Origin of the sequence: Streptomyces sp. SCSIO 75703 (genome assembly GCF_036607905.1) — a bacterium.
Lineage (GTDB): Bacteria > Actinomycetota > Actinomycetes > Streptomycetales > Streptomycetaceae > Streptomyces.
The window spans coordinates 2,581,486-2,811,077 of the sequence record NZ_CP144555.1 but is presented as its reverse complement, the minus strand read 5'-3'; the positions used below and the strand labels follow the sequence as shown (position 1 = coordinate 2,811,077).

Genomic DNA, 229,592 nt, shown 5'->3' with positions numbered 1-229,592 from the left:
GCCGTCCCGACGGCTCGTACATCCGCTTCGACGAGAACGCCGCCGTCATCCTCAAGAACGACGGCGACCCTCGTGGCACCCGTATCTTCGGCCCGGTCGGCCGTGAGCTGCGCGAGAAGAAGTTCATGAAGATCATCTCCCTCGCGCCGGAGGTGCTGTGAGCATGAAGATCAAGAAGGGCGACCTGGTCCAGGTCATCACCGGCAAGGACAAGGGCAAGCAGGGCAAGGTCATTGCCGCTTACCCGCGCGACGAGCGCGTCCTGGTCGAGGGTGTCAACCGGGTCAAGAAGCACACGAAGGCCGGTCCGACCGCTCGCGGTTCGCAGGCCGGCGGCATCGTGACCACCGAGGCCCCGATCCACGTCTCCAACGTCCAGCTGGTCGTGGAGAAGGACGGCGCCAAGGTCGTCACGCGCGTCGGTTACCGCTTCGACGACGAGGGCAACAAGATCCGCGTTGCCAAGCGGACGGGTGAGGACATCTGATGGCTACCACCACCACTCCGCGTCTCAAGACGAAGTACCGCGAGGAGATCGCGGGCAAGCTGCGTGAGGAGTTCTCCTACGAGAACGTCATGCAGGTTCCCGGCCTCGTGAAGATCGTGGTCAACATGGGTGTGGGCGACGCCGCCCGCGACTCCAAGCTGATCGAGGGCGCCATCCGCGACCTCACCACGATCACCGGTCAGAAGCCGGCCGTCACCAAGGCCCGGCGTTCCATCGCGCAGTTCAAGCTGCGCGAGGGCCAGCCGATCGGTGCCCACGTCACGCTCCGTGGCGACCGCATGTGGGAGTTCCTGGACCGCACCCTGTCGCTCGCGCTGCCGCGCATCCGCGACTTCCGCGGCCTGTCCCCCAAGCAGTTCGACGGCCGTGGCAACTACACCTTCGGTCTCACGGAGCAGGTCATGTTCCACGAGATCGACCAGGACAAGATCGACCGCGTCCGGGGTATGGACATCACCGTGGTGACCACGGCGACCAACGACGAAGAGGGCCGTGCCCTTCTGCGTCACCTCGGCTTCCCGTTCAAGGAGGCGTGAGCGAGATGGCGAAGAAGGCTCTCATCGCGAAGGCTGCTCGCAAGCCCAAGTTCGGAGTGCGCGGCTACACCCGCTGCCAGCGCTGTGGTCGTCCGCACTCCGTGTACCGCAAGTTCGGCCTGTGCCGCGTGTGCCTTCGTGAGATGGCTCACCGTGGCGAGCTGCCGGGCGTGACCAAGAGCTCCTGGTAATCCGGTAATTCCGGGTTATTCAGGCTCTCGGTAAGCATCTGGGTCGGCAGGGGCCCGCCTCCGCATGCCTTAGGCTTGTGGGGTTGGGCGTCTGCCGCCCGTACGACTTACTACGCCGTAGGTCCACCGCGCCGCACCCGTCCCGTCTCGGATCGGGGAGAGGGATGGCGCACCAGGAAACCCCGGCGAGAGAGGCCGAAGGCCAATTCATGACCATGACTGATCCGATCGCAGACATGCTGACGCGTCTGCGGAACGCGAACTCGGCGTACCACGACTCCGTGACGATGCCGGCGTCCAAGATCAAGTCTCACATCGCGGAGATCCTCCAGCAGGAGGGCTTCATCACGGGCTGGAAGGTCGAGGACGCCGAGGTCGGCAAGAACCTCGTCCTGGACCTCAAGTTCGGCCCGAACCGCGAGCGCTCCATCGCGGGCATCAAGCGGATCTCCAAGCCCGGTCTCCGGGTTTACGCGAAGTCCACCAACCTGCCCAAGGTGCTGGGCGGCCTCGGCGTGGCGATCATCTCCACGTCGCACGGGCTCCTCACCGACAAGCAGGCCGGCAAGAAGGGCGTGGGTGGGGAAGTCCTCGCCTACGTCTGGTAACGGAAGGGAACGGAGGAAACAGCTATGTCGCGCATCGGCAAGCTCCCCATCGCGGTTCCCGCCGGCGTGGACGTCACCATCGACGGCCGGACGGTCTCGGTCAAGGGCCCCAAGGGCTCGCTGACCCACACCGTCGTGGCGCCGATCGACATCGCCAAGGGCGAGGACGGCGTGCTCAACGTCATCCGCCCCAACGACGAGCGTCAGAGCAAGGCCCTTCACGGCCTGTCCCGCACGCTGGTGGCGAACATGATCACCGGCGTGACCCAGGGTTACGTGAAGAAGCTCGAGATCAGCGGTGTCGGTTACCGCGTGCTCGCCAAGGGTTCGAACCTGGAGTTCTCCCTCGGCTACAGCCACCCGATCCTGGTCGAGGCCCCCGAGGGCATCACCTTCAAGGTCGAGTCGGCCACCCGTTTCTCGGTCGAGGGCATCGACAAGCAGAAGGTCGGCGAGGTCGCGGCCAACATCCGCAAGCTCCGCAAGCCCGACCCGTACAAGGCCAAGGGCGTCAAGTACGAGGGCGAAGTCATCCGCCGCAAGGTCGGAAAGGCGGGTAAGTAAGCCATGGCATACGGGCAGAAGATCCTCAAGGGCGACGCCTACAAGCGCGCCGCGATCAAGCGCCGTCACATCCGGATCCGCAAGAAGGTCGCGGGTACGGCGGAGCGCCCCCGTCTCGTCGTGACCCGCTCCAACCGCCACATCGTGGCGCAGGTGATCGACGACCTCAAGGGCCACACCGTGGCGTCGGCGTCCACCCTGGACACCTCGATCCGCGGCGGCGAGGGCGACAAGTCCTCGCAGGCCAAGCAGGTCGGGGCCCTGGTGGCCGAGCGTGCCAAGGCCGCCGGTGTCGAGGCCGTCGTGTTCGACCGAGGTGGCAACCAGTACGCCGGGCGCATCGCCGCCCTGGCGGACGCCGCCCGCGAAGCCGGTTTGAAGTTCTGACCGGTTCCGTAGCTAGCGGAAACAGAGAGAGGTAATTCCAATGGCTGGACCCCAGCGCCGCGGCAGCGGTGCCGGTGGCGGCGAGCGGCGGGACCGGAAGGGCCGTGACGGCGGCGCAGCTGCCGCCGAGAAGACCGCTTACGTTGAGCGCGTCGTCGCGATCAACCGCGTCGCCAAGGTTGTGAAGGGTGGTCGTCGCTTCAGCTTCACCGCGCTGGTCGTGGTGGGCGACGGTGACGGCACCGTCGGTGTCGGATACGGCAAGGCCAAGGAGGTGCCGGCCGCCATCGCCAAGGGCGTTGAGGAGGCCAAGAAGCACTTCTTCAAGGTCCCCCGCATCCAGGGCACCATCCCGCACCCCATCCAGGGTGAGAAGGCCGCCGGCGTCGTGCTGCTCAAGCCCGCGTCGCCCGGTACCGGTGTGATCGCCGGTGGCCCGGTGCGTGCCGTGCTGGAGTGCGCCGGTATCCACGACGTGCTGTCGAAGTCGCTCGGCTCCGACAACCAGATCAACATCGTGCACGCGACCGTGGAGGCCCTCAAGGGCCTGCAGCGTCCCGAGGAGATCGCGGCCCGCCGCGGTCTGCCGCTCGAGGACGTCGCTCCCGCGGCCCTCCTGCGGGCACGTGCCGGGGCGGGTGCGTAATCATGGCACAGCTCAAGATTACGCAGGTCAAGTCCTACATCGGCAGCAAGCAGAACCACCGTGACACCCTGCGCTCCCTTGGTCTCAAGGGGATCAACACGCAGGTCGTCAAGGAGGACCGTCCCGAGTTCCGCGGCATGGTGCACACCGTCCGCCACCTCGTGACGGTCGAGGAGGTCGACTGATCATGGCGGAGCAGAACCCGCTCAAGATCCACAACCTCCGTCCCGCCCCGGGCGCCAAGACCGCCAAGACCCGCGTCGGTCGTGGTGAGGCGTCGAAGGGTAAGACGGCCGGTCGTGGTACCAAGGGCACCAAGGCTCGTTACCAGGTTCCGGAGCGCTTCGAGGGTGGGCAGATGCCCCTCCACATGCGCCTCCCGAAGCTGAAGGGCTTCAAGAACCCGTTCAAGACCGAGTACCAGGTCGTGAACCTGGACCGGCTGGCCGCGCTCTACCCCGACGGTGGCGAAGTCACCGTCGAGGGTCTCGTGGCCAAGGGTGCGGTGCGCAAGAACAGCCTCGTCAAGGTCCTCGGCCAGGGCGAGATCTCCGTGGCGCTCCAGGTGACGGTCGACTCCGTCTCCGGTCCCGCCAAGGAGAAGATCACCGCCGCCGGCGGCACCGTCACCGAGCTCGTCTGAACCCAGGCGCCTCGATGACGTGAGCCATCCCGACCGGGGATACCCCACAAAAGGGGTATCCCCGGTTGGTCGTTCCAAGGGCGGTGCCCACGCCGGTAAAGTGGCCTGCACTGCCCACTTCCGTGGGGTGCCGCACCTGGGGCACCCTGAGCGGCAGTTGTCCGTTACGCAATACGTCGTCAGTCGAACCTCAAGACCGTCACCCTTGACGCAGAAGCGCGGGGGTCGCAGGAGGCACCGTGCTCACCGCGTTCGCCCGGGCGTTCAAGACGCCCGACCTGCGCAAGAAGCTGCTCTTCACGCTCGGCATCATCGTGGTGTACCGGCTCGGTACCCACGTTCCGATTCCCGGAGTCGACTACAGAAGCGTCCAGGAGTGTGTGGACCAGGCGTCCGGCAACCAGGGCCTCTTCGGTCTGGTCAACATGTTCAGCGGTGGCGCCCTGCTGCAGATCACGGTCTTCGCGCTCGGCATCATGCCGTACATCACGGCCAGCATCATTCTGCAGCTGCTGACCGTCGTGATCCCGCGCCTGGAGGCCCTGAAGAAGGAAGGCCAGGCGGGTACGGCGAAGATCACGCAGTACACCCGCTACCTGACCATCGCGCTCGCCATCCTGCAGGGCACCGGCCTGGTGGCCACCGCCCGCAGCGGCGCCCTCTTCTCCGGCTGCACCGTCGCGGGCCAGATCGTCCCGGACCGCGCCATCTTCACCACCGTCGTGATGGTGATCTGCATGACCGCCGGCACGGCCCTCGTGATGTGGCTCGGTGAGCTGATCACCGACCGCGGCATCGGCAACGGCATGTCGATCCTGATGTTCATCTCGATCTCCGCGACCTTCCCCTCCGCCCTGTGGGCCATCAAGAAGCAGGGCGACCTGGCGGGCGGCTGGATCGAGTTCGGCACCGTCATCGCGGTCGGCCTGGTCATGGTCGGCCTCGTGGTCTTCGTCGAGCAGGCCCAGCGCCGCATTCCCGTCCAGTACGCGAAGCGCATGATCGGCCGCCGTTCCTACGGTGGTACGTCCACCTACATCCCGCTCAAGGTGAACCAGGCGGGCGTCATCCCCGTCATCTTCGCCTCGTCGCTGCTCTACATCCCGGCGCTGATCGTCCAGTTCTCCAACTCGCAGGCGGGCTGGGCGACCTGGATCACGAAGAATCTCGCCGACACGGCCGCGACGCCGCACATCATCATGTACTTCCTCTTGATCGTTTTCTTCGCCTTCTTCTACGTGGCCATCTCGTTCAACCCCGAGGAAGTCGCGGACAACATGAAGAAGTATGGTGGCTTCATCCCGGGCATCCGGGCTGGCCGACCGACCGCTGAGTACCTGAGCTACGTACTCAACCGGATCACCTGGCCGGGTTCGCTGTACCTGGGCCTGATCGCTCTCGTGCCGACAATGGCGTTGGCCGGTTTCGGGGCAAACCAGAACTTCCCGTTCGGCGGGACGAGCATCCTGATCATCGTGGGTGTCGGTCTCGAGACGGTGAAGCAGATCGAGAGCCAGCTCCAGCAGCGCAATTACGAAGGGTTCCTCCGCTGATGCGAATCGTCCTCGTCGGGCCACCGGGTGCCGGAAAGGGAACACAGGCCACCCGCCTCGCAGAGACGTTGCACATCCCGCACATCTCCACGGGCGACCTGTTCCGCGCGAACATCAGCCGGCAGACGGAGCTGGGCAAGCTCGCCAAGTCCTACATGGACGCCGGGAACCTGGTCCCGGACGAGGTCACCATCGCCATGGCCAAGGACCGCATGGAGCAGCCCGACGCCGAGGGCGGTTTCCTGCTGGACGGCTTCCCGCGCAACGTCTCCCAGGCCAAGGCGCTGGACGAGACGCTGGACCGGGAGGGCATCAAGCTGGACGCGGTGCTCGACCTGGAGGCTCCCGAGGACGAGGTCGTCAAGCGCATCGCCGGCCGGCGGGTGTGCCGCAACGACTCGGCGCACGTCTTCCACGTGACGTACAAGCCCTCCGCCAAAGAAGGCGTCTGCGACGTCTGCGGCGGCGAGCTGTACCAGCGCGACGACGACTCCGAGGAGACCGTCCGCAAGCGGCTCGAGGTCTACCACACGCAGACCGAGCCGATCATCGACCACTACAAGGCGCAGGGGCTGGTCGTCACCATCTCCGCGATGGGCGCCGTGGAAGCGGTCACCGAGCGCGCGCTGGAGGCGCTCCGGGGCGGCCGCTAGGCCGCTCGGTGGCGACAGCCGCGGTTCCCGTGCCGGGGACCGCGGCTGAGCCGTGTCCGGGGCGGCTCCGGCCGCGGCCGGGCGGTGCCGGGGGTGTGCGGCGGCCCCGTATCGTTGGAACGTCTCTCGTCCCGGTCCAGAAAGGCCGCAGTCCCCATGGTGCAGATCAAGAACCCCGAGCAGATCGCCAAGATGCGCGAGGCGGGGCTGGTCGTCGCCGCCATCCACGCGGCCACGCGCGAGGCCGCCGTGCCCGGCGCCACGACCCGGGACCTGGACCAGGTCGCCCGCAAGGTGCTCGCGGAGCACGACGCCAAGCCGAACTTCCTCGGATACGGCGGTTTCCCGGCCACCATCTGCACCTCGGTCAACGAGGTCGTCGTCCACGGCATCCCCTCCGACGACGTCGTCCTCAAGGACGGGGACGTCATCTCGATCGACTGCGGGGCGATCATCGACGGCTGGCACGGCGACGCCGCCTTCACCGCCTTCGTCGGCTCGGGCCACGCCCCGGAGCTGGTCGAGCTGTCGCGGGTGACGGAGGAGTCGATGTGGGCCGGGATCGCGGCCATGAAGCAGGGCAACCGGCTCGTGGACGTCTCCCGCGCGATCGAGACGTACATCCGCCGCCAGCCCAAGCCGGGCGGCGGCAAGTACGGGATCATCGAGGACTACGGGGGCCACGGCATCGGCACCGAGATGCACATGGACCCGCACCTGCTGAACTACGTCGACCGCCGGCGCGGCAAGGGCCCGCGGCTGGTGCCGGGCTTCTGCCTGGCGATCGAGCCGATGGTCTCGCTCGGCACCCCGCGCACCGAGGTGCTGGAGGACGAGTGGACCGTCGTCACCACGGACGGCACCTGGTCCTCGCACTGGGAGCACTCCGTCGCCCTCACCGAGCGGGGCCCGCTGGTGCTGACCGCCCCGGACGGCGGCAAGGCGAAGCTGGCCGAGCTGGGGATCACCGCGGCGCCGGACCCGCTGGCCTGACCGCCCGGGGCCGCGCGGGCGCCCGCGGCACGCCTGTGGCTGCCGCCCCGCCGGTCACCCCGTCCCCATCTGCCACGGCTGCCACGGCGGCCCCGAAGGGTCGCATCAGTCCGGCCTGTGACTGTGGCCCCGCCCGTCATGTCAGCCCCCGGCCGTGACGCTCCGCGGGCAGCGGTCACACCCGCCCCGCCGGTGGCGAGGGCCCCGCGGGGGCACTCCGACCCCGCGGGCCGCACCGGTCACCGGACCGGGCCGGGCGCCACGCCCGGACGGGGGCCCCGCGCATAACGATCGCCCGGATGGGGCAGACTTCCTCGTTTCGCCTTTCCGAGGCTGCTGACGTAGACTGACTCGTCGGCTCTGGTGCACCCGCATGTCCGCATGCACACCATCGGTGCGCGGGAGTCGATCAAGGTAGTCGATTCGAAGGGCGAAGCGTGGCCAAGAAGCAAGGTGCCATCGAGATCGAGGGCACTGTCGTCGAGTCTCTTCCGAACGCCATGTTCAAGGTCGAGCTCCAGAACGGCCACCAGGTCCTGGCACACATCAGCGGCAAGATGCGCATGCACTACATCCGCATCCTCCCTGACGACCGGGTCGTGGTGGAGCTCTCTCCGTACGACCTGACCCGTGGCCGGATCGTCTACCGGTACAAGTAGATCTTGCCCACACCCCGCGTCCGCGCGGGGTCGCCGGCAACTGACCCGGAGAACCTCACCCCATGAAGGTCAAGCCGAGCGTCAAGAAGATCTGCGACAAGTGCAGGGTGATCCGCCGTCACGGCCGGGTCATGGTCATCTGCGACAACCCGCGCCACAAGCAGCGCCAGGGCTGACGCTCGACCGTCCCTCCGCGATTCGCAGGACTTCGCGCGACGCGAGCTGAACGTACATACGCAGAACCCGGGCACCTCGGTGCCCGACACCCCCGGTTCGGAGGCCGGGGACCCGGTCCGTACCTGGTACGGCGGTCCGGGAGCCGGTTCTGTGGAAGACCTCCGACAATCAACTGGAGCCATTGAATGGCACGCGTATCCGGTGTTGACATCCCGCGCGAAAAGCGCGTGGAGATCGCCCTCACCTACGTGTTCGGCATCGGCCGGACCCTTTCGCAGCAGACGCTGGCCGCCACCGGCGTCGACCCGAACACCCGCGTCCGCGACCTCTCCGAGGAGCAGCTCGTCGCGATCCGCGAGTACGTCGACAACAACATCAAGACCGAGGGTGACCTCCGTCGCGAGATCCAGGCCGACATCCGCCGCAAGGTCGAGATCGGCACCTACCAGGGTCTGCGTCACCGTCGTGGTCTGCCCGTCCGCGGTCAGCGCACCAGCACCAACGCGCGTACCCGCAAGGGCCCGCGTCGCGCCATCGCCGGCAAGAAGAAGCCCGGCAAGAAGTAGTCCGCAGCGGACCCCTGTCCACGGTCTTCGCTGTAGGACCGACCACCTCCCGTAGGAGTTAGTAGATGCCCCCCAAGGGTCGTCAGGGCGCTGCCAAGAAGGTGCGCCGCAAGGAAAAGAAGAACGTCGCTCACGGCCACGCGCACATCAAGAGCACGTTCAACAACACGATCGTCTCGATCACCGACCCCACGGGCAACGTGATCTCCTGGGCCTCCGCCGGCCACGTCGGCTTCAAGGGCTCGCGGAAGTCGACGCCGTTCGCCGCGCAGATGGCCGCAGAGTCGGCCGCCCGCCGCGCGCAGGAGCACGGCATGCGCAAGGTCGACGTGTTCGTCAAGGGCCCGGGTTCCGGTCGTGAGACCGCGATCCGCTCGCTCCAGGCGACCGGCCTCGAGGTCGGCTCCATCCAGGACGTCACCCCGACGCCGCACAACGGCTGCCGTCCGCCGAAGCGCCGTCGCGTCTGACGCTCGCTTCACCGGGTCTCGCGGGCGGTACGGCTCTTTCCGGTCGTGCCGCCCGTACCCTTGCAGTACATGGTCGGGCGTCATATAGCGGGCGCCCCTGACTGAAGGATGCACACATGCTGATCGCTCAGCGTCCCTCTCTGACCGAAGAGGTCGTCGACGAGTTCCGCTCCCGGTTCGTGATCGAGCCGCTGGAGCCGGGCTTCGGCTACACCCTCGGCAACTCGCTGCGCCGTACGCTCCTCTCCTCGATCCCGGGTGCGGCGGTCACGTCCATCCGCATCGACGGTGTCCTGCACGAGTTCACCACCGTGCCGGGCGTCAAGGAGGACGTCACCGACCTGATCCTCAACATCAAGCAGCTCGTGGTCTCCTCGGAGCACGACGAGCCGGTCGTGATGTACCTGCGCAAGCAGGGCCCGGGTCTGGTCACCGCCGCCGACATCGCGCCCCCGGCCGGTGTCGAGGTGCACAACCCCGACCTCGTCCTCGCCACGCTCAACGGCAAGGGCAAGCTGGAGATGGAGCTGACCGTCGAGCGCGGTCGCGGCTACGTCTCCGCCGTGCAGAACAAGCAGGTCGGCCAGGAGATCGGCCGTATCCCGGTCGACTCGATCTACAGCCCCGTGCTGAAGGTCACCTACAAGGTCGAGGCCACCCGTGTCGAGCAGCGCACCGACTTCGACAAGCTGATCGTCGACGTCGAGACCAAGCAGGCCATGCGTCCCCGTGACGCCATGGCGTCGGCCGGCAAGACCCTCGTCGAGCTGTTCGGCCTCGCCCGCGAGCTGAACATCGACGCCGAGGGCATCGACATGGGCCCGTCCCCGACGGACGCCGCGCTCGCCGCCGACCTGGCGCTGCCGATCGAGGAGCTGGAGCTCACGGTCCGGTCGTACAACTGCCTCAAGCGCGAGGGCATCCACTCGGTGGGCGAGCTGGTCGCGCGCTCCGAGGCGGACCTGCTCGACATCCGCAACTTCGGCGCCAAGTCGATCGACGAGGTCAAGGCGAAGCTCGCGGGGATGGGACTCGCCCTCAAAGACAGCCCGCCTGGATTCGACCCGACCGCAGCGGCGGACGCCTTCGGCGCCGACGACGACGCGGACGCCGGATTCGTGGAGACCGAGCAGTACTGATTGACCCGGCCCGTCCGGCTCGATCGGCGCTGACCGGTCCCGCCTCCGGGGGCCCCGCGCGGGCCCCCGGATCTCCGACAGGCGACCGCCTGCTCGGATACTGACCCCGGTACCTGGTACGGCCGGGGCAGACACCTAGGAGAATCACCATGCCGAAGCCCGCCAAGGGTGCCCGTCTGGGCGGCAGCGCCGCGCACGAGAAGCTGCTCCTCGCGAACCTCGCGAAGTCGCTCTTCGAGCACGGCCGCATCAAGACGACCGAGTCGAAGGCCCGCCGCCTGCGGCCCTACGCCGAGCGTCTGATCACCAAGGCGAAGAAGGGCGACCTTCACAACCGCCGCCAGGTGCTCCAGGTCATCACGGACAAGGGCATCGTCCACACGCTCTTCACCGAGATCGGCCCGCGGTACGAGAACCGCCCGGGTGGCTACACCCGGATCACCAAGGTGGGCAACCGCCGCGGTGACAACGCGCCCATGGCCGTCATCGAGCTGGTCGAGGCGCTGACCGTGGCGCAGGAGGCCACCGGTGAGGCCGAGGCCGCGACGAAGCGCGCGGTCAAGGAGGACGCCCTCAGGAAGGACGAGGCCGCCGAGGCCCAGCCGGCCGAGGCCGTCGAGGCTGCCGAGGCTCCGGCCGAGGACGCCAAGGACGACAAGGACGCCTGAGACACCGTCTCGCGGTGAGCGGGTCCGCCCCCTGCGGGGCGGGCCCGCTTTCGCGTACCGGGGGTGCCCCGGCACCTGAGAGGATCTAGAGGTGAGTGACGAAGTACGGCCCGGACACGTACGCGTGCGCCTGGACCTCTCCTACGACGGCACGGAGTTCTCCGGCTGGGCCCGGCAGGCGGGCGGCCGGCGGACCGTGCAGGGGGAGATCGAGGACGCGCTGCGCACGGTCACGCGGTCCAGGGAGACGACGTACGAGCTGACGGTGGCCGGGCGGACCGACGCCGGGGTGCACGCGCGGGGCCAGGTGGCCCACGTGGACCTGCCCGGGGAACTGTGGGCGGAGCACCGGGAGAAACTGCTGAAGCGGCTCGCCGGGCGGCTCCCCAAGGACGTGCGGGTGTGGTCCCTCACCGAGGCTCCGGCCGGGTTCGACGCCCGTTTCTCGGCGGTCTGGCGGCGCTACGCCTACCGGGTCACCGACGCCCCCGGCGGCGCCGACCCGCTGCTGCGTGGCCACGTGCTGTGGCACGACTGGCCGCTGGACGTGGACGCGATGAACGAGGCCGCCCGGGGTCTGCTCGGGGAACACGACTTCGCGGCCTACTGCAAGCGCCGGGAGGGCGCGACGACCATCCGCACCCTCCAGGAGCTGAGCCTGCGCCGCGGCGACGACGGCATCGTCACCGCCACGGTCCGGGCGGACGCCTTCTGCCACAACATGGTGCGTTCCCTGATCGGGGCGCTGCTGTTCGTCGGCGACGGCCACCGCGCGCCCGACTGGCCCGCCAAGGTGCTGGCGGCGGGCGTCCGCGACTCGGCCGTCCACGTGGTGCGCCCGCACGGGCTGACGCTGGAGGAGGTCGGCTACCCGCCGGACCACCTGCTCGCCGCCCGCAACCGCGAGTCCCGCAACCGCCGCACCCTTCCGGGGGCGGGGGGCTGCTGCTGACCGGGCGTGCGGCCCCGGGTCAGCTCGCGGTGGCCGCGGCGGACGCCTGGGCCTCGCCGCGGCGGTGGATCTGGCGGAAGGCGAACTCGGCCAGGTCGTCGCCGGCCCGGAAGACGTCGGTGGCCTGCTCCGTCACGTTCTCGCCGTCGGTGAAGCCGCCGACCGTGAAGTAGGCGTAGCGGCCGTAGGCGTTGGTGGTGGAGCGGCAGACGGCGCCCGTGCAGAAGGACTCGACCCCGCCGCCGGACAGCGAGCGCACGAGGCTCTTCCTGTCGGCTTCGCCCTTGGCCTTCGCGGCCTGCGCCTCGGTGTCGAAGACGGCCACGCCGACGGTGACGGCGATGTCGTCGCGGGTGTAGGTGACGCGGATCAGGCGGGTGCAGCCGTTGGCGTCCAGGACCTGGGGCAGGGTGCCCTGGACGGCCGAGGAACAGGTGCGGGTGTCGGCGGTCGGGCCCTTCTTGTAGACCGCGTCGCCCTGGGTGAGCTGGGTGCCGGGGAAGAGCAGGTCCGGGCCGAGGGGCGCCTTGTCCTTGGCCGCGCTGGAGATGAACTCCTTCGGGTCCAGCGGCGGCGGCGCGCTGGTCGGGGCGAAGGACGGCCCGCCGGACTGGCTCGGCAGGTCCGTCGTGGGCCCCTGCGAGGAGGCCGGCGTCTTGTCGGAGCCGTTCGCCGAGACGACCGCCACGGCGACGGCGCCGGCTATCGCCACGGTGGCCAGCGCGCCGCCGCCGACGAACAGCATCCGGCGCCGTCGGGCACGCGCCTCCGACGCCTCCGCGAGGGCGGCCCAGTCGGGTGTCCGGTCACCGTCGCCGGTCCAGGGTCCTTCTTGCTGAGAGTGCGGTTTCCAGGGATCCCACGGTGACTGAGGTCCCCCCTGCCCAAAGCTCATGGGCGGCATCTTAGACGGGCCTGGAGGCGTGCTGGTCCGCCTCCGAGGGCCGTGCAGCGCCTAGCGTTCCTGCCATGCGGACGGGCAAAGACGACATCTCCGGGTGGTTGGTGCGACCGGCCGAGCGGTACCTGTGGGCGGTGTCCGCGGCGGTGCCGGCGGCGATCGCGGCGAGTGCCGCGCGGTCGGCGCCGGACGGCGGGATGGACAACGCGATCGTGGTCCGGGCGGCCCGCACCTGGCTCGCCGGCGGCTCCCCCTACGACGACCCGCACTTCCTGTACCTGCCGAGCGCGGTGCCGGCCGCCGTGCCCGAGGCGCTGCTGCCCGGGGCGGTGCTCCGCGTGCTGGTGCCGTGCGCGGTGACGGCCCTGCTGGTGCTGGCCTGGGGCTGTGCGCTGCGGCTGCACGGGGTGCCGCTTCGCAGCCGCCTCGCGGCGCTCGGACCGCTCGCCCTCGCGGCGGGCTTCGCGCCCTTCGGCCACCTGGTGCGGCTCGGCAACTGGACGGTGGTGGCGGTGGTGGCCCTGCCGCTGTGTCTGCTGCTGGCGAGCCGGGGGCGGTGGACGGCGGCGGGCGCGGTGGTCGGGGCGGCCGTCGCGCTCAAGCCGCTGCTCGCGCCGGTGGCCCTGCTGTTCGTGTTCGCCCGCCGGCCGAGGGCGCTGGCCGCCGCCGTACTGCCGCCCGTGCTGGCCTCCGCCGCGGCGGCGCTGCTGATGCCCGACCCGGCCGGCTTCGTCACCCGCACCCTGCCCTTCCTGCTCCACGGCGACGACGGCTTCGTCCGGTTCTACGAGGCGTCCCCGGCGGCCGTGCTGCCCCGGCTCGGGGTGCCGGCCGTGTTCGCGGAGGGCGCCGCGCTGCTGGCGGCCGGGGCCGGGGTGCTCTGCGCGTACCTGCGCTGGCGGCGGGCGGACCCGGGTCCCGGGCGGCTGGCGGAGACCGGGGCGGGGCTGATGCTCTCGGCGTTCCTCGTGTCCCGGCCCTCGTACGACCACTACCTCCTGGTGGTGCTGCCGGTGCTGCTCGCCGGGCTGCCGGCGGCGGGGTCGGCGGCGCGGCGCCCCGGGTTCTGGATCGCCCTGGTGCCGCAGGTTCCCGGGGTGCCGTGGCCGTGGCTGGAGGCGGAGCGGCGGCGTGCCTTCAAGGACGCGTTCACGCTCTGTGTCCTCGCCGTGACGGTGGCCGGGCGGGCCCGCGCCGGCTCCGGGCCGCCCGGCGGGGAGGGGCGCGCAGGGGGCGCGCGTGAGGCGGTACGTGCGCCGGCGACCCCGTTTTGACCCCGCTGGCGCGGCCCGGGTATTCTGCACAGTCGTTATGTGTATTGGCTTGCTCATTCTCACGTGAGGGGCCCTTACACCGGTCGACCGAGACCGATGACCAGCGACCTGCACGCGGTTTGCGTCACCGCAGTGCGGTCAGGGCTGTCTGATCGTCTTCGGTGACCTTGTCAGGACCAATCACTGAAGAAGCGAAGGCTACGAACCGTGCGTACGTACAGCCCCAAGCCCGGCGATGTGACGCGCCAGTGGCACGTCATCGACGCCCAGGACGTCGTCCTGGGTCGTCTGGCCTCCACCGCCGCCTCCCTCCTGCGTGGCAAGCACAAGCCGATCTACGCGCCCCACGTCGACACCGGTGACTTCGTCGTCATCATCAACGCCGACAAGGTGCACCTCTCCGGCAACAAGCGGAGCCAGAAGCTGGCCTACCGCCACTCCGGCTACCCCGGCGGTCTGCGCTCGGTGCGCTACGACGAGCTGCTGGACAAGAACCCGGAGAAGGCCGTCGAGAAGGCCGTCAAGGGCATGCTCCCGAAGAACTCCCTGGGCCGTCAGATGCTCTCGAAGCTGAAGGTCTACAAGGGTGACCAGCACCCGCACGGCGCCCAGCAGCCGGTGCCGTTCGAGATCACCCAGGTCGCGCAGTAAGTACGGCCACCCCCTAAGACTGAAGAGAATCTGAGGAGCATCGTGGCCGAGACCACTGCCGAGCAGCCGCTCGAAGAGATCGACATCGACAGCTACACCACCGAGTCCGAGGTCCCCGTCGAGGGCGAGTACACCTCGGAGTCGCTGGCCTCCCGCTTCGGCGAGCCGCAGCCGGCCGCCGGCCTGGGCCGCCGCAAGAACGCCATCGCCCGTGTCCGGATCATCCCGGGCACCGGCAAGTGGAAGATCAACGGCCGCACCCTCGAGGACTACTTCCCGAACAAGGTGCACCAGCAGGAGGTCAACGAGCCCTTCAAGGTGCTCGAGCTGGACGACCGTTACGACGTCGTCGCCCGTATCGCCGGCGGCGGTGTCTCCGGTCAGGCCGGTGCCCTGCGCCTGGGCGTCGCCCGCGCGCTGAACGAGGCCGACGTCGACAACAACCGCGGCCCCCTGAAGAAGGCCGGCTTCCTGCGCCGCGACGACCGCGCGGTCGAGCGGAAGAAGGCCGGTCTGAAGAAGGCCCGCAAGGCTCCGCAGTACAGCAAGCGCTAAGCTCGCTGCCTGCTCGTGCGTACCGCGAGCCGGTCCGGCTCGCTCCACGTACTCCGAACGCCCCGGCGGCACGCCACAGTGCTGCCGGGGCGTTCGTTTCTCACCGCCACTAGGCGTATAACGACACAAGACGTTCAAAGGCTTGTGTGACCGGATGGCTGGATCAGTGCCAGGGTCATCATGTGCCCCGGAACCGGGAGCCGTCTGCGCGGGCCGCACCTCAGCGCTCTGGAACTTGACGTTTCCTCAGGAGGACAAGTGGGACGACTCTTCGGCACGGACGGCGTGCGGGGCGTCGCCAACGCGGACCTGACCGCCGAGCTGGCGCTCGGCCTCTCGGTCGCCGCGGCGCACGTACTGGCCGAGGCGGGCACCTTCGCCGGGCACCGGCCCACCGCCGTGGTCGGGCGGGACCCGCGGGCCTCCGGCGAGTTCCTGGAGGCGGCCGTGGTGGCGGGGCTGGCCAGCGCCGGCGTGGACGTGCTGCGGGTCGGCGTGCTGCCGACGCCCGCGGTGGCCCACCTCACCGGCGCGCTCGGCGCCGACCTCGGCGTGATGCTCTCCGCCAGCCACAACGCCATGCCCGACAACGGCATCAAGTTCTTCGCCCGCGGCGGCCACAAGCTCGCCGACGAGCTGGAGGACCGCATCGAGTCCGTCTACGCCGAGCACCGCACCGGCGCCCCCTGGGAGCGGCCCACCGGCGTCGGCGTCGGCCGGGTGCGCGACTACGACGAGGGCCTGGACCAGTACGTCGCCCACCTCGTCGGCGTCCTGCCCAACCGGCTGGACGGGCTGAAGATCGTCCTCGACGAGGCGCACGGCGCGGCGTCCCGGGTCTCGCCCGAGGCGTTCGCGCGGGCCGGGGCCGATGTCGTCACCATCGGCGCGGTGCCGGACGGCCTCAACATCAACGACGGCTGCGGTTCCACCCACCTCGACCTGCTCAAAGCGGCCGTCGTCGAGCACGGCGCCGACCTCGGTATCGCCCACGACGGCGACGCCGACCGCTGCCTGGCCGTGGACCACACCGGCGCCGAGGTCGACGGGGACCAGATCCTCGCCGTGCTCGCGGTGTCGATGCGGGAGCGCTCCGCGCTGCGCCGCGACACCGTCGTCGGCACCGTCATGTCCAACCTGGGCTTCAAGCTGGCCATGGAGCGCGAGGGCATCCGGCTCGTGCAGACCGCGGTCGGCGACCGGTACGTCCTGGAGAAGATGAAGGCCGAGGGCTTCGCGCTCGGCGGCGAGCAGTCCGGGCACGTCATCATCCTCGACCACGCCACCACCGGCGACGGCACCCTGACCGGCCTGATGCTGGCCGCGCGGGTCGCCGAGACCGGGCGTACCCTCCGGGACCTCGCCTCCGTCATGGAGCGGCTGCCGCAGGTCCTGGTCAACGTGCCCGACGTGGACAAGACGCGGGTGCGGACCTCCGCCGAACTGGCCACCGCGGTCACCGAGGCCGAGCACGAACTGGGCACCACCGGACGGGTCCTGCTGCGCCCCTCCGGCACCGAGCCGCTGGTCCGCGTGATGGTCGAGGCGTCCGACATCGAGCAGGCCCGCTCGGTCGCGGGGCGGCTCGCCGACGCCGTCAAGTCGGCCCTGGGCTGAGGCGGTCGCCGCGCGTCGGGCCGCGGGCAGGAGGCCGGGCCGGCACCACGGGCCCGGGCCGGCGGGGAGGCGTCAGGCGGGCCGTGACCCCCGCCGGCCGCGCGGGCGGGCCGGGCGCGTGGTCCGCGGACGGCGCCAGGCCCACAGCGCCTTCTGGGTGAGCAGCGTCAGCGTCCCGGCCAGGACGATCCCGAACAGGTTGAGCACCAGTTGCTGTGCCGAGTGCCAGCTCTGGTGGGTGTCGCCGTAGACGAGGGCGACGGCCGCGTTCGCCGCGGCGGGCACCGTCGTCACGGAGATCGCCACGCCGACCAGGGCCCCCGACTTGGCGGAGGTCAGTGAGAGCGTCCCGGCGATGCCGGCGAGCACCGCGACCACGAACGAGAACCAGTCCGGGGCCGCGACGAAGCCGGTGTTGGGCCGCGCCCCCTCCAGCCGGTCCCTGCCGAACAGCCCCACCGCGTCCATGAAGAGGGTGAAGCCCGCCGTCACCGCCATCGCCGCGGCGAAGCCCAGCACCAGCGCGAGGGCGGAGCGCAGGGCGAGCCGCGGCGCCCGCTGCACGATCGCCGTGCAGATGCCGGCCAGCGGGCCGAACTCCGGGCCGACCGCCATCGCGCCCACGATCAGCACCGCGTTGTCCAGCACCACGCCGCAGGCCGCGATCATCGTGGCGAGCGTGATGAAGGCGACGTAGGTGATCGACAGGGTCGACTCCTCCTGCGTCGCCTCCTCCAACTGCTCCCACAGCACCGCGTCGGCCGCCTCGCCGGGAGCCTCCCGTTCGGCCCGCTCCGCCTGCCGCGACAGGGAGAGGTCGAGGCTCTCGGCGGTGATGGCCCCGCCGCGGTCGACGCCCAGGTCCTGGAGGCCGCTGATCAGCTCGTCGCCGGTTTCGCGGGCGACGTCGCACAGCACGACGTCACCGGCGGGGTCGCGGGCCGCGCCCGGCAGCACCACGAGGTGGGCGGTGCCGACCGTCCGGTCGATCAGGTCGACGGCTTCGGCGGTCCGGTCTGCCGGGACGATCAGGCGCAGGTGCAGCATGCGGCCCTTTGTAACAGGCCCGGTGTCACAGCTTGCGCAGCCGCAGCCGCTGGACCTTGTGGTCGGGTCCCTTGCGCACGACCAGCGTGGCCCGGCCGCGGGTGGGGGCCACGTTCTCCACCAGGTTGGGCTTGTTGATGGTGCGCCAGGTGGTGCGGGCGTAGTCGAGGGCCTCCTCCTCCGAGACCTGCGTGTACTTGCGGAAGTACGAGGAGGGGTCCTGGAAGGCGGTCTCGCGCAGCCGACGGAAGCGGTTGAGGTACCAGCGCTCGACGTCCTCGGTGCGGGCGTCCACGTACACGCTGAAGTCGAAGTAGTCGGCGAGGCCGACCCGGGTGCGGCCGTCCTTGCCGGGCAGGGCGGGCTGGAGCACGTTGAGGCCCTCGACGATGAGGATGTCCGGGCGGCGGACGACCAGCTTCTCGTCGGGGACGATGTCGTAGATGAGGTGGGAGTAGACGGGGGCGGTGACCTCGTCCTTGCCGGCCTTGACGTCGGCGACGAAGCGGGTCAGCGCGCGGCGGTCGTACGACTCGGGGAAGCCTTTCCGCGACATCAGTCCGCGGGCCTCCAGCTCCCGGGTCGGCAGCAGGAAGCCGTCGGTGGTGACCCGCTCCACGCGCGGGTGTTCGGGCCAGCGGGAGAGCAGGGCGCGCAGCAGCCGGGCCACGGTGGACTTGCCGACCGCGACCGAGCCGGCGACCCCTATGACGAAGGGGGTGCCGGACTGGGAGCCCTTCTCGCCGAGGAAGGTGTTGAGCGCGCCGCGCAGGCCGTCGGTGGCGCCGACGTAGAGGTTGAGCAGGCGGGAGAGCGGGAGGTAGATGTCCCGCACCTCGTCGAGGTCGATGACGTCGCCGAGGCCGCGCAGTTGCTCGACCTCTTCCGCGGTCAGGGGCAGCGGTGTCTTGTCGCGCAGCGCGCTCCACTCGGCGCGGGTGAGGTCGACGTAGGGAGTCGCCTCCGGCCGGGGCCGGTGGGCGCTCTGGGACAGCGAGGAGACCGGAGAGATCACATTCCATTGTTAACGGAGTTCGAACGGGGCGGCAGGTGGGCTCCGTCACGCCCGGGTGGCACGGACGCCGGCGGGGCGAGGGGCGTGCCGGTGGGCGGCGCGACGGACGGGCGGGCGGGGCGGCGGGCCGGGGGCCGGCGGGCGCGTGGTCTTGGGCGCGGAGGGGGCGGAAGACGCTGGTGGGAGGCGTGAGCGGCGGTGGGCGGCGAGGGCTCGGGGCGCGGCCGGCCGCAGCCGGGGGGCACGGTGGATCACGTCCCTGTCACGGTCGGGTACCGGGTCGAGACACGAAGATCAACTGTGTGCGTCCTGTGCGTAAGGTGCGCGCGAAGCCTGTGGGCTCCTCCATGGGTCCGGAAGAAAGAGCTGCCCGACGTGACAACCCACGCCGTCCGCCGTACCGCCCTCGCGGCCTCCGCCGCCGCCCTGGTCCTCCTGGTCACCGCCTGCGGCGGTTCCTCGGACGACGGCAAGAAGGACGACGGCAACGCCAAGGCCGACCCGACCGCGTCGGCCGCCCCGGCGGCCAAGCCGCTCACCGCCGACGAGCTGGAGAAGGCCGCGCTGACCCAGGCGGACCTCAAGAGCGGCAAGGTCACCGACAAGATCGCGGCGGACGAGGACGCCACCAAGGACAAGGTGACGTCCGACGACGCCGCCTGCCTGCCGCTCGCCCACGCGCAGAGCGGCGTGGCCCAGGGCGACCCCGCGGCCACCGTGAAGCGGTCCTGGACCCGTGAGCCCGAGAAGCCCTCGGGCGACCTGTCCCCGGAGGAGATGCTGCTCGCCTCCATGGCCGTGGACCAGGCGTTCGTGACGCTCTCCTCCTACGAGGGCGGTGCCGAGCAGCCGCTGAAGGACCTGGCCGAGGCGGCCGGGAAGTGCTCCGGCGGGTTCACCACGACCGTGCTCGGCGAGGAGCTGAAGGTCGAGAAGGTCGCGGTGACCGAGGCGCCCGAGGGCGGGGACGAGGGCCTCGCCTTCACCCTGACGGTGGCCGCCGAGGAGGACGTCAAGATGCCGCAGAAGGTCGTCGTGGTCCGCAAGGGCGCCACGCTCGCCTCGTTCACGGCCGTCAACTTCGCCTCCGCGGCCACGGGTGAGGACTTCGCGTTCCCGGCGGAGCTGGTGGACGCGCAGCTCCCGAAGCTCGGCTGACGGTTCTCGCCGGGGCCCGGACCGGTCGGCCGGGCCCGCGGAACGGCTGCGTTTTTTCCCACCGGGGCGTTCGTGCCCCGGTGGGAATTTCCGATTTCGGGCACGTGACGACAGGTTGGCGATCGAAGCTGACCGTAGTCTTTCGGTCATGTGCGGAATTGTGGGTTATGTGGGGTCTCGCTCGGCGCTCGACATCGTGATGGCCGGGCTCAAACGGCTGGAGTACCGGGGCTACGACTCGGCGGGCGTCACCGTGCTCGCGGACGGCGTCCTCGCTCCCGCCAAACGCGCCGGGAAGCTCGTCAACCTGGAGAAGGAACTCGCCGAGCGCCCGCTGCCCGCCGCCACCACCGGCATCGGCCACACCCGCTGGGCCACCCACGGCGCCCCCACCGACGCCAACGCCCACCCGCACCTCGACAACGCGGGCCGGGTCGCCGTCGTCCACAACGGCATCATCGAGAACTTCGCACACCTCCGCGCCGAGCTGGAGGGCCGCGGTCACACGCTGGCCTCCGAGACCGACACCGAGGTCGTCGCCCACCTGCTCGCCGAGGAGTACTCCGGCCGCGCCGACCTCGCCGAGGCGATGCGGCAGGTGTGCCGGCGGCTGGAGGGCGCGTTCACGCTGGTCGCGGTGCACGCGGACGCGCCCGGCGTGGTGGTCGGCGCCCGCCGCAACTCACCGCTGGTGGTCGGGGTCGGCGACGGGGAGTCCTTCCTCGCCTCCGACGTCTCCGCGTTCATCGCGCACACCCGGGACGCCGTCGAACTGGGCCAGGACCAGGTCGTCGAGCTGCGCCGGGACGGGGTCTCGGTCACCGGGTTCGACGGCCGTCCGGCCGACGTCCGCTCGTACCACGTCGACTGGGACGCCTCGGCCGCCGAGAAGGGCGGGTACGCCTCCTTCATGCTCAAGGAGATCGCCGAGCAGCCCAAGGCGGTCGCCGACACCCTGCTCGGCCGCGTCGACGGCTCCGGCTCGCTCACCCTCGACGAGGTGCGCATCCCCCCGGAACTGCTGCGCGAGCTGGACAAGGTCGTCATCGTCGCCTGCGGCACCGCCTTCCACGCCGGGCTGATCGCCAAGTACGCCATCGAGCACTGGACGCGCATCCCCTGCGAGGTGGAGCTGGCCAGCGAGTTCCGCTACCGCGACCCCATCCTCGACCAGCGCACCCTCGTGGTCGCCATCTCCCAGTCCGGGGAGACCATGGACACCCTCATGGCGCTGCGGCACGCCCGCGAGCAGGGCTCCCGGGTGCTGGCCATCTGCAACACCAACGGCTCCACCATCCCGCGCGAGTCCGACGCGGTGCTCTACACCTACGCCGGGCCCGAGGTCGCCGTCGCCTCGACCAAGGCGTTCCTCACCCAGCTCGTCGCCTGCTACCTCGTCGCCCTCTATCTCGGGCAGGTGCGCGGCACCAAGTACGGGGACGAGATCCGCGACGTCATCCGCGACCTGTCCCGGATCACCGGATCGGTGGAACGCGTGCTGGAGACCATGGAGCCGGTACGGGAACTGGCGCGCTCCCTCGCCCACCACGACACGGTGCTCTTCCTCGGCCGGCACGTGGGCCACCCGGTCGCCCTCGAAGGCGCCCTGAAGCTCAAGGAACTGGCCTACATGCACGCCGAGGGCTTCGCGGCGGGCGAGCTGAAGCACGGTCCCATCGCGCTGATCGAGGAGGACCTGCCGGTCGTCGTGGTCGTGCCGTCCCCGCGGGGGCGCTCCGTGCTCCACGACAAGATCGTGTCCAACATCCAGGAGATCCGGGCCCGGGGCGCGCGGACCATCGTCATCGCCGAGGAGGGCGACGAGGCGGTCGTGCCCTACGCCGACCACCTGATCCGGGTCCCGGCAACCCCCACCCTCCTCCAGCCCCTGGTGGCCACGGTCCCCCTCCAGGTCTTCGCCTGCGAACTCGCCACCGCCCGCGGCAACGAGGTCGACCAACCCCGCAACCTCGCCAAGTCGGTGACGGTGGAATGACGCCCGCCCGCCGCGGGGCCCGAAGGGGCGCGTCCCCGACGCCGGTGCGCACGCAGGGAACCGGAACCGCGGGCGCGGCGTCGTAAGGTGCTCGGCATGGGGATTGTCGGGGTCGGGATCGACGTGGCCGAGGTCGAGCGGTTCGGGGCGGCGCTGGAGCGGACGCCCGCGCTCGCGCGGCGGCTCTTCCTGGAGAGCGAACTGCTGCTGCCCGGCGGCGAGCGCCGGGGCGTCGCCTCGCTCGCCGCGCGCTTCGCGGCCAAGGAGGCGCTGGCCAAGGCGCTCGGCGCCCCCGCCGGCCTGCTCTGGACCGACGCCGAGGTGTACGTCGAGGACAGCGGCCGGCCCCGCCTGCGCGTCACCGGGACCGTCGCGGCCCGCGCCGCCGAACTCGGCGTGTCGTCCTGGCACGTGTCCCTGAGTCACGACGCGGGCGTGGCCTCGGCCGTCGTCATCGCGGAGGGCTGACGCGTTCGGCGGTGCGGTCCGTGACGCTCCCGCCACACGGGGAAGACTGCACGGCATGCGTACTGCGTACCACGTGGAGACGGTCCGGGCCGCCGAACGGGCCCTGATGGCACGGCTGCCGGACGGCGCCCTGATGCAACGGGCCGCGGCCGGTCTCGCCGCCGCCTGCGCCGAGCTCCTCGGCCGCGTCTACGGCAGCCGTGTCGTCCTGCTCGTCGGCAGCGGCGACAACGGCGGCGACGCCCTCTGGGCCGGGGCCCGCCTCGCCCGGCGCGGTGCCGGCGTCACCGCCGTCCTGCTCGCCCCCGGCCGCGCGCACCCCGGCGGGCTCGCCGCGCTGCGCCGGGCCGGCGGTATCACCGTCCCCGCCGCCGACGGCGTACCCCCCGTCGAGCGGGCCGACCTCGTCCTCGACGGCATCGTCGGCATCGGCGGCACCGGCGGGCTGCGCGCCGAGGCCGTGCCGCTCGCCGAGGCCGCCCACCGCTCCCGGGCCGCCGTCGTCGCCGTCGACCTGCCGAGCGGCGTCGACGCCGACACCGGGCAGGTGCGCGGCGCCGCCGTCCGCGCCGATCTGACCGTCACCTTCGGCACCCACAAACCCGCCCTGCTCGTCGACCCCGCCCGGGAACACGCCGGGTCGGTGAGGCTCGTCGACATCGGCCTGGAACTCCCCGACGACCCCCTCCTGGAGGCCCTCCAGCACGCCGACGTGGCCCGGCTGCTGCCGGTGCCCGCCGCGGAGAGCGACAAGTACCGGCGCGGCGTCGTCGGCATCGCCGCCGGCTCCGCCCGCTACCCCGGCGCCGCCGTCCTCGCCGTCTCCGGCGCCCTGCGCGGCGGCGCGGGCGCGGTGCGCTACGTCGGGCCCGCCGCCGACGCCGTGATCGCCCGCTACCCCGAGACCCTCGTCTCCGACCAGGGGCCGAAGAGGGCGGGGCGCGTGCAGGCGTGGGTCGTGGGACCCGGCGCCGGCGACGACGCCCGCGCCGTCACACAGGTGCTGGCCCAGGACGTGCCCGTCCTCGTCGACGCCGACGGACTGCGGCTGGCACCGGCCCGCGACGTGCGCCGGCGCACGGCACCCACGCTGATGACCCCGCACGCCGGTGAGGCCGCCGCCCTGCTCGGCGTGGGCCGGGACGAGGTCGAGGGGGCGCGGCTGGACGCCGTACGGGAGCTGGCCGGGCGGTACCGGGCGACCGTGCTGCTCAAGGGCTCGACCACGGTGGTCGCCGCGCCCGACGGCGGGCCCGTGCGGGCCAACGCGACCGGCACGCCCTGGCTCGCCACCGCCGGCAGCGGGGACGTCCTGTCGGGGCTCGCCGGCTCCCTGCTCGCGGCGGGGCTCCCGGCGCTGGACGCGGCGAGCGCGGGCGCGTACGTGCACGGACTCGCCGGCCGGCTCGCGGCCCGGCACGCGCCCGCCGGGGCGCACGACGTCGCCGACGCGATCCCCCGGGCGTGGCGGAACGTCCGGGAGGCGGCGGAGGACGACTGAGGGCCCGCGCCCGCCCCCGGACCGGCGGCACGCGGGCGCCGTCCGGCGCGGGCGGGCGGTCGGTCGGGTGGGGGGCGTTGTCCGGGGGCAGGGCGTCGCGGTCGGTCGGGGGGCGTTGTCCGGGGGCGGGCGCCGTCGGTCGGGGGCGTGGCGCGGGTGGCCGTCACCAGCCCCGGGGGCCGCCGTGCCCGTCGGTTCGAAGGTGCGGCCGAGGCCGCTGCGTGGGCCGGCGCGGCGGTGCCGGTCCGGCCCCGGCGCGGGGACGCTGCCGGACGGGGGCCGCGTGGCCGGTCGCCGCCCGGGGCGGGGCGCCGTCGGCCCGGCGGGCGGTCGCGGCGGTGACGGCCCCCGGCCACCGCCCCCGGTCCCGTCGGCGGGGCGGCGCGGCTCGGGCGGGCCGGGTGGTGGGCGACCGGTCTCCGTGCGGACACATCCGAGCCCGGGGCGGCTCGTTCGCGGGGGCCGGGGTTTATGCTTCGGCGCCGGTGCTTGGCGTGCCTCGCCCGGCGTCGTCGCCGGTCATGAGCCACCCGCCGGCCCGGCGTCCCGTCCGCGGGGTGGCTCGCCCCTTCCCCGTACCGTTCCCGGCACGTGGCCGGAGGCAGGGGGGCGGGGTGCTCCTGAGAGACTGGTGGACGATGACTGAGAATGCTGGCCGCCGGACCGCGCCCCTGCGGGCCCGCGCGGAGATCGACCTGGCCGCCCTGCGGGCCAACGTGCGCACCCTGCGCGAACGGGCCCCCGGAGCGTCCTTCATGGCCGTCGTCAAGGCCGACGCCTACGGCCACGGCGCGATCCCCTGCGCCCGCGCCGCCGTGGCCGCCGGAGCGAACTGGCTCGGCACCGCCACCCCGCAGGAGGCCCTCGCGCTGCGCGCCGGGGCGGACCTCCCCGAGGACGTGCGGATCATGTGCTGGCTCTGGACGCCCGGCGGGCCCTGGCGCGAGGCCGTCGAGGCCCGCCTGGACGTCTCCGTCGGCGCGCTGTGGGCGCTGGACGAGGTCGGCGAGGCCGCCCGGCGGGCGGGGCACCCCGCCCGCGTGCACCTGAAGGCCGACACCGGCCTCGGACGCGGCGGCTGCCAGCCCGGGGACTGGGACGAGCTGGTCGGCGAGGCGCTGCGCGCCGAGCGCGAGGGGCTGATCCGGATCACCGGCGTCTGGTCCCACCTGGCCTGCGCCGACGAGCCCGGACACCCCGCCACCGCCGCCCAGCTCGCGCGCTTTTGCGAGATGACCGAGCGGGCCGAGGAGCGGGGCGCCCGCTTCGAGGTGCGGCACATCGCCAACTCGGCGGCCACGCTGACCCTCCCGGAGAGCCACTTCGACCTGGTCCGGGCCGGCATCGCCCTCTACGGCGTCTCGCCCAGCCCCGAGCTGGGTTCCCCCGCCGACCTCGGCCTGCGCCCGGTGATGCGGCTGTCCGCGTCGCTCGCGCTGGTCAAGGACGTCCCCGGCGGCCACGGCGTCGGCTACGGGCACCACTACACGACCCCCGGCCCGACCACCCTCGGCCTCGTCCCGCTCGGCTACGCGGACGGCGTCCCGCGCCACGCCTCGCACACCGGCCCGGTGCTGGTCGACGGCAAGTGGCGCACGGTGGCGGGGCGGATCGCGATGGACCAGTTCACCGTCGACCTCGGCGGCGACCGGCCCGCCGCGGGCACGGAGGCGGTGCTGTTCGGCCCCGGCGACGGCGGCGAGCCCACCGCCGGGGACTGGGCGCAGGCCGCCGGCACCATCGGGTACGAGATCGTCACCCGCGTCGGAACACGGGTGCCCCGCGTCTACGTTGACGGTGAGCGGGCCTAGACCGGTCTGCCGGACCGGGCGGCCACCGGGCGGCGGGCCACCGGCCCACCGGCCCACCGGAGCGGACGGCCCCGTCGGGTCGCCGGCCCCGGGCGGTCCCGGAGCCCCCGCCCGCCGCGTACGGCGCACGGCCGGTCACCGCCCGTGCGCCTCACACGTACGGGTGAGAAAGCGACGAGAGGGAGCCGCCGGGCGGCCCGGTGAAGAGGAGCGTACGTGAGCGAGAGCAGAGCGGACGGTGCCGTGGGCGCCGCGGCGACCGCCGCCTCCGCCGCGGACGGCTGGCGCCGGACCACCGGCATCGCCGGGGTCGCCCTGGGCGTGGTCGCCGCGGGCGCCGCCGCCGGTGTGGCGATCGAACGGCTCACCGTGGGCCGCGGGATGCGCCAGAAGGCGCGGCTCGCCCTCGACGCGGCGGGACCCTACGGCGGGGTGCGGGGCACCCCCGGCCGGGCGTACGCCGACGACGGCACCGAGCTGTACTACGAGGTCGACGAGGTCGCCCCGGAGGCCGAGCCCGCCGCCCCCCGCCGCCGCCGGCTCTTCGGCCGCCGGGAGCCCGCCCCCGTGACCGTCGTCTTCTGTCACGGCTACTGCCTCAACCAGGACTCCTGGCACTACCAGCGCGCCGCCCTGCGCGGCGTCGTGCGCACCGTGCACTGGGACCAGCGCAGCCACGGGCGTTCCGGGCGGGGCGTGGCGCAGGCCCGCGACGGCGCGCCGCTCACCATCGAGCAGCTCGGCCGGGACCTGAAGGCGGTGATCGACGCGGCCGTGCCCGAGGGCCCGGTCGTGCTGGTCGGCCACTCGATGGGCGGCATGACCGTGATGGCCCTCGCGGACGCCTTCCCCGAACTGGTCCGCGAGCGGGTGGTGGGCGTCGCCCTGGTCGGCACGTCCTCCGGCCGGCTCGGCGAGGTGAGCTTCGGCCTCCCGGTGGCCGGGGTCAACGCGGTGCGCCGGGTGCTGCCGGGCGTGCTGAAGGCGCTGGGGCAGCGGGCCGAGCTGGTGGAGCGGGGGCGGCGGGCGACGGCGGACCTGTTCGCCGGGGTGATCAAGCGGTACTCGTTCGCGTCCCGGGACGTCGACCCGGCGGTGGCCCGGTTCGCCGAGCGGATGATCGAGTCGACGCCGATCGACGTGGTCGCCGAGTTCTACCCGGCCTTCACCGACCACGACAAGACCGAGGCCCTGGCCCACTTCGACGGGCTGCCGGTGCTGGTGCTGGCCGGCGTGCGGGACCTGATCACGCCCAGCGAGCACAGCGAGGCCATCGCCGACCTGCTCCCGGAGGCCGAATCGGTGCTGGTGCCGGACGCCGGGCACCTGGTCATGCTGGAGCACCCGGAGCTGGTCACCGACCGCCTCGCCGACCTGCTCGCCCGCGCGGGCGCCGTGCCGTCAGGGGCTACCGTTGGGGGCTATGGACGCAGCACCGCAGGACCCGGCACCGCAGGACCCGGCACCGCAGGACCCCGCTGAGGGCGCGCCCACCGTCGCGCTCACCGTCACCTCCGCCGAGGGGATGCGGGACCTGGGCCGCCGGCTGGCCAAGATGCTGCGCGCCGGTGACCTCGTGATGCTGAGCGGGGAGCTGGGCGCGGGCAAGACGACGCTGACCCGCGGGCTCGGCGAGGGGCTGGGCGTGCGGGGCGCCGTCACCTCGCCCACCTTCGTGATCGCCCGCGTGCACCCCTCCCTCGGCGACGGTCCGCCGCTGGTCCACGTCGACGCCTACCGGCTCGGCGGCGGACTGGACGAGATGGAGGACCTCGACCTGGACGTCTCCCTGCCCGCATCGGTGATCGTGGTGGAGTGGGGCGAGGGCAAGGTGGAGGAGCTGACCGAGGACCGGCTGCACCTGCGGATCGAGCGGACCACCGGCGCAACCGGCAGCGGCGGGAACGGCGGCGGCGCAAGCACCGGCGACACCGGCGACACCGGCGACGACGTGCGCCGGGTGACCCTGACCGGCCTCGGCGCCCGCTGGAGCACGGCCGACCTGAACGCCCTCGCCGCCTGAGCCCCGTCACCCCGGATTCCGGTGGGGACGCGGGGCGGCGGGCCACTCGGGGTGTTCCGACACGTTGTCGGCAAGATGTTGCGTTTCGGACCCGGGCCGTGATGACATGGTATCCAGTGCGTGGTTAGGCATGCCTAACCACGTCCGCCCCCGCCCGTCAGGAGGCGTCCATGCCCGAGTCCGCGAACCAGTCGAGGCCGCCCACCGCCCCCTCGGTCTCCGTACGGGATCTGCTCGCCGCGGGCGCCGCGGCCCTGGCCGTGTCGACACCGCCGCGCGCACCCGAACCGGCTTCCCGCCGCACCGCCCCCGAGCACCGCGAGGCCGCCTGAACCCGCGACGAGGACGCTACGGGACGACGACGACCTGCTGGCCGATCGTGGCGAACTGCCACATCGCGTCGCCGTCCGCGCGCTTCTCCCGGATCCCGCCGGTCGCCGCGGACGAGGTGGAGCGGGCCGACTCGTCCACGGCCGCGCTGAACCCGATGACCACGTCCCGGTTGCTGGCGAAGCGCACCACGTGCTCGACCGGCACGCCGTCCGACCCGGTGATCGCGTTCGAGCGGGACGTGACCGCGTAGGAGCCGGGCTCGGGGTCGACGCCGCCGGGCTCGACGGTGAAGGTCCGCTTGACCCTGCCGTTCGCCTCGACCAGCCAGACCCGGTCGTCGTCCAGGGAGTACACGACGCGTTCGCCCTTGCCGGACCCGGCGGGCAGCGCCTCCGGGTGGTTCCGGTCCCGGGGCGCCTTGGAGGCGCCGGGGCTGGGGGCGGCGTGCGCGTGGGCGCGGCTCATCTCCTCGGGGACGCGGGCCGCGGCCTGGTAGGCGAGGGCGCCCACCGCCGCGAGCGCCGCGGCGGTGAGTCCGGCCACGACGCCGGCGCTGCTGCTTGCCACGGGGGACCACCTCGGCAGTCGTACGCGTCGGACGTCCACGCGGGTACGTCAGGGGCGTCATAAGGGGCGTATCGGTCATGTGTCGTGCTTCCGGCGACGGTAGCAGCCGGGGGCGGTCTCGCCGGGGCGTCCGACACGAGCCGTCGTTCGCCGTAGGCTGTTCGCGTGCTCTTGCTCGCTCTGGATACCGCCACACCCGCCGTCACCGTCGCGCTGCACGACGGGACGGACGTCATCGCCTCGTCGAGCCAGGTGGACGCGCGCCGGCACGGGGAACTGCTGCTGCCCGCCGTCGACCGGGTGCTCTCCGAGGCCGGGCCGCGCCTCGCCGACGTCACCGCCATCGCCGTCGGGATCGGCCCCGGCCCGTACACGGGCCTGCGCGTCGGCCTGATGACCGCGGACACCTTCGGACTCGCGCTCGGCGTCCCGGTGCACGGCGTGTGCACGCTGGACGCGCTGGCGTACGCCGCGGACCTGGAGGAGCCCTTCGTGGTGGCGACCGACGCGCGCCGCAAGGAGGTCTACTGGGCGCGGTACGCCGACTCCCGCACCCGGCTGACCGACCCGGCCGTCGACCGCCCCGCCGCCCTCGCCGACGAGGTCGCGGGCCTGCCGTCCGTCGGCGCGGGCGCGCTGCTCTACCCGGACGTCTTCCCCCGCGCGCACGAGCCGGAGCACGTGTCGGCCGCCGCGCTGGCCCGGCTCGCCGTCCGGAGACTCGCGGCCGGCGAGGAACTGCCCGCGCCCCGGCCGCTGTACCTGCGCCGGCCGGACGCGCAGGTGCCCAGGAACTACAAGGTGGTCACCCCGAGGTGACCGGGCCCGTGACTGCCGAGCTGCGCGAGATGCGCTGGTGGGACATCGACCCCGTGCTCCGGCTGGAGCGCGAGCTGTTCCCGGAGGACGCCTGGTCGCGGGGGATGTTCTGGTCCGAGCTGGCCCACGCCCGCGGCCCCGGGGCGACCCGGCGGTACGTGGTCGCCGTGGCGCCCGCCGCCGAGGGCGAGGGCGAGGCGATCGTCGGCTACGCGGGGCTCACCGCCTCCGGCGATCAGGCCGACGTGCAGACCATCGCCGTCGCCCGCGCGCACTGGGGCACCGGTCTCGGCGCCCGGCTGCTGACCGAGCTGCTGCGGGCGGCGACCGCCTTCGACTGCGCCGAGGTGCTGCTGGAGTGCCGGGTGGACAACACCCGCGCCCGGAAGCTGTACGAGCGCTTCGGCTTCGAGGCCATCGGCGTCCGGCGCGGCTACTACCAGCCGGGCAACGTGGACGCCCTGGTGATGCGACTGACCACCGCGCCCGGCGGCGGCCCCGCCGCGGGCGCCGACCCCGTACAAGGAACCGACAACCATGGCTGACTCCCGCGACGAGCCTCTCGTACTGGGGATCGAGACCTCCTGCGACGAGACCGGTGTCGGCGTCGTCCGCGGCACCACCCTGCTGGCCGACGCCGTCGCCTCCAGCGTCGACGAGCACGCCCGTTTCGGCGGGGTCGTGCCGGAGGTGGCGAGCCGCGCCCACTTGGAGGCGATGGTCCCCACCATCGACCGGGCGCTGAAGGAGGCCGGGGTGAGCGCGCGCGACCTCGACGGCATCGCCGTCACCGCCGGCCCCGGACTCGCCGGCGCGCTGCTGGTCGGCGTCTCCGCGGCGAAGGCGTACGCGTACGCGCTCGGCAAGCCGCTGTACGGCGTCAACCACCTCGCCTCGCACATCTGCGTGGACCAGTTGGAGCACGGGCCGCTGCCGGAGCCGACGATGGCGCTGCTGGTCTCCGGCGGGCACTCCTCGCTGCTGCTGTCGGCCGACATCACCTCCGACGTCCGCCCGCTGGGCGCGACCATCGACGACGCGGCCGGCGAGGCGTTCGACAAGATCGCCCGCGTGCTGAACCTGGGCTTCCCCGGCGGCCCGGTCATCGACCGGTACGCACGCGAGGGCGACCCCACCGCCATCGCGTTCCCGCGCGGGCTGACCGGCCCGCGCGATCCCGCCTACGACTTCTCCTTCTCCGGCCTCAAGACCGCCGTGGCCCGCTGGATCGAGGCGAAGCGGGCGGCGGGGGAGGAGGTGCCGGTGCGCGACGTGGCGGCCTCCTTCCAGGAGGCGGTCGTCGACGTGCTCACCCGCAAGGCCGTCCGGGCCTGCAAGGACGAGGGCGTCGACCACCTGATGATCGGCGGCGGGGTGGCCGCCAACTCGCGGCTGCGGGCGCTGGCCCGGGACCGCTGCGAGGCGGCCGGCATCCGGCTGCGCGTGCCCCGGCCCAAGCTGTGCACGGACAACGGCGCCATGGTGGCCGCGCTCGGCGCCGAGATGGTCGCCCGGAACCGGGCCGCCTCCGACTGGGACCTGGCGGCCGACTCCTCGCTGCCGGTCACCGAACCGCACGTCCCGGGCGAGGCGCACGACCACGCCCACCACACCGGCGAGGGGAACCTGTACCCGTGACCGTCGCGCTGATGTGGGAGGCGCGGGCGCTGCCCGGCCGGGGCGGGGAACTGCTGGCCTGGGCGCGGGAGCGGGAACTGTCCCCGGCGCCGCTGCGCCGGGAGACCCTCCGCGCCCCGCAGGACCGCGTCCTCGTCATCACCTGGTGGGACGCCCCGTACGACGCCGAGTTGCCCGAACTGCCGGACCCCGACCCGGCGTTGGTCGGCCGCCCGGTCCACCGCTGGCGCTTCGAGTCGGTCGCCGCCGGCTGACGCGGGCCCCGGCCGGGCCCCGGGCGCGCGGGGGCTACGGCACCGGGGCCACCCGCACCGGGCAGCGCAGCCGCCGGCCGGGACCCGGGTCGCGGGCCGGTCCGGTCAGCGTCAGCCGGGCCGTGTGCCGCACCTCGGCGCTGGAGGCGGCGAGCCGTAGCTCCAGGGCGCCCGGCTCCACCACGCGGCGGCCCGCGCGGCCGGTGAACGCCGCGAGGTCCGGATGGAAGCGGAACGTCACCCGGCGGGCCTCGCCGGGCGCCAGTTCCACCCGCCGGTAGCCGATCAGCCGGACGTCCGGCCGGGTCACCGAGGCCACCGGATCGTGCAGGTAGAGCTGGACCACCTCGGCGCCGGGCCGCTCGCCGGTGTTGCGGACGGTCAGCGCGAGGTCGTACGCCTCGTCCGTGCCGAGCGCGGCCGCCTCGGCGCCGCCGGTGAAGTCCTCCCAGGCGAACGTCGTGTACGAGCGGCCGTGCCCGAAGGGGTAGAGCGGGGTCGGGTCGAGGTTGCTGACCTCGCCGGCCAGGCCCAGCGGGGGCTGGAGGTAGGTCCACGGCTGTCCGCCGGGCAGCCGCGGCACGCTCACCGGGAGCCGGCCCGAGGGGGTGACGCGGCCCGACAGCACGCCCGCGAGGGCCGGTCCGCCCTCCTCGCCCGGGAAGAACGCCTGGACGACGGCGCCGAGCCGGCCCGCCCAGCGGCCCAGCGCGTACGGGCGGCCGGTGAGCAGCACCAGCACCACCGGCACGCCGGTCGCCACCAGCGCGTCCAGCAGCGCGCCCTGCACGCCGGGCAGCCGCAGGTCGCTCGCGTCGCACCCCTCGCCCGAGGTGCCCCGGCCGAAGAGGCCCGCCCGGTCGCCCAGCACCGCGACGCACACATCGGCCTCGGTGGCCCGCGCGACCGCCTCCTCGAAACCGGAGACATCCGGTCCGGAGGTGTCGCAGCCTTGCGCGAACGTCACCTTGGCGTCGGGCAGTTCGGCGCGCAGGGCGTCCAGCGCGGTCGGGATGTCGATGCCCGTGGGCACCCCGGGGTGGTGGGGCAGCACATGGGAGGGGAAGGAGTAGCAGCCCAGCATGGCCAGGGCGTCGGCGGCCCGGGGGCCGACCACCGCGACGCGGGCGCCGGGGGCGAGCGGCAGCACGCCGTCCGGGTTGTCCAGTAGCACCACGGACTCCTCGGCCAGGCGGCGGGCGAGCGCGCGGTTGGCGGGGGAGTCGAGGTCGACGGCGGTCTCCCGCGGCCCGTCGGGCCCCTCCGCCGGCGGTGCCTCCGGCGCCCAGTCCGGGTCCAGCAGGCCCAGGGCGCACTTCTGGAGCAGCACCCGGCGGGCCGCCCGTTCGACCAGTTCCGCGGGGACCGTGCCCGCCCGGACCGCCTCCAGCAGCGGGGTGCCGTAGCACTTCAGGGTCGGCAGTTCGACGTCGACGCCGGCGTCGAGGGCCAGGTGCGCGGCCTCGGCGGGGGTGCCGGCGACGCGGTGCAGGGACTCCAGGAAGCCGACGCCGAAGTAGTCGGCGACCACCGTGCCGGTGAAGCCCCACTCCTCGCGGAGCAGGCCGGTCAGCAGCTCCGGGTCGGCGGAGGCGGGGACGCCGTCCGTCTCCGTGTACGCGGCCATCACCGACCGGGCGCCGCCCTCGCGCAGCGCCATCTCGAACGGCATCAGCGTGACGTCCGCGAACTCCCGCGCGCCCGCCCGCACCGGGGCCAGGTTCCGGGCGCCGGCCGAGGAGGCGTACCCGGCGAAGTGCTTGAGGGTGGCGACGACCCCGGCCGACTCCAGCCCGCGCACGTAGGCGCTGCCGATGGTGCCGACCAGGTACGGGTCCTCGCCGATCGTCTCCTCCACCCGGCCCCAGCGGGCGTCGCGGACGACGTCCAGGACGGGGGCGAGGCCCTGGTGGACGCCGACCGCGCGCAGGTCGTGGCCGATCCGCCGGGCCATCTCCTCGACCAGCTCGGGGTCGAAGGCGGCGCCCCAGGCAAGCGGCACCGGGTACGCGGTGGCCCGCCAGGCGGTGAAGCCGGCCAGGCACTCCTCGTGGGCGAGGGCGGGGATGCCGAAGCGGCCGGCCTCGGTGATGCGCCGCTGGGCGCGGGCGAGGGCGCGGGCGCCGAGGGCCGGTTCGACGGGGGCGGTGCCGAAGGGGCGGGTGAGCTGGCCGAGGCCGTGGGTGATCAGCTCGTCCCAGTCGTGGTCGGCGGACATCTGGTTCTGGAGCGGGGCGACGCCGTCGCCGTCCGTGGCGGCGCCCACCCACACGCCGTACAACTGGGCGGTCTTCTCCTCCAGGGTCATCCGGGACAGGAGGTCGTCGACGCGGGCGGCGGCGGTCAGGGCGGGGTCACGCCAGGGCGCGGTGGTCATGGAACTCCTGTCGGGGTGGACGGACGGCCCTCTCGCGAACGGGGTCACGAATGTTTCGATGTATCAATCGAATGTTCCGGAAACCTATGGCGCACGGGAGTCTTCGTCAAGGGGGCCGTCAGGGATACGATCGCCGCCATGACATCCCCGCAGCCCGCTGAAACCCGGACGCAAAGGCGGTCCGCCCAGACCGCGACGCTCGCCGAGATCGCCCGCGAGGCCGGCGTGTCGGCACCGACTGTTTCGAAGGTCCTCAACGGCCGTGCGGACGTGGCCCCCAGCACCCGCGCCCGCGTGGAGGGCCTGCTGCGCGCGCACGGCTACCGGCGCCGGCGGGCCGAGGCGACCCGCTCCCCGCTCATCGACCTGGTCTTCCACGAGCTGGAGAGCGCCTGGGCGATGGAGGTGATCCGGGGTGTGGAGAACGCGGCGCGGGACGCGGGGCTCAGCGTCGTCCTCTCCGAGAGCGCGGGGCGCCTGACCCCCGGGCGCACCTGGGCCGACCAGGTCGCCGCCCGCCGCCCGCACGGGGTGATCCTCGTCCTGTCCGGGCTGGACGAGTCGCAGCGGGCGCTGCTGACCAGCCGCTCCATCCCGTTCGTGGTGATGGACCCGGCCGGCGACCCGGGCGCCGACGTGCCGTCCATCGGCGCCACCAACTGGCAGGGCGGCCTCGCCGCCACCCGGCACCTGATCGACCTGGGGCACACCCGGATCGGCGCGATCAGCGGGCCGACCCGCATGATGTGCAGCCGCGCCCGCGTGGACGGCTACCGGGCGGCGCTGGAGACGGCCGGGCTGCCGGTGGACCCCGCGCTGATCGCCACCGGCGACTTCCACCACGAGGCCGGCTACCGGCAGGGCCTGGAACTGCTGCGCCGCCCCGACCGGCCGACCGCGGTCTTCGCCGGCAACGACCTCCAGGCGCTCGGGCTCTACGAGGCCGCGCGCGAACTGGGGCTGCGCATCCCGCGGGACCTGAGCGTGGTCGGCTTCGACGACCTGCCGGTGGCCCGCTGGGTGGGGCCGCCGCTGACGACCGTGCGGCAGCCGCTCACGGAGATGGCGGAGGCCGCCGCCCGGCTCGTCCTCGACCTGGGCCGCGACGACGGCCCGCCGGCGGCCACCCGGGTGGAACTGGCCACCAGCCTGGAGGTCCGCAGCAGTACGGCTCCGCCTCCGGCGGACTGACGAAGCCGGTCGGCCTGCCGGTCGAAACTTTCGGCGGTCCGGTGCGGTGCCGCCGTCCGCCGGGGCGGGCGGGCTCCGTCAGGCGCCCGCCGGGTGGCCCAGGAGGACCGTGGGGGCGCCCGCGACCCGGGTCAGGAAGACCGTGGCCGCGTGCGGGCCCTGGGGGCGGACCTTGCGGCGCAGTTCCTCCGGTTCGACCGCCGAGCCGCGCTTCTTCACGGTCAGCGTGCCGATGCCGCGCTCCCGCAGCAGCGCCTTGAGCTTCTTGACGTTGAACGGCATCCGGTCGGTGATCTCGTACGCCGTCGCGTACGGCGTCGCCACCAGGGTGTCGGAGGTCACGTAGGCGATGGTCGGGTCGAGCAGCCCGCCGCCGACCTGTTCGGCGGCCTCGGCGACGAGGTGGGCGCGGACGACGGCGCCGTCCGGCTCGTAGAGGTAGCGGCCGGGCGGGCGCACCGGCGGGTCCGGCAGGCGCCGGGAGAGCAGCGTGCGCGGCCCCGGCAGCAGCGTGGCCCGTACGGTGCCGGGCTCGGTGCCGAACCACAGCACGGCTTCCTTGACCTCGCCGCCGTCGGAGATCCACTCGGCCTCGGCGCCCTCGGGCACCACCTCGTGCGGGATGCCGGGGGCGAGCTTCAGCGCCGCGGCGCGCGGTGCGGTGCGGGCCGCGCCGACGGCCCAGGAGAGCGGCGGCGAGTACGCCTCGGGGTCGAAGATCCGGCCGCCGCCGGGCCGTGTGCCGCGCCGGGCCGGGTCGACGAAGACCGCGTCGCAGCCGCCCGTGCCGACGTCGGTGACGTCCGCCTCGCGCACCTCGATCAGCGCGTCGAGGCCCAGTTCCCGGGCGTTGGCGCGGGCCGCCGCCACCGTCACCGGATCGCGGTCCACGGCCAGCACCCGGATGCCCGCGCGGGCCAGCGCGATGGCGTCGCCGCCGATCCCGCAGCACAGGTCGGCCACCGACCGCACCCCGAGGGCGGCCAGCCGTCCGGCGCGGTGGGCGGCGACGCTCGCGCGGGTCGACTGCTCGACGCCGTGGGGGGTGAAGAACATCCTCCCGGCGTCCTCCGTCCCGAACTTGGCCACCGCCCGCTGCCGCAGGCGGGCCTGGCCGAGCGCGGCCGAGACCAGGTCCGGCGGGTGGGTGCGGCGCAGGCGGGTGGCGACCGCGAGTTCTCGGGCGGGATCGGTGCCGCGGACCTCGTCGAGGAGCGCACGGCCTTCGGGCGTGAGGAGCGCGTGGAGGGCTTCTGGGTCTTTCACCGGGTCATTGTGGGCCAGTCGGTGGAAGCCGCGCGCACGGCGCGGGTGTCGGGCCGGACACGGGGCCGGGCGCTGTCAGGATCCGAGACCATGCGAGTAGTCGTACAAAATGACAAAAGCCGGGCGAGACGCTTCCTCCGGGCGTCCACGCCGGGGGCCCGGATGTGCGGCGGTCTCGCCGCGCTCCTCGTCGCGGCCCTCGCCTCCGGCTGTGCGCAGGACGCGTCCCCCGAGCGGGACACCCCGGCCCGGCAGCCCCTCCAGGCGCCCCCCGCGGGCGCCCAGGAGGGCCCCGAGGCCAAGGCGCGGGCCGAACGCGCGGCCGTCGTCGCCGCGGCCAAGCGCTGGAACCTCGGCCGGGCCCCCCTCGTGGCACCCCCGCCCCCCGCCGAGAAGCCGGTGATCACCGCGCGCGCGGGCTTCGAGGTGGACGGACAGGAGGACCTGCCGCCGGTCTTCACCACCATCCCCACCGAGGACAAGGTCGTCTTCCTCACCATCGACGACGGCGCCGAGAAGGACCCGGAGTTCCTGCGCATGATGCACGAGCTGAAGGTCCCGTACACCGTCTTCCTCACCGACGAGGAGATCAAGGACGACTACGGCTACTTCCGGAAGATGCGCGACCTCGGCGTCACCCTCAACAACCACACCCTGACCCACCCGTACCTCCCCGCGCTCTCCTACGAGCAGCAGCGGCGGGAGATCTGCGGGATGCAGGACGTGATGGAGAAGCAGTACGGCACGCGCCCGGTCCTCTTCCGCCCGCCGTACGGCAACTACAACCGCGACACGCTCGCCGCCGCCAAGTCCTGCGGCATCCGCTACGCGCCCATCTGGGACGAGGAGGTCTACGTCGACCACTGGGAGTACCGCGAGTGGGACCGGAGCCTGCACCCCGGCGACATCGTCCTGAGCCACTTCCGCGGCCACGCCGACTGGGACGGCTCGATGACCGACCTCGCCCGGCGCTTCCTCGACAAGGTCACCGCCGAGGGCTACGCCGTCGCCCGGCTGGAGGACTACCTGTGAGGCGGGGGCGGTTCCGGACCGCCGGCGCCGCCCCGACGGCCGCCCTCGTGGCCCTGCTCCTCGCCGGCTGCGCCCCCTCCCCGGGCCCCGCCCCCGACGCCGCCGCCGGCAAGCCCGCCGCGCGCGCCGAGGTGCCGGACGCGGCGCTGCCGCCGGTCGTGGACCGCGTCCCCACCACCGACCGGGTGGTCTTTCTCACCTACGACGACGGGGCCGAGCGCGACCCCGGCTTCGCCGACGTGATCCGCGCACACCGGCTGCCCGTCACCCTGTTCCTCACCGAGAACGTCGCCGGCCCGGCCTACGGCCGGTTCGCCCGGCTGCGCTCGGTCGGCGCGAGCCTGCAGAACCACACCCTGGAACACCGCTCCCTGCGCGGACTGCCCTACGCCGGGCAGCGCGCCGAGATCTGCGGCCAGCGGCGCAAGCTCGACTCCCGCTTCGGCATCCGCCCCCACCTGCTCCGCCCGCCCCACGGCACGTACGACACCACGACCCTGCGGGCCGCCGCCGACTGCGGCGTCACCGCGCTCGTCCTGTGGCGCGCGACCGCCGGCGCGGGCGGCGACCTCGTCTTCACCGGCGGCGAGCAGCGGCTGCGGCCCGGCGACATCATCGCCGTCGACCCGGACGAGCCGGCCGGTCCACCGCCCGGCGAGACCACGCTGCGGCTGCTGCGGACCATCGGGGAACAGGGGCTGGCGGTGGGGCGGCTGGAGGACTACCTCTGACCCCCGGCCCGGCGACGCGACGCGGGGAATTGGCACTCCGCTTGACCGAGTGCTAATCGCGGTCATAGTCTCAGGTCTGGCACTCCCCCCAGGAGAGTGCCAACAAAGCGACGGGCAGGTCCGGCACCCGCGACGACGGATCGACCTGGTCGCCACCTCAGACAGTTAACCCCGTGAGATCTCCGAAGGGGGAGGTCGGATCGTGACGACCGCCAGCTCCAAGGTTGCCATCAAGCCGCTCGAGGACCGCATCGTGGTCCAGCCGCTCGACGCCGAGCAGACCACGGCTTCGGGCCTGGTCATTCCGGACACCGCCAAGGAGAAGCCCCAGGAGGGCGTCGTCCTGGCCGTGGGCCCGGGCCGCTTCGAGGACGGTAACCGTCTTCCGCTCGACGTCTCCGTCGGCGACGTCGTGCTCTACAGCAAGTACGGCGGCACCGAGGTGAAGTACAACGGCGAGGAGTACCTCGTCCTCTCGGCCCGCGACGTGCTCGCGATCGTCGAGAAGTAAGTCGACTCACCTCGACTCCTGCTCAGCAGCTGCGCCCCTGGCCCCCGCGGACGACAAGAAGCCGGGCGCCCGGGGCGCAGTCAGTTTTCTAGATTTCCGAGAGGGCTCACGCTCCCATGGCGAAGATCCTGAAGTTCGACGAGGACGCCCGTCGCGCCCTCGAGCGCGGCGTCAACAAGCTCGCCGACACCGTGAAGGTGACGATCGGCCCCAAGGGCCGCAACGTCGTCATCGACAAGAAGTTCGGCGCCCCGACCATCACCAACGACGGCGTCACCATCGCCCGCGAGGTCGAGATCGAGGACCCGTACGAGAACCTCGGCGCCCAGCTGGTGAAGGAGGTGGCGACCAAGACCAACGACATCGCGGGTGACGGTACGACCACCGCGACCGTCCTGGCCCAGGCGCTCGTCCGCGAGGGTCTGAAGAACGTCGCCGCGGGTGCCTCCCCGGCGCTGCTGAAGAAGGGCATCGACGCGGCCGTCGCCGCCGTGGCCGAGGACCTCCTCGCCACCGCGCGTCCGATCGAGGAGAAGTCCGACATCGCCGCCGTCGCCGCGCTGTCCGCCCAGGACCAGCAGGTCGGCGAGCTGATCGCCGAGGCGATGGACAAGGTCGGCAAGGACGGCGTCATCACCGTCGAGGAGTCCAACACCTTCGGCCTGGAGCTGGACTTCACCGAGGGCATGGCCTTCGACAAGGGCTACCTGTCGCCGTACTTCGTGACGGACCAGGAGCGGATGGAAGCGGTCCTGGACGACCCCTACATCCTCATCCACCAGGGCAAGATCGCCTCCATCGCGGACCTGCTGCCGCTGCTGGAGAAGGTCATCCAGGCCAACGCCTCGAAGCCGCTGCTGATCATCGCCGAGGACGTCGAGGGCGAGGCCCTCTCCACCCTCGTCGTGAACAAGATCCGCGGCACCTTCAACGCCGTCGCGGTGAAGGCCCCCGGCTTCGGCGACCGCCGCAAGGCGATGCTCCAGGACATGGCCGTCCTCACGGGCGCCACCGTCATCTCCGAGGAGGTCGGCCTCAAGCTCGACCAGGTCGGCCTGGACGTGCTCGGCACCGCCCGCCGCATCACGGTCACCAAGGACGACACCACGATCGTCGACGGCGCCGGCCAGAAGGCCGACGTCGAGGGCCGCATCGCCCAGATCAAGGCCGAGATCGAGGCCACGGACTCCGACTGGGACCGCGAGAAGCTCCAGGAGCGCCTCGCGAAGCTGGCCGGCGGCGTGTGCGTCATCAAGGTCGGCGCCGCCACCGAGGTGGAGCTGAAGGAGCGCAAGCACCGTCTGGAGGACGCCATCTCCGCGACCCGCGCCGCGGTCGAGGAGGGCATCGTCTCCGGTGGTGGCTCCGCCCTGGTCCACGCCGTCAAGGTGCTGGAGGGCAACCTCGGCAAGTCCGGCGACGAGGCCACCGGTGTGTCGGTCGTCCGCCGCGCCGCCGTCGAGCCGCTGCGCTGGATCGCCGAGAACGCCGGCCTGGAGGGCTACGTCATCGTCTCCAAGGTGGCGGAGCTGGAGAAGGGCAGCGGCTACAACGCCGCCACCGGCGAGTACGGCGACCTGGTCAAGGCCGGCGTCATCGACCCGGTGAAGGTCACGCGCTCCGCCCTGGAGAACGCGGCCTCCATCGCCTCCCTCCTCCTGACGACCGAGACCCTGGTCGTCGAGAAGAAGGAAGAGGAAGAGCCGGCCGCCGCAGGCCACGGCCACGCCCACTGAGCGCCGAGCCGAGTCGATCGAACGGTGCCCAGTGCCCCCGCGGGGGTGCTGGGCACCGTTCGTCGTTCACCTGGCGGTCTCGGGGAGCTTCTCGTAGCGGCTCAGGACCGCGGCCGGCGCACCCCGCGTGTCAACTCGAAAGAGCCGCATCGCTCGACCAGAACGTCGACTTCACGTTCGGCGCCGGCAACTCCCGCTCCGCGTAGTCGGGGCCGCTGGGGCTGCTGGTCGGCTGAGCGACCTCGGACTTCTCCACGCACGGCGTGGTGACACTCAGGTGCGCCTGACCGTTTGGCGCGACCAGGACTTCCAGCTGAAAGCCGTCCTCTGTCGTGAAATGGGCGGCCAGCCCGTTCGGGCTCGTCGCGACAAGACGGTATCCCTTGCCCTTCCAGTGACGTTCCAGCACACCGAGAAAGCTGCCGCGCCGTTCGGCGGAAATGATGGTCATCACGGCGCGGTCGCGGTCCACGTAGCAGTCACCCGGCATCGAGTACCGATGGGTCCACTGGACCGGAGGCGTGATCGCCGCAAACGCCTCGTCCAGGATCCCGTCCGCCCTGTCCGCGGCCTCTTGCAGATTCATTTTCGATCCCCCTTCCTTGCCTGAGGGCGGAGAGCCCGCCATGCCGCATCCAGTGAGAAGCAGCGCCAGCATCGGAACCGCCGCACTCATTCGCCTCATCGGGGCGTCTCCCTCATCACGTATTCCGGATGCCGTGCGACAACGGCCGCGACCAGCGAAGGTCCGGGCGGGGTCCGAAACCTGTGGGTACCGAGAGCCTTGTCGCCGGAGGTGTTCGCCCGGCCGGGCCGACAGCACCGACCCCGGACGCCACATCCGCCCATGTCGTCCTGCCGACGTCCGGCCCCGGCGCGGCCCCGAGCGTCGAGCGGGCGTGGTGACGGTCCCGGGCGTGATCGTCACCCACGCCGCCGGTACGCCGGACGGCCGCGCCGAGTCCCCTACCGCGGCCCGTACTTGCGGCCCGTGCGGGAGGAGAGGCCGCCCAGCAGGCTCCGGGGGACGAGCTTCGTCGCGCCGAGCAGGGCCTTGTAGCGGGGGTCCGGGATGGAGAGGGACTTGCCGCGGGCCAGGTCGTTCAGGGCCTCCGCGACGACCTTGTCGGCGTCCAGCCACATCCAGTTCGGGATGTTGTCCGTGCCCATCCCCGCGCGCTGGTGGAACTCCGTGCGCACGAAGCCGGGGCAGAGCGCCATCAGGCGGACGCCGCTGCCGGCCAGGTCCCGCGCCACGCCCTGGGTGAACTGCACGACCCACGCCTTCGAGGCGCCGTACGTGCCGCGCGGGACGAAGGCCGCGACCGAGGCCACGTTGACCACGCCGCCGCGCCCGCGCTCGCGCATCGTCTCCGCCGCCGCCGAGGTCAGCCGCAGCACCGCCTCGCAGTGCACGGTGAGCATCCTCAGCTCGTCGGCCATGGAGACGTCCAGGAAACGGCCCTTGTTGCCGAAACCGGCGTTGTTGACCAGCAGGTCGACCGGGTGCTTGCGCTCGCGCAGCCGGGCGGCGACCGCCTCGATGCCGTCGTCCGTGGCCAGGTCGGCCACCAGCACCTCCGCCTCGATACCGTGCCGGTCGTGCAGTTCGGTGGCCTGCACCCGCAGCCGTTCGTCGTCCCGGGCCACCAGGACGAGGTCGTGCCCGTCGGCCGCCAGCCGCCGCGCGAACGCGGCACCGATACCCGCCGTCGCACCCGTAATCAATGCCGTTGTCATGCGGCCAGCGTAGTGACCCGGACGCGACGCGTCCGCTTCGCTCACCGGCCCCACGGGCCGTCAGGGGCCGGGGAGCGCTCCCGCGGTGAGGGCGGGTCAGCCCGTGCGCGAACGCACGTACGCGCGCGCCTTCGCCAGGGACTCCGGGTGCAGTGCCTCGCCCGCCGCCAGCAGCCGGGGCAGCAGGTCGCGCTCCGTGGTCACGGCCCGGAACTGGAGGGCGACCGTCACGTCGTGCGCCGGGCGGTGCACGATCTCCACCGGATCGCCCGCCCGGACCTCCCCGGGCTCCACCACCCGCAGGTACGCGCCCGGGGCGCCGCGCCGCATGAACCGCTTCACCCAGCGCGGCTCGCCCAGGTGCCACTGGAAGGTCCGGCACGGTATGCGGCCGCTGGTGACCTCCAGGACCAGGTCCGGCCCGATCCGCCAGCGTTCGCCGATCAGCGCGCCGGAGACGTCGAGGCCGCAGGTGGTGAGGTTCTCGCCGAAGGAGCCGTGCGCCAGGGTGCGGCCCAACTCGGCCTCCCAGGCGTCGAGGTCCTCGCGGGCCACGGCGTAGACGGCCTGGTCGTCGCCGCCGTGGTGCCGCGTGTCGCACACCGCGTCCCCGGCCACGCCGCTCGCGCCGACGCCCTTCGGGCCCGGCGCCGCCACCCGCACCGGGCCGTCGGCCGGCCGCTTGTCGATACCGCTGACCCCGTCGGGGTGGTCGGTGTACGGCACGACCGTCGCGCGCCCCAGGTTGATGGAGAGAAGCCTCATGAGCAGACCGTAAATCATGCTTGATCAAAGCGTCGATGGATTTTTCCGCATCCGCTCAAAGAATGTCTTATCCTCGGGAGAATGATCGAGGCCCGACACCTCCGTGTCCTGCGCGCCGTGGCCGCCACCGGCTCCTTCTCCGCCGCCGGCCGCGAGCTGGGCTGCACCCAGCCCGCCGTCAGCCAGCAGATGAAGGCCCTGGAGACCTCCGTCGGCACCCCCCTGCTGGTGCGCAGCGGACGCGAGATGCGGCTGACCCAGGCCGGCGAGGCCCTGGTGCGGCACGCCGCCGGCATCCTCGCCGGGCTGACCGCGGCCGAGGAGGAGGTCGCCGCCATCGCCGGGCTGCGCGCCGGGCGGGTCCGCCTGGTCTCCTTCCCGAGCGGCAGCTCCACCCTGGTCCCCGCCGCCCTGGCCGCGCTGCGCGCCGCGCACCCCGGGACCCGCGTCTACCTGGAGGAGGCCGAGCCGCCGCGCTCCGTCGAGCTGCTGCGCGAGGGCGACTGCGACATCGCGCTCGCCTTCCGCTACGAGGGGGCGGCCGGTGCCGAGGAGTGGGACGACCTGGTCGTCCGCCCGCTGCTGAGCGACCGGCTGGTGGCCCTCGTGCCCGAGCGGCACCGGCTCGCGCGCGCGGCGGAGGGCTCCCTGGCCATCGGCGAACTCGCCGGCGAGCCGTGGATCGCGGGGTGCCCGCGCTGCCGGGGTCAGCTCGTGGAGGTCTGCGAGGGGGCGGGCTTCACCCCCCGCATCGACTTCGCCACCGACGACTACCCGGCGGTGGCCGGCCTGGTCGGGGCCGGTCTCGGCGTGGCGGTCCTGCCCGAACTGGCCGTGGAGTCCGTACGGCCCCGGGGCGTGTGCGCGGTGGCGCTGGAACCGGCGGTGCGGCGCGAGATCGTCGCGCTCACCCTGACCGACCTCGCCCAGGTGCCGGCGGTCGCGGCGACCCTGGACGAACTGGCCCGCGCGGCGGCCCGCCTGGGCGCGGGGGGCTGATCCGGACCGCGGCGGCGCCGTGCTCCTGATGACGCCGTGCTCCGGATGACGCCGGGCCCGTGATGACGCCGGGCCCGAGGGCGCGCAGGAAAAGGACCCGGGCACACCGCATGTGCCCGGGTCGGACGGTGCTTGCTGGAAAAACGTTCCTTCAGCGGTGTTGCCGCGAGGGGTCAATCGTGTCCGGACGCGTTCGTGCCGGCCGGCGCCGACGCGGCCACCAGCCGGTGGCGTGCCCGTCCCATCAGTTCCTCGCGCTCGTCCTCGGTCAGTCCGCCCCACACGCCGTACGGCTCGCGCACCGCGAGTGCGTGCGCCGCGCACTCCGCGCGTACCGGGCACCTCATGCAGACCTCCTTGGCCGAGTTCTCGCGGGCGCTCCGGGCCGCTCCGCGTTCGCCCTCCGGGTGGAAGAAGAGGGAGCTGTCCACCCCGCGGCACGCGGCGAGGAGCTGCCAGTCCCACAAGTCCGCGTTCGGTCCGGGAAGGCGGGAGAAATCTGCCATGGCGTAACCCCTTGTAGCCGATCTGGGTGGATACGGTGTGCACGACCGTACAACTACGATCTAAGGAGATGAAAATATGACTCATTGCGAATCTAGCCGCAGACACCGCCGAAGTGGAAGAAAATCGGCTAAATGGGGCACTGCTTGTGATGAAACGGCGTGAGTCCGCCGCGCATGTCTGCACCGTGTCCGCGCACTCACGTAGAGTGCCGAAGACGACACACGGCCCCGTAACTCTTTCGGGTGACCATCGTTGAGAGTGCGGAGGCGGTTGAAGGAACAGGACTCGGGCGGGCGTCCGAGACGGTCGACCGCACAGGTGACGATTCGTACCAGCCTGGAGGCTCAACGTGACGCGCATCAGCGGAGGACGGCCATGACTTCCGTCCTCGTCTGCGACGACTCCCCGCTTGCCCGAGAGGCGCTTCGCCGTGCGGTCGCTACCGTGCCCGGCGTCGAACGCGTGACGACGGCCGCCAACGGCGAGGAAGTCCTCCGCCGCTGGGGAGCCGACCGCTCGGACCTGATTCTCATGGACGTCCGCATGCCCGGACTGGGCGGCGTCGAGACCGTCCGCCGGCTGCTGTCGGCCGACCCCGGTGCCCGCATCATCATGCTCACCGTCGCCGAGGACCTGGACGGCGTGGCCCTGGCCGTCGCCGCCGGTGCCCGCGGTTACCTGCACAAGGACGCCTCGCGCGCCGAACTGCGGGCCACCGTCACGCAGGCCCTCGCCGACCCGACCTGGCGGCTCGCCCCGCGCCGCCTGCGCTCCGCCGAGATGGGCGCCGCGCCGACGCTCACGGCGCGCGAGATCCAGGTGCTGGAGGGCATGAGCCACGGCCGCTCCAACGCGGAGATCGGCCGGGAGCTGTTCCTCTCCGAGGACACGGTCAAGACGCACGCCCGGCGGCTGTTCAAGAAGCTCGGCGCCTCGGACCGGGCTCACGCGGTGGCGCTCGGTTTCCGGTGGGGCCTGGTCCGCTAGGTCCCCCGTGCGGTGGAGACCGGACGGTGTCGTGGCGCACCCCGCTTACCGTCAGGTGAGCGGGGGTGACAAGGCGGCCCGCCGGACGCCCGCTGCTCGTTTCGCGGCGGATGGCGCATCCTTGAGGTGTGGAGTTCCTCGGGGACGAGTCGGTCGAGCGGAAGGGGAGGGCGCAGGGGATGATGAGTGCCGGCGCACCTGCTCATAACGCTTCGGTGCACAACAGCGGGCACGGAGCCACGGATCGGAAGGCCGCAAGGCACCATGGACCGATGCGTGACGACGAGGTTGCCGCCGACCGGGGGACGGTCGGCGGGCTCGTGCACCGCGCGGTCGACGGGGACGAACAGGCCACGCACGACCTGCTCGCCCACGTGCATCCGCTGGCCCTGCGCTACTGCCGTACGCGGCTGTCGCGGCTGCCCGGCGACGCCCGGCACTTCGTCGAGGACCTCGCCCAGGAGGTCTGCGTGGCGGTGCTCCTCGCGCTGCCCCGGTACAAGGACACCGGGCGCCCCTTCGAGGCGTTCGTCTTCGCCATCGCCGCCCACAAGGTCGCCGACCTCCAGCGGGCCGCGATGCGGCACCCCGGTTCGACGGCCATCCCCTCCGACGAGATGCCCGAGCGGCCCGACGACTCGCTGGGCCCGGAGGAGCGGGCCCTGCTCAACAGCGACGCGGCCTGGGCGAAGAAGCTCCTCGCCAACCTCCCCGAGAACCAGCGGGAACTGCTCCTGCTGCGCATCGCGGTCGGCCTCACCGCCGAGGAGACGGGGCAGATGTTGGGAATGTCACCCGGTGCCGTGCGGGTCGCCCAGCACCGGGCGCTGAGCCGGCTGCGGGCGCTGGCGGAGCAGTAGACGGCAGGGGCACGCCCGGCGCCGGTCGCGGCGGCGGGGGCCCCGCGCCGCGCTGTCGCGTGTCCGTGCCGCGTCGTCGCGGTCCGCACCCCGCCGTCGCGGTCCGCACCCGCCGCCGTTGTGTCCGCGCCGCACCGTCGTGTCCCGGGACGGGACCCCGTTCCCCTCACCATCCCGCCCCATGCGACCGTACGACGGTGTGAACGTACGAAGTGCGGTCCGGTCCGGCACCGTGGAATGAGACACCTCGCATTCCCGTTAGCATGGACATCCGCACCGATCAAGGCCATTTGGGGAAGGTGTCATGACTGCCAACGTCGACGGAGTGCCCGAGAAATTCGCGACGCTCGGGCTGACCTACGACGACGTGCTGCTGCTGCCGGGCCCGTCGGACATGGCACCCGACGAGATCGACACCGCCTCGTACGTCTCCAAGAACGTGCGGGTGAACATCCCGCTGCTCTCCGCCGCCATGGACAAGGTCACCGAATCGCGCATGGCGATCGCGATGGCCCGCCAGGGCGGCGTCGGCGTCCTGCACCGCAACCTGTCCATCGAGGACCAGGCCAACCAGGTCGACCTGGTGAAGCGGTCCGAGTCGGGCATGGTCGCCGACCCGATCACCATCCACCCCGACGCCACGCTCGGCGACGCGGACGCGCTGTGCGCCAAGTTCCGCATCAGCGGCGTGCCCGTCACCGACGGGTCGGGCCGGCTGCTCGGCATCGTCACCAACCGCGACATGGCCTTCGAGACCGACCGCTCCCGCCGGGTGAGCGAGGTCATGACGCCGATGCCGCTGGTCACCGGCAAGGTCGGCATCTCCGGCGTGGACGCCATGGAGCTGCTGCGCCGCCACAAGATCGAGAAGCTGCCGCTCGTCGACGACCAGGGCGTGCTCAAGGGCCTGATCACCGTCAAGGACTTCGTCAAGGCCGAGCAGTACCCGAACGCCGCCAAGGACGCCCGGGGGCGGCTGCTGGTCGGCGCCGCGGTCGGCGTGGCCGGCGACGCCTTCGACCGGGCCCAGGCGCTGATCGAGGCGGGCGTCGACTTCATCGTCGTCGACACCGCGCACGGCCACTCCCGCCTGGTCGGCGACATGGTCGCCAAGATCAAGTCGAACTCCTCGGGCATCGACGTCATCGGCGGCAACATCGCCACGCGCGACGGCGCCCGGGCGCTCATCGACTCCGGCGTGGACGGCATCAAGGTCGGCGTCGGCCCCGGCTCCATCTGCACCACCCGCGTCGTCGCCGGCATCGGCGTCCCGCAGGTGACGGCGATCTACGAGGCGTCCCTGGCCGCGAAGGAGGCCGGCGTCCCGGTCATCGGCGACGGTGGCCTGCAGTACTCGGGCGACATCGCCAAGGCCCTGGTCGCCGGCGCCGACACGGTGATGCTGGGCTCGCTGCTGGCCGGCTGCGAGGAGTCGCCGGGCGAGCTGCTCTTCATCAACGGCAAGCAGTTCAAGTCGTACCGCGGCATGGGTTCGCTGGGCGCCATGCAGACCCGGGGCGACCGCAAGTCCTTCTCCAAGGACCGGTACTTCCAGGAGGGCGTCGCCTCCGACGAGCAGCTCGTGCCGGAGGGCATCGAGGGCCAGGTGCCCTACCGGGGCCCGCTCTCCTCGGTCGTCCACCAGCTCGTCGGCGGCCTGCGCCAGTCGATGTTCTACGTCGGCGGGCGCACCGTGCCGCAGCTCCAGGAGAACGGCCGCTTCGTGCGGATCACCTCCGCCGGACTGAAGGAGAGCCACCCGCACGACATCCAGATGACCGTCGAGGCGCCGAACTACAGCCGCCAGTAGCCCGGCCGGAGGCGGCCCCGGGGGCAGCCGGGGCCGCCTTCGCCGTGCCCGTCGGCGATACTGGAAGACGCTGCACGCAACAGGGAAAGGCCACAGACGTGACTGAGATCGAGATCGGGCGCGGCAAGCGCGGCCGCCGGGCATACGCGTTCGACGACATCGCCGTCGTCCCCAGCCGCCGTACCCGGGACCCGAAGGAGGTCTCGATCGCCTGGCAGATCGACGCCTACCGCTTCGAGCTGCCCTTCCTGGCCGCCCCGATGGACTCGGTCGTCTCCCCGGCCACCGCCATCCGCATCGGCGAGCTGGGCGGCCTCGGCGTGCTCAACCTCGAAGGTCTCTGGACCCGGTACGAGGACCCGCAGCCGTTGCTCGACGAGATCGCCGAGCTGGACGCCGCGACCGCCACCCGGCGTCTCCAGGAGATCTACGCCGCACCGATCCAGGAGGAGCTGATCGGCCGGCGCCTCAAGGAGGTGCGCGACTCCGGCGTCGTCACCGCCGCCGCGCTCTCCCCGCAGCGCACCGCCCAGTTCTCCAAGGCCGTGGTGGACGCGGGCGTGGACATCTTCGTCATCCGCGGCACCACCGTCTCCGCCGAGCACGTCTCCGGCTCGCACGAGCCGCTCAACCTGAAGCAGTTCATCTACGAACTGGACGTCCCGGTGATCGTCGGCGGCTGCGCCACCTACACGGCCGCCCTGCACCTGATGCGCACCGGCGCGGCCGGTGTCCTCGTCGGCTTCGGCGGCGGCGCCGCGCACACCACCCGCAACGTGCTCGGCATCCAGGTCCCGATGGCGACGGCCGTCGCCGACGTGGCCGCCGCGCGCCGCGACTACATGGACGAGTCCGGCGGCCGGTACGTGCACGTCATCGCGGACGGCGGCGTGGGCTGGTCCGGCGACCTGCCCAAGGCCATCGCCTGCGGCGCCGACTCGGTGATGATGGGCTCGCCCCTCGCGCGTGCCAGCGACGCGCCGGGCAGGGGCAACCACTGGGGCATGGAGGCCGTCAACGAGGAGCTGCCGCGCGGCCAGAAGGTCGACCTCGGCACGGTCGGCACCATCGAGGAGATCCTCACCGGCCCGTCCCACACCCCCGACGGTTCGATGAACTTCTTCGGCGCCCTGCGCCGCGCCATGGCCACCACGGGCTACAGCGAGCTGAAGGAGTTCCAGCGGGTCGAGGTGACGGTCGCGGAGTCCCGCCACCGCCGCTGACCCGTCCCCGCGGTACGCCACCGGGCCCGGAGCGCCACGCTCCGGGCCCGTCGTGCCGTTCAGAGGCGGTGCGCGGCCCCCGTGGGGGTGGCGCCGCGGGTGTCCAGCAGGAGCTGGGCCTTCACCGACAGGCCCTGGAGGTCGTACGTGCGGTGCTGCTGGAGCAGGATCGTGAGGTCGGCGTCGGCGGCGGCCTCGTAGAGCGAGTCGGCGCGCGGGACCGGGTGGCCCGGCAGGCTCCAGGACGGGATGTGCGGGTCGTGGTAGCTGACGGCGGCGCCCAGTTCGCGCAGCCGGGTGGCGATCTCCTGGGCCGGGGTGGCCTGCTGGTCGGGCAGGTCGGCCTTGTAGGTGACGCCGAGGAGCAGGACGCGGGCGCCGCGCGCGGACTTGCCGTGCTCGTTGAGGAGGGCGGCGGCGCGCTGGACGACGTAGCGGGGCATCTGGTCGTTGACCCGCTGGGCCAGCTCCACCAGGCGCAGCCCGCGTGAGGTGCGGCCGGTCAGGTCCTGGGGGGCGGAGTGGCCGCCGACGCCGGGGCCGGGGCGGAACGCCTGGAAGCCGAACGGCTTGGTCTCCGCGCAGCGGATGACGTCCCACAGGTCGACGCCCAGGTCGTGGCAGAGCACGGCCATCTCGTTGACCAGGGCGATGTTCACGTGGCGGAAGTTGCTCTCCAGGAGCTGCACCGTCTCCGCCTCGCGCGTGCCGCGGGCGCGGACCACCCGGTCGGTGAGCCGGCCGTAGAAGGCGGCGGCCGACTCGGTGCAGGCCGGGGTGAGGCCGCCGATGACCTTCGGCGTGTTGGCCGGGGTGAACTCGCGGTTGCCGGGGTCGGCGCGGCTGGGGGAGTAGGCGAGGTGGAAGTCGCGGCCGGCCCGCAGCCGGGAGCCCTTCTCCAGGATCGGGCGCAGGAACTCCTCCGTCGTGCCCGGCTCCACCGGCGACTCCAGGACCACGGTGGTGTGGGGGCGCAGGTGCGCGGCGAGGGTGCGCGCGGCGGCCTCCACCTGGGCGAGGTCCGGGGCGCCGGCCGGTCCGGGCGCGGCCGGCGCGCAGATGACCGCGGTGCGCACCCGGCCCAGCTCGGCCGGGCGGACCGCGGTACGGAAGCCCCCCGCCATCATGCGGCGCACCTCGGCGGGGGTGAGGGGGCCGGGCTCCGGGCCGGTCGTGAGGCCGACGGTGGAGATGCCGGCGGCGACGGCGGCCTGGGCCAGGGGCAGTCCGTACGGGCCGAGTCCGATGACGGCGAGATCTGCGGGCATGACGTGGGCCGTCCTTCCCAGTAGCCGAAGGGGGACAGGTGCGCAAGCCCTGTGGACAGGATGGGCGAGCACAACGTCAGACTAGGAGTAAATATGACCGATATGTGGGATTGGTCGGCCGAGTCTCGGCGAGTGTCGACGCGTCTCACCGGGGAGGGTTGTCCACAGGCGGGCCCCGCGTGGTGGCCGATCACGGACATCCCGGTAAGAATCTGGCCACGGGGGTACCGGGACGCGGGCCGTTTCCGACGGGCGCGGCCGAGGCGACTGACAGCGGGAGGCAGCGGTGAGGACAGCGACACTGGGGCCGGCCGAGCGGGCCGCGTCGCTCGCGGCCATGGCCGAGCGCGAACTGGACGTCCTGGTGGTCGGCGCGGGCGTGGTCGGATCGGGCACCGCGCTCGACGCCGCGACGCGCGGCCTCTCCACCGGACTGGTCGAGGCCCGCGACTGGGCCTCCGGCACCTCCAGCAGGTCCAGCAAGCTCATCCACGGCGGGCTGCGGTACCTGGAGATGCTCGACTTCGCCCTGGTCCGCGAGGCGCTGAAGGAGCGCGGGCTCCTCCTGGGGCGGATCGCCCCGCACCTGGTGCGGCCGGTGCCGTTCCTGTACCCCTTGCGGCACAAGGGCTGGGAGCGGCTGTACGCCGGTTCCGGCGTCGCCCTCTACGACGTCATGTCCATGGCCCGCGGGCACGGCCGGGGCCTGCCCGTGCACCGCCACCTCACCCGCCGGCACGCCCTGCGGGTGGCCCCCGCGCTGCGCAAGGACGCGCTGGTCGGCGCCCTCCAGTACTACGACGCCCAGGTGGACGACGCCCGCTTCACCGCCACGCTGGTGCGCACCGCCGCCTCCTACGGCGCCCGCGTCGCCAACGGGGCCAAGGTCACCGGCTTCCTCCGCGAGGGCGAACGGGTGGTCGGCGCCCGCGTCCGGGACGTCGAGACCGGCGGCGAGTACGAGATCCGCGCCCGGCAGGTGGTCAACGCGACCGGGGTGTGGACCGACGACACCCAGTCCATGGTCGGCGAGCGCGGCCGGTTCCACGTGCGCGCCTCCAAGGGCATCCACCTGGTCGTGCCCAAGGACCGCATCCACTCAGCCACCGGGCTGATCCTGCGCACCGAGACGTCCGTGCTCTTCGTCATCCCCTGGGGCCGGCACTGGATCGTCGGCACCACCGACACCGACTGGGACCTGGACAAGGCTCACCCCGCCGCCTCCAGCGCCGACATCGACTACCTCCTCGACCACGTCAACGAGGTGCTGTCGGTCCCGCTGACCCGCGACGACGTCCAGGGCGTCTACGCGGGGCTGCGCCCCCTGCTGGCGGGCGAGTCGGACGCCACCAGCAAGCTCTCGCGCGAGCACACCGTCGCCCACCCGGTGCCGGGCCTGGTCGTCGTGGCCGGCGGCAAGTACACGACGTACCGGGTGATGGCCAAGGACGCGGTGGACGCCGCCGTGCACGGGCTCGACCTGCGGGTCGCCGACTGCGTCACCGAGGACGTCCCGCTGCTCGGCGCCGAGGGGTACCGGGCCCTGTGGAACGCGCGGGCCCGGATCGCCGCCCGCACCGGGCTGCACGTGGCGCGCGTCGAGCACCTGCTCCACCGGTACGGCGCCCTCGCCGAGGAGGTGCTCGACCTCGTCGCCGACGACCCCTCGCTCGGCGAACCGCTGGCCGCCGCCGACGACTACCTGCGCGCCGAGATCGTCTACGCCGCCTCCCACGAGGGCGCCCGGCACCTGGACGACGTGCTCACCCGGCGCACCCGCATCTCCATCGAGACCTTCGACCGCGGCACCCGCAGCGCCCGCGAGGCCGCCGAGCTGATGGCACCCGTGCTGGGCTGGGACACGGAGCGGCTGGAGCGGGAGGTCCACCACTACGAGAAGCGCGTCGAGGCCGAGCGGGAGTCCCAGCTCCAGCCCGACGACCTCACGGCGGACGCGGCCCGGCTGGGGGCACCGGACATCGTGCCGCACTGAGCCCGCGGACCGGGGGCGGCGGGGGTGCCGGCGAGGCCCGCGGGCCGGGTGCCGGAGGGGCGGCCCCGGCCGCCCGTACCCGCCCGACCCGCCCGCCCGGTCCGCTCGCCCGGTCCGTCCCGTCCGTCCTCGTCCGGCCCGCTTGACGTGCGGTCAATCCCCTGTGCCACCCCGCCTCGTGACGCTCGGGAACCCGCCCGGGCACCCTCCGCCACAGTGCCGCCCGAGGGGCACCCTGGGCGTCGGGCACTTGTCGGGTGAGGGACAATGAAGGCTCTGTCAGGGCGGGTTGCTTGAGGGGACGCATGTCGGAGGCGGAGCGGGCGGGCACATCCCGTCAGGACGAGAGCGCACGTCTCCTCGCCGGGCGGTACCGGCTGGGGGGCGTGCTCGGCCGCGGCGGCATGGGGACGGTGTGGCGGGCCGAGGACGAGACCCTGGGGCGCACCGTCGCCGTCAAAGAGCTGCGGTTCCCGGGCAACATCGACGAGGAGGAGAAGCGGCGCCTGATCACGCGGACGCTGCGCGAGGCCAAGGCGATCGCGCGCATCCGCAACAACAGCGCCGTGACCGTCTTCGACGTGGTCGAGGAGGACGACCGCCCCTGGATCGTGATGGAACTCGTCGAGGGCAAGTCCCTCGCCGAGGTCATCCGCGAGGACGGCCTGCTGGAGCCCCGCCGCGCGGCCGAAGTCGGCCTCGCCATCCTGGACGTGCTGCGCTCCGCGCACCGCGAGGGCATCCTGCACCGTGACGTGAAGCCGTCCAACGTGCTCATCGCCGACGACGGCCGGGTCGTCCTCACCGACTTCGGCATCGCGCAGGTCGAGGGCGACCCCTCCATCACCTCCACCGGCATGCTCGTCGGCGCCCCCTCCTACATCTCCCCGGAGCGGGCGCGCGGCCACAAGCCCGGCCCCGCCGCCGACCTGTGGTCGCTCGGCGGTCTGCTCTACGCCTCGGTCGAGGGCGTCCCCCCGTACGACAAGGGCTCGGCGATCGCCACGCTCACCGCGGTGATGACGGAGACGCTGGAGGAGCCCAGGAACGCCGGTCCGCTGCGCGACGTCATCTACGGTCTGCTCACCAAGGACCCCGCGCTGCGCCTCGACGACGAGGGCGCCCGTGCCCTGCTCACCAAGGTCGTCCACGCCCCCGACGACGGCGGGCGGGAACCGGACGACGCCACCAAGGTCGTGCCGCTGCCCGCCCAGCCCGGACGGCGCGGCGAGGAGGCCGGGGACCGGCTGCGCGGCGCGCTGCGCTCGGTGCGCAAGGCCGCCGCCGTCGGCGCCGGGGCCTCCGGCGCCGCCCGGACCGGCGGCCGTACGGCGACCGCCTCCGCGAGCGCGCCGCCCGCCGCGCCCTCCGCAGGGGCGCCGGCCGCCTCCCCGTCGCTCCCGGGCGCCCGCACCACCGCGCCGGGCGGGCGCAGTTCGGGCTGGCCCGTCGTGCCCCCGCCCGACCTGCCCGCCCCTCCCGTGCGCCGGGCGCCGCTCACCGACGTGGTGTCCCGGCGCACGCTGATCGTCATCGCGGTCGTCGTGGCGCTCGCCGTGCTCGGCACCGTCCTCGCCCTGACCCTCGGCGGCGACGACGAGGGCGGCGGCAAGGGGGCCGACGGCCGCCCCACGGCCTCCGCCACCGCCGGCGGCGACACCAAGCGGGACGACGGCGACGGCGGCCGCACCGGTGGCTCCGCGGCCCCGGCCGGCGGCACCCGGGACGGCGACGGGAACACCGACGCCGCCCAGGGCGGCTCCGAGGCCGCCGGCGACGCGGGCGACGCGGGCGGGGACGACGCGGACGAGGGCGCGGGCGCCGCCGCCACCCACCGGGGCGGCCAGGGCTACTCCATCGGTCTGCCCGAGGGCTGGTCGTACGCCTCCACCGGCTCGGCGGGGGACCGTTTCACCGGCCCCGACGGGCAGAAGCTGCTCGTCGCCTGGACCACCACGCCCAAGGGCGACCCGGTCGCGGACTGGAAGAACCAGGAGCGGTACATGGTCCGCTCCCAGTACCGCAAGGTCCGGATAGAGAAGGTCGACTACCGGGGCTGGAAGGCCGCCGACTGGGAGTTCACCTACACCGAGGGCGGTACCGGCTACCGCACCATCGACCGGGGCTTCGTCGTCGGCGACCGGGCCGGGTACGCGCTCATGTACACCGCCCGGGCCGCCGACTGGGACGGTGACCAGCGCGTGAACACCTGGAAGATCCTCACCGAGACCTTCCGGCCCAAGGACTGACCCGGCCGGCCGGCGCCGGGGGCCGGACCGGAATACCGCATCACCGCTCTGCGGGTTGCCTCCGGCACGTATCGTGAAGGGCCGCGGACCGTGCGCAGCGGGAACGGGCCGCGAGGCGAACGGAATCGACCGCCGATCTGCCGGGGGAGGCAACGTGGACGACTATGCGGGACGGGTACTCGCCGGCCGCTACCGCCTGCCCCTGCCGCCCTCGGACGAGTACGAACTCGCCGAGAGCCGCGCCTTCGACACCTACAGCGGGCAGGAGGTCCTGGTCCGTCAGGTGCCGTTGCCGGAGGTCGTCGAGGCGGAGGTGCTCGACGCGGACGGGCTGCCCGACGGGTTCACCGCCCGCGGCGCACGGCGTCCCGCCCAGCGGCCGCCGGCCGCCGGCGCGGACCCCCGCCGGCCCGCCGACCCCGTGGTGCGCCGCGCCGTCGAGGCCGCGCAGGCCGCCGCCGCGGTCCCCGACCACCCGCGGCTCGACCAGGTCTTCGACGTGTTCGCCGAGGGCGGTTCGCTCTGGATCGTCAGCGAACTCGTCGCCGCCCGGCCGCTCGCCGCGCTCCTCGCCCAGGAGCCCCTGACGCCGTACCGGGCGGCCGAGGTCGCCGCCGACGTCCTCATGGCGCTGCGGGTGCTGCACGCCCACGGCTGGGTCCACCGCAACATCACCGCCCGCACGGTGCTGGTCTGCGACGACGGGCGGGTGATGCTCACCGGCCTCGCCGTCGGCGCGGCCGAGGAGACGCTGTGCGGCTACGACCCCGTCCCCGCCCCCGACGACACCGGCCCCGGCGCCCCGGACACCGGGCCCGGCGCGCTCCCCGCCGCCCCCGCCGGACCCGCCGCCCTCGGGGCGGGCGAGCCTGGACCGGAGGCCGCCCGGCGGGCCGCCATCGAGGCCCGCGACGTCCAGGGGCTGCCCTCGCCCGACGGGCCCCCCGGCCTCCCCGCCGGCTCCGCCCCGCCCTCCGGCACCAGCGGTGACATCCGGGCCGCGCGGGCCGGGGCCATCGCCGCCTACCGGGCCGGGGCCCGCGCCGCCGCCCGCGTCCAGGAGGCACGCGACGGCCACGCCGCCCTGCCCGGCTCCCGCCCCGCCCCCGAGGCCGCCCCGGACGCGCCCGACGCCCCGCCGGGCCGGATCGCCGACCCCTACGGCGTCCGTACGGCCTCCTGGCACGGCGCCGCGCCCCGCGCCTTCGGCGACCCGGCGGCCCCGTCCCCCGCGGGGGACCGCGCCCTGCCGGCGCCGCCCGGCCCGGCGGCCGGGCCCGTGCCGCCCGCCTCGTCCGCCCCGCCCGCCTCGTCCGCCCCGCCCGCCGGACAGTGGGACGAGCCCGCCGCGCACGCCCCCGCCCGCCGCGGCCCCGCCACCGCGCTCGCCGCCGAGCGGGCCCGGCAGGCCCGGATGGCCGTCGTCGGCCCGGTCACCGAACGCTGGGCCCCCGAGCAGGCCGGCCCGGTCCACGAGAACTGGCAACTGGCCGCGCCCATCGGCCCCGCCACCGACCTGTGGGCGCTCGGCGCCCTGCTCTTCCGCGCCGTCCAGGGCCACGCGCCCTACCCGGAGGACGCCACCGCCGAACTGGTGCAGATCGTCTGCTCCGAACCCCCGGCCTTCGCCGAGGAGTGCGGCCCGCTGCGCCCGGTCGTGGAGTCGCTGCTGCGCCAGGACCCCACCGAGCGCATCGACTTCGAGGAACTGAGCGGCTGGCTGCGCTCCCTGGTGCGCTCCGCGCCCGAACCGGAGGCCGGGCTGCACGTCGTCTCCGCGCCGCCCGCCGACGCCGGCCGCCTGCCCATCGTGCGCCGCCGCGGCGAACTGGTGCGCCGGCGCCGGGCCGGGCTCCCCGTCCGCCAGGGACGGCACAAGCGCGACCCGCGCCAGGGCCGTTCCCCGCGCAGCCTCGGCCGGACGCTGCTCGTGCTGATCCTGCTGGCGATGGCCGGCGCGGTCGCCTACGCCGTGTACTTCATGCCGAAGTCCGCGCCGGACACCACCGGCCGGACCGGGACCGTCGGCGAGGTGAGCCCGGCCCCCGCCGACCCCGGCACCGCACCGGACCCGGACGGCTCCCCGCCCGGCGCCGGCTCCTCCGCCTCCTCCGGCACCGCCGAGACCCAGACCACCGCCCCCCGGGCCCCCGAGGGCTTCGCGCTGCGCGAGGACCCCGAGGGCTTCACCGTCCCCGTGCCCGAGGGCTGGACCCGCACCCCCCGCAACGGCAGCGGCCAGGTCGTCTACGCCAAGGGCGACTTCGAGCTGATCATCGTGCCGGGCAGGGACCGCGCCGACCGGTACGGCGACGACCCGATGGTCTACCAGCGCGACGTGGAACGGGAACTGGAGCCCTACCGCGCCTCGAGCTGGGCCACCTCCGGCGGGCTGAAGACCATCGAGGTCGGCGGACGCACCATGGCGGAGGGCCAGTTCACCTGGACCGGCTCCGGCGGCGGCGAACTCTACGTCCGCAACGCCGCCCTGCTCCTCGACGGCCGTTACCACGTCGTCCAGGTGCGCGGTCCGGAGGCGGAGCGCGACGAGGTGACCCGGGTCTACGAACAGGCGTCGGCCGGCTACCGGTTCACCCGCTGAGCGGCCCCGCACCCGGCACCGGAGGGGGCAACCGTCACAGAGCGGTCTCCATGCCACCCCGGACGTTCCCCCGCCGGGGGCCGGTCCCTAGTCTGAGCCTGACAAGAGCATTGCGGGGGAACGTGAATCAGATGCAGGGCCGGCTCGTGGCGGGCCGTTACCGGCTCGGCGAGGCCATCGGCAGCGGCGGCATGGGCCGGGTGTGGCGCGCGCACGACGAGGTCCTCCACCGGTCCGTCGCCATCAAGGAACTGACCGCCGCGCACTACGTCTCCGAGAGCGACCAGGCGATCCTGCTGGCCCGCACCCGGGGCGAGGCGCGGGCGGCGGCGCGGATCAACCACTCCGCCGTCGTCACCGTGCACGACGTCCTCGAACACGACGGCCGGCCGTGGATCGTGATGGAACTGGTCGAGGGCCGCTCCCTCGCCGACGCGGTCCGCGACGAGGAGCGCGTCGCACCGCGCGAGGCCGCCCGGATCGGGCTGTGGGTGCTGCGCGCCCTGCGCGCCGCCCACACCGCGGGCGTCCTGCACCGGGACGTGAAGCCGGGCAACGTGCTGCTCGCCGAGGACGGCCGGGTGCTCCTCACCGACTTCGGCATCGCGCAGATCGAGGGCGACAGCACCATCACCCGTACCGGGGAGGTGGTCGGCTCGGTCGACTTCCTCGCCCCCGAGCGGGTGCGCGGCCACGACCCCGGCCCCGCCTCCGACCTGTGGGCGCTCGGCGCCACCCTCTACACCGCGGTCGAGGGCCGCTCCCCCTTCCGCCGCACCTCGCCGCTGACCACCATGCGGGCCGTCGTCGAGGAGGAGGCCGCCGAGCCCCGCGACGCCGGGCCGCTCGCGCCCGTCATCGCCGCCCTGCTGCGCAAGGACCCGGCCGCCCGCCCGGACGTCACCGAGGCCGAACGGCTGCTCGCCCAGGCGGCGGAGGGCCGCACCCCCGAGGCGGTCCCGCCCTTCGGCCCGGCGGCACCGACCCTGCCGTACGGTCCGGGGCCCCACGCGGCGCACCCGGCGCACGGAGCGCCGGCGCAGGGGACCCACGCGGCGCACCCGGCACCGCGGCAGGGGCCCGGGGGCGTGCCCGCCACCGCCCCGACGGTCGTCGGCCCGGCCACGCCCGCCCCGGCGGTCCCCGCCCGGTCGCTGCGGCGCCGGCTGCGCACCCTCGTCCTGGTCGTCGCCGTCGCCGCCCTCGTCGGCGGCGGCACCGCCGTGGTCCTCCAGAAGCAGGCCGCCGGGGACTCCGGAGCCGGACTGGGCGCCCCGCCGGAGCCGTCGCCGTCCGTCACCCCGTCCGCCACCGACCCGGCCCGCACCCTCCCGGACGGCTGGGAGCGCCGCGAGGACCCGGTGGGTTTCAGCCTCTCGCTGCCCGAGGGCTGGGAACGGCGGGTCTTCGGCGACGACGGCGAACTCGTCATGATCGACTACACCCCCGACGACGGCGAGCACTTCCTGCGCGTCGCCGTCGACACCGAGCCCGACTTCGACGACCCCTACGCCCACCAGCTCGACCTGGAGGAGCAGTTGCAGCGGCTCGTCGACTACGAGCGGATCACCCTGCGCCGGACCACCTACCGGGACCGCGACAGCGCCCGCTGGGAGTACACCTGGACCGCGCTGGCCAAGGACACCGCCTTCCCCGGCCCGCGCCGCGCGGTCGAGGAGACGTACATGGGCCGGGACGGCGTGGAGTACGCGCTGTACATGTCCGGGCCCGCCGCGGACTGGGAGACCACCCGCCGCCAGTTCACCACCGTGCTCCAGAGCTGGCAGGAGAAGACGGCCTAGCCAGGGTCTTTCGTCCGGATCAGGCCGGGCCCTGCGAGCCCGGCGTGATGCGAACGAGGGGCCCTGGTCCCGGCGGGACCGCCTCCGGCGCCCGTGCGCCCCCGGCTCGACTCCTGCCGTGCTCCGTGCGCCCCCTGACCGGGTCGTTTGTCGGCCAACCGGGGCCGCGGGGCCCGGAGTCGGCGTGGTGGGTGGGGCATGATGGCCCACATGGTGACCGAGGGGGCGGGCGGGCGTGTCATCGCGGGCCGGTACCGGCTTCAGGAGCGGCTCGGCAGCGGTGGGATGGGCGTCGTGTGGCGGGCCACCGACCACCTGCTGGGGCGTCAGGTCGCGGTCAAGGCCATCCCGGTGGACGAGACGCTCTCCGACGCCGAGGCGCGCGGGCTGCGGGAGCACACCCTGCGCGAGGCCCGTGCCGTGGCCCGGCTGCGGCACCCGCACGTCATCGTCGTCCACGACGTCGTCGAGGACGAGGACAGCCCGTACATGGTCATGGAACTGGTCGACGGCGGTTCGCTCGCCGACCGGGTGCGGGAGCGCGGCCCCGTCGACGCCGCCGAGGCCGCCCGGATCGGCATCGCCCTGCTCGGCGCGCTGGACACGGCGCACGCCGCCGGCATCCTGCACCGGGACGTGAAACCGTCCAACGTGCTGGTCGCCGGGGACGGCCGGATCGTCCTCACCGACTTCGGCGTGGCCCAGGTCGCCGGGACCAGCACGCTCACCCGGAGCGGGACCTTCGTCGGCTCGCCCGAGTTCACCGCGCCCGAACGGATGTCCGGCGCGGGCGCCGGTCCCGCGTCCGACCTGTGGTCGCTGGGCGTCCTGCTCTGCGTGATGCTCAGCGGCGGCTCGCCCTTCCACCGGGACTCGCTGGGCGCGGTCCTGGACGCCGTGCTCACCGACGAGATCCGGCCGCCGGTCCAGACGGCGCCGCTGCTGCCCGTCGTCCGCGGGCTGCTGGAGCGCGATCCGGAGCGGCGGCTGCGCGCCGGCGAGGCCGAGCGGATGCTGCGTGCCTTCCTCGCCACCGGCCGCACGCCCCCGCTGCCGCGTCCGCCCGGCGAACGGCCCGCCGGACGGGGCGTGCTGGTGGCCGTGGCCCTGGTGCTGGCGGCGGTGGGCGCCGGGGTCTGCGCGGTGGCGCTGCTCTCGGACGACGCGGGGGAGGGCGGCGGCACCCCGGCCAGCTCCGTGCCCGCGACGCCCGGCGCCCCGTCCGGGACGAGCGCGCCCTCCGCCTCCGCGCCCACCGCGACGGTGACCGTCACCCGCCCCGCCCCCGGCACGCCGGAGGGGGACGCCTCGCCCCAGCGGGCCCCGGCGGACGCGGCCGACCCGCCCGGCACCCCCGCCGGCCCCGGCGCCACCGGCGCCCTCGGCACCTCCGCCGGGGCCGGTACGCCCGCCGGGCCCGGGGTCTCCGGGGCGGCCGGGGTCTCCGGGGCGGCCGGGGTGTCCGGGGCGGCCGGGGTGTCCGGAGGGCCCGGGGCGGCCGGAAACCACTCCTCCTGAACACGCGCGTCCGGCGCCCGCGGGGAGCCACCGCAGTCGCCGCGCCCGCCACACGCGCCGGAAGACGACGGGAAAGGCGAAGAAAAGGGAGATACGCGACACCGCGCGTCACGGGTGTGTGACCGGTTCCGCCCCCCTGTGGAGGGCGGCGGGCCCGGCACGATATGGATGGACCCATGAGCAGCAACGGGGGACCCCGCGACGGGTCGGACGATCCGACGAGCTTCGCCCTGCAACCGCCGAACCCGCAGGCCGCCGTCCCGCATCCCGGCAATCCGTACGCGACGCCGGGCACGGCGCCGACCCGCGTCGTGCCGCCGCGCCCGGCCGCGCCGGCGGGCCCCCCGGCGGCCCCGGACCCCGGCACGGGGCGGCTCATCGCCGGCCGCTACCGGCTGCTCGCCAAACTCGGCCACGGCGGCATGGGCACCGTGTGGCGGGCCCAGGACGAGACGGTGGACCGCGAGGTCGCCGTCAAGGAGCCCCGCGTCCCCGACCACCTGCCCGAGCGGGAACGGGCCAACGCCTACGAGCGGATGCGCCGCGAGGCCCGCGCCGCCGCCCGCCTCGACCACCCGGCCGTCGTCGACGTGCACGACGTCGCGGTGGTCGACGACCGGCCCTGGATCGTGATGGAGCTGGTGCGGGGCCGCTCCCTCGGCGACGTCCTCCAGGAGGGCACCCTCGGCGTGCGCGAGGCCGCGCGGATCGGCCTGGAGGTGCTCGGCGCGCTGGAGGCCGCGCACGCCGCCGGCATCCTGCACCGGGACGTGAAACCGGACAACGTGCTGCTCGGCCGGTACGACCGGGTCGTCCTCACCGACTTCGGCATCGCCCAGATCGAGGGCGAGACCAATCTGACCGACACCGGCGGCTTCGTCGGCTCGCCCGAGTACATCGCCCCCGAGCGGGTGCTCGGCCAGCGCCCCGGCCCCGCGAGCGACCTGTGGTCCCTCGGCGTGGTGCTGTACGCGGCGACCGAGGGCGTCTCGCCGTTCCGGCGCAGCAACACCCCCGCCACGCTCCAGTCCGTGCTCAACGCCGTGCCGGCCGCGCCCGCCTCCGCGCGGGGCCCGCTGGCCGAGGTGATCACCGGCCTGCTGGACAAGGACCCGGCCCGCCGCCCGGACGCCGCCCGGGTGCGCGCCCTGCTGGAGGCCGCCGCCAACCCGCCGCCGCCCGAGCCGACCCGCGTCGTCACCGCGGGCCCGTCCCCGGCCGCGGGCGGCGTCCGGCTCGGCCGCAAGGCGCTGGCGGTGCTCGGCGGCCTCGTCGTCGCGGCGGTGGTCGCGGGCTACCTGGTGGTCGCCGACCCGTTCGCCGGGCCGCTGCCCAAGGGCTGGGAGAAGCACGAGCTGGGCAAGCGGGCCGGGATGAGCCTCGCGGTGCCGTCCGCCTTCGTCCGGCAGGAGCACGAGGACGACTGGGACGGCACCAACGAGCGGTTCGCGGACCCGAGCGGACTGGTCGTCGTCTCGGTGGACCGGGACGTCAAGAAGGACGGGGACAAGAAGACCTCGACCCGCGACACCGTCCCGGACACCGCCGCGGCCGGGGCCTGGGCCGACTGGGACAAGCTCAAGGACGGCGAGTACTCCTGGGACGTCGCGGCCGAGCCCGCCCCGAAGGGCGAGCCGAGGGAGACCCGGCACCAGGACCGCAAGGCCGCCGAGAACGTCATCGCGTACACCACGGACGACACGCAGAACCCGCGCGAGCGCGAGATGCACCTCGTCTACTACCGCGCCGACAGCGGCGACATGTACCGGCTGTGGGTCGACTACCCGCGCACCGGGTACTTCGCGGACACCGGCCGCGAGATCGCCCGGACCGTGATCGACAACTGGCAGGTCGACCACCTCTGAGCACCGGTGCCGGCGCGGGCGGACCCCCCACGGGGTGCCCGCCCGCCGTCACGGGCGGCCGGGCGGCGGTGGGCTTCCCCGGCGCGGGCACCGGCCTCCCGCCGCGTACAACGCGCTGATCAGGGCATTCGTTGCCAGCGATCACTGGCGGGGTGTGAGCGGTCGGTGAATCCGATTACCGACGGGTACACAAAGCTCGCGGCGCGGCATACCCTGCGGCTCATGACGGAAGCGCAGGCACCGGAACGCACCGGCACCAATCCCCTCGCCCCCGCACCGGAGGGCGCCCGCACCGCCGCCGACGTGGTGACGCCCGAACTGGTCGCCGCGCTCACCAAGGGCGTGGCCGGCTCCGGCCGCACCGCCAACCACACGCCGTTCACCGGCGAGAGGCTGGCCGAACTGCCCGAGTCCACCCCCGAGGACGTGGCCCGCGCCTTCGAGCGGGCCCGTGCCGCGCAGACCGCGTGGGCCGCCGTGCCGGTGCGCCGGCGCGCCGCCGTGCTGCTGCGCTTCCACGACCTGGTGCTCCAGCGGCAGGCCGAGGCCCTCGACCTGATCCAACTGGAGACCGGCAAGGCCCGCCTGCACGCCCACGAGGAGATCCTCGCCGTCGCCGTCGCCGCCCGGCACTACGGCCGCCGCGCCCCCGCCTACCTGCGGCCCAGGCGCCACGCCGGTGCGGTGCCCGCGCTGACGAAGGTCACCGAACTGCGCCACCCGCGCGGCGTCGTCGGCCAGATCGCCCCCTGGAACTACCCCCTGGAACTCTCGGTCGGCGACGCGCTCCCCGCCTTCGTCGCGGGCAACGCGGTCGTGATGAAACCGGACACCGAGACCGCCCTGACCGCCCTGTGGGCGCGGGACCTGCTGATCGAGGCCGGTCTGCCCGCCGAGGTCTTCCAGGTCGTCATCGGCGACGGCCCGGTCGTCGGACCGGAGGTCGTCCGCCACGCCGACTACGTCTCCTTCACCGGCTCCACCCGCACCGGCCGCGAGGTCGCCCGGGGCGCCGCCGGCCGCCTGGTCGGCGTCTCCCTCGAACTCGGCGGCAAGAACGCCATGCTGGTGCTCAAGGACGCCGACGTGGAGAAGGCGGCGGCCGGCGCCGTCCGCGCCTGCTTCTCCTCCGCCGGCCAGCTCTGCATCTCCATCGAGCGGATCTACGTCCACGAAGCGGTCGCCGACGCGTTCCTGGAGCGCTTCGCCGCCCGCACCCGCGCCCTGCGCCTGGGCACCGCCCTCGCCTACGGCGCCGAGATGGGCTCACTGGTGGGCCCCCGGCAACTGGAGACCGTCCGGCGGCACGTCGACGACGCCGTCGAACGCGGCGCCAGGCTGCTCGCCGGCGGGGTCGCCCGACCGGACGCCGGCCCGTACTTCTACGAGCCGACCATCCTGGAGGGCGTCACGGACGGCATGGCCGTGTGCGACGAGGAGACCTTCGGCCCGGTCGTCGCCGTGCACCGGTTCACCAGCGAGGACGAGGCGATCGCGCGGGCCGAGGCGACCCCGTACGGCCTGAACTCCTCGGTGTGGACCCGCGACGCCCGGCGCGGCCGGGCCGTCGCCGCCCGGCTGCGCACCGGCACCGTCAACATCAACGAGGGGTACGCGCCCGCCTACGGCAGCGTGCAGTCGCCGATGGGCGGCATGAAGGACTCCGGGCTGGGCCGCCGGCACGGCTCCGAGGGCATCCTCAAGTACACCGAGGCACAGACCGTCGCCTGGCAACGGCTGCTGCCGATGGCGCCCTCGCTCGGCATGGACGACCGGGCGTACGCGGAGTTCATGACCCGCAGCCTGCGCCTGATGAAGGCGTTCCGCTTCCGCTAGCGGCCGCCCGCTCCGGCCGGGGGCCGCCCTCACGGCCCCCGGCGCCCCCATCCACCGCACCCGTTCTCGACGAGGAGAGCACGTGTCGCAGGAGAACACTGTCCAGAAGCGGTCCGCGAACGGGCCCGGCGGGCCCGCCGGGGACGGGTACGACTACGACGTCCTGATCGTCGGGTCGGGGTTCGGGGGCTCGGTCTCCGCGCTCCGGCTCACCGAGAAGGGGTACCGGGTCGGCGTCCTGGAGGCGGGCCGCCGCTTCACCCGCGAGTCGCTGCCCCGCAACTCCTGGGACCTCCGCAACTACCTGTGGGCCCCCGCGCTCGGTTTCTACGGCATCCAGCGCATCCACCTGCTCGGCAACGTGATGGTGCTCGCGGGCGCCGGCGTCGGCGGCGGCTCCCTCAACTACGCCAACACGCTCTACGTGCCGCCGAAACCGTTCTTCGAGGACCCCCAGTGGCGGGACATCACCGACTGGCACGGCGAGCTGGCCCCGTACTACGAGCAGGCCCGGCGCATGCTCGGCGTCCGCCTCAACCCGACGCTGACCCCGTCCGACGAGCACCTGAAGGCCGCCGCCGAGCGGATGGGCGCGGGCGACACCTTCCACATGGCGCCGGTCGGCGTCTTCTTCGGCGACGGCGAGGACGCCGACGGCACCGCGCGGGCGCGACCCGGCGAGCGGGTGGCGGACCCCTACTTCGGCGGGGCGGGCCCGGACCGGCGGGCGTGCCGGGAGTGCGGCGAGTGCATGACGGGGTGCCGGCACGGCGCGAAGAACACCCTCAACGAGAACTACCTCCACCTCGCCGAGAAGGCGGGCGCCGTGGTGCACCCCATGACCACCGCCGTCTCCGTCACGGACGACTCCCGCGGCGGCTACGCGATCGCCACGCTCCCCACCCATCGGCGGCGCAAGGGCGCCGGGCGCACCTTCACCGCCCGCCGGGTCGTCCTCGCCGCCGGCACCTACGGCACCCAGACCCTGCTGCACCGCATGAAGGCGTCCGGCCGGCTGCCGTACCTCTCCGACCGGCTGGGCGAGCTGACCCGGACCAACTCCGAGGCGCTGGTGGGCGCCCAGACCGACGACCGGCGCTACCGCCGGGCCACCGGCCGGCCGCGCGCCGACTTCACCCGCGGCGTCGCCATCACCTCCTCCGTCCACCCGGACGCCGACACGCACATCGAGCCGGTGCGCTACGGCAAGGGCTCCAACGCGATGGGCGGGCTGTCGATCCTCCAGGTCCCCTACGCGGGCGAGGACGCCTCGGGCGCCGCCCGCATACGGGGCTTCCTGGGCCACGCGGCCCGGCACCCGATGCTGCTGCTGCGCTCGCTGACCTACCGCCGCTGGTCGGAACGGACCATCATCGGCCTCGTCATGCAGTCGCTGGACAACTCCCTGACGACCCATCTCAAGCCGTCGGGCGTCGGCAAGGGCCTGCTCACCGCCCGTCAGGGACACGGCGCTCCCAACCCCCGGCAGATCAGGGCGGCGACGGAGGGCGCCTCGGCGCTCGCCGCGGAGATCAACGGCTTCGCCGGGTCCAACGTGGGCGAGTTGATGGGCACCCCGCTCACCGCGCACTTCCTCGGCGGCTGCCCCATCGGCGCCTCCCGGGAGACGGGCGTCATCGACCCGTACCACCGGCTCTACGGGCACCCCGGCATCTCGGTGGTCGACGGCGCCGCCGTCTCGGCGAACCTCGGCGTGAACCCGTCCCTGACCATCACGGCACAGGCCGAGCGGGCGATGTCGTACTGGCCGAACAAGGGCGAGGAGGACCCGAGGCCCGCGCAGGGCGCTCCGTACGCGCGGCTCGACCCGGTGCGGCCGGTGGACCCGGCGGTCCCGGAGGGGGCCTTCGGCGCGCTGCGGCTGCCGTTCCTGGGGATGCCCGGCGTGCCGGCGCGCAAGCCGGCGGCGGAGGGCTGACGCCGGGCGGCGTGCGGCGGCCGGCCCCGGAAGACGGGAGGAGGACCTGCGCCCCCCTCCGAGCGCAGGTCCTCCGGGTGGTGCCGGGCCGGCCGCCGGCCCGCCGGGCCGTGGCCCCACGCGCCGACGGCCGTCGGCGTCAGGCCGCGACGCCCGCCTTGCGGCGCCGGACCACGAACATCGCGCCGCCGCCGACGGCGACCGCGAGGCCGCCGGCCAGCGCGATCGTGGGCAGCGCGGAGCTGGAGCCGGTCTCGGCGAGGGTGCCGGTCACCACCGGGGTGGTGGCCGCCGGCTTCTGCTGCGAGACCGGGGCCTTGCCGCCGAGCTGCGGCTTGGAGCCGGTGGTGTCGGTGCCCGGGGCGACGATGCGGAACTTGTAGGACACGTCGCCGAAGCCGAGGCAGTCGCCCTCGGCGTCGCCGTAGATGGTCGCGCCGAGCGTGAAGCCGGCGCCGACCGGGGCGCCCGGACGCACGTCGACGCGCATCGGGATGCTGACCTCGTAGCCGGGCTCCAGGGTCGGGGTCTGGCCGACGAAGCCGACGGCGTAGCCGTCCTCGTCCAGGTCCTCCCAGACCTTGGCGTCCGGGTTCCAGGCCTGGAGGCGGACCTGCCTGCTGCGGAAGAGGTCGTCGCCGTCGGCGTCGCTGGAGGCGCCCGCCAGGTAGACCAGTTCCTCCAGGGTGGAGTCCGAGTTGTTGGCCACGTTCAGCGAGAACTTGTGCCAGCCGCTGCCGGCCACGATCTTGCCGGGCAGGCCGCTGATGTCCATGTCGACCTTGCTGTCCTCGCAGATGCCCGTCTCGGGGTACTCGGGCTCCTCCTCCTCGGGCGCGGAGGTGCTCGGCGCCGGGGCGGTGGGGGTCGTCTCGGTGGCGCCCGGGGCGGGCGTCTCCTCCTCGGTGCCCTCTTCGTTCTCCCCGGGGCCGGTGCTCGCGGTGTCCTCGGGGGCGGGCTCGGTGGTGTCGGAGGCGCCCGGGGCGGGGGTCTCCGTCTCCGTGTTCCCGGCCGGGTCCTGCTCCGTGGGTTCGGTGCTGTCGGAGGTGGCGGCCGGCGCGGGCGTCGTGTCGCCGGTGGCGTACGCGGCGGGGGCGGCGAGCAGTGCCGCCGGGGCGATGACCGCCGCGGCAGCCGCTGTTGCCATGGCACGACGAAGCTTCATGAAGACCTCAGGTAGTCCGGCGTGCCGTGGGACGGCACGCGTGAGTCAGGGGGAAGCCTCCGCGGTGGGGGCGCGGGTACGGCCCGTTGGTTCGATGCGATCGAGTTCGATCCGTTGAACCGTCGGGAACTGTTCGATCCGTTCGGTCCAGTCGCATGTTTGATCACCGACGGGTGTGAATGGTTGTCCTCGACCTCACACAGAATTTATGTGTCCTGCGTCACACGGCTCCCGGGGGCGGGGTGCCGTGTGACGCGGCGGCCACGGAAACGCCGGAAGGGCCTCGCGGCGTAGGCCGCGAGGCCCTTCCGGCCGGGCGCCGGCGCCGTCGCGGCGGCGGGCCCGGGAGCGGTGCCGGGGGGTCGCACCGCTCGGGGTGGGGGTGGTACGGGGCCGGGCCGCGCGTCGCGGGAGGACGGTGGCCCGCGCGCCGCATCGTGCCGGGGCGGGGCCACCGCGGCCGTACGGCCCGGTGTGTCGAAGTCCGTCCGGCCGGTCCCGGGCGTCCCCGGGACCGGCCGTTATCTGGGTGACCGGGCTGCTGTCCCCTGCCGTCCGGTCACTGGCCGGGGCGAGGTCCCACGACGTACGACACGATCCGTACGTCTCATCGCCCCGGTGAGCCACGCGTGGTTCTCTCGGGCCCGCCCCTGGCTGGCACGGACACCGGGACCAACGAAGCGACCGGCCCGCCGGTCACGCGCCGTACGGGTGAGAGCGGGCCCGAACTCAGATGCGACCCCGGCACAGCTCCAGCATGGTCATCGCGAGCGCGGTGCCCGGACGGCCCAGGGCGTCCCGGTAGCGGCCGAGGATCTCCATCTCGCGGGAGAGGTGCACGCGCCGGCCGCCGGAGGAGACGCGGGCGTCCTGGACGACCGCGGAGACGGCCATCCGTTCCTGGATGAGGCCGATGATCCGGTCGTCGAGCGCGTCGATGCGGTCCCGGGCCCCGGCGATCACGTCGGCGGCCTCGGGACTGCGGGCGCCCGTGCGGTCGGCACCCGGTGTCCCGGGCCGGGCGGCGGGCGCGGGCGCGGTGGCGGCGGAAGCGGCGGCGGGGGTGGTGGCGGTGGCGGTCATGGCGGGGCTCCTTCGGGGGCCGGTGCGGTGGCCCCGGTCCCACACGGCCCGGACACGGCAGACACCCCGGACCGAGTGGCCCGGGGCGCCTGGGAAGTCGCTTGTCAGTGGCTCAAGCAGCACGACCATGGCAGCCGGTGGGCCGGTTGCCATAGGTAAAGAGGAAGGCCGGGTGCGTGAGCATGGGCCCAGTATGCCGGGCGGACGCACCGTGTCCAAGCCGGTTCGCATCGTGAGACACGGTGCGGGAGGCGGCGCGGGCGCGGCCCGGGGGCGCGGGGGAGCGGGTGCCGGGCGGGCGGCCGGGGCGGTGGCACCCCGGAGCCTCGGTAGACTCGGGGGCACCAGACCCCGCCCGACCGCCGGAAGGCACCCCGTGTCATCAGCGACTTCCGCTGCCGCCGCCCCCGACACCGTCCTGGTCGTCGACTTCGGCGCGCAGTACGCCCAGCTCATCGCCCGTCGCGTCCGCGAGGCGCGGGTCTACAGCGAGATCGTGCCGAGCAGCACGCCGGTCGCGGAGATGCTCGCCCGCAAGCCCGCGGCCATCATCCTCTCCGGCGGCCCCTCCTCGGTGTACGAGCCCGGCGCCCCCACCGTCGACCGCGCCCTGTTCGAGGCCGGCGTACCGGTGTTCGGCATGTGCTACGGCTTCCAGCTCATGGCGCAGGCCCTCGGCGGCACCGTGGACAACTCCGGCGCCCGCGAGTACGGCGGCACCCGCATGACGGTCTCCCGGCCGTCCTCCACCCTCTTCGAGGGCACCCCGGCCGAGCAGTCCGTGTGGATGTCCCACGGCGACGCCTGCTCCGCCGCCCCCGAGGGCTTCACCGTCACCGCCTCCACCGAGGTCGTCCCCGTCGCCGCCTTCGAGAACGACGAGAAGCGGCTCTACGGCGTCCAGTACCACCCCGAGGTGATGCACTCCACGCACGGTCAGCAGGTGCTGGAGCACTTCCTGTACCGCGGCGCCGGCCTCACCCCGTCCTGGACCACCGGCAGCGTGATCGAGGAGCAGGTCGCCGCGATCCGCGAGCGGGTCGGCGACAAGCGCGCCATCTGCGGCCTCTCCGGAGGCGTGGACTCCGCCGTCGCCGCCGCCCTCGTCCAGCGGGCCATCGGCCACCAGCTCACCTGCGTCTACGTCGACCACGGCCTGATGCGCAAGGGCGAGACCGAACAGGTCGAGAAGGACTTCGTCGCCGCGACCGGCGTCCAGCTCAAGGTCGTCGACGCCGGCGAGCGGTTCCTGAACGCGCTCAAGGGGGTCTCGGACCCCGAGGAGAAGCGGAAGATCATCGGCCGCGAGTTCATCCGGGTCTTCGAGCAGGCCCAGGCCGAGATCGTCGCCGACGCGGGCCCGGCCGTGGAGTTCCTGGTGCAGGGCACCCTCTACCCGGACGTCGTCGAGTCCGGCGGCGGCACCGGCACCGCCAACATCAAGTCCCACCACAACGTGGGCGGCCTCCCCGAGGACCTGGAGTTCCAGCTCGTCGAGCCGCTGCGCCAGCTCTTCAAGGACGAGGTCCGGATGGTCGGCCAGGAGCTGGGCCTGCCGGACGAGATCGTCCAGCGCCAGCCGTTCCCCGGGCCGGGCCTCGGCATCCGCATCGTCGGCGAGGTGACCAAGGACCGGCTGGACCTGCTGCGCGAGGCCGACGCCATCGCCCGCGAGGAGCTGACCGCGGCCGGACTCGACCGCCAGATCTGGCAGTGCCCCGTGGTGCTGCTCGCCGACGTCCGCTCGGTCGGCGTCCAGGGCGACGGCCGCACCTACGGTCACCCGATCGTGCTGCGCCCGGTCTCCAGCGAGGACGCCATGACGGCCGACTGGTCCCGGCTGCCGTACGACGTGCTCTCCCGGATCTCCACCCGGATCACCAACGAGGTCGCGGAGGTCAACCGGGTCGTCCTCGACATCACGTCGAAGCCGCCGGGGACCATCGAGTGGGAGTAGCGGGCCCGGGGCGTGCCGTCCCGGACCGCACGCCCGCGCGCCCGCCTACGCGCGCCTGAGGGTGCGCAGGGGTTCGCCGGGCCGCCAGAGACGGACGACCAGCAGGTCGTCCTCGACGGTGGTCCGGACGACCTCCGACACCTCGGCCCGGAAGAGGTGGAACGGCTGCGGCGGTTCCACCTCTTCGACGTACGCGGCCCGCAGCGCCTCCTCCTCGGGCCCGTCGCCCGCCACCTCGACCGCCCGCCCCGCGATCCGGACGTCCCCGCCGCCCATGCCGGTGCCGTCGCCGGGGTTGGCCTGGAGCGCGAAGCGCGGGTCGCGGCGCAGGTCGAGCGCCTTGAGCGAGCCGGGCATCATCCCGAGCCACAGCTCTCCGCCGAGGAAGCGCACCTCCAGCCCCGACGTGCGCGGCGCGCCGTCCCTGCGCAGCGTCGCCAGCGTGTGGTGGGGCCGGGCGGCGAACCGTGCCTCGACGGCGGCGGCCGACTCGGGTGCGTCGGTGGTGAAGCGGGACCAGGGCGCGGTGCTCGGTGTCATGCTCCCGAGTCTGCGCCCGAAACTCGACATCTTCTGTCCGGCATCGATCGGGTCTGCCGGAAGACGCCGGTCTTTACCGAAGAGAACTGTCCTCTTGGCTTCACGGACGGTAACTTCCGCCCATGGAGCAATCCCGTGCCACAGACCACCCGCGCGGCACGCGCGAGGCGCCCCCGGCCGCCCCGGCGCCGGTGCCGGCCGACCGGCTGCGGTTCGCCATGCCGCCCCGGCACGACTCGGTCGAGGACGAACGCCGGTACCGCAAGGAACGGCTCGCCGGGGCCCTGCGGCTCTTCGGCCGCCACGGGTTCGAGGACGGGGTCTCCGGCCACATCACCGCCCGCGACCCGGAGTTCGGCGACTGCTTCTGGGTGAACCCGTTCGGGATGCCCTTCGGTCACGTCCGGGTGAGCGATCTGGTGCTGGTCAACGCCGACGGCCAGGTGGTGGAGGGCGCCCACCACGTGAACCAGGCCGCCTTCACCGTCCACTCCCAGGTGCACGCCGCCCGCCCCGACGTCGTCGCGGTGGTCCACTGCCACTCCGTGCACGGGCGCGCGCTGGCCTCCCTCGCCGACCTGCTCGACCCCCTCACGCAGGAGAGCTGCGCCTTCTACGAGGACCACGCCCTGTACGACCGCTACTCCGGGGTCGCCGTCGACGCCGGGGAGGGGCGGCGGATCGCGGAGGCGCTCGGCTCCGGCAAGGCGCTCGTGCTGCGCAACCACGGGCTGCTCACGGTGGGCGGCTCGGTGGACGCGGCGGCCTGGTGGTTCCTCTCCATGGAGCGCTCCTGCCAGGTGCAGCTCGCGGCGAGGGCGGCGGGCCGGCCGGTGCCGATCGACCACCGGCAGGCGGTCGCCACCCGGGAACAGCTCGGCGGGGACCTGGTCGCGTGGATCAATTACCAGCCGTTGTGGCAGCAGGTCAGCCGGGGTGAACCCGACCTGTTCGACTGAGCCCGGCGGACGGGTTCTTCCGGACCGCGCGCCCCCGTGTCAACACGGTGATCGTCGCATCACCCGTTCGGGAGAGGCCGGGCCGGGGGCGACGGGCGCGGGCCCGGTCGGGTACGGCACAATTCGCTGTCATCACAAGGGATTTGCGGGTGTTGTCGCGGTGTTGTCGCCGGATGGGGCGCGGGAGTGCGGCGCGGGAGTGCGGAAAGGCGGGCGTCGGGCGTGGCGGTACAGGAGGCGAGGGGCGGCCAAGGCCCCGGCGGTGGGTACGAGACGGCCCACGGCGGTGGCTGCACCTGCGGTGACTGCCCGCACGGCGCCCGGGAGGGGCACCGCCGGGCGGTCGCCGCGTTCCTGCTGCGCCGGGACGAGTTCGCGGCCGGGCAGGGACTGCCGGCCGCGGTGGCCCACTCGGCCCCGGCGTCACGTCAGTGGATCTCCGAGGAACTCGCCCAGTCCGCCGAACTCGTCGCCGAACGCGGCCGGGCCGAGGGCGAGGCGTGGCTCGCCGGCCTGTGGCGCCGCACCGCCCTCACCGTGTGGGCCGGGGTGGTGCTGACGCTGCTGGTGCAGGCGCTCACCGCGATCGGCACCGGCTGGACGGCGGCCCGCACCGCCGGGCTCGCCGCCGCCGTGGTGGTGGCCCTGGCGCTGACGGCCGCGTCCTGGTTCCACCGGGCGCGGGGCGGGGCGCTGGCCCCGGTCCTCGGCGAGGACAACCGGCTCTCCACCTCCCGCGCGGTCGCGGCGGCCTGGGTCCTGTTCGTCGCGTACGCCGTGCTGGTCCTCGCCGGGCAACTGATCGCCGCCTCCGGACACGCGCGGCGGGACGACCTGATCGCCGGGCTCGAACTGGCCCGCGGCGCCGGGGCGGTGACGGTGCTCGCCGTGGTCTGCGGGATCGCCGTACTGGTGCGGCGGGTGGTCGGCACGCGCGTGCTCGGCCAGCGGCTCCAGAAGGTGCGGGCGGACCGGCCGCGCGCCGCCGACCTGCTCACCGACGACGCGGGCCGCGGCACCTTCACCGACATCCAGTACGTCGTGATCGGCGCGGTCGCCCTGGTCTTCGCGGCGGTCCGGCTGGCCCGCCGCCCCGAGCAACTGCCCGACCTGCCCTGGGGGCTCGCCGTGGTGGTGCTGGTCTCCGCCGCGACCTACCTCGCCGGCAAGTACGCGGAGGGCGGGCGTCCGGTCATCCTCTCGGTGGTCCGGGCGCGGGAGGCGGGCGACCTGGACGCGCCGATCCGCACCGGCGACGACATCGAGATCCGGGGCGCGGGCTTCGTGCCGCCGGGCGCCCAGCGCGCCGACCGGCTGGCCCGCATGGTGGTCCGCGTCGGCACCGTCCACGTCCACGTCCCGCTGGTCCCGGTCACCGGCGGCTTCAGCAACCCGGCGGACGACCGGCTGACCGTGCCGGTACCCGCGGACGTGGAACCGGGCCGGGTGGAGGTCCAGGTCGTCACCAGCGCCGGCGTCGAGACGAACCGCTACGCCATCGACGTGACGGACTGACCCCAGGCCCCGCGCCCCGGCCTGGCCCCGCGCCCCGGCCCGGTGGCGGCTCGGCCTGGCGACGGCTCGGGGCGGCGGCGGTGCGGTCCGGTGTGCCCCGGCCCGGTGGCGCTTCGGTCTGTGGGGTTCCGGCCCGCCGGGGCCCGGCGCCGCCCCGTGCCGCCGTCGCCCGCGGGCCCCGCGGCGCGTCCGCGGGCCGGCCGTCCCCCCGGTCCCGCTGCCGGGCCGGTGTCCGTACCCGGGGGATCCCCCCGCGGCGCGATTGAGCACTGTGCGGGCCGGCGTGCGTATGGTCTCCTGAGGTCCCGGGACGGTGTTGGTGGGAGGCGGCGGCAGTGAGGGCTCACGGCACGCGTACGGACGGGGACACCGCTCTCTCGCCGCCCGCCGGGGCGGGGCCACGGGCGCCCGCCTCCCGGTACGCCCTGATCCCGCTGCGGATCTTCCTCGGCGTCACCTTCCTCTACGCGGGCCTCGACAAGCTCACCGACAGCGCCTTCGCGAAGGACGCGGGCGCGGGTTCCGTCGGCGACATGATGCGGGCCGTCCGCGACTCCTCCGCCCTGCCCGCGCTCGTCGACCTGGCCCTGCGCAACCCGCCCGGCTTCGGCCACGCCATCGCCCTGGGCGAGGTGGCCGTCGGCATCGGCACCCTCCTCGGCCTGCTGGCCCGCCTGGCGGCGCTCGGCGGCGCGCTGATCTCGCTCAGCCTCTGGCTGACCGTGAGCTGGGCCACCGACCCCTACTACTACGGCAACGACCTCGTGTACCTCGTGGCCTGGCTGCCCCTGGTGCTCGCCGGCGCCCCGTTCCTCTCCCTGGACGCGGTGCTGCGCGCCCGTCGCCGCCGTGGCGGGGACCTGCCGTAGGCCCCGCCACGGGCGTCCGGGCCGGGCCGCCGTCAGGGGCGGAGGCCGGCCGGGGGGACGTCCCGGTGGGTGGCGCGGCGGCGCCGGCGTACCGAAGACGCCACCATGCCGACCGCGCCCGCCAGGAACAGCCCGCCCACGACGAGCGGGACCAGCGCGAGGCAGGGGACGCGCCACAGCCCGGCCGCGTCCCCGGCGAAGAGGACGCCCGCCGTGAGCAGGCAGGCCCCGGCGACCAGCCGTCCGGGCTGGAACTCATGACGCAGCACGGCTCACCTCCGCCTGTCCGATGCCGACCCGCAGGTCGAGGTCGAGAGTGCCGGCGGACGTGCCGCCCGAGGCCGGTTTCAGGATCGTCTCCCGGTGCCGGTCCGGCTTCACGTCCACGTCCTTCGGGTCGTCGCCGGGCAACGTGATGTCGCCGACGCCCACGTCGACGGTGAGCCGCACGGTCACGTCCGGCGGCACGATCACCCGGACGCGGCCCACCCCGGCGCCCGCCCGGGTGCTCACCGTCTGCCCGTCGGCCAGTTCCAGCCGGGACAGGTCCAGGGTGCCGCTGCCGGTGCCCACGTGGTAGCGCTCGCGGACGTCGGCGACCGCGGCCGGTGTCCAGGTCGACGCGGTCCAGCGGGTGCCGGCGTCCTCGGGCAGCGCCACCGACCCGGCCAGCAGGCCCGCCGTGATCACCGCGAGGAAGACGGAGCCCCCGCCCGTACGGCCCAGGAAGGCGCTGACCGCGATGCCCAGGCCGAAGACGGCCAGCGCGCAGGCCAGCCCGGTCTGGAGGCTGACGGCGAGCGACTGGTGGTCCCAGGTCAGCCCGGTGCCGAGCCCGGCGGCGACCAGGGCGAACAGGAAGATCCAGCCGCCGATCCCGCGTGGCTCCCCGAGCCGGGGGTCCCGCCTCGGCGGCGCGTACGGATCGCGGCCGGGCGAGCCGTGCACCCCGGCGTACCCGCCGGCGGCGGCCGCGTCGACGTCCCGTTCCCCGGAGCCGCGCGGCCCCCACAGGTACCCGGTCCCGCCGACGTGGCCGCCGTCCTTGACGAGGGGGTCGCGCCACCAGGACGGGTGGGTGACGCCGACCGGCGGTGCCTGCGCCTCCGGCGGGGCGTCGGCGACCGCCTGCGCGGTGAGCGGGTCGGGGCTGGGGGCACCGCGCTGCCGCGACCAGTACCCGGCGCCCGCGAGGAGGAGGGAGAGGACGACCGCGAAGGTGAGCACGCCGCCGTTGTTCAGCATGGTCAGGAAGACGCCGCAGCCGACCAGGGCGAACATCACGGCCGCCAGCGACTGGCCGTCGACCCGGCCGGTCAGCAGCTTGCGCACCTCGTTCTCCTCCTCGTCCTCGTAGGGGACGAAGAGCCAGGCGAAGCCGTAGAAGATGAGGCCGACGCCGCCCGCGGCGGCGAGCACCGCGAGGGTGATGCGGAAGATCACCGGGTCCATGTCGCACTGCCGGCCGAGCCCGGAGCACACCCCGGCGAGGGTCTTGTGCCGGCGGTCGCGCCGGAACCGGTGCGGCGGCCCGGGCGCGTCCGCCCCGGTGCCGTCCGCCGGGTCCGCGGCGCCCGCGGTCCCCGGACCGGCGCCCGGCGCGGGGCGCGGGGCGCTCCCGGACCGCGCCCCCGGTCCCGTCGCGGCGTGCTCGTGATCTGTCATGGGTCCATGGTGACGGGCGCGGCGGCGCGGCGGCAGCGGGGACGACCCTGGCCGGACCCTGATTTCGGCCCTGAGCCGGTGCCCGGGGGGTGTGCGCCCCGGGGACCACGCGAAGATCAGGGAAGTCTCCGGGGCCGCCCCTGATGCCCGCGCTCCCGCGGCCGTGTGACCATCGGTGTCATGCCGGAAGCCGCCGCAGCACCCCTCACCGAACCGCGGCCGCCGCGCAAGCTCTACCGCAGCAGTGACGGACGCTGGCTCGGTGGCGTGGCGCGGGGGCTCGCCGGGCACCTCGGGCTGCCCGTCGTGTGGGTGCGGCTCGTCTTCGTCGGGCTCTTCATGGCCGACGGCCTGGGCGCCCTGCTCTACGCGGCCTTCTGGTTCTTCGTGCCGCTCGGCGTCGGCGGCGTCGAGACGCAGCGGCCGCCCTCCCTGGTCACCGCGGAGACCTCGCCGGACGGACGGCGCCGGATCGTCGCCCGCAGGCCCGACACGGGGCAGATCGTCGCCCTGCTCCTCATGGTCGTGGTCGCCCTGGTCTTCGTCGGCAACGTCAACCTGGGGGGCGCCGGCGCCAAGGCGTACCTGTGGCCGACCGTGCTCGTCGGCGCGGGCGTCGCCCTGGTCTGGCGCCAGGCGGACAACGCCCGCCGGGCCCGCTGGGCCGAGGTGGGCCGGGACCGGCGCACCGTCACCCTGCTGCGTACGGTGGCCGGGGTGCTGCTGGTGACGGCCGGCACCTCCGGCATCTTCGTCCTCCAGGGCTCCGCCGCCCACCTCGGCTCCGTCCTCCAGGCGGCGCTGGCCGTCCTCGTCGGCGTCACCCTGCTCGCCGGCCCCTATCTGGTGCGCATGACGCAGGACCTCTCCGAGGAACGGCTGATGCGCATCCGCGCCCAGGAGCGCGCCGAGGTCGCCGCCCACGTGCACGACTCGGTGCTGCACACCCTGACCCTGATCCAGCGCAACGCGGAGAACGCGGGCGAGGTGCGCCGCCTGGCCCGCGCCCAGGAACGCGACCTGCGCAACTGGCTGTACAAGCCCGAGGGCAACGGCAAGGACGAGGACGAGGAGCCGGCCACCCTCGCCGAGGCCGTGAAGAAGAACGCCGCCGAGGTCGAGGACAAGCACGGCGTCCCCCTGGAGGTCGTGGTCGTCGGGGACTGCCCGCTCGACGAGGGGATCGCGGCGCAGATGCAGGCCGCGCGCGAAGCCATGGTGAACGCCGCCAAGTACGGTGGCGAGGGCGGCGCGGTGCAGGTGTACGCCGAGGTGGAGGGGCGCACGGTCTTCGTGTCCGTACGGGACCGCGGGCCCGGCTTCGACCTCGACGCGATACCCGCCGACCGCATGGGTGTCAGAGAATCGATCATCGGCCGCATGGAGCGCAACGGCGGCACGGCGCGGCTGCGCGCGGTGCCGGGCGGCGGCACGGAGGTCGAACTGGAGATGGAGAGGGCGGAGACGACGTCATGAGCGAGCCGACCGAGACGAACACGGCGGCCGGGGCCGGCGGCGCGGGCGGGCGCCGGGTGCGCGTCGTCCTCGTCGACGACCACCGGATGTTCCGCACCGGGGTGCAGGCCGAGATCGGCCAGACCGAGCAGACCGGCGTGGAGGTCGTCGGGGAGGCGGCCGACGTCGACCAGGCGGTCTCCGTCATCACCGCCACCCGGCCGGAGGTGGTGCTCCTCGACGTCCACCTGCCGGGCGGCGGCGGGGTCGAGGTGCTGCGCCGCTGCGCGCCGCTGATGGGGGACGCGGAGCGGCCGGTCCGCTTCCTCGCGCTGTCCGTCTCGGACGCGGCGGAGGACGTGATCGGCGTGATCCGGGGCGGCGCCCGCGGGTACGTCACCAAGACGATCACCGGCGCGGACCTGGTCGACTCGGTCTTCCGGGTCCAGGAGGGCGACGCCGTCTTCTCCCCGCGGCTGGCCGGTTTCGTGCTCGACGCGTTCGCCTCCACCGACGCCCCGCCGGTCGACGAGGACCTCGACCGCCTCACCCAGCGCGAGCGGGAGGTGCTGCGGCTGATCGCCCGCGGGTACGCGTACAAGGAGATCGCCAAGCAGCTCTACATCTCGGTCAAGACGGTCGAGTCGCACGTCTCGGCGGTGCTGCGCAAGCTGCAGCTCTCCAACCGCCACGAACTGACCCGCTGGGCGACGGCGCGCCGGCTGGTCTGACGGGGCCGGGCTCAGGCCACCCGGGTCGCCCCGGCGAAGGGCATCGCGTCGACGGGGTCGAGGCGCACCTGGGACGAGGGGTTCGGGGCGTGGATCATGCGGCCGTCGCCGACGTAGATGCCGACGTGGCTGATGCCCGAGTAGAAGAAGACCAGGTCGCCCGGGCGCAGTTCGGCGCGGGAGACGGGCCGGCCGGCGCCGATCTGGGCGTAGGTGGTGCGGGGCAGGGAGACCCCGGCGGAGCGGTAGGCGGCCTGGATGAGCCCCGAGCAGTCGAAGGAGTGCGGGCCGGTCGCGCCCCACACGTAGGGGCTGCCGAGCTTCTGGTAGGCGTAGGCGACGGCCGCCGCGCTGCGGGGGCCGGGTGCCGGTGTGGCCGGGGCCAGGGCCTCCCGGCCGTCCGACGCGGCGCGGGCGGCGTGTTGGGAGCCGGGGCCGGCGGCGTGCCGGGCGCGTTCCCCGGCCGTCAGCCGGGACAGGAGGCGGCGGGCCTCCTCCAGCTTGCCGGTGACGGTGGCGCGGTGGCGTTCCAGCTCGGACCGGCGCGAGGTCAGCGTGGACAGTTCGACGCGGGCGGCGCCGCGCAGCCGCTCGACCTGCCGCAGTTCCCTGCGGACCTCGCCGAGGGCGGCCTGCTGCCGGCTGCCCGCCCGCTCCATGAGGGCGGCGCCGTCGAGGTAGCGGTCGGGGTCGGAGGAGAGGGCGAGCTGGAGCGCGGGGTCGAGCCCGCCGCTGCGGTACTGGGCGGCGGCGACCGAACCGAGTGATGCGCGGGCGGTGTTCAGCCGGTCCTCGGTGCGGGCCACCTCGTCGCGCAGGTCGTCCAGCCGCTCGCGGGCGGCGTCCGCCTTCTCCTTCGCGCCGTTGTACTTCTCGGTGGCCTCCTCCGCCTCCCGGTAGAGCCGGTCGACCTTGGCCTCGACCTGGGCCGGGGTGGGTTCCGGCGCGGCGTTCCCGGTACCGCTCAGGCAGGTCGCGCCGGCCGCTCCCGCGAGGGTGAGGGTGGCGGCGGCGCGGGCCGGGCCGCCGCCCGCCGCGCGCTGTCGCGGCCGCCTGCGATGCGCTGCCACCAGTGATCCACGTCCTTCCACGACGTCCTGTGCGTCCAGGTGGTCCCGCCTGCCGGTCGCACCGGGCCGCACCTGGGGGAGGACGCTAGGCGGCACCGTCCCGATCAGGTCCCCCTTTGCGCGGAACTGTCGGCACCCAGGCGACGGGCGACCGTATGTGACCGTTTCGCCGGTCCGGGCTCGTCACCTTCACGCAGGGTGATGATCAATCCGCCGGACCGGGGACGTACGGGGGGCACGGGGTGCTATGGGACGCGCGGGCCGGACGGGGGAGGCCGCCGCCGGAAGGCCGGTGTCGGAGCGTCACGGGGCCGTGGCTAGGCTCCGGCCCATGGACGTACTCATCCACATTTTCGTCGGTCTGCACATCATCGGCATCGCTGCGCTGCTCGGCGGCTTCCTGACCCAGATGAAGGCCATGGGCGCCGGCACCGCCCGCTTCACCCCGGCCATGCTGCACGGCGCCCTGACGATGCTGGTCACCGGAGCGGTCCTGGTCGGCCTCAACCAGGCCGACGACCGCCTCGTCGACAACGTCAAGATCGGCGTCAAGCTCGCCGTGCTGATCGTGATCCTCGGCCTGGTCTACGTGAAGCGCGACGACGAGAAGGTGGACAAGCCGCTGTTCGGCCTGGTCGGCCTGCTGACCGTGGTGAACGTCTTCATCGCGGTGCTGTGGACCTGAGCCCCGTCCCGGCGGAGAGGGACCGCAGGTCGGTCCGGGCCGTGGCGACCGCCCCCGTGGCGACCGCCAGCCAGCCGGCCACCGCCACCCACACCAGGACCCGGCCCGGGTGCGTCAGCCAGGGCACGGAGACGGCGGCGGCCACCGACAGCGTCGCCGCCGCCGTCATGCCGAGCGGGAACACCGTCGACCAGCGGCGCACGTCGTAGCGCAGCCGGGGCCACACCACCTCGGAGACCAGGAGCACCGCGTACCAGGCGAGGTCGAGGACGAGCACGGCGACCGTCGTGTGCCGCAGCATCGTGTCCGCGTCGTCGTTCCACAGGTACGGCCCCGACCGGGCCGCCGTGAGCAGCTTCGCCCCGGCCAGCGCCGAGATGGCGAGCGCGCCGCCCGCCACCCACTGGTCCCCGGCACCCCGGGCCACCTCGCGCGGGTCGAAGCGGAAGAGGGCGACCGCGTAGAGCGCGAGCCCCAGCCAGAACGGCACCAGCGCCGCGTGCGCCGGCCAGGCCGTCGACGTGGTCGCGGACAGGGTGGCGCCGAGCACGGCGAGCCCCTCGGTGGCCACGCACCCCAGGAAGACCGCCCCCGGCATCCGCCGCCCCCAGCGCCGGACGACCAGCACCAGCAGTACCGGCCACAGCAGCGCGGCCGGCGCCAGCAGCGCCGCCGCCACGGGCGTGGCGCCCAGCAGCGCGAACCGGGTGCCGACCACGGTCGTCGCGGCGACGGCGGTGAGCGCGCCCGGCGTCCCCGCCCGCGTCACCCACTTCGCCCGGTCGCGCGCCAGCAGGACGACGAAGTCGGCGGCGAGCGCGAGCCACGCGGCGCACGCCAGCGCCAGCGCGGCCAGGGACAGGCTCTCGTGGCCGACGAGGTGCAGGCCGACCGAGACGATGCCGGTCGCCATCACGGCGGCTCCGGCCGCCGGCGGCCGCCGCGCCCACCAGGCGCGCAGTGCGGGGGTGCGCGATGCCATGGGCCGAGCCTAGGGAGACCGCGGGTCAGGCCGGTCGCACCACGCTGTGGATCGACGACTCGCCGTCGTAGAAGACCGACTCCTCGCGGACGTACGTGCCCGGCTTCGGGGCGTGGATCATCATGCCGTTGCCGATGTAGAGGCCGACGTGGCCGAGGTCCTCGTAGAAGAAGACCAGGTCGCCGGGGCGGGCCTCGGAGAGGGGGACCGTGGTGCCGGCGCCGACCTGGTCGTAGGTGGTGCGCGGCAGCGAGACGCCGGCGGCCTTCCAGGCGGCCTGCGTCAGCCCGGAGCAGTCGTAGGAACCGGGGCCGGTGGCGCCCCAGACGTAGGGCTTGCCCATCTGCGCGCGGGCGTAGGCGAGCGCCTTGGCGGCCTTGGCGTCGTACGAGGTGTCCGGGGCGGGGGCCTGCCCGGTGCCGGTGTCCGGCGCCGGGGCCGCCGGGGTGGGCGCGGGGGCGGGCCCGGGGGTCTGCCGTGCCCGTTCGGCGGCCTGCCGCCGGGCCAGTTCGGCGGCCTCGCGGGCCGCCCGCTCCTGCTTTTGCCGCTCGATCTCGGCGAGCCGGGCCTTCTCCTCGGCGGTGAGCGTGGAGAGCAGTTCGCGGGCGGTGGCCAGCTTCTTCTGCACGGTGGCCTTGGCGGTCCTCAGGTCCCGCTGGGATGCGGTGAGCGCCTCCAGGTGCTCCGCGGCCTCCCGGCGCTTCTCCATCGTCTCCGCCTGCCGGGTGACGAAGTCGTCGACCGCGCCCTTCTGGCGGCTGGTGAGCCGTTCCATCACCTGGGCGCGGTCGAGGTACTGCTCGGGGGAGTCGGCCAGCAGGAAGGTGGCGATGTCCGGGGCCGCGGCACCGGTGCGGTACTGGGCGGAGGCGTAGGCGCCCAGCTCCTCACGGGCGTCGTTGAGCCGCTGGGTGCTTCGCGCCACGTCGTCCAGGAGGGCGTCGACCCGCTTGCGCTGCTTGGCCGTCTTCTCCTGGGCCGCGTTGTACTTCTCGGTCGCCGAACCGGCCTGGCGGTACAGGTCGCCGACCTTCCGCTCGACCTCCTCCAGGCTCGGCCTGCCGTCCGGCGAGGGGGAGGCGCCGGCCGTCTGGGAGAGCAGGGCGACCGAGGTGAGGGCGGCGGTGGCGAGGGCGGGGGTCCGCAGACCCGCCGCGCGGGGGCCGGGGGCACGCGACGTGCGGTGCGACGCCAAGGGAGACGACTCCTTCCCGTGTCCGCCTGCCCGGGGGCGGGGGGGCGCTCCCGGGGCGGCCGGGCTCCGGGGGAGGGGCCGCGGTCGGTGCGGGAGGGCCGGCCACGGCCCGGTGCCCGGGTGCGGGCGGCCGGTGGCCGGTGCGCTGCCCGGGTGCGGGCGGCCGGTCCGGTCCCGGCCGGGTCCCCGGCGCCGGGCGCCGCGGGGGCACGCCGGACTCGGCGGAGGCCGCGCGGACCGGCGACGTTCGCCGGAGGGGGTCGTGCGGCCTGCCCGCACCGTAGCCAACGCGTGTGGCCCGTGTGAAGGTTGGCGGGTGATATGCCCGATACGTTTTCGTGACCTTCCCGTGCCCGTCACTCCTCGTGTTCGGGCTGGTCGCGGGGCGTGCGCGTCGCCGGGCCCGGGACGATTCCCGGGGCGGGGACCGCTTGTCGGTGGGGCGCCCTAGACTCGTAGAGCGATGAGCAGCCTCTTTGACGAACACTTCCTGGCGAGCCTCCAGACCTCCCGCGGTCACGAGGAGGAGCCACCGCCGCCGCCCGAGGACGAGCACGCGCCGGAGCCGGTGCCGCACGATCTGTTCGGCGGGCAGTTCGACGCGCCGCCGGACCGCGACACGCACTACCGGGACGGGGCGCCGCGCCCCGCCCTGGACCCCGCCGCGCTCCTCGACGGGCTCAACGAGAACCAGCGCGCCGCCGTCGTCCACTCCGGCTCCCCCCTGCTCATCGTGGCCGGAGCCGGCTCCGGCAAGACCCGGGTGCTCACCCACCGCGTCGCCCACCTGCTCTCCGCGCGCGGCGTCCACCCCGGCCAGATCCTCGCGATCACCTTCACCAACAAGGCCGCGGGCGAGATGAAGGAGCGCGTGGAGCAACTCGTCGGCCCGCGCGCCCACGCGATGTGGGTGATGACCTTCCACAGCGCCTGCGTGCGCATCCTGCGCCGGGAGTCCAAGCGGCTCGGCTTCACCTCGTCCTTCTCGATCTACGACGCGGCCGACTCCAAGCGCCTGATGGCCCTGGTCTGCCGCGACCTCGACCTGGACCCCAAGCGCTTCCCGCCCAAGTCCTTCAGCGCCAAGGTCAGCAACCTCAAGAACGAGCTGATCGACGAGGAGGACTTCGCCGCCCAGGCGGCCGACGGTTTCGAGAAGACGCTCGCCCAGGCGTACGCGCTGTACCAGTCGCGGCTGCGCGAGGCCAACGCCCTCGACTTCGACGACCTGATCATGACGACGGTCCACCTGCTGCGCGCCTTCCCGGACGTCTCCGAGCACTACCGCCGCCGCTTCCGGCACGTCCTCGTCGACGAGTACCAGGACACCAACCACGCCCAGTACGCCCTCGTCCGCGAGCTGGTCGGCAGCGCGTCGGAGCACCCGGTCGACGTGCCGCCGGAGGCCGAGGTCCCGCCGGCCGAGCTGTGCGTGGTGGGCGACGCCGACCAGTCGATCTACGCCTTCCGCGGCGCCAACATCCGCAACATCCTCCAGTTCGAGGAGGACTACCCGGACGCGACGACCATCCTGCTGGAGCAGAACTACCGCTCCACGCAGACCATCCTCAGCGCCGCCAACGCGGTCATCGAACGCAACGAGTCCCGCCGCCCGAAGAACCTGTGGACCAACCAGGGCGCCGGCTCGCAGATCACCGGGTACGTCGCCGACACCGAGCACGACGAGGCCCAGTTCGTCGCCGACGAGATCGACCGGCTCACCGACGCGGGCGAGGCGAAGGCAGGCGACGTCGCCGTCTTCTACCGCACCAACGCCCAGTCCCGCGTCTTCGAAGAGGTCTTCATCCGCGTCGGCCTGCCCTACAAGGTCGTCGGCGGTGTCCGCTTCTACGAGCGCAAGGAGGTCCGCGACGTCCTGGCCTACCTGCGGGTGCTCGCCAACCCCGAGGACTCGGTGCCGCTGCGCCGCATCCTCAACGTCCCCAAGCGCGGCATCGGCGACCGCGCCGAAGCCATGATCGACGCGCTCGCCCAGCGGGAGCGGATCAGCTTCCCGCAGGCGCTGCGCCGGGTCGACGAGGCGTACGGCATGGCCGCCCGCTCGGCCAACGCCGTCAAGCGGTTCAACACCCTCATGGAGGACCTGCGCACCATCGTCGAGTCCGGTGCCGGACCGGCGACGGTGCTGGAGGCCATACTCGAACGCACCGGGTACCTGGCCGAGCTACAGGCGTCCAGCGACCCGCAGGACGAGACCCGCATCGAGAACCTCCAGGAACTCGCCGCCGTCGCCCTGGAGTTCGAGCAGGAGCGGGCCGAGAGCGAGGACGGCGGCACCCTGGCCGACTTCCTCGAACAGGTCGCCCTGGTCGCCGACTCCGACCAGATCCCGGACGAGGAGGAGGGCGACGGCGTCGTCACCCTCATGACCCTGCACACGGCCAAGGGCCTGGAGTTCCCGGTCGTCTTCCTCACCGGCATGGAGGACGGCGTCTTCCCGCACATGCGCGCCCTCGGCCAGACCAAGGAACTGGAGGAGGAGCGCCGCCTGGCCTACGTGGGCATCACCCGCGCCCGCGAGCGGCTGTACCTCACCCGGTCGACGCTGCGCAGCGCCTGGGGCCAGCCCTCGTACAACCCGCCCTCGCGGTTCCTGGAGGAGATCCCGGCCCCGCACCTGGAGTGGAAGCGGACCGGTGGCGCCGGGCAGGCCGCGGGTCCGGTCTCGGCGGTGGCCGCCTCGCTGTCCTCCTCGCGCTCCCGGTCCTCGGCGTCGGGCGCGTCCGGGTTCGCCACCCGGCGCACGGCCGAGAAGCCGACGGTCTCGCTCGCGGTCGGCGACCGCGTCACCCACGACCAGTTCGGGCTGGGCACGGTGGTCGGGGTCAAGGGCACCGGGGCGAACGCGGAGGCGACGGTCGACTTCGGCGACACCAAGCCGAAGCGGCTGCTGCTGCGGTACGCGCCGGTGGAGAAGCTGTGAGGCCGCGCGCCGGCTGAGCACGGGGCGGAGGGGAGTGGCCGGGTCCCGCGGTGGAACGGGACCCGGACCGGCGGGCCGGCCCACGCGTTACCGCCCACCTGGGGCATGCCGACGCCGCGTGGTGAAGGGGCCCGGCTCAGGAGGGGTTGAGGCCGTGGCTGCGCAGCCAGGTCAGCGGGTCGATCGCCGAGCCGCCGCCGGGCCGCACCTCGAAGTGCAGGTGGGGGCCGGTCGAGTTGCCGGAGCTGCCGGAGAAGGCGATCGGCTCACCGGCCTTGACGACGGTGCCCGAGGGGACCTGATAGCTGGAGAGGTGGCAGTACCACGTCTCCGTACCGTCCTTCGCGGTGACGATCGCCATGTTCCCGTACGCGCTGTTGTACTGGGTGCGGACCGTGCCGTCGGTCGCCGCCATCACCGTCGTGCCGTAGGTGACGGGGAAGTCGATGCCGGTGTGCCGGGACATCCAGTTGACGCCCGCCTGGCCGTAGAAGGCGCTGAGGCCGTGCTGCGCCACCGGGAGCGCGAACTTGGGGCGCAGCCGTTCCTTGCGCGCCGCCTCCTCCGCCGCCCGCTTCTTCTCGGCGGCCTGCTCGGCCTTGAGGTCGATGCGTTCCTGGGTGCGGCTGGCCCGGTCGGCGAAGTCCGTGGCGCCCGCGGCGACGTTGGCGAGCTGGGTGTTGAGCTTGTTGTTGGCGGTGGACGGGGCCACGGGGGCCGCCTTGGTGTCGGCCGCCTGTGCCGAGGTGTCCTTGTCCTCGCCGGAGAGCCCGCCGACGGAGGCCGCGGCGATACCGGCCACGCTCATCACGCAGGCCGAGGGCACGGCGATGGTCAGCAGCGCCGAACGCCGGGCGGGCTGGCGGCGGCGGGAGCGCGGGGCGCCGCCGCGGGCGGCGGGGACGCTCGGGGTGATGTCCTCCTGGCCGTCCAGGAGGGGGTCCACGGCGGGGAGTTCGCCGGTGGCGGCCAGGTCGTCCTCGTGCGGGCGGTCCGCGTCGTGCGGGTGGACGTCGTCCTCGGCGTGGGGCGCGGCGGCGGGCGCGGGGCCGTCGGCGGGTTCCGCCGGGCCGCCCGTGTTCCACTGCGTGGCGTCGTAGGCACCGGAGTCGTACGCTCCGGCCGCGAACGCGCCCGTCCCGAAGCCCGGTGCCTCGAAGTCCTGCGCGCCGAAGTCCTGCGCGCCGAAGGGCTGCCCGCCGGTCTGGCGGTCGCCGAAGGACTGCGCCTCGAAGGACTGGGTGTCGAGGGACTGGGTGTCGAGGTGTTGTCCGTCGAAGGTCTGCGTCGCCGGGTGCCGCGTCTCGAAGGTGCCCGTGTCGAAGGTCTGGGCGTTCCAGTCCCACTGCTGGGTCCGGTCGGCCGGTTCGCCCGACGGGTCGGGCTGCTGCCAGGCGCCCGTGTCCCACTGGCCGCTCGCGTCGGCGCCCTCCTGGTGGGCGGGCTGCCGGTAACCGGCGGTCCAGGCGGTCGCGTCGTAGGAACCGCTGTCGTAGACCGCCTGTTGCTGGGCGGCGTACGGGTCGTAGGACTGCGGGGCGCCGGACGTCCAGGGGGTGGCGTCGTAGTTCCCCGAGGTCGCGTAACCGCCGGTCCCCGCGTCGGGCATGCTGCCGAAGAGGGGGTCCGCGGCGTACGTCCCCGTGGGGGCCCCGGTCGCATAACCGGTGGCGTCGTAGTCGCCGTACGTGGTGAGGTCGCCGTACTGGGCTTCCCCGGTGCCGTAGGACGCGTACTGCGCCGGATCGGCGTCGGAAGCCGGGGCCGGGGTGGTCATGGTCCCCGACGGGTGACGGTCGTTCACCAACTTCTCTTTCGCCTCGACAACAGGGCTGCCAGAGCAGTGCGGCGACTGTACCCGGCGGTATGGCGGCGGGACAATCTTCTGCAGGTTTCACGCCTGAAGGAAACGGGCAATCGGCCGTGATTTGGGGGACGGCGGGCGCGACTTTGGCATTGTGTTCGATGCGCGTTCGACTTTCGCCGGGTGGTGTTCGGCTCCGAAGCGGAATCCGCGCGGACTCCGGCGCGGCCCCGGGGGGCGGTTTCCGGCCCGGGGCCGGGACCTCGGGTGGTTTCCGGTGCGGGGCTCCGGGGCTACGGGTGTTTCCGGCGCGGGGCGCGAGGCGGTCTGCCGGGCGGGTGTCCGCGGGGTGGTTTCCGCGGGGCGCGGGGCGCGGGGCGGGCGGTGGGCGGCCGGCGCCGGGGCGGGCAGGCGGCGGACGGGCCGCGCGACCGGTGCTCAGGCGACGGTCAGGCCGTCCGCGGTGCCGCCGGACGCCGGGCCCGTGAGCGGTCCGGGCGTGTCGAGGACCTGGCGTATCCGGGTGGCGACCGCCGGGTGGACCGGCAGGGCGAGATGGCCGATGCCGCTGACCCGCACGTTATGCGCCGCCAGGTCCGGATGGTCGAGGCAGGCCGCCTCCATCGGGTCGATCACGTGGTCCAGGTCGCTCCAGAAGCTGACGAACCGGGTCCGGCAGCCGGGCGCCGGCTGGGCCAGTTCCTCCAGGAGGTCCGAGCCGGGGCGCATCTGCCGCACGATCGGGTGCGCGTCGGCCAGCGGGACGACCCGGGTCCCCGCGTGCGGGGTGCCGAGGGTGACGAGGACCCGCACGCGCCGGTCACCGCCGAGGCGCTGTGCGTAGTAGCGGGCGATCAGCCCGCCGAGGCTGTGGCCGACGATGTCGACCCGTTCGCTGCCGGTCCGCCGGCAGATCTCCTCGACGTGCCGGTCGAGCAGCGCGGCGGCGACCCGGACGTCGCAGGTCAGCGGGGAGAAGTTCACCGACTCGACCCGGTGCCGGCCCTGCTGGGCCAGGGCGCGGCGCAGCAGCAGGAAGACGGAGCGGTTGTCGAAGAAGCCGTGCAGCAGCACGACCGGCGGGCCCGGTGAGACCGGCAGCCGGGGCGCGGGCGGGGCGAGGAGGGCGTCCGGCGGGTTCGCCGTCGGGACCGGCGGGGCGGGCCGGCGCTCCTGGACGATGCCGGAGGGGTACAGGAGGACGTGCCCGGCGAGCACCGCGACCTCCAGGGCGGTGGCCTTCAGGAGGGTCAGGGAGATGCCCGTCAGTCGTCCCGGCAGGGCCGTGAGGTCCGTGAGCAGGGCCGGAAAGGGCTCGGGGAGACGCCGGTAGAGCGGCAGGAGGGGCTGTGCCGCCGTCGTGACCTTCATGGACGACCTCCTGTCGGCGTGCGCGAAGACGCCTCGGTTTCCCGTGTGCCCGTGTGGAGAGCGGTGACACCAGTGACCGATGAGGGGGTGAGCTGTGTGGGTGAGCCGGGCGAGGTGAGCCGTATGGGGTGAGCTGGAAGTGAGGTGCGGTGAGGTGCGGTGAGGTGCGGTGTACGAAGTGTGCTCCGAGGGGTGGGCGGGTCGCCGCCGGTGGGGAGCCGTGGGGGTGCGGGCGGGTCCCGTCGTGCCCGGTGTGAGCGGGGCGTGGTCACCTTGTCCCACCGTGTGATTTCCCCCTCTGTGGGGACCGCGAAACGGCCGCTTGCGGGATCCTGGGGATAACGTTCGTTCACTTCCCCCGGGCGGGTGGTACCGCGTGGTGCGGGGGTCCGCGCGTTGCGGGCGGCGTGCCGCCCCGGGGCGGTGCTCCCGTGCACGGGCGCGGGCGAGATGTGCGGTACTTGTCGGTACGGATGGATGTAATCGCTTCATGGAGGCAGTGATGGGTGTGGCAGCCGGTCCGATCCGCGTGGTGGTGGCCAAGCCGGGGCTCGACGGTCACGACCGCGGGGCCAAGGTGATCGCGCGGGCGCTGCGCGACGCCGGTATGGAGGTCATCTACACCGGGCTCCACCAGACGCCCGAGCAGATCGTGGACACCGCGATCCAGGAGGACGCCGACGCGATCGGGCTCTCCATCCTCTCCGGCGCTCACAACACGCTCTTCGCCGCCGTGATCGACCTGCTGCGGGAGCGCGACGCGGCCGACATCCTCGTCTTCGGCGGCGGGATCATCCCGGAGGCGGACATCGCCCCGCTGAAGGAGAAGGGCGTCGCGGAGATCTTCACCCCGGGCGCGACGACGGCCTCCATCGTGGACTGGGTCCGCGCGGCGGTCCGCGAACCGGCCCAGCGGGCCTGACCCCACCGGGCCGCTCGCGGCGGGGCCGGCTGGCTGCGGCGGGGCCGCCGTGGGCACCGGCGGGGTGAGGCCCGGCCTGCGGGGCGCCCGCCGGGCGAGGTGGCCCGGCGAGGCGAACCGGGCGTGGGCCGGCGCGGGTCGGCCGGCCCGGACCGGGCGCGGCCCGGACCCGCCGCCGTCGCACGGCCGGCCGTGCGCCCGCGCTCACCGTGCCGACTGGGGCTGCCCGCGCCTGCCGTGTCGTCCGGGCCGTTCGCGCCTGCCGTGGTGACCGGCTCGACCTGCGCCTGCCGTGTCGTTCGGGGCCGTCGCGCTTGCCGTGGCGGCAGGCTCGACCCGCGCCCGCCGTGCGGTGCCGGTGCGGGGCCCGCAGTCCCGGTCTCGCAGTCCCGGTCCCGGTCCCGGTGCGGGCCGGCGTCTCAGCCGGGCGGTGCGGGGCCCGCGTCCGGCCGCCGTATCCCCTCCGCCGTACCGTCCTTTTCCGTACCGTGCTTCGCCGTACCGCCGTCGGCGTTCGTCCCCCTGCGTACCGCCCGCCGCGGCAACTCCCCGCCGCTCCTCCGCCCCCGCGTCCGGCGTCAGGCCGCAGGTGGCGGCGGGGCGGTGTCGTCCAGTTCCGTGGTCATCGCGGCCCGTAGGCGCAGGGTCGTGACCAGGCGCCGGAACGCCTCCGCCCAGTACCCCGCCGCCCCCGGCGAGGCGTCCTCCCGTTCGTCGGGCAGGGCCAGCAGGGCGTCGAGCCGGACCGCCTCCTCGGGGTCGAGGCACCGTTCGGCCAGGCCCATCACGCCGCTGAAACTCCACGGATAGCTCCCGGCGTCCCGCGCGATGTCCAGCGCGTCGACCACCGACCGGCCCAGCACCGGGGCCCACGGCACCGCGGACACGGCGAGCAACTGGAACGCCTCCGACAGCCCGTGCGCCGCGATGAACCCGGCGACCCACGCGGCGCGCTCCGGCGCCCCCATCGTGCCGAGCAGCCGCGACCGCTCGGCCAGCGACACCGCCCCCGGGCCGCCCGCCCCCGGCGCGGTGGGCGCACCCAGCAGCGCCGCCGCCCACGCGGCGTCCCGCTGACGCACCGCCGCCCGGCACCAGGCGGCGTGCAGGTCGTCGCGCCAGTCGTCCGTCACCGGCAGGGCGACGATCTCCGCCGGGGTGCGGCCCCCGAGCCGCGCGGACCAGAGCGCGAGCGGCGCCGCCTCCACCACCTGGCCCAGCCACCAGGACCGTGCGCCACGCCCGGCGGGCGCGCGGGCGACGACGCCGTCGCGTGCCATCCCGGCGTCGCAGACGTGCGGCGCCTCCACGGTGATCGTCGCCGGGTCCCGGACGAGGTCCAGCGAGACGCAGGCCAGGGCCCGCCGCCCCATCCGCGCGGCCAGCGCCGACCCGGGCAGCGTCGACAGCAGCTCCGCCGCCGCCGCTCGCACCGCACGTCCCCGGTCGGACAGCGCCGCTTCGAGGAAGGGCTCGTCGGCCGTGCCCAGCCCCGTGCGCAGCGAGTCGAGGAACATCAGGCGGTCCTCGGCGCGCTCCGTCGCCCAGGTCGAGGCGAGCAGGTCCCGGGCGGCGTCCGGGTCGGCGGCGCGCAGCGAACCCAGCAGCGCCACGCGCTCCGCGAACAGCCCCTCCCGCCACAGCCGTGCCACCGCCTCGGGGCCGCCGCGCGCGGGGCCGCCGCCCGCGCCCGGCGCCGCGCGCAGGGCGAACCGCCAGTCCGGGTTCAGCCGGGCCAGCCACAGGGCGCGTGGCCCGGCGAAGGCCAGCACCGCCGCCCGCAGGTCGGTACGGGCACGGGCCGCGTCCAGCAGGGCGGGCAGCACGGCGGCCGGCGCGGCGTACCCGTGGGCGTTGGCCGTGGCCAGCCACTGCGGCAGCAGTTCCATCAGGTCGGGCGCGGCGCCCCGGCGCCCGCCGGCGGCCAGGCCGGGCCGGTCGGCGAGCAGTGTCGTCAGCCGGCGGGCGGCGGCCTCCGGCAGCGGCGGGCGGGGGTCCTCCGGCGCCGGTGCCGGACGGCGGGCGGCACGGGCCGGGGCCAGCCCGGCCCGACGGCGGACGGTCGCCACGGCCGCCGCGTCGAGCAGCGCGGCCGGCGCGTCGCGGCCCGCCGCCCGGCCGGCCGCGTGACCCGGTGGCGTACGCCGGTCGGTGCCGAGCAGGGCCGCGGCGACGAGGTCGTCCCAGCCGTCCGGCCCGCCCGCCTCCCCGGCGGGCCAGCCGTCCGGCCCGCCCGCCTCCCCGGCGGTGGTGGTCGCGCTCATGCCGCTCCTTTCACAGTCCGGCTGTGCAATGGCAGGGATGGGGGAGAGTACGGACGGGGTGGGGGTGCGGCAGGGAGGGGGGAGTACGGCCGGGAAGGGGACGCGGGCGGGGCGCGTCAGCACAGGGGCACCACCGGGCCCGGCCCGTCCGGCCAGACGGCGAGCGGGGTGAAGCCCCGGTGCCCGCACTCCCCGAAGACCCGGACCGGCCGCCCGCCCGACAAGGCCGCCAGCCGCCACAGCCCCGGCCGGTCGCGGGCCCGCGCGGTCAGCGGCAGCGCCGTGTCCTCGACCGCGTCCGCCACCTGCCACGTTTCACCGTCGGGCTGTGGAACGACCGCCGCCAGTGTCACCGGGACCGACTCCCGCCACGGATCGGCCCGCAGCGCCTCCCCGTACCGGGCGGCGGCCCGGGTGACCGTCACCCCCGGCGGACGCGTCGGGTCCGGGACGGGCGGCGCGAACCGCTCGCCCAGCGCGACGCGCGGCCCGCCCGCACCGGAGTACGCCGACACCTCCGCGTCCAGTGCCAGCCCCACCGGCAGCTCGGGCTCCGGGGCGCGTCCGGCGGCGCCGTAGGAGAGGAGCAGCGCGGTGCGCCGTGACGCGGTGCCGTACAGCCAGGTGCGGCGGGTTGTCAGACGGGCGTCGGCCGTGTCGTACCGGGCGAGGACCAGCCAGCGGTCCCTGAGCGGCGGTCCGTCCGGCGACGCGGTCAGCCCGACGCGGGTGCGGACCACCGCCGACAGCTCCCCGGGCAGCCGCTCGCGGCCGAGCCAGCCCCGGCCGAGCAGGTGCAGCAGCGCGCACTCCTCCAGCAGCCGCCCGGGCCAGTCCGGGCCCGAACCCGGTATCGCGCCCAGCTCCCGCACCCGCGCGGCCAGCCCGGGGGCCTGGGCGTCGACCATGCGGGCCGCCGTCTCCTCCCACAGCCCGTACCCGGACCGGCGGGCGCCCGCGAGGCCGCCCCGCAGCAGGTCCGCCAGCCGCCGCTCCAGCTCCGCCGCGCCGCCGTCGATCCGTGCGGCCCGGCGCTCCGCCCGCCGCCGCGCCGCCGCCGGAGCGGCCACCCGGGGCCCGGAACCGGCGGCTCCCCCCGCCCGCTCCCCCCGCGCGATCCCCCGCCGCTCCGCCCGCCACCGCTCCGCCCACCGCGGCGCCTCCCCTCTCGGCACCGCGCCGCCGGCCCCGGCCCAGAGGAGCAGCAGGCCGAGGGCGTGCCCGCACGGCGGCTCCGGACTCGGGCACGCGCACAGGTACGCCGGTCCGGCGGCCCCCGTCAGATCCACCGCCGTGCGGTACGCCGTGCCGTCCGGTCCCTCGCACCGCCCCCACACCACCCCCTCGTCGCTCCACCCCGTCCCCGACCACGGACCGGCCACACCGAGCCTGCTCCCCGCCGCGCGTGACGCCGTGTCGGGTGCCAGTGCCAGCACCTGGCCGGCCGTCCAGCGCACCCCCAGCACAGTCATGTCCCCGAAGGTACGGCCACCCACCGACAATCCACCCCGAGCGGGCGTTCGCGCAGGTCAGAGCGATTGTCAGTGGGGTGGTGCACGGTAGGTGCCACACGACCGAACCGGCCGAGCTGGAGGGGGACTGGCCATGTCCGTGTCCGTGAAACCGATGCCCGCCGACACGATCCACGAGGGCGCCGCACCCGGCGCCGAGGTGCTGCGGCCACACGCCGAGGACGCCTTCGCCGGCGAACTCGCCGCACTGGCGGCGCGGGACGACCGTCCGCGCCCGCCGCGCTGGAAGCTGTCGCCCTGGGCGGTGGCGACGTACCTGCTCGGCGGCACCCTGTCCGACGGCACGGTGATCAGCCCGAAGTACGTGGGCCCGCGCCGCATCGTCGAGGTCGCCGTCACCACGCTCGCCACCGACCGCGCCCTGCTCCTGCTCGGCGTGCCCGGCACGGCGAAGACCTGGGTCTCCGAGCACCTGGCCGCCGCGGTCAGCGGGGACTCGACCCTGCTCGTGCAGGGCACCGCCGGCACCCCGGAGGAGGCCATCCGCTACGGCTGGGACTACGCCCGGCTGCTCGCCCACGGCCCGAGCCGGGACGCGCTCGTGCCGAGCCCGGTCCTGCGGGCCATGGCGGAGGGGCGGATCGCCCGGGTGGAGGAGCTGACCCGCATCCCGGCGGACGTGCAGGACGCCCTGATCACCGTCCTGTCGGAGAAGACGCTGCCCATACCGGAGCTGGGCGAGGAGGTGCAGGCGGTCCGGGGGTTCACCCTCATCGCCACGGCCAACGACCGCGACCGCGGGGTCAACGACCTCTCCAGCGCCCTGCGCCGCCGCTTCAACACGGTGGTGCTGCCGTTGCCGGAGAGCGCCGAGGCGGAGGTCGCCATCGTCGCCCGCCGGGTCGACCAGATCGGGCGCGCGCTCGACCTGCCGGCCGCGACCGACGGGCTCGCGGAGATCCGCCGGGTCGTCACCGTCTTCCGCGAACTGCGCGACGGGGCGACCTCCGACGGCCGGACGCGGCTGAAGTCGCCCAGCGGCACGCTCTCCACGGCCGAGGCGATCTCCGTCGTGACCGGCGGCCTCGCGCTGGCCGCCCACTTCGGCGACGGGGTGCTGCGGGCCGGGGACATCGCCGCGGGCCTGCTCGGCGCCGTCGTCCGCGACCCGGCCGCCGACGGTGTCGTCTTCCGGGAGTACCTGGAGACGGTGGTCCGCGAGCGCGACGACTGGCAGGACTTCTACCGCGCCTGCCGCGAGGTGACGGGATGACGGGGGCGGGGACGCGGGGGCGGACGGCGGCGCGCGCCGCAGGCGGACACCAGGGTGGTGCCGGGGGCGACGACTCGTCATGGGCCCGGCACCGGGCGGCGGTCCGGGGCCACGGCACGGCTCGGAGGGGGTGACGGAGTGGAGGAGGGGCTCGTGCTCCTGGGGGTACGGCACCACGGGCCGGGGTCGGCGCGGGCGGTCCGGGCGGCGCTGGAGGCCGCCCGGCCGGGGGTGGTGCTGATCGAGGGGCCGCCCGAGGCCGACGCGGTCGTCCCGTTCGCCGCCGACCCGGAGATGCGCCCGCCCGTCGCCCTCCTCGCGCACGCCGTGGACGCGCCGGGGCGCTCGGCTTTCTGGCCGCTGGCCGCGTTCTCTCCGGAGTGGGTCGCGCTGCGCTGGGCGCTGGAGCACGGCGTGCCCGCCCGGTTCATCGACCTCCCGGCCGCGCACACGCTGGCCCGGACCGGCCCGGACTCCCCGCCCGCCCGGACCGATCCGCTCGCCGCGCTCGCCCGGGCCGCCGGGTACGAGGACGCCGAGGGCTGGTGGGAGGACACGGTCGAACACCGCGGTGAGGTGGAGGGAGGGGACGCCCTGGCCTCCTTCACGGCGCTGGAGGAGGCGATGACGGCCGTGCGCGAGACGGAGACGGACACGGAGCGGAGAGCCGGGACGACGAGGGGGGACGGGGGAGAGACGCGGGGAGACGACGGAGACGAGGGAGACGAGGGAGACGAGGGAGACGGAAGAAAGGGAAGAGAGGGAAGAGAGGGAAGGCAGGGCGGTGACCGGGCGGCCGGGGGCCCCGGGCCGGGGGACGGGGACCTCGTGCGTGAGGCGTACATGCGGCTCCGCATACGGGCCGCGCGGCGCGAGTCCGGCGACGCGGTGGCCGTCGTGTGCGGCGCCTGGCACGTCCCCGCGCTGCGCCGAAGGGTCACCGTCGCCGCCGACCGGGCCCTGCTCAGGGGGCTGCCCCGCACCAAGGTCGAGGTGACCTGGGTCCCGTGGACCCACCGCCGGCTGTCCCGGGCCGGCGGTTACGGGGCGGGCATCGACGCGCCGGGCTGGTACGGACACCTGTTCAGCGCCCCGGACCGCCCGGTGGAACGCTGGCTGACCCGGGTCGCCGGACTGCTGCGCGCGGAGGACCGGCCGGTCTCGCCGGGGCACGTCATCGAGGCCGTGCGGCTCGCCGGGGCCCTGGCCGCGCTGCGCGGCCGGCCGCTGCCCGGACTGGGCGAGACGACGGACGCCGTCCGGGCCGTGATGTGCGAGGGCTCCGACGTGCCGCTCGCCCTCATACGGGACCGGCTCGTGGTGGGCGACGTGCTGGGGCGGGTCCCGGAGGGCGCGCCCGCGGTGCCCCTGCAGCGGGACCTGGCCCGGTCGCAGCGCCGGTTGCGGCTGGCCCCGGAGGCGCGGGACCGGGAGCTGGACCTCGACCTGCGCAAGGAGACCGACGCCGGGCGGAGCCGGCTGCTGCACCGGCTGCGGCTGCTCGGGGTCGGCTGGGGCGAACCGGCCGAGGCCCGGGGCGCCACGGGCACCTTCCGCGAGGGCTGGCGGCTGCGGTGGGAGCCCGAGCTGTCGGTGCGCATCGCGGAGGCGGGCATCTGGGGCACCACCGTGCGGGCCGCCGCGACGGCCCGGGCCGAGGCGGACGCCGGCGCCGCGACCACGCTGGCGGAGGTCACCGCGCTGGCGGAGGTGTGCCTGCTCGCCGGGCTGGACGACGCGCTGGCGGAGGTGATGCGGGTGCTCGCCGACCGCGCGGCGCTCGACACCGACGTCGGCCACCTCGCGTGGGCCCTGCCCGCGCTGGTCCGTTCCCTGCGCTACGGCGACGTGCGCGGCACCGGCACCGCCGCGCTCACGGAGGTGGCCGCGGGGCTCGCCGAGCGGGTCTTCGTCGGCCTCCCGCCGGCCTGCGCGGGCCTGAACGCCGAGGCGACCGCCCGCATGCGCGACCACATCGACGCGGTCCACGCGGCGGTCTCCCTCCTCACCGACCCACCCCCCGCCGAGGGCACACCCGCACCGGTCGGCGCCATCACGCCGGACGGCGACCCCATGGGCCACCCCACCGGCCCCCCGACGGGCCCCCCGACCGGCCACCCTGCCCCCGTCACCCCCGTCACCCCGGTCACCTCTGGCACTCCTGGCATGCCTGCCGTCCCTGCCGCCCCCGCGATCCCCGACGGTCCTCTCGGCCTGCGGGGGCGTTGGTGGGCGGTACTGCAGGGGCTGGCCGCGCGGGAGGCGGTGGGCGGGGGGATCCGGGGACGGGCGGTGCGGCTGTTGCTGGACGGCGGGGAACTGGCGCCGGACGAGGCGGCGCGGCTCATGGGCCTCGCCCTCTCCCCGGGGACGCCCCCGGCGGAGGCGGCGGCCTGGGTCGAGGGCTTCGTCGGCGGGGGAGCGGACGGCGGACTGCTCCTCGTCCACGACGAGCGGCTGCTCGGGCTGGTCGACGCGTGGCTGACCGGCGTGCCGGAGCAGGCGTTCACGGACGTGCTGCCGTTGCTGCGGCGCACCTTCTCGGCGTACGAGCCGGGCGTGCGCCGCACACTCGGGGAGCTGGCCGGCCGCGGACCCGGGCGCGGCAGCGCGCCCGGTGCCCCCGCACCCGGCTTCGCCCCCGACCCCGACCCGCGCCGGGCGGACGCCGTGCTCCCCGTGGTCCGCCTGCTGCTGGGCCTGGACACGGCGACCACCGGCGGCGAGCCCGCACCCGCCCCGGACCCCCCGGCCGACGACGACGTACTCGTGGAGGCGACCACATGACCGAGCCGACCCCGGCCACGGCCGCGCACCCCACCGCGCCCGCCGCCACCCCCTCCACCCCCACCGCGCCCGCCGCCACCCCCTCCGCCACCGAGCGGATGCGGCGGTGGCGGCTGGTGCTCGGGGGAGGGGCCGGCGACGGCACCGGGCTGGTGCTCGGGGGACGGGACGCCGCGATGGACGGCGCGCTCACCGCGCTCTACGGGGCGGACGCGAAGGACGGGGACGGCACCAGGGCGGGCCGGGGCCGAGCGGCGGGGCTCGGGGCGTCGGCCCCGTCGGTGGCGCGGTGGCTCGGCGACATCCGCGGGTACTTCCCCGCCCCCGTCGTCCAGGTGATGCAGCGGGACGCCATCGACCGGCTCGACCTCGCCGCGCTGCTGCGGGAACCGGAGATGCTGGAGGCCGTCGAGGCCGACGTGCACCTGGTCGGCACCCTGCTCTCGCTGAACAAGGCGATGCCCGAGACCACCCGGCGCACCGCGCGGGCGGTGGTGCGCAAGGTCGTCGAGGAGCTGGAGCGGCGCCTCGCCCCCCGTACCCGCGCCGCGCTCACCGGCGCGCTCGACCGCGGCGCCCGCACCGGCCGGCCCCGCCACCACGCCATCGACTGGAACCGCACCGTCGCCGCCAACCTGCGGCACTACCTGCCCGAGCACCGCACCGTCGTCCCCGAGCGCCTGGTCGGGTACGCGCGGGCGGCGCGGTCGCTGCGCAAGGAGGTCGTGCTCTGCGTCGACCAGTCCGGGTCGATGGCGGCGTCCGTGGTGTACGCGTCGGTGTTCGGCGCGGTCCTGGCGTCGCTGCGGGCGCTCGAGACCCGGCTCGTCGTCTTCGACACGGAGGTCGTGGACCTCACCGAGCACCTGGACGACCCGGTCGACGTGCTCTTCGGCACCCGGCTGGGCGGCGGCACCGACATCAACCGGGCCCTCGCCTACTGCCAGTCGCGGATCACGCGGCCCGCCGAGACGGTCGTCGTCCTGGTCAGCGACCTGTACGAGGGAGGGATACGCGACGAGATGCTGCGGCGGGTGGCGGCGATGAAGGCGTCCGGCGTCGGTGTCGTGGTCCTGCCGGCCCTCTCCGACGAGGGGACGCCCGCCTACGACCGGGAGCACGCGGCGGCGCTCTCCGCGCTCGGCGTACCGGTCTTCGCGTGCACGCCGGACCGGTTCCCGGAGGTGATGGCGGCGGCCCTGGAGAAGCGCCCGCTGCCGGTGCCCGACCCGCGGGGCGGGTGACGCCCGGCCTACCCGTAGGTAACCCCGGTGGGGGGCCGTGCGTACCGCCTCACCTGCGCACCCTTCGCGCCGGGCCCGCACCGGCCGTCGCACCGGCCGCGCCCCGGCACGGCGTGCCAGATCGGGCGGCATCATGTGACAGGTATCACCGCTCAGGTGTGACCCGCGATTTAGAGACCCCACGCAACCGGCGATAGCCTGCGAGATGGACATGCCGCGCGCTCGGCCACCGTGTGCGCTCCCCTAGTGACACATTGCGGACGTCACGGTTGCCCGTCGCGGCACGCCCACGCATCCAAGGAACCGCGAGATCACTGATAGGGACGGAAGCGCGTGGACCTGTTCGAGTACCAGGCGAGGGACCTCTTCGCCAAGCACGATGTACCGGTGCTGGCCGGTGAAGTCATCGACACGCCTGAGGCGGCGCGCGAGATCACCGAGCGTCTGGGCGGCAAGTCCGTCGTCAAGGCTCAGGTGAAGGTCGGTGGCCGCGGGAAGGCCGGTGGCGTCAAGCTGGCGGCCACCCCGGACGAGGCCGTCGCGCGGGCGACGGACATCCTCGGCATGGACATCAAGGGCCACACGGTCCACAAGGTGATGATCGCCGAGACCGCTCCGGAGATCGTCGAGGAGTACTACGTCTCCTTCCTCCTCGACCGTGCCAACCGGACTTTCCTGTCCATCGCCTCCGTCGAGGGCGGGATGGACATCGAGGAGGTGGCCGCCACCCGTCCGGAGGCCGTCGCCAAGACGCCGGTCGACGCGATCGACGGTGTGACGCCGGCGAAGGCCCGTGAGATCGTCGAGGCCGCGAAGTTCCCGGCCGAGGTCGCGGACAAGGTCGCCGACGTCCTGGTCAGGCTGTGGGACACCTTCATCAAGGAGGATGCTCTCCTGGTCGAGGTCAACCCGCTGGCCAAGGTCGCTTCCGGGGAGGTCATCGCCCTGGACGGGAAGGTGTCGCTGGACGACAACGCGGAGTTCCGTCACCCGGACTTCGAGGCGCTGCACGACAAGGCGGCGGCGGATCCGCTGGAGGCGGCGGCCAAGGAGAAGAACCTCAACTACGTCAAGCTCGACGGTGAGGTCGGGATCATCGGCAATGGCGCGGGTCTGGTCATGTCGACCCTGGACGTGGTCGCGTACGCCGGTGAGAAGCACGGGAGTGTGAAGCCGGCGAACTTCCTGGACATCGGTGGCGGTGCGTCCGCGCAGGTGATGGCGGACGGTCTGGAGATCATCCTGGGTGACCCGGATGTGCGCTCGGTGTTCGTGAACGTCTTCGGTGGTATCACGGCGTGTGACGAGGTCGCCAACGGCATCGTGCAGGCGCTGAAGCTGCTGGAGGACCGGGGCGAGAAGGTCGAGAAGCCGCTGGTGGTCCGTCTGGACGGCAACAACGCGGAGCTGGGCCGGAAGATCCTCACGGATGCGGACCACCCGCTGGTCCAGCGTGTCGACACGATGGACGGGGCGGCCGACAAGGCCGCCGAGCTGGCCCACGCCGCCAAGTAAGCACTCAGGACGAGGACACCAACACACCATGGCTATCTGGCTCAACAAGGACAGCAAGGTCATCGTCCAGGGCATGACGGGCGCCACCGGTATGAAGCACACCAGGCTCATGCTCGGGGACGGCACCAGCGTCGTGGGCGGCGTGAACCCCCGCAAGGCGGGTCAGACCGTCGATTTCGAGGGCACCGAGGTGCCGGTTTTCGGCACGGTGAAGGAGGCGGTCGAGAAGACGGGTGCGAACGTCTCGGTCATCTTCGTGCCGGAGAAGTTCACGAAGGACGCGGTCGTCGAGGCGATCGACGCGGAGATTCCGCTCGCGGTCGTGATCACCGAGGGTATCGCCGTGCACGACTCGGCGGCGTTCTGGGCGTATGCGGGCAAGAAGGGCAACAAGACCCGCATCATCGGTCCGAACTGCCCGGGCATCATCACGCCGGGTCAGTCGAACGTGGGCATCATCCCGGGTGACATCACCAAGCCGGGCCGTATCGGTCTGGTGTCGAAGTCGGGCACGCTGACGTACCAGATGATGTACGAGCTGCGCGACATCGGCTTCTCGACGGCGGTCGGTATCGGTGGCGACCCGATCATCGGTACCACGCACATCGACGCGCTCGCCGCGTTCGAGGCCGACCCGGACACCGACCTGATCGTGATGATCGGTGAGATCGGTGGTGACGCCGAGGAGCGCGCGGCCGACTTCATCAAGGCCAACGTGACCAAGCCGGTCGTCGGTTACGTCGCCGGTTTCACCGCGCCCGAGGGCAAGACGATGGGCCACGCCGGCGCGATCGTCTCCGGTTCGTCCGGTACCGCCCAGGCGAAGAAGGAGGCCCTGGAGGCCGCCGGAGTCAAGGTCGGCAAGACCCCGACCGAGACCGCGAAGCTCGCCCGCGAGGTCCTCGCCGGCTGAGTCCGCACGCACCACGTCCGGTGGGCCCGCTCCCCTCGTGGGGGCGGGCCCACCGGCATGTCCGGCCCCTCGGGAAGCGGGACCGGGCACACGAGTGACCCGGCACGCGGGCGGACCGCCGGGGAAACGAGCGGCCGGCGGGAGCCGGCCCCGCGGGCGAGCCACCGGCAGGCGAGTCACCCGGCGGCGGGAGCCGCCCAGGGGGAAGCCGCCAGGCCCGGGGCCTGTCCGCCGGCCGTCAGCCGGGACGGGGGACGAGGCGTTCCGGACCGGCCGCGGCCTCGTCGCGCAGTTTCTGGCGCAGCGCCAGTTCCTCGTCCGACAGGGGGCCCGGCGCCACCTTCGGCGGCACCCCGCGCACCGTCTCGCCGGGAGAGACGGGCGGTTCGTAGTGCGTCGGGGCGGTGCGCAGCGCCAGGGCGGTGGTGCCGATGAGGGCGGCGGTGAAGGCGATGGCCGCCCGCGCCATGAAGCGGGCCCGGCGTTCGCTGCCGCGGCGCACGGCCGGGGGTTCGGCGGCCCGCAGCCGGGCGGTGGAGGCCAGTTCGGCCAGCCGGCGGTGGAGCGTGCCGGGTTCCGCGAGGTCGGGGAGCCGGTCGGCGACGGCCTCGCGGGCGTTCAGCAGCCGGTGGGCGGTGGCGGGCGTGCTGGCCTCGGTCTCCGCCGCCGTCTCGGGCAGCCCGACGCCGACGCCGTCGTGGAGGAGGAGCGTGCGGCGGTACGAGGGCGGCAGCCGCAACAGGGTGTCCAGCAGGGCGCGGTCGGCGGTGTCCGGGGGCGGGGGTTCCGGGCTGCGGTGGCGGCGGCGCCACAGGTTCCAGGGGGAGAGGGCGTACTCGTACGCCGCCGCCCGGACCCAGCCGGCCGGGTCACGGTCGCGGGCGACCTCGGGCCAGCGCTCCCAGGCGAGTTGGAAGGCCCGCTCGACCGACTCCCGGGCCAGCTCGCGGCGGCCGGTGAGCAGGTAGGTCTGGCGGACGAGGGCGGGGGCGGCGAAACCGTACAACAGGTCGAACGCCTGAGCGGGCGTCATACCGGGCGTCTCCTCGGCCTCCGGTGCGGCCTCCGGCGCGGGACGAGGTACGGCGACCGGTACGAGACCCGCCCCGGCCGGACGGGAGCCGGCCCCGGCCGCACCGCCCGCCCCGGCCGCCCGCCCGCTCGCCCCGCCCGACGCGCTGCCGCGCCCCCCGCCCGCCGCCACGGCGCCGACGGCGAGGACGACCGGGACGGAGACCGGCGCGCCCGTCCGCGCCGCGGCGGGTTCCGGCCCCGTGGCCGCACCCTCCGACGCGGCCCCGGTTCCGCCGCCGGGCACCGGCGCGGCCTCGGCACCAGCCTCCCCCTTCTCCGCGCCCGCCCCCTTCCCGGCGTTCCCGGCGTTCCCGGTGTGCTCGGTGTGCCCGGTGTGTTCGGTGTGATCGCTGTTCTCGGGGTGCTCCGTGCTCCGCGCGGCCTTCGTGCCGTCGGGGTCCGGCTGCTTCCGCTGCTTCCGTCCCTCCTCCCGCCGCTCCCGCGTCGGCCGCCTCTCCTCCCGCTCCGGCTCCTCCGCGAGGGTGCGGAGGAGCCGGGCGTACGCCTCCGCCCGCCGGCCGCGCGGGGTGGTGCGCCCGCTCTCCCAGGCGCGGACCGTGTCACGGGTGACGCCCACCCGCGCCGCGAGCTGAGCCTGCGTCAACGCGGCGGTCTCGCGCAGGCGTCGACGGGCCGTCGGGGGCGGTACCGGGGGTGTGGGGGGCCGGGTCACAGGGCACCCCTTCGTACGAAAAAGCACATAAGCACATATTGAGCGACACAGCGGGGCTTCGCCTGTTACGCCGGGAAAGCGCGTGTCGTTGGGAGCATGGCGGGGTGATCCTGACGACCGCTCGCCGAGCCCCGTTCTCCCGGCTGCGCGCCCGGTGGCGCGACCGGCCGCCGGGTCTGTCCGCCGGTCTGCTGGGGGGCGTCTTCGCGGCCGGGCTGGGCCTGGCCTTCTTCGCCGCCCTCGTCACGGTGCTGTGGATCAGTTCGCCGTACCCGGACAGCGGCCCCGGCGGCGCCCTGCACGTCGCCGCGTCGCTGTGGGTGCTCGCGCACGGCGCCGAACTGGTCCGCACCGACACGCTCTCCGGCCTGCCCGCGCCGCTCGGCGTCACCCCGCTGCTCCTGCTGGTGCTGCCGGTGTGGCTGGTGCACCGGGCGGCGCGGGACGCCACGGACGCCGGGCACGATCCCGACGGCGCCACGGGCCCGGCCCGAAAACCCGCCCCCGCCCCCGGCCCCGGCCCCGGCCCCGGCCCCGGCCCTGGCGTACCCGGCGCCGCTCCCGGGCCCGCCCGGCCGGAGGCCGCGCCGCCGCCCGTGCCCGCGCGCACCGCCTGGACCGGCGTCGTCCTCGGCTACCTCGGCGTCGCGGCTCCCGTCGTGCTGTACGCGGCCGGCGGGGCCCTGCCGCCCTCCTGGCCGTGGGCGCTCTCCTGCCTGCCCCTGGTCGTCATGGGCGCGGCCGGGGCCGGGGTGTGGACGGCGCACGGGCGTCCCGGGGGACCGGCGGGCCGGGTGCTGGGCGTGTTCCCGGCGGGCGTGCGCGACCTGCTCGTGGGGCCCGACGCGCGCCCCGGCACCGTGGTGCGCGCCGCGTGCGCCGGAGCGGCGGTACTGGCCGGGGGCGGGGTGCTGCTGCTGATGGTGTCCCTGGTCTGGCACGCCGGGGCCGCCCGGGACGACGTGCTCGTGCTGACCGGGAGTTGGACGGGCCGGTTCACGGTGCTGGTGCTCTGCCTGACGCTGGTGCCGAACGCGGCGGTCTGGGCGGCGGCCTACGCCCTCGGCCCCGGTTTCTCGCTCGGCACCGGAAACCTCGTGGGCCCGTTGTCCTCGGCGCCCGCGCCGGTGCTGCCGCCGTTCCCGCTGCTGGCGGCGGTGCCGGAGGCCGGGCCGGGGACGCCGCTGCACTGGGCGGCCGGGACGGTGCCGCTGGTCGCCGGGGTGGCCGTGGGCTGGTGCACGGCACGGGCGGCCACGGCGGACGCGCACCGCGGGGCGGCCGGTGCCGGTGCGGGCGCCGGGGCACCGGGGCCCTGGACCTGGCGGCGGACCGCCGGGGCGGCCGGGCTGGCCGCGCTGCTCTGCGCCGGGTGCGTCGCCGTGCTGACGGTGTTCGCGGGCGGCCCGCTGGGTACGGACGCGCTCGCCCGGTTCGGCCCGGTGTGGTGGCAGACCGGGGCGGCGACGCTGGTGTGGATCGCGGTGGTGGCGACGCCGGTGGCGCTCGGCGTACGCGGCTGGCGGTGCCGGGGCCTGGCCCCCGCCGCGCCCCCGGAAGCCGAGCCCGCGCGGCGCTCCGGGACGCCCCCCGGCGCGCCCACCGCCCCCGGGACGGCCCCCGCCCCCGAGACGGTCCCCGCCGAAACCGCCCCCGGCCCTCGCCGTTTCCGGATGCCCGCGCTGCCGCTGCCCGCGCTCGCCGCGCTCCGCCCGTGGCCCCGCCGCACCGCGAAGGCACCGGCCGAGACCCCGGCACCCGCCCTCGCCGGGGCCGCGCCGCGCCCCCGCGACGGCGACGACCTGCTCCCGTACGGCCTCTACGACGATGACGACGACGGCACGGGCGCCGACGGCCTGTACGACCTGCTCCCCCTCGGCCCGCCCGCCGCCCCCGCCCCGAACCCGGCCCCTCCCCCCGAGCCGCCCCGCACCCCGGTGCCGCCGCACACCCCGGGGCCCCCGCAGGCCGCCCCCGCCCCGCCGCCCCCCGTGGAACCGCCGAGGCCGCCGCACCCGCCCCGGACCCCCTGAGGGGCCCGGCGGCGGGGCGACGGCCCCGGAACCGGCCGGACGCGCTCCGCGGGCGTCCGGACGCGGCGTCAGTCCTCCGTGTCCAGCACCCCGCGCAGTTCCTTCGGCAGGAGCTTGCCGCACGACTCCTTCGCCACGTTGGTCAGCGCGTCGCTGCGGCACGTGTAGTAGTCGCGGTAGACCATCTGGGCGGCGAAGGACCCGGCGACCAGGACGATGGCCAGCGAGGCCGTCACCAGGCCGCTGATCGCGGCGGTCCGCTGCGGGCGCCCCGGCGGCTCCTCGGCGCGGGCCGGCTTGTCCGGGTCGGACGCGCGCGGCTTGGCCCGCAGCGAGCTGATGCCCCAGTACAGGGAGAGGGCGCCGAGCAGCAGCGCCACGTACTGCCAGGTGAACAGGGCGAAGAACAGCGCCCACATGCCGCTCAGCAGCGCGTACCGGGCGCGGCGCTGGGCCGGGTCGTTCGGGTCCCAGCGGGGGCCCCGGCCGCCGCCCTGGCCCTCGGGGCCGGAGGCGCCGGGCCGTTCGCCGAAGCCGCCGGAGGAGCGGCCGGGCTGGCGGTCGCTCCACTGACGGCCCCACGGGGAACGTCCCCGCCCGCCGCCCGGCTCCCCGGAGTCACCCGAGTCGCCGGAGTCGTCGTTTGAGGGGCGGCGGGGCTGCCAGGGGCGGTCCGGGCTGCCCTCGGGCGGTGCGGCGAACGGGTTGTCGTCCTGGCCGGAGCCGCCCGGCCCGCCGGAGGACGCGTCGGGGGGCGAGGAGGGACGTTCCCGCAGCACGAGGGTGCTGCGCTCCCCTGGCTGCGCCGACTGCTGGGGGAGCGTGAGCAGTCGCAGGCTGCGGTCGGGCATCAAGTGAGCGTCTTCCCCTTGTCGTGACACGGACGGTGGTGGCGAGCGGCGGACCCGGGCGGGTACGCGCGGGCGCGCTGCCGCAAGACGGCGCGCGCCGTGCGCCCCGGTCCCGCGCCCACCGGGCAGCACACCCCGTGAACGCGCGGCCCGCGGGTCGCGTTCCCGGTCCGGCTCCCCGCAGACGCTACCTTCCGGCTAGGCCCCCGTCCCGAGGGGGCCGTCCGGTGTGCCGGTATCGTTGCCGACGGTCGGCCGCTTCGTAGACTTCCCCGTATCCCGGGGCGCGAAGCATTCGTACGACTGTACAAACCGACTGCACAGACCGCCTCCCCGAGAAAGGGCCCCACCGTGGCCGCCAAGCCCGTGGCCAAGCGCCTCGTCGTGCTGGTCTCCGGAACCGGCAGCAATCTGCAGGCGCTCCTCGACGAGATCGCCGCCGCCGGCGCGGAGGCGTACGGGGCCGAGGTCGTCGCCGTCGGCGCGGACCGCGACGGCATCGAGGGGCTCGCGCGCGCCGAGCGCGCCGGAGTGCCCACCTTCGTGCGCCGGGTCCGTGACTACGCCACCCGCCAGGAGTGGGACGCGGCCCTCGCCGAGGCCGTCGCCGCCCACGAGCCGGACCTCGTGGTCTCGGCCGGGTTCATGCGGATCGTGGGGAAGGAGTTCCTCGCGCTGTTCGGCGGCCGGTTCGTCAACACCCACCCCGCGCTCCTGCCCAGTTTCCCCGGGGCGCACGGGGTGCGGGACGCGCTGGCGTACGGCGCCCGGGTCACCGGGTGCACCGTCCACTTCGTCGACGACGGCGTCGACACCGGGCCGATCATCGCGCAGGGCGTGGTCGAGGTGCGGGACGAGGACGACGAGAGCGCTCTGCACGAGCGCATCAAGGAAGTCGAGCGAAGACTGCTCGTCGATGTCGTGGGGCGGCTCGCCCGCAACGGCTATCGCATCGAGGGACGAAAGGTAGTTATCCAGTGACCGCCGAGAGCAACAAGCGGGCCATCCGTCGCGCGCTGGTCAGCGTCTACGACAAGGCCGGGCTCGAAGAACTCGCCCGCGGCCTGCACGAGGCGGGCGTCGAACTCGTCTCCACCGGCTCCACCGCCTCCCGCATCTCCGCGGCCGGGGTCCCCGTCACCAAGGTGGAGGAGCTGACCGGCTTCCCCGAGTGCCTGGACGGCCGGGTCAAGACGCTGCACCCCAAGGTGCACGCCGGCATCCTCGCCGACCTGCGCCTGGACAGCCACCGCGAGCAGCTCGCCGGGCTGGGCGTGGAGCCGTTCGACCTGGTCGTCGTGAACCTGTACCCGTTCCGCGAGACGGTCGCCTCCGGCGCCACCCCGGACGAGTGCGTGGAGCAGATCGACATCGGCGGCCCCTCCATGGTCCGCGCCGCCGCCAAGAATCACCCGTCCGTGGCCGTCGTCACCGACCCCGCCCGCTACGGCGACGTCCTCTCCGCGGTCCGTGACGGCGGCTTCGACCTCGCCGCCCGCAAGCGGCTGGCCGCCGAGGCGTTCCGGCACACCGCCGCCTACGACGTGGCCGTCGCCTCCTGGTTCGCCGACGAGTACGCCCCCGTGGACGACTCGGGCTTCCCCGGCTTCCTCGGCGTCACCTGGGACCGCGCCCGCACCCTGCGCTACGGCGAGAACCCGCACCAGCCCGCCGCGCTCTACACCAGCGCCGCCGGCGGCCTCGCGGAGGCCGAGCAGCTCCACGGCAAGGAGATGTCGTACAACAACTACACGGACACGGACGCCGCCCGCCGTGCCGCGTACGACCACGACGAGCCCTGCGTGGCGATCATCAAGCACGCCAACCCGTGCGGGATCGCGGTCGGCGGGGACGTCGCCGAGGCGCACCGCAAGGCGCACGCCTGCGACCCCGTCTCCGCCTACGGCGGCGTGATCGCCGTGAACCGCCCGGTCAGCAAGGAGATGGCCGAGCAGGTCGCGGACATCTTCACCGAGGTCGTCGTCGCCCCCGGCTACGAGGACGGCGCGCTGGAGGTGCTGACGCGGAAGAAGAACATCCGTGTCCTGCGCGCCCCCGAGGCCCCGGCCGCCCCGGTCGAGGTCAAGCCCATCGACGGCGGCGCCCTCCTCCAGGTCGCCGACCGCCTCCAGGCCGCCGGCGACGACCCGGCCACCTGGACCCTGGCCAGCGGCGAGGCCCTCCCCGCGGACGAGCTGGCCGAGCTGGCCTTCGCCTGGCGGGCCTGCCGCGCCGTCAAGTCCAACGCGATCCTGCTCGCCAAGGACGGCGCCTCGGTCGGCGTCGGCATGGGCCAGGTCAACCGCGTCGACTCCTGCCGCCTCGCCGTCGAGCGGGCCGGCGAGGAGCGGGCACGGGGCTCCTACGCCGCCTCCGACGCCTTCTTCCCCTTCCCCGACGGCCCCGGGATCCTCATCGCGGCCGGGGTCAAGGCCATCGTCCAGCCCGGCGGTTCCATCCGTGACGAGCAGGTCGTCGAGGCCGCCACGAAGGCCGGCGTGACGATGTACTTCACCGGCACGCGGCACTTCTTCCACTGAGCCGGCGGCCACCCCGGCCGCCCGGCTCCCCTGATGGCCCTCGGCCCGGTTCACCGGCCGAGGGCCACCTCGCACCAGACGGTCTTGCCGCCCTCCCGGGGCACCACCCCCCAGCGCAGCGCCACCGAGTCGAGCAGCAGCAGGCCCCGGCCCGACTCCTCGTCCGCCCCGGCGTGGCGGACCACCAGCCAGGCGTGCGGTTCCCGGTCGGTCACCTCGATCCGGACCCGCCCGCATCCCAGGCTCCCGACCCGCACGGAGACCGGGGTGCCCTCGCCGACGTGTCTGATCACGTTGGCGAGCAGTTCGCCGACGCAGAGCTGTACGTCCCCGCAGGGCCCGCCGAGGTGCTCCCGCACCGCCCGCCGTACGTCCGCCACGGCCTTGGGCAGCGCCGGCAGGTCCAGGCAGAGCGGCGACCTCACCCCGCCGCCCCCTTCCGGAGCGCCGCCGCCAGCGCCTGCGCCGTCTCCAGGTTGCAGTTACCCAGAGCGATCAGCGGCGTGGCGTACGTCGCCGCGACCGAGGGGAGTTCGAGCCCGAGGGAGGGAAGCGTGATGCCGTGTGCGGCCAGCGCGTCGCGCAGGTCCTCCAGGCGGGCCTCGGCCTCCTGGACGTGGGGGTGGTGCACGGTCGTCCGCCCTTTCGTGTGCGTTGTGTGACGAAGTTCTCACACAGTGACGTGGCGCGGCGTACCGTGAAAGGGATTTGGGTTGCGCACGGTGACTGGGCAAAACGGGGTGATGAGGGTGCCGGCTCGCAAGGACCCGGACGCGTCGATCAGCGTTCCCTGCTTCTACGGCGCGGAGTTGCGCTTCAAGCGGGAGTCGGCGGGCCTGACGCTGGAACAGCTCGCGGAGGGCAGCTTCCGGGGCATCTCGTTCCTCAGTCAGATCGAACGGGGTGAGCGGCGCATGCCGGTTGACCTCGCCCGCCACGTCGACGAACGCCTGGGCACGGACGGCTTCTTCCAACGCCGCTGCGACGACGTGGCGAAGGCACGGCGGGTGGGCATCGCCCCGCACTTTGCCGATGTCGCCGACCTGGAGAAGTCGGCGCGGACCATTGAGGACTGGGCTCCCCTACTGGTGCCCGGATTGCTTCAGACACGGGCCTACGCCGAGGCGATCGCCAGGTCGGCCATGCCACGTGCCTCCGACATCGAGGTGAAGCAGGTCGTGGACGCTCGAATGGCGCGAGCGTCGCTCTTCGACGAGGAGGCGCCGCCGCGGCTCTGGGCGATCCTCGACGAGTCGATCATCCGGCGTCCCGTGCTGGCGCCCGCGGGAATGGCCGAACTGCTGGACCACATCGTCGAGGTCGTGAGGACGACCGGCACGATTGTGCAGGTCGTTCCGGAAACCACCGTGCATCCGTTCATGATGGGGCTGACGCGGATCATGACCTTCCACGATGCGCCACCTCTGGTGTACACGGAGGGGCTGCACAGCGGGCAAGTCATCGACTTTCCCGCCCTCGTGATGGACTACCGCGAGTCGTACGATCTGCTGAGGGCCGCCGCACTGCCACTGGCGGCCTCCTTGGCCATGATTGAGGCAGCAGCAGAGGACAGCCGGCATGCATCCCAACAGCAGCATCGACCTGAACTCCGTTCAGTGGCGCACGAGCAGCTACAGCAGCGGTAACGGCGGTGAATGCGTCGAAGTCGCCACTGGCCCGCGCTCATTGATCCCTGTCCGCGACTCCAAGAACCCCGAAGGCCCCGTTCTCCTCATAGGCGCCCGCGCCTGGGCGCCGTTCCTCTCCGGGCTCAAGTCGGTCTGAACGCAGGGCGGTGGCCCCCGGCGTCAGCCGGAGGCCACCGTCAACCGTGCCGGATCAGCAGGGGCGGAGGGACCAGATCGGGTCCCACGTCGCCGTACCGGCCTGGTACGCCGTCGACGTCCACCGCACGCTGCCGTCCTGGTTGTAGAACTTCGCCACCGTGCCCGGCGTCTGGTTGTTGGTGAACGGGCCGTTGCCCGTCCAGTTGGTCAGCTTCCACGTCTGGCACTTGTAGAAGTCGAACTTCTGGCCGTTCACGAGCATGCACAGGTGCCCGTAGTCGCAGGCCAGTGCCTTGACGGAGTTGCCCTCGGGCGCCGTGGTGACGGTGAGGCCGTCGTAGCGGACGGCGTCGGCCGTCACCTCCAGCGGCTTCCGGTCGTTGCCGACGACCTGCTCGGCGGCCTCCTGGAGGCCGGTCACCCGCGTCCCGGCCGGGTCCGCGGCGGACGCGGTGACCGAGGTGCCCGCGAGCAGGGCGACGGCCACGACGAACAGTGCGGCAGGCTTCTTCACGTTCACTGGTTCCCCCATGTGACGAAGAGTGGGTCGTGCCGCCGGAGCGGCATGGCTCCACAGTGCGGCCCGCGGTCCCTCACCGGTACCTCGGAAGTCCCAGGGTCACGTCCGGCCCGGAGGCGTGTACTTCTTGAGGTAGTGCGCGACGCGGGCGCAGTAGTCGCGGTACTTCGGGGGGACTCCGCCCGCGTCGTTCACCTTCCGGTACGAGGTCCGGTACGCCGCCGCGATCAGGACCCGCCGGTCGCCGGGGAGCGCGACCTCCAGGTTCGGCGCGATGAAGCAGAGGTAGCGGCCGACCGCCGGGATGGACGCGGCGGCGGAGAAGGGCGGCTTCGGGACGGTCGCGGCGGGCTGGCCGTCGGGCCGGATCCAGTACCGCAGCACGCTCGGGGTCCAGCGGGCGATGCCGTACTCGTCCTTCCCCGGGTCGAAGAGCGAGGGATCGAAGTCGCTCTCGGCCTTGAGCAGGGCGGCGACCAGCGGGGGCGTGACGTCGGGGTGGGAGCAGTCGTGCGCGGCGTCGACGATGAGCGGCCGGTACGAGGGCGGGATGCCCTGGTCGGTGCGGAGTTCGGCGGCACCGTACCCGGCCGGACCGGCGGCGCCCGGCGGGGGAGACCCGGCGGGGAGGAGACCGTAGCCGACGGCCGCCGCGACGGCGGTGGTGAGGGCGCCGCCGATCAGGAGGCGGGCGCGCCGGGGACGTAACCGGGCGCGGAGCCGCCACAGGAGGGCATGGGGCGAAGGCTCGGCGCCGGCCGCCGCGGTGACCCGGCGCAGCAACTCCTCCGTACCGATCCGGTCCGCGTGGGTGCGGGCCAGGCAGGCGCGGACGATCTCTCCCCATTCCCCGGGGAGGGCGGGGGAGAGGCGGAGTTCGTCGGTGCCGCGGGCGTAGGCGGCGCCGGCGTCGCGGCGGGCCGACGGGGTGGCGCCGGGCAGCGGGAAGGTGCCGGTGAGGGTGAGGTGGGCGAGGACGCCGAAGGCCCACACGTCGGCGGAGGGGCGGGTGCGGCGCCCGCGTTCGCCGATCTCGGACCAGAGCAGTTCGGGCGGGGTGTAGTCCGGGGTGGAGAAGGCGGGGGAGTAGGCGTGGGTGCCCTCCAGTTCGGCGGCCATGTTGAAATCGGCCAGCCGCGCCGAACCGTCCCGCATCAGCAGCACATTGGCCGGTTTCAGATCCCCGTGGACCCAGCCGGCGCGGTGCAACTGGGCCAGCCCCTCGCAGACCTGGGCGAGCAGCGCGGGCCCGGTGGCGGGCGGCGGGCCCGCGGCGAGCAGGGCGGCGAGGGAGCCCTCCGCCTTCTCCAGGACGAGGACGGTCGCGCCGTCGAGGCCGGGGCGGTCCGGGTCGTCGACGGTGAGCGTCTCGTACATGCGGATCAGACGGGGGCGGCGCAGCCGGCGGTGCAACCGCACCTCGCGCTCGACGAGTTCGCGCAGGTGGGTGAGGCGGCGCGGGGTGCCGGTGCCGGTGGGCAGGAACTTCAGGGCGGCCGTGCCGGGCAGGCCGCGCGGGTCAGGGCCGGTGCGCCGGGCCTCGTAGACGCTGCCGAAGGCGCCGGTGGCGAGGGGGCGCCGCACCTCCCAGACCCCCACCCGGTACCCCCGGGGCACCGGCACCGCGTACGGCTCGGTCACCGGTCCGCCCGGCGGGGCGCCGCCGCCCCGGCGTGGGGCGGGGCGGCCAGCACCACGAGGTCGTCCTCGCGGACGAGGTCGAAGCGGAGGGCGAGGGAGACCAGCGACTCCTTCTTGCCGTTGAGGCGGGGGCCCGCCTCGGCGCAGTCGGGGCCGGGCTTGAGACGGAGCTTGACCGCGAGGTAGTCGATGTTCCACTGGACCGAGGTGCGGGAGGCGGCGGGCCAGGCCGGGCCGAGCCGGTCGACGACCTCGGCCACGGTGGGCAGCGGGGCGTGCGGCGCCCCGCGCAGCCGCGGTTCGCACAGGGCGGCCAGCACGGCGAAGTACCGTTTGGTGCGGTCCAGGGAGAACGCGGGGGCGGTCGGCTCGCCGTCGGCGCCGTCCTCGCCGCGCAGGTAGTCGTGGCGCGGCGCCCACACCTCGACCGGGAGCAGGTCGCCCCCGGCGGGCAGCACGATCCGCGAGAACTCGAACGGCACCGGCGCGTCCAGCCGCCCCGGTGCCACCTTGACGTGCTCGCCCGCGCCCTCCGGGTTCTCCACCACGTAGGTCTGGTGGGCGGACAGGTTGCTCAGGGTCCAGAAGGTGCCGTGGGCCGTGATCTCCCCGGCCCGGCGGGACACCCCCTCGTGCCGGATCGGCAGCCCGCCCCCGGGCACCGCCCGCCCGAAGGCGAGCCGTTCACCGGGCGCGAGCCGGAACTGGCGGCGGACGTGGTCGGATCGGTCCTCCGTGGTCGGCGGAGGTACCACGATGATGCTGTACAAGGCGCGTCTCCCCCTGGCCTGACGGCGTCACCAGCCAGAGTAGGACCACGCACCAGGGCCGTGTCTCCCCTCGTTCGGGTGAGACACGGCCCTGTGGTGTGAAGCCGCCACCCCTCGCGGGGCGGCCCGGTCCCGGAGGGGGCTTGTCCTGCTCGGTCGCCGAGACCGCCGGTGTCGGTGGGTGTCAGCGGGTCAGGAGGGCACGGACGGCGTCGCTCACCTCGGGCAGTTCGCCGGGCAGGGCCCACTGGTGGGTGTCGTGTTCGGTGAGGACGACGGGGCCGGTCTTCTCCACGGTGACGGCGAAGGTGAACTGGCGGGTGGTGCCGCCCCCGCTGTTCCGGTAGTCGAAGTGGCCGAGGTAGGCGGTGACCTGGTCGACGGTGAGGCCGGTCTCCTCGGCGGTCTCCCGGTGGAGGGCGTCCAGGACCGTCTCCCCGGCCTCGACCTTACTGCCGCAGCAACAGGTCCACTCTCTTGCGGCTGAGCCCCGGGTCCACGATCAGTGTTTCACTGATACGACTCTGCCGTCCGCGCGGCAGGTGTGTCGCGAGAGTGAGCCACTGCCGCTGTCCTGGTTCCCCCAGTGTCGCGAGACGGGTCCGGTGCTGGAAGTCCCGCCGGGTGAACTGCACGTTGTCGAGCACGACCCAGCAGTCTGCCGCGTACAGCTTGGCCAGCGTGGAGAGCCGGGGGAAGAGGTTGGGCTGGTGGACGGTGCAGAGCCTGCCTGTCGTTGACCGGTCAGGGTGTGATAAGGCGGCTGGTGAAGCCTGAGGCGAGGAGGTTTTCGTAGGCGGCACGCACGTCCTCCGGGACTTCCTGCTCGATGGCGAATCCGAGCTTGGGGTACTCGATCACCCGCTGGAGATCACCGACGAGCATGTCCAGGACGAGCTGCTCGTCACTGATGCTCTTGACGTAGTCGTCGAGTTCCAAGGGCTCCGAGGCACAGCGCACGTCGACCTCGGGCCAGAGCTTGCGGGCGGTGGCGTAGGAACGACGCTCCATGTACGGCTTGGAGACCAGCAGCACCGAGGCCGGGGAGATCCCGGCGTCGGCGAGAACCTGACGGGAGTACGTGATGTTGTGCCCGGTGTTGCCGGCGCGGGGCTCCAGCAGGATCGCCTCATCGGGCACGCCGAGGGTGAGGGCGTGCTCCCGGTAGTGAACGGCCTCGCCACGCGGGAAGCGTGCCGCGGTGGTGGGGCTGTTGCCGCCCGTGAAGACAAGGACGGGGAAGAGCCCGGCCCGGTACAGTCCGGCGCTCGTGGTGGCCACGCCGAGGTCGTGACTGCCGAGGCCGATCGCCACGTCCGCTGGACGAAGTGCGTGGCGCATCTGGTGGTAGTCCCAGATCAGCCGGGCGTTCGCCCACTGCTCGTCGGTCACGGCCTGCCGGCTGTCCGTCTGTCCCGTCACTGGCGTCTCTCCCTGATCAGTGGTGCCCGGGGCTCTTCGCCCCACCGCTTGTGGCATGCCTGTACCTGATGCTCTCGATGCTGCGCCGCTGGTGGCTGAGTCCGTACTCGGCGGCCACCTTCGCTGCCTTGTCGAGAACGTCAAGGCCATCATCCAGGGTGCCCGGGTCGGACAGCAGGATGTGGCCATGAGCGGTGTCCAGGCGGACGCGTTGCATGGGTGAGTCCGCGGTGCCGGTCGCGCGAGCGATGTCGATGTAGTACAGCGCGGCGGTCAGGTCACCCGCACCACGGTGGGCGAGAGCGAGCTTCTGATGGGCCACGGACCAGTCCTCCGGCTCGGAGAGGTCCTCGAACTCGCGCACGGCCGCCAGCATGACGCGTGCGGCGTAGTCGTGGCTGCCCTCCTTGCTCAGCGCCGTCCCTACCCATAGCCGGGCTCGGGCGCGATCCCGCCGGGAGAGCCGGTCGTCAGCGGCGAGGCACTCGTACTGGTGGGCAGCCGAGTCCAGTTGGTCGGACATCTCCGTCACCACGGCCAGAGAGAGGTCTAGCTGAGCCACGCGTCGGGGGACGTCGAGCTGGGTGAAGATGGTCCGGGCGTCGTGGTAGGAACGGCGCGCGGACAGGGGGCCCAATACCGCACCCTGATCCCTTTGCACGTCACCCAGCAAGGCGGTCGCGCGGGCGTAGAGGTAAAGGCCCTTGTCGTCCAGTTCTGTCGGCGGGAAGCGAGCCAGCCAGCGGCGTAGAAGATCCTCCGCGAAGATGAAGTTCTGCCGGGACAGGGCGACGACGGATCGGTCGAGGTCGTCAGCCCACGTCTCGTATTCCCATGCACGGGGGCCGCTGGCAGTGACCCGCCGGACGGAGTCGGTACCAGCTCTTCCGGCCTCGGAGAGGTTGGTCTCGAATCGAAGGTGGACGGCAGCTTCCGCGCGGGCCAGTGCGGTGTCGAGGATGGCCTGGGTGTCCTGCCTCGGCTCGGTGGAAGACAGGAGCTTCTCCCACTTCGAGATCGTCCGGGCGCCTACGCCGAGATGAGCCGCGAAGGTCCGGACACTCATGCGGAGGGCAAGCCGTAGTGCTCTGGCTTCCAGGCCGGTCCAATGGTGCACGGTCGCCACGGGTCCCTCCTTTCCCTGCCCTCATGCAAGCACGCCGACCGGGGGCAGGGAGCGAAAGTGCCACGGAAGTGCGACAAGCGGCCATTGGGGCGGCCCGTTGCTCGCGACAAGCTCGACGGACCAGCTACCGCTCACGAGACGGAAAAGTCGTCTGGTCCCGGTTCAAGGCAGTGCCGACTCCGCAGCGTGCCTGATCCTCGTCATCGCCTGAGAACAAGAAAGGTGAACTGCCATGGAGTCCTTCGAACGCGCCAGGCTGGACGCCTACTTCACGAAGATCGCCGCCCGTTTCCTGCCCCAGGAACGCCCCGCCTCTTTCCTGATCACTCACCTCCTGGCCGAACGTCCCAGCTTCGTCCGCGCGGTGGCTTCCCTCAGCGAGGTGCGCGCCGTGCTGCCCAAACCCAAGTCGATCAACGCGGCAGCGCGGCGTGACGTCGAGCGGTCCGTCAGCGTCGACGCCCTCTCACGCGGACTCTTCAACGACCCCGACACCGCGCTCGACTACATCGAATCCCGTGCCGGAGGTGAGCGCACGGTGCTGCTGGATGTCGGCGGCTACTTCGCACCCGTTCTCGCGCATCTCCACGAGCGGTTCTCCGGAGAGATCGCCGGTGTTGTCGAGGACACCGAGAACGGACACCGACGGTACGCCGCACTGGAGAAACTCCCCTGCCCGGTCGTCTCTGTCGCCCGCTCACCACTGAAGGACCCCGAGGACTACCTTGTCGGTCAGTCGGTCGTCTTCTCCACGGAAGCGGTGATGCGCGGCCGGGGTGACATCCTCCATGGCCGACCCTCACTGGTCATCGGGTTCGGCAAGCTGGGCAGTTCTATCGCGCGGCTGCTCCAGGCGAAGGGCGTGCACGTCACCGTCTTCGACATCGATCCCGTACGACGCACGCAGGCACTCTCTCAGGGCTTCGCCGTGGCGCGGGACCGCGAGGCCGCCCTGACAGGAGCGGGCCTCGTCCTGTGCGCGACCGGCGCGGTCTCGCTGCGTGGGGAGGACTTCGGGCACCTGCGCAACGGGGCGTACGTGGCCACCGTGACGAGCAGCGAGGACGAACTGGAACTCGATTCCCTGCCGGAGGTCTATACCCGGACAGCCGTCGGCGACCACGTCACCCGCTACCAGACCACCGGCCATTACTTCTATCTGGCGAACGGCGGGAACGCGGTCAACTTCCTGCACGGCGCCAGCGTTGGACCATTCATCTTCCTCGTTCAGGCGGAGATCCTCGCCGCAGTCAGGATGCTCACCGACCAGCACCTCGCTCCTGGATTCCACGAGATCCCCGCATCCGACCGTGCCGTGATCGCGGCGACTTGGCTCTCCTACTTCAACAGGTGACGACATGCCCATCAGCACAGACCACATCCGCACGAGCCTGAACGGCTACCTCGACGTCCACCCCGAGGACAGGCCCGGCTTGGCCCCGGTGCTCGCCCTTCTGGAGACGGACGTGGACCTCGCCTCCCGCAAGGAGTTCCGCGCCCATGTCACCGCCGGCGCGGTCCTCGTCAATCATGACAACCGGGTCCTCCACATCCACCACCTGGCGCTCGACAAGTGGCTTCTCCCCGGCGGCCATCTGGAACCGCAGGACGACACCCTCCAGGCGGCCGCCCTCCGCGAGTTGTGCGAGGAGACCGGGATCTCCCCGGCATCGGTAGCTCCGGCGAGCCCCGACCCCATCGACATCGACGTACATCCCATCCCGGCGAACGAGGCCAAGGGAGAGCCCGACCACCAGCACGTCGACTTCCGCTTCCTCTTCCGCACCGAGACCGCCGATATCGGCGCGCTCCAAACCGAGGAGGTCACGGACGTGGAGTGGCTGGGAGTGGACAACCTCACGTCGCTGAAGCTGGGCCGCAGGTTGATGAGCGCACTGCGCTGAATCGCCCACTGCCTGTCCGCAGCGGCGCTTGTTCACGCACCAGGGCCGTGTCTCCCCTCGTTCGGGTGAGACACGGCCCTGTGGTGTGAAGCCGCCACCCCTCGCGGGGCGGCCCGGCGTCCGGTGCCGGATCAGTACTTCGGGCGGTTGAACCAGTAGCCGCCGTTCTTGTTGGCGCAGAAGACGATGATCAGGATGCCGAGCACCACGCTGATGAGGGCGAAGACGTTGGCGCTGAGCAGGCTGATGAGGCTGAACAGCAGCACCACCGAGGCGTAGACGATCGCCGAGACCCGCACGCCACCGCGGCCGGTCGAGAACTTCGCGCCGGTGAAGATCGCCCAGAAGGCGAAGGCCAGCACGATGATGCCGAGGACGATCATCAGGCCGGTGCCGATGCTGGCGAACGCGTCCGCGTCCTCCGCGCTGATGCTGTCGTCGCTGGCGACGGCCTCGTCGAGCATCTCGCTGAACCAGGCGCTGGCGAGCATCATCAACAGGCCGCCGAGGACCTGGAAGCCGCCGAGCACGAAGAGCATGACGCGCGCGGCCTTGACCGTGCCCGGCATGACCGCGGGGGCGCCGCCGGGGAAGCCTCCGCCGGGGTAGGACGAGACCGGCGGGGCGGCCGGGTAGCCGTAACCGGGCTGGCCCTGGGGCTGCTGCGGCTGCCCGTAGCCGGGCTGCTGGCCCTGGCCCTGCGGGGGGCCGTAGGGGTTGTTCGGGTCGCCGAAACTCATGGCGGGTCTCCTCCGTTGTGTTCATCGCGTGCGGGGACGACGCGTGGCACGACTCGGAGGAGATCTCTACGAAGCGGTTCGTCCCCCCGGCACGGCCCCGCGGCACTGCCGCTCCATCGTTCTTGACCAGTGCATTGCTTGTCCAGCGGTGATCCGAAGGTGTTGTGCAAGTGCAACATCCTTGATCAAGGTGTGACACTTCCCGTCTGCCCGGCTCGGTGGCGAGGAGCCGTCCGCACGGTGGCCGGATTGGAACCGGGAGGCCGTCATCCGCGAGAATGGAGCGCATGACCGCCCAGATTCTCGATGGCAAGGCCACGGCAGCCGCGATCAAGTCCGAACTGACCGCCCGCGTGGCGGCGCTGAAGGAGAGGGGCGTCACGCCCGGCCTCGGCACGATCCTCGTCGGCGACGATCCCGGCAGCCAGAAGTACGTCGCGGGCAAGCACCGCGACTGCGCCCAGGTGGGCATCGCCTCCATCCAGCGGGAACTGCCGGCCACGGCGACGCAGGAGGAGATCGAGGCCGTGGTCCGCGAGCTGAACGAGGACCCGGAGTGCACCGGCTACATCGTCCAGCTCCCGCTGCCCAAGGGCATCGACGAGAACCGCGTCCTGGAGCTGATGGACCCGGACAAGGACGCGGACGGCCTGCACCCGATGAACCTGGGCCGCCTGGTGCTCAACGAGCCGGCGCCGCTGCCCTGCACCCCTCACGGCATCATCACCCTGCTGCGCCGCCACGGCGTGGAGATCAAGGGCGCCGAGGTCGTCGTCGTCGGCCGCGGCGTCACCATCGGCCGGCCGATGCCGCTGCTGCTGACCCGGCGCAGCGAGAACGCCACCGTCACCCAGTGCCACACCGGCACCCGCGACCTCTCCGCCCACCTCAAGCGGGCCGACATCGTGGTCGCCGCGGCCGGCTCCCCGCACCTGATCCGCGCCGAGGACGTCAAGCCGGGCGCGGCCGTGCTCGACGTCGGCGTCTCGCGCAACGCCGAGGGCAAGATCCTCGGCGACGTCCACCCGGACGTGGCCGAGGTCGCCGCCTGGATCTCCCCGAACCCGGGCGGCGTCGGCCCGATGACCCGCGCCCAGCTTCTCGTCAACGTGGTCGAGGCGGCGGAGCGCAGTGCCGGCTGACGAGAACGCCGAACGCCCCGAGGACGTCACGGTCAAGGACCCGGTCGCCGCACCCGGCACCGACGGCCGCCCGCGGCGCGGCACCCGGCGCTTCCCCCTCTTCACCCGGGACACGGCCCGCCCCGAGGGCGGCGGACGTGCCGCGCCCGGGGGCGCCCCGGCGCCGGCCCGGCAGTGGCCGATCCTCTCGGTGCTGATCGTCGTCGGACTCGGCCTGTTCCTCACCGCGCTGGACGTCTTCCGCCTCGGCACGCTGTTCGTCGGCATCGCGCTGCTGGCGGGGGCCGCGCTGCGGTGGACGCTGCCGGACGTCGGGATGCTCGCGGTGCGCTCGCGCTTCACCGACATCGCCACCTACGGCGTGCTCGGCGGCGCGATCTCGCTGCTGGCGCTGATGGCGCAGCCCGATCCGTGGCTGGAGATCCCGTTCCTGTCGGACACGCTGCACTTCACGGTCAGCCAGTAGACGGCCGGCCAGGAGGCGGTCAGTCAGTAGACGGTCGGCCGGGAGGCGGACAGTCAGTAGACGGTCGGCCGGGAGACGGAGGCCGTCGGGCGCCGGCCCGGGGGCGGTCCGGCCGGGTGGGGCCGCTCACGGCGTGAGCGGCCCCGGCGGGTGGCGGCGCCCGTCCTCACCCCCGTGAGAGGGCGGGCCGCCGCCGTGAACCACCCTCGTGCACGGCGAACGCCCTGTTCAACGGCTGTCAGACCGCTGTGGCACGGAAGTGACCGTTCCGCTACGTGGTCCGCGCACCGCGGGGTGGGGGTTCCGGTCCGGAGTCACCGGCTCCGGTGGGACACTGGACCCCGGTCCGGCGGGCGTGCGACGGTGCATGCCCGCGGCCTTCCGTGCTCCTGTGCGCCTCCACCCCGGGAACTGGGGTCCCGCGCGGGCGCATCCCTGTGGGTAGCCGGAGCGGGGCCCCGGCGCGGACGCCGCACGGGGGGGGCTCGGCGGGGACCGGACGGGGAGACCACTCGCACGACACCGGGGGGAAGAGGGGGAAGCAATGCCTCGCTGGAAGGCGCTGCCGGACGAACTCGATCCGCAGATCAAAGAGTTCGCCAGCCAGTTGCGCAGGCTCGTGGACCGCAGCGACCTGAGCATCGCGTCGGTGGCCGACGCCACGGGCTACAGCAAGACGTCCTGGGAGCGTTATCTCAACGGCCGGCTGCTCGCGCCCAAGGGCGCGATCGTGGCCCTGGCCGAGGTGACGGGGACCAACCCCGTCCACCTGACCACCATGTGGGAACTGGCCGAACGCGCCTGGAGCCGTTCGGAGATGCGCCACGACATGACCATGGAGGCCATCCGGATCTCCCAGGCGCGCGCCGCGCTCGGCGAGTCGGACGCGCCGGCCGGTCCCGGCGGGCGGCGCGTGCACCGGGCCGGACGGCACGCGGGCGGCCCGGCGGCCCGGGGCGGCGCGCCGACGGTGCCGGCGCAGCCGACGGCCGCCGACAGCGCGGACACCGCGTTCGGCGCGGTGGGGAGCGGGGCGGCCGACGGCAACTCGTGGAACATGGCCGGCTACCGGGGACCCGCGCCCTCCGGTCACCGCGCCGCGCGCGGGCCCCGGGGCGCGGGCGCGGGCGCGGCGGCGGGGCCGGGCGGCGCGGGCCCGGCGGGCCACGGCATGCCGGGCACGGCCGGTCCGGGCGGCGGGGGACGCCGCAGTTCCGGGGGCGGGAAGCGGACGGCCACGTTCGTCGCGGGCGCGGTGGGCGCGCTCGTGGTGACGGTCGGCGCGTTCTTCCTGCTGAACGGCGGTGACGGCGAGGACGCGGTGGCGCAGCCCTCCCCGTCGCCCAGCGTCACCGAGAAGGAACTGCCGCCCGGCGTCAAGTGCAGCGGCTCCGCGTGCACGGGACAGGACGCGGAGGCCATGGGCTGCGGCGGCGACCTCGTGACGACGGCGACGACCACGACCGTCGGCACCGCCGTCGTCGAGGTCCGCTACAGCGAGGTCTGCGAGACCGCGTGGGGGCGCGTGACGCAGGCCGCCCAGGGCGACGAGGTACGGGTCAGCGCCGGTGGCGAGGACTCGCAGACCGGCGCGGTCAACGTGCCCGGCGACACGGTCGCGTACACGCCGATGGTGGCCGTCCGGGCACCGGAGGACGCCATCGCCTGCGCCACCCTCGCCACGGGCGAGAAGGGCTGCACGCAGTAGGCCACGGGGGCGGGGCGGCCGGGCGCCGGCGGCACCGGGACGGCCGGCCCGGTACGCGTCTGCCCCAGGCGCCCCGGGACGCGTGCCTCGGGCGGGGTGCCGCGCGGCGCCGGGCGGGTTCCCGCGGGCCCCGGGACGGGAAAGGCGGCCGCCTGTCCGGGAGAGGGGGGACGGAGGCGGCCGCCGTTCGGGGGACACCGTTGCCGGATTCCCGTGGGGGTACCTTCCGCGTGCCCCCGCCCCCGCGGACCATGCCTGGCGGCGGACGCCTTTTCCGCGCCCTCACCGTTCCACCCCACGGGCATCACCCCGTACACCCACACGCGCCCCGCCGACCCCACCGGCACCACCCGTATCCGCCCCGACATCCCCGGTCAGCCGCTTCGTACACCGGTGAACGTTGTGGGACGGGCCACACCGACCCGGACGTCCGGGACACGGCGGGCGCGATAGCCTGACCGCTGGATCTCTCTTGACGCCAAGAGATCGATCATCCGTCGGTGATCGATCCGTACCCAGCGGTGATCGATCATCGAGGCGGGCGCCGGTCACGGCCGGCAGGGGAGAATCCCCGCACCCCGGGGCAGGGACGCCCCACCGCCTGCTGTGATACGGAGAACGCCATGACCCGCACTCCCGTGAACGTCACCGTCACCGGCGCGGCCGGCCAGATCGGTTACGCCCTGCTCTTCCGCATCGCCTCCGGCCAGCTCCTCGGCGCGGACGTGCCGGTCCGGCTCCGTCTCCTGGAGATCACCCCCGCGCTCAACGCCGCCGAGGGCACCGCCATGGAGCTGGACGACTGCGCGTTCCCGCTGCTCCAGGGCATCGACATCACCGACGACCCGAACGTGGCCTTCGACGGCGCCAACGTCGCCCTCCTCGTCGGCGCCCGCCCCCGCACCAAGGGCATGGAGCGCGGCGACCTGCTGGAGGCCAACGGCGGCATCTTCAAGCCGCAGGGCAAGGCCATCAACGACCACGCCGCGGACGACATCAAGGTCCTCGTCGTCGGCAACCCGGCCAACACCAACGCCCTCATCGCCCAGGCCGCCGCCCCGGACGTACCGGCCGAGCGCTTCACCGCGATGACCCGCCTGGACCACAACCGCGCGCTGACCCAGCTCGCGAAGAAGACCGGCTCCACGGTCGCCGACATCCAGCGCCTGACCATCTGGGGCAACCACTCGGCCACCCAGTACCCGGACATCTTCCACGCCACGGTCGCCGGCAAGAACGCCGCCGAGACCGTCAACGACGAGAAGTGGCTGGCCGACGAGTTCATCCCGACCGTCGCCAAGCGCGGCGCGGCCATCATCGAGGCCCGCGGCGCCTCCTCCGCCGCCTCCGCCGCCAACGCGGCCATCGACCACGTCCACACCTGGGTCAACGGCACCGCCGAGGGCGACTGGACCTCCATGGGCATCCCCTCCGACGGCTCCTACGGCGTCCCCGAGGGCCTCATCTCCTCCTTCCCGGTCACCTGCCAGGACGGGCGGTACGAGATCGTCCAGGGCCTGGAGATCAACGAGTTCTCCCGCGCCCGCATCGACGCCTCCGTCCAGGAACTGTCGGAGGAGCGCGAGGCGGTCCGCGCTCTCGGCCTCCTCTGATCCACCGCGCCCCCGCGCGCGGCCTTCCGCCGTCCCGCACGGCACGCCCACGGGCCCCGCTCCGGTTCACCGCCGGAGCGGGGCCCGTCGCCGTACGCCCCCCTCGCGGGGCCTGCTTCGCCCCCCGTTGCGCCCATATTGCCCGTGACACGGGGCACTTCGGCCCTCCCCGAGGCATGCGAACGGCGGGCCGGGGCAGGCGCTCCCGGTCCCCGGCGCCGGCACACGTGTGACACCGGGGCGCGGAACAGGAACGGAAGGCGACACCCCCACATGGCGAACACCACGGACACCCGGGCCGAGCGGGCGGACCGCACCCTCCACGTGGGAGGCGAGTGGCGGCCCGCCGCCTCCGGCGCCACCCGCGAGATCCTGGACCCCGCCGACGCACGGCCGTTCGCCGTCGTCGCCGAGGGCGACGCGCACGACGCCGACCTCGCCGTCGCCGCCGCCCGCCGCGCCTTCGACACCGGCGACTGGCCGCGCACCCCGGTCGCCGAACGCGCCGCCCTGCTGCGCCGCGTGGCCGGCCTCCTCGTCCGCGACCGGGAGGAACTGGGCCTGCTGGAGAGCCGGGACGCCGGCAAGACCGCGCAGGAGGGCCGGGTCGACGTCGACTGCGTCGCCGACGCCTTCCGCTACTTCGCCGACCTCGTCGCCGCCGAGGCGCCCGGCCGCGTCGTCGACGCCGGATCGCCCGACGTGCACAGCGTCGTCGTCCACGAGCCGGTCGGCGTCTGCGCCCTCATCACGCCCTGGAACTACCCGCTGCTCCAGGCCAGTTGGAAGATCGCCCCGGCGCTCGCCGCCGGCAACACCTTCGTGCTCAAGCCCAGCGAGATCACCCCGCTGACCACCATCGCCCTGATCGGCCTGCTCGTCGAGGCCGGGCTCCCCGCCGGGACCGCCAACCTCGTCACCGGGCCCGGCGACACCGTCGGCGCCCGCCTCGCCGCCCACCCCGACGTCGACCTCGTCTCCTTCACCGGCGGCCTCGCCAGCGGCACCAAGGTGGCCCACGCCGCCGCCGACACCGTCAAGAAGGTCGCCCTCGAACTCGGCGGCAAGAACCCCAACGTGGTCTTCGCCGACGCCTGCGCCACCGAGGAGGGCTTCGACACCGCCGTCGACCAGGCCCTCAACGCCGCCTTCATCCACAGCGGCCAGGTCTGCTCGGCCGGCTCCCGCCTCATCGTCGAGGAGCCGGTGCGCGAGCGCTTCGTCACCGAACTCGCCCGCCGCGCCCGGCTGATCCGCCTCGGCCGCGGCACCGCCGACGGCGTGGAGTGCGGGCCCCTCGTCTCCGAGCGGCAGCGCGAGCGGACCGAGGAGTACGTCGCCTCCGCCCTCGCCGAGGGTGCCGCCCTGCGCTGCGGCGGCAAGCGCCCCGAGGCGTCCCCGGACCGCCCGGCGACCGGCTGGTTCTACGAGCCCACCGTCCTCGACCACTGCCACCGCGGCATGCGCGTCGTCCGCGAGGAGGTCTTCGGCCCGGTCCTGACCGTCGAGACCTTCCGCACCGAGGACGAGGCCGTCGCCCTCGCCAACGACACCGAGTACGGCCTCGCCGGCGCCGTGTGGACCACCGACGCGGGCCGCGCCCGCCGGGTCGCCGGCCGGCTGCGCCACGGCACCGTCTGGATCAACGACTTCCACCCCTACCTGCCGCAGGCGGAGTGGGGCGGCTACGGCCGCAGCGGCACCGGCCGCGAACTCGGCCCCGCCGGACTGGCCGAGTACCGCGAGACCAAGCACGTCTACCAGAACCTCGCGCCCCGCCCGGTGCGCTGGTTCGCCGGCTGACCCGCCGCACCCTCACCCCCCGCCCCCTCCGCCCGCCCGCGAGTCCCAGGAGCAGCACCCCATGTCCCCCCACACCGAGAACACCCGCGTCTACGACTACGTCGTGGTCGGCGGCGGCACCGCGGGCTCCGTCATCGCCGCCCGTCTCACCGAGAACCCCGACGTCACCGTCGCCGTCATCGAGGGCGGCCCCACCGACGTCGGCCGCGACGACGTCCTGACCCTGCGCCGCTGGACGGGTCTGCTCGGCGGCGACCTCGACTACGACTACCCCACCACCGAACAGCCGCGCGGCAACTCGCACATCCGGCACAGCCGCGCCCGGGTGCTGGGCGGCTGCTCCTCCCACAACACCCTCATCGCCTTCAAGCCGCTGCCCTCCGACTGGGACGAGTGGGAGGCAGCCGGCGCCAAGGGATGGGGCGCCGTCCAGATGGAGGCGTACTACGCCCGGCTGAAGAACAACATCGTCCCGGTCGACGAGAAGGACCGCAACGCCATCGCCCGCGACTTCGTCGACGCCGCCCAGGCCGCCGCGGGCGTCCCGCGCGTGGAGGGCTTCAACCGCAAGCCGTTCCGGGAGGGCGTCGGCTTCTTCGACCTCGCCTACCACCCCGAGGACAACAAGCGCTCCTCCGCGTCGGTGGCGTACCTGCACCCGGTGATGGACGGGCGGGCCAACCTGGAGATCTGGCTGGAGACCTGGGCCCACCGGCTGGAACTGGACGGCACCCGCGCCGACGGCGTCCACGTCCGCACTAAGGACGGCGAGGAGGTCTACGTCCGCGCCCGCAACGAGGTCGTGCTCTGCGCCGGCGCCGTTGACACGCCCCGCCTGCTGCTGCACTCCGGCATCGGCCCCCGCGCCGACCTGGAGAAGCTCGGCATACCCGTGGTCCACGACCTGCCCGGCGTCGGCGAGAACCTGCTCGACCACCCCGAGTCCGTGATCGTGTGGGAGACCCACGGCCCCCTCCCGGACAACTCCGCCATGGACTCCGACGCCGGCCTCTTCGTACGCCGCGACCCCGCGCAGCCCGGCCCCGACCTGATGTTCCACTTCTACCAGGTCCCGTTCACCGACAACCCGGAGCGACTGGGCTACCGGCGGCCGGAGTTCGGCGTGTCGATGACCCCGAACGTCCCCAAGCCGAAGAGCCGCGGCCGGCTCTACCTGACCAGCGCCGACCCCGCGGTCAAGCCCGCCCTGGACTTCCGCTACTTCACCGACGAGGACGACCACGACGGCCGCACCCTCGTCGACGGCATCCGCATCGCCCGCGACATCGCCCGGACCGAGCCGCTGGCGGGCTGGCTCAAGCGCGAGGTCTGCCCCGGCCCGGAGATCACCGGCGACGAGGAACTGAGCGCGTACGCCCGCAAGGCCGCCCACACCGTCTACCACCCGGCCGGCACCTGCCGGATGGGCGCCGCCGCCGACCCGGAGGCCGTGGTCGACCCCGAACTGCGCGTGCGCGGACTGGAGCGCCTGCGGATCGCCGACGCCTCCGTCTTCCCGACCATGCCCGCCGTCAACCCCATGATCGGCGTGCTCATGGTCGGCGAGCGCGCCGTCGAGCTGATCGCGGGTGACGCCCGGTGACGACGAGCGACACCACCGGTGGCGCGGGTACCGACGGTGACCCGGCCGACGGCTCCGGCACGGCGGCTGCCCCGGGCCCGATGACGGACGCCGCCCCCGCCGCCCCCGCCTCCGTGCCTGCCGCTCCCGTCCCCGCCCCCGCCCCCGGCGCCGACGACCCCGCCCCCCCCGGGCGGTGTTCACGGTCGACGGGCTCTGGAAGGTCTTCGGGCCCAAGGCCCACCGCGTCCCCGAGGACCCCGCCCTCGCCGCCCTGCCCGCCGCCGAACTCCGCGCCCGCACCGGCTGCACCGCGGCCGTCCGCGACGTCTCCTTCGAGGTGCGCAAGGGCGAGGTCTTCGTCGTGATGGGCCTCTCCGGCTCCGGCAAGTCCACCCTGGTGCGCTGCCTGACCCGGCTGATCGAGCCGACCGCGGGCGCCATCGCCATCGACGGCGAGGACGTGCGCGCCATGGACCGCGCCCGGCTGCGCGCCCTGCGCCGGCACCGCGCCGCCATGGTCTTCCAGCACTTCGGCCTGCTCCCGCACCGCACCGTCCTCGACAACGCCGCCCACGGCCTGGAGATCCAGGGCGTCGGCCGCGCCGAGCGCCGCGAACGCGCCGCCGCCCTCGTCGCCAAGGTCGGCCTCGCCGGCCTGGAGCACCGCCGCCCCGGACAGCTCTCCGGCGGCCAGCGCCAGCGCGTCGGCCTCGCCCGCGCCCTCGCCGCCGACCCCGAGGTGCTGCTGTTCGACGAGCCGTTCAGCGCGCTCGACCCGCTGATCCGGCGCGATATGCAGGAGGAGGTCGTCCGGCTCCACCGCGAGGAGGGCCGCACGATGGTCTTCATCACCCACGACCTCCAGGAAGCCCTCAAACTGGGCGACCGCATCGCCCTCATGCGCGACGGCCGCGTCGTCCAGCTCGGCACCCCCGAGGAGATCGTCGGCTCGCCCGCCGACGACTACGTCCGCGCCTTCGTCCGCGACGTCCCCCGCGAACAGGTCCTCACCGTCCGCACCGCCCTGCGCGCCCCCGCCGACGCCGCCGAGGCCGCCCGCGGGCCCGCCCTGCGGCCCGAGGCCACCGTCTCCGAGGCCATCGAGGCCGTCGCCCGCGCCGGCACCCCGGCCCGCGTCATGGACGGCCCCCGCTGCCTCGGCGTCGTCGACGCCACCGCCCTGCTCGCCGTCGTCGCCGGCACCGCACGCCCCGGCGACGGCGGCCCGGCCGCCGCCGCGCGGGACCGGCCCGGCACGGGGGCGGACCTCCCCGCGGAGGCGGACCGGCGCGAGGAGACCGTCGGATGACGACCCTCACCGCCGCCGCCCCCGGCCCCGCCCCCCTGCGCGCCGTACGCGCCCTGCGCGGCCGGCCCGCGGCCAAACTGCTGGCCCTCGCCGCCCTCGCGGCCGTCCTCGTCCCCCTCGCCCAGGCCCGCTGGGGCGGCGGCGCCTGGCCCGGCGCGCTCACCGTCGACGTCTCCGGACCGCTCGGCGGCGCCAGCGACTGGATCATCGACAACCGCGACAGCCACCCCCTGTTCCTCCACGTCCTCGGCCACGTCAGCAACGCCGTCGTGCTCTCCGTGCGCGCCGTCTACCTCGCGCTGCTCGCCGCCGGCTGGGCCGGCGTCACCGCGGCCGGCGCCCTCGTCGCCTGGCGCGCGGGCGGCGTCCGGCTCGCCCTCGGCACGGCGGCGGCCTTCCTCGCCTGCGGACTGCTCGGCATGTGGCTGCCGACCATGCAGACCCTCGCCCTGATGGCGGTCGCCGTCCTCGCCTCCGCCGCCGTCGGCGCCCTGCTCGGCCTGGCCGCCGGCCTCTCCGACCGCGCGGAGCGGGTGCTGCGCCCCGTCCTCGACACCATGCAGGTGCTGCCCGCCTTCGCCTACCTGCTCCCCGTCGTCCTGGTCTTCGGCATCGGCGTGCCCGCCGCCGTCCTCGCCACCGTCGTCTACGCCGCCCCGCCCATGGCCCGGCTCACCGCCCTCGGCCTGCGCGGCGCCGACCCGGAGGTCCTGGAGGCCGTCGAGTCCCTCGGCACCACCGCCCGGCAGCGGCTCTTCACCGCCCGGCTGCCGCTGGCCCGCCGCGAACTGCTCCTCGGCCTCAACCAGACCATCATGATGGCGCTCTCCATGGCAGTCATCGCCTCCGTGATCGGCGCCGGCGGCCTCGGCGACCGCGTCTACCAGGCCCTCGCCTCGGTCGACGTCGGCGCGGCCCTCGCCGCTGGCATCCCGATCGTGCTGCTCGCCGTCGTCCTGGACCGCGTCACCGGCGCCGCCGGGGACCGCCTCGGCGCCGCCCCCCGGCCCCCGGCCCGGTGGCGCCTCGCCACGGCCGCCGCCGGCGTCGTCGCCGCGGCGCTCGCCGCCCGCCTCGCCGGCCACGCCCAGTGGCCCGCCGCCTGGGAGGTCCCGCTCGCCGAGCCCGTCAACCGCGCCGTCGACTGGATGACCGCCCACCTGTACTCCGGCGTCCCCCTCGTCGGCGGCACCGCCGACTGGGCGGCCCGCTTCACCACCTGGGTCCTCGACCCGGTCCGCGACGGACTGCTCTGGCTGCCCTGGTGGGCCGTGCTGCTGCTCGTCGCCGCCCCGGCCTGGCTGATCGGCACCTGGCGCACCGCGCTCACCGCCGTCCTCGCCCTCGCCGCCATCGGGGTGCTCGGCGTGTGGAAACCGTCCCTGGACACGCTCTCCCAGGTGCTCGCCGCCGTCGCCGTCACCCTCGTCCTCGGCGTCGCCACCGGGATCGCCGCCGCCCGCGGCGACCGCTTCGCACGGCTGCTGCGGCCCGTCCTGGACGTCTTCCAGACGCTGCCGCAGTTCGTCTACCTCATCCCGGTCGTCGCCCTCTTCGGCGTCGGCCGCGCCCCCGCCGTCGCCGCCGCGGTCGTCTACGCCCTGCCCGCCGTCGTCCGCATCACCGCCCAGGGGCTGCGCCGCGTCGACCCGGCCGCGCTGGAGGCGGCCCGCTCGCTCGGCGCCACCACCGGCCAGCAACTGCGCCAGGTCCAGCTCCCGCTGGCCCGCCCCGCCCTGCTGCTCGCCGTCAACCAGGGCGTCGTCCTGGTGCTCGCCGTCGTCATCATCGGCGGCCTCGTCGGCGGCGGCGCCCTCGGCTACCAGGTCGTCTTCGGCCTCGCCCAGGGCGACCTGGCGACCGGGCTGGTGGCCGGCGCGGCCATCGTCTGCCTCGGCCTGATGCTCGACCGGGTCACCCAGCCGACCGCCCGCCGCCCGAGGAACGGAGCCTGACATGCGCCGCCCCCGCGTCACCACCGCGCCGGCCGCCGGCCTCGCGCTGCTGCTGCTCACCGGCTGCGGCGCCGCCGACATGACCCGCCAGGCGTCCCCGTTCGCCCACGCCGGCGGCACCCGCACCGTAACCCTCTCCGTGCAGTCCTGGGTCGGCGCCCAGGCCAACGTGGCCGTCGCCCGGCACCTGCTGGAGCACGAACTCGGCTACCGCGTCGACACCGTCCAGGCCGACGAGGTCCCCGCCTGGGACGCGCTCAGCCAGGGCCGGGTCGACGTCATCCTGGAGGACTGGGGCCACCCCGAACAGGAACGCCGGTACGTCGACGAGAAGAAGACCATCACCCGCGGCGGCGACCTCGGCGTCACCGGACACATCGGCTGGTACGTCCCCACGTACTTCGCCGAGGAACACCCCGACGTCACCCACTGGAAGAACCTCGACAAGTACGCCGGGGCGCTGCGCACCGCCGAGAGCGGCGGCAAGGGCCAGCTCATGGACGGCTCCCCGTCCTACGTCACCAACGACAAGGCCCTCGTGAAGAACCTGGACCTCGACTACGAGGTCGTCTTCGCCGGCTCCGAGGCCGCCCAGATCACCCAGATCGAGCAGTTCGCCAAGGAGAAGAAACCCTTCCTCACCTACTGGTACACACCCCAGTGGCTCTTCGAGAAGGTCCCCATGACCGAGGTGGAACTCCCGCCGTACGAGGAGGGCTGCGACGCCGACCCCGCGAAGGTCGCCTGCGGCTACCCGGTCACCGCCCTGCAGAAGTACCTCAACGCCGACTTCGCCCGCGGCGGCGGCGACGCCGCCGAGTTCCTCAAGCGGTTCCGGTGGACCACCGAGGACCAGAACGAGGTCTCCCTCATGATCGCCGAACGGAGGATGCGCCCCGAGGACGCCGCGCGCGCCTGGGTCGACGCCCACCCCGGCACCTGGCGGCCCTGGCTCCCCTGACCCGGCCCGCCCGGCCCCCCGTGTCCCCGCCCGGAACCCCCGTGGCCCGGCCCGCATGGTGGACGCCAAGGGCCGGGCGAACCGGGGCCCCGGTAGGGTGGCCGTGGGCCGTGACTGGCGTGCTGGGATGGGACCGACCATCGGGAAGCGGCCCCCGGGACCCGCGGGCCCGGCACGAGTGCCGTGCGCCTGGGCCGTACCGACAATGCCGACCCACCGTCCGGAGGTCCCCATGTCAGCGGAGCCCCTGTCCACCGCTTCCACCGCCTACCGCGCCGCCCTCGACGTCATCCGCTCGGTCGAACCGCGCGTCGCCGACGCCATCGGCCAGGAGGTCGCCGACCAGCGCGAGATGCTCAAGCTGATCGCATCCGAGAACTACGCCTCCCCGGCCACCCTGCTCGCCATGGGCAACTGGCTCAGCGACAAGTACGCCGAGGGCACCGTCGGCCGCCGCTTCTACGCCGGCTGCCGCAACGTCGACACCGTCGAGTCCCTCGCCGCCGAGCACGCCCGCGAACTCTTCGGCGCCCGGCACGCCTACGTCCAGCCGCACTCCGGCATCGACGCCAACCTGGTCGCCTTCTGGGCCGTCCTCGCCGACCGGGTCGAGGCCCCCTTCCTGGAGAAGGCCGGCGCCCGCCAGATCAACGACCTCACCGACGCCGACTGGGCCGAACTGCGCGCCGCCTTCGGCAACCAGCGCATGCTCGGCATGTCCCTGGACGCCGGCGGCCACCTCACCCACGGCTTCCGCCCGAACATCTCCGGCAAGATGTTCGACCAGCGCTCCTACGGCACCGACCCCGCCACCGGCCTGATCGACTACGCGGCGCTGCGCACCGCCGCCCGCGAGTTCAAGCCGCTGATCCTCGTCGCCGGGTACTCCGCCTACCCGCGCCTGGTCAACTTCCGGATCATGCGCGAGATCGCCGACGAGGTCGGCGCCACGCTCATGGTCGACATGGCGCACTTCGCGGGCCTCGTCGCCGGCAAGGTCCTCACCGGCGACTTCGACCCCGTCCCGCACGCCCCGATCGTCACCACCACCACCCACAAGTCGCTGCGCGGCCCGCGCGGCGGCATGGTGCTCTGCGACGACTCCCTCAAGGACCAGGTCGACCGCGGCTGCCCGATGGTCCTCGGCGGCCCCCTCCCGCACGTCATGGCCGCCAAGGCCGTCGCCCTCGCCGAGGCCCGGCAGCCCGCCTTCCGCGACTACGCCCGGCGCGTCGTCGACAACTCCCGCGCCCTCGCCGAGGGCCTGATGCGGCGCGGCGCCACCCTCGTCACCGGCGGCAGCGACAACCACCTCAACCTCATCGACGTCGCCACCTCCCACGGCCTCACCGGCCGCCAGGCCGAGGCCGCCCTCCTCGACGCCGGCATCGTCACCAACCGCAACTCCATCCCCGCCGACCCCAACGGCGCCTGGTACACCTCCGGCATCCGCGTCGGCACCCCCGCGCTGACCACCCGGGGCCTCGGCACCGCCGAGATGGACGAGGTGGCCGGCCTCATCGACCGCGTCCTGACCGCCACCGAGCCCGGCACCACCGCCAAGGGCGCCCCGTCCAAGGCCCAGCACGTGCTGGACGCCAAGGTCGCGGACGAGATCTCGCGGCGCGCCTCCGACCTCGTGGCGGGCTTCCCGCTCTACCCCGAGATCGACCTCGGCTGACCCGCCCGCACGGCGGCCCGGCCCCCGCCGGGCCGCCGCGCGGCACCCCGCCGCCGCACCGCGCCCGTTTCCCGCGCACCCGTGCCCGAGCGGGCCCCGGAGCCTGAGACAATGGGCGCCATGGCGACTGAACAACCCCGCGTGCTCTCCGGCATCCAGCCGACGTCCGGCTCGTTCCACCTCGGCAACTACCTCGGCGCCGTCCGCCAGTGGGTCGACATGCAGCACACCCACGACGCGTTCTACATGGTCGTCGACCTGCACGCGATCACGGTCCCGCAGGACCCGAAGGAGCTGCGGGAGAACACCCGCGTCGCCGCCGCCCAGCTCCTCGCGGCCGGCCTCGACCCGGACCGCTGCACCCTCTTCGTGCAGAGCCACGTCCCCGAGCACGCCCAGCTCGGCTGGCTGATGAACTGCATCACCGGCTTCGGCGAGGCGTCCCGGATGACCCAGTTCAAGGACAAGTCCGCCAAGCAGGGCAACGACCGCACCACCGTCGGCCTCTTCACCTACCCGATGCTGATGGTCGCCGACATCCTGCTCTACCAGGGCGACCAGGTCCCGGTCGGCGAGGACCAGCGCCAGCACCTGGAGCTGACCCGCGACCTCGCCGAGCGCTTCAACCAGACCTACGGCGACACCTTCACCGTGCCGAGCGCCTACATCCTCAAGGAGACGGCGAAGATCTTCGACCTCCAGGACCCGACCGCCAAGATGAGCAAGTCGGCGGCCACCCCCAAGGGCCTGATCAACCTCCTGGACGAGCCGAAGGCCACCGCCAAGAAGATCCGCAGCGCCGTCACCGACACCGACACGGTGATCCGCTTCGACCGCGAGCACAAGCCCGGCGTGAGCAACCTGCTCACCATCCACTCCACCCTGACCGGCGAGAGCGTCGCCGCCCTGGAGCAGAAGTACGAGGGCAAGGGGTACGGCGCGCTCAAGACCGACCTCGCCGACATCGTCGTCGACTTCGTCACCCCCTTCCGGGACCGCACCCGCCAGTACCTCGACGACCCCGAGACGCTCGACTCGATCCTCGCCAAGGGCGCCGAGAAGGCCCGCGCGGTCGCCGCGGAGACGCTGTCCCGGGCGTACGACCGGATGGGTTTCCTCCCCGCCAAGCACTGATCCGGCAAAGCCCCAGGGCACCGGGCCCGTACGCCCCGCCGCCGCGCCGTAGCGCTGCACATCACTCCCGTTGCGCCTGCCCGGGGCCGGGCCGTGGACGTACAGTCGATAACCGGGGTGGCCGCGCGGCGGCCACCGCCGCGCGTCCCGGGACGGGCGGCACCGACAGAACGACAGGAGACGATGTGGGGACCGTAACGATCGGCGTGTCGATCGCGGTCCCGGAGCCTCACGGCAGCCAGCTCCAGGAGCTGCGCGCGGGCTTCGGCGACGCCGCTGCTCACGGCATCCCCACCCACGTCACCCTGCTGCCGCCGACGGAGGTCGACGCGGTGGTGCTGCCCGCCGTCGAGGCGCACCTCGCCGAGGTCGCCGCGGCCGGCCGCCCCTTCCCGATGCGGCTGTCCGGCACCGGGACCTTCCGCCCGCTCTCCCCGGTGGTCTTCGTGCAGGTGGTGGAGGGCGGCGCCGCCTGCGCCTGGCTCCAGAAGCGGGTCCGCTCCTCCGCCGGCCCCGTCCCGCGCGAGCTGCAGTTCCCGTACCACCCGCACGTCACGGTGGCCCACGGCATCGACGAGGCGGCCATGGACCGCGCCTTCGAGGAACTGTCCGACTACGAGGCCCAGTGGCCCTGCACCGGCTTCGCGCTCTACGAACAGGGCCCCGACGCCGTCTGGCGCAAGCTCCGCGAGTTCCCCTTCGGCAGCGCCGTCGTCCCGCCCCAGGCCGGGCGCGTGGAACACGGCACCCTGCCGACCCGCCAGGCGCACTGACCGCCCCGGGCGCCGCCACCGGCCGGGCGGCGAGGCGCCCCGCCCGTCCGGCCGCGGCCCGGTCACAGGGGCAGGCGGCGGAAGACCCCACGCGGCAGGTGCCGCACCGCCGACATCACCACGCGCAGCGTCCCCGGCACCCACACCGTCTCCGAACGGCGGCGCAGGCCCAGTTCGATGGCGGCGGCCACCGCGCCCGGCGTCGTCGCCAGCGGCGCCTCCTGCCTCCCGGCCGTCATCCGCGAGCGGACGAAACCGGGCCGCACCACCATCACGTGCACACCGGTGCCCAGCAGCGCGTCGCCCAGGCCCTGGGCGAAGGCGTCCAGCCCGGCCTTGCTGGAGCCGTAGATGAAGTTGGCCCGGCGGGCCCGCTCCCCGGCCACCGAGGAGAGCACCACCAGCGAACCGTGCCCCTGGTCCTGGAGGGCGCGGGCCGCCACCAGCCCCGAGGAGACCGCGCCGGTGTAGTTGGTCTGCGCCACCCGCACCGCGTTCAGCGGCTCGCGTTCGTCGTGCGCCTGGTCGCCGAGGATGCCGAAGGCGAGCAGCACCAGATCGATGTCGCCCTCCGCGAACACCTTGCCGAGCACCGCCTCGTGGGAGGCGGGGTCGAGGGCGTCGAAGGCGACGGTGCGCACCTCGGCGCCGAGCGCGCGCAGTTCCTCCGCGGCCCCGTCCAGGGCGGGGGAGGGGCGCCCGGCCAGCCAGACGGTGCGGGTGCGGCGGGCGATCAGGCGGCGCGCGGTGGCGAGCGCGATCTCGGACGTACCGCCGAGGACGAGAAGGGACTGGGGGAGGCCGAAGGCGTCCTTCACGACAGCTCCTGGGGTTCCTAGAGGGCGAGGCGCCGGGACAGGTCGGACACGAACACCCCGCGCGGGTCCAGCTCCGCGCGCAGCGCGCGGAACTCGTCCAGACGCGGGTACATGGCGGCCAGCAACTCGGGCCGCAGCCGGGAGTCCTTGGCCAGGTAGACCCGGCCGCCGGCCGCCGCCACCTCCTCGTCCAGCCCGTCGAGGAGCGGGCCGAGGCCCGGCAGGTTCGCCGGGATGTCCAGGGCGAGGGTCCAGCCCGGCACCGGGAAGGACAGCCAGCCCGCGTCGCCCTCCCCGAACCGCTTGAGGACGGCGAGGAAGGACGGGCAACGGTGCTCCGCGATCCGGCGCACGATGCGGCGCAGCGCCTCCTCCCGCCCGTGCCCGACCACGAACTGGTACTGCACGAAGCCGCCGCGGCCGTAGACCCGGTTCCAGTGCGGCACGCCGTCCAGCGGGTGGAAGAAGGCGGGGATCGGCCGCAGCCGCCCGGTCTGCGCGCGAGGCGCCTTGTGGTACCAGACGGTGTTGAAGAGGCCCACCGTGGTGCGGGTCAGCAGGCCCTCCGGGAACCGCGCGGGGGCGGCCGGCAGGCGCGCGGTGCGGAAGTCCAGCGGGCGGGCGCGCCGCCGCGCGGGGAGCGCGTCCAGCGGCGCGTGGTCACCCCGGGTGAGCACCGCCCGGCCGGTCGCCGCGCCGCGCGCCAGCAGGTCGATCCAGGCCACCGAGTAGCGGTAGCGGTGGTCGGTGGCGGTCAGCCGCGCCAGCAGGTCGTCCAGGTCGCGGGCGCGCTCGGTGTCCACCGACATCAGCGAGGTCTCCACCGGCTGGAGCCGCACCGTCGCGGTGAGGATCACCCCGGTCAGTCCCATGCCGCCCGCCGTCGCGTCGAACAGCGGCGTGCCGGGGAGCACGGTGCGCACCTCGCCGTCCGCCGTGAGCAGCTCCAGCGCGAGCACGTGCCGGGCGAAGGAGCCGGAGACGTGGTGGTTCTTGCCGTGGATGTCCGCGCCGATCGCCCCGCCGACCGTCACGTACCGGGTGCCGGGGGTCACCGGCACGAACCAGCCGAGCGGCAGCAGGACCTCCATCAGCCGGTGCAGGGAGACCCCCGCGTCGCACAGCACCGTCCCGCCGGCGGCGTCCACCGCGTGGACGCGGTCCAGGCCCGTCATGTCCAGCACGGCCCCGCCCGCGTTCTGCGCCGCGTCACCGTAGGCCCGTCCCAGCCCCCGCGGGATGCCGCCGCGCGCCCCGCACGCCCGGACGGCGGCGGCGGCCTCCTCGTACGTCCGCGGGCGGACCAGGCGGGCGGCCGTGGGTGCCGTACGGCCCCAGCCGGTGACGGAAACGGTGTCGGCAGACATGGCGGTGACCGTATCGCCCGAAGATGAGCGGTTAGTTATGAAACATTCCGGCCATCCCCGAAACGGGTGATTAATGGTATGTCGCTCGACCGGGCCGGGACTTCCCGCGCCCTCGCCGTGAACAGTGAGTGGCCATGGACGACGTCGACGACTTGGACCACCGGATCGTCACGGCCCTCAGGGCCCGCGCCGCCGACCCGCGGATCGCCGGTGCCGCGCGCGCCCTGTCCTGGGCCGGCGAGCACGGCGCCCTCTGGCTCGCGGCCGGACTCGCCGGAGCCGCCGTGGACGCGCCGCGCCGCCGGGCGTGGCTGCGCGGCACCGCGCTCACCGCCGGCGCCCACCTCGCCAGCATGGGCGTGAAGAGGGTGGTGCGCCGCCCGCGCCCCGCGCACGTGGACCCCCTGGTGCGCACCGCCGGCCGGCACTCCTTCCCCAGTTCCCACGCGACCTCCGCCGCCGCGGCGGCCGTCGCCTTCGGCGCGCTCGGCGCCCGCGCCGCCTGGCCGCTCGCCGCCGCCGTGTGCGTCTCCCGGCTGGTCGCCGGCGTCCACTACCCCTCGGACGTGGCGGCGGGCGCCGCCCTCGGCGCGCTCACGGCCGGGCTCGGCGCCCGCTGGATGAGAGGAACCACCGATGGCTGACACCGCCGTCCTGCAACGCGCCCCCGAGCGGCCCGGCCCGCCCGCACCGGCGCCGCCCGCCGGCCTCGCCCGCGGGCTGCTGCGCACCGCCCGGCCCCGCCAGTGGGTGAAGAACGTCCTCGTCGTCGCGGCCCCGGCCGCCGCCGGACAGCTCTTCTCCCTGCCCGTGCTCACCCAGACCGCGCTGGTCTTCGCCCTCTTCACCGCCTGCTCGGCCGCCGTCTATCTGATCAACGACGCCCGCGACGCCGAGGCCGACCGCGCCCACCCCGTCAAACGGCACCGGCCCGTCGCCGCCGGCCAGGTCCCCGTCCCCGTCGCCTACGCCGCCGGCGCCGCCCTCGGCCTCCTCGCGCCCGCCGCCGCGGCCTGGCTCTGCCCCCGCCCCGTCCCCCTCCTGCTGATCGCCTACCTCGCCCTGCAACTCGCGTACTGCGTCAGCCTCAAGCACGTCCTCGTGGTCGACCTCGTCGTCGTCACCACCGGCTTCCTGATGCGCGCCATGATCGGCGGGCCGGCGCTGGGCATCCCGCTCTCGCGCTGGTTCCTCATCACCACCGGCTTCGGCGCCCTCTTCATGGTCGCCGCCAAGCGCTACTCCGAGGCCGTCCAGATGGCCGGGGCGCAGGGCGCCACCCGCGCCCTGCTCACCGAGTACACCACCGGCTACCTCCGCTTCGTCTGGCAGCTCGCGGCCGGCGTCGCCGTCCTCGGCTACTGCATGTGGGCGATGGAGGCCGGCGGCGTCCCGCACACCGGCCTGCTGCCCTGGCGCCAGCTCTCCATGGTCGCCTTCATCCTCGCCGTGCTGCGCTACGCCGTCTTCGCCGACCGCGGCACCGCGGGCGAACCCGAGGAGGTCGTCCTGCACGACCGGGCCCTCGCCCTGATCGGCGCCGTCTGGGTGACCATGTACGGCCTGGCGGTGGCCAATTGGTGACCGCCAGGCTCGGCACCCCGGCGACCGCGCGCCGCCGCGAACTCCTCGGCTTCGCCTCCGCCGGACTCCTCGCCTACGCGGTCGACCTCGGCCTCTTCACCCTGCTGCGCGGACCGGCCGGCCTCGGCCCGCTCACCGCCAAGACGCTCTCCTTCGCCGCCGGCTGCACCGTGGCCTACGCGGGCAACGCCCTGGGCACCTACCGCCACACCCGCCCCCGCGGCCTGCGGACCTACGCCGCCTTCTGCGCCGTCAACCTGGCCGGCGCCGCCGTCCAGCTCCTCTGCCTCGCCGTCAGCCACTACGGCCTCGGCCTCACCTCCCAGCGCGCCGACACCGTCTCCGGCGCCGGCGTCGGCATGGCCCTGGCCACCGTCCTGCGCTTCTGGGGCACCCGCACGCTGGTGTTCCGCGCGGACGGGGGAGCGGAGCCATGGACCGGGGGGAACGGGGGCAGGCGGGGATCATGGACTGGCTGAAGAAGCTCCCCGTGGTGGGGCCGTGGGCGGCCCGCCTGATGGTCTCCCACGGGTGGCGCTCCTACGAGCGACTGGACCGGGTGAAGTGGTCGCGGCTCGCCGCCGCGATGACCTTCACCAGCTTCGTCGCGCTCTTCCCCCTGCTCAGCCTGGCCGCCGCCATCGCCGCGGCCACGCTCAGCACCCGGCAGCAGGACCAGCTCCAGAACAAGATCGCCGATCAGGTGCCGGGCATCTCCGACCAGCTCGACATCCACGGACTGGTCGACAACGCCGGCACCGTCGGGCTGATCGCCGCCGCCCTGCTGCTCTTCACCGGCATCGGCTGGGTCGACGCCACCCGGGGCTGCCTGCGCGCCGTGTGGGAGCTGCCCGACGAGGAACAGAACGCGGTGGTGCGGCGGGCCAAGGACGCCGGCATCCTCATCGGCCTCGGCGGCGCCCTGCTGATCACCATCGGCATCTCGACCGTCGCCTCCGCCCTGGTCGGATGGATCATCCACGAGGTGGGCCTCGCCCGGGGCGGCCTCGGCAGCGTCCTGCTCTACGTGGCCGCCTTCGCCGCCGCGGTCCTCGCCGACTTCCTGGTCCTGCTCTACGCCCTGACCCTGCTGCCCGGGGTCCACCCCGAGCGGCGCCGCCTGGTCGTGGCGGCGCTGATCGGCGCGGTCGGCTTCGAACTGCTCAAGCTGCTGCTCAGCGGCTACATGCAGGGCGTCGCCGCGAAGAGCATGTACGGCGCGTTCGGCGTCCCCGTTGCCCTGCTGCTGTGGATCAACTTCACCTCGAAGCTGGTGCTCTTCTGCGCCGCCTGGACCGCCACCCCGCGCCGGGCCGGGCAGGTCACGGACGGGACCGGCGACGCACCAGGTCCGGCAGCGGCCACCGCCGGTTGACCAGGAAGGCCCCGCCCGCCAGCACCACCAGGGACCCGGCCGCCACGGCCGCCGCGGTGCCGGCGCCGCCCCCGCCGCCGGGCGCCGGTGCCCCGGCGGCCGCCCGCGCGCCCACCGCGCCCTCGCCCGCCGGGGAGGACGCGCCCGCGGACGGGCCCGCGTTCGCCGTGACGCTGCGCGGCGGGACCAGCTCACCGACCGGCCGCACCTTGTCCAGCGCCGCGAAACCCCAGTCCAGGAGCCGCGCGCTCTCCTTGTAGACCGCGTTGTGCTCGTCCTTCTCCGGGTGCATGACCGTGACCAGGAGCACTCGGCCGTCCCGCTCGGCGACGCCGGTGAAGGTCGCGCCCGCGTTGGTGGTGTTGCCGTTCTTCACACCCGCGATGCCCGGGTAGACCCGCACGTCCCGGTCGCCGGCGAGCAGCCGGTTGGTGTTCTGGATCTCGAAGGAGCCCCGCTCGGCCTTGCCCTTCTCGTCCTTCCTCGTCTCGCCCGGGAAGTCGGCGCGCACCGTGGAGGCGTACTCGCGGAAGTCCTTCTTCTGCAGCCCCGAGCGGGCGATCAGCGTCAGGTCGTAGGCGGAGGACACCTGCTCGGGCGCGTCGTAGCCGTCCGGGGTGACCACGACGGTGTCGAGGGCCTGGAGCTCCCCGGCGTGCGCGTTCATCTCCCGCACCGTGTTCCCGACGCCGCCGTTCATCGCCGACAGCACGTGCACCGCGTCGTTCCCCGAGCGCAGGAAGACCCCGAGCCACAGGTCGTGGACGGTGTACGACTCGTCCTCCTTGATCCCGACCAGGCTGGAGCCCGCGCCGACCCCGGCCAGGTCGGAGGGGGTGACCGTGTGCTTCTCCGTCTTCGGCCAGCGGGGCAGCAGCGTGTCCGCGAACAGCATCTTCAGGGTGCTCGCCGGGGCCAGCCGCCAGTGCGCGTTGTGCGCCGCCAGCACCTCGCCGGACTCCGCGTCCGCGACGATCCAGGACCGGGCGGAGAGGTCCTTCGGCAGCACCGGTGCCCCGCCCGCCAGGTCGGCCTGGGTCCCGGGCTCGCCCAGCCGGGCCCCGCCCACGGTGGACATCGCCGCCGGCGGGGTGACCGACGGACTCGCCGACGGACTCGTGGCGGGGCTCGCGGTGGGGCTCGGGGCCGCGTACGCGGCCGGGACGGCCAGGGCGAGCGGGCAGAGGGCGACGAGGAGCACGGAGGCGGCCGACAGGGCGCGTCCGGCGGTCTTGTGGGGTGCGGGCACGACCGAGAAGGTACTCGCCGCCCGCGGGGCCGTCCCGGGCGCCTCCCCACCCCGGGCACGGGACCGGGCGCGGGGCGGCGATACTGGACGCATGAAGCTCAGCCGCCCCGTCTCCTGGTTCCTGCTCGCCTTCGGGGTGTGGAGCTGGATCATCTGGATCACTTTCGTCAAAAACCTGGTCAAGGACGGCAGCGGGCTCGCGTTCGACGACGGCGAACCCACGGCGTACTTCTGGGTGCACCTGCTGCTCGCGGTCGTCTCCTTCGTATTGGGGACGGTCGTCGGGGCCATCGGGTTGCGCGGGATCCGGGCACTGCGCCGAACGTCATAGCGCGCCGCGCGCCGCGCGCGTTCCGCATGTCCTGCTTGTCCTGACGGAGGGGTTCTCGACGGCATGGTGCTCGTCTTCGTGCTGGTCGCCTTGGCGGTCCTGACCGTGCTCGTGACGGCCAACTGGTACCTGTGGCGGCGCCTGTTCCGCGACACCACCCGGGGACCGGGCCGGGTGCGCCGGGCCGGGGGCGCGCTGATCGTGGGCGGCTGGGCGCTCGCCGTCGGCGCGCTGGTCTCCAGCCGCACCGGCGTCCCCTTCCGGGTCCAGCAGGTCATGGCCTGGCCCGGCTACCTGTGGCTCGCGCTCTGCCTCTACCTGGTCCTCGCCCTCGTCGCCACGGAGGCGGTACGCCCCTTCCTCCGCCGTCACCTGGAGCGCCGGGCCGCGGCGAAGCGGCCGGCGCCGGTCCCCGCGGCGGCCGGCGGGGCCACCGCGACGCCGCAGACGGGCCCGGACACCGCCGCCGCGCCGCCCGCGGCTCCGGACGGCGACCCCGCCCCGCAGGCGCCCGCCGGGGCAGCACCGGGCTCCGCCGCCCCGCAGGGCCCCGCCGGGGCCCAGGAGCCCGGCGGTGAGGTGGCCGGAAACCTCACCCAGCCCTCCCGGCGGCTCTTCGTCTCCCGGGTGCTCGCGGGCACAGCGGTCGCCGCCGCCGTCGGCACCGTGGGCCAGGGCACCTACGGGGTGCTGCGCGGGCCCCGGGTCAAGCGGGTCACCGTGCCGCTGGCCAGGCTGCCGCGCGCCGCGCACGGCTACCGCATCGCCGTGGTCAGCGACATCCACCTCGGCCCGATCCTCGGCCGTAACTTCGCGCAGACGGTCGTCGACACCATCAACTCCACGCAGCCCGACCTCATCGCCGTGGTCGGCGACCTCGTCGACGGCAGCGTGAAGGACCTCGGCCCGGCGGCGGCCCCGCTGGCCGGCCTCCGGGCCCGGCACGGCGCGTACTTCGTCACCGGCAACCACGAGTACTTCTCCGGCGCCGAACAGTGGGTCGAGGAGGTGCGCCGCCTGGGCCTGCTCCCGCTGGAGAACGCCCGCACCGAACTGCCCCACTTCGACCTCGCGGGCGTCAACGACCTGGCCGGCGGGAACGAGGGCCGGGGCCCCGACTACGCCCGCGCCCTCGGCGACCGCGACCGGGACCGCGCCTGCGTGCTCCTCGCCCACCAGCCGGTGCAGATCCACGAGGCCGTCGACCACGGCGTCGACCTCCAGCTCTCCGGCCACACCCACGGCGGCCAGCTCTGGCCCGGCAACCTCCTCGCCGGGGCCGCGAACCCGACCCTCGCCGGCCTGGAGCGCTACGGCGACACCCAGCTCTACGTCAGCCGCGGCGCCGGCGCCTGGGGACCGCCCACCCGCGTGGGCGCCCCGTCCGACATCACGGTGATCGAGCTGGCCTCCCGCCGGACCTGAGCCGCGCGGCCGGGCCGCTCAGGGGGCGTCCGGCGCGGTCGTCGGCCCCGCGGTGGCAGCCGGCCCCGCCGCGCCCGCCGGTCCGGTCGGCTCCGCCGGGGCCCGCGGGTCCGGCGGAGCCGGGGCGTTCGCGTCCGCCGCGGCGGGGGCCTCCGCGTCGGGTGGGGCCGGGGTCCGCCGGGCCGGGTCCGGCAGCGCGCGGGTCAGCCCGGGCAGGAAGTCCGTGAACAGCTCGTGCACCTCCCGCACCAGCGGACGCAGCGCCCGGAACCGGGCCAGCGAGACCCCCCGGGCCGCGAGCCGGGCGCCGCGCTCGGCCAGCCGGTAGCTGCGCTCGCGCCCCTCGCTCCGGTCGAAGACCCAGTACAGCACCAGCCCCATCTGGGCGAGCCACATCAGCTCCGGGAGCACGTCCCGCAGTTCCGCCGGGACCTTGGTCCGCGTCCCGGCCAGCACCGACCGCTGGACGCCGATGGCCTCCAGCCGCGCGGGCTCGGACTCGGGGGAGAAGGGGCTGAGCGGGCTCTCCGGGTCGGCCGCGTTCTTGAAGAACTGCACCGCGAACTCGTGGTACGGCGTGGCGATGTCCAGCCAGACCGTCAGCACGCCCGCGAGCCGCGCGCCCAGCTCCGTCTCCCGCTCCAGCACGTCCCGGATCGCCACCCGGTGCTCGGCGGCGATGCGGTCGTAGAAGCCCTGGATCAGGTGCTCCTTGCCGGCGAAGTAGTAGTACGCGTTGCCGACGGAGACGCCGGCCTCCTGGGCGATGGCCCGCATCGTCGTCCGGTCGTAGCCGCGCTCCCGGAAGAGCCGCATGGCCGTCTCCAGGATCAGCGCGCGGGTCTGCTCGGACTTGCTGAGGGACGGTCCGCCGCCGGGAAGGTCGTTCGTCGCAGGCACGCCACCGAGCCTAGGCGGTCACCCGGGGACGGCACGCCCCAGCTCCGGACGGCCCACCTAGTCGGTGAGGCCGACCACGTTGCCCCAGGAGTGGGCGAACTCCACCGTCCAGCCGGTGGCCCCGGGGAACGGCTCGTCGAGCGGCGCCACCCCCGCCGCGCGCAGCGCCCCGGCCGCCGCACGGGCGTCCGGCACCTCCAGCCACACCCGGACGGTGGGCCAGGGCGGCGGACGGTGCCCGAAGCCCTCCTCGGCGCGCAGCAGCAGCCCCGGCGTCCCGGCGCCGGCCCGCGACAGCGCGATCCCGGCCTCGTCGAGCCGGAAGGCCACCGGGAAGCCCGCCCGCCTGGAGAAGCCGACGGCCGCGCCGAGGTCGCCGACGGGCAGCAGCACGTTGTCGAAACCGAGCACTTCGTACGGTTCCTGATCCGACATGCCGGCAGGCTACGGGCGCCCGGCCACCGAGGGTCCCACCCACCGCGGCCACCGCCCCCACCCGTTGAGCCGGAGCGCGGCCCCCGCGCGGCACGGCGGAGCGGGGCGCGGCCGGCCCGGCGGGCGCGGACGCGCGAACGGCCGAGGGCCCCGATCACGTGATCGGGGCCCTCGGCCGTGCTGCGGGACGCCGGAGCGTCAGAAGCGGCGCGTGATGAGCGCCCGCTTCACCTCCGCGATCGCCTTGGTGACCTCGATGCCGCGCGGGCAGGCGTCCGTGCAGTTGAAGGTCGTGCGGCAACGCCACACGCCGTCACGGTCGTTGAGGATCTCCAGCCGCTGCTCGCCGGCGTCGTCGCGCGAGTCGAAGATGAAGCGGTGGGCGTTGACGATGGCCGCCGGGCCGAAGTACTGCCCGTCGTTCCAGAAGACCGGGCACGAGGAGGTGCAGGCCGCGCACAGGATGCACTTCGTCGTGTCGTCGAAGCGCTCGCGGTCCTCGGCCGACTGGAGCCGCTCACGGGTCGGCTCGTTGGTCTCGTTCGTGACCAGGAAGGGCATCACGTCGCGGTATGCCTGGAAGAACGGCTCCATGTCCACGACGAGGTCCTTGAGGACCGTCATGCCCTTGATGGGCTCGACCGTGATGGGCTTCTCCGGGCTGATGTCCTTGATCAGCGTCTTGCAGGCCAGCCGGTTCTTGCCGTTGATCCGCATGGCGTCGGAGCCGCAGATGCCGTGCGCGCAGGAACGCCGGAAGGTCAGCGTGCCGTCGAGATCCCACTTGATCTTGTGGAGGGCGTCGAGGACGCGCTCCTTCGGGTCGATCTCGATCCGGAAGTCTTCCCAGGTCGCCTGGTCCGAGACCTCCGGGTTGAAACGCCGGAGCCGGAAGGTCACGGTGATGTAGGGGGAGTCGGCGAAGCCGGGCTCGGGGTCCGGGCCCGCCTTGTCCAGAACGGGGGTAGCCATCAGTACTTACGCTCCATCGGCTGGTAGCGGGTCTGGACGACCGGCTTGTAGTCGAGACGCACGGACTCGGTGCCGTCGTCGCCCACCTCGCGGTACGCCATGGTGTGGCGCATGAAGTTGACGTCGTCGCGGTTCGGGTAGTCCTCGCGGTAGTGACCGCCGCGCGACTCCTTGCGGGCCAGGGCGGAGACCGCCATGACCTCGGCCAGGTCCAGCAGGTTGCCCAGCTCGACGGCCTCCAGCAGGTCGGTGTTGAAACGCCGGCCCTTGTCCTGGATGGCCACGTTCTTGTACCGGACGCGCAGTTCGGCGATCTTCTCGACGGCCGTCTTGATCGTCTGCTCGGTGCGGAACACCATGACGTTGGCGTCCATGGTCTCCTGGAGCTCCTGGCGCAGCGCGGCCACGCGCTCGGTGCCCGTGGACTCGCGCAGCCGCTCGATCTGCTCGACGACCATCGACTCCGGGTCCTCCGGCAGCGGCACGAAGTCGGCCGTGTGGGCGTACTCGGCCGCGGCGATGCCGGCCCGGCGGCCGAACACGTTGATGTCCAGCAGCGAGTTGGTGCCCAGACGGTTGGCGCCGTGCACCGACACACAGGCGACCTCGCCGGCGGCGTACAGGCCGGGCACGACGGTGGTGTTGTCGGCCAGCACCTCGCCCTCGACGTTGGTCGGGATGCCGCCCATGGCGTAGTGCGCGGTCGGCTGGATCGGGATCGGGTCGGTGTACGGCTCGATGCCCAGGTACGTCCGCGCGAACTCCGTGATGTCGGGCAGCTTGGCGTCGAGCTGCTCCGGCGGCAGGTGGGTGAGGTCGAGGTAGACGTGGTCGCCCTCGGGACCGCAGCCGCGGCCCTCGCGGATCTCCGTGTAGATGGAGCGGGAGACGACGTCGCGGGAGGCGAGGTCCTTCATGACGGGCGCGTACTTCTCCATGAAGCGCTCGCCGTCCTTGTTGCGCAGGATGCCGCCCTCGCCGCGGGCGCCCTCCGTGAGCAGGATGCCCATGCGCCAGATGCCCGTCGGGTGGAACTGGAAGAACTCCATGTCCTCCAGCGGCAGCCCGCGCCGGTACACGGCCGCCTGGCCGTCGCCGGTGAGGGTGTGCGCGTTCGACGTCACCTTGAAGAACTTGCCGCAGCCGCCCGAGGCGTAGATCACGGACTTCGCCTGGAAGACGTGGATCTCGCCGGTCGCCAGTTCGTAGGCGACCACGCCGGCCGACTTCCTGACGCCGTCGACCTCGGTGATGAGCTGGTCCAGGACGTAGAACTCGTTGAAGAACTCCACGCCCTCCTTGACGCAGTTCTGGTACAGCGTCTGGAGGATCATGTGGCCGGTGCGGTCGGCCGCGTAGCAGGAGCGGCGGACCGGGGCCTCACCGTGGTTGCGGGAGTGACCGCCGAAGCGGCGCTGGTCGATCGTCCCGTCGGGCGTCCGGTTGAACGGCAGGCCCATCTTCTCCAGGTCGAGGACGGAGTCGATGGCCTCCTTCGCCAGGATCTCGGCGGCGTCCTGGTCGACCAGGTAGTCGCCGCCCTTGATCGTGTCGAAGGTGTGCCACTCCCAGTTGTCCTCTTCCACGTTGGCCAGCGCGGCGGCCATGCCGCCCTGCGCGGCGCCCGTGTGGGAGCGGGTGGGGTAGAGCTTCGTCAGGACGGCCGTGCGGCTGAGCTTGGTCGCCTCGATGGCGGCCCGCATACCGGCGCCACCGGCGCCGACGATGACGGTGTCGTACTTGTGGATCTTCATGATTCTCGCAGCCCCGTGCCTAGCGGATGTTCGGGTCGAAGGTGAAGATCACCAGCGAGCCCAGCAGGATGGTGAACACCGTGGCGGTGTAGAGCAGGCCCTTGAGCCACAGCCGGGTGTTCGCGCGCTCCGCGTAGTCGTTGACGACCGTGCGCAGGCCGTTGCAGCCGTGCAGCATCGCGAGCCAGAGCATCAGCAGGTCCCAGACCTGCCAGAACGGCGAGGCCCAGCGGCCCGCCACGAAGGCGAAGCCGATCTTGGAGACGCCGCCGTCCAGGACGAGCTGGATCAGCAGGTGCCCGATGACCAGGACGACCAGCACCACGCCGGACAGGCGCATGAAGAGCCAGCCGTACAGCTCGAAGTTGCCGCGGGTGGCCTTGGGGGTCTTCTGGGTCCGCTTGCGAGGGGGCTCGATCAGCGGGGCCGGGTTGTCGACGGTGTAGACGGACGCGCCCTCGACGGGGCCGATCCCGGACGGGGTCGATTCGGTGGTGGACATGCGCGTCAGCTCCCGAACAGTTCACGAGCGGCGTGGCCGAGGACGGGGTAGATCGCCCCGATCATCAGCACGACCCAGAGGGCGACGACGGACCAGAGCATCTGCTTCTGATAGCGGGCGCCCTTGGCCCAGAAGTCGACGGCGATGACGCGCAGGCCGTTGAGCGCGTGGAAGAGGATGGCGGCGACGAGGCCGTACTCCAGCAGCGCGACGATCGGCGACTTGTACGTGGCCACGACGGTGTCGTAGGCCTCGGGTGACACTCGGACGAGCGCGGTGTCCAGCACGTGGACGAACAGGAAGAAGAAAATGAGGACACCGGTGACTCGGTGAGCCACCCACGACCACATTCCTTCCCGGCCGCGGTACAGCGTTCCAGCCGGCACGGAAATTTCCTCCGGGAGCGGTGATTGGGGCCGCGCCGGCTTTCCTTGTCGGTCGGGCCCGGCCGGGTACGGTCCACCGGCCCCCAGCATCGTAGCCACGGATGTCCGCCGTGCTCACGGGGGGCCTGTCTCTGTGATCAAAGTTGCACTCAAAGGAGCACGGACGGGTGACCGGCCGGGCGGATTGGGCTATGTGCCCGATGTGCGCTGCTCGGGGGCGGTGGCCCCGGCCAGTACACCGGCCAGTCGGCCGCGGGCCAGACGGCGTAGTTCGTCCGCCGTCACCAGGCGTTCTTCCTCCGGATCGTTGGCCAATCGTGACCGGATTCCTTCGAGTATGCGGTCCGGTGCCTCGGTGGGGCTGAGCCCGTCCAGGCAGATGGCGAACGTGTGTCCGAATTTTCTCTCGTACGCGGCGACCGCCGCCCCGAGGGCGGTGTGCGCGGCGCCGTGGGTCCCGGCGGGCAGCCGCGGCGGCGACTCCCCGGACAGCGCCTCGGCCAGGTCGGCCGGTGTCAGGTCGTACGCGGCCTCGTCCGCCGCCGCCAGCAGGGACGGCGGGTCGGGGTAGGGGCGGTGGGCGGCCAGGCGGCGGGCCCAGCGGTCGCTGTTCAGGCAGTCCAGCAGGGTGCGAACGGCCTCGTCGGCGGGGGCGGTGTTGAAGTGCTCCAGCGGCGGAGGGGTCCTCGGCGCCTTCGGCGCGGCGGGGGTGGGTGCCGGTGCCGGGAGGGCGACTCGGCCGGGGACATCTGGGAGACGGTGCACAGGCAGCGTGGTCCTCGTGGGCGTCACGTGTGTGTCGGCGGGGGATTCTGTGAGAGGTGTGGCGCCACGTTACCGAGGGAGGCCCACGGGCACCCGACACCTGCCCGAATTTCACCCGAACGGTAGAGTTTCGGAACCTCTCGTGGACGCAAGTCCCGTGCGGCGGCCGTAGGTTGGCGCTGTGAGTCGACAAGGACGACGCCGGAAACCGGCGAACAAGGTCAGGCAGCGGGTGGTCATAGCCGCCGCGGCGGTCGCCGCGCTCGGCGTGGGCGCCGGCCTGTGGGCCGCCGCCGACGGCGGAGCGGGAGGTTCCGCGACCTCCGGCGTCTCCGCCGGCCGGCCGAGTCCCACGGGCTCCTTCCCGCTCTCCCGGGCGCCGGAGACCATACCCGCGGTACGGGAGCACACCCCCGCGCGCGGCCCCGGCTGGCGCCCCGAGAGCGGCCACCGGGTCACCGTGGCCTCCCCGGACCTCGCCGACGAGGGCCGTCTCCTGGCCGGCGAACTGGGCCTCACGTACGCGGGCGAGAAGGGCGACTCCCGCGCCGGCGACGTGCGGCTGGAGGTCGAGAAGGCCGAGGGCGCCGGCCCCGAGTCGTACACCATGACCGTGCGCGACGGCCGGGTCACCGTCACCGGCCCCGCCGAGGCCGGCGTCTTCTACGGCACCCGCACGCTCAAGCAGACGGTCGCCGACGGGGCCACCGCGCCGGAGGGCGTGGTGAAGGACGAGCCGGCCAAGCCGCGCCGCGGCTTCATGCTCGACATCGCCCGCAAGCACTTCTCCGCCGACTGGATCAAGGACCGCGTCCGCGAGCTGGGCGATCTCAAGTTCAACGAACTGGGCCTGCACTTCTCCGACGACCAGGCGTTCCGCATCGAGTCCTCCTCGCACCCCGAGCTCGTCTCCAAGGACCACCTGACCAAGGCCGAGATGAAGCAGATCGTCGATCTCGCCGCCTCCCGCCACATCACCGTCGTCCCCGAGATCGACTCGCCCGGACACCTCGGCGCCGTCATCGCCGCCCACCCCGACCTCCAGCTCCGCAACGCGCAGGGCGTCGCCACCAAGGGCGCCATCGACATCTCCAACCCGAAGGCCGCCGAGATCGTCGACGACCTGCTGGACGAGTACGCCGACCTCTTCCCCGGCTCCCAGTGGCACCTGGGCGCCGACGAGTACCAGGCGCTCACCGTCCGCGACCCCCAGGCGTCCTACCCGCAGCTCGCCGCCGCCGCCCGCAAGGCGTACGGCCCCGACGGCATCGTCGCCGACCTGACCACCGCCTGGCTCAACGGCCGCGCCGCCGTGGTCATGGCCCACGACCGGACCCCGCGCGCCTGGAACGACGGCTTCTTCCGCGTCACGTCGGTCAAACCGGCCCCCGAGATCCAGGTCGCCTACTGGACCGGCAAGGAGATCGGCGCCCGCCAGCCGGAGGACTACCTCGCGGCGGGCCGCAAGGTCCTCAACTACAACGACGAGTTCCTCTACTACGTGCTCGGCGAGCCGCAGACCTTCGTCTACCCGACCGGCGAGCGCATCTACGAGCAGTGGACCCCGCGCGTCCTGCGCGGCACGGAGGCCGTCCCGGCCCGCTACGACGACCAGATCCTCGGCGGCAGCTTCGCCGTCTGGTGCGACATCTCCAGCGCGCAGACCGAGGCGCAGGTCGCCGACGGCATCCGCATGCCGCTCGCGGCGACCGTCCAGAAGCTCTGGGACCCCGGTAAGCCGGAACTGTCCTGGCCGGACTTCGAGAAGCTGGCCGGACGGGTGGCGTGAGGCGGGCCCGCCCTTCGTGAGAGGGGGCGGCAGGCGGGTGAGGGGCGGTGCGGCGCACCCGCCGGGGGTGTCGCCGGGGGTGTGCCGTACTCGGCGGGGCCGGGGCCGGGAGCGAGACCGGGGGAGAGGCTGGACGCCGGGCGGGGGCCGGAGACGAGGCGGACTCGGAGGCGGAGGCGGGGCCGGAGTGGGAGCCGGGGCCGGGGCGGGCTCCGAGGTGGGGACCGACGCCGGTCCGGTGGCCGAAAACCCTTCTTCCGCCTCCTCGAACTTCTCGGCGTCGTCCCCCCCTGTGACGTTCCCGGCCCGCCGCACGCAGTAAGGGGAAGTGCGGGTCCCGAGCCCGCGCACCGGCGGTGCGGGACGAACGGGAGGCGTTCGATGAGCCTGGTGGAACTGATCGCGCAGGCCGACACACGCGGCCTCGCCGTGAGCGGGCTGGCTTGTTTGGATCGCTGCTTCCCCCTGCTCGACGGCGACGACGAGGTGCTGCGCCCGCTGTGGGCCGCCCTCGCCGCCGGGGGCGGCGGCACACCCGGCCCGGACTGGGCCGAGGGCCTGGAACAGGTCCGGGGCAAGCTCGCCGGTCCCGACGCGGCCGACGAGGACGAGGCCGTCCTGCTCGCCCGCCGGATGCTCGACGCCGCCCCGGCCGACTGCTCCGCCGCCGAGGCGCGGGCGTGGGCCGACGCCTGCTCCGTCGCCTCGCTGCGCATCCACCGGCTGCTCGACCCGGTCGCCGGCGACGCCCCGGTCACCGGGGTGGAGCGGACGGGTGCCGTCGCGGACGTGCCTCCGCTGGTCGCCGCCGAACTGCGCCGCCAGACCGCCGTCCTGGAACTCCTCGCCGGCCACGGCCCGGCCGGCCTCCGCGGCGCCCTGGACGTCTCCACCGAGGGCCGCCGTGTCCTCCGGGCCGTCGTCTCCCGCCGAGCACGCGGCAGAACCTGACCGACCGGCACCTTTTCCTTCCCGGGTTCGTCCCCGGTTCCTTCCCGGGGTCTGCCGCGGGTCTTCCCCGGTTCGGCCGAGGGCTGCCCGGGGCGTGTTTCCCGGGGCGTGTTTCCCGGGACGGGGCCGGCTCCCGGCTGCCGCGGCCCGTTCCTCCACGTGGCCGGCGTCCGGTGAGCAGAGCGCGGGTTTTGGTCGAGGAGGGCGCCGCGGGAGGCGGGAACGCCTCCGGAGACGCGGAGAGCACCAGGTCACCGGTGCCGCCAAGGCAACGGCCGAGGCCGCCACCCCCCACAGGAGAGGCCCCGGCCGTCGCGCGGCACGGGCCGCGCGGCGGCCCGTACTTCCTACAGCGCCACCCCGCCGTTTTCTGTCACACCACTGCGTCACGGGTTAGTTGCAGCTTGTATGGCAATCGCAAGGGGGCGTGGACGTGCGACGGTTTCAAGACGTAACGTGCCATTCGCGCCGAAGAGCGGGGGCACGCCCCCGCGCACACCTGCGGTGGACCACCGCAACCATTCATCGAGAAACCACGACGAGGGCCGGGTCCGCGAGGGCGGCGCCGGTCCGGGTGCAAGGAGAGGCGCGCGCGGTGCAGGGGGACGACGCGGAGTTGACCGCCGCGGTGCGTGCGGCACAGGACGGGGACGAGACCGCGTTCCGGACCGTGTACCGCACGGTGCACCCACGACTGCTCGGGTACACCAGGACCCTGGTCGGCGACCTTGACGCCGAGGACGTGACCTCGGAGGCGTGGCTCCAGATAGCCCGCGACCTCGACCGGTTCCACGGCGACGCCGACCGGTTCCGCGGCTGGGCCGCCCGCATCGCCCGCAACCGTGCCCTGGACCACCTCCGCATGCGCGGACGCCGGCCGGCGACGGGCGGCGACGAGACGGAGCTGGCGGACCGGGCCGCCGAGTCCGACACCGCGGGCGAGGCGTTGGAGGCCCTGTCCACCGGCCGCGCCCTCGCCCTCATCGCCCGGCTGCCGCAGGACCAGGCCGAGGCGGTGGTGCTGCGGGTCGTCGTGGGACTCGACGCCAAGAGCGCCGCCGAGACACTGGGCAAACGCCCCGGCGCCGTCCGCACCGCCGCCCACCGGGGACTCAAACGCCTCGCCGAACTGCTCGCCGACGACCCGGAGTCGGCCACCGGGCTCGACGCGCTCCCGCCCCCGCGAGAACCGAACGGGGCCACTGTGACGTCCGCGACTGTGACGCATCCACGGGCGCGGACGCAGAAGGACATGTGATGGCCGACGAGCAGGACAAGTGGCTGGACCGCGAAACCGCGGAGGTCGTGCTGCGCGGAGAGCCGCTGGAGAAGGCCGGCCCGGAGGCGGAAGCCCGCGCCCGGCGCCTCCTCGACACCCTGAACGCCCTCACCACGACGGACCCCGAACTCCCCGGCGAAACCGCCGCCCTGGCCGCCTTCCGCGCCGCCCGCGCCGCCCCGGGGACATCGCTGACGCGGAGCGCCGACACGCCGGGCGCGGGGGCCGGAGCCGGGGTGGGCGTCGGCACCGACGGCGACGCCGCCGTGCCGGCGATGCGCCGTGCGGACGCGCCGGCCGACACGCCCGGCGGCGCATCTCCCCTCCGCGGTGCCGACACGGCCGCCGTGGCCGGTGGCGTACCGGCGGTTCACGGGGGCGACACGCCGAGCGGTCCGCGTACCGACGCGCCCGGCGGCGCATCCGCCGTCCGCGGTGCCGACACGGCCTGCGCCCCCGGCTCCGTGCCGGTCGTCGGCGGGCGCGACACGCCGGGCCCGACGTGCGGCGACACGCCGAGCGGCCACCGCACCGGCACGACCGCCGACACGACCCGCGCCGCGCGCCACGATTCGGCACACGGCCGGCGCGCCGAGGCCGCCGGCGCCGGGTCCGGCGGCCGTCCGCGTGTCGACGTCGTGGCCGACACGCCCCGGGCGCCCTCCGGCGTCCCCCGGGAGGCGACGGCACCCGCCGGGCGTGTCGGCACCGGGGCCGCCGAGTGTTCCGACGCCCCGAGCACGCCCGACGTCCCGCCCACGTCCGGCGAGCCGGGCGCCGCGAGCGGCGACGCCGGGCTGGTGCGGCTGGGCACCCGGGCCGGGCGGCCCCGGGGCTCGCGGTGGGGCCGGTCGGTGCGGTTCGGGCTGGCCGCCGCGCTGAGCGCGGGCATGGTGGGCGGCGTCGCCGCGGGCACCGGGCTGCTGCCCACCCCGTTCGACGGGCCCTCGCCCGACCCCGCGGCGACCGTCTCGGCCGGCGCGACCGCCGAACGCCCCCTCGTGTCACCGTCCCCCTCCGGCGCGGCCCGCGACGGATCGGCCCCGACCGGCGGCGCCACGCCCGGCCCGGACACCACCGCCACCGGCGAGGACGGCGACGCCACCGGCGAACCCGGCACCCGCACCGGCGATGGCGCGACCGGTGATCCCGGCCATCAGGCCGACCTCCTCCGGGCCTGCCGGGAGATCCGCGCCGGCAAGGGACTCGACGAGGCCCGGGAGCGCGCCCTGGAGCAAGCGGCCGGCGGCGCCTCCCACGTGGGCAAGTACTGCGCGAACGCCCTCGCCGGCCCCGCCAACGGCAACAACACCCGGGACCGCGGCGACGGCCGGGGCGCCGGCTCCGGCTGGGGCCAGCGCTCGCCCGGCCGGGACGACGACCGTGACGACGACCGGCAGGAGACCGGCGAGCGCAACGGCGCGGGCAACCGCGGCGGCGACGACTCGGACGGCCAGGGCGAGGAGCAGCAGGAGACGGACGAGGAAGGGGACACCGGCGGCGGCCGGCCCCTCGCCTCCCGCCTCCCTCCCCCTCCGGCCCCGCCCGCCCTCGCCCCGCCGCGCCCCCTGCCCGAGGCGCCCACCCACCCGGCGGCACCGGGCGCCCGGAACACCTCCGGGAGCGGGATCACCGCGCGCGTGGAGGTCGCTCCCGGCGGGGGTGTGACACTTTCCGCGGGTGCGGCGCAGTAGGGAGTGAGCCGACTGGTCATCGGCTTCCGCACCGAGCCGGGGTTCCCCCCGTACCCGTGGCTCGTGCGCCTCGGCGCGGGCGGGACACGTTCCCCCGGTCCCGCCCGCGCCCCTTCGAGAGAGCCGTTCCCGCCGAGGTGACTCCGGCCGGCGCGGACCCCGTCGCCCGAAGCGCCCCGGCAGGGGCGGTTCACTGGTGGACGACGACCTTGTCACCCGTACGGACCTCGTCGTAGAGGCGGGCGATGGCCGCCTCGTCCCGGACGTTGACGCAGCCGTGCGAGGCGCCCGCGTAGCCGCGCGCCGCGAAGTCCCGGGAGTAGTGCACCGCCTGGCCGCCGCTGAAGAACATCGCGTACGGCATCGGCGTGTCGTACAGGGTCGACCAGTGGTCGCGGGACTTCCAGTAGACCTCGAAGACGCCCTCCCGGGTCGGTGTGCGGTCGGAGCCGAAGCGGACCGGCAGCGTCGTCAGCGTCTTGCCGTCGACCATCCAGCGCAGGGTGCGGCTCGTCTTGCTGATGCACAGCACCCGGCCGGTCCGGCAGCGCGGGTCCGGCGGGGCGGCGGGCTGACCGCCCATCGGGTACAGGTCCCACTGGCCCGGTGTGCGGGTCATGGCGCGCAGCCGCTGCCAGGTGTCCTCGTCGGTGCGGCCGGTCTCCGGCAGGCCGCGCCTGGCCTGGAAGCCGCGCACGCCGCTCTCCGTGAGGGGCCCGTAGGTGCCGGTCGGCAGCGAGTCGAGCCAGCCGATCTGGCGCAGCCGGGCCTGGAGTTCGCGCACCTGCGGTCCGGTGTCGCCGCGCGCCCACAGCACCCGCGGCTCGGGCCGGGCGGGCGGCACGGCGGGCGCCGCGGGGGTCACCGGCGCCCGCGGGGACGGCGGCACGGGCGCCGGCGTCACGGGGGCCGCCGGTGGCGTCCGGGACGGTGCCACGGGTGCCACCGGGGTATCCGGCACGCCCGGCCGGCTCCCCGCCCCGTCGTCCGGCGCGGCCCCCGGCGACGACGCCCCGCCCGCGCCCTCGACGCGCACCGGCCCGCCGAGACCCGCCCCGCCGGCGTCCGTGCCCTCCACCCGGCAGCCGGCCACCACCGTCGCCGCGGTCGCCGCCAGGGCCACCGCGGCCATCCGCCAGCGGCGGCCCGCCGTCGCCGCGGCCCCGTTCCCGGCTCCTTCCGTGCCCCTCCCCATACCCCTCGCCTCACCTCTCGCAGGCAGCGTTCTCGTACGCATCACGGCCCCCCGCCGTATAGGAGTGTCGTACGGACGTCCTCCGGGATGTTCCCCTCGGACGTCCTCCCGATTCGTTCCCGCGGATGACGCCCGGCGAACGGCACGGCATCGTTGTGACCGGGACCGCAGGGTGGTTGTGAGCAAGGTCCCAGCGTGCGGCCCTGCCAGGGGGCGCGCACGCGCCGATACAGTCCGTCCGTGGCTCGTTCTCTACCGACGAGTAACTGACAGAGTGGTCCGAGCGAACGCTCAGCGGGAGGCATCACACCATGGCGCGCGAGTCGGAGTCCGGCCTGCCCATCGAACCGGTCTACGGGCCCGACGCCCAGGCGGACTGGGACCCGGCCGAGAAGCTGGGCGAGCCGGGGAAGTACCCCTTCACCCGGGGCGTGTACCCGACGATGTACACGGGCCGTCCCTGGACGATGCGCCAGTACGCCGGTTTCGGCACCGCCACCGAGTCGAACGCCCGCTACCAGCAACTCATCGCCAACGGCACCATGGGCCTGTCGGTCGCCTTCGACCTGCCCACCCAGATGGGCCACGACTCCGACGCGCCGATCGCCTCGGGCGAGGTCGGCAAGGTCGGCGTGGCGATCGACTCGATCGACGACATGCGGGTGCTCTTCGGCGGCATCCCGCTGGACCGGGTCTCCACGTCGATGACGATCAACGCCCCGGCGGCCCTGCTGCTGCTCCTCTACCAACTGGTCGCCGAGGAACAGGGCGTGTCCGCCGACCGGCTCACCGGCACGATCCAGAACGACGTGCTGAAGGAGTACATCGCGCGCGGGACGTACATCTTCCCGCCCAAGCCGTCGCTGCGGCTGATCGCGGACATCTTCAAGTACTGCAAGGCCGAGATCCCGAAGTGGAACACCATCTCGATCTCCGGCTACCACATGGCCGAGGCGGGCGCCTCTCCCGCGCAGGAGATCGCCTTCACCCTCGCCGACGGCATCGAGTACGTGCGCACGGCGGTCGCGGCCGGCATGGACGTGGACGATTTCGCGCCCCGGCTGTCGTTCTTCTTCGTCGCCCGGACCACGATCCTGGAGGAGGTCGCCAAGTTCCGGGCGGCCCGCCGGATCTGGGCCCGGGTGATGAAGGAGGAGTTCGGCGCGAAGAACCCCAAGTCGCTCATGCTGCGCTTCCACACCCAGACCGCGGGCGTGCAGCTCACCGCGCAGCAGCCCGAGGTCAACCTGGTCCGGGTCGCCGTGCAGGGCCTCGCCGCGGTCCTCGGCGGCACCCAGTCGCTGCACACCAACTCCTTCGACGAGGCCATCGCGCTGCCGACCGACAAATCGGCGCGCCTGGCCCTGCGCACCCAGCAGGTCCTCGCCTACGAGACGGACGTCACCGCGACCGTCGACCCCTTCGCCGGCTCCTACGTCATAGAGAAGATGACCGACGACGTCGAGGCGGCGGCGCTGGAACTGATGCGGAAGGTCGAGGACCTCGGCGGCGCCGTCAACGCCATCGAACACGGCTTCCAGAAGAGCGAGATCGAGCGCAGCGCCTACCGCATCGCCCAGGAGACCGATTCCGGTGAGCGCGTCGTCGTCGGCGTCAACCGCTACCAACTCGACGAGGAGGAGCCCTACGAGCCGCTCCGCGTCGACCCGGCGATCGAGGCCCAGCAGGCCGAACGGCTGGCCCGGCTGCGCGCGGAGCGCGATACGGCGGCCGTGGAGAGCGCGCTGGCGGCGCTGAAGAAGGCCGCCGAGGGCGAGGACAACGTCCTCTACCCGATGAAGGACGCGCTCCGCGCGCGGGCGACCGTCGGCGAGGTGTGCAACGCGCTGCGCGACGTCTGGGGGACCTACGTGCCCTCCGACGCCTTCTGACCGACCTGCCGGGAGGGAGTGTCGCACCCGCGTGCGACACTCCCTCCATGTTCGGCGTCATCGACCTCCCCACCTACCTGGCAGGGCTCGCCCTCATCGTCCTGCTCCCGGGGCCCAACTCCCTGTACGTCCTCTCCGTCGCCGCCCGGCGCGGCGTGCGCTCCGGGTATACCGCCGCGGCCGGCGTCTGGTGCGGCGACACGGTCCTGATGACGCTGTCGGCCGCCGGGGTGGCCTCGCTGCTCCAGACCAACGAGGTGCTGTTCGGCATCGTGAAGTACCTCGGCGCCGGCTACCTCACCTGGCTCGCGGTCGGCATGCTGCGGGCCGCCTGGAGCATGTGGAAGACGCGGCGCGAGCGTGTCGGGGAGGCGGCCGACGCGCCGGTGGCCGCCGACGAACGGCCCTTCCGGCGGGCACTGGTGGTCAGCCTGGTCAACCCGAAGGCGATCCTCTTCTTCGTCGCCTTCTTCGTGCAGTTCGTCGACCCGGCCTACGCGCACCCCGCCCTGTCCTTCGTGGTCCTCGGGCTCTTCGCGCAGCTCGCCAGCTTCCTCTACCTGAGCGCCCTGATATTCAGCGGCACCAGGCTGGCCGCCGCCTTCCGCCGCCGCCGGGGCCTGTCGGCCGGGGCGACCTCGGCGGCCGGCGCGCTCTTCCTCGGCTTCGCGGTGAAGCTGTCCCTGGCCGGCGCGTGAGCGCCTGACCGCCCTCCCGGACCCCGCCGGCTCCCGGTCGTCCCGGCCCCTGCCCGTCCTCGGCCCCGCGCCCGGCGGCCCGCTCAGCGCACCCCGAACCGGGCCAGGTGGGCGCCGGGGCCGTCCGGGCCCGGTCCGGCCCAGCCGACGTAGCCGTCGGGCCGTACGAGGAACAGTCCCGTGCCGTACGCCCCGTGCGCCGGACCGCGCACCACACGCACCGCGGCCGGCACCGCCTCCGGGGCGGGCACGCCCAGCGCGAGCAGTGTCCAGTGCGGTCCGCGGAAGGCGTCGAAGAGCCGGGTGCCCGCCACCGTGCCGTCGGGCGCGCGGTCGCCCGCCCGCAGCGCGCCGTCCGGGGCCGGCCGGGTCTCGGCGGTGAGGGACGAGTCCCGGTAGCCGAGCCCGAGCTGCCGGGTGGCCCCGCCGCGCCGCACCTCGCCGCGGTGGACGCCGGTGGACAGGCCGAGCATCGCGGCGGCGACGGCGCGCCGTTCCTCCTCGTAGCTGTCCAGGAGCGTGTCCGGGGCGCCGTCGAGGAGCACGGCGCCCAGTTTCCAGCCCAGGTTGTAGGCGTCCTGGACGCTCGTGTTCAGCCCCTGTCCGCCCGCCGGGGAGTGCACGTGCGCCGCGTCCCCGGCGAGGAGGACCCGGCCCGCCCGGAACCGGTCGGCCAGCGCCGCGCGCGGCCGGAAACCGGAGGCCCAGCGCACCTCGGTGACGTCCCCGGCGGAGAGGTGGGTGCGCTCCGCGACCGCCCGGCGCACCCCGTCCGGGGAGAGGTCCGCCGACGTGCCCTCCGGGAGGCGGACGACGAGCTGGAAGTCCTCGGTGCCGGCCAGCGGGCAGAGCGCGAGCACGTCGTCCTCCCCGCCGTCGCCCGGGAAGATGTGCCAGTGCTCCCGGTCCAGGCCGCGTACACGCACGTCGGCCACGAGGGTCGGGCCCGGGTCGAGGGCTTCGCCGGCCATCGCGACGCCGAGCGAGCGGCGCACGGCCGAGCGTCCGCCGTCGGCGGCGACCGCGTACCGGGCGCGCAGGACCCGCCCGGAGGCGCCGTCTGGCCGGGACGGCCCGGGGGAGTGGGGCCCGGCCCCGCGGCGGGCCGGGACGCTACCGGGTCCGGCGGGCCCGGCGGCGGCGGATCGCGCGGGTGGCCACCGGGGGCAACAGGTCCACGGCGAGCCGCTTCAGCCGGGTCCGGCCGCTCCGCCGGGGCGCGTGCGCCGCGCCGGAGACGGCGGCCCCCGGCGCGCCGGACGGGGCACTCCCCGCCGGTGCCGTCGGCGCCGGGGGAGCCGCGGCCGGGGCCGCCGGAGCCGGCGCGGGCGCCGGAGCGGGGTCCCGGTGCCGTGACGTGGGCAGGGGCGGCATGCGCAGCCGCTTGCCCTTGGCCCGCACGCGGATCAGCCGGTGCCCCGCGGCCGGCTCCTCGCTCACCGCGCAGTCGTCGCGCGCCGCCAGCATGGCCAGCAGCGCCTCCCGCGCCGGCTCCGGGTCGCCCCAGGTGCCGTAGAGCTTCTGGCCGCTGAGGCAGACCGGGCGCAGCCCGCGGCTGAGCACCGCCTCCCAGGCGGCCAGCGCGACGCCCGGCGTGTGCTCGGAGCGGAAGTCGTCCAGGACCACGATGCCGTCGGGCAGCAGCAGCTCCCGGGCCGCGCCGATGTCCCCCCGGACGTGCTCGTACAGGTGCGAGGCGTCGATGTGGACGAAGCGGCAGCTCCCCGCCGCGACCTCGCCGGTGATCGCCGAACTGGGCGCCTGGACGACGACCGGCGGCGACGCGTGGAAGGAGAGGTAGTTCCGCTCGAAGGCCCGCCGGGTCAGCGAGGCGTACGACCGCCGCGCCTCGGCCCGGTTCGCCTCGTCCGGCGGCTCCTCGCCGAACAGGTCGCAGACCACCAGCCGCTCGCCCTCCCGCAGCCGGTGTCCGAGCAGGATCGCGCTCTTGCCCAGGTAGGTGCCCAGTTCCAGCAGGTCCCCGTGGACGCCCCGGCCCTCCTGCCACTCCAGGAACCAGGAGAACAGCACCTGGTCGAGGGGCCAGAACCAGCCGGGGACGTCGTCCAGCTCACGAGGGTGCACGGGTGACTCTTGCGCAGTGGCCATGGAGGGAGGATGCCGCCTGAACGGCTGAAAATCTGCTTACCCGCACGTATTGATATCCGGGGGCGACATGCGCGACACGAACGGCACGAACCGCCCCGCGGCCCGCCCGTGTCCGCCCGGTGCCCGCGAACCGCCCCACGGCCCGCCGCGCGGCCCGGCGGCGGGACGTCATCCCGTGTTCACCTCACGGCCCCGGCGTGTTCGGCCCCCGACGACGGGCGCCTCCTACGGTCGCCGGGATCGGCCTCTGAGAGAACCCAGGTGCACGTGTGACCCGACGCCCCCCGACCCTGTCCGTGATCGTCCCCTGCTACCACGTCGAGGCCCTGGTCCACGACACGGTGGCCGGCCTCGCGGCCAACGACCGGGACGACTTCGAGTTCCTCTTCGTCGACGACCACTCGACCGAGGACGAGACCCATGAGGCGCTCCTGGAACTGACCCGGCCCCTCGCCCGCGCCCGGGTGATCCGGCGCGAGCACAACGGCGGACTGGCCACCGCCCGCAACACCGGCATCGACGCCGCCGAGGGCCGCTACCTCACCTTCCTCGACGGCGACGACTGGCTGGCCCCCGGCCACCTGACCGCCCTCGTCGAGGCCGCCGAACGCCTCGACGTCGACTTCGTGCGCACCGACCACGTCCAGGTCACCGGCCGCGAACGCACCCTGCACCGCGCCCCCGAGGGCCGCCGGAACGTGGCCCTGGACCCCCGTGACTCGATCCTCCCGGTCGACGACACCACCATGGTCGACTACCCCTACGCCTGGGCGGGCGTCTACCACCGCCGCCTGCTCGACCGGGGGCTGCTGCGCTTCCACGACGGACTGCGTACCGCCGAGGACCGGCCCTGGATCTGGGAGCTGCACCGCCGGGCCGACTCCTACGCCGTCGCCGCGCTCCCCGGCGTCTTCTACCGGCGCGGCCTCGCCACCTCGCTCACCCAGATCGGCGACGTGCGCCAACTGGACTTCTTCCGCGCCTTCGACCTGGTCCTGGACGCCCTCGCCGACGACCCGGACGCGGCCCGGCTGCGCCCGAAGGCCCTGCGCACCTACTGCGTCGTCATCGCCCACCAGCTCCTCGACCGGCACCGCTTCGAACGCGGCGTCCACGCCCGGCTGCGGCAGACCGCCGCCGAGGTGCTGGGCCGGATGACCGAGGAGGAACTGGGCGGGGCCCTGGCCGGCATGGGGGAGGAGCGCCTGACGGCGCTGCGCCGCGTCCGCGGCGGACTCAAGGGAGTGGCGGCATGATCCAGATCTTCTTCTCGGCCACGCAGTACGCCGCGGCCACCGTCACCGCCGCCCTGCGCGCCGGCCTCTTCGGGCCCCGCGCGGCCCACCGCCGCATCCTCGTCGTCAGCAACACCGCCGCCGTGCCCGAGGTGGGCACGCCGCTGGACCGGATGCCCGGCTTCGAGGAACTGCGCCCCGAGTTCGACCAGGTGCACTCCTGGAACGCGTTCATCAGCCCCCACCACCCGGCCGGCTGGTCGCCGCGCGCCCAGGACGCGCACCTGTGGGAGAAGGCCGTGCGCCTCGCCTGGGACCTCGGCGACGAACCGGTCGAGATCGCCTGCGAGTCCATCCAGGCCAACCCGTCCCGGGCGGTCGCCGAGATCTTCGCCGAGAGCCCCGTCCACGTCTACGCCGACGGCCTGATGAGCTACGGCCCCACCCGCAACCGCCTCCCGCGCACCCTGAGCAGCCGCATCGCGCGCGTGCTCCATCTCGACCTGGTCCCCGGACTGCGGCCCCTGCTGCTCTCCGAGTACGGCGTCGCCTCCGAGCCGATCCCGCACGAGGCGATCGTCGGCGTCCTGGACCGGCTCGGCCGCGAGGGCGCCGGCGTCCTCGCCGAGCGGGTCCCCGCCGACGAGCCGCCCACGGCGGTCCTGCTCGGCCAGTACCTCTCGGCCATCGACCTCGTCACCCGGGACGAGGAGGAGGACCTGCACCTGCGGATGCTGCGCGCCGCGGTCCGGGCCGGGCACCGCTCGGTGCTCTTCAAGGCCCACCCCAGCGCCCCCGCCGCGCACAGCCGGTCCCTGGAGTCGGCCGCCGCCGGACTGGGCGTCCGGCTGACCGTGCTCGGCGAACCGGTCCTCGCGGAGACCGTGTTCGCCCGCCTGCGGCCCACCCTGGTCGTCGGCTGCTTCTCCACGGCCCTGATGACCGCCGCCGCCTTCTACGGCATCCCGGTGGCCCGGGTCGGCACCGCGACGCTCCTGGACCGCATCACCCCCTACGAGAACAGCAACCGCGTCCCCCTGACCGTCATCGACGCGGCCCTGCCCGACGCCGAGACGGGCACGGTGGGCGAGCCGCTGGAACTGGACGCCCTCGCCGGCCGGCTCGCGCCGCTGCTGCGGGCGGTGGGCTACTGCATGCAGTCCCGCAAACTGCGAGACCTGCGCGAGGAGACGGCCGCCTGGCTCACCGAGCACCTGGCGGAGCACCCGCAGTACTTCAAGAAGCGGCGGCTGACGAGCCTGCGGCTGCCCGGCGGCAGCCCCGTCCGGGCGGAGGCGCTGCGCCGCAGCCCGACGGTGCGGCGGGTGGTGCGCGGCATCCGCGCCGCCCAGTCCCCGTCCTGACCCGGCCCCGACGGCCACCGGCCCCGACGGCCACCGGGCCCGCGCCCCGCACCGGGCGCGGGCCCGGTGTGCCGTGCGGGGCGGTCCCGGCGGGCGGCGGGGCGTGATCAGCCGGCCGCGCGGCCCCGGGCCCGTACCCGGGCCGCCTGTCCGGTCATCGTCCGCTTCAACGCGGGCCCGAAGGGCCGCTCCACGTACCGGTGCAGCAGCCAGGCCACCGTCAGCAGACCGGCCACCGCCGACAGCAGCGTCGCGTACGGCCCGATCCCCAGTCCCCGGTGCAGCACCCGCACGACGAACCAGCCCAGGTGCTCGTGGACCAGGTAGAAGGGGTAGGTCAGGGCACCCGCCACGGTGAGCCACCGCCAGTTCGCCCACCGGGCCCAGCCCAGCGCCACCACCGCGACGGCCGCGAAGGAGGCGAGGACGATCGCCTGGATCACGTACGGGTTGCGCTGGAAGTCGCCGGACATCCCCGGGTGCCACAGGGCCGTCACCGAGTACCGCTGCCCCAGCAGGAACGACACGCCGACGATCCCCCAGAGCAGCAGATCGCTCCCGAAGCGGTGGATCAGGTACAGCGCCAGCCCGCCGATGAAGTACGGCGCGTGGTCCCGCATCACCAGTTCGTCGGTCAGCGGCGTGTCGGCGACCCGGGCGAGGACACCCGCCAGCGTCCACAGCACGCAGAAGAGCACCACCCGGCGGTAGGTGACGCCCTTCCAGATGACGAACAGCGCGAAGAGCGCGTAGAACCTCAGCTCGACCCAGAGCGTCCAGCACACGCCGAGCACCCGCGGGGAGCCCATGGGCTGCTGGAGCATCGTGAAGTTGAGCAGGAACTCGTCGGCGCGCAGCGGCGCGGACACCACCGGCAGCACCAGGGAGGCGCCGCCCACGATCAGCAGGGCCGCCCAGTACGCCGGGTACAGGCGGGCCACCCGGGAGCGGAAGAAGTCGCCCAGGCTCCGGCCCCAGCCGCTCATGCAGATGACGAAACCGCTGATGACGAAGAAGAACTGCACTCCCAGGCAGCCGTAGACGGCCACCTGGGACAGCGACGGGAACAGCCGCCCGGGGGACTGCCCCCACGAGGCGGCGATCGCCCCGTTCTTGCCGGCGAAGTGGTACAGGCAGACCATCAGCGCGGCGAGCAGCCGCAGTCCGTCCAGGGCGCGCAGCCGGTCCGCGCGGCCACGGCGCGGGGCGGGCCCGACGGCCGGGAGGGGAGGGGTGGGGGCCGGCGCGTCGCCCTCGCGGGCCACCGCCGGTTCGGCCGCTGTCATCCGAAGCCTTCCTCGCTCTTCTGGGGTGCCCGGTCTCCCGGGGTGTCCGGGTCTCGTGCGTGCTCGGGGTCGTGGGCGGTGGGTGGGGTCCGTGCGCGGTCTCGTGCGCGCTCGGTCTCGTGGGCGGTCCGGCTCGCGGGCCACCGCGTCTCGGCGGCGCGGCGTGCGAGCCGTACGCCCGTCAGTGCCGCGTCAGGCTCCGGGCGCGGCGGGCGAGCCGGCGTACGGCCGGACTGCGCGGCAGGAACTCCAGCCGTGCCGGGACCGCGCCGGGCAGGCCGAGGGCGGCCAGGCGGCGGCGGGAGAAGTGGCGCCGGGCCCGCCCGTCCAGGTGCCGGGACAGGTACGCCTCGGCGGCCGGACGCAGGTCCGGGCGGACCGCCGGGCACATGGTGAACGCCACCGCGTCCAGCAGCGCGGCCACCTCGCCGGGGGACGGGGCCGCGGCGGGCGGGGCACCGAGTTCCGGCACCAGCGCGTCGACCAGGGCCAGCGCGGGCCGGTCCGGATGCGCGGGGGTCGTGCGCCGGACCGCCAGGGGACCGGCCCCCGTCCGGGCGGCCGGTACGCCGTGGCGCTCCGGCGCGGTGAGCAGCACCGCGGAGAGGCAGCCGACGACCAGCGCGGGCCGCGCGAGCACGAGGGCGGCCTCGGCGGGCAGCCCCGGCGGCGCCACCGCGCAGCGGGCGCCGTGCCGCGCCGCCTCCTCCTCCAGGGGACGCGACCAGCGCGCCGGGGCGCCGGGCGGGGGCCGCAGCACGAGGTGCCGGTGGCCCAGCGCGACCACCTCGCGCACCGTCCGCCGGAGCAGTTCCGTCTCCTCGGCGGGGGAGACGAGGCCGCGCGCCGCCAGGGCCTCGCCGAGCACGAGCACGCGGGCGTCCCGGTCAGGCCCCCCGCCGGGGGCCTGCGTGTCGGCGGTCGGGCCGGTGTGCCGGGGGCCGGGCGTGTCGCAAGCGGCGCCGGTGTGCCGGCCGCCCGGCGTGCCGGCCCTCCGGCGGGTGTCGCAGGGGCCGGGCGTGTCGGCCCCCTCGGGCGGACCCCCCTCCGGGCGCCCGTCCGCGGCCACGCCCGTGTCCGCCGCCGGGAGCACCTTCGGGCCCGCGCCCGCGTCCCCGTCCCGGTGCGCCCGGTGCGTCCGGTGAGCCTCGTGGACCTCGGGCGACCGGGCCTGGTCCCCGGCCAGTTCGCCCGCCACCCTCGTCAGCGCCCCGGGCGGCACCGGCACCGCCGGGACCCCGTACTCGGCGAGCAGCAGCGGGGCGAGCCCCGGCACCGCGCCGGTGTGCAGCAGCCGGTCGACGCGCGTGCCGACCAGGGGGTCGACCTTCTCCCCGGTGGGTCCGTACACCGCGAGGCCGTCCACGAGGACGTCGACGGGGGCGCCGGTGAACACCTGGCACAGGGCGAGCGACGGGTTCTCCCGGACCGACTCGACCACGAGCCGCACCGTGCCGTCGCCGAGCCGCCACAGCCGCCGCAGGTACCGCTCCCACAGCGGCACGTCGTCGGCGCGGGGCGCCCAGGCGGCCGGGTGGAAGGGCGCGACGGCCGCGTTCCAGGACAGCACCTCGTCGAAGCGCTCCCGCAGCCGCGCGAACCCCGGCAGCGCGTCGGGCGCGGGCGTGGTCTCCGGCACCTCGGCGCCGTGCGCGACCAGCAGCAGACGTCGCCCGTCCGGAGCGAACAGGCCGGCGTCCAGCGCGGCGGCGAGCGCCGCCGCGCCCGCGAGGGAGGAGACGCAGAAGATCCGGATCGTCGCGGGCATCAGACGGCCGCCGTCCGGGCCGGGAGGGACCGGCGTCGCAGCCGCCGCAGCCGGTTCGCCCGCCGGGCGTCCATCGACTCCAGCACCCCGGACAGCACCGGCTGCGGCAGGCGCCGCAGCGCGGCGGCGACGCCCGAGCGCAGCGCGCGGGCGACGTCCGGCTCGAACCGGTCGGCCGCGCCCAGGTGATGGGCCATCACCGCGCAGTAGGTGCGGACCGCCTTGGGCAGCAGCCGGTCCGCGTCCCGGTCCCGGGCCGTCTCCTCGACGACCTGGTCGAAGGCGCGCAGGAAGTCCAGTTGGCGCACGTCCCCGATCTGCGTCAGGGAGGAGGCCACGCCACGGCGGTAGTACACGCCCAGCAGACCCACCACGGCGAACGACTCCGCCTCCCGGTGCAGCCGCCAGATCCACGGCCGGTCCTCCGCCGTGCGCAGGCCGTCGGTGAAACGCAGCAGGCCCCGGTCGAGCAGCCGCCGGTGGTAGACGCCGGCCCACGCGTACGGGTAGTCCACGCACGTCGTGCGGTCCGCCGGGAGGATCGCCCCGCGCGGGTCCAGGACCACGTCCCGGCGGCCCAGCGGCACCCGGTGGACGCCGCGCGCCCGGCCGGTGCACTGCACGTGGTCCGTGCGCACGAAGTCGCAGCCCAGCCGCTCGGCCGCCGCGAGCAGCCGCGCCAGATGACCGGGTGCGATCCAGTCGTCGCCGTCCAGGAACGTCAGGTACGTGCCGCGCGCCCGGTCGATGCCGGTGTTGCGCGCGGTCGCCAGCCCGCCGTTGCGCGCGTGCCGGATCAGCACGGCGCCCGGCAGTGTTTCCGCCGCGCGCCGCAGGATGTCCGCCGTACCGTCCTCGGAACAGTCGTCCACGAGGAGGAATTCGACCTCCTCACCGGCGTTCGCCCGCAGGCTTCCCAAAGTGTCCGTCGCGTAGTGCCGCACGTTGTAGAACGGCACGATGACCGAGAGCTTGACCACGCGCCCCACGCTAGGAGCCGGCCCGGCACGCCTTCCGACCTCCGCCTGGACCCGCGGTGAACGGCGCGTGGTGAGTCCGTGAACGGGCGTTTCTCCCGGCGCGATCCGGGGCCGGTTCGCCACCCGGCGGGGCGCTGTTCACCCTTTGTTGCATTCCGGTTGGGCGATTACTAGGAATGGCTTCCTAGCGTCTTCCCCGTGCCAGAAAGTGCAACGAAGACCCGGCGAGTGGCCGTTATCGCGGATTCCGACACCCGGTGGAAATGGGGGGCCCTCACGGCGTCCCGGCTCTCCCCCGAGGACGTCGGCTTCCACCTGGACGGCTACCTCCTGCGGGGCCGCGCCACCCCCACCGCCCGCCAACTGCGCGAAGTCGGCGTCGAGGCGGACTCGCTGCGCGAGGTGACCGCCGCCGAGTTCCTGCGCGCGATGACCGGGGAACCCTGCGACGTCCTCGTCCTCGCCCTGGTCGGCGGCGGTGTCCAGGCGATGCTGCACGGACTGGCCCACGCCTGGGCCGGCCGCGCCGACCGGCCCGTCGTCGTCACCGGCTACGTCGGCGTCGTCTACGAGAAGCTCGCCGACGGCCTCCTGCTGCGCCACGGCGCCGACCTCGTCCTCGCCAACTCCCGCCAGGACGCCGAACGTTTCCGCGCCGTCTACGAGGGGGTCGGCGCCGACGCCTCCTCGGTCACCGAGGTCGCGCTGCCCTTCCTCGGCGGCGAGCCCCACCCCGGCCTCCCGGACGGCACCGGCCCGCGCACGGTCGTCTTCGCCGCCCAGCCCTCCGTCCCGGAGACCCGCGCCGACCGCGCCTACCTGCTGGACCGGCTCGTCCGCCACGCCCGCCTCCACCCCGGCCGCGAGGTGCTGCTGAAGCTCCGCTCCCGGCCCGGCGAGCACACCACGCACATCGAGGAGGTGCCGTACCAGAAGCTGGTGCGCCGGGCCGGCCCGCCCGCCAACCTCCGCCTCGTCTACGGGCACATGGGCGAGGTCCTGGACCGCACCGACCTGCTGGTCACCGTCAGCTCCACGGCCGCCCTGGAGTCCCTGCACCGGCGCATCCCCACCGCGCTCCTCACCGACCTCGGCGTGCGCGAGGCACTCGGCAACCACCACTTCGTCGGCTCCGGCTGCCTCGCCTCCTGGGACCAGCTCGACGACGGCCACCTCCCCGTGCCGGACCCCGGGTGGAGCGCCCGGCAGGGCATCGCCGCCGACGGGGGCTACGCGCGCAGCCACGACACCGCCCGCGCCCGCATCACCGAACTGCTGGCCCGGCCCGGCGGACGGCCCCCGCTCAGCCCGTACTACACGCCCGTCACCGCACCCGGCTACCTGCCCGGTGTCCTCGCCCGCCACCACCTCGCCCCCGACGGCAGCCCGCTGCCCGGCGCCCCCGCCGCGGGACCCGGCCCGGGACCGGTCCGGCGGGCCGTGCGCAGCGCCGCCCGGGGCGCCTACCGGCACGGCGTCCAGCGGGTCGCCCCCGTCATCCGGCGGATGGGCGAGCTGTGACCGCCCCGACCCCCACGCCAGGAGCAGATCCCATGACCCACCCGCACGCGGTGCGCCGCGTCCTCGCCGTGATCCCCGCCCGGGGCGGCTCCAAGGGCGTGCCCGCGAAGAACCTCGCCCCGGTCGGCGGCGTGCCCCTCGTGGTCCGCGCGGTGCGCGCGTGCCGGGACGCGGGCCTGGTCACGGACGTCGTGGTCTCCACCGACGACGACGCGATCGCCGCCGTGGCCCGCGAGGCGGGCGCCGAGGTGGTCCGCCGGCCCGCCGCGCTCTCCGGGGACACGGCGACCTCCGAGGCCGCCGTGCTGCACGCCCTGGACGCCCACGAGGCCCGGCACGGCACCCCCGTCGACGTGGTGCTGCTCGTGCAGTGCACCAGCCCCTTCCTCTCCCGCGCCGACCTCGACGGCGTGGCCGGCGCGGTCGTCCGGGACGGCGCGGACACGGCGGTGACCGTGGCCCCCTTCCACGGCTTCGTCTGGCGGGACGGGGACGCGCCCCTGCACGTGGCCGGCGAGCCGCGCGGCGGCCACGGCGTCAACCACGACAAGGCCCGCCGGCCCCGCCGCCAGGACCGCCCCCAGGACCTGCTGGAGACCGGCGCCGCCTACGCCATGGCCGTCCCCGGCTTCCGCGCCCACGGCCACCGCTTCTTCGGCCGCACCGACCTGGTCCGCACCGACCCGGCCCGCGTCCTGGAGGTCGACGACCCGCACGAGCTGGCCCGCGCCCGCGCCCTGGCCCCGCTGCTGGACGCGGCGGTCACCGGCACGCTGCCGACCGCCGCCGACGTGGACGCCGTCGTCCTCGACTTCGACGGCACCCAGACCGACGACCGGGTGCTGATCGACGCCGACGGCCGGGAGACGGTCCGCGTCCACCGCGGCGACGGGCTCGGCATCGCGGCCCTGCGCCGGGCGGGGTTCGCGCTGCTCATCCTCTCCAGCGAGGTGAACCCGGTCGTCGCAGCCCGCGCCCGCAAGCTCCGCATCCCCGTGCTGCACGGCATCGAGCGCAAGGACCTCGCCCTCAAGCGGTGGTGCGAGGAGCGGGGCATCGCCCCCGAGCGCGTGCTCTACGCCGGAAACGACGTCAACGACCTGCCCTGCTTCTCCCTGGCCGGCTGGCCGGTCGCCGTGGCCGGCGCCCACGAGGCGGTGCGCGGCGCCGCCCGTGCCGTCACCACCGTCCCCGGCGGCTCCGGCGCCATCCGCGAGATCGCCGGCTGGCTCCTCGGCCCCACCCTCGACACGCCCGTCCGCGCCACGACGCCGCGGACGGCCGACACGCCCGCCGCCTGCGACACGCCCGGCCCGGCAACGGTGCCGCACTCGTCCGGCACGCCCGGCCCCACCGGCCCCCCGCACCCGCCCGCCCCCGACCCGCACCCCACGCACACCCCCGACCTCGCCGGCCGCGCCGGCGCCGGTTCCGCCACCCCGCTCACCCCGTGAGCCCCGCACCACGAAGGACAGCCATGAGCACCGACCCCCGCATCCGCACCCTCGGCTCCCGCGAGGCCGGCCCCGGCCGCCCCGTGTACGTCACCGGCGAGATCGGCATCAACCACAACGGCGACATCGAGAACGCCTTCAAGCTGATCGACGCCGCCGCCGAGGCGGGCTGCGACGCCGTCAAGTTCCAGAAGCGCACCCCGGAGATCTGCACCCCGCGCGACCAGTGGGACATCGAGCGCGACACGCCCTGGGGCCGCATGACGTACATCGACTACCGCCACCGGGTCGAGTTCGGCGAGGACGAGTACCGCCGCATCGACGCCTACTGCCGGGAGAAGGGGATCGACTGGTTCGCCTCCCCGTGGGACACCGAGGCCGTCGCCTTCCTGGAGAAGTTCGACGTCCCCGCCCACAAGGTCGCCTCCGCCTCCCTCACCGACGACGAACTGCTGCGGACGCTGCGCGCGACCGGCCGCACCGTCATCCTGTCCACCGGCATGTCGACCCCCCGGCAGATCCGCCACGCCGTCGAGGTCCTCGGCTCGGACAACATCCTGCTCTGCCACGCCACCTCGACCTACCCGGCCAAGGCCGAGGAGCTGAACCTGCGCGTCATCGACACCCTGCGCCAGGAGTACCCGAACGTCCCCATCGGCTACTCCGGCCACGAGACCGGCCTGCAGACCACCCTCGCGGCCGTCGCCCTCGGCGCCGCCTTCGTCGAGCGCCACATCACCCTCGACCGCGCCATGTGGGGTTCGGACCAGGCCGCCTCCGTCGAACCGCAGGGCCTGACCCGCCTGGTCCGCGACATCCGCACCATCGAGGCGTCCCTCGGCGACGGCGTCAAGAAGGTCTACGACTCCGAACTCGCCCCCATGAAGAAGCTGCGCCGCGTCCCCGGCGTCGTCACCGAGGCGGAGATCGCCGCGGCGGCGGGCGAGCCGGTCACCGTCTGACACCCCACCCCACCCACCAGGGACGGTCCTACGCCGATGAGCCCCCGCGCCGGGAACCCCGGCCCCCCGACCCTCGCCTTCGTCGAGAGTCCGGTACAGCTACTCAACGTGCTGGAGTGGGCCCACACCCGCGCGCCCGGCGCGGGGCTCACCCTCGTCGTCCTGTCCCCCGTGGACCCGATGACCCGCGGCCAGTTGCGCCGCATGGCCGAACTGGCCCGGCAGGAGGGCCACGAGGTCCGCTGGGAGGAGGCCCGCGGCGGCGCCACCGCCCCCTTCCGCACCGTCGGCGGCCTCACCGGCGCCCTGCGCCGCGCCGACCGGGTCGTCCTCGGCGACCCCTTCTCCCGCTACGTACAGCTCCTGCTCACCCTCAGCCGCGCCCGCGACCTGGTCGTCGTCGACGACGGCACCGCCACCATGGAGTTCGTCACCCAGCTCGCCCGCGGCGAACGCCTGGTGCGCTGGCACCGCCGGGGCAGCCGGCCCGGCCCCCGCGACCTGCTCTTCGCCCCCGTCTCCGGCATCGCCCGGCGCCGGCTCACCCCGGGCGCGCGGCGCCGGGCCGAGGTCTTCTCCGCGATGCCCTTCGAGGACACCCCCGAGGGCGTCGAGGTCGTCGCCAACGACTTCGCCTGGACCCGGGCCCGCTTCGGCCCGCCCCGCGTCGGCAAGGGCGCCGACCTGGTGGGCACCTCCCTGGTGGAGACCGGCGTCGTCGACGGCGACCGCTACGTGGACGCCGTCCGGAGCCTGGCCCGCGCCCACGGGGCGGGCCGCTACTTCGCCCACCGCCGCGAGAGCGCCGAGAAGCTGCACCGGCTCGCGGTGGAGACCGGCCTGGAGATCGTCCGCCCCGAGCTCCCCCTCGAACTGATCGCCCGGCGCGGCCCGATCGGCCGTACCGTCCTCAGTTTTCCCTCCACGGTCCTGCACACCCTGCCGCTCGCCCTGGCCGGCACCGAGGTCCGGGTCGGCGTCTGCGACATCGACCCCGCCTGGCTCACCCGGAACGCCTCCCCGCGCGCCCGGGGCTTCCTGTCCGGCGTCACCGGCTCGGCCCGCGGCGCCCACCGCCTGCCCGCCTGACCCCGCCCGCCCCGGCTCGGGACACCGGCCCCGCGGCCGGGGCGGGGCCGGCCCCGCCCCGGCGGCCCCGGCGTCCTCGGCGCGCGTGGGCCCGGTGAGGCGTGGTATCCGTGAGAGGAAGACGGGTGCCGGGACGCCGCCGAGGCGTTCCCGGTGGATCCTCCTGACCCGCACGGCCGAAAAGGGCGGCGAGTTTACCCAGCAGAGACGACAGGTATGCGTAGGGCGGCCAGATTTCTTCCCCTGACGGGCTGAATTTTTGTTGATCGTGGGTCGAACCGGGGCTTGGGCGTCCTACCCTTCAGAGGGTGAAGCAGCTCATGTCCCCAGAGTCCGAGGCCGAACGCGAGGCCGCACCCCCCGACGCCGTGCTCCCCGGCACGCTCCCCGAGGCGCTGCGCGCCGAACTCGTGGCCTTCCGCCGTGACCTGCACCGCCACCCCGAGCTGGGCAACCAGGAGTTCCGCACCACCGCGGCGATCAAGGAGCGGCTGCGGCAGGCCGGGCTGCGACCGCGCGTCCTGAGCGTGGGCACCGGACTCGTCTGCGACATCGGCGTCGGCGACCCCGGGTTCGACGGCGCCGGCATCCTCGCCCTGCGGGCGGACATCGACGCCCTGCCCATCCCGGACACCAAGCACGACTGCCCGTACCGCTCGACCGTGCCCGACCGCGCGCACGCCTGCGGCCACGACGTGCACACCACCGTCGTGCTGGGCGCCGGGATCATCCTCGCCGACCTGCACCGGCGCGGCGTGCTGCCCCGGCCGGTCCGGCTGATCTTCCAGCCGGCCGAGGAGGTGCTGCCCGGCGGGGCCGCCGACACCCTCGCCGACGACGTCCTCGACGGCGTGCACCGCATCCTCGCCGTGCACTGCGACCCCCGGGTCGACGCCGGCCTCATCGGACTGCGCCAGGGCCCCATCACCTCCGCCTGCGACCGGCTGGAGATCACCCTCGACGGCCCCGGCGGCCACACCGCCCGCCCCCACCTGACCACCGACCTGGTCACCGCCGCCGCCCGCGTCGCCACCGACGCGCCCGCGCTGGTCTCCCGGCGGGTCGACAGCCGCGGCGGACTCGCCCTGACCTGGGGCCGCATCGAGTCCGGACACGCCCCGAACGTCATCCCGCAACACGCCGAACTGGCCGGGACCGTGCGGTGCCTCGACCTCGACACCTGGCGGCAGGCGCCCGATGTCGTGGTCGCGGCCATCGACGAGATCGCCAACCTCTACCGGGCCAAGTCCCAGATCACCTACGTACGAGGCGTGCCGCCGGTCGTCAACGAGCCGGTCAGCACCGAACTGCTGCGCACCGCCATGGCCGCCCGGCGCGGACCCGACTCCGTGGAGAACACCGAGCAGTCCCTCGGCGGCGAGGACTTCTCCTGGTACCTGGAGCACGTGCCCGGCGCCATGGCCCGGCTCGGCGTCCGCCCGCCCGGCGAGCGGACCGTACGGGACCTCCACCAGGGCGACTTCGACGCCGACGAGCACGCCATCGACGTCGGCGTGGAGATGTTCACGGCGGCGGCCTTCCTCGACCCGAGCTGCTGACCCGCGCCCCGCCCGGCCCGGGGTCCGCGGACCCCGGGCCCCGTCCGCCACGTCCGCCCCGTCCCGCCGCCGGCCGACGGCGGGACGGGGCAGCGGCACGAATGGATAACGGCGCCCCTCGATCCCGTTCCCAGGAGTTTCTACGCGCGTTAATGTGCGCCGAACCGAGCGCCCGCTGCGGGGCTTTGGAGAATGGGGAGCTTCAGATGCGTCGGATATCCAGACTGGCCCGGGTCGCGGTGGGGGTCGCCTCGCTCGCACTCGCCGCCACCGCCTGCGGCGGCACCAGCACCGGCAGCGACAGCGGGGGTGACGGCGGCAAGGAGGCCAAGGGCCTCGCCATCGCGTACGACATCGGCGGCAAGGGCGACCAGTCCTTCAACGACGCCGCCTACGCCGGCCTGCAGAGGGCCGAGAAGAAGTACGGCTACAAGGGCGCCGACATCGAGCCCACCGAGGGCGAGACGGACGCCGACAAGGAGCAGCGGCTCGCCTCGCTGGCCAAGCAGGGCTACAACCCGGTCATCGGCGTCGGCTTCGCCTACGGGCCCGCGATGGAGGCCGTCGCCGCGAAGTACCCGGACACCACCTTCGGCATCGTCGACTCCGTCGTCGAGGGCAAGAACGTCGCCTCCCTCGTCTTCGCCGAGCACGAGGCGTCCTACCTCGCCGGTGTCGCCGCGGCCAAGGCCACCAAGACGAAGACGGTCGGTTTCGTCGGCGGCGTGGACGTGCCGCTGATCCACAAGTTCCAGGCCGGTTTCGAGCAGGGCGTGAAGGACACCGACCCGAAGATCAAGGTGATCTCGCAGTACCTGACCCAGACCGCGGAGGAGGGCGGCTTCTCCAGCCCCGACAAGGGCCGCGCCGCCGCCGAGGGCCAGATCGAGAAGAAGGCCGACGTCGTCTACCAGGCCGCCGGGCTCTCCGGCCAGGGCGTGATCGAGGCCGCCGCGAAGGCCGGGGTCTGGGCGATCGGCGTCGACTCCGACCAGTACCAGCAGGAAGCCCTCGCCGCGTACAAGGACCACATCCTCACCTCCGCCACCAAGGACATCGACGGCGCCGTCTACGCGCTCGCCGAGTCGGTGCAGGACGGCAAGCCGCTGACCGGGGTGCGGACCTTCGACCTGAAGTCCGACGGCGTGGGCCTGTCCGACGCCAACCCGAAGTACGCCGGCATCGCGGGCGTCCAGGAGGCCGTGGCCAAGGCCAAGGAGGGCATCGTCGCCGGCTCCATCACGGTCCGCAGCGAGTAATCCTCGACACACCGGCGACGGGCAGCGCGCCGCGGCGGACGGCCACCGGGAGGCCGTCCGCCGCGCCGTGTCCGGCGGCCCGGGGCCGGGTCCGTACCGTGGTGTCCCCGGCAGGCGACTCCCCGTCACGAAAGCGGCCCGGAAACCCCTGCCGGGTCACCCTCCGCCACCCCGCGTTCGCACCCGGCGAGCCCCCGGCCGGGCCCCGGCGGGCCGATGCCGCGGCCCCGGACCGCTCGCCTGTGCGGCCTCTTGCTCACGGGCGGATAACAAGGTGGACAGAAGGGGTTTTCAGGCAGGTCTACGCGCGTTAATCTGCGGCGAAGCCAGCGCCGAAGCCGAACCGTCCGGCGCTTGTACGACAGGAGCACCACACATGCGCCGGATTTCCCGGATCACGGTCGCAGGCGCGGCGACCGCCTCCCTGGCCCTCGCCCTCTCCGCCTGCGGCGGCACCTCGACCTCCTCCGGGTCGTCTGATTCCCGGGGCGACAAGGGCCTCGCCATCGCCTACGACGTCGGCGGCCGGGGCGACCAGTCCTTCAACGACGCCGCCTTCACGGGCCTGGAGCAGGCGAAGAAGGAGTTCGGCTACGAGACGGCGGACATCGAGCCCACCGAGGGCGAGACGGACGCCGACAAGGAGCAGCGCCTCTCCTCGCTGGCCAAGCAGGGCTACAACCCGGTCATCGGCGTCGGCTACGCGTACGCGACCGCCATGAAGGCCGCGGCCGAGAAGTACCCGGACACCACCTTCGGCATCGTGGACGACGCCACGATCGAGGCGAAGAACGTCGCCGACCTCGTCTTCAACGAGGAGGAGGCGTCCTACCTCGCCGGTGTCGCCGCCGCGAAGAGCACCAAGACGAAGACGGTCGGCTTCGTGGGCGGCGTGGACGTGCCGCTGATCCACAAGTTCCAGGCCGGCTACGAGCAGGGCGTCAAGGACACCGACCCCTCGGTCAAGGTGATCTCGCAGTACCTCACCCAGACCGCGGAGGAGGGCGGCTTCTCCAGCCCCGACAAGGGCAAGACCGCCGCCGAGGGCCAGATCGAGAAGAAGGCCGACGTCGTCTACGCCGCGGCCGGCCTCTCCGGCCAGGGCGTCATCGAGGCCGCCGCCAAGCACAAGGTCTGGGCGATCGGCGTCGACTCCGACCAGTACAAGCAGGAAGCCCTCGCCAAGTACAAGGACTTCATCCTGACGTCGGCCACCAAGGACGTCGCCAAGGCCGTCCACAACCTGGCGAAGTCGGTGGAGAACGGCAAGCCCGAGACCGGTATCGTCAAGGGCGACCTGAAGTCCGGCGAGGTCGGCCTGTCGGTCTCCAACCCCAAGTTCGCGGACGACGCCGCGCTCCAGGAGGCCGTGAACGCCGCCAAGGAGAAGATCGTCAACGGCGAGATCAAGGTCAAGAGCAGCTAGTTGAGCAGCGAGGGCGGATCCCGTGGAACTGACCGGCTCCGGCCGGGCGCCGGTGCCGGTGGCGCCGGCCGCGTTCCCGGGACCCGGCCCGGACCTCGAACAGCGTGTCAGCGCGGGGTCGCGTCCGCTCGGCGGGACGCGGGGAGGGCGGCCGGGTCCGCCTTCCCCGCGTCCCGCCGAGCGGTGTGCCACCGCCTTTCGATGCCGTAGGGGCACTACGCGCGTAGACGGCCCCCGTCCCCAGGAGAGTGCGCCATCAACGCGTCCAGCAGCCCTCCGGCCGGAGCGGCGGTCAACGGTCAGGTGACCGCCGTCCGACTCGCCGGGATCACCAAGCGTTTCCCGGGCGTCGTGGCCAACCACGACATCCACCTCACCGTCCGCAAGGGCACCGTCCACGCCCTCGTCGGCGAGAACGGCGCCGGCAAGTCGACCCTCATGAAGATCCTCTACGGCATGCAGAAGCCGGACGAGGGCACCATCGAGATCGACGGCGAGCAGGTGGCCTTCGGCTCGCCGGCCGACGCCATCGCCCGCGGCATCGGCATGGTCCACCAGCACTTCATGCTCGCCGACAACCTCACGGTCCTGGAGAACGTCGCGCTGGGCAGCGAGAAGCTGTACGGCATCGGTGCCCGCGCCCGGCGGCGCATCAAGGAGATCTCCGACCGCTACGGCCTCGGCGTGCGCCCCGACGCCCTCGTCGAGGAACTCGGCGTCGCCGCCCGCCAGCGCGTGGAGATCCTCAAGGTCCTCTACCGCGGCGCCCGCACGCTCATCCTCGACGAGCCCACGGCCGTCCTGGTGCCGCAGGAGGTCGACGCCCTCTTCGAGAACCTGCGCGGACTCAAGGCCGAGGGCCTGTCCGTCATCTTCATCTCCCACAAGCTGGGCGAGGTCCTCTCGGTCGCCGACGACATCACCGTCATCCGGCGCGGCACCACCGTCGGCACCGCCGTGCCCGCCGAGACCACCCCGCGCCAGCTCGCCGAGCTGATGGTCGGCAGCGAACTGCCCACCCCCGAGACCGCCGAGTCCACGGTCACCGACCGCCCGGTCGTCACCGTCGACGCGCTGCGCCTGGCCGCGCCCGGCGGCAAGGCCCTGCTCGACGACATCACCTTCACCATCCACGCCGGCGAGGTGCTCGGCATCGCCGGGGTCGAGGGCAACGGCCAGACCGAACTGGTCGACGCCCTGATCGGCCTGCGGTCCGCCGACTCCGGCAGCATCCGCTTCCTGGACGAGGACATCACCTCCCTGCCCACCCGCAAGCGCCGCGAACGGGGCATCGGCCACATCCCCGAGGACCGCCACCGGCACGGGCTGCTCCTGGAGGCGCCCCTGTGGGAGAACCGCATCCTGGGGCACGTCACCGAGAAGCCCAACAGCCGCGGCTTCTGGCTGGACCCGAAGGCGTCCCAGGAGGACACCCGCCGCATCGTCGAGGCGTACGACGTCCGCACGCCCGGCATCGACGTCACCGCGGCCTCCCTGTCCGGCGGCAACCAGCAGAAGCTGATCGTCGGCCGGGAGATGAGCCACGGGCCGCGCTTCCTGATCGCCGCCCACCCCACCCGCGGCGTGGACGTCGGCGCCCAGGCCGCCATCTGGGACCACATCCGCGAGGCCCGCCGCGAGGGCCTGGCCGTCCTGCTGATCTCCGCCGACCTGGACGAGCTGATCGGCCTGTCCGACACGCTGCGGGTGATCTACGACGGCCGGCTGGTCGCGGACGCCGACCCCGCGACCATCACCCCGGAGGAGCTGGGCTCGGCCATGACCGGCGCCGCCACCGGCCACCTCGTCGCCGACGAGACCTCCGGCACCCCCGAGAACCCGGCGAGGAAGACCCCCGAGACGTCGGCCGAAGCCCCCGAGTCTCCGGAAGACGAGGCCCGCTGATGAAGAAGTTCGACAGGGAGCGCGTGCTCCTCGCGGTGGCCGGCCCGGTCATCGCGCTCGCCGTGGCGTTCGTGCTCAGCGCGATCGTCCTGATCGCCTCGGGCAAGAACCCGATCGAACCGTTCGTCCTGATGTTCGAGCAGGCCGGGTTCTCGGACGTCCAGGTCCGCATCGTCAACCAGGCGTCGATGTACTACATCGCCGCCCTCGCGGTCGCCATCGGCTTCCGGATGAACCTGTTCAACATCGGCGTCGACGGCCAGTACCAGCTCGCCGCCATGGTCGCCGCCATCGTCGGCGCCCACGCCGACCTGCCGGCCGTCCTCCAGATCCCGCTGCTGCTCCTGACCGCCGTGTTCACCGGCGCCTTCTGGGCCGGCATCGCCGGTGTCCTCAAGGTCACCCGCGGGGTCAGCGAGGTGGTGGCGACGATCATGCTCAACGCCATCGCCACCTCGCTCATCGTCTACATGTGGCGGCCCGACGTCTTCGGCGTCAAGATCGGCAACAACAGCACCACCGGCGAGATGCACGAGTCCGGCTGGATCCCCGGCATCGACATGGGCGCCGCCGGCGAGATCCACGGCCTGCTGATCCTCGCCGCGCTGCTCGGCATCGGCTACTGGATCGTCCTCAACCGCACCCGCTTCGGCTTCGACCTGCGCGCCTCCGGCGCCTCCGAGTCCGCCGCCGCGGCCAGCGGCGTCGACCCCAAGCGGATGGTGCTCAGCGCCATGCTGCTCTCCGGCGCGGTCGCCGGCCTCGCCGGACTGCCCATGCTGCTCGGCGACACCCACACCTACAGCCTCAACTTCCCCAAGGGCGTGGGCTTCCTCGGCATCGGCATCGCCCTGCTCGGCCGCAACAGCCCGGTCGGCATCGCCTTCGCCGCCCTGCTGTGGGCCTGGCTCGACAAGGCCTCCCCGGAGCTGGACTTCCACGGCTTCGACAAGGAGATCGCGGTGATCATGCAGGGCCTGATCGTCCTCTCCGTCGTCGTCGCCTACGAGGCCGTCCGCGAATGGGGCCTGCGCCGCCAGCAGCGCCGCGTCGGCGCCGAACTCGCCGCCGGCCTCGCCCTCGGAGCCGCCGGCGACGGCGACGCCGACGGCGGCAACCCCGACAACACCCAGAAGGAGGTGGCGGCCCGATGACCACTTCGACCACGGCGATCGACGTCAACCAGCCCACGCTGCAGCCCGCGGCGCCGACCGGCCGCCGCATGTCGCTGCCCGTCCTGCTGCTGGTCATCGCCGGCACCCTCTCGCTGACCTCCCTCGTCCGGCTCGTCACCGGCGCCGACGGCATCACCAACGTCAGCCAGATGTCCACCGCGCTCCAGCTCGCCGTGCCGATCGGCCTCGCCGGTCTCGGCGGCCTGTGGGCCGAGCGCGCGGGCGTCGTCAACATCGGCCTCGAAGGCATGATGATCCTCGGCACCTGGTTCGGCGCCTGGGCCGGATTCCAGTGGGGCCCGTGGACCGGTGTCGTGGTCGGCATCGTCGGCGGCGGGCTCGGCGGGCTGCTGCACGCCATCGTGACCGTCACCTTCAAGGTCAACCACATCGTCTCCGGCGTGGCCATCAACATCCTCGCCCTCGGCGCCACCCGCTACCTCGCCCCGCTCGCCTTCGAGGGCCACCAGGGCGGCTCCGCCAAGCAGTCCCCCGCGGTCGAGTCCCTCGGCCACTTCACCGTGCCCGGACTCTCCGGCGCCCTGACCGACCTCAACGCCAAGGGCTGGTTCCTCGTCTCGGACGTCGCCGGCCTCCTCGGCGGCCTGGTCACCAACGTCTCCTGGCTGACCCTGCTCGCCGTCGCCCTGGTCCCCGGGAGCTGGTGGGTGCTGTGGCGCACGCCGTTCGGCCTGCGGCTGCGCTCCTGCGGCGAGAACCCGATCGCCGCCGAGTCCCTCGGCGTCAACGTCTACAAGTACAAGTACCTCGCCGTGATCATCTCCGGCGGACTGGCCGGCCTCGGCGGCGTCTTCCTCGCCATCGTGGCCAACCCGTTCTACCTGGAGGGCCAGACCAGCGGCCGCGGCTACATCGGCCTCGCAGCGATGATCTTCGGCAACTGGATGCCCGGCGGCCTCGCCATCGGCGCCGGCCTCTTCGGCTACACCGACAGCCTCAACCTGCGCGGCGGCTCGGCCAACGTGCACGCCCTGCTCCTCCTCGGCGCGCTCCTGCTGCTGGCCGGCGCCATCTGGCTCGTCGTGCGCCGCGCCTACGTCAAGGCCGCGATCACCCTGGCCGTCGGCGTCCTCTTCTTCGCCTGGTACGCCGGCACGAACGAGGTCCCCAACCAGGTCGTCTCGGCCACGCCGTACGTCGTCACGCTCGTCGTCCTCGCGCTCTCCGCGCAACGCCTGCGGATGCCGAAGGCCAACGGCATGCAGTACCGCAAGGGACAGGGCAAGTGACCGCCCCGGACTGGGCCGCGCTGCGCGAGGCGGCACGCCGGGCCATGGCCCACGCGTACGCCCCGTACTCCGGCTACCCGGTCGGCGCCGCCGCCCTCGTCGACGACGGCCGCACGGTCACCGGCTGCAACGTGGAGAACGCCAGCTACGGCGTCGGCCTGTGCGCCGAGTGCGGGCTCGTCTCGCAGCTCCAGCTCACCGGCGGCGGACGGCTGACGCACTTCGTGTGCGTCGACGGCCACGGCGAGGTCCTGGTGCCCTGCGGACGCTGCCGCCAGCTCCTGTACGAGTTCGGCGGCGACGGGCTCCTGCTGGAGACCCCGGCGGGCGTCCTACCGCTGTCGGAGATGCTCCCGCAGGCGTTCGGCCCCGGACACCTCGCCCCCTGAGCCCGCGGCCCCCGCGCGCCGGACCCGGCCGCGGGGGCCGCGGTTCTCCACGCCCCCACCCCATCGGCACCCCGTTCCACCCCCCACCCCTCCGCATCACCCTTCGCTCCACCGGAAGGAAGCCAGCCATGGCCATGGACGTCATCTCCGTCATCCGCACCAAGCGGGACCGCGGCGAACTCGGCGACGAGCAGATCGACTGGGTCGTCGACGCGTACACCCGCGGGGAGGTGGCCGACGAGCAGATGTCCGCCCTCGCGATGGCCATCCTGCTCAACGGCATGAACCGGCGCGAGATCGCCCGCTGGACCGCCGCGATGATCGCCTCGGGCGAGCGCATGGACTTCTCCTCGCTCTCCCGCCCGACCGCCGACAAGCACTCCACCGGCGGCGTCGGCGACAAGATCACCCTGCCGCTGGCCCCGCTCGTCGCCGCCTGCGGCGCGATCGTCCCGCAGCTCTCCGGCCGCGGCCTCGGCCACACCGGCGGCACCCTCGACAAGCTGGAGGCCATCCCCGGCTGGCGGGCCCTGCTCTCCAACGAGGAGATGCTCTCCGTCCTCGACGGCGTCGGCGCCGTGATCTGCGCCGCCGGCGACGGACTCGCCCCCGCCGACAAGAAGCTCTACGCCCTGCGGGACGTCACCGGCACCGTCGAGGCCATCCCCCTGATCGCCTCCTCGATCATGTCGAAGAAGATCGCCGAGGGCACCGGCTCGCTCGTCCTCGACGTCAAGTGCGGCTCCGGCGCCTTCATGAAGACCCTGGAGGACGCCCGCGAACTGGCCTCCACCATGGTCGGCCTCGGCACCGACCACGGCGTGCGCACCGTCGCGCTGCTCACCGACATGGCGACCCCGCTCGGACTGACCGCCGGCAACGCCCTGGAGGTCCGCGAGTCCGTCGAGGTCCTCGCCGGCGGCGGCCCGCGGGACGTGGTCGAACTGACCCTCGCCCTCGCCCGCGAGATGCTCGACGCGGCCGGACTGACGGACGCCGACCCGGCCAAGGCGCTCGCCGACGGCTCCGCCATGGACGTCTGGCGCCGCATGATCTCCGCCCAGGGCGGCGACCCGGACGCGCCCCTGCCCACCTCGCGCGAACAGCACGTGGTGACCGCGCCCGCCTCCGGCGTACTGACCCGCCTGGACGCCTACGACGTCGGCGTCGCCGCCTGGCGCCTGGGCGCCGGCCGGGCCCGCAAGGAGGACCCGGTGCAGGCCGCCGCCGGGGTCGAACTGCACGCCAAGCCCGGCGACCGGGTCACCGCGGGCCGGCCCCTGATGACCCTGCACACCGACACCCCGGACCGCTTCGCCTACGCCCTGAGCGCGGTCGAGGGCTCCTGGGACATCGCCCCGGAGGGCACCGCCTTCACCCCGTCGCCGGTGGTGCTGGACCGCATCGCCTGACCCACGCCCGCCACGGGCGGAACGGGCGGAACGGCACGGAACAGAAGGGGCCCGGCGCGGGGCATCGCGCCGGGCCCGGCGCGTGGCGGATGCGGGGGTGGACCGGGGCGCCGGTGCCGGTGCCGGTGCGTGGGCGGGCGCGGTGTGGATCGGGGTGCCGGTGCGTGGGCGGGTGCGGGTGCCGGGTCCTGGTGCCGGTCGGCCGCCGGGTCCGGCGTCCGGTCAGCCCAGCAGGGTGGCCACCACCACGAGCACCGGTACCGACACCACCGTCGACACCAGCACCGCGTCCCGGGCGAGCCGCTCGCCCACCCCGTACGCCGACGCGTACGTGTACAGGTTCTGCGCCGCCGGCAGCGCCGACGTCACCACCACGTCCAGCAGCGCCGCGCCCCGCAGGCCGAACACCCCCGACGCCAGCGCCCAGGCCACCGCGGGCTGGCCCACCGACTTCAGGACGACCGCCAGCAGCACCGGCCCCCGGTCCGCGCCCCGCATCGGCATCGTGCTCCCGCTGAGGGAGATGCCGAAGGCCAGCAGCACCGCCGGCACCGACATGTTGCCGATCAGTGTCAGCGGCTCCAGCACCGGCCCCGGCACCCGCAGCCCGCTCGCCGCGACCGCCACCCCGGCCAGCGAGCCCAGCGCGATCGGGTTCCGCACCGGGGTGAGCAGCCGCCGCCACAACGGCCCCCGCACCCCGCCGCGCGAGAGGTCCAGCACGGTCAGCGCCACCGGCGTCACGAACAGGAGCTGGAACAGCAGCACCGGAGCCACCAGCGAGGCGTCGCCCAGCACGTACACGGCGATCGGGATGCCGAGGTTGCCCGCGTTGACGTAACCGGAGGACAGGGCGCCGATGGTGGTGCGCCCCAGTCCCCAGCGCCGCGCGACGCCGACCGCGACGAAGGCGCCGACCACGGCGAGGGTGCTCAGCGCGGTGACCAGCAGCCGGTCCGAGAAGACCACCGACAGGTCCGCGCCCGCCAGCGTCGTGAAGAGCAGCGCGGGCGAGGCCACGTGGAAGGCGAGCCGGGTCAGCACCTCGCGGCCCTGCTCCCCGAGGTGCCCGCGCAGCCCGAGCACGTACCCGACGCCGATGACGACGGCGATCACCCCGAAGCCGGTCAGCACCCCCTGCACGGCGCCCCCTCCCCGGAGGAGAGCCCTCCGGCGGCCCCGGGCCGGAGGACGGCCCCGGCGTGACGGACGACCGTCCCCGACGGACGGACGGCTCCGGGGGGACGGACGGCTCCGGGGGGACGGACCGTCCCGGGGAGACGGACTGCTCCGGGAGGACGGACCGTCCCGGGGGGAGGGAAGGCGCCGGGAGGGGGGAGGGCGCCGGACGGAGCGTGGGTCGCCGCGTGGCGACCGGGTTCCGGGTGGGACAGGGGAGTCGTGCGGGTCGTACTGGCTGTGCGGGGGCGGGTGCCGGGGGAGGGGCGGCGCCGGGGGCGGGAGCCCGTCGTGCGGGGACTGTGCGGTGTACGGGAGCCGCTGCGGGGCTGTCGGGGACCATGGGGGCGACGGGGTCGGCGTGGCGTGCGGGGACGGGGTGACGGACGGGGGCTGCGGGGCATGGGGCCCACCCTCCGGCGCGGGCCGAGCCCGGGTCAATGTGATCTCCGCCGGTCCGCACGCCGATGAGTTCCGGACGGCGTGCCGGTCTACCGCACGTGGAGGCCGTGACACCCGCCGTACTCGTGCTGTCCGGGCCCGTCCCCCGGGGCGAGGTGCCCCGGCTCTGTGCCGGGGTGCGCGCACGCCTGCGTGCCACCGGGGCCGGGGTCGTGGTGGTGGACCTCGGCGGGCTCGGACGGGCCGGACTCGGCACCGTCGACCTGCTGGCCCGGCTGGAACTCACCGCCCGCCGGGCCGGCGGCCGCGTCCGGCTGCGCGACCCGGACCCCGCCCTGCTCGCCCTACTCGACCTGGCCGGCCTCCGCTTCGAGACGGAGCGGCAGCCCGAACAGCGGGAACCACCGCGCGGTGTCGAGGAAGCAGTGGAACCCGGTGATCCGGCCCCGTGACACCTCCAGCACCTGGACCGCCCACGGCGTGAAGCCGCCCGCCTCCGGGTCCGGCTTGTACTGCGCGAACCCGGGCAGCCCGTTGGCCCGGACCGGCAGCAGCCGCGAGCCCGCGCAGGAGGCGCCCAGCGTCGTCATGAACCCGGTGATGTCCGAGGGGCCCGCCAGCCACAGGTCGAACGGCGGCATCGTCATCACCGCGTCCTCGTGCAGCAGCGCCGTCAGGGCCGCCATGTCGTACCCCTCGAAGGCGGCCACGTAGCGCTCCAGGAGCCGGCGCTGCCGCTCGTCGAGCGGATCGGACACCTCCGCCTCGGCGGCCCGCTCGTCCCGCGCGGCCAGCGTCGCGCGGGCGCGCTGGAGGGCGCTGTTGACCGAGGGGACCGAGGTGCCGAGCAGTTCGGCGACCTCGCTCGCCCGCCAGGCCAGCACCTCCCGCAGGATCAGCACCGCCCGCTGCCTGGGCGGCAGCCGCTGGAGGGCGGCCAGGAAGGCGAGCCGCACCGACTCCTTGGCGACGGCGGCCTCCGCCGGGTCCTCGGTCGTCGGCAGCACCCGCCCGTCCGGCACCGGTTCCAGCCAGGTGTGATCCGGGCGGGGCGTGAGCGCGGCACGGGCCAGCGGTGTCGCGTCGGTCAGGTCCACCGGCCGGGCCCGCCTCTTACCCGCGGCCAGCATGTCCAGGCAGACGTTGGTGGCGATCCGGTACAGCCAGGAACGCAGGCTGGAGCGGCCCTCGAAGGAGCCGTACCCCCGCCAGGCGCGGACCAGGGTGTCCTGGACGGCGTCCTCGGCCTCGAAGGAGGAGCCCAGCATCCGGTAGCAGTACCCCGTCAGCTCGACCCGGTGCTTCTCCAGCGCCGACTCCAGCTCCGGTGTCGCGGTCCCCTTGGTCATCGTCCACCCACCCCTGTGGCCGTCCCGTCGCGCGCACGGTCGCCCGCGCACTCCGGAAATTACCGCAGGGCTCCGACAACGGCCTGGGGAGCCGGCGAAGGCCCAGGTCAGCGCGTGAGGCCCAGGGCCCGCACCGGGGTGCGGGCGTCCTCGCGCCGGGCCGCCAGCGACCCGGCCAGGGTGATGGCCGCGACGCCCAGCACCGCCAGCAGCCCCACCCCGACCGTGCCGGACCAGCCCGCCGCGTGGAAGGCGACCGCGCCGGCCGTGCTGCCCGCGCTGGAGCCGATGTAGTAGGCGGACTGGTACAGCGCCGACGCCTGGGCGCGGCCGTGCTGCGCGGTCCGGCCGACCGCCGAGGAGGCCACCGCGTGCCCCGCGAAGAAGCCCGCCGTGATCAGCACCAGCCCCGCCAGCACCAGCGGCAGGGAGTCCGCCAGGGAGAGCACCAGGCCCACCGCCGTCGTCCCGCCACCCAGGTACAGCGCCCCACGCCGCCCCAGCCGGTCCACCAGACGGCCCGACGCCGACGCCGAGACCGTGCCCACCAGGTAGACCAGGAAGATCGAGCCGATCAGCCCCTGCGGCAGCGCGAACGGCTCGTCGGCCAGCCGGTACCCGATGACCGTGTAGACACCGCCGAAGACCGTCATGAAGAGCGCGCCGATCGCGTACAGGCGGCGCAGCAGCGGGTTCGCCAGGTGGTCGCGGACCGCGCGCACCAGGACGCGCGGGCGCAGCGACCCCCGCGTGAAGTGCCGCGGCGCCGGCAGCAGCAGCCGGAACGCGACCGCGCACACCACCGCCACCAGGCCGACCACTCCGACGGCGACCCGCCAGCCCCACTCCTGCGCGACCCAGCCGGTGATGACCCGGCCGCTCATCCCGCCGACGCTGTTGCCCGCCACGAAGAGGCCGATCGCGCCGACCAGCGCCCGCGGACGCACCTCCTCCGCGAGGTAGGCGGTCGCCGACGCGGGCAGCCCGGCCAGCGCCGCTCCCTGCACCGCCCGCAGCGCGACCAGCGCGCCCAGCGAGGGGGCGAAGGGGACCAGCAGGCCGACCGCGACGGCGACGGTCAGCGACGCGGTCATCAGGGTGCGCCGTCCGAAACGCTCCGACAGGGCGCTCATCGGCAGGACGAAGAGGGCCAGCCCGCCGGTCGCGGCGGCCACCGTCCAGCTCGCGTCGCCGGCCGTCACCCCGAGGTCGCCGGAGATCAGCGGCAGCAGCGCCTGGGTGGAGTAGAGGAGGGCGAAGGTCGCCACGCCCGCGAGGAAGAGGGCGAGGCTCATCCGGCGGTAGCCGGGGCCGCCCGGGGTCATCCGGGAGTCACGGTCCGAGGCGGGTGAGACGAGTGGGACGGAGGAGCCGGCGTCCACGGTCGTGGACGCCCCGGTATCGGCGGGATTCATGCTGCGACGGTACGGAGCCCGCGACTGATCCGTCCAATGCATGGATCCGCCATAATCGTTCCCATGGTGCATCAGCCCAGCTCAGCGACCCGCCTGTCACCGTCCGGTAACACGGAAGACATCGTGACGCTCCTGGCGCCACGCCTCGCGCACTTCGCCGGCGTCGCGCGCACCGAGCACGTCACCCGCGCCGCCCAGGAGATGAACGTCCCCCAGTCGACCCTCTCCCGGGCCCTCGTACGGCTCGAAGCCGACCTCGGCGTCGACCTGTTCGTGCGCCGCGGACGCACCCTCGCCCTCACCCCGGCCGGGCGTACCTTCCTCGGCTCCGTCGAACGCGCCCTGGCCGAGGTCGAACGGGCCGCCGAGGAGGTCCGCGCCGACGCCGACCCGGCGGCCGGCAAGGTCGCCTTCGGCTTCCTGCACACCATGGGCGCCGAGACCGTGCCCGGCCTGCTGCACGACTTCCGCGCCGACCACCCCCGCGTCCGCTTCAGCCTGGTCCAGAACTACGGCGAGGCCATGCTGGAGCGGCTGCGCGCCGGCGAACTGGACCTGTGCCTCACCTCCCCCGTGCCCGACGCCCCCGACCTCGTCGCCCGGCGGCTGGACGAGCAGAAGCTGCGCCTCGTGGTCCCGGCCGACCACCGGCTGGCCGGGCGGCGGCGCATCCGCCTCGCCGAGGCGGCCGACGAGACCTTCGTGACCCTGGAGCCCGGCTACGGACTGCGCCGCATCACCGACGCCCTGTGCAAGGAGGCCGGTTTCCGGCCCCGGGTGGCCTTCGAGGGGGAGGAGGCGGAGACGCTGCGCGGGCTGGTCGCGGCCGGGCTCGGCGTCGCCCTGCTGCCGCCGCCCGCCGTCCCCCGCCCCGGCGTCGTCGAACTGACCGTCACCGCGCCGCGCGCCGCCCGCGAGATCGGCGTCGCCTGGCTGGCGGGGCGCACGGACACGCCCCCGGTGGCCGCCTTCAAGAAGTTCCTGCTCTCCCGCCGGGGGACGCTGGTACCGGGGTGAGGGGTGGGGGAGGGGTGAGGGAGGTGAGGGCGGCGAGTTCCGGTGGTGCGTGCTCCTCCGGAGGTCACCACGACGGAACCGGAGGCCGGCGGACGGGGCCGGCCGCCGGCCGTGGGTTCCGGGCCCTGGGTCCCGGGCCGTGGGTTCCGGGCCCTGGGTCCCGGGCCGTGGGTCGTCGGGGGTCAGCGGCGCGGTGACCGGCCGAAACCGGAGGCGAGCGGCATCCGCAGCCCGAGCGGGGGCGGTGCGGCGAACGCGTCCCGCACCGGTCGCGAGAAGGGCCGCCCGAGGAGGGTGCCGAGCACGAAGTCCGCGGCCAGCGCGGCGACTTCGTCCCGGTAGGCGCGTAACCCGTGGCCGTCGGCGTGCACTTCGAAACGGCACACGTCCCGGTTGGCCTTCTTCGCCCGCGCCGCCAGCCGGAACGACAACTCCGGGTCACTACGCGTGTCCTTGGTGCCGTGCACGATCAGCACCCGGCGCCCGGCGAGCTGCTTCACCGGTTCCGCCGGCCCGCCCGGCGCCTCGTCGGGCAGCCACGGCGCGACCGCGAGGACGGAGGCGACCGCCTCGTGACCGCCGGCCCGCAGCGCCGCCCGGCCGCCCATGCCGAGCCCGGCCAGACAGACGGGGACGTCGCCGTGGAGCCGTACCGCCTCGTCGGCGGCCCAGGCGGCGTCGCGCGCGAGATCGGCCTCGGCGCCGTTCCAGCCGCGGCGACGGTAGTGCACCACGTGCGCGGCCAGGACCCCCTCGGGGGCGCCCGCCCGGCCCGCGCGGGCCAGCCGCCGCCCGAGCGCGCGCACCGACGCGGTACCCAGCAGCGGCGACGGTCTGCGCCCGGACACCTCGTCGCCCCCGGGGAGCAGCAGCACCACCCCGCCCACCACGGCCCCCTCCGGGCCGAGCGTCCGCCCCAGCCGGGCCCGCCGGTCCGGCGTCGTTTGCTCTGCCATGACAGAACATTCTCAGAAGACGCCACGCCCGCCACCCGTCCTCGCGGTCACCTTTGCGTATCGACGGCGTGTTCCCGTCCGGGGGAGTGCGTTGCCCGGCGGTTTCCGGGCGTGTCCCCGCCCGTAGCGGCGTCTCCCCGCTCGTCTCGCGCGTGTCTCCGATCGGATGCGAGGGGTCCCCGGTCGGATGCGAGGCGTCCCCGGTCCGCCGGGGTGGCGCGTTGCGGGGACCCTGCCGCTCTACGCGCGTAGGAGCTACAGTGCGGAAATGACGAGCCACCGCACCGAGAAGCCCTCCGCGAAGACTCCGACCCCCGACCAGATCCGCCGCGCGCCCAAGGTCCTCCTCCACGACCACCTCGACGGCGGGCTGCGCCCCGGCACCGTCGCCGACCTCGCCCACGCCACCGGCTACCGGGGGCTGCCCGAGACCGAACCCGACCTGCTCGGCGCGTGGTTCCGCGAGGCCGCCGACTCCGGTTCGCTGGAGCGGTACCTGGAGACGTTCTCCCACACCGTCGGCGTCATGCAGACCCGCGACGCCCTGGTGCGCGTCGCCGCCGAGTGCGCCGAGGACCTCGCCGAGGACGGCATTGTCTACGCCGAGGTGCGCTACGCCCCCGAACAGCACCTGGAGGGCGGCCTCGGCCTGGAAGAGGTCGTCGAGGCCGTCAACGAGGGGTTCCGGGAGGGAGAACGGCGGGCCCGGGAGAACGGCCGCCGGATCCGCGTCGGCGCCCTGCTCACCGCCATGCGGCACGCCGCACGCGCCCTGGAGATCGCCGAGCTGGCCAACCGCTACCGCGACGAGGGCGTTGTCGGCTTCGACATCGCGGGCGCCGAGGCCGGCTACCCGCCCACCCGGCACCTGGACGCCTTCGAGTACCTGAAGCGCGAGAACAACCACTTCACCATCCACGCCGGCGAGGCGTTCGGGCTGCCGTCCATCTGGCAGGCGCTCCAGTGGTGCGGCGCCGACCGGCTCGGGCACGGCGTGCGCATCATCGACGACATCGAGGTCGCCGAGGACGGCACCGTGCGCCTCGGCCGGCTCGCCTCCTATGTGCGCGACAAACGCATCCCCCTGGAGATGTGCCCCAGCTCCAACCTCCAGACCGGCGCGGCGGACTCCTACGCCGAGCACCCGATCGGGCTGCTGCGCCGGCTGTACTTCCGCGTGACGGTCAACACGGACAACAGGCTGATGTCCCACACCAGCCTGTCCCAGGAATTCGAGCACCTGGTCGGCGCATTCGCTTACACGCTCGACGATCTGCAGTGGTTCTCCGTCAATGCGATGAAGTCAGCATTCATCCCTTTCGATGAACGGCTGGCCATGATCAATGACGTGATCAAGCCCGGATATGCAGAACTGAAGTCCGAATGGCTGTTCCAGTAACCGGGCCCCACCTGCGGCTTTCCTGTCACGTGCAGAGAGAGCACATCGGGCGGCGATCCGGAATGTGGACGGGCGTTCACCAGGTGTCCGCATTTCGATGTTTGCCGCGGGCGGCGTGGCGTGTTTACGGTCGGGAAACCGCTCACCTCCCCATATACCGTTTCGAGGACGCATTCCATGAAGCAGTCTGCCGCCAAGACCCTCGGCATCGCCGCCCTCGGTGCCGCCTTCGCCGCCGCCGGCGCGGGCGCGGCCAACGCCGCCCCGGCGCTGCCGGACGCCGCCCAGACGCTGGACGGCGTCGCCCGCACGCTGCCCGCCGAGTCGGTCTCCGAGGCGCTGCCGGGCGCGGGCAACGCGCTGACCCAGGGCACGGGCATCGCCGGGCGCGGCCTGTCCGCGGCGCAGCCGGTCGCCGAACAGCTCCTCGACGAGCAGATCTCCCAGGGCCCGACCAAGCCGGTGGCCGGCCTGCTCGGCGGTCTGCCCACCCAGGGTCTGCCCACCCAGGGTCTGCCGGTCAACGGCATCCCGCTCGGCTGAGCCCGACACCCCCCACGACACGCCGAAGGGGCGCACCCGTACGCACGGGTGCGCCCCTTCGGCGTGCCGGGACACGGTGCGACCCGTGGCACGCACCGGTCACCAGGCCCGGCGCGCGGCCGCCTCCTCGGACGGGAGCAGCACCCACAGCGCGAGGTAGAGGACGAACTGCGGTCCGGGCAGCAGACACGACAGCAGGAAGAGCACCCGCATGGTGCCGGCCGAGGTGCCGAAGCGCCGTGCCAGCGCGGCACACACTCCGCCGATCATGCGGCCGTGGGTGGGACGGGCGAGGCTGGACATCGCGGCTCCTTCGTCGGCGCGGGGCGGGACGGCCGGCCCGGCCGCCCTCATCGTCCTTCCACGGTACGGAGACGACCCGGTGCGCGGCCTCGCCCTACGGTGCGATCCCGACCCTGGGAATCGTCGGGGTCCGCCCCTGAAGAGGCTCGTCCCGCGGAAGGTCCGCCGGCCGCTCCCGCTCCACCCTGCGGCGCAGCCGGGCCCGGCCCGCCGGGACCACCGCGAGGTGCGCGAGCGCCACGCCGAGGGTGTTGAGCCACAGCGAGTCGACGTCGACGACCTGGCCGGGCACGCCGGTCTGGAGCAACTCGATGCCGAGGGAGAGCAGAGCGGCGGCCGCCGTCGTCCGCAACAGGGACGCGAGCGGCGAAACGGCCAGCCGGCCGTTCACCACGGGCAGCAGGACGCCGAGTGGTGCCAAGAGAAGAAGCGATCCTCCCAGCGAACGCACCGCCGCCGGCCAGCCCAGCGCCAGATCGGCCCGGACACCGGCCAGCGGACGCAGATTCGGCGGCGCCACCCAGGGCACGTCCAGAGGCCGCAGCGTGAACCAGGCCACCAGCACGAGATGCGCGACCAGGAGCACGCTTCCCGTGGCACGGATGCGGATCGCGGCACGGCCGCCGATAGAGCCTTCACGCTGCACGCACCCCTAGACGCGGCCTTCGCCGCCCACGGTTCCGACCGCTCCCACCGAAGGGTGAGTCTTACGCCACACGCCGGAGCGTCCGCGGGCGTGCGGCGCGGTGCCGCGCCGGGGGAGCGGCGGGCGCGTGGCCGGGGAGTGGCGTGGGGGGACTCGCCCGGCTGGGCGTGTCGGGGCCGTACCGCGTGTCGGCCGCCGGTCGGGTGTGTGCCGGGCCCGCCAGGGACGGTCCGACTCGGCGCGGCGGAGGCGGCTTGCCCAGCCGGGTGTGTCGGTGACCGTCGTGCGTGGTTGCCGCCCGGTCGGGCGTGTCCTCCGACTCGCCCGGGATGCTCCGGGCCGGCACGGTGGGCGTCGCGTCCCGCGGCCGGGCGCGTCGCGCCACGCCCGGGCCGCCTCGTCTCCGCGCGGCGGAGCGCGACCCGCCCGGTTCGGCGTGTCACTGGCCGTTCTGCGCGGTGTTCGCCGCTCGGGCACGTCGCGCCACGCCCGGGGGGTGCCCGAGCCCGCACGACGGAGGGAGGCGGCGACCGGCCGACGTGTCGCGGGAGCGCGTAAGCGCTTAACCCAACACCGCCGTGACACCTTCGATCCGCACGATGGGGGCAGCACATTTCACTGGCGTGTCACCGGTACACGTAAGCGTGTGAACCGACATGCCCAAGACGTCCTCGCTGCGCATCGTGGAGGAGACGTGTCGGTCGGCGTGTCACCGGCGTACGTAAGCGCTTAACCGCCAGCGTTTAACCGACACACCGGGGATGCCCTCGACCCGCACCATGGAGACGACTCGCTCGGTTCGGTGTGTCACCGGCATGCGCAAGCGTTTACCCAACACCCCTCGACACTCCAACCCCGCACCACGGAGGCGGCTCGCCCGGCGCGGCATGTCAGCGACCCGCCGACACCGGGAACCCCGGCCGCGCGTGTTCCCCGACCCACCCGAGACGGCCCGCCCCCGCCCCGCGCAAGCCCACCCCACGCGTGTCTCCCCCCACATGCGTGCCACCCGGCGCTCCGCTCACTCCCCGTGCACCGGAGTCGACGGTGGTTCCGTGGTGCCCGGGCGGGCGCGGACCTCGTCGGTGCAGATGTACCGGCGGGGAGGGACGTCCCCGGGGCCGGCCAGGACGACCGAGCCGTCGCCCTCGGCCACCGCGGAGACGGAGAGGGTGCAGACGACCTGGGCGAGGGCGTACGACGTGAGGTCGCCCGGCGCGGTGCCGAGCCGTAGCGTGCCCTCGGGGTCGTCGGGGCGGGGCCCCTTCACCTCGGCGCCGCCGCGCACGTCGGTGGTGTACCCGGCGCTCCGCTCCGCGGTCGAGGGCGGTACCGCGAGGAGTGTGAGCAGCCCCTGCGCCATCAGCACCCGCCGCTCGGCGCCCGCCGTGCCGTCCGGGACGCGTACCGTCCGGTCGGCGGCCACCAGGGACGATCCGCAGAGCAGGAAGATCCGCACCGGCGTGCCGGGCGCCGACCGGGTCGACGCGTCCGCCTCGGGGGCCACGCAGCGCACCCGTGAGGGGGCGGGGCCGTAGTCCGTGGGCACCTCCGTGGCGCGGATGCCGCACCCGGCGAGCAGCACCGCGAGCAGGGGGAGCGCCAGGAGGCGGCGGCGTACGGTCATCAGCCCTGTCCCTTCGCATGCTTGCCGTCACCGGCGTCGTCCTCCCGGCCGTCGGCGGCACCCCCGTCCGGCTCCCCGCCGTCTCCACCGTCGCCGTCCCCGGGGGCGGCCCGCTCCCCGGAACCACCGTCCGCACGAGACCCCCCGGAGCCGCTGGCCCCACCAGGCTCTCCGGCCTCTTCAGCCCCGCCGGACCCCACAGCCCCGCCGGACCCCACAGCCCCGCCGGACCCCACAGCCCCGCCGGACCCCACAGCCTCGTTGGGTCCGGTAGACCCGGTAGACCCGGTAGACCCGGTAGACCCGGTAGACCCGGCAGACCCGGCAGACCCACCGGTCCCCACAGCCCCGCCAGTCTCACCAGCCCCGCCCAAGCCCGCGCCCTCAGTGCTCCCCGCAGCCCCAGTGCCCCCGGCACTCCCGGCGCCCCCACCACCCCGGCCGGCGTCCCCGCCCCCGTTCCCGTCCTCGTCCCCCTCCGGCGGTTCCGAGGCGTCCTGGGGCAGGCGCAGGACGAAGACCGCGCCGCCCTCGGGCAGGTTCTCCGCGGTGATCTCGCCGCCGTGGATGTGGGCGTTCTCCAGGGCGATGGACAGCCCCAGTCCGCTGCCCTCGGAGCGCGGGCGGGCGGCGCTGGCCTTGTAGAAGCGGTCGAAGACGTGCGGGAGGACGTCCTCGGGGATGCCGGGGCCGTGGTCCCGTACCCGGATGACGACCTCGTCGTCCGCGCGGACCACCGACACCCGCACCGGCGAGCCGCCGTGCTTGAGGGCGTTGCCGATGAGGTTGGCCAGGATGACGTCCAGGCGGCGCGGGTCGAGGCGGGCGTGGATGCCGCGTTCGGCGTCGAGGTCGACGGCGTCGAGCCAGGCGCGGGCGTCGATGCAGGCGGTGATCTGGTCGGCGACGTCGACGTCGTCCAGGACGAGCCGGGCGGTGCCCGCGTCGAAGCGGGTCACCTCCATCAGGTTCTCCACCAGGTCGTTCAGCCGCCGTGTCTCGCTCACGACCAGCCGCACGGCGGGTTCGATCATGGGGTCGATGCCGCCGCCCTCGAACTCCAGCTCGTCCTCCAGCACCTCCGTGACCGCGGTGATGGCCGTCAGCGGAGTGCGCAGTTCGTGGCTCATGTCGGCCACGAACCGCCGGGACGCCTGCTCGCGGGCCGCCATGTCCGCGACCCGTTTCTCCAGGGCCTCGGCGGCGGCGTTGAACGTGCGGGAGAGGTCGGCCAGTTCGTCGGTGCCGGAGACCCGGAGCCGGGTGTCGAGCCGGCCCTCGCCGAGCCGGCGCGCCGCGACGCCGAGCCGGTGCACCGGCTTGAGGACGGTGGTGGCGGCGGCCTGGGCGAGGAGCGCGGAGCCGATCAGCGCGAGCCCGGTGGCGATGCCCAGCGACCAGGCCAGCGAGTTGAGGTCCTTGGCCTCCGGTTCCAGCGATTTGAGCAGGTACCCGGTGGGGCCGCCGCCGATCACCTTCGTGCCGGCCACCAGGTACGGCGTGTCGTCGACGACGACACGCTGCCAGTACAGGTGGTACGCGTGTTTGTTGGCCGAGGTGAGCTTCTGCTCCTTGTTCACCGCGGCGCGCAGCGGGGCGGGCACGTCGGAGAGCGAGAAGCCGCCGACGCCGCCGGAGCTGCCGGTGACCGTCTTCCCGTCGGCGGTGTCGGCGAGCAGCAGCACGCCGAAGCGCTGGCTGCTGTTGGCCATCTGTCCGGCGGTGTGCTGAAGTTCGTCCTGGGTGGGGTGTTCGGGCAGGGCGCCGGCCCGGTTCTGCATCTCCAGTTCGAAGTCGCGCAGGACGGCGTCCTGGGTGCGGTTGAGCACCGCCTCCCGGTTGAGCCAGTAGGCGATGCCGGACGCGGAGACGGCCGCGGTGAGCGCGACCAGCCCGAAGACGACGGCCAGCCGCAGCCGCAGGCTGGTGAGGCGCAGCCGCGACCAGATTCCCTTGCGCGTCGCGGCCCAGCCGCGAGATCCCCCCTGGTGATCCGGTGTCACTGAGGCGGGTCCAGCCGGTAGCCGACACCGCGCACGGTACGAATGAGGGTCGGGGACGAGGGCACGTCCTCGACCTTGGCGCGCAGCCGCTGCACGCAGGCGTCCACGAGGCGGGAGTCGCCGAGGTAGTCGTGTTCCCACACGAGGCGCAGCAACTGCTGCCGGGACAGCGCCTGTCCGGGGCGCCGGCTCAGCTCCAGCAGCAGCCGCAGCTCGGTCGGCGTGAGCTGGAGGTCCTCGCCGTTCTTGGTGACGGTCATGGCCGAGCGGTCGATGACGAGGCTGCCGAAGGTGGCCGAGTCGCTGGACTCCCGTTCGCCGCGTCGCAGCACCGCGCGGATACGGGCGTCGAGCACCCGGCCCTGCACGGGCTTGACGACGTAGTCGTCGGCGCCGGACTCCAGGCCGACGACCACGTCGATGTCGTCGTTGCGCGCGGTGAGCAGGATGATCGGCAACTGGTCCGTGCGGCGGATGCGCCGGCACACCTCGAAACCGTCGATACCGGGCAGCATCACATCCAGCACGATCAGATCCGGTCGCTGCTCGCGCAGGAGCTTCAGACCGTCCTCACCGCTGGCAGCGGTCGCCACGCGGTGACCCTGGCGCGTCAGCGAGAGCTCCAGGGCCGTCCGGATGGCGTCGTCGTCCTCGATCAGCAACAGGGAAGGCACGCGCTCATTCTGGCCCATGGAGGGCATGTGGTTCGACCCGTGGGCCCGGATGCGACCTGCCTCGCCGTCGGAGCCTGTGAAGGATGTGTGGCGGTGCGGTGACCGGGCCCTGTGACAGGTCTGTGACAGTCGACAGACACGGTGATGAAGTCACCCGGGCAGGATTTTCGGTACCGGCAGGCCGCGACAGTACGACAGCACGGCACCAGAGCACGGCACGGCACGGGCAACACAGACAGCACGACGGAACGGCGGTACGGCGCCTCGCACGGCCGGAACGCCGCGCCACAGCAGACCGACACCGGAAGTCCACGACGGGGGGCGCGAGATGAACACGCTGCACGGCTTCAGCACCAGCGCAGTGATCACGCGTCTGCACGACGTGAACGTCAACCGGTGTTCAGAGAAGTCCGGTGCCGTGAGCGGGCGGGGGTGCGCTCGCGGCACCGGACGACAGCACACCGGACACGCGCAGTCGTGGCTCCCGCAGCCCCGCATGACGGTGGTCGACACGCCGGCCGTGGACCGGGAGGACGCCCAGGACCGGGGGGACCGGGGCGACACGCGCGGGGGAGTGGTGTACGGGACGGCCCGGGGGGAGCGCCGTTCGTCGTCGGAGGCGGAGTTCACCGCCTACGTGCAGGAGCGGCGGGCCTCCCTGTACGCCACCGCCTACCACCTGACCGGCGACCGCCACGAGGCCGAGGACCTGCTCCAGAGCGCGCTCTTCTCGACCTACCGCGCGTGGGAGCGGATCAGCGACAAGGCGGCCGTCGGCGGCTACCTGCGCCGCACCATGACCAACCTGCACATCAGTGCCTGGCGGCGCCGCAAGCTCAACGAGTACCCGACCGAGGAACTGCCGGAGACGCCCGGCGACACGGACGCCATGCGCGGCACCGAACTGCGCACCGTCCTGTGGCAGGCGCTCGCCCGGCTGCCCGAACTCCAGCGCACCATGCTGGTCCTGCGCTACTACGAGGGCCGTACGGACCCGGAGATCGCGGACATCCTCGACATCAGCGTCGGCACGGTGAAGTCCAGCATCTGGCGCTCGCTGCGCCGGCTGCGACAGGACGAGGTCCTGAGCCTCGGCCGTGACCGGGAGGACGCCTTCGGCGAACTGGTCGCCTGAGGCAGCAGGGCCCCGGAAGAACCCGCGAAAAAAGTACGGCCTGGGGTGTATCAGGGGGGAGAACCCGGGCTCTTACTCACGGGGAAGCGCCCACGGGGGAGCACGACGGGCGAGCGGGGGACGGGGGGCCCTCACGGGGGAACACGGGGGACCCCCGACGGGGGGAAGGAAAACGGGGGAAAGTCCCACGGGGGAACGGGGGAGCGAAAGTCCCACGGGGGAACAACGGGGCCGAGGGGGGGATACGGGGGAAACACGGGGGAGCACCACGGGAGCGGGGCTGGAGGGCCGGGGGGTCCGTCCAGCCCCGCTCCGCCGTGTGCGCGGGGGAGGTGCTCCGGGCGCGGGCGGCGCGCTACGCGACCGTACGCGCCGTCGCGCACCGGCCCGCCGCGGCGGCCGCCAGCCGGCCCATCGCCTCGTCCCGGCCGCAGGCGTGAGCGCCCAGCGCCGTCTGCCGCGCGATGATCGACCGCTCCTGCCGCATCAGCCGCCAGCCGCGCCGCAACAGGAACGGCACCGACTTGCGACCCTCGCGCAGATCCCGCAGGAACCGCCGCCGGAACGTGGTCAGCGGACCCCTGCTGAGGCACAACGCGTCCGCCAGGAGACCCAGTTCGCGGCAGCGCGTGACGATCTCCGCGGCGAAGATGCCCTCCGCGAGGAAGAGCGGCGTCCGCCCGATGTCGACCCCGTCCTCGCCGGTGCGGGCGCTCAGCGAGATGTCGTAGACCGGTACGCGCGTACGGCCCGACCGGCACAGCTCGGTGATCGCCGCGACGGCGGCCTCGGCGTCCCAGGAGCCGGGGTGATCCCAGTCGATGTCCGAACTGCCCGCCACCAGCGGCAGCGTCGGGTCGGAGCCCTCCTTGTAGAAGTCGTCGAGCCGCAGCACGGGCAGACCGGAGCGGGCGGCGAGGAGGGACTTGCCGGAGCCGGAGGGGCCGCAGAGCAGCACGACTCGCGTGGGTATGGGCGGATGGGAGCTCACGGGACACCAGTCTGAGGCATCGAACGGCCGTCGTACGACCCCGCGGGTCGGCTTTGAAGCACGCGTCACATCTCAACTACGCTACGCGTCGAACCGATTACCCTTCGCGGTGATCCGACGTCCCCCAGCACGAGGTGGCACAGCGATGGCCCGACACGCCTCCCCCCGCACCCCGCACGCCCAGCGCGCCCTGCTCGCCCTCGCCGCCGCCGGGGCGGCCCTGGCGGCCGGCGCGGCCGGCGCCTCGGCGGCGGACTCCGGCGACACCACCCTCGCCGGGGTCGCCCACACCCGGCCCACCTCGCTCGGCAACATCGACCCGCAGGCCGGCCTCGAAGCCGTCACGGGCACCGTCGGTCACGTCACCGGACCGGTCGCCGACCTCAAGCCCAACCCGCTGGCGGGCACGGGCGTCGACCCGCTCGACAACGGCGTCGGCACCCAGCTCGCCGACTTCCAGCCGCTCACCTCGACGGCCCTGACCGGCCCGGTGGCCCAGGCCGAGTCGCTGGGCGCGGTCCCGGTCCTCGGCCAGGCGGTCGGCCTGTTGCGCGGCTGACCCGCCGCCCGCGAGGCGCCCCGTAACGAGAACCGCGCCGCCCCCCGGAGGAGAGGGCGGCGCGGTCCGCTCGCGGGGCCACTCGATGACCTCGGAGGCGTGGCCTCAGTACGACGAACCCGACGCCCCCAGCGCGCCCGTGGGGTGCCAGACCGTCTTCGTCTCCAGGAAGGCCGTCATGCGCTCGGTGCCGGGCGTCGCCGACCAGTCGTCCACAGGCTGTGGACGAAGGACGCGCTTGAGGTTGTCCGCCGCCGCGATCTCCAGTGCCTTCGCCAGTTCCTCGCCGGCGCCCGCCAGGTCGATCGCGTTGACGTCCTGGTGCGCGGCGAGCGGGGCGGCGATCTCCGCGGTACGGCCGGAGAGGATGTTGACCACCCCGCCGGGCAGGTCGGAGGTGGCCAGCACCTCGCCCAGCGAGAGCGCCGGGAGCGGGACCCGCTCGCCCGCGACGACGACCGCCGTGTTGCCGGTGGCGATCACCGGGGCGAGCACCGAGACCAGCCCCAGGAAGGACGACTCCTGGGGCGCCAGGACGGCGACCACACCGGTCGGTTCCGGGGAGGACAGGTTGAAGTACGGGCCCGCGACCGGGTTGCCGCCGCCGACCACCTGGGCGATCTTGTCGGTCCAGCCCGCGTACCAGACCCAGCGGTCGATCGCCGCGTCCACCTGCTGGGCGGCCCTGGCCTTCGACAGCCCCTCCGCCCCGGCCACCTCGCGGACGTACTGGTCCCGGCGGCCCTCCAGCATCTCGGCGATCCGGTACAGGATCTGGCCCCGGTTGTACGCCGTCGCGCCCGACCAGCCGCCGAACGCCTTGCGTGCGGCGACCACCGCGTCCCGGGCGTCCTTGCGGGAGGACAGCGGCGCGTTCGCCAGCCACGTGCCCTTCGAGTCCGTCACCTCGTACACCCGGCCGCTCTCCGAACGCGGGAACTTCCCGCCGATGTACAGCTTGTAGGTCTTGAGGACACTCAGTCGCGCGTCAGACATCGAGGTACGCCTCCAGACCGTGACGGCCGCCCTCGCGGCCGAAGCCCGACTCCTTGTAGCCGCCGAACGGCGAGGTCGGGTCGAACTTGTTGAACGTGTTGGACCAGACGACACCCGCCCGGAGCCTGTTCGCCACCGCGAGGATGCGCGAGCCCTTCTCCGTCCAGATGCCCGCCGACAGGCCGTACGGCGTGTTGTTGGCCTTGGCGACGGCCTCGTCCGGCGTGCGGAAGGTGAGCACGGACAGGACCGGGCCGAAGATCTCGTCCCGGGCGACCGTGTGCGCCTGCGTCACGTTGGTGAACAGCGTCGGCGCGAACCAGTAGCCCTGTTCCGGCAGTTCGCACGCCGGAGACCAGCGCTCGGCGCCCTCCGCCTCGCCGCGGTCCGCGAGTTCGGTGATGCGGGCGAGCTGCTGCGCCGAGTTGATGGCGCCGATGTCCGTGTTCTTGTCCAGCGGATCGCCCAGGCGCAGCGTGGAGACGCGGCGCTTGAGCGCGTCCAGAACCTCGTCGTGCACCGACTCCTGCACCAGCAGGCGGGAACCCGCGCAGCAGACCTGGCCCTGGTTGAAGAAGATGCCGTTGACGATGCCCTCGACGGCCTGGTCGAGCGGGGCGTCGTCGAAGACGATGTTGGCGCCCTTCCCGCCCAGCTCCAGCGTGAGCTTCTTGCGGGTGCCGGCGACCGTGCGCGCGATCTGCTTGCCGACCGCCGTCGACCCGGTGAACGCCACCTTGTCCACACCGGGGTGCGCCACCAGCGCCGCCCCGGCCCGGCCGTCGCCGGTCACGATGTTGACGACGCCCTTGGGCAGGCCCGCCTGACGGCAGACGTCCGCGAAGAAGAGCGCCGACAGCGGCGTCGTCTCGGCCGGCTTCAGCACCACCGTGTTGCCGGTGGCCAGCGCCGGGGCGACCTTCCACGCCAGCATCAGCAACGGGAAGTTCCACGGGATGACCTGGCCCGCCACGCCCAGCGGCCGCGGGTCGGGACCGTACCCGGCGTGCGAGAGCTTGTCGGCCCAGCCCGCGTGGTAGAAGAAGTGCGCCGCGACCAGCGGCAGGTCCGCGTCGCGGGTCTCCCGGATCGGCTTGCCGTTGTCCAGCGTCTCCAGGACCGCCAGCTCACGGCCGCGCTCCTGGATGATCCGCGCGATCCGGAACAGGTACTTGGCGCGCTCCGCGCCCGGCAGCGCCGGCCACGTCTCGAACGCCTTGCGCGCGGCCCGGACCGCCCGGTCCACGTCCGCCTCGCCGGCCTCCGCGACCTCGGAGAGGACCTCCTCGGTGGCGGGGGAGACCGTCTTGAAGACCTTGCCGTCGGCCGCCTCGGCGAACTCCCCGTCGATGAACAGGCCGTAGGACGGGGCGATGTCGACGACCGCGCGGGACTCCGGGGCCGGTGCGTACTCGAATGCGGATGTCCGCTTTTCCATGGTCATGGGGGTCAGTCCACCGTCACGTAGTCGGGGCCGGAGTAGCGGCCCGTGGCCAGCTTCTGGCGCTGCATCAGCAGATCGTTCAGCAGGGAGGACGCGCCGAAGCGGAACCAGTGGTTGTCCAGCCAGTCCTCGCCCGCCGTCTCGTTGACCAGGACGAGGAACTTGATCGCGTCCTTCGCGGTGCGGATGCCGCCGGCCGGCTTCACACCGACCTGCACGCCCGTCTGCGCGCGGAAGTCGCGGACCGCCTCCAGCATGAGCAGCGTGTTGGCCGGGGTCGCGTTCACCGCCACCTTGCCGGTGGAGGTCTTGATGAAGTCCGCCCCCGCCAGCATCCCGAGCCAACTCGCCCGGCGGATGTTGTCGTACGTCGACAGCTCGCCCGTCTCGAAGATCACCTTGAGCCGGGCGGAGGCGCCGCACGCCTCCTTCACGGCGGTGATCTCGTCGTGGACCTTGAGGTAGTCCCCCGCGAGGAACGCGCCCCGGTCGATGACCATGTCGACCTCGTCGGCGCCCGCCGCCACGGCCTCGCGCACGTCGGCCAGCTTCACGGCCATCGAGGCGCGGCCCGCCGGGAACGCCGTGGCGACCGAGGCGACCTTGACGCCGGAGCCGGCCACCGCCTCCCTGGCGAAGGGCACCATGTCGGGATACACGCAGACCGCAGCCGTCGAGGGGGTCGCGCGGTCGGTCGGGTCGGGGCGGACCGCCTTGGCGCCCAGCGCCCGGACCTTGCCCGGGGTGTCCGCGCCTTCCAGCGTCGTCAGGTCGACCATCGAGATGGCCAGGTCGAGGGCGTACGCCTTCGCGGTGGTCTTGATGGAACGGGTGCCGAGCGAGGCGGCACGCGCCTCCAGGCCGACCGCGTCGACGCCGGGCAGCCCGTGGAGGAAGCGGCGCAGCGTGCTGTCGGACGCGGTGACGTCCGCGAGTCCGGGGGCGGACGCGGCGGAGGCATCGGGTGCGGGTGCAGCGGGTGCAGTGGTGGGCATGGTCACCAGGCGAGCATATCTACGCGCGTAGCGGCTGTACAGTCCCCGGTCCGCCTTCCGACGCCCCCGGGGGCGTCGTGCACAATCGGCACCATGACGACCCCGCAGCACCCCTCACCGCCGTCGGCACCCGGCTCCCGGGACCGGATCTACCGCTCGCCCGCGGGCGTCGTCGGCGGCGTCCTGCTGCTGGCCCTCGTCGCCTGGCTCGGCATCGACGCCCTCGTCGTCGGCGAGGGACGCACCCCCTGGACGGCCGTCGCCGTGATGCTCTTCCTCACGCCGCTCATCGTCGCCTACACGGTGCGGCCCGCCGTCTTCGCCGACGACGAGCGGATGCGGGTGCGCAACCCGTTCCGCGTGATCGTGCTGCCCTGGGGCCGTGTCGCCTCGCTGCGCTCCGGCTACACCAACGAGGTCGTCGACGAGGACGGCACCAAGTACCAGCTCTGGGCGCTCCCCGTCTCCCTGCGTGCCCGCAACAAGGCCGCCCGCCAGGAGGCCCGGCGCACCGCCGGGGAGAACCGCGGGGGCACCACCAGCGGCCGGGGCGCGTACGGCGGACGCGGCGTCCGCGGCACGGGCGTCGCCACCGCGGACGGGCCGCAGCGGGCCGAGAGCGACAGGGCCGTCGACGAACTGCGGCAGCTCATGGCGGCGCACGAGGGCGCCCCCGAAACCTCCGGCGGGGTCACCGTGCGCTGGGCCTACGAGGTCATCGCGCCGGCCGCGGCGGGCGCCGTGCTCCTGGCGGCGCTGCTCGCGCTGGGGTGACCCGCCCCGCTCGTCGGGCCGGGCGCGGTGAGCGTGCCGTTCCGGGCGCCGGTCCGCCGGGTGCGGCCCGTGGCGGGGCGGGGGTGAGGGCCCGGTTCCGTGGTGGGGCGTCCGGCTTCCGTGGTGCCCCCGTCCGGCGGGAGCGGCCCGTACGGCGCGCTGTGCCGGGCGCGGTGAGCGTGTGCCGTTCCGGGGCGGGGCGAGACGGCCCGGTTCCGCGGGGGCGGTCGTGCCGCGTGGTGGCCCGGCCCGCGGTGAGCGGTCCGTACGGGTTCCCGCCGGGGCGGGCCGAGCCGGCCGGTGGGCCCGGCGTCCCTCCGGAATCACCCGGTGGGGGTACCCCCGTGTGAGGTACCCCCACCGTGGCGTTCGGGTGAGCCGTCTCAGATGCCCGCCGCCGCCGACAGGTCCCGCTTGAGCGCCGCCAGCAGCTCCGCCGCCCGCACGCGCGCGTCCGGGAGGGCGGCGTGGTCCGCGACCGGCACGACCGCCTCCAGGTAGCACTTCAGCTTCGGCTCCGTACCGCTCGGCCGGACGATCACCCGGGCCCCCTCCAGCGTGTACCGCAGGCCGTCCGTCGGCGGCAGGGTCCCGGTGCCTCGCGTCAGGTCCTCCGCCCGCGTCACCTCCAGGCCGGCCAGCCTCGCGGGCGGCTGCTCCCGCAGGCGCCGCATCGCCTCGGCGATCACCGAGAGGTCCTCCACCCGCACCGCGAGCTGGTCGGTGGCGTGCAGCCCGTGCTCCACCGCCAGGTCGTCCAGCAGGTCCGTCAGCGTCCGCCCGGCCTCCTTGAGGACCGAGGCCAGCTCCGTGATCAGGAGCGCCGCGGTGATGCCGTCCTTGTCGCGGACCCCCTCCGGGTCCACGCAGTAGCCGAGCGCCTCCTCGTAGCCGTAGCGCAGGCCCTCGACACGGGCGATCCACTTGAAGCCGGTCAGCGTCTCGGCGTGCGGCAGACCCGCCGCGCCCGCGATCCGGCCGAGCAGCGAGGACGACACGATCGACTCCGCGAACGTGCCGCGCGCGCCGCGCGCCACCAGGTGCGCGGCGAGCAGCGCGCCGACCTCGTCGCCCCGCAGCATGCGCCAGTCGCCGCCGTCCGGCACGGCCACCGCGCAGCGGTCCGCGTCCGGGTCGTTGGCGATGATCAGGTCGGGCCCCGTGGCGCGGGCCCGCGCGAAGGCGAGGTCCATCGCGCCCGGCTCCTCCGGGTTCGGGAAGGCGACCGTCGGGAAGTCCGGGTCCGGCTCGGCCTGCTCCGCCACCAGCTCCGGTGCCGGGAAACCGGCGCGGGCGAAGGCCGCGAGCAGGGTGTCCTTGCCGACGCCGTGCATCGCCGTGTAGACCGTCCGCGCGGTGCGGGGAGAGCCCTCGGCGAGGACGGCGTCCGTACGGGCCAGGTAGGCGTCCGTCACCGCGTCGTCCAGCGTCTCCCAGCCGGAGTCCGGCCGGGGCACGTCCGCCAGCGCGCGGACGGCGGCGATCTCGGCGGCGATCTCGGCGTCGGCGGGCGGGACGATCTGCGAACCGTCGCCCAGGTAGACCTTGTACCCGTTGTCCCTCGGCGGGTTGTGGCTGGCGGTGACCTCCACGCCGGCCACGGCACCCAGGTGCCGGATGGCGAAGGCCAGGACAGGCGTGGGCAGCGGGCGGGGCAGCACCGCCGCGCGCAGGCCGGCACCGGTCATCACCGCGGCGGTGTCCCGGGCGAAGTCGGCGGACTTGTGGCGGGCGTCGTAGCCGATGACGACCAGGCCGCCGGCGTGTCCCCGCTTCCTCAGGTACGCGGCGAGACCGGCCGCCGCGCGGATGACCACCGAGCGGTTCATGCGCAGGGGGCCCGCGCCCAGCTCGCCGCGCAGGCCCGCGGTCCCGAACTGGAGCGTGCCGGCGAAACGGGCGGCGAGTTCGGCGTGGTCCTCGGCGTCGAGGAGCCGGGCGAGTTCCGCGCGCGTGTCCGCGTCGGGGTCCTCGGCCAGCCAAGCCTGGGCGCGTGCGAGGAGGTCGTCTTGCATGCGGGTGCCTCTTCCGTGCGGGGTGCCTGCGGCGCGTGTACGGGGGTGCGGGCGGCGGCGTGCCGCGGTGGTGCGGGTACGCGTCGTCGCCTGCGACGGGTTGGGTGCGGGGGGCGAACCGGGTGGGTGGTCGGGGCTCCGGCCGCGGTGGTCCGTCCCGCCCCTCTCGTGGGACGGCGGGTCGCCGCCGGTCGCGTCCGCGCGGTCACGCGAGACGGGGGGTGCGCGCGGCGTGAGGGCCCGGGCCGGGGGCGTCCGTCCTCGGAGCGGCGCGGAATCCGCCGTTCACCGAGGTGCCGGAGCCGGCGCGCCGCACGTCGCGGGCGGACGCCACCCCGGCACGCCCTCGCCGCCGTACGCGGGTGCGGGCCGCCGGTTACAGGCGGCCCAGGAGCCGGGCGAGGAGTTCGCCCATGCGGGTGGCGGAGTCGCGGCCCGCCTGGAGGACCTCCTCGTGGTTGAGGGGTTCACCCGTCATGCCGGCCGCCAGGTTGGTCACCAGGGAGATGCCCAGGACCTCGGCGCCCGCCTCGCGCGCCGCGATGGCCTCCAGGACCGTCGACATGCCCACCAGGTCCGCGCCGATCACCCGGGCCATGCGGATCTCCGCCGGGGTCTCGTAGTGCGGGCCGGGGAACTGCGCGTAGACGCCCTCCTCCAGCGTGGGGTCGACCTCCTTGCACAGCGCGCGCAGGCGCGGGGAGTACAGGTCGGTGAGGTCGACGAAGTTGGCGCCGACGATGGGGGAGGCCGCCGTGAGGTTGATGTGGTCGCTGATCAGGACCGGCTGGCCGGGGCGCATGCCCTCGCGCAGGCCGCCGCAGCCGTTGGTGAGGACGACCGACTTGACGCCCGCGGCCGCCGCCGTGCGGACGCCGTGGGCGACCGCCGCCACCCCGTGCCCCTCGTAGTAGTGGGTGCGGCCGAGGAAGACCAGCGCGCGCTTGTCACCGATGGCGTACGAGCGGATCCTGCCGCCGTGCCCCTCGACCGCCGGCGGCGGGAAGCCGGGCAGCTCGGTGACCTGGAGATCGGCCTCGGGGGCGCCCAGGGCGTCCACGGCCGGTGCCCAGCCGGAGCCCATCACGAGGGCGACGTCGTGGGTCTCGGCGCCGGTGAGTTCGCGCAGGCGGGCCGCGGCGGCGTCGGCGGCGGCGTAGGGGTCGCCCTGGATGTCGTCCGGAAGAAGAGATGCGTTCACGCGGACGAGGGTAGCCGGTCTTTGCCTACGCGCGTAGATGTGTGGGCGGGCCGGTGACCGATCGTTGTCTTGTCGTTTCCGGCGGGCCCCCTCAGCAGGGACGCTTGCGCAGCTCCATCACGTAGTCGTGCGGCGCCCCCGCCGACTCGGCCGCGTCGGCCACCTCGCCCAGGTAGCGCGCCGAGGGCAGGCCGCCCTCGTAGCCATTGAGGACGTAGGTCCAGGCGCCGTCCTCGCCGTCCAGGGTGTGCACGCGCACGCGCGTGCGCCGGTAGATGTCCAGGCCCACGCCCTCCCAGCGGTCCAGCGACTCCTCGTCCATCGGGGCGATGTCGTAGAGGGCGACGAAGACCTGGGAGAGGGGGTCCTCGACGAGGGTCGCCAGCGCGCCCTCCCAGCCCATGTGCTCGCCCCCGAACGTCAGCCGCCACCCGTTCAGCCAGCCGGTGGCGCGCAGCGGCGAATGCGGGGCGCGGCGGGTCATCAGCCGCGCGTCGAGGTTGCCGGCGTACGCGGCGTAGAGCGACATGCCACGAGCGTACGGCAGGGCGCCCCGGGGGCCACTTCCGTCACGGACGTGCCCCCGGGCGGCTCGGCGCGGCGGGGTGCGGGACAATGGAGTACGTGACTCGGATCGTGATCATCGGTGGCGGACCCGGCGGATACGAAGCGGCGCTGGTGGCCGCGCAGCTCGGCGCGGAGGTGACCGTCGTCGACTGCGACGGTCTGGGCGGGGCGTCGGTGCTGACCGACTGCGTGCCGTCCAAGACCCTGATCGCCACGGCGGAGGTGATGACCACCTTCGACTCCTCCTACGAGGAGCTGGGCATCATCGTCGCCGACGACACGCCGCCCCTGGAGCGGGCCGCCCGCGTGGTCGGCGTGGACCTGGGCAAGGTCAACCGCCGGGTCAAACGGCTCGCGCTGGCGCAGTCCCACGACATCACCGCCTCCGTCACCCGCGCGGGCGCGCGCGTGATGCGCGGACGCGGCCGGCTGGAGGGCATGCAGGCCCTCGACGGCTCCCGCAAGGTGGTCGTGCGGGCCGCCGACGGCAGCGAGGAGACCCTCACCGCGGACGCCGTGCTCGTCGCCACCGGCGGGCACCCGCGCGAGCTGGCCGACGCCCGCCCCGACGGCGAGCGCATCCTCAACTGGACCCAGGTCTACGACCTCGACGAGCTGCCCGAGGAGCTCATCGTGGTCGGCTCCGGCGTGACCGGCGCCGAGTTCGCCGGCGCCTACCAGGCGCTCGGTTCCAAGGTCACCCTCGTCTCCTCCCGTGACCGGGTGCTGCCCGGCGAGGACCCCGACGCCGCCGCCGTCCTGGAGGACGTCTTCCGGCGCCGCGGCATGAACGTCATGGCCCGCTCCCGCGCCCAGTCCGCCAAGCGGGTCGGGGACCGGGTGGAGGTCGCCCTCGCCGACGGGCGGGTCATCACCGGCTCGCACTGCCTGATGGCCGTCGGCGCCGTCCCCAACAGCGCGGGCATGGGCCTGGAGGAGGCCGGGGTGCGGCTGCGCGACTCCGGGCACATCCTCACCGACCGCGTCTCGCGCACCACCGCCCCGGGCGTCTACGCGGCCGGCGACGTGACCGGCGTCTTCGCCCTCGCCTCGGTGGCCGCCATGCAGGGGCGCATCGCCATGTACCACTTCCTCGGCGACGCGGTGGCCCCGCTCGACCTCAAGACCGTCTCGGCGAACGTCTTCACCGACCCCGAGATCGCCACCGTCGGCTACAGCCAGGCCGACGTCGACTCCGGCAGGATCGACGCCCGGGTCGTCAAACTGCCGCTGCTGCGCAACCCGCGCGCCAAGATGCAGGGCATCCGGGACGGCTTCGTCAAGATCTTCTGCCGGCCGGGCACCGAGATCGTGGTCGGCGGCGTCGTCGTCGCGCCGCGCGCCTCGGAACTCATCCACCCCATCTCGATCGCCGTCGACAACAACCTGACGGTGGAGCAGATCGCCAACGCCTTCACCGTCTACCCGTCGCTCTCCGGCTCCATCGCCGAGGTGGCCCGCCAGCTCCACACCCGCAAGAACGGCGGCGAGTCGTAACGGCCCCGGACGGTCGTCGCCGGGCATCCGAGGTGCCGATGCGGGCACGATCCGGACCCTTTGCGTGCCGGTGTGATCAAGAGGACCGGCGGCGCGCCCGGCGGCCGGAACCGTACGCAAGGTGACCGCCCACCCCCCGGACGGGTGGTCCCGCGGCCGGAACCGGTGTGCCGTGGTCACGGGCGGTCAGGGGACGTGCGCGTGGCATAGGCGCGGGGCGTAGGCTCCCATACCACCTCCGCGACGGCCGTGCGAACAACTTCTGTAATTCGGCGCATACTGCTGAAAGCAGACGGTCGTTGGGGTTACTGTCAGTTTCGTGTTCGCTGCAGAACGTCGCCAATTGATCCTCGAAATGGTGCGAGCGAACGGGGCCGTGTCGCTCCGTGAGCTCGCCCGCGTCGTCCAGACCTCCGAAGTGACCGTACGGCGGGACGTGCGCGCGCTGGAGGCAGAAGGACTCCTCGACCGCCGGCACGGCGGTGCGGTACTGCCGGGCGGATTCACGCGGGAGTCCGGCTTTCCGCAGAAGTCCCATCTCGCGACCGCGGAGAAGACGGCCATCGCCGACCTCGCCGCGGGATTCGTGTCCGAAGGCGAGGCCATCGTCGTCGGCGCCGGTACGACCACGCAGGAGCTGGCCCGCCGGCTCGCGCGGGTCCCCGGCCTGACCGTGGTCACCAACTCCCTCCTGGTCGCGCAGGCCCTGGCCCACGCCAACCGGGTGGAGGTGGTGATGACCGGCGGTACCCTCCGCGGTTCCAACTACGCCCTGGTCGGATCGGGCGCCGAGCAGTCCCTCCAGGGGCTGCGGGTCTCCAAGGCGTTCCTGTCCGGGAGCGGACTGACCGCCGAGCGGGGTCTGTCCACGTCCAACATGCTCTCCGCCTCCGTCGACCGTGCCCTGGTACAGGCCGCCGCCGAGGTGGTGGTCCTCGCCGACCACACCAAGCTGGGCACGGACACCATGTTCCAGACCGTGCCCACCGACCTCATCACCCGCCTGGTCACCGACGAACCCCTCGCCCACGACGACCGCGCCGGCACCGAGTTGCAGGCCCTCGCCGACCAGGGCGTACAGATCGCCGTGGCCGGCGCGTCCGGCGGCGGCTCCGGCCCGAAGGGCCCCGGAGGCGGCCCTGCCGCGGCCGATCCGGCCGCCGGGGGCCGGCAGCGCCGGGACGTGCCGCTGCCCGGACCCCGCCGCCAGGCCCCCGGCGCGGGCGCCGGCGTGCGCACGACCGCCCTGAACGAACAGAACCCCGGGGCCGAGCGGGCCCGGGTCGCGGATCTGCGCCGGCGCTGACCGGCTCCGCGTCCCTCCCGCTCGCCCCGGGGGTCACCCGACGGGGTGTCCCTCGTACGGGTTCCGTCAGTCCTTGATCTCGCAGATGGGGGCGCCGGAGGTGAGGGAGGCGCCGACTTGGGCGCTGAGGCCCTTGATGGTGCCGGACTTGTGGGCGTTGAGGGGCTGTTCCATCTTCATGGCTTCGAGGACGACGATGAGGTCGCCTTCCTTGACCTCTTGTCCGTCTTCGACGGCGATTTTGACGATGGTGCCCTGCATGGGGGAGGCGAGGGTGTCGCCGGAGGCGGCGGGGCCGGACTTCTTGGTGGCGCGGCGTTTGGGTTTGGCGCCGGCGGCGAGGCCGGTGCGGGCCAGGGACATGCCCAGGGAGACGGGCAGGGACACTTCCAGGCGTTTGCCGCCGACCTCGACGACGACGGTCTCGCGGCTGCTGTCGTCGGTGTCGGTGTCGGTGTCGGCGGGGGTGGTGAAGGGCGGGATCGTGTTGGTGAACTCGGTTTCGATCCAGCGGGTGTGGACCGTGAACGGGTCGTGGGTGCCGGTGAGTTCGGGGGCGAAGGCGGGGTCGCGGACGACGGCGCGGTGGAAGGGGATGGCGGTGGCCATGCCCTCGATGTGGAATTCGTCGAGGGCGCGGGCGGCGCGCTGGAGGGCTTCCTGGCGGGTGCGGCCGGTGACGATGAGTTTGGCGAGGAGGGAGTCCCAGGCGGGTCCGATGACGGAGCCGGTCTCGACGCCGGTGTCGAGGCGGACGCCGGGGCCGGTGGGCGGGGTGAAGCGGGTGACGGTGCCGGGGGCGGGCAGGAAGCCGCGGCCGGGGTCCTCGCCGTTGATGCGGAACTCGAAGGAGTGGCCGCGCAGGGGCGGGTCGTCGTAGCCGAGGGCTTCGCCGTCGGCGATGCGGAACATCTCGCGGACGAGGTCGATGCCGGCGACTTCCTCGGTGACGGGGTGTTCGACCTGGAGGCGGGTGTTGACCTCGAGGAAGGAGATGGTGCCGTCGAGGCCGACGAGGAACTCGACGGTGCCGGCGCCGACGTAGCCGGCTTCCTTCAGGATGGCCTTGGAGGCGGTGTAGAGCTGCTGGTTCTGGGTGTCGGAGAGGAAGGGGGCGGGGGCTTCCTCGACGAGTTTTTGGTGGCGGCGCTGCAGGGAGCAGTCGCGGGTGGAGACGACGACCACGTTGCCGTGGGTGTCGGCCAGGCACTGGGTCTCCACGTGGCGGGGCTTGTCGAGGTAGCGCTCGACGAAGCATTCGCCGCGGCCGAAGGCGGCCACCGCCTCGCGGACCGCCGACTCGTACAGTTCGGGTACCTCGTCGAGGGTGCGGGCGACCTTCAGGCCGCGTCCGCCGCCGCCGAAGGCGGCCTTGATCGCGATCGGCAGGCCGTGTTCCTGCGCGAAGGCGACGACCTCGTCGGCGCCGGAGACGGGGTCGGGGGTGCCGGCCACCAGCGGCGCGCCGGCACGCTGGGCGATGTGCCGGGCGGCGACCTTGTCACCGAGGTCCCGGATCGCCTGCGGCGGCGGACCGATCCAGATCAGCCCCGCGTCCAGCACCGCCTGGGCGAAATCGGCGTTCTCGGAGAGGAAACCGTAACCGGGATGGACCGCGTCCGCCCCCGACTCCGCCGCCGCCCGCAACACCTTCCCGACATCCAGATAACTCGTCCCGGGCGTGTCACCACCCAAAGCGAACGCCTCATCAGCGGCACGGACATGCAGAGCGTCCCGGTCCGGGTCCGCGTACACCGCCACACTCGCGATCCCCGCATCCCGGCACGCCCGGGCCACGCGGACAGCGATTTCGCCACGGTTGGCGATGAGCACCTTGCGCACGATTGAGGCTCCCTCCTTGAAACAAGCCGAGTTTAGGGACTGCCGACACGGCACATCGACCCGTCCCCGATGGTGAGCTTGCCCACACGGAGCGTGACGCGCGGCCCGCTCGACCCGCGAAAGCCCATGTCGCACCTTGGTACACAGGGCCCCTTCGGAAAACCCTAGCCCTCCGATGTGGCCAAGGTCTCTGTGAGAGCGCGCTGCGGCCCGCCGTGATTCTTTGTGGAGTCCCTACGAATGGCCCAACGATTCTTTGCCCTCGGCAGACCCCTTGTCGCCACGTTTACCGGTGAGTAGCGTTCGCGTCGACCCGAGGATACTCGGGGTAACCACAGTCGTGCTCGAAAGTGGGTGGGGGCCGGTGGTGCGCAGACCGGTGGCGTGCATCGTGGCGGTCGTGCTCTTCGCCGAGGCGTTCGGCGCCGTGGCGCTCAACTGGTTCCTGGGGGTCGTCGTCGACCGCCAGGAGATGTCCCTCGCGGGCCTGGATCCCGACGTGATGTCCGTGTCCTCGAAGGCCGCCGGCGTCGCCTTCGGGGCCTTCCTCGCCCTGGCCGCGCTCGTGGCCCTGCTGGTGGCGGTGCGCGGGCGCCGGCCCGCCGGACTCGGCCGCGCCCTGCTGATCGGGGCGGCCGTGGTGCACGGACTGCTCGGCGCCGTCGCCTGGGGGCTGGTGGGCCCCGGCGCCTTCGCCGTCATGATCCTGATTCTCGCGCTCCTCGTGCTGCTGCTGATGACCCATGACGGGCAGGGGCCTCGGGGGACACGGGAGCCGCCGGGGGACCGGGGGCCGGACGGGACGCAGGGGCCCCACGAGTCCCCGGAGCCGCCGCGGCGGGCCCAGGAGCCCGTGGCGGGCCCGGGCGAGGGCGCGATCGCGGTCAGTCCGCCGCCGGGGCCCACAAGTCCGTGAGGGCCACTCCGAGTTCGGCGAGCAGGCGGCGCAGCAGGGGCAGGCTGATGCCGATCACGTTCCCGTGGTCGCCGTCGATGCCGTCGAGGAACGGGGCCGAACGGCCGTCCAGCGTGAAGGCCCCCGCGACGTGCAACGGCTCGCCGGAGGCCACGTAGGCGGCGATCTCCTCGTCGGTCGGCTCGCCGAAGCGGACGACGGTGGAGGCGGTGGCCGAGGCGTAACGCCCCGAGAGCGTGTCGTGGACGCAGTGCCCGGTCTGGAGCGTGCCCGCCCGGCCGCGCATCGCCTTCCAGCGGGCGATGGCCTCCTCGGCGTCGGCGGGCTTGCCGAGCGCCCGCCCGTCCAGGTCGAGCACCGAGTCACAGCCGACCACCAGGGCGCCCTGCGCCTCGGGCCTCGCGGCCACGACGGACGCCTTGGCCTCGGCGAGGGCGAGGGCCAGTTCGGCGGGGGTGGGCGCGCTCACGGCGTCCTCGTCGACGCCGCTCACCATCACCTCGGGGGCCAGACCGGCCTGGCGCAGCAGCCCGAGCCGGGCGGGCGACTGGGAGGCGAGGACGAGTCGGCGGCGCGGCTGATCTGTCATGCCGCCAGCCTAATGGCGAGCCCGCCGCCGGCCGCGCCGTCCCCGCGGCCTACCGCACCCCGATCACGATCATGGTGAGCACCATGGCCAGCGCCAGCAGAACGCTCAGCCGCCGCAGCATGGCCTGCGTGTCCCGCAGTTCCTCGGGCGGCTCGTTCTCGGGGTCGGACCACAGCATGCCGCCATCGTCCGGCCCGGACCGGCACCCCGCCTGAGTACGCGTACTCAACTTGCCCACGGCGTGGAGCGGGGGCGGGCGAGCGCGGGGGCGCGGACGCGGCGCCGGACCCGCGTACGGGCCCGGCGTGCGGGTGCGCGGGGCCCTGGCGTACGTGCGGGTGGCCCGGGTCCTGGTTCAGGCTCCGGCGTACGTACGTGAGTGCGGGGGCCCGGGTCCCGGGTCAGGCTCCGGCGTGTGCCCAGGGCGCGCTGTGGCGGCTCACGCCCCCGGCCAGTAGGTGCGGCTCCAGGAGGCCGGGCCCGGCTGGGGCAGCCGGTGGCCGGCGATGCGGGCCGGGTCGGACCAGGAGTCCCGGGGAGCCGGCGTGCCGGCCGGCAGTGCCTGTGCCGCCACGGCGCGCGCCCGGACCACGGCCAGGGCGGCGGCGAGTTCTTCGGGGGTGGGGTTGCCGCGGACGACCTTGATCACGGTGGCTCCTGGGGTGGTCCCGGTGGGGGTGGTCCTGGTGGGGGTGTTCTGGTGGTGGTGGGGGTGTGGGGGGAGGGTGTGGTCAGAGGGGGATGTTGCCGTGTTTCTTCGGGGGGAGGGTTTCGCGTTTGGTGCGGAGTTGGCGTAGTCCCTGGACGATGTGGCGGCGGGTGTCGTGGGGCATGATGACGGCGTCGACGTAGCCGCGTTCGGCGGCGGTGTAGGGGTTGAGGAGGGCGTCCTCGTAGTCACGCATGAGGCGTGCGCGGGTGGCTTCGGCGTCGTCGGTGGTCTCGGCGTGGGCGAGGGTGCGGCGGTGGAGGATGTTGACGGCGCCCTGGGCGCCCATGACGGCGATCTGGGCGGTGGGCCAGGCGAGGTTGAGGTCGGCGCCGAGGTGTTTGGAGCCCATCACGTCGTAGGCGCCGCCGAAGGCCTTGCGGGTGATGACGGTGATGAGGGGGACGGTGGCCTCGGCGTAGGCGAAGATGAGTTTCGCGCCGCGGCGGATGATGCCGTCGTGTTCCTGGTCGACGCCGGGCAGGAAGCCGGGGACGTCGACGAAGGTGAGGACGGGCACGTTGAAGGCGTCGCAGGTCCGTACGAAGCGTGCGGCCTTCTCGGAGGCGGTGATGTCCAGGCAGCCGGCGAACTGCATCGGCTGGTTGGCGACCACTCCCACCGGGCGTCCCTCGACGCGGCCGAAGCCGGTGAGGATGTTCGGTGCGAACAGGGCCTGGGTCTCCAGGAACTCGCCGTCGTCCAGGACGTGTTCGATCACGGTGTGCATGTCGTAGGGCTGGTTCGCGCTGTCCGGGACGATGGCGTCCAGTTCGCGGTCCTCGTCGCTGACGGCGAGGTCGGCTTCCTCGGGGAAGGCGGGGGGTTCGGACAGGTTGTTCGACGGCAGGAACGACAGGAGCTGTGTGACGTACTCGATGGCGTCCTTCTCGTCGGCGGCCAGGTGGTGGGCGACCCCGGAGGCGGTGTTGTGGGTGCGGGCACCGCCCAGTTCCTCGAAGCCGACGTCCTCGCCGGTGACGGTCTTGATGACGTCCGGGCCGGTGATGAACATGTGCGAGGTCCCGTCGGCCATCACCGTGAAGTCCGTGATCGCCGGCGAGTACACCGCGCCGCCCGCGCACGGGCCCAGCACCAGGCTGATCTGCGGGATCACCCCGGAGGCGTGTGTGTTGCGGCGGAAGATCTCCCCGTAGGCGCCCAGTGAGGCCACACCCTCCTGGATCCGGGCGCCGCCGGAGTCGTTGATGCCCACGATGGGGCAGCCCGTCTTCAGCGCGAAGTCCATCACCTTGACGATCTTCTGCCCGTACACCTCGCCCAGCGCCCCGCCGAAGACGGTGAAGTCCTGCGAGAACACCGCCACCGGCCGTCCGTCCACCGTGCCGTACCCGGTCACGACACCGTCCCCGTAGGGCCGGTTCTCCTCCAGGCCGAAACTCGTCGAACGGTGCCGGGCGAACTCGTCCAGCTCCACGAACGAGCCCTCGTCCAGCAGCAACGCGATCCGCTCACGCGCCGTCAGCTTCCCCTTCGCGTGCTGCTTCTCCACCGCACGAGCGGACCCCGCATGCGTCGCCTCCTCGATACGACGCCTCAAATCCGCGAGCTTGCCCGCGGTCGTACGGATGTCGGGCTGCTGCGCTTCCGGCTCGGACATCGGGATGCGGCTCCCTGCCTGCTCAAAAGGGGGGACGGTTACTCATCCGTAGAGTAGTGCTGGGCCCCGCGATCGGCAGTGCGGTCTTTCCCACACCTAGGGTGGCTTGCATGACGCCCCGCGATGACTCCGAGCCCTCCCACAGCCGGTGGTCCGACCTGGACCGGCCGCCCCTCAACGCCACCGCCCTGCGCCGTGCCCTGGTGCGCGAGGGCGGACTGTGGCGGCACGTCGACGTCGTGCAGAGCACCGGCTCCACCAACACGGACCTCGCCGCCCGTGCCGCACGGGGCGAGGCGGAGGAGGGCTCCGTCCTGATCGCCGAGGAGCAGACCGCCGCCCGGGGCCGTCTCGACCGGCGGTGGAGCGCACCGCCCCGTTCGGGCCTCTTCTTCTCGGTCGTGCTCCGGCCCGCCGAGGTCCCGGTGGCCCGCTGGGGCTGGCTGCCACTGCTCACCGGGGTCGCGGTGGCGACCGGGCTGTCCCGCGCCGCGGGTGTCGACACGGCCCTGAAGTGGCCCAACGACCTCCTCGTCACCGTCGGCGGCGAGGAGCGCAAGGCCGGCGGCATCCTCGCCGAGCGGGCAGGCGACGACGGTGTGGTCGTCGGTGTCGGCGTCAACGTCAGCCTCCGCGCGTCGGAACTGCCCGTCCCGGGCGCAGGCTCCCTGCGCCTCGCCGGGGCCGGCGGCACCGACCGCGACCCGTTGCTGCGGGCGGTACTGCGGTCCCTGGAGGACTGGTACGTCCGCTGGCGCTCGGCCGGCGGCGATCCTGCGGCCAGCGGCCTCCAGGAGACGTACGCCGCCGGGTGCGCGACCCTCGGCCGCACGGTCCGGGCCGAACTCCCCGGCGACCGGTCCCTGGTCGGCGAGGCGGTCGCCGTGGACGGGGACGGACGCCTGGTTCTCGCCACGGAGCAGGGGGTGCAGGAGCCGGTGGGCGCCGGGGACATCGTCCACCTGCGGCCCGTGTGACGGGCCGGTGTGCCGCCGGGGCGGTGCGTGGCCGTGTGACCGCGTGGCCGGCGGCGGCCGGGCGTCGGTGCGTCCGGATGCCCGGCACCGCGGGGCTCGGTCCGGTGGCTGGCTGCCCGCGGGCCCGGCCTACCGGTGGGTCTGGCTTACGGCCCGGGGGCCGTCCTGCCGGTGGGGTCTGACTTACGGGTGGGGACTGACCTGTCGGTGGGCGGCTGGCCGGGGCTGGTTGCCGGTGGTGCCTCGGGGCGGGTGGGACCGGCCGGGCCGCGGCGTCCGGTGGGCTCGCGCGGGGCGCGTACGCGGGCGGGTGGCGGCCGGTGGGGTGGTTCGTGGTCCGGGGAGGGGCGGGGTGACGCGCCCCCGGCGCGAGCACCGGCATCACACGCCCCCGCCGCGGTACTCCGGTCACCGGGGGCGTTCCCCCGGCGCGGTGTCCGGCTCCGGGGGCGCCCGGGTGGCACGGGCCTGCGCGGACGAGCGCCCCGGTGCCACGGCCGGCGGGTACCGGGCACCGACTCTCGGGAGTGAGCTGCGGCACACCTGACGTAAAGTTGGGGCCGGTCGATACCTGACCGCGGCAGATCGGAAGGGCAGCAGGCGTGACCGTCGACGACACGGGCTCCGGCACGGACGGGGACGGCCGGGTGGATTCCGAGCCCGCCGAACCCGGCGATGACCCGCTAGCGCTCCGACTCGAACAGCTCATCCTCGGCGCCGAGCGCCGCTACACCCCCTTCCAGGCCGCCCGCAGCGCGGGCGTCTCCATGGAACTGGCCTCCCGCTTCTGGCGGGCCATGGGCTTCGCCGACATAGGCCAGGCCAAGGCGCTGACCGAGGCCGACGTCCTCGCCCTGCGGCGGCTGGCCGGTCTGGTGGAGGCCGGGCTGCTCAGCGAGGCCATGGCCGTCCAGGTGGCCCGGTCCACCGGGCAGACGACCGCCCGGTTGGCCGAGTGGCAGATCGATTCCTTCCTGGAGGGGCTGACCGAGCCCCCCGAGCCCGGGATGACGCGCACCGAGGTCACGTACCCGCTGGTGGAGCTGCTGCTGCCGGAACTCCAGGAGTTCCTGGTCTACGTCTGGCGGCGCCAGCTCGCCGCGTCGACCGGGCGCGTCGTCCAGGCCGGCGACGACGAGGAGATGGTCGACCGGCGGCTCGCGGTCGGCTTCGCGGACCTGGTCGGCTTCACGCGCCTCACCCGCCGGATGGAGGAGGAGGAACTCGGCGAACTCGTCGAGGCATTCGAGACCACCGCCGCCGACCTGGTCGCCGCCCGCGGCGGCCGGCTGATCAAGACCCTGGGCGACGAGGTGCTGTACGTCGCCGACGACGCCGGCACCGCCGCCGAGATCGCGCTGCGCCTCATCGAGACGATGGCCAACGACGAGACCATGCCCGAACTGCGGGTCGGCATCGCCTTCGGCACCGTCACCACCCGCATGGGCGACGTCTTCGGCACCACCGTCAACCTCGCCTCCCGCCTCACCTCCATAGCCCCGCGCGACGCACTCCTCGTCGACAGCGCCTTCGCGGAGGAGATCATCCGCACCGGCGACGCCCCCGCCTCCGAGGCGCAGGCGGTCGAGGAGGCCGCGACGGCGGAGAAGGAGGGCGAGGAGGCCCCGGCGTACCGCTTCGGGCTCCAGCCCATGTGGCAGCGTCCGGTCCGTGGCCTCGGCGTGGTCGAGCCCTGGCTCCTGACCCGGCGGTCGCCGCCGCCCGCGTAGGCCCGCACGGTCATCTCCCGCCGCCCAGCAGCCCCAGCAGGTCCACGCAGACCCCGATCAGCGGCACGCACAGCCCGGGAGGCGCCTGGGTCGGCGCCGGGGAGGGCGGCGGAGTACGGCTCGGGGCCGGAGGGTCCGGGGTCGGGCGCGGCACCGCCGGACTCTCCGGCCGGGGCGTGTGGGGCACATGGGGTGCCGTGTCCGGGCCGGGCGTGGCGGGTGCGCCCGCCGTGGCCCGCGGGGCCCGCGGGACCGTCGTCGCGCCCGGGGCGCTCGTACGGGGTGCTGGTGCGCCGGCGGATGGACCGGCCGCCTCCGCTCCGGACGGCCCGGGTATCAGGCCCGGCTCCGGGGACGTGCTCAGCCCGCTCGGGGCCGATGTCGCCGACGGGCTCGCCCCGGGTGGCGCGGCGGTGCTCGCGGCTGCGGGCGTGGACCGCTCCGGCGCCGTCCCCGCCGTCTCGCCGTTCTCCACCCGCGGCCCCGCCTCGGTGCCGTACGCGTCGGCCCCGCCGGTACCCGGATCCGGTACCAGCCGCCCGAAGCTCAGGGCGCCGGCCACCAGGACCAGGCATCCCGCCAGCAGCACCGCCTTGCGCGGACGCGGCCTGCGGTGGCGCCCCCTGCGGAGCCACGGGCCCCGCGGCGGTGGTGTCGTGGGTGTGTCCGTCTTCGTCATGTTCCCTCCCCGGTGCGCACGCGCCCCCCTTTGCGCCGTGGCGGGGCGGACGCTACGCGCTCGACCGGGGCGGCACGCGGCAGTCGACCGGATGTCACTCGAACGGGTAAGCGGGGTGAAGGGTGCGGGGTGAGCGGAGCACGGGACGAGAGATGAGACGAGTGAGCGGAGTGCGGGGCGAGAGATGAGACGAGTGAGCGGAGTGTGGGGCGAGAGATGAGACGAGTGAGCGGAGTGTGGGACGAGAGACGAGACGAGTGAGCGGAGTGTGGGACGAGAGACGAGACGTGTGAGCGGAGTGCGGGGCGGGTGGGGCGGGGGCGTCCGGCCTTTTCCCCGGCGGTCCGGCCTGCGATGATCGGGACCGGTCCATCTGTTAACCCGCGTTAACCGGGAGGGTGTCATGAGCGAGGAGCGCTTCGGGGAGTTCGTCCTGGTGCGGAGGGACGGGGAGGGCCATGTCGCGGAACTCGCCCTCGACCGGCCCCGTGCCATGAACGCCGTCTCCACCGCCATGGCCCGCTCCCTCAGCGAGGCGTGCGCGACCCTGGGGGCCGACCCGGACGTCCGGGTGGTCGTGCTGACCTCGACGCACGAGCGGGCCTTCTGCGTCGGCGCCGACCTCAAGGAGCGCAACTCCTTCACCGACGCCGACCTGCTGCGCCAGCGGCCCGTCACGCGCGGCGCCTACACCGCCGTACTGGACCTCCCGGTGCCCACCGTGGCGGCGGTGCACGGCTTCGCCCTGGGCGGCGGCTTCGAACTGGCGCTCTCCTGCGATGTGATCGTCGCCGACCCCACGGCGGTCGTCGGGCTGCCGGAGGTCTCCGTCGGCGTGATCCCGGGAGGCGGCGGTACGCAGCTCCTGCCGCGCCGGGTGGGCGCCGCGCGCGCCGCCGAGCTGGTCTTCACGGCGCGGCGCGTGGAGGCCGCCGAGGCCCGCGAACTGGGGCTGGTGGACATCCTCGCCGACACCGGGCGCGACCGGGACGAGGCCCTGGCCCTGGCCTCCCGCATCGCCGCCAACTCGCCCGTCGGCCTCCGCGCCGCCAAGCGCGCCCTGCGCCTGGGGCACGGGCTCGACCTGCGGGCCGGGCTGGAGGTCGAGGACGCGGCATGGCGGACGGTGGCGTTCTCGGGGGACCGGGCGGAGGGCGTCGCCGCGTTCAACGAGAAGCGCGCGCCCCGGTGGCCGGGGGAGTGACGGGCGGGGCGCCGGCGCGGTGCCGGGACGCCGGGTGTGCGGGCCGCCGCCGGCCCGGTGAGAGGGGCCGGGGACGGTGAGCTCGGCGGGTGCCGTCGAGGGCTCCCGGTTTCACCCACGTCAATGTCCTTGTTCGTGCCGATTGTCCCTAGCCTGGAGGGATGGGTGAGGACAGGCGGCTCGCGGCCGTCGTGGCGTTGGCACAGGGCATGGCCGCCGCACACAGCCTGCACGAGGCGTGGCGGGCGGCGGCCATCGGCGCGTGCCGCGCGCTCGGCGGCGGCTTCGCGGCGCTGTCCGTGTGGGAACGCGAACTCGGCAGGCTCCGCGTCCTCGTGAACGTCGGCGACCGTGCCGAGGACGAGGAGGAGTTCCCCGAGGCCGAGTCCTATCCCGTCCACCAGTTCGCGGAGATCACCGAGTTCCTGCACGAACGCTGGGCCGGCGGCGTCGAACCCGGCGCCTGGGTCGAGACGGCCGAGGGCCCGGCCGCCGGCCGCCCCGGCTACGTCCACCAGCGCGTCGCCGCCCTGCGCCGCAGGGGACGCGCCTGCTGCGTCGTCGCCCCGATCGTCCTGCACGGCCGTGCCTGGGGCGAGCTGTACGTGGCCCGGCCGGTGGGCGACCCGCTCTTCGGCCGTGCCGACGCCGACTTCGCCACCGTCCTGGCGTCGGTGGTGGCCGCCGGGATCGCCCAGACCGAGCGCCTGGAGGAGGCCCGGCGGCTCGCCTTCACCGACTCCCTCACCGGGCTCGCCAACCGGCGTGCCGTCGACACCCGGCTCGACGAGGCCATCGAACGGCACCGCCGGGAGGGTGTCGTCGTCAGCCTCGTCGTCTGTGACCTCAACGGGCTCAAGCGGGTCAACGACACCCACGGGCATGCCGTCGGCGACCGGCTGCTGGAACGTTTCGGTTCGGTGCTCTCCCTGTGCGGCGCGATGCTGCCGGGCGCGCTCGCCGCGCGGCTCGGCGGCGACGAGTTCTGCCTCCTCGCGGTCGGCCCGCCCGCCGACGACGTGGTCAAGGCGGCCGGGGAACTGTGCCGCCGCGCCTCCGAACTCGACCTCGGCGACGGGGTGGCCTGCGGGGTCGCCTCCACCGAGGACGCCGTCGGACAGATCCGCTCCGGCCGCCGGCTCTTCCGGCTCGCCGACGCCGCCCAGTACCGGGCCAAGGCCGAGCGGGCCACCCGCCCGGTCGTCGCCGGCCGCGAGGGGCCCGCCGACCCCGTCGTACGGCTCGCGGACGAGCCGGCCCGGGGGGACGACGGGGAGCGCCGCCGGTTCCGGGGGAGGCATGCGCCGTAGGGGTGTGGGTGGGGGAGTGTGGGCGGGGGCTTGGGCGGGTGGGGTGAGGTGGGGGAGTGTGTGGCGGGCGGGTGAGGGGCGGCGGGGCTTGGGCGGGTCGGGGGTACGTGAGGGGCGCACTGTCGGCGTGGCGTGTCGGTTGGCGTGGTGTGTGCGGCGCGCGGGGGTGGGCGTGTCTCGTGCGGTGCGGCGTTCGGCGTGCCCGGGTGGGTGTGTCGGGTGCGGGGGTGCGTCTGACGCGCGGGGCGGGGTGCCGGGTGCCGTGGGGCGTATGACGTGCGCGGTCGGCGTGTTGTGCACCCTTGGTGCGTCCGACTCGCCGTGTCGGCGTGTCCTCGGCCCGTGGTGCGTGTGACTCGCCGTGTGGGTGTGTCCCTTGCCGTAGTGCGTTCGCCGCGCCGTGCGGGCGTGTCGTATGTCTCGGTGCGCGCGCCGCGCCCGGTCGGCGTGTCTTCCGCTCTGGTGCGTACGCCATGCCGCTCCGGGCGTGCCGCCCCCTGATGCGTCGTCCGACACGCCACACCGGGCGAGTCCCGTGCGGCGGTGCGCTCGACTCGCCGAGTGGGTGTGTCGCGCGTACTGGGGCTCGTGCCGTGCCGGTCGGGCGTGTCCCTTTCCACCGGCGTGGGCTCGACTCGCCGAGTGGGCGTGTCGCACGCTCTGGGGCCCGTGCCGTGCCGGTCCGGTGTGTCCCTCTCCCGCCGACGTGCGCTCGACTCGCTGAGCCGGCGTGTCCCACGCACTGGGGCTCACGCCGCGCCCATCCGGCGTGTCCCTCCCCACCAGCGTGCACCCAACCCGCCGACCCGGCGTGCCCCCACCCCAACGCACCCACCCCCACCCAGGGCATGTAGCCCCACCGCGCCGCCCCCCACCCGACCCCCTCGCACCCCACACCCCACTTCGCCACATCACACCGCCCCCGCCCCGCCGCACGCCCGCCACCCCGCACCTCGCCACTCGCGCACCCGCATCACCCACCCCGCCCCCGGGGAAGCCGCCCCCCACATCCAGTGGTGACATCAGGGAATTCACTGCGTACGCTCCTGAATATGGATATGCACACTGTGGTGGTGGGGACCTCCGGCGTCACCGGGGCCGATGTCCTCGCCGTGGCGCGGCACGGCGCCCGGGTCGAGCTTTCCGAGGAGGCGGTCGCCGCCCTGACCGCGGCCCGCGAGATCGTGGACGCGCTGGCCGCCAAGCCGGACCCCGTGTACGGCGTGAGCACCGGTTTCGGCGCCCTGGCGACCCGGCACATCGGCCCGGAGCTGCGAGGCCGGCTCCAGCGCAACATCGTCCGTTCGCACGCGGCCGGGATGGGTCCGCGGGTCGAGCGGGAGGTCGTCCGCGCCCTGATGTTCCTGCGGCTGAAGACGGTCTGTTCCGGGCACACCGGCGTTCGCCCCGAGGTCGCGCGGACCATGGCGGACGTGCTCAACGCCGGGATCACGCCGCTGGTGCACGAGTACGGTTCCCTCGGCTGCTCCGGAGACCTCGCGCCGCTGTCGCACTGCGCGCTGACCCTCATGGGGGAGGGGGACGCCGAGGGCCCGGACGGCACCGTGCGCCCGGCCGGCGAACTCCTCGCCGACCACGGCATCCGGCCCGTCGAGCTGCGGGAGAAGGAGGGGCTCGCCCTCCTCAACGGCACCGACGGCATGCTGGGCATGCTGGTCATGGCCCTCGCCGACCTGGACACGCTGTACAAGTCCGCCGACGTCACCGCCGCGCTCTCGCTGGAGGCGCTGCTCGGCACCGACCGTGTCCTCGCCCCCGAACTGCACGCCATCCGGCCGCACCCCGGGCAGGCCGACAGCGCCGCCAACATGCTCGCGGTGCTCAAGGGCTCGGGACTGACCGGCCACCACCAGGACGACGCGCCCCGCGTGCAGGACGCCTACTCGGTGCGCTGCGCCCCGCAGGTCGCGGGCGCCGGCCGGGACACCCTCGCCCACGCGCGCCTGGTCGCCGAACGCGAACTGGCGGCGGCCGTCGACAACCCCCTCGTCCTGCCCGACGGCGACGGGACCGCCCTCGGCGCCGGGGGCGGCCGGGTGGAGTCCAACGGCAACTTCCACGGCGCTCCGGTCGCCTACGCGCTGGACTTCCTCGCCATCGCGGTCGCGGACCTGGCCTCCATCGCCGAGCGGCGTACCGACCGGCTGCTGGACAGGAACCGGAGCCACGGGCTGCCGCCGTTCCTCGCCGACGACGCCGGGGTCGACTCCGGGCTGATGATCGCCCAGTACACGCAGGCGGCGCTGGTGAGCGAGCTGAAGCGGCTCGCGGTGCCCGCGTCGGTGGACTCGATCCCGTCCTCCGCGATGCAGGAGGACCACGTCTCGATGGGCTGGTCGGCGGCGCGCAAGCTGCGGACGGCCGTCGACAACCTGACCCGGGTGATCGCCGTCGAGCTGTACGCGGCGACGCGGGCGATCGCGCTGCGCGAGGGGCTGACGCCGGGGCCGGCCGGGCGGGCGGTCGTCGACGCCGTACGGGCGGCCGGCATCGAGGGACCGGGGCCGGACCGGTTCCTGGCGCCGGATCTCGCGGCGGCGGAGGCGTTCGTCCGGGAGGGCCGGGTGGTCGAGGCCGTGGAGACGGTCACCGGTCCGCTGCGCTGACGTGCGCCGGGTCCGCCGGGCCCCGTCCCGCGAGGCGGGGCCCGCCCGGCCGCCGTACGGAGCCCAGGCGCCACGGCAACCGCCTCCGTCGGCCGGTACGGCCCACCGGGGCGGGGGCGTCCCGGACCCCCCACCCGGGACGGTCAAGAAAGGCAAAAGAACGTCAAGTGTTCGTCAAGGCGCCGCGACCGCTCAGTAGTCGAGGCGTTCCCGTCGCACCGAGTACGTGACGAAACCGGCGCCGAGACCCAGACAGAGCACGCCGCCGACGACATAGGGCGTGCTGTCGAAGCTGCCGGTGTCGGCGAGGCGGACCGAGGCGGCGTCCGTGCCGGTGGACGCGATCCTGGCCTGCTCGGTGACCTGCGGGGACGGGCTCGCGGAGACGGCCTCGTCGGCAACCGTCTCGGGTGTCGCGTTGGCGGACGGCACGAACCACAGGGCGCACAGCAGACCGCCCGCGGCGGCGGCGGTCAGCAACGGACGGCGAGCGGATGACACGGAATATCGATCCCCTTGTGGCGCTGGCGAATTGGCCGTGAGGCTGATGGTAATGAACCGCGCGGATCACAGGATAGTCACGGAAGGCCGAGCCAGGTACCCCCCTGGGGGGACTGGTCCGGGTGTGTGAGGGTATGCCCCGTTTCGCTCGGGCCGACTCGGGGCCCCGCCCCGACCGGGTCGCGCCACGCCGAGCATGATGGCGAAGCATACGGACCGGAAAGCCCGGTGGCGGCCGTCTCCTGACGCCGCGTGGGAAAAAGGTGACCTCGGGGCGGCAACCGCCACCGTGGTTTTCACCGTCTCAAGGGGCGCTGCGGCTGCTTCCTCCACCACGGCGTTCCGCGTGGCCCGACCGGCGGTGAACGTGTCGTGGGCCACATCGGGCGGCCCTGTGGAACGGGACGAACCGGTCGTAGCGTTGGAAGTCTTGACGGGGGCTCTCGGTGTTCGGGAAGCGGCGACGATGGAGAAGCGTGTGATGACGGACGGTAAGCGGCGCAAGGGCCTGGCGGCCGCGTCCGCTCTGCTCGGCGGTGTGCTGGTGCTCTCGGCATGTTCCAGCGGCGACGCCGGCACCTCCGGGGGCGGGGACGGGAAGTCTTCTCAGGCACAGGTCGACGAGGCGGCGGCGAAGAAGACCTCCGAGGCCCAGATAAAGATCACGCCGGGGGACGGTTCGAGCAACGCGTCGATCAACAACTCCGCCGCCGTCACCGTGAGCAAGGGCACCCTCACCGACGTGAAGATGACCACCTCCGAGGGCAAGGAGGTGAGCGGTGAGATATCCGCCGACAAGACGAGCTGGAAGCCCACCGGCCAACTGGAGCGCGCCACCACCTACAAGCTGACGGCGACCGCACAGGACTCCGAGGGCCGCGCCGCCCACGAGAACGCCTCCTTCACCACGGTCTCCCCGAAGAACAGCTTCATCGGCACCTTCACCCCGGACGACGGCACCACGGTCGGCGTGGGCATGCCGGTGTCGATCAACTTCGACAAGGCGATCAGCGACAAGGCCGCCGTGCAGAGGGGCATCACGGTCAGCACCAGCAGCGGCCAGGAGGTCGCCTGCCACTGGTTCAACGCCAACCGGATGGACTGCCGCCCCGAGGACTACTGGCAGGGCGGTTCGACCGTCACCCTCAAGCTGGCGCTGGACGGCGTCGAGGGCGCCCCGGGCGTCTACGGCGTCCAGCAGAAGACGGTCACCTTCACCATCGGACGCAACCAGGTCTCGTACGTGGACGCGAAGACCAAGCAGATGAGGGTCACGCGGGACGGCAAGACCGTCAAGACCATCCCGATCTCCGCCGGATCCCCCGAGAACAAGACCTACGAGGGGCAGATGGTGATCTCCGAGAAGTTCAAGGAGACCCGGATGAACGGCGCCACCGTCGGCTTCACCGACGACGACGGCCAGGGCGAGTACGACATCAAGGACGTGCCCCACGCCATGCGCCTGAGCACCTCCGGCACCTTCATCCACGGCAACTACTGGGGCGCCAAGTCCATCTTCGGCGGCGCCAACACCAGCCACGGCTGCGTGGGCCTCTCCGACACCAAGGGCGCCAACGACCCGAACACACCGGGCGCCTGGTTCTACGACAACTCCATGGTCGGCGACGTCGTCGTCGTGCAGAACACCGGCGACAAGACCATCGCCCCGGACAACGGCCTCAACGGCTGGAACATGGACTGGGCCCAGTGGAAGGCCGGTTCGGCCCTCTGACACCCGACGGCCCCTGGCGCGGGGGCCGTTGACAAACCGCGCTGTGACGCCCGCCCCCCTCGATCCGAGGGGCGGCGGGCGTCCGCCGTCCGGTCGCGACCGGCTTCTCATCGTTCTCTTATGACGGCCTTACGGCACCATCACACGGCGTCCCTACCGTGCGGCCATGTTCTTCACGTACCTGAGGCGCGAGCTGCGCCGCCGCCGGAAGGCGGCCCTCGTCGTCGCCTCCGGCCTCGCCCTGGGCATCGCGCTGGTCATCGTCGTCGACGCGGTCTCCGCGGGCATGAACAAGGCGCAGGACCGGGTCCTCCGGTCGCTCTACGGACTCGGCACCGACATGACCGTCACCAAGGCCGCGTCCGCGCCCACCCCCTCCGACCGGCCGCGGTTCCGCTTCGACGCGCAGGAGGACGGCGACGACGCCGAGCAGAGCACCGACCAGGTCATGGTCCAGGGCTTCCAGACGCTCGCCGCCACCACCGTCGACAAGGTCGCCGCACAGAGCGGCGTCGCGGACGCGGTGGGCGGGCTGAGCCTCCAAGTCGTCAAGGTTCAGCGGCGAGTTCACCCGCGGCCGGTTCCAGCAGGGCGGCCCCGGCGGGACGGAACAGGGCGACTCCGGCGGCCGGCCGGGCGGACCCGGGACGCGCGTCGAGGGCGGCGGCGCCGACTTCGACGTCGACAGCCACACCGTCTACGGCACCGACGTCACCCACCCCGGACTGGGCCCGCTCACCTCCTCCGCACTCACCGACGGGCGCACCTTCACGGCGTCGGAGACCGATGCGGCCGTCGCCGTGGCCGACGCGGCGTACGCACAGAGGAAGGGACTGGAGACCGGCGACAAGGTCACCGTCAAGGGCACCGAGTTCACCCTCGTCGGCATCGTCACCGCCGACAGCGGCGACGCGGCGGCCGACCTCTACATCCCGCTGAGCCGGGCGCAGACCCTCGCCGACGCCAAGGACAAGATCACCACGATCTACGTCAAGGCCACCGACTCCCAGCACATCGACGGCGTCAAGGCCGCCATCCGGAAGAACGTCCCCGGCACCACCGTCACCACCTCCGCCGACCTCGCCGAGACCGTCTCCGGCTCCCTGTCCACCGCGTCCTCGCTCGCCGGGGGTGTCGGCCGGTGGCTGTCCGGCCTGGTCCTCGCCACCGCCTTCCTCGTCGCCGGACTCCTCACCTCCTCGGCCGTCTCCCGCAGGGTGCGCGAGTTCGGCACGCTCAAGGCGCTCGGCTGGCGCTCGCGCCGGGTCACCGGCCAGGTGGTCGGCGAGGCCGTCGTCAGCGGACTGACCGGCGGCGCCCTCGGCATCGCGCTCGGCCTGGCGGGCGCCTACGCCGTCACCGCCGTCAGCCCCACCCTCCAGGCGCGGCTCGGCGCCGGCTCGGGCGGCGACCGGGGTGGGCCCGGCTCCTTCGGCGGCGGTGGCGGATTCGCCGGGGCCGGCCCGCGGGCCGCCGACCAGACCCTGGACGTCGCGCTCACCGCCCCCGTCAGCGTGACCACCATCGGCCTCGCGGTCGGCCTCGCGGTCGCCGGCGGACTCGTCGCGGGCGCCTTCGGCGGCTGGCGGGCCTCCCGGCTGCGCCCCGCGGACGCCCTGCGGCGCGTCACGTAGCCGCCCCCGCGGGCCGCGCGCCCGCACGGCCGCACCCGCACCGGCCGGCCCCACGCGCGCCGGCCCGCACCACCCCCACCTCTCCCAGGAGTTGCACCATGTACGAACTCACCGGCGTCTCCAAGCACCACACCCGCGGCAAGGACACCGTGCGCGCCCTCGACGAGGTCGACCTCACCATCGCCGACGGCGACCGGCTGGTCATCCAGGGCCCCACCGGCGGCGGCAAGTCCACGCTGCTGCAGATGCTGGGAGCCCTGGACCGCCCCACCTCCGGGCGCGTCGTCCTCGACGGCACCGACCTGGCCGCCCTGCCCGAGGCCCGGCTGACCCGGGTGCGCGGCGAGAACATCGGCTTTGTCTTCCAGTCCTTCAACCTCATCCCCACCCTCACCGCGCGGGAGAACGTCGAGACCGCCCTCGTCCCGCTCGGCGTGAAGGCCGGGCAGCGCCGCGAACGCGCCGCCGAGGCACTGGCCTCCGTCGGCCTCGCCGAACGGCACGGCCACCTGCCCGCCGAGATGTCCGGCGGCCAGCAGCAGCGTGTCGCCATCGCCCGCGCCCTGGTCAAGCGGCCCAAGGTGCTGCTCGCCGACGAACCCACCGGCAACCTCGACGAGTCCACCCGCGACGAGATCATGGACGTGCTCGACCGGCTGTGGAAGGAACTGGGCCTGACCTTCGTCATGGTCACCCACGACTCCGCCCTCGCCCGGCAGGCCCCCCGCCTGGCGACCCTCCGCGAGGGCCGCATCACCGTACGGGAGAACGCCGCCACCTGACGGGCCGTCCGGCCGGGCCCCCGTCCGCCAGGCCGAGGCGGTACGGCGGCAGGCGGCCCCCGGGCTCAGCCCGCCAGGGTCGCGGGGCTGCCGCCGTTCGCCTCGTACCCCGCCACCGCCATGGCGCGGTGCAGCGCGAACTCCGACGCCGGGTCCGGCGACAGGGTCCACGGCAGGGCACCGACGTGGCCGTCGACGGCCACTATCTGGTGCATGGCCTCCGCCCACCGCTCCGCGCGCACGAGGAAGAAGATCAGCAGATGGCGCACGTGCGCCTGCATCGGGTCGTCCGGCCGCGCCGAGTGCACCGCGTGCAGCGCGCCGTGCATCGCCCGGGAGACGACCTCGCTCTGGTAGAAACCGCGGACCAGCGTGAGGTCCGGCAGGTGCTCGAAGACCGCGAAGAGCGGCAGCGCCGCCAGCAGCGAACCCCGCGGCGCCCGCGCCGCCGCGGCCTCCGCGAACGAGTACGCCAGCTCGCGCGAGCCGTGCCACTTCTCGCACCAGTAGTGCAGGGCGGCCAGGTGCGCGCCCATGTGCTCCGGGGCGCGGTCCAGGATCTTCAGCCAGAGCTGCTCGAACTCCGCCCGCGGATACCCGAGCCCCCGGGCCACCGACAGCTCCACGATGTACGGGATCGGGTCGCCCGGAGCCAGCAGCGCGGCCGTCCCGCAGGCGGACCTCGCCTCCTCCATGATGATCCGGAACTCGTCCGTGCCCGGCGTCGCCGTCCGCCACGCCTGCTGCACCAGGAACTCGGCGTGCACCGCCGCGCCGCCGGCGTCCTTCGGCTGCTCGGCCCGCCACACCCGCAGCCACTGCCCGCCCGGCGTCTCGCCCGCCCCGCCCGGCCGCTGCCGCAGCTCCAGCGAGGCCGCCCCCGCGAACGCCTGGACGCGCTGCCAGCGCCGCTCGCCCTCCCGCTCCGTGCCCGCGAGGAGCTGCTGCGCCGCCCGGTGGTCCTGGGTGCGCTGCACCAGGTCCAGGACGTCCAGGAGGTCCTGGTCCGGCCCCGGCATGCGGATGTCCAGCTCCTCCTCACGGGCGAAGCCGTACGTCGCGGGGTCCGCGGCGTCCGGGTGGCCCGGCGCGACCAGCCCGACCGCCCCGCGCCGGCGCCGCAGGAGCGGGAGCAGCACGAACCCGAACAGGACCGCCGCCATCAGGACCCAGAGAATCTCCATGCCACCAAGCGAACCAGACGCCGCCGGAAATTGGCCAACGGGTCCCCCGTCCTGTGGACAACGCGGGAAGCCGCCGCCGGCACTACCCTCAGGGCTCATGAGCGACAGGCACATCAGTCAGCACTTCGAGACGCTCGCGATTCACGCGGGCAACACCCCCGACCCCCTGACCGGAGCGGTCGTCCCGCCGATCTACCAGGTGTCGACCTACAAGCAGGACGGCGTGGGCGGCCTGCGCGGCGGCTACGAGTACAGCCGCAGCGCCAACCCGACCCGCACCGCGCTCGAGGAGAACCTCGCCGCGCTGGAGGGCGGGCGCCGCGGGCTCGCCTTCGCGTCCGGACTGGCGGCCGAGGACTGCCTGTTGCGCGCCCTGCTGCGCCCCGGCGACCACGTGGTCATCCCCGACGACGCCTACGGCGGCACCTTCCGGCTCTTCGCCAAGGTCGCCACCGCCTGGGGCGTGGAGTGGTCCGTGGCCGACACCTCCGACCCCGCCGCCGTGCGCGCGGCCCTCACCCCCAAGACCAAGGCTGTGTGGGTCGAGACCCCCTCCAACCCGCTGCTCGGCATCACCGACATCGCCGCCCTCGCCCAGGTCGCCCGGGACGGCGGGGCCCGCCTGGTGGTCGACAACACCTTCGCCACGCCGTACCTCCAGCAGCCGCTGGCGCTCGGCGCCGACGTCGTCGTGCACTCCCTGACCAAGTACATGGGCGGCCACTCCGACGTCGTCGGCGGCGCCCTGGTCGTCGAGGACCAGGAGCTGGGCGAGCAGCTCGCCTTCCACCAGAACGCCATGGGCGCGGTGGCCGGGCCGTTCGACTCCTGGCTGGTGCTGCGCGGCGCGAAGACGCTCGCCGTCCGCATGGACCGGCACAGCGAGAACGCCACCAAGGTCGCCGAGATGCTGACCCGGCACCCGCGCGTGACGAGCGTCCTGTACCCGGGGCTGCCCGACCACCCCGGGCACGAGATCGCCGCCAAGCAGATGAAGGCGTTCGGCGGCATGGTGTCGTTCCGCGTCGAGGGCGGCGAGGAGGCGGCCGTCGCGCTCTGCGACCGCACGAAGGTCTTCACGCTCGGCGAGTCCCTCGGCGGCGTCGAGTCGCTGATCGA

Annotated in this window: 203 protein-coding genes and 3 pseudogenes (2 of these 206 only partly in view); 132 read left to right on the top strand and 74 right to left on the bottom strand. The window is 74.0% G+C overall.

What is annotated here, in order from left to right:
* From rplN to truA, 20 genes are all read left to right on the top strand, one after another.
* Positions 1–161: the end of a 50S ribosomal protein L14 gene (rplN, locus tag VM636_RS12140; protein ID WP_003998823.1), read on the top strand. It extends 208 nt beyond the left edge of the window; only the last 161 of its 369 coding nucleotides appear in the window; its start codon lies beyond the left edge, outside the window; its stop codon occupies positions 159–161.
* Positions 162–163: 2 nt separating this feature from the next.
* Complete coding sequence (gene rplX / locus VM636_RS12135) at positions 164–487, top strand: 50S ribosomal protein L24 (RefSeq protein WP_030420831.1); 324 nt, start codon at positions 164–166, stop codon at positions 485–487.
* Positions 487–1,044 carry a 50S ribosomal protein L5 gene (gene rplE / locus VM636_RS12130; RefSeq protein ID WP_030420830.1) on the top strand — a complete coding sequence of 186 codons (558 nt, stop codon included), beginning with the start codon at positions 487–489 and terminating at the stop codon, positions 1,042–1,044. Before rplX ends, rplE begins: the two co-directional genes overlap by 1 nt.
* Before the next feature lie 5 nt (positions 1,045–1,049).
* Positions 1,050–1,235, top strand: a complete 186-nt coding sequence (locus VM636_RS12125; RefSeq protein WP_003948630.1) for a type Z 30S ribosomal protein S14 — start codon at positions 1,050–1,052, stop codon at positions 1,233–1,235.
* 209 nt (positions 1,236–1,444) lie between these two features.
* Complete coding sequence (gene rpsH, locus VM636_RS12120) at positions 1,445–1,843, top strand: 30S ribosomal protein S8 (RefSeq protein ID WP_030420829.1); 399 nt, start codon at positions 1,445–1,447, stop codon at positions 1,841–1,843.
* A 24-nt stretch (positions 1,844–1,867) separates the two neighbouring features.
* Positions 1,868–2,407, top strand: coding sequence for a 50S ribosomal protein L6 (rplF, locus tag VM636_RS12115; RefSeq protein WP_030420828.1), 540 nt, complete (start codon positions 1,868–1,870; stop codon positions 2,405–2,407).
* A gap of 3 nt (positions 2,408–2,410) precedes the next feature.
* Complete coding sequence (rplR, locus tag VM636_RS12110) at positions 2,411–2,794, top strand: 50S ribosomal protein L18 (protein ID WP_030420827.1); 384 nt, start codon at positions 2,411–2,413, stop codon at positions 2,792–2,794.
* Between the two features lie 40 nt (positions 2,795–2,834).
* A complete protein-coding gene (gene rpsE, locus VM636_RS12105) occupies positions 2,835–3,440 on the top strand; it encodes a 30S ribosomal protein S5 (protein ID WP_030420826.1) in 606 nt (201 codons plus the stop codon).
* 2 nt (positions 3,441–3,442) lie between these two features.
* A complete protein-coding gene (rpmD, locus tag VM636_RS12100) occupies positions 3,443–3,625 on the top strand; it encodes a 50S ribosomal protein L30 (RefSeq protein ID WP_003974250.1) in 183 nt (60 codons plus the stop codon).
* Positions 3,626–3,627: 2 nt separating this feature from the next.
* Complete coding sequence (gene rplO, locus VM636_RS12095) at positions 3,628–4,083, top strand: 50S ribosomal protein L15 (RefSeq protein ID WP_030420825.1); 456 nt, start codon at positions 3,628–3,630, stop codon at positions 4,081–4,083.
* A 239-nt stretch (positions 4,084–4,322) separates the two neighbouring features.
* Positions 4,323–5,636 (top strand): preprotein translocase subunit SecY, encoded by a 1,314-nt coding sequence (gene secY / locus VM636_RS12090; protein WP_030420824.1) that lies wholly within the window; start codon positions 4,323–4,325, stop codon positions 5,634–5,636.
* Positions 5,636–6,289 (top strand): adenylate kinase, encoded by a 654-nt coding sequence (locus VM636_RS12085; protein WP_030420823.1) that lies wholly within the window; start codon positions 5,636–5,638, stop codon positions 6,287–6,289. Before secY ends, VM636_RS12085 begins: the two co-directional genes overlap by 1 nt.
* A 156-nt stretch (positions 6,290–6,445) precedes the next feature.
* A complete protein-coding gene (gene map / locus VM636_RS12080) occupies positions 6,446–7,282 on the top strand; it encodes a type I methionyl aminopeptidase (protein WP_030420822.1) in 837 nt (278 codons plus the stop codon).
* Between the two features lie 437 nt (positions 7,283–7,719).
* Entirely contained in the window at positions 7,720–7,941 is a 222-nt protein-coding gene (gene infA / locus VM636_RS12075) for a translation initiation factor IF-1 (RefSeq protein WP_003948620.1), read from the top strand.
* Positions 7,942–8,003: 62 nt separating this feature from the next.
* Positions 8,004–8,117 carry a 50S ribosomal protein L36 gene (rpmJ, locus tag VM636_RS12070; protein ID WP_003974245.1) on the top strand — a complete coding sequence of 38 codons (114 nt, stop codon included), beginning with the start codon at positions 8,004–8,006 and terminating at the stop codon, positions 8,115–8,117.
* 186 nt (positions 8,118–8,303) lie between these two features.
* On the top strand, positions 8,304–8,684 hold the full coding sequence (gene rpsM, locus VM636_RS12065; protein WP_004984507.1) for a 30S ribosomal protein S13: 381 nt from the start codon (positions 8,304–8,306) through the stop codon (positions 8,682–8,684).
* Positions 8,685–8,749: 65 nt separating this feature from the next.
* Positions 8,750–9,154, top strand: a complete 405-nt coding sequence (rpsK, locus tag VM636_RS12060) for a 30S ribosomal protein S11 (protein WP_003948617.1) — start codon at positions 8,750–8,752, stop codon at positions 9,152–9,154.
* A 116-nt stretch (positions 9,155–9,270) separates the two neighbouring features.
* Positions 9,271–10,293: a DNA-directed RNA polymerase subunit alpha gene (locus tag VM636_RS12055; RefSeq protein WP_003966937.1), complete on the top strand. Its 1,023-nt coding sequence runs from the start codon at positions 9,271–9,273 to the stop codon at positions 10,291–10,293.
* Between the two features lie 149 nt (positions 10,294–10,442).
* Positions 10,443–10,961, top strand: a complete 519-nt coding sequence (gene rplQ / locus VM636_RS12050; protein WP_030420821.1) for a 50S ribosomal protein L17 — start codon at positions 10,443–10,445, stop codon at positions 10,959–10,961.
* A 91-nt stretch (positions 10,962–11,052) separates the two neighbouring features.
* Complete coding sequence (gene truA, locus VM636_RS12045) at positions 11,053–11,913, top strand: tRNA pseudouridine(38-40) synthase TruA (RefSeq protein ID WP_030420820.1); 861 nt, start codon at positions 11,053–11,055, stop codon at positions 11,911–11,913.
* 19 nt (positions 11,914–11,932) lie between these two features.
* Here the strand turns inward: truA and VM636_RS12040 are convergent, their stop codons facing one another.
* The gene (locus VM636_RS12040; RefSeq protein WP_030420819.1) at positions 11,933–12,808 is read right to left on the bottom strand and encodes a hypothetical protein; all 876 of its coding nucleotides are present in this window, start codon (positions 12,806–12,808) and stop codon (positions 11,933–11,935) included.
* Positions 12,809–12,882: 74 nt separating this feature from the next.
* Here VM636_RS12040 and VM636_RS12035 point away from each other — a divergent pair, with 74 nt between their 5' ends.
* The 4 genes from VM636_RS12035 (at position 12,883) to glmM (ending at position 16,911) form a co-directional block, all read left to right on the top strand.
* Positions 12,883–14,088, top strand: a complete 1,206-nt coding sequence (locus VM636_RS12035; protein WP_053913246.1) for a glycosyltransferase 87 family protein — start codon at positions 12,883–12,885, stop codon at positions 14,086–14,088.
* Positions 14,089–14,295: 207 nt separating this feature from the next.
* Positions 14,296–14,739, top strand: a complete 444-nt coding sequence (gene rplM, locus VM636_RS12030) for a 50S ribosomal protein L13 (RefSeq protein ID WP_030420817.1) — start codon at positions 14,296–14,298, stop codon at positions 14,737–14,739.
* A 42-nt stretch (positions 14,740–14,781) separates the two neighbouring features.
* The gene (gene rpsI, locus VM636_RS12025; protein ID WP_030420816.1) at positions 14,782–15,294 is read left to right on the top strand and encodes a 30S ribosomal protein S9; all 513 of its coding nucleotides are present in this window, start codon (positions 14,782–14,784) and stop codon (positions 15,292–15,294) included.
* A 258-nt stretch (positions 15,295–15,552) separates the two neighbouring features.
* Positions 15,553–16,911, top strand: coding sequence for a phosphoglucosamine mutase (gene glmM, locus VM636_RS12020; RefSeq protein ID WP_030420815.1), 1,359 nt, complete (start codon positions 15,553–15,555; stop codon positions 16,909–16,911).
* Between the two features lie 72 nt (positions 16,912–16,983).
* Here glmM and VM636_RS12015 read toward each other — a convergent pair whose 3' ends face one another.
* Together VM636_RS12015 and coaA are read right to left on the bottom strand one after the other, a co-directional pair.
* Positions 16,984–17,958: a DUF389 domain-containing protein gene (locus VM636_RS12015; RefSeq protein ID WP_030420814.1), complete on the bottom strand. Its 975-nt coding sequence runs from the start codon at positions 17,956–17,958 to the stop codon at positions 16,984–16,986.
* Positions 17,959–17,983: 25 nt separating this feature from the next.
* Positions 17,984–18,973: a type I pantothenate kinase gene (gene coaA / locus VM636_RS12010; RefSeq protein ID WP_030420813.1), complete on the bottom strand. Its 990-nt coding sequence runs from the start codon at positions 18,971–18,973 to the stop codon at positions 17,984–17,986.
* A 375-nt stretch (positions 18,974–19,348) separates the two neighbouring features.
* Here coaA and VM636_RS12005 point away from each other — a divergent pair, with 375 nt between their 5' ends.
* From VM636_RS12005 to VM636_RS11970, 8 genes are all read left to right on the top strand, one after another.
* On the top strand, positions 19,349–20,131 hold the full coding sequence (locus VM636_RS12005) for a hypothetical protein (protein ID WP_338484351.1): 783 nt from the start codon (positions 19,349–19,351) through the stop codon (positions 20,129–20,131).
* Positions 20,132–20,279: 148 nt separating this feature from the next.
* Positions 20,280–22,127, top strand: a complete 1,848-nt coding sequence (gene glmS, locus VM636_RS12000; RefSeq protein WP_030420811.1) for a glutamine--fructose-6-phosphate transaminase (isomerizing) — start codon at positions 20,280–20,282, stop codon at positions 22,125–22,127.
* A 96-nt stretch (positions 22,128–22,223) separates the two neighbouring features.
* Positions 22,224–22,595, top strand: a complete 372-nt coding sequence (locus VM636_RS11995) for a holo-ACP synthase (protein ID WP_030420810.1) — start codon at positions 22,224–22,226, stop codon at positions 22,593–22,595.
* Positions 22,596–22,650: 55 nt separating this feature from the next.
* Positions 22,651–24,096, top strand: coding sequence for a bifunctional ADP-dependent NAD(P)H-hydrate dehydratase/NAD(P)H-hydrate epimerase (locus VM636_RS11990; protein WP_030420809.1), 1,446 nt, complete (start codon positions 22,651–22,653; stop codon positions 24,094–24,096).
* Between the two features lie 638 nt (positions 24,097–24,734).
* On the top strand, positions 24,735–25,907 hold the full coding sequence (gene alr / locus VM636_RS11985) for an alanine racemase (protein ID WP_030420808.1): 1,173 nt from the start codon (positions 24,735–24,737) through the stop codon (positions 25,905–25,907).
* Positions 25,908–26,123: 216 nt separating this feature from the next.
* On the top strand, positions 26,124–27,389 hold the full coding sequence (locus VM636_RS11980) for an alpha/beta hydrolase (RefSeq protein WP_338484347.1): 1,266 nt from the start codon (positions 26,124–26,126) through the stop codon (positions 27,387–27,389).
* Positions 27,331–27,930 (top strand): tRNA (adenosine(37)-N6)-threonylcarbamoyltransferase complex ATPase subunit type 1 TsaE, encoded by a 600-nt coding sequence (gene tsaE / locus VM636_RS11975; protein WP_053913242.1) that lies wholly within the window; start codon positions 27,331–27,333, stop codon positions 27,928–27,930. Before VM636_RS11980 ends, tsaE begins: the two co-directional genes overlap by 59 nt.
* Positions 27,931–28,100: 170 nt before the next feature.
* Positions 28,101–28,262, top strand: coding sequence for a hypothetical protein (locus VM636_RS11970; protein WP_199809396.1), 162 nt, complete (start codon positions 28,101–28,103; stop codon positions 28,260–28,262).
* Between the two features lie 16 nt (positions 28,263–28,278).
* On the opposite strand, the gene VM636_RS11965 is transcribed toward VM636_RS11970, so the two are convergent.
* Positions 28,279–28,830, bottom strand: coding sequence for a hypothetical protein (locus VM636_RS11965; protein WP_030420805.1), 552 nt, complete (start codon positions 28,828–28,830; stop codon positions 28,279–28,281).
* A 165-nt stretch (positions 28,831–28,995) separates the two neighbouring features.
* On the opposite strand from VM636_RS11965, the gene tsaB reads away from it, so the two are divergent.
* The 4 genes from tsaB to VM636_RS11945 are packed head-to-tail and all read left to right on the top strand — an operon-like array spanning position 28,996 to position 31,541.
* Positions 28,996–29,649: a tRNA (adenosine(37)-N6)-threonylcarbamoyltransferase complex dimerization subunit type 1 TsaB gene (gene tsaB / locus VM636_RS11960; RefSeq protein WP_030420804.1), complete on the top strand. Its 654-nt coding sequence runs from the start codon at positions 28,996–28,998 to the stop codon at positions 29,647–29,649.
* Between the two features lie 29 nt (positions 29,650–29,678).
* Positions 29,679–30,194, top strand: coding sequence for a ribosomal protein S18-alanine N-acetyltransferase (rimI, locus tag VM636_RS11955; RefSeq protein WP_107439854.1), 516 nt, complete (start codon positions 29,679–29,681; stop codon positions 30,192–30,194).
* The gene (gene tsaD, locus VM636_RS11950) at positions 30,187–31,287 is read left to right on the top strand and encodes a tRNA (adenosine(37)-N6)-threonylcarbamoyltransferase complex transferase subunit TsaD (protein WP_030420802.1); all 1,101 of its coding nucleotides are present in this window, start codon (positions 30,187–30,189) and stop codon (positions 31,285–31,287) included. The genes rimI and tsaD overlap by 8 nt, the downstream gene beginning before the upstream one ends.
* Entirely contained in the window at positions 31,284–31,541 is a 258-nt protein-coding gene (locus VM636_RS11945) for a hypothetical protein (RefSeq protein ID WP_030420801.1), read from the top strand. The genes tsaD and VM636_RS11945 overlap by 4 nt, the downstream gene beginning before the upstream one ends.
* Positions 31,542–31,575: 34 nt before the next feature.
* On the opposite strand, the gene VM636_RS11940 is transcribed toward VM636_RS11945, so the two are convergent.
* Positions 31,576–33,918 (bottom strand): glycoside hydrolase family 3 N-terminal domain-containing protein, encoded by a 2,343-nt coding sequence (locus VM636_RS11940; RefSeq protein ID WP_030420800.1) that lies wholly within the window; start codon positions 33,916–33,918, stop codon positions 31,576–31,578.
* Between the two features lie 138 nt (positions 33,919–34,056).
* On the opposite strand from VM636_RS11940, the gene VM636_RS11935 reads away from it, so the two are divergent.
* Positions 34,057–35,109, top strand: coding sequence for a LacI family DNA-binding transcriptional regulator (locus VM636_RS11935; RefSeq protein ID WP_030420799.1), 1,053 nt, complete (start codon positions 34,057–34,059; stop codon positions 35,107–35,109).
* Positions 35,110–35,187: 78 nt separating this feature from the next.
* Here the strand turns inward: VM636_RS11935 and VM636_RS11930 are convergent, their stop codons facing one another.
* Entirely contained in the window at positions 35,188–36,375 is a 1,188-nt protein-coding gene (locus VM636_RS11930; RefSeq protein ID WP_338484343.1) for a methyltransferase domain-containing protein, read from the bottom strand.
* Between the two features lie 162 nt (positions 36,376–36,537).
* Between VM636_RS11930 and VM636_RS11925 the strand changes: the two genes are divergently transcribed.
* The 4 genes from VM636_RS11925 to groL all read left to right on the top strand — a co-directional run bounded on the left by VM636_RS11925 (position 36,538) and on the right by groL (position 40,385).
* On the top strand, positions 36,538–37,407 hold the full coding sequence (locus tag VM636_RS11925; RefSeq protein ID WP_030420797.1) for a polysaccharide deacetylase family protein: 870 nt from the start codon (positions 36,538–36,540) through the stop codon (positions 37,405–37,407).
* Positions 37,404–38,138, top strand: a complete 735-nt coding sequence (locus VM636_RS11920; protein ID WP_338484342.1) for a polysaccharide deacetylase family protein — start codon at positions 37,404–37,406, stop codon at positions 38,136–38,138. The genes VM636_RS11925 and VM636_RS11920 overlap by 4 nt, the downstream gene beginning before the upstream one ends.
* A gap of 202 nt (positions 38,139–38,340) precedes the next feature.
* Positions 38,341–38,649, top strand: coding sequence for a co-chaperone GroES (gene groES / locus VM636_RS11915; RefSeq protein WP_019329594.1), 309 nt, complete (start codon positions 38,341–38,343; stop codon positions 38,647–38,649).
* A 116-nt stretch (positions 38,650–38,765) separates the two neighbouring features.
* Positions 38,766–40,385, top strand: a complete 1,620-nt coding sequence (gene groL / locus VM636_RS11910; protein ID WP_030420795.1) for a chaperonin GroEL — start codon at positions 38,766–38,768, stop codon at positions 40,383–40,385.
* A 130-nt stretch (positions 40,386–40,515) separates the two neighbouring features.
* Here groL and VM636_RS11905 read toward each other — a convergent pair whose 3' ends face one another.
* The 3 genes from VM636_RS11905 to VM636_RS11895 all read right to left on the bottom strand — a co-directional run bounded on the left by VM636_RS11905 (position 40,516) and on the right by VM636_RS11895 (position 42,890).
* A complete protein-coding gene (locus tag VM636_RS11905) occupies positions 40,516–40,971 on the bottom strand; it encodes a hypothetical protein (protein ID WP_037858423.1) in 456 nt (151 codons plus the stop codon).
* A 380-nt stretch (positions 40,972–41,351) separates the two neighbouring features.
* A complete protein-coding gene (locus tag VM636_RS11900; protein WP_030420793.1) occupies positions 41,352–42,125 on the bottom strand; it encodes an SDR family oxidoreductase in 774 nt (257 codons plus the stop codon).
* A gap of 96 nt (positions 42,126–42,221) precedes the next feature.
* Positions 42,222–42,890, bottom strand: coding sequence for an MOSC domain-containing protein (locus VM636_RS11895; protein ID WP_338484341.1), 669 nt, complete (start codon positions 42,888–42,890; stop codon positions 42,222–42,224).
* Positions 42,891–42,971: 81 nt separating this feature from the next.
* Here VM636_RS11895 and VM636_RS11890 point away from each other — a divergent pair, with 81 nt between their 5' ends.
* The gene (locus tag VM636_RS11890; protein WP_030420791.1) at positions 42,972–43,889 is read left to right on the top strand and encodes a LysR family transcriptional regulator; all 918 of its coding nucleotides are present in this window, start codon (positions 42,972–42,974) and stop codon (positions 43,887–43,889) included.
* 173 nt (positions 43,890–44,062) lie between these two features.
* On the opposite strand, the gene VM636_RS11885 is transcribed toward VM636_RS11890, so the two are convergent.
* Complete coding sequence (locus tag VM636_RS11885; RefSeq protein ID WP_030420790.1) at positions 44,063–44,395, bottom strand: WhiB family transcriptional regulator; 333 nt, start codon at positions 44,393–44,395, stop codon at positions 44,063–44,065.
* Positions 44,396–44,771: 376 nt separating this feature from the next.
* Here VM636_RS11885 and VM636_RS11880 point away from each other — a divergent pair, with 376 nt between their 5' ends.
* From VM636_RS11880 to VM636_RS11865, 4 genes are all read left to right on the top strand, one after another.
* Positions 44,772–45,383, top strand: coding sequence for a response regulator transcription factor (locus VM636_RS11880; protein WP_003948568.1), 612 nt, complete (start codon positions 44,772–44,774; stop codon positions 45,381–45,383).
* A 272-nt stretch (positions 45,384–45,655) separates the two neighbouring features.
* On the top strand, positions 45,656–46,243 hold the full coding sequence (locus VM636_RS11875; protein ID WP_030420789.1) for a sigma-70 family RNA polymerase sigma factor: 588 nt from the start codon (positions 45,656–45,658) through the stop codon (positions 46,241–46,243).
* A gap of 304 nt (positions 46,244–46,547) precedes the next feature.
* Positions 46,548–48,053, top strand: a complete 1,506-nt coding sequence (gene guaB, locus VM636_RS11870) for an IMP dehydrogenase (RefSeq protein ID WP_030420788.1) — start codon at positions 46,548–46,550, stop codon at positions 48,051–48,053.
* A gap of 98 nt (positions 48,054–48,151) precedes the next feature.
* Positions 48,152–49,276, top strand: coding sequence for a GuaB3 family IMP dehydrogenase-related protein (locus tag VM636_RS11865; protein ID WP_030420787.1), 1,125 nt, complete (start codon positions 48,152–48,154; stop codon positions 49,274–49,276).
* Between the two features lie 59 nt (positions 49,277–49,335).
* On the opposite strand, the gene VM636_RS11860 is transcribed toward VM636_RS11865, so the two are convergent.
* On the bottom strand, positions 49,336–50,544 hold the full coding sequence (locus tag VM636_RS11860; protein ID WP_030420786.1) for a nucleotide sugar dehydrogenase: 1,209 nt from the start codon (positions 50,542–50,544) through the stop codon (positions 49,336–49,338).
* Between the two features lie 286 nt (positions 50,545–50,830).
* Between VM636_RS11860 and VM636_RS11855 the strand changes: the two genes are divergently transcribed.
* The 8 genes from VM636_RS11855 (at position 50,831) to VM636_RS11820 (ending at position 66,348) form a co-directional block, all read left to right on the top strand.
* Complete coding sequence (locus VM636_RS11855) at positions 50,831–52,537, top strand: glycerol-3-phosphate dehydrogenase/oxidase (RefSeq protein ID WP_030420785.1); 1,707 nt, start codon at positions 50,831–50,833, stop codon at positions 52,535–52,537.
* Positions 52,538–52,842: 305 nt separating this feature from the next.
* Positions 52,843–54,786: a serine/threonine-protein kinase gene (locus tag VM636_RS11850; protein ID WP_338484340.1), complete on the top strand. Its 1,944-nt coding sequence runs from the start codon at positions 52,843–52,845 to the stop codon at positions 54,784–54,786.
* Positions 54,787–54,940: 154 nt separating this feature from the next.
* Complete coding sequence (locus tag VM636_RS11845; RefSeq protein ID WP_338484339.1) at positions 54,941–57,388, top strand: protein kinase; 2,448 nt, start codon at positions 54,941–54,943, stop codon at positions 57,386–57,388.
* Between the two features lie 131 nt (positions 57,389–57,519).
* Positions 57,520–59,190 carry a serine/threonine-protein kinase gene (locus tag VM636_RS11840; RefSeq protein ID WP_338486359.1) on the top strand — a complete coding sequence of 557 codons (1,671 nt, stop codon included), beginning with the start codon at positions 57,520–57,522 and terminating at the stop codon, positions 59,188–59,190.
* A gap of 210 nt (positions 59,191–59,400) precedes the next feature.
* On the top strand, positions 59,401–60,708 hold the full coding sequence (locus VM636_RS11835; protein WP_338484338.1) for a protein kinase: 1,308 nt from the start codon (positions 59,401–59,403) through the stop codon (positions 60,706–60,708).
* 176 nt (positions 60,709–60,884) lie between these two features.
* On the top strand, positions 60,885–62,573 hold the full coding sequence (locus tag VM636_RS11830) for a serine/threonine-protein kinase (protein WP_338484337.1): 1,689 nt from the start codon (positions 60,885–60,887) through the stop codon (positions 62,571–62,573).
* A 222-nt stretch (positions 62,574–62,795) separates the two neighbouring features.
* Complete coding sequence (locus tag VM636_RS11825) at positions 62,796–64,409, top strand: succinic semialdehyde dehydrogenase (RefSeq protein WP_338484336.1); 1,614 nt, start codon at positions 62,796–62,798, stop codon at positions 64,407–64,409.
* 163 nt (positions 64,410–64,572) lie between these two features.
* The gene (locus VM636_RS11820) at positions 64,573–66,348 is read left to right on the top strand and encodes a GMC family oxidoreductase (RefSeq protein WP_030420778.1); all 1,776 of its coding nucleotides are present in this window, start codon (positions 64,573–64,575) and stop codon (positions 66,346–66,348) included.
* A 139-nt stretch (positions 66,349–66,487) separates the two neighbouring features.
* Here the strand turns inward: VM636_RS11820 and VM636_RS11815 are convergent, their stop codons facing one another.
* Both VM636_RS11815 and VM636_RS11810 read right to left on the bottom strand, forming a co-directional pair.
* Positions 66,488–67,495: an LAETG motif-containing sortase-dependent surface protein gene (locus VM636_RS11815; protein ID WP_234312616.1), complete on the bottom strand. Its 1,008-nt coding sequence runs from the start codon at positions 67,493–67,495 to the stop codon at positions 66,488–66,490.
* Between the two features lie 747 nt (positions 67,496–68,242).
* Positions 68,243–68,596 (bottom strand): chorismate mutase, encoded by a 354-nt coding sequence (locus tag VM636_RS11810; protein ID WP_030420776.1) that lies wholly within the window; start codon positions 68,594–68,596, stop codon positions 68,243–68,245.
* A 376-nt stretch (positions 68,597–68,972) separates the two neighbouring features.
* On the opposite strand from VM636_RS11810, the gene guaA reads away from it, so the two are divergent.
* Positions 68,973–70,553, top strand: a complete 1,581-nt coding sequence (guaA, locus tag VM636_RS11805; protein ID WP_030420775.1) for a glutamine-hydrolyzing GMP synthase — start codon at positions 68,973–68,975, stop codon at positions 70,551–70,553.
* Between the two features lie 45 nt (positions 70,554–70,598).
* On the opposite strand, the gene VM636_RS11800 is transcribed toward guaA, so the two are convergent.
* Positions 70,599–71,093, bottom strand: coding sequence for a pyridoxamine 5'-phosphate oxidase family protein (locus VM636_RS11800; RefSeq protein WP_338484335.1), 495 nt, complete (start codon positions 71,091–71,093; stop codon positions 70,599–70,601).
* Positions 71,094–71,215: 122 nt separating this feature from the next.
* Between VM636_RS11800 and VM636_RS11795 the strand changes: the two genes are divergently transcribed.
* From VM636_RS11795 to VM636_RS11785, 3 genes are all read left to right on the top strand, one after another.
* Positions 71,216–72,052, top strand: a complete 837-nt coding sequence (locus VM636_RS11795; RefSeq protein WP_037858421.1) for a class II aldolase/adducin family protein — start codon at positions 71,216–71,218, stop codon at positions 72,050–72,052.
* A gap of 222 nt (positions 72,053–72,274) precedes the next feature.
* Positions 72,275–73,567, top strand: coding sequence for a hypothetical protein (locus tag VM636_RS11790; protein WP_030420772.1), 1,293 nt, complete (start codon positions 72,275–72,277; stop codon positions 73,565–73,567).
* Positions 73,568–73,902: 335 nt separating this feature from the next.
* Complete coding sequence (locus tag VM636_RS11785; RefSeq protein WP_338484334.1) at positions 73,903–74,436, top strand: DoxX family membrane protein; 534 nt, start codon at positions 73,903–73,905, stop codon at positions 74,434–74,436.
* A 32-nt stretch (positions 74,437–74,468) separates the two neighbouring features.
* Here VM636_RS11785 and VM636_RS11780 read toward each other — a convergent pair whose 3' ends face one another.
* Both VM636_RS11780 and VM636_RS11775 read right to left on the bottom strand, forming a co-directional pair.
* A complete protein-coding gene (locus VM636_RS11780; RefSeq protein WP_030420770.1) occupies positions 74,469–74,705 on the bottom strand; it encodes a hypothetical protein in 237 nt (78 codons plus the stop codon).
* Positions 74,692–76,101 carry a PspC domain-containing protein gene (locus VM636_RS11775; RefSeq protein WP_338484333.1) on the bottom strand — a complete coding sequence of 470 codons (1,410 nt, stop codon included), beginning with the start codon at positions 76,099–76,101 and terminating at the stop codon, positions 74,692–74,694. Before VM636_RS11775 ends, VM636_RS11780 begins: the two co-directional genes overlap by 14 nt.
* Before the next feature lie 180 nt (positions 76,102–76,281).
* Between VM636_RS11775 and VM636_RS11770 the strand changes: the two genes are divergently transcribed.
* A complete protein-coding gene (locus VM636_RS11770) occupies positions 76,282–77,577 on the top strand; it encodes an ATP-binding protein (protein ID WP_030420768.1) in 1,296 nt (431 codons plus the stop codon).
* On the top strand, positions 77,574–78,287 hold the full coding sequence (locus VM636_RS11765; RefSeq protein ID WP_030420767.1) for a response regulator transcription factor: 714 nt from the start codon (positions 77,574–77,576) through the stop codon (positions 78,285–78,287). The genes VM636_RS11770 and VM636_RS11765 overlap by 4 nt, the downstream gene beginning before the upstream one ends.
* A gap of 11 nt (positions 78,288–78,298) precedes the next feature.
* Here VM636_RS11765 and VM636_RS11760 read toward each other — a convergent pair whose 3' ends face one another.
* Entirely contained in the window at positions 78,299–79,357 is a 1,059-nt protein-coding gene (locus VM636_RS11760; RefSeq protein WP_030420766.1) for a C40 family peptidase, read from the bottom strand.
* Positions 79,358–79,688: 331 nt separating this feature from the next.
* Between VM636_RS11760 and VM636_RS11755 the strand changes: the two genes are divergently transcribed.
* Positions 79,689–80,042, top strand: coding sequence for a membrane protein (locus tag VM636_RS11755; protein ID WP_030420765.1), 354 nt, complete (start codon positions 79,689–79,691; stop codon positions 80,040–80,042).
* On the opposite strand, the gene VM636_RS11750 is transcribed toward VM636_RS11755, so the two are convergent.
* Together VM636_RS11750 and VM636_RS11745 are read right to left on the bottom strand one after the other, a co-directional pair.
* Positions 80,020–81,024, bottom strand: a complete 1,005-nt coding sequence (locus VM636_RS11750; protein ID WP_030420764.1) for a tellurite resistance/C4-dicarboxylate transporter family protein — start codon at positions 81,022–81,024, stop codon at positions 80,020–80,022. The two genes, VM636_RS11755 and VM636_RS11750, sit on opposite strands and share 23 nt — an antisense overlap.
* A 25-nt stretch (positions 81,025–81,049) precedes the next feature.
* Positions 81,050–82,219: an NlpC/P60 family protein gene (locus VM636_RS11745; protein ID WP_338484332.1), complete on the bottom strand. Its 1,170-nt coding sequence runs from the start codon at positions 82,217–82,219 to the stop codon at positions 81,050–81,052.
* A 463-nt stretch (positions 82,220–82,682) separates the two neighbouring features.
* Here VM636_RS11745 and pcrA point away from each other — a divergent pair, with 463 nt between their 5' ends.
* Positions 82,683–85,163 (top strand): DNA helicase PcrA, encoded by a 2,481-nt coding sequence (gene pcrA, locus VM636_RS11740; RefSeq protein ID WP_030423155.1) that lies wholly within the window; start codon positions 82,683–82,685, stop codon positions 85,161–85,163.
* A 136-nt stretch (positions 85,164–85,299) separates the two neighbouring features.
* On the opposite strand, the gene VM636_RS11735 is transcribed toward pcrA, so the two are convergent.
* Complete coding sequence (locus tag VM636_RS11735; RefSeq protein ID WP_338484331.1) at positions 85,300–86,967, bottom strand: M23 family metallopeptidase; 1,668 nt, start codon at positions 86,965–86,967, stop codon at positions 85,300–85,302.
* 438 nt (positions 86,968–87,405) lie between these two features.
* Entirely contained in the window at positions 87,406–88,338 is a 933-nt protein-coding gene (locus VM636_RS11730) for an alpha/beta fold hydrolase (protein ID WP_338484330.1), read from the bottom strand.
* Positions 88,339–88,840: 502 nt separating this feature from the next.
* Here VM636_RS11730 and VM636_RS11725 point away from each other — a divergent pair.
* Positions 88,841–89,260, top strand: a complete 420-nt coding sequence (locus tag VM636_RS11725) for a cobalamin B12-binding domain-containing protein (protein WP_030423158.1) — start codon at positions 88,841–88,843, stop codon at positions 89,258–89,260.
* A 578-nt stretch (positions 89,261–89,838) separates the two neighbouring features.
* On the opposite strand, the gene VM636_RS11720 is transcribed toward VM636_RS11725, so the two are convergent.
* Together VM636_RS11720 and VM636_RS11715 are read right to left on the bottom strand one after the other, a co-directional pair.
* Positions 89,839–91,524, bottom strand: coding sequence for a DUF5691 domain-containing protein (locus tag VM636_RS11720; RefSeq protein WP_338484329.1), 1,686 nt, complete (start codon positions 91,522–91,524; stop codon positions 89,839–89,841).
* A 116-nt stretch (positions 91,525–91,640) separates the two neighbouring features.
* The gene (locus VM636_RS11715) at positions 91,641–92,996 is read right to left on the bottom strand and encodes a hypothetical protein (RefSeq protein WP_037859887.1); all 1,356 of its coding nucleotides are present in this window, start codon (positions 92,994–92,996) and stop codon (positions 91,641–91,643) included.
* Between the two features lie 133 nt (positions 92,997–93,129).
* Between VM636_RS11715 and VM636_RS11710 the strand changes: the two genes are divergently transcribed.
* The 5 genes from VM636_RS11710 (at position 93,130) to sucD (ending at position 100,728) form a co-directional block, all read left to right on the top strand.
* Positions 93,130–94,269, top strand: a complete 1,140-nt coding sequence (locus VM636_RS11710) for an AAA family ATPase (RefSeq protein WP_030423161.1) — start codon at positions 93,130–93,132, stop codon at positions 94,267–94,269.
* A gap of 153 nt (positions 94,270–94,422) precedes the next feature.
* Positions 94,423–97,056 carry a DUF5682 family protein gene (locus VM636_RS11705; protein WP_338484328.1) on the top strand — a complete coding sequence of 878 codons (2,634 nt, stop codon included), beginning with the start codon at positions 94,423–94,425 and terminating at the stop codon, positions 97,054–97,056.
* Positions 97,057–97,154: 98 nt separating this feature from the next.
* Positions 97,155–98,300, top strand: a complete 1,146-nt coding sequence (locus VM636_RS11700) for a VWA domain-containing protein (protein ID WP_338486357.1) — start codon at positions 97,155–97,157, stop codon at positions 98,298–98,300.
* A 333-nt stretch (positions 98,301–98,633) separates the two neighbouring features.
* On the top strand, positions 98,634–99,815 hold the full coding sequence (sucC, locus tag VM636_RS11695; RefSeq protein ID WP_053913222.1) for an ADP-forming succinate--CoA ligase subunit beta: 1,182 nt from the start codon (positions 98,634–98,636) through the stop codon (positions 99,813–99,815).
* 28 nt (positions 99,816–99,843) lie between these two features.
* Positions 99,844–100,728 (top strand): succinate--CoA ligase subunit alpha, encoded by an 885-nt coding sequence (gene sucD, locus VM636_RS11690; RefSeq protein ID WP_338484327.1) that lies wholly within the window; start codon positions 99,844–99,846, stop codon positions 100,726–100,728.
* 238 nt (positions 100,729–100,966) lie between these two features.
* On the opposite strand, the gene VM636_RS11685 is transcribed toward sucD, so the two are convergent.
* Positions 100,967–102,475, bottom strand: coding sequence for a helix-turn-helix domain-containing protein (locus VM636_RS11685; RefSeq protein WP_338484326.1), 1,509 nt, complete (start codon positions 102,473–102,475; stop codon positions 100,967–100,969).
* Positions 102,476–102,579: 104 nt separating this feature from the next.
* Here VM636_RS11685 and VM636_RS11680 point away from each other — a divergent pair, with 104 nt between their 5' ends.
* Positions 102,580–104,508 carry a DUF6350 family protein gene (locus tag VM636_RS11680; protein WP_338484325.1) on the top strand — a complete coding sequence of 643 codons (1,929 nt, stop codon included), beginning with the start codon at positions 102,580–102,582 and terminating at the stop codon, positions 104,506–104,508.
* Between the two features lie 68 nt (positions 104,509–104,576).
* Here the strand turns inward: VM636_RS11680 and VM636_RS11675 are convergent, their stop codons facing one another.
* Positions 104,577–105,359, bottom strand: coding sequence for a hypothetical protein (locus VM636_RS11675; RefSeq protein ID WP_030423044.1), 783 nt, complete (start codon positions 105,357–105,359; stop codon positions 104,577–104,579).
* Positions 105,360–105,710: 351 nt separating this feature from the next.
* Here VM636_RS11675 and purN point away from each other — a divergent pair, with 351 nt between their 5' ends.
* Both purN and purH read left to right on the top strand, forming a co-directional pair.
* On the top strand, positions 105,711–106,340 hold the full coding sequence (purN, locus tag VM636_RS11670; protein WP_030423043.1) for a phosphoribosylglycinamide formyltransferase: 630 nt from the start codon (positions 105,711–105,713) through the stop codon (positions 106,338–106,340).
* Complete coding sequence (gene purH / locus VM636_RS11665) at positions 106,337–107,899, top strand: bifunctional phosphoribosylaminoimidazolecarboxamide formyltransferase/IMP cyclohydrolase (RefSeq protein WP_030423042.1); 1,563 nt, start codon at positions 106,337–106,339, stop codon at positions 107,897–107,899. Before purN ends, purH begins: the two co-directional genes overlap by 4 nt.
* Before the next feature lie 50 nt (positions 107,900–107,949).
* Here purH and VM636_RS11660 read toward each other — a convergent pair whose 3' ends face one another.
* Together VM636_RS11660 and VM636_RS11655 are read right to left on the bottom strand one after the other, a co-directional pair.
* Complete coding sequence (locus tag VM636_RS11660; RefSeq protein WP_030423041.1) at positions 107,950–108,324, bottom strand: ATP-binding protein; 375 nt, start codon at positions 108,322–108,324, stop codon at positions 107,950–107,952.
* Positions 108,321–108,530, bottom strand: coding sequence for a hypothetical protein (locus VM636_RS11655; RefSeq protein ID WP_030423040.1), 210 nt, complete (start codon positions 108,528–108,530; stop codon positions 108,321–108,323). Before VM636_RS11655 ends, VM636_RS11660 begins: the two co-directional genes overlap by 4 nt.
* Before the next feature lie 118 nt (positions 108,531–108,648).
* Between VM636_RS11655 and VM636_RS11650 the strand changes: the two genes are divergently transcribed.
* Both VM636_RS11650 and VM636_RS11645 read left to right on the top strand, forming a co-directional pair.
* Positions 108,649–109,545, top strand: coding sequence for a helix-turn-helix transcriptional regulator (locus VM636_RS11650; protein ID WP_338484324.1), 897 nt, complete (start codon positions 108,649–108,651; stop codon positions 109,543–109,545).
* Positions 109,478–109,684, top strand: coding sequence for a DUF397 domain-containing protein (locus tag VM636_RS11645; RefSeq protein WP_338484323.1), 207 nt, complete (start codon positions 109,478–109,480; stop codon positions 109,682–109,684). Before VM636_RS11650 ends, VM636_RS11645 begins: the two co-directional genes overlap by 68 nt.
* 54 nt (positions 109,685–109,738) lie before the next feature.
* Here the strand turns inward: VM636_RS11645 and VM636_RS11640 are convergent, their stop codons facing one another.
* From VM636_RS11640 to VM636_RS11610, 7 genes are all read right to left on the bottom strand, one after another.
* On the bottom strand, positions 109,739–110,218 hold the full coding sequence (locus tag VM636_RS11640; RefSeq protein WP_234312814.1) for a hypothetical protein: 480 nt from the start codon (positions 110,216–110,218) through the stop codon (positions 109,739–109,741).
* An 87-nt stretch (positions 110,219–110,305) separates the two neighbouring features.
* Positions 110,306–111,847 (bottom strand): protein kinase, encoded by a 1,542-nt coding sequence (locus tag VM636_RS11635; RefSeq protein WP_030423036.1) that lies wholly within the window; start codon positions 111,845–111,847, stop codon positions 110,306–110,308.
* The gene (locus VM636_RS11630; protein ID WP_030423035.1) at positions 111,844–112,617 is read right to left on the bottom strand and encodes a hypothetical protein; all 774 of its coding nucleotides are present in this window, start codon (positions 112,615–112,617) and stop codon (positions 111,844–111,846) included. Before VM636_RS11630 ends, VM636_RS11635 begins: the two co-directional genes overlap by 4 nt.
* Positions 112,618–112,801: 184 nt before the next feature.
* The gene (locus tag VM636_RS11625) at positions 112,802–113,044 is read right to left on the bottom strand and encodes an NUDIX hydrolase (RefSeq protein WP_234340492.1); all 243 of its coding nucleotides are present in this window, start codon (positions 113,042–113,044) and stop codon (positions 112,802–112,804) included.
* A gap of 22 nt (positions 113,045–113,066) precedes the next feature.
* On the bottom strand, positions 113,067–113,420 hold the full coding sequence (locus VM636_RS11620; RefSeq protein WP_338484322.1) for a WbqC family protein: 354 nt from the start codon (positions 113,418–113,420) through the stop codon (positions 113,067–113,069).
* Positions 113,362–114,039 (bottom strand): YdcF family protein, encoded by a 678-nt coding sequence (locus VM636_RS11615; protein WP_030423032.1) that lies wholly within the window; start codon positions 114,037–114,039, stop codon positions 113,362–113,364. Before VM636_RS11615 ends, VM636_RS11620 begins: the two co-directional genes overlap by 59 nt.
* Before the next feature lie 16 nt (positions 114,040–114,055).
* Positions 114,056–115,165: a transcriptional regulator gene (locus tag VM636_RS11610; RefSeq protein ID WP_053914633.1), complete on the bottom strand. Its 1,110-nt coding sequence runs from the start codon at positions 115,163–115,165 to the stop codon at positions 114,056–114,058.
* Between the two features lie 232 nt (positions 115,166–115,397).
* Here VM636_RS11610 and VM636_RS11605 point away from each other — a divergent pair, with 232 nt between their 5' ends.
* Both VM636_RS11605 and VM636_RS11600 read left to right on the top strand, forming a co-directional pair.
* The gene (locus VM636_RS11605; protein WP_030423029.1) at positions 115,398–116,519 is read left to right on the top strand and encodes an adenosylhomocysteinase; all 1,122 of its coding nucleotides are present in this window, start codon (positions 115,398–115,400) and stop codon (positions 116,517–116,519) included.
* Positions 116,520–116,523: 4 nt separating this feature from the next.
* Positions 116,524–117,069, top strand: coding sequence for an NUDIX hydrolase (locus tag VM636_RS11600; protein ID WP_030423028.1), 546 nt, complete (start codon positions 116,524–116,526; stop codon positions 117,067–117,069).
* Positions 117,070–117,200: 131 nt separating this feature from the next.
* Here VM636_RS11600 and VM636_RS11595 read toward each other — a convergent pair whose 3' ends face one another.
* A complete protein-coding gene (locus VM636_RS11595) occupies positions 117,201–117,809 on the bottom strand; it encodes a hypothetical protein (RefSeq protein ID WP_030423027.1) in 609 nt (202 codons plus the stop codon).
* Positions 117,810–118,096: 287 nt separating this feature from the next.
* Between VM636_RS11595 and VM636_RS11590 the strand changes: the two genes are divergently transcribed.
* The 12 genes from VM636_RS11590 to VM636_RS11535 all read left to right on the top strand — a co-directional run bounded on the left by VM636_RS11590 (position 118,097) and on the right by VM636_RS11535 (position 133,939).
* Entirely contained in the window at positions 118,097–118,951 is an 855-nt protein-coding gene (locus tag VM636_RS11590) for a bifunctional methylenetetrahydrofolate dehydrogenase/methenyltetrahydrofolate cyclohydrolase (protein WP_030423026.1), read from the top strand.
* Positions 118,941–119,417 carry a DUF3017 domain-containing protein gene (locus VM636_RS11585; RefSeq protein WP_030423025.1) on the top strand — a complete coding sequence of 159 codons (477 nt, stop codon included), beginning with the start codon at positions 118,941–118,943 and terminating at the stop codon, positions 119,415–119,417. Before VM636_RS11590 ends, VM636_RS11585 begins: the two co-directional genes overlap by 11 nt.
* A 544-nt stretch (positions 119,418–119,961) precedes the next feature.
* Positions 119,962–121,125: a DUF2690 domain-containing protein gene (locus VM636_RS11580; RefSeq protein ID WP_338484321.1), complete on the top strand. Its 1,164-nt coding sequence runs from the start codon at positions 119,962–119,964 to the stop codon at positions 121,123–121,125.
* A gap of 623 nt (positions 121,126–121,748) precedes the next feature.
* Positions 121,749–122,738 carry a malate dehydrogenase gene (locus VM636_RS11575; protein ID WP_030423023.1) on the top strand — a complete coding sequence of 330 codons (990 nt, stop codon included), beginning with the start codon at positions 121,749–121,751 and terminating at the stop codon, positions 122,736–122,738.
* Positions 122,739–123,011: 273 nt separating this feature from the next.
* Complete coding sequence (locus VM636_RS11570) at positions 123,012–124,541, top strand: aldehyde dehydrogenase family protein (protein WP_030423022.1); 1,530 nt, start codon at positions 123,012–123,014, stop codon at positions 124,539–124,541.
* Positions 124,542–124,602: 61 nt separating this feature from the next.
* On the top strand, positions 124,603–126,144 hold the full coding sequence (locus tag VM636_RS11565; RefSeq protein ID WP_030422254.1) for a GMC oxidoreductase: 1,542 nt from the start codon (positions 124,603–124,605) through the stop codon (positions 126,142–126,144).
* A gap of 175 nt (positions 126,145–126,319) precedes the next feature.
* On the top strand, positions 126,320–127,435 hold the full coding sequence (locus tag VM636_RS11560) for a betaine/proline/choline family ABC transporter ATP-binding protein (protein ID WP_338484320.1): 1,116 nt from the start codon (positions 126,320–126,322) through the stop codon (positions 127,433–127,435).
* Complete coding sequence (locus VM636_RS11555) at positions 127,432–129,390, top strand: ABC transporter permease subunit (protein ID WP_030422256.1); 1,959 nt, start codon at positions 127,432–127,434, stop codon at positions 129,388–129,390. The genes VM636_RS11560 and VM636_RS11555 overlap by 4 nt, the downstream gene beginning before the upstream one ends.
* A gap of 1 nt (position 129,391) precedes the next feature.
* On the top strand, positions 129,392–130,351 hold the full coding sequence (locus tag VM636_RS11550; protein WP_030422257.1) for an ABC transporter substrate-binding protein: 960 nt from the start codon (positions 129,392–129,394) through the stop codon (positions 130,349–130,351).
* A gap of 232 nt (positions 130,352–130,583) precedes the next feature.
* Positions 130,584–132,032, top strand: a complete 1,449-nt coding sequence (locus VM636_RS11545) for a glycine hydroxymethyltransferase (protein WP_338484319.1) — start codon at positions 130,584–130,586, stop codon at positions 132,030–132,032.
* Positions 132,033–132,152: 120 nt separating this feature from the next.
* The gene (gene trpS, locus VM636_RS11540; protein ID WP_053914640.1) at positions 132,153–133,166 is read left to right on the top strand and encodes a tryptophan--tRNA ligase; all 1,014 of its coding nucleotides are present in this window, start codon (positions 132,153–132,155) and stop codon (positions 133,164–133,166) included.
* Between the two features lie 185 nt (positions 133,167–133,351).
* Complete coding sequence (locus tag VM636_RS11535) at positions 133,352–133,939, top strand: 2'-5' RNA ligase family protein (RefSeq protein ID WP_030422260.1); 588 nt, start codon at positions 133,352–133,354, stop codon at positions 133,937–133,939.
* A 62-nt stretch (positions 133,940–134,001) separates the two neighbouring features.
* On the opposite strand, the gene VM636_RS11530 is transcribed toward VM636_RS11535, so the two are convergent.
* Together VM636_RS11530 and VM636_RS11525 are read right to left on the bottom strand one after the other, a co-directional pair.
* Entirely contained in the window at positions 134,002–134,757 is a 756-nt protein-coding gene (locus VM636_RS11530) for a decaprenylphospho-beta-D-erythro-pentofuranosid-2-ulose 2-reductase (RefSeq protein ID WP_030422261.1), read from the bottom strand.
* Between the two features lie 17 nt (positions 134,758–134,774).
* Positions 134,775–136,124, bottom strand: a complete 1,350-nt coding sequence (locus tag VM636_RS11525; protein ID WP_338484318.1) for an FAD-binding oxidoreductase — start codon at positions 136,122–136,124, stop codon at positions 134,775–134,777.
* Positions 136,125–136,258: 134 nt separating this feature from the next.
* On the opposite strand from VM636_RS11525, the gene VM636_RS11520 reads away from it, so the two are divergent.
* From VM636_RS11520 to VM636_RS11505, 4 genes are read left to right on the top strand one after another with little or no spacing between them, the layout of a single operon-like run.
* Positions 136,259–136,768 (top strand): phosphatase PAP2 family protein, encoded by a 510-nt coding sequence (locus VM636_RS11520; RefSeq protein WP_030422263.1) that lies wholly within the window; start codon positions 136,259–136,261, stop codon positions 136,766–136,768.
* Entirely contained in the window at positions 136,761–137,708 is a 948-nt protein-coding gene (locus VM636_RS11515) for a decaprenyl-phosphate phosphoribosyltransferase (RefSeq protein ID WP_030422264.1), read from the top strand. The genes VM636_RS11520 and VM636_RS11515 overlap by 8 nt, the downstream gene beginning before the upstream one ends.
* Positions 137,705–138,187: a GtrA family protein gene (locus VM636_RS11510; protein WP_051821501.1), complete on the top strand. Its 483-nt coding sequence runs from the start codon at positions 137,705–137,707 to the stop codon at positions 138,185–138,187. Before VM636_RS11515 ends, VM636_RS11510 begins: the two co-directional genes overlap by 4 nt.
* A complete protein-coding gene (locus tag VM636_RS11505; RefSeq protein WP_030422266.1) occupies positions 138,175–139,083 on the top strand; it encodes a YihY/virulence factor BrkB family protein in 909 nt (302 codons plus the stop codon). Before VM636_RS11510 ends, VM636_RS11505 begins: the two co-directional genes overlap by 13 nt.
* Here the strand turns inward: VM636_RS11505 and VM636_RS11500 are convergent.
* Entirely contained in the window at positions 139,031–140,332 is a 1,302-nt protein-coding gene (locus VM636_RS11500; RefSeq protein ID WP_030422267.1) for a D-alanyl-D-alanine carboxypeptidase, read from the bottom strand. The genes VM636_RS11505 and VM636_RS11500 overlap by 53 nt on opposite strands.
* A gap of 91 nt (positions 140,333–140,423) precedes the next feature.
* Here VM636_RS11500 and VM636_RS11495 point away from each other — a divergent pair, with 91 nt between their 5' ends.
* The gene (locus VM636_RS11495; protein ID WP_030422268.1) at positions 140,424–140,663 is read left to right on the top strand and encodes a hypothetical protein; all 240 of its coding nucleotides are present in this window, start codon (positions 140,424–140,426) and stop codon (positions 140,661–140,663) included.
* 63 nt (positions 140,664–140,726) lie between these two features.
* Positions 140,727–142,088, top strand: coding sequence for a metallophosphoesterase (locus tag VM636_RS11490; RefSeq protein ID WP_030422269.1), 1,362 nt, complete (start codon positions 140,727–140,729; stop codon positions 142,086–142,088).
* An 18-nt stretch (positions 142,089–142,106) separates the two neighbouring features.
* Here the strand turns inward: VM636_RS11490 and VM636_RS11485 are convergent, their stop codons facing one another.
* The 7 genes from VM636_RS11485 to VM636_RS11455 form a co-directional block, all read right to left on the bottom strand.
* Positions 142,107–142,988 (bottom strand): TetR family transcriptional regulator, encoded by an 882-nt coding sequence (locus tag VM636_RS11485; RefSeq protein ID WP_078962827.1) that lies wholly within the window; start codon positions 142,986–142,988, stop codon positions 142,107–142,109.
* Between the two features lie 57 nt (positions 142,989–143,045).
* Positions 143,046–143,423, bottom strand: a complete 378-nt coding sequence (locus VM636_RS11480; RefSeq protein WP_030422271.1) for an extradiol dioxygenase — start codon at positions 143,421–143,423, stop codon at positions 143,046–143,048.
* A 198-nt stretch (positions 143,424–143,621) separates the two neighbouring features.
* The gene (locus tag VM636_RS11475; protein ID WP_030422272.1) at positions 143,622–144,395 is read right to left on the bottom strand and encodes a succinate dehydrogenase iron-sulfur subunit; all 774 of its coding nucleotides are present in this window, start codon (positions 144,393–144,395) and stop codon (positions 143,622–143,624) included.
* The gene (sdhA, locus tag VM636_RS11470; RefSeq protein WP_338484317.1) at positions 144,395–146,149 is read right to left on the bottom strand and encodes a succinate dehydrogenase flavoprotein subunit; all 1,755 of its coding nucleotides are present in this window, start codon (positions 146,147–146,149) and stop codon (positions 144,395–144,397) included. Before sdhA ends, VM636_RS11475 begins: the two co-directional genes overlap by 1 nt.
* Positions 146,150–146,168: 19 nt before the next feature.
* Positions 146,169–146,651 carry a succinate dehydrogenase hydrophobic membrane anchor subunit gene (locus VM636_RS11465; RefSeq protein ID WP_030422274.1) on the bottom strand — a complete coding sequence of 161 codons (483 nt, stop codon included), beginning with the start codon at positions 146,649–146,651 and terminating at the stop codon, positions 146,169–146,171.
* Positions 146,652–146,656: 5 nt separating this feature from the next.
* Positions 146,657–147,037, bottom strand: coding sequence for a succinate dehydrogenase, cytochrome b556 subunit (gene sdhC / locus VM636_RS11460; protein ID WP_078856165.1), 381 nt, complete (start codon positions 147,035–147,037; stop codon positions 146,657–146,659).
* 189 nt (positions 147,038–147,226) lie between these two features.
* The gene (locus tag VM636_RS11455) at positions 147,227–147,802 is read right to left on the bottom strand and encodes a 2-oxo-4-hydroxy-4-carboxy-5-ureidoimidazoline decarboxylase (RefSeq protein WP_030422276.1); all 576 of its coding nucleotides are present in this window, start codon (positions 147,800–147,802) and stop codon (positions 147,227–147,229) included.
* A gap of 181 nt (positions 147,803–147,983) precedes the next feature.
* On the opposite strand from VM636_RS11455, the gene VM636_RS11450 reads away from it, so the two are divergent.
* The 4 genes from VM636_RS11450 (at position 147,984) to VM636_RS11435 (ending at position 153,515) form a co-directional block, all read left to right on the top strand.
* Positions 147,984–149,591 carry a glycoside hydrolase family 20 protein gene (locus VM636_RS11450; RefSeq protein ID WP_338484316.1) on the top strand — a complete coding sequence of 536 codons (1,608 nt, stop codon included), beginning with the start codon at positions 147,984–147,986 and terminating at the stop codon, positions 149,589–149,591.
* A gap of 381 nt (positions 149,592–149,972) precedes the next feature.
* Positions 149,973–150,542, top strand: coding sequence for a hypothetical protein (locus VM636_RS11445; RefSeq protein ID WP_338484315.1), 570 nt, complete (start codon positions 149,973–149,975; stop codon positions 150,540–150,542).
* 595 nt (positions 150,543–151,137) lie between these two features.
* Positions 151,138–151,800: an RNA polymerase sigma factor gene (locus VM636_RS11440; protein ID WP_030422279.1), complete on the top strand. Its 663-nt coding sequence runs from the start codon at positions 151,138–151,140 to the stop codon at positions 151,798–151,800.
* Positions 151,800–153,515, top strand: coding sequence for a hypothetical protein (locus tag VM636_RS11435; RefSeq protein ID WP_338484314.1), 1,716 nt, complete (start codon positions 151,800–151,802; stop codon positions 153,513–153,515). The genes VM636_RS11440 and VM636_RS11435 overlap by 1 nt, the downstream gene beginning before the upstream one ends.
* Positions 153,516–153,705: 190 nt before the next feature.
* On the opposite strand, the gene VM636_RS11430 is transcribed toward VM636_RS11435, so the two are convergent.
* A complete protein-coding gene (locus VM636_RS11430) occupies positions 153,706–154,647 on the bottom strand; it encodes a L,D-transpeptidase family protein (RefSeq protein WP_053914623.1) in 942 nt (313 codons plus the stop codon).
* Positions 154,648–155,021: 374 nt separating this feature from the next.
* Between VM636_RS11430 and VM636_RS11425 the strand changes: the two genes are divergently transcribed.
* Entirely contained in the window at positions 155,022–156,602 is a 1,581-nt protein-coding gene (locus VM636_RS11425) for a methylmalonyl-CoA mutase family protein (RefSeq protein WP_030422282.1), read from the top strand.
* A gap of 47 nt (positions 156,603–156,649) precedes the next feature.
* The gene (gene leuE, locus VM636_RS11420) at positions 156,650–157,300 is read left to right on the top strand and encodes a leucine efflux protein LeuE (RefSeq protein ID WP_030422283.1); all 651 of its coding nucleotides are present in this window, start codon (positions 156,650–156,652) and stop codon (positions 157,298–157,300) included.
* An 83-nt stretch (positions 157,301–157,383) separates the two neighbouring features.
* On the opposite strand, the pseudogene VM636_RS11415 reads toward leuE, so the two are convergent.
* Both VM636_RS11415 and VM636_RS11410 read right to left on the bottom strand, forming a co-directional pair.
* Positions 157,384–158,355, bottom strand: a pseudogene (locus VM636_RS11415) (FAD-dependent monooxygenase); the annotation flags it as partial.
* A gap of 58 nt (positions 158,356–158,413) precedes the next feature.
* Complete coding sequence (locus VM636_RS11410; RefSeq protein ID WP_053914622.1) at positions 158,414–159,409, bottom strand: class I SAM-dependent methyltransferase; 996 nt, start codon at positions 159,407–159,409, stop codon at positions 158,414–158,416.
* Between the two features lie 269 nt (positions 159,410–159,678).
* Here VM636_RS11410 and VM636_RS11405 point away from each other — a divergent pair, with 269 nt between their 5' ends.
* Together VM636_RS11405 and VM636_RS11400 are read left to right on the top strand one after the other, a co-directional pair.
* The gene (locus VM636_RS11405; RefSeq protein WP_030422286.1) at positions 159,679–160,665 is read left to right on the top strand and encodes a glycosyltransferase family 2 protein; all 987 of its coding nucleotides are present in this window, start codon (positions 159,679–159,681) and stop codon (positions 160,663–160,665) included.
* The gene (locus tag VM636_RS11400; RefSeq protein ID WP_030422287.1) at positions 160,662–162,008 is read left to right on the top strand and encodes a polysialyltransferase family glycosyltransferase; all 1,347 of its coding nucleotides are present in this window, start codon (positions 160,662–160,664) and stop codon (positions 162,006–162,008) included. The genes VM636_RS11405 and VM636_RS11400 overlap by 4 nt, the downstream gene beginning before the upstream one ends.
* Before the next feature lie 107 nt (positions 162,009–162,115).
* Here VM636_RS11400 and VM636_RS11395 read toward each other — a convergent pair whose 3' ends face one another.
* From VM636_RS11395 to VM636_RS11385, 3 genes are all read right to left on the bottom strand, one after another.
* On the bottom strand, positions 162,116–163,294 hold the full coding sequence (locus VM636_RS11395) for an acyltransferase (RefSeq protein ID WP_338484313.1): 1,179 nt from the start codon (positions 163,292–163,294) through the stop codon (positions 162,116–162,118).
* Positions 163,295–163,475: 181 nt separating this feature from the next.
* The gene (locus VM636_RS11390) at positions 163,476–165,062 is read right to left on the bottom strand and encodes a polysialyltransferase family glycosyltransferase (protein ID WP_053914621.1); all 1,587 of its coding nucleotides are present in this window, start codon (positions 165,060–165,062) and stop codon (positions 163,476–163,478) included.
* Positions 165,062–166,042 (bottom strand): glycosyltransferase family 2 protein, encoded by a 981-nt coding sequence (locus tag VM636_RS11385; RefSeq protein WP_030422289.1) that lies wholly within the window; start codon positions 166,040–166,042, stop codon positions 165,062–165,064. The genes VM636_RS11390 and VM636_RS11385 overlap by 1 nt, the downstream gene beginning before the upstream one ends.
* 198 nt (positions 166,043–166,240) lie before the next feature.
* Between VM636_RS11385 and VM636_RS11380 the strand changes: the two genes are divergently transcribed.
* From VM636_RS11380 to VM636_RS11325, 12 genes are all read left to right on the top strand, one after another.
* The gene (locus VM636_RS11380) at positions 166,241–167,563 is read left to right on the top strand and encodes a DUF6716 putative glycosyltransferase (protein ID WP_053914620.1); all 1,323 of its coding nucleotides are present in this window, start codon (positions 166,241–166,243) and stop codon (positions 167,561–167,563) included.
* A gap of 32 nt (positions 167,564–167,595) precedes the next feature.
* The gene (locus VM636_RS11375; RefSeq protein ID WP_078962824.1) at positions 167,596–169,017 is read left to right on the top strand and encodes an acylneuraminate cytidylyltransferase; all 1,422 of its coding nucleotides are present in this window, start codon (positions 167,596–167,598) and stop codon (positions 169,015–169,017) included.
* 23 nt (positions 169,018–169,040) lie between these two features.
* Positions 169,041–169,979 carry an N-acetylneuraminate synthase family protein gene (locus tag VM636_RS11370; RefSeq protein ID WP_030422419.1) on the top strand — a complete coding sequence of 313 codons (939 nt, stop codon included), beginning with the start codon at positions 169,041–169,043 and terminating at the stop codon, positions 169,977–169,979.
* Positions 169,980–170,015: 36 nt separating this feature from the next.
* On the top strand, positions 170,016–171,068 hold the full coding sequence (locus tag VM636_RS11365; RefSeq protein WP_053914619.1) for a hypothetical protein: 1,053 nt from the start codon (positions 170,016–170,018) through the stop codon (positions 171,066–171,068).
* Positions 171,069–171,388: 320 nt separating this feature from the next.
* Positions 171,389–172,627, top strand: a complete 1,239-nt coding sequence (locus VM636_RS11360; RefSeq protein ID WP_030422421.1) for a M20 family metallopeptidase — start codon at positions 171,389–171,391, stop codon at positions 172,625–172,627.
* A 206-nt stretch (positions 172,628–172,833) separates the two neighbouring features.
* Positions 172,834–173,886: a BMP family ABC transporter substrate-binding protein gene (locus VM636_RS11355; protein ID WP_053914618.1), complete on the top strand. Its 1,053-nt coding sequence runs from the start codon at positions 172,834–172,836 to the stop codon at positions 173,884–173,886.
* A 376-nt stretch (positions 173,887–174,262) separates the two neighbouring features.
* Positions 174,263–175,312 carry a BMP family ABC transporter substrate-binding protein gene (locus VM636_RS11350; protein WP_030422423.1) on the top strand — a complete coding sequence of 350 codons (1,050 nt, stop codon included), beginning with the start codon at positions 174,263–174,265 and terminating at the stop codon, positions 175,310–175,312.
* 303 nt (positions 175,313–175,615) lie between these two features.
* Positions 175,616–177,217, top strand: a complete 1,602-nt coding sequence (locus tag VM636_RS11345; RefSeq protein ID WP_030422424.1) for an ABC transporter ATP-binding protein — start codon at positions 175,616–175,618, stop codon at positions 177,215–177,217.
* The gene (locus VM636_RS11340; protein ID WP_030422425.1) at positions 177,217–178,371 is read left to right on the top strand and encodes an ABC transporter permease; all 1,155 of its coding nucleotides are present in this window, start codon (positions 177,217–177,219) and stop codon (positions 178,369–178,371) included. Before VM636_RS11345 ends, VM636_RS11340 begins: the two co-directional genes overlap by 1 nt.
* Positions 178,368–179,642 (top strand): ABC transporter permease, encoded by a 1,275-nt coding sequence (locus tag VM636_RS11335; RefSeq protein ID WP_030422426.1) that lies wholly within the window; start codon positions 178,368–178,370, stop codon positions 179,640–179,642. Before VM636_RS11340 ends, VM636_RS11335 begins: the two co-directional genes overlap by 4 nt.
* Positions 179,639–180,031, top strand: a complete 393-nt coding sequence (locus VM636_RS11330) for a cytidine deaminase (protein WP_030422427.1) — start codon at positions 179,639–179,641, stop codon at positions 180,029–180,031. The genes VM636_RS11335 and VM636_RS11330 overlap by 4 nt, the downstream gene beginning before the upstream one ends.
* 128 nt (positions 180,032–180,159) lie before the next feature.
* Entirely contained in the window at positions 180,160–181,443 is a 1,284-nt protein-coding gene (locus tag VM636_RS11325; protein WP_030422428.1) for a thymidine phosphorylase, read from the top strand.
* 222 nt (positions 181,444–181,665) lie between these two features.
* Here VM636_RS11325 and VM636_RS11320 read toward each other — a convergent pair whose 3' ends face one another.
* On the bottom strand, positions 181,666–182,586 hold the full coding sequence (locus VM636_RS11320) for an AEC family transporter (RefSeq protein ID WP_030422429.1): 921 nt from the start codon (positions 182,584–182,586) through the stop codon (positions 181,666–181,668).
* A gap of 503 nt (positions 182,587–183,089) precedes the next feature.
* On the opposite strand from VM636_RS11320, the gene VM636_RS11315 reads away from it, so the two are divergent.
* Positions 183,090–183,476 carry an STAS domain-containing protein gene (locus VM636_RS11315; RefSeq protein ID WP_053914617.1) on the top strand — a complete coding sequence of 129 codons (387 nt, stop codon included), beginning with the start codon at positions 183,090–183,092 and terminating at the stop codon, positions 183,474–183,476.
* Here the strand turns inward: VM636_RS11315 and VM636_RS11310 are convergent.
* Both VM636_RS11310 and VM636_RS11305 read right to left on the bottom strand, forming a co-directional pair.
* On the bottom strand, positions 183,369–184,373 hold the full coding sequence (locus VM636_RS11310; protein ID WP_030422431.1) for a sigma-70 family RNA polymerase sigma factor: 1,005 nt from the start codon (positions 184,371–184,373) through the stop codon (positions 183,369–183,371). The genes VM636_RS11315 and VM636_RS11310 overlap by 108 nt on opposite strands.
* Before the next feature lie 107 nt (positions 184,374–184,480).
* Positions 184,481–185,788 (bottom strand): MFS transporter, encoded by a 1,308-nt coding sequence (locus tag VM636_RS11305; RefSeq protein WP_338484312.1) that lies wholly within the window; start codon positions 185,786–185,788, stop codon positions 184,481–184,483.
* 63 nt (positions 185,789–185,851) lie between these two features.
* On the opposite strand from VM636_RS11305, the gene VM636_RS11300 reads away from it, so the two are divergent.
* Positions 185,852–186,805 carry a LysR family transcriptional regulator gene (locus VM636_RS11300; protein ID WP_030422433.1) on the top strand — a complete coding sequence of 318 codons (954 nt, stop codon included), beginning with the start codon at positions 185,852–185,854 and terminating at the stop codon, positions 186,803–186,805.
* Positions 186,806–186,987: 182 nt separating this feature from the next.
* Here the strand turns inward: VM636_RS11300 and VM636_RS11295 are convergent, their stop codons facing one another.
* Positions 186,988–187,761, bottom strand: a complete 774-nt coding sequence (locus VM636_RS11295; RefSeq protein WP_030422434.1) for an alpha/beta hydrolase — start codon at positions 187,759–187,761, stop codon at positions 186,988–186,990.
* A 268-nt stretch (positions 187,762–188,029) separates the two neighbouring features.
* On the opposite strand from VM636_RS11295, the gene VM636_RS11290 reads away from it, so the two are divergent.
* Together VM636_RS11290 and VM636_RS11285 are read left to right on the top strand one after the other, a co-directional pair.
* A complete protein-coding gene (locus tag VM636_RS11290; RefSeq protein ID WP_030422435.1) occupies positions 188,030–189,160 on the top strand; it encodes an adenosine deaminase in 1,131 nt (376 codons plus the stop codon).
* Between the two features lie 177 nt (positions 189,161–189,337).
* Complete coding sequence (locus VM636_RS11285; protein WP_030422436.1) at positions 189,338–189,703, top strand: hypothetical protein; 366 nt, start codon at positions 189,338–189,340, stop codon at positions 189,701–189,703.
* Between the two features lie 99 nt (positions 189,704–189,802).
* On the opposite strand, the gene VM636_RS11280 is transcribed toward VM636_RS11285, so the two are convergent.
* From VM636_RS11280 to afsQ1, 5 genes and pseudogenes are all read right to left on the bottom strand, one after another.
* The gene (locus tag VM636_RS11280; protein WP_030422437.1) at positions 189,803–190,006 is read right to left on the bottom strand and encodes a PspC domain-containing protein; all 204 of its coding nucleotides are present in this window, start codon (positions 190,004–190,006) and stop codon (positions 189,803–189,805) included.
* 94 nt (positions 190,007–190,100) lie between these two features.
* Positions 190,101–190,652, bottom strand: coding sequence for a VanZ family protein (locus VM636_RS11275; protein WP_053914616.1), 552 nt, complete (start codon positions 190,650–190,652; stop codon positions 190,101–190,103).
* Between the two features lie 1,021 nt (positions 190,653–191,673).
* The gene (locus VM636_RS11270; RefSeq protein WP_053914615.1) at positions 191,674–192,279 is read right to left on the bottom strand and encodes a hypothetical protein; all 606 of its coding nucleotides are present in this window, start codon (positions 192,277–192,279) and stop codon (positions 191,674–191,676) included.
* Between the two features lie 461 nt (positions 192,280–192,740).
* A pseudogene (locus tag VM636_RS11265) lies at positions 192,741–194,282 on the bottom strand (HAMP domain-containing sensor histidine kinase); the annotation flags it as partial.
* Positions 194,279–194,956 (bottom strand): two-component system response regulator AfsQ1, encoded by a 678-nt coding sequence (afsQ1, locus tag VM636_RS11260; RefSeq protein ID WP_024883374.1) that lies wholly within the window; start codon positions 194,954–194,956, stop codon positions 194,279–194,281. The pseudogene VM636_RS11265 and the gene afsQ1, both read right to left, overlap by 4 nt.
* Positions 194,957–195,284: 328 nt before the next feature.
* On the opposite strand from afsQ1, the gene VM636_RS11255 reads away from it, so the two are divergent.
* Positions 195,285–196,091 carry a SigE family RNA polymerase sigma factor gene (locus VM636_RS11255; RefSeq protein WP_030422443.1) on the top strand — a complete coding sequence of 269 codons (807 nt, stop codon included), beginning with the start codon at positions 195,285–195,287 and terminating at the stop codon, positions 196,089–196,091.
* Positions 196,092–196,446: 355 nt separating this feature from the next.
* Here the strand turns inward: VM636_RS11255 and VM636_RS11250 are convergent, their stop codons facing one another.
* Positions 196,447–197,151 carry a uridine kinase gene (locus VM636_RS11250; protein WP_107091430.1) on the bottom strand — a complete coding sequence of 235 codons (705 nt, stop codon included), beginning with the start codon at positions 197,149–197,151 and terminating at the stop codon, positions 196,447–196,449.
* 76 nt (positions 197,152–197,227) lie between these two features.
* Here VM636_RS11250 and VM636_RS11245 point away from each other — a divergent pair, with 76 nt between their 5' ends.
* A complete protein-coding gene (locus VM636_RS11245; protein WP_030422445.1) occupies positions 197,228–197,641 on the top strand; it encodes a hypothetical protein in 414 nt (137 codons plus the stop codon).
* A gap of 105 nt (positions 197,642–197,746) precedes the next feature.
* On the opposite strand, the gene VM636_RS11240 is transcribed toward VM636_RS11245, so the two are convergent.
* Genes VM636_RS11240 through deoC form a run of 3 tightly spaced genes read right to left on the bottom strand, consistent with a single transcriptional unit; the run spans position 197,747 to position 201,076 of the window.
* Positions 197,747–198,637 carry an aldehyde dehydrogenase family protein gene (locus VM636_RS11240; protein WP_053914613.1) on the bottom strand — a complete coding sequence of 297 codons (891 nt, stop codon included), beginning with the start codon at positions 198,635–198,637 and terminating at the stop codon, positions 197,747–197,749.
* Positions 198,630–200,075, bottom strand: a complete 1,446-nt coding sequence (locus tag VM636_RS11235; protein ID WP_053914637.1) for an aldehyde dehydrogenase family protein — start codon at positions 200,073–200,075, stop codon at positions 198,630–198,632. The genes VM636_RS11240 and VM636_RS11235 overlap by 8 nt, the downstream gene beginning before the upstream one ends.
* Before the next feature lie 11 nt (positions 200,076–200,086).
* On the bottom strand, positions 200,087–201,076 hold the full coding sequence (gene deoC / locus VM636_RS11230) for a deoxyribose-phosphate aldolase (protein ID WP_030422448.1): 990 nt from the start codon (positions 201,074–201,076) through the stop codon (positions 200,087–200,089).
* A gap of 93 nt (positions 201,077–201,169) precedes the next feature.
* On the opposite strand from deoC, the gene VM636_RS11225 reads away from it, so the two are divergent.
* Entirely contained in the window at positions 201,170–201,850 is a 681-nt protein-coding gene (locus tag VM636_RS11225; protein ID WP_053914612.1) for a PH domain-containing protein, read from the top strand.
* Positions 201,851–202,233: 383 nt separating this feature from the next.
* Here VM636_RS11225 and VM636_RS11220 read toward each other — a convergent pair whose 3' ends face one another.
* The 3 genes from VM636_RS11220 to VM636_RS11210 all read right to left on the bottom strand — a co-directional run bounded on the left by VM636_RS11220 (position 202,234) and on the right by VM636_RS11210 (position 205,595).
* Positions 202,234–203,865: a phospho-sugar mutase gene (locus tag VM636_RS11220; RefSeq protein WP_030422450.1), complete on the bottom strand. Its 1,632-nt coding sequence runs from the start codon at positions 203,863–203,865 to the stop codon at positions 202,234–202,236.
* 376 nt (positions 203,866–204,241) lie between these two features.
* Positions 204,242–205,066, bottom strand: coding sequence for a purine-nucleoside phosphorylase (locus tag VM636_RS11215; protein WP_053914611.1), 825 nt, complete (start codon positions 205,064–205,066; stop codon positions 204,242–204,244).
* Between the two features lie 91 nt (positions 205,067–205,157).
* Entirely contained in the window at positions 205,158–205,595 is a 438-nt protein-coding gene (locus tag VM636_RS11210) for a gamma-glutamylcyclotransferase (protein WP_030422452.1), read from the bottom strand.
* Between the two features lie 86 nt (positions 205,596–205,681).
* On the opposite strand from VM636_RS11210, the gene VM636_RS11205 reads away from it, so the two are divergent.
* The gene (locus VM636_RS11205; protein ID WP_030422453.1) at positions 205,682–207,130 is read left to right on the top strand and encodes an NAD(P)H-quinone dehydrogenase; all 1,449 of its coding nucleotides are present in this window, start codon (positions 205,682–205,684) and stop codon (positions 207,128–207,130) included.
* A 319-nt stretch (positions 207,131–207,449) separates the two neighbouring features.
* A complete protein-coding gene (locus tag VM636_RS11200) occupies positions 207,450–208,436 on the top strand; it encodes a DeoR/GlpR family DNA-binding transcription regulator (RefSeq protein ID WP_078856188.1) in 987 nt (328 codons plus the stop codon).
* A gap of 66 nt (positions 208,437–208,502) precedes the next feature.
* On the opposite strand, the gene VM636_RS11195 is transcribed toward VM636_RS11200, so the two are convergent.
* Positions 208,503–210,278, bottom strand: coding sequence for an acetyl/propionyl/methylcrotonyl-CoA carboxylase subunit alpha (locus tag VM636_RS11195; protein ID WP_338484311.1), 1,776 nt, complete (start codon positions 210,276–210,278; stop codon positions 208,503–208,505).
* A 364-nt stretch (positions 210,279–210,642) separates the two neighbouring features.
* On the opposite strand from VM636_RS11195, the gene VM636_RS11190 reads away from it, so the two are divergent.
* Positions 210,643–211,194, top strand: a complete 552-nt coding sequence (locus VM636_RS11190) for a hypothetical protein (RefSeq protein WP_078962867.1) — start codon at positions 210,643–210,645, stop codon at positions 211,192–211,194.
* On the opposite strand, the gene VM636_RS11185 is transcribed toward VM636_RS11190, so the two are convergent.
* The 4 genes from VM636_RS11185 to VM636_RS11170 all read right to left on the bottom strand — a co-directional run bounded on the left by VM636_RS11185 (position 211,163) and on the right by VM636_RS11170 (position 214,113).
* A complete protein-coding gene (locus VM636_RS11185; RefSeq protein WP_053914815.1) occupies positions 211,163–211,783 on the bottom strand; it encodes a nucleoside triphosphate pyrophosphatase in 621 nt (206 codons plus the stop codon). The genes VM636_RS11190 and VM636_RS11185 overlap by 32 nt on opposite strands.
* Positions 211,784–211,832: 49 nt before the next feature.
* Positions 211,833–211,961: a hypothetical protein gene (locus tag VM636_RS11180; RefSeq protein ID WP_078856319.1), complete on the bottom strand. Its 129-nt coding sequence runs from the start codon at positions 211,959–211,961 to the stop codon at positions 211,833–211,835.
* A gap of 261 nt (positions 211,962–212,222) precedes the next feature.
* A complete protein-coding gene (locus tag VM636_RS11175; RefSeq protein WP_053914816.1) occupies positions 212,223–212,432 on the bottom strand; it encodes an acyl-CoA carboxylase epsilon subunit in 210 nt (69 codons plus the stop codon).
* Between the two features lie 82 nt (positions 212,433–212,514).
* Positions 212,515–214,113 (bottom strand): acyl-CoA carboxylase subunit beta, encoded by a 1,599-nt coding sequence (locus VM636_RS11170; protein WP_338484310.1) that lies wholly within the window; start codon positions 214,111–214,113, stop codon positions 212,515–212,517.
* Between the two features lie 110 nt (positions 214,114–214,223).
* Here VM636_RS11170 and VM636_RS11165 point away from each other — a divergent pair, with 110 nt between their 5' ends.
* The 5 genes from VM636_RS11165 to hutH all read left to right on the top strand — a co-directional run bounded on the left by VM636_RS11165 (position 214,224) and on the right by hutH (position 222,640).
* The gene (locus VM636_RS11165; RefSeq protein ID WP_053914445.1) at positions 214,224–215,090 is read left to right on the top strand and encodes a biotin--[acetyl-CoA-carboxylase] ligase; all 867 of its coding nucleotides are present in this window, start codon (positions 214,224–214,226) and stop codon (positions 215,088–215,090) included.
* Between the two features lie 602 nt (positions 215,091–215,692).
* Positions 215,693–216,820, top strand: coding sequence for an adenylate/guanylate cyclase domain-containing protein (locus VM636_RS11160; RefSeq protein WP_030423400.1), 1,128 nt, complete (start codon positions 215,693–215,695; stop codon positions 216,818–216,820).
* Positions 216,821–217,902: 1,082 nt separating this feature from the next.
* Positions 217,903–218,703 (top strand): enoyl-CoA hydratase-related protein, encoded by an 801-nt coding sequence (locus VM636_RS11155; protein ID WP_053914446.1) that lies wholly within the window; start codon positions 217,903–217,905, stop codon positions 218,701–218,703.
* 161 nt (positions 218,704–218,864) lie between these two features.
* Positions 218,865–220,013: a diguanylate cyclase gene (locus VM636_RS11150; protein ID WP_053914447.1), complete on the top strand. Its 1,149-nt coding sequence runs from the start codon at positions 218,865–218,867 to the stop codon at positions 220,011–220,013.
* Between the two features lie 1,058 nt (positions 220,014–221,071).
* Positions 221,072–222,640 (top strand): histidine ammonia-lyase, encoded by a 1,569-nt coding sequence (gene hutH, locus VM636_RS11145; protein ID WP_053914448.1) that lies wholly within the window; start codon positions 221,072–221,074, stop codon positions 222,638–222,640.
* A 192-nt stretch (positions 222,641–222,832) separates the two neighbouring features.
* Here hutH and VM636_RS11140 read toward each other — a convergent pair whose 3' ends face one another.
* Positions 222,833–223,141, bottom strand: coding sequence for a hypothetical protein (locus tag VM636_RS11140; RefSeq protein ID WP_030422793.1), 309 nt, complete (start codon positions 223,139–223,141; stop codon positions 222,833–222,835).
* A 481-nt stretch (positions 223,142–223,622) separates the two neighbouring features.
* On the opposite strand from VM636_RS11140, the gene VM636_RS11135 reads away from it, so the two are divergent.
* The 3 genes and pseudogenes from VM636_RS11135 (at position 223,623) to VM636_RS11125 (ending at position 227,289) form a co-directional block, all read left to right on the top strand.
* A complete protein-coding gene (locus tag VM636_RS11135; RefSeq protein ID WP_030422792.1) occupies positions 223,623–224,873 on the top strand; it encodes an Ig-like domain-containing protein in 1,251 nt (416 codons plus the stop codon).
* 166 nt (positions 224,874–225,039) lie between these two features.
* Positions 225,040–226,507 (top strand): annotated as a pseudogene (locus tag VM636_RS11130) (ABC transporter permease).
* A gap of 98 nt (positions 226,508–226,605) precedes the next feature.
* Positions 226,606–227,289 (top strand): ABC transporter ATP-binding protein, encoded by a 684-nt coding sequence (locus VM636_RS11125; RefSeq protein ID WP_053914450.1) that lies wholly within the window; start codon positions 226,606–226,608, stop codon positions 227,287–227,289.
* Between the two features lie 65 nt (positions 227,290–227,354).
* On the opposite strand, the gene VM636_RS11120 is transcribed toward VM636_RS11125, so the two are convergent.
* On the bottom strand, positions 227,355–228,473 hold the full coding sequence (locus VM636_RS11120) for a hypothetical protein (protein ID WP_030422789.1): 1,119 nt from the start codon (positions 228,471–228,473) through the stop codon (positions 227,355–227,357).
* A 97-nt stretch (positions 228,474–228,570) separates the two neighbouring features.
* On the opposite strand from VM636_RS11120, the gene VM636_RS11115 reads away from it, so the two are divergent.
* On the top strand, positions 228,571–229,592 hold the 5' portion of the coding sequence (locus VM636_RS11115; RefSeq protein ID WP_030422788.1) for a cystathionine gamma-synthase. The gene runs 133 nt beyond the window's last position; only the first 1,022 of its 1,155 coding nucleotides appear in the window; its start codon is at positions 228,571–228,573; its stop codon lies beyond the right edge, outside the window.

Coding starts and splice junctions, on each gene's coding strand:
- VM636_RS11720 (WP_338484329.1), bottom strand. CDS start 91,524: ATGAGCGCGACCACCACCGCCGGGGAGGCGGGCGGGCCGGACGGCTGG.
- VM636_RS11550 (WP_030422257.1), top strand. CDS start 129,392: ATGCGCCGCCCCCGCGTCACCACCGCGCCGGCCGCCGGCCTCGCGCTG.
- VM636_RS11925 (WP_030420797.1), top strand. CDS start 36,538: ATGTGCGGCGGTCTCGCCGCGCTCCTCGTCGCGGCCCTCGCCTCCGGC.
- rplF (WP_030420828.1), top strand. CDS start 1,868: ATGTCGCGCATCGGCAAGCTCCCCATCGCGGTTCCCGCCGGCGTGGAC.
- VM636_RS11995 (WP_030420810.1), top strand. CDS start 22,224: ATGGGGATTGTCGGGGTCGGGATCGACGTGGCCGAGGTCGAGCGGTTC.
- rimI (WP_107439854.1), top strand. CDS start 29,679: ATGCGCTGGTGGGACATCGACCCCGTGCTCCGGCTGGAGCGCGAGCTG.
- VM636_RS11595 (WP_030423027.1), bottom strand. CDS start 117,809: ATGAGTTTCGGCGACCCGAACAACCCCTACGGCCCCCCGCAGGGCCAG.
- VM636_RS11810 (WP_030420776.1), bottom strand. CDS start 68,596: ATGACCGCCACCGCCACCACCCCCGCCGCCGCTTCCGCCGCCACCGCG.
- VM636_RS11390 (WP_053914621.1), bottom strand. CDS start 165,062: ATGCCCGCGACGATCCGGATCTTCTGCGTCTCCTCCCTCGCGGGCGCG.
- leuE (WP_030422283.1), top strand. CDS start 156,650: ATGTTCGGCGTCATCGACCTCCCCACCTACCTGGCAGGGCTCGCCCTC.
- VM636_RS11580 (WP_338484321.1), top strand. CDS start 119,962: ATGCCTCGCTGGAAGGCGCTGCCGGACGAACTCGATCCGCAGATCAAA.
- VM636_RS11305 (WP_338484312.1), bottom strand. CDS start 185,788: ATGAATCCCGCCGATACCGGGGCGTCCACGACCGTGGACGCCGGCTCC.
- VM636_RS11565 (WP_030422254.1), top strand. CDS start 124,603: ATGTCCCCCCACACCGAGAACACCCGCGTCTACGACTACGTCGTGGTC.
- VM636_RS11325 (WP_030422428.1), top strand. CDS start 180,160: ATGGCCATGGACGTCATCTCCGTCATCCGCACCAAGCGGGACCGCGGC.
- rplQ (WP_030420821.1), top strand. CDS start 10,443: ATGCCGAAGCCCGCCAAGGGTGCCCGTCTGGGCGGCAGCGCCGCGCAC.
- VM636_RS11365 (WP_053914619.1), top strand. CDS start 170,016: ATGAGCCCCCGCGCCGGGAACCCCGGCCCCCCGACCCTCGCCTTCGTC.
- VM636_RS11475 (WP_030422272.1), bottom strand. CDS start 144,395: ATGGCTACCCCCGTTCTGGACAAGGCGGGCCCGGACCCCGAGCCCGGC.
- VM636_RS11520 (WP_030422263.1), top strand. CDS start 136,259: ATGGACGACGTCGACGACTTGGACCACCGGATCGTCACGGCCCTCAGG.
- VM636_RS11350 (WP_030422423.1), top strand. CDS start 174,263: ATGCGCCGGATTTCCCGGATCACGGTCGCAGGCGCGGCGACCGCCTCC.
- guaB (WP_030420788.1), top strand. CDS start 46,548: ATGACTGCCAACGTCGACGGAGTGCCCGAGAAATTCGCGACGCTCGGG.
- VM636_RS11675 (WP_030423044.1), bottom strand. CDS start 105,359: ATGCCCGACCGCAGCCTGCGACTGCTCACGCTCCCCCAGCAGTCGGCG.
- VM636_RS11830 (WP_338484337.1), top strand. CDS start 60,885: ATGAGCAGCAACGGGGGACCCCGCGACGGGTCGGACGATCCGACGAGC.
- VM636_RS11505 (WP_030422266.1), top strand. CDS start 138,175: ATGGACTGGCTGAAGAAGCTCCCCGTGGTGGGGCCGTGGGCGGCCCGC.
- VM636_RS11225 (WP_053914612.1), top strand. CDS start 201,170: ATGACGACCCCGCAGCACCCCTCACCGCCGTCGGCACCCGGCTCCCGG.
- VM636_RS11125 (WP_053914450.1), top strand. CDS start 226,606: ATGTACGAACTCACCGGCGTCTCCAAGCACCACACCCGCGGCAAGGAC.
- VM636_RS11710 (WP_030423161.1), top strand. CDS start 93,130: ATGTCCGTGTCCGTGAAACCGATGCCCGCCGACACGATCCACGAGGGC.
- VM636_RS11395 (WP_338484313.1), bottom strand. CDS start 163,294: ATGACAGCGGCCGAACCGGCGGTGGCCCGCGAGGGCGACGCGCCGGCC.
- VM636_RS11515 (WP_030422264.1), top strand. CDS start 136,761: ATGGCTGACACCGCCGTCCTGCAACGCGCCCCCGAGCGGCCCGGCCCG.
- VM636_RS11400 (WP_030422287.1), top strand. CDS start 160,662: ATGATCCAGATCTTCTTCTCGGCCACGCAGTACGCCGCGGCCACCGTC.
- VM636_RS11435 (WP_338484314.1), top strand. CDS start 151,800: ATGGCCGACGAGCAGGACAAGTGGCTGGACCGCGAAACCGCGGAGGTC.
- VM636_RS11340 (WP_030422425.1), top strand. CDS start 177,217: ATGAAGAAGTTCGACAGGGAGCGCGTGCTCCTCGCGGTGGCCGGCCCG.
- VM636_RS11185 (WP_053914815.1), bottom strand. CDS start 211,783: ATGACAGATCAGCCGCGCCGCCGACTCGTCCTCGCCTCCCAGTCGCCC.
- VM636_RS11270 (WP_053914615.1), bottom strand. CDS start 192,279: ATGACCGTACGCCGCCGCCTCCTGGCGCTCCCCCTGCTCGCGGTGCTG.
- VM636_RS11885 (WP_030420790.1), bottom strand. CDS start 44,395: ATGGCAGATTTCTCCCGCCTTCCCGGACCGAACGCGGACTTGTGGGAC.
- VM636_RS11730 (WP_338484330.1), bottom strand. CDS start 88,338: ATGAAGGTCACGACGGCGGCACAGCCCCTCCTGCCGCTCTACCGGCGT.
- VM636_RS11150 (WP_053914447.1), top strand. CDS start 218,865: ATGGGTGAGGACAGGCGGCTCGCGGCCGTCGTGGCGTTGGCACAGGGC.
- VM636_RS11180 (WP_078856319.1), bottom strand. CDS start 211,961: ATGCTGTGGTCCGACCCCGAGAACGAGCCGCCCGAGGAACTGCGGGAC.
- VM636_RS11220 (WP_030422450.1), bottom strand. CDS start 203,865: ATGCAAGACGACCTCCTCGCACGCGCCCAGGCTTGGCTGGCCGAGGAC.
- alr (WP_030420808.1), top strand. CDS start 24,735: ATGACTGAGAATGCTGGCCGCCGGACCGCGCCCCTGCGGGCCCGCGCG.
- VM636_RS11765 (WP_030420767.1), top strand. CDS start 77,574: ATGAGCGAGCCGACCGAGACGAACACGGCGGCCGGGGCCGGCGGCGCG.
- VM636_RS11375 (WP_078962824.1), top strand. CDS start 167,596: ATGACCCACCCGCACGCGGTGCGCCGCGTCCTCGCCGTGATCCCCGCC.
- rpsH (WP_030420829.1), top strand. CDS start 1,445: ATGACCATGACTGATCCGATCGCAGACATGCTGACGCGTCTGCGGAAC.
- VM636_RS11235 (WP_053914637.1), bottom strand. CDS start 200,075: ATGGAAAAGCGGACATCCGCATTCGAGTACGCACCGGCCCCGGAGTCC.
- VM636_RS11495 (WP_030422268.1), top strand. CDS start 140,424: ATGAAGCTCAGCCGCCCCGTCTCCTGGTTCCTGCTCGCCTTCGGGGTG.
- VM636_RS11135 (WP_030422792.1), top strand. CDS start 223,623: ATGACGGACGGTAAGCGGCGCAAGGGCCTGGCGGCCGCGTCCGCTCTG.
- VM636_RS11880 (WP_003948568.1), top strand. CDS start 44,772: ATGACTTCCGTCCTCGTCTGCGACGACTCCCCGCTTGCCCGAGAGGCG.
- VM636_RS11750 (WP_030420764.1), bottom strand. CDS start 81,024: ATGGCATCGCGCACCCCCGCACTGCGCGCCTGGTGGGCGCGGCGGCCG.
- VM636_RS11170 (WP_338484310.1), bottom strand. CDS start 214,113: ATGTCCGAGCCGGAAGCGCAGCAGCCCGACATCCGTACGACCGCGGGC.
- VM636_RS11335 (WP_030422426.1), top strand. CDS start 178,368: ATGACCACTTCGACCACGGCGATCGACGTCAACCAGCCCACGCTGCAG.
- rplX (WP_030420831.1), top strand. CDS start 164: ATGAAGATCAAGAAGGGCGACCTGGTCCAGGTCATCACCGGCAAGGAC.
- VM636_RS11315 (WP_053914617.1), top strand. CDS start 183,090: ATGAGTTCCGGACGGCGTGCCGGTCTACCGCACGTGGAGGCCGTGACA.
- VM636_RS11850 (WP_338484340.1), top strand. CDS start 52,843: ATGTCGGAGGCGGAGCGGGCGGGCACATCCCGTCAGGACGAGAGCGCA.
- VM636_RS11640 (WP_234312814.1), bottom strand. CDS start 110,218: ATGGGGGAACCAGTGAACGTGAAGAAGCCTGCCGCACTGTTCGTCGTG.
- VM636_RS11525 (WP_338484318.1), bottom strand. CDS start 136,124: ATGTCTGCCGACACCGTTTCCGTCACCGGCTGGGGCCGTACGGCACCC.
- rpmJ (WP_003974245.1), top strand. CDS start 8,004: ATGAAGGTCAAGCCGAGCGTCAAGAAGATCTGCGACAAGTGCAGGGTG.
- rpsE (WP_030420826.1), top strand. CDS start 2,835: ATGGCTGGACCCCAGCGCCGCGGCAGCGGTGCCGGTGGCGGCGAGCGG.
- sucD (WP_338484327.1), top strand. CDS start 99,844: ATGGCTATCTGGCTCAACAAGGACAGCAAGGTCATCGTCCAGGGCATG.
- sdhA (WP_338484317.1), bottom strand. CDS start 146,149: ATGAAGATCCACAAGTACGACACCGTCATCGTCGGCGCCGGTGGCGCC.
- VM636_RS11425 (WP_030422282.1), top strand. CDS start 155,022: ATGGCGCGCGAGTCGGAGTCCGGCCTGCCCATCGAACCGGTCTACGGG.
- VM636_RS11770 (WP_030420768.1), top strand. CDS start 76,282: ATGCCGGAAGCCGCCGCAGCACCCCTCACCGAACCGCGGCCGCCGCGC.
- groL (WP_030420795.1), top strand. CDS start 38,766: ATGGCGAAGATCCTGAAGTTCGACGAGGACGCCCGTCGCGCCCTCGAG.
- VM636_RS11210 (WP_030422452.1), bottom strand. CDS start 205,595: ATGTCGCTCTACGCCGCGTACGCCGGCAACCTCGACGCGCGGCTGATG.
- trpS (WP_053914640.1), top strand. CDS start 132,153: ATGGCGACTGAACAACCCCGCGTGCTCTCCGGCATCCAGCCGACGTCC.
- VM636_RS11590 (WP_030423026.1), top strand. CDS start 118,097: ATGACCGCCCAGATTCTCGATGGCAAGGCCACGGCAGCCGCGATCAAG.
- VM636_RS11490 (WP_030422269.1), top strand. CDS start 140,727: ATGGTGCTCGTCTTCGTGCTGGTCGCCTTGGCGGTCCTGACCGTGCTC.
- VM636_RS11835 (WP_338484338.1), top strand. CDS start 59,401: ATGGTGACCGAGGGGGCGGGCGGGCGTGTCATCGCGGGCCGGTACCGG.
- VM636_RS11285 (WP_030422436.1), top strand. CDS start 189,338: ATGAAGCAGTCTGCCGCCAAGACCCTCGGCATCGCCGCCCTCGGTGCC.
- tsaD (WP_030420802.1), top strand. CDS start 30,187: ATGGCTGACTCCCGCGACGAGCCTCTCGTACTGGGGATCGAGACCTCC.
- VM636_RS11840 (WP_338486359.1), top strand. CDS start 57,520: ATGCAGGGCCGGCTCGTGGCGGGCCGTTACCGGCTCGGCGAGGCCATC.
- VM636_RS11555 (WP_030422256.1), top strand. CDS start 127,432: ATGACGACCCTCACCGCCGCCGCCCCCGGCCCCGCCCCCCTGCGCGCC.
- VM636_RS11725 (WP_030423158.1), top strand. CDS start 88,841: ATGGGTGTGGCAGCCGGTCCGATCCGCGTGGTGGTGGCCAAGCCGGGG.
- VM636_RS11545 (WP_338484319.1), top strand. CDS start 130,584: ATGTCAGCGGAGCCCCTGTCCACCGCTTCCACCGCCTACCGCGCCGCC.
- VM636_RS12085 (WP_030420823.1), top strand. CDS start 5,636: ATGCGAATCGTCCTCGTCGGGCCACCGGGTGCCGGAAAGGGAACACAG.
- rplR (WP_030420827.1), top strand. CDS start 2,411: ATGGCATACGGGCAGAAGATCCTCAAGGGCGACGCCTACAAGCGCGCC.
- VM636_RS11905 (WP_037858423.1), bottom strand. CDS start 40,971: ATGAATCTGCAAGAGGCCGCGGACAGGGCGGACGGGATCCTGGACGAG.
- VM636_RS11205 (WP_030422453.1), top strand. CDS start 205,682: ATGGAGTACGTGACTCGGATCGTGATCATCGGTGGCGGACCCGGCGGA.
- rpmD (WP_003974250.1), top strand. CDS start 3,443: ATGGCACAGCTCAAGATTACGCAGGTCAAGTCCTACATCGGCAGCAAG.
- VM636_RS11715 (WP_037859887.1), bottom strand. CDS start 92,996: ATGACTGTGCTGGGGGTGCGCTGGACGGCCGGCCAGGTGCTGGCACTG.
- VM636_RS11890 (WP_030420791.1), top strand. CDS start 42,972: ATGATCGAGGCCCGACACCTCCGTGTCCTGCGCGCCGTGGCCGCCACC.
- rplE (WP_030420830.1), top strand. CDS start 487: ATGGCTACCACCACCACTCCGCGTCTCAAGACGAAGTACCGCGAGGAG.
- VM636_RS11645 (WP_338484323.1), top strand. CDS start 109,478: ATGCATCCCAACAGCAGCATCGACCTGAACTCCGTTCAGTGGCGCACG.
- VM636_RS11755 (WP_030420765.1), top strand. CDS start 79,689: ATGGACGTACTCATCCACATTTTCGTCGGTCTGCACATCATCGGCATC.
- VM636_RS11575 (WP_030423023.1), top strand. CDS start 121,749: ATGACCCGCACTCCCGTGAACGTCACCGTCACCGGCGCGGCCGGCCAG.
- VM636_RS11280 (WP_030422437.1), bottom strand. CDS start 190,006: ATGTCCAGCCTCGCCCGTCCCACCCACGGCCGCATGATCGGCGGAGTG.
- VM636_RS11120 (WP_030422789.1), bottom strand. CDS start 228,473: ATGGAGATTCTCTGGGTCCTGATGGCGGCGGTCCTGTTCGGGTTCGTG.
- hutH (WP_053914448.1), top strand. CDS start 221,072: ATGCACACTGTGGTGGTGGGGACCTCCGGCGTCACCGGGGCCGATGTC.
- VM636_RS11255 (WP_030422443.1), top strand. CDS start 195,285: ATGAACACGCTGCACGGCTTCAGCACCAGCGCAGTGATCACGCGTCTG.
- rplO (WP_030420825.1), top strand. CDS start 3,628: ATGGCGGAGCAGAACCCGCTCAAGATCCACAACCTCCGTCCCGCCCCG.
- tsaE (WP_053913242.1), top strand. CDS start 27,331: ATGGACGCAGCACCGCAGGACCCGGCACCGCAGGACCCGGCACCGCAG.
- VM636_RS11290 (WP_030422435.1), top strand. CDS start 188,030: ATGACGAGCCACCGCACCGAGAAGCCCTCCGCGAAGACTCCGACCCCC.
- VM636_RS11245 (WP_030422445.1), top strand. CDS start 197,228: ATGGCCCGACACGCCTCCCCCCGCACCCCGCACGCCCAGCGCGCCCTG.
- VM636_RS12035 (WP_053913246.1), top strand. CDS start 12,883: ATGCGGACGGGCAAAGACGACATCTCCGGGTGGTTGGTGCGACCGGCC.
- VM636_RS11360 (WP_030422421.1), top strand. CDS start 171,389: ATGTCCCCAGAGTCCGAGGCCGAACGCGAGGCCGCACCCCCCGACGCC.
- VM636_RS11935 (WP_030420799.1), top strand. CDS start 34,057: ATGACATCCCCGCAGCCCGCTGAAACCCGGACGCAAAGGCGGTCCGCC.
- VM636_RS12125 (WP_003948630.1), top strand. CDS start 1,050: ATGGCGAAGAAGGCTCTCATCGCGAAGGCTGCTCGCAAGCCCAAGTTC.
- VM636_RS11370 (WP_030422419.1), top strand. CDS start 169,041: ATGAGCACCGACCCCCGCATCCGCACCCTCGGCTCCCGCGAGGCCGGC.
- VM636_RS11800 (WP_338484335.1), bottom strand. CDS start 71,093: ATGACACCGAGCACCGCGCCCTGGTCCCGCTTCACCACCGACGCACCC.
- VM636_RS12040 (WP_030420819.1), bottom strand. CDS start 12,808: ATGAGCTTTGGGCAGGGGGGACCTCAGTCACCGTGGGATCCCTGGAAA.
- VM636_RS11310 (WP_030422431.1), bottom strand. CDS start 184,373: ATGACCAAGGGGACCGCGACACCGGAGCTGGAGTCGGCGCTGGAGAAG.
- VM636_RS11795 (WP_037858421.1), top strand. CDS start 71,216: ATGGAGCAATCCCGTGCCACAGACCACCCGCGCGGCACGCGCGAGGCG.
- VM636_RS12055 (WP_003966937.1), top strand. CDS start 9,271: ATGCTGATCGCTCAGCGTCCCTCTCTGACCGAAGAGGTCGTCGACGAG.
- VM636_RS11155 (WP_053914446.1), top strand. CDS start 217,903: ATGAGCGAGGAGCGCTTCGGGGAGTTCGTCCTGGTGCGGAGGGACGGG.
- VM636_RS11895 (WP_338484341.1), bottom strand. CDS start 42,890: ATGAGGCTTCTCTCCATCAACCTGGGGCGCGCGACGGTCGTGCCGTAC.
- VM636_RS11295 (WP_030422434.1), bottom strand. CDS start 187,761: ATGGCAGAGCAAACGACGCCGGACCGGCGGGCCCGGCTGGGGCGGACG.
- VM636_RS11815 (WP_234312616.1), bottom strand. CDS start 67,495: ATGGCAACAGCGGCTGCCGCGGCGGTCATCGCCCCGGCGGCACTGCTC.
- glmS (WP_030420811.1), top strand. CDS start 20,280: ATGTGCGGAATTGTGGGTTATGTGGGGTCTCGCTCGGCGCTCGACATC.
- VM636_RS11165 (WP_053914445.1), top strand. CDS start 214,224: ATGACGCCCCGCGATGACTCCGAGCCCTCCCACAGCCGGTGGTCCGAC.
- VM636_RS11355 (WP_053914618.1), top strand. CDS start 172,834: ATGCGTCGGATATCCAGACTGGCCCGGGTCGCGGTGGGGGTCGCCTCG.
- VM636_RS11240 (WP_053914613.1), bottom strand. CDS start 198,637: ATGTCTGACGCGCGACTGAGTGTCCTCAAGACCTACAAGCTGTACATC.
- VM636_RS11445 (WP_338484315.1), top strand. CDS start 149,973: ATGAGCCTGGTGGAACTGATCGCGCAGGCCGACACACGCGGCCTCGCC.
- VM636_RS11860 (WP_030420786.1), bottom strand. CDS start 50,544: ATGCCCGCAGATCTCGCCGTCATCGGACTCGGCCCGTACGGACTGCCC.
- VM636_RS11605 (WP_030423029.1), top strand. CDS start 115,398: ATGGAGTCCTTCGAACGCGCCAGGCTGGACGCCTACTTCACGAAGATC.
- VM636_RS11970 (WP_199809396.1), top strand. CDS start 28,101: ATGCCCGAGTCCGCGAACCAGTCGAGGCCGCCCACCGCCCCCTCGGTC.
- VM636_RS12015 (WP_030420814.1), bottom strand. CDS start 17,958: ATGCTGCACCTGCGCCTGATCGTCCCGGCAGACCGGACCGCCGAAGCC.
- pcrA (WP_030423155.1), top strand. CDS start 82,683: ATGAGCAGCCTCTTTGACGAACACTTCCTGGCGAGCCTCCAGACCTCC.
- VM636_RS11600 (WP_030423028.1), top strand. CDS start 116,524: ATGCCCATCAGCACAGACCACATCCGCACGAGCCTGAACGGCTACCTC.
- VM636_RS11940 (WP_030420800.1), bottom strand. CDS start 33,918: ATGACCACCGCGCCCTGGCGTGACCCCGCCCTGACCGCCGCCGCCCGC.
- rpsM (WP_004984507.1), top strand. CDS start 8,304: ATGGCACGCGTATCCGGTGTTGACATCCCGCGCGAAAAGCGCGTGGAG.
- VM636_RS11990 (WP_030420809.1), top strand. CDS start 22,651: ATGCGTACTGCGTACCACGTGGAGACGGTCCGGGCCGCCGAACGGGCC.
- VM636_RS11875 (WP_030420789.1), top strand. CDS start 45,656: ATGCGTGACGACGAGGTTGCCGCCGACCGGGGGACGGTCGGCGGGCTC.
- deoC (WP_030422448.1), bottom strand. CDS start 201,076: ATGCCCACCACTGCACCCGCTGCACCCGCACCCGATGCCTCCGCCGCG.
- VM636_RS11430 (WP_053914623.1), bottom strand. CDS start 154,647: ATGGCCGCGGTGGCCCTGGCGGCGACCGCGGCGACGGTGGTGGCCGGC.
- VM636_RS11775 (WP_338484333.1), bottom strand. CDS start 76,101: ATGACAGATCACGAGCACGCCGCGACGGGACCGGGGGCGCGGTCCGGG.
- VM636_RS11570 (WP_030423022.1), top strand. CDS start 123,012: ATGGCGAACACCACGGACACCCGGGCCGAGCGGGCGGACCGCACCCTC.
- VM636_RS11700 (WP_338486357.1), top strand. CDS start 97,155: ATGCGGCGGTGGCGGCTGGTGCTCGGGGGAGGGGCCGGCGACGGCACC.
- VM636_RS11825 (WP_338484336.1), top strand. CDS start 62,796: ATGACGGAAGCGCAGGCACCGGAACGCACCGGCACCAATCCCCTCGCC.
- VM636_RS11900 (WP_030420793.1), bottom strand. CDS start 42,125: ATGACAACGGCATTGATTACGGGTGCGACGGCGGGTATCGGTGCCGCG.
- rpsK (WP_003948617.1), top strand. CDS start 8,750: ATGCCCCCCAAGGGTCGTCAGGGCGCTGCCAAGAAGGTGCGCCGCAAG.
- map (WP_030420822.1), top strand. CDS start 6,446: ATGGTGCAGATCAAGAACCCCGAGCAGATCGCCAAGATGCGCGAGGCG.
- VM636_RS11300 (WP_030422433.1), top strand. CDS start 185,852: ATGGTGCATCAGCCCAGCTCAGCGACCCGCCTGTCACCGTCCGGTAAC.
- VM636_RS11465 (WP_030422274.1), bottom strand. CDS start 146,651: ATGTCCACCACCGAATCGACCCCGTCCGGGATCGGCCCCGTCGAGGGC.
- VM636_RS11480 (WP_030422271.1), bottom strand. CDS start 143,423: ATGTCGGATCAGGAACCGTACGAAGTGCTCGGTTTCGACAACGTGCTG.
- VM636_RS11410 (WP_053914622.1), bottom strand. CDS start 159,409: ATGGCCACTGCGCAAGAGTCACCCGTGCACCCTCGTGAGCTGGACGAC.